The sequence below is a fragment of the Pseudomonas sp. 15A4 genome, from assembly GCF_016925575.1.
Classification (GTDB): Bacteria; Pseudomonadota; Gammaproteobacteria; order Pseudomonadales; family Pseudomonadaceae; genus Aquipseudomonas.
On record NZ_CP068986.1, the window covers coordinates 3,126,931 to 3,357,616 of the forward strand.

168 protein-coding genes and 25 pseudogenes (2 of these 193 running past the window's edge) are annotated in these 230,686 nt (G+C 62.2%); 104 read left to right on the forward strand and 89 right to left on the reverse strand.

The genetic code is table 11. The features are described 5' to 3' along the window. Nucleotides 1-485, forward strand: partial view of an amidohydrolase family protein gene (locus JN403_RS14055; RefSeq protein ID WP_240356977.1) — the 3' portion only. 355 nt of this gene lie to the left of the window's left edge; 485 of the gene's 840 nt are visible here — the last part of the coding sequence; its start codon lies beyond the left edge, outside the window; it ends in the stop codon at nucleotides 483-485. 32 nt (nucleotides 486-517) lie between these two features. On the opposite strand, the pseudogene JN403_RS14060 reads toward JN403_RS14055, so the two are convergent. Continuing rightward, a pseudogene (locus JN403_RS14060) lies at nucleotides 518-978 on the reverse strand (Hsp20 family protein). Between the two features lie 266 nt (nucleotides 979-1,244). Between JN403_RS14060 and katG the strand changes: the two are divergent. Beyond that, nucleotides 1,245-3,514, forward strand: a pseudogene (gene katG, locus JN403_RS14065) (catalase/peroxidase HPI). A 941-nt stretch (nucleotides 3,515-4,455) separates the two neighbouring features. Here katG and JN403_RS14070 read toward each other — a convergent pair. Further along, nucleotides 4,456-4,911 (reverse strand): annotated as a pseudogene (locus JN403_RS14070) (transposase); the annotation flags it as partial. 939 nt (nucleotides 4,912-5,850) lie between these two features. Here JN403_RS14070 and JN403_RS14075 point away from each other — a divergent pair. Both JN403_RS14075 and JN403_RS14080 read left to right on the forward strand, forming a co-directional pair. Then, nucleotides 5,851-6,408, forward strand: a pseudogene (locus tag JN403_RS14075) (zeta toxin family protein). 28 nt (nucleotides 6,409-6,436) lie between these two features. Beyond that, on the forward strand, nucleotides 6,437-6,595 hold the full coding sequence (locus tag JN403_RS14080) for a hypothetical protein (RefSeq protein WP_205482858.1): 159 nt from the start codon (nucleotides 6,437-6,439) through the stop codon (nucleotides 6,593-6,595). 81 nt (nucleotides 6,596-6,676) lie between these two features. On the opposite strand, the gene JN403_RS14085 is transcribed toward JN403_RS14080, so the two are convergent. From JN403_RS14085 to JN403_RS14095, 3 genes are all read right to left on the reverse strand, one after another. Further along, on the reverse strand, nucleotides 6,677-8,068 hold the full coding sequence (locus JN403_RS14085) for a HAMP domain-containing sensor histidine kinase (RefSeq protein ID WP_205482859.1): 1,392 nt from the start codon (nucleotides 8,066-8,068) through the stop codon (nucleotides 6,677-6,679). Further along, on the reverse strand, nucleotides 8,046-8,729 hold the full coding sequence (locus JN403_RS14090; RefSeq protein WP_122534474.1) for a response regulator transcription factor: 684 nt from the start codon (nucleotides 8,727-8,729) through the stop codon (nucleotides 8,046-8,048). The genes JN403_RS14085 and JN403_RS14090 overlap by 23 nt, the downstream gene beginning before the upstream one ends. Before the next feature lie 396 nt (nucleotides 8,730-9,125). Beyond that, a complete protein-coding gene (locus tag JN403_RS14095; RefSeq protein ID WP_205482860.1) occupies nucleotides 9,126-10,049 on the reverse strand; it encodes a formate/nitrite transporter family protein in 924 nt (307 codons plus the stop codon). A 175-nt stretch (nucleotides 10,050-10,224) separates the two neighbouring features. Between JN403_RS14095 and JN403_RS14100 the strand changes: the two genes are divergently transcribed. Next, entirely contained in the window at nucleotides 10,225-10,710 is a 486-nt protein-coding gene (locus JN403_RS14100) for a GNAT family N-acetyltransferase (RefSeq protein ID WP_205482861.1), read from the forward strand. A gap of 446 nt (nucleotides 10,711-11,156) precedes the next feature. Here JN403_RS14100 and pncA read toward each other — a convergent pair whose 3' ends face one another. From pncA to JN403_RS14125, 5 genes are all read right to left on the reverse strand, one after another. Further along, nucleotides 11,157-11,807, reverse strand: coding sequence for a bifunctional nicotinamidase/pyrazinamidase (gene pncA, locus JN403_RS14105; protein ID WP_205482863.1), 651 nt, complete (start codon nucleotides 11,805-11,807; stop codon nucleotides 11,157-11,159). A gap of 50 nt (nucleotides 11,808-11,857) precedes the next feature. After that, nucleotides 11,858-12,823 carry a D-2-hydroxyacid dehydrogenase family protein gene (locus JN403_RS14110; protein ID WP_205482866.1) on the reverse strand — a complete coding sequence of 322 codons (966 nt, stop codon included), beginning with the start codon at nucleotides 12,821-12,823 and terminating at the stop codon, nucleotides 11,858-11,860. A gap of 105 nt (nucleotides 12,824-12,928) precedes the next feature. Then, nucleotides 12,929-13,582 carry a DUF1345 domain-containing protein gene (locus tag JN403_RS14115; RefSeq protein WP_205482868.1) on the reverse strand — a complete coding sequence of 218 codons (654 nt, stop codon included), beginning with the start codon at nucleotides 13,580-13,582 and terminating at the stop codon, nucleotides 12,929-12,931. A 182-nt stretch (nucleotides 13,583-13,764) separates the two neighbouring features. Further along, nucleotides 13,765-15,108, reverse strand: coding sequence for a glucarate dehydratase (gene gudD, locus JN403_RS14120; RefSeq protein WP_205482869.1), 1,344 nt, complete (start codon nucleotides 15,106-15,108; stop codon nucleotides 13,765-13,767). Nucleotides 15,109-15,194: 86 nt separating this feature from the next. After that, nucleotides 15,195-16,544, reverse strand: coding sequence for an MFS transporter (locus JN403_RS14125; RefSeq protein ID WP_122534481.1), 1,350 nt, complete (start codon nucleotides 16,542-16,544; stop codon nucleotides 15,195-15,197). A 341-nt stretch (nucleotides 16,545-16,885) separates the two neighbouring features. Between JN403_RS14125 and JN403_RS14130 the strand changes: the two genes are divergently transcribed. Beyond that, a complete protein-coding gene (locus tag JN403_RS14130; RefSeq protein ID WP_205482870.1) occupies nucleotides 16,886-17,599 on the forward strand; it encodes a FadR/GntR family transcriptional regulator in 714 nt (237 codons plus the stop codon). A 159-nt stretch (nucleotides 17,600-17,758) separates the two neighbouring features. Here JN403_RS14130 and JN403_RS14135 read toward each other — a convergent pair whose 3' ends face one another. Genes JN403_RS14135 through JN403_RS14145 form a run of 3 tightly spaced genes read right to left on the reverse strand, consistent with a single transcriptional unit; the run spans nucleotide 17,759 to nucleotide 19,456 of the window. Further along, on the reverse strand, nucleotides 17,759-18,904 hold the full coding sequence (locus tag JN403_RS14135) for an alpha/beta fold hydrolase (RefSeq protein WP_205482871.1): 1,146 nt from the start codon (nucleotides 18,902-18,904) through the stop codon (nucleotides 17,759-17,761). Nucleotides 18,905-18,921: 17 nt separating this feature from the next. Further along, a complete protein-coding gene (locus JN403_RS14140) occupies nucleotides 18,922-19,248 on the reverse strand; it encodes a helix-turn-helix transcriptional regulator (protein WP_122625390.1) in 327 nt (108 codons plus the stop codon). After that, nucleotides 19,229-19,456, reverse strand: a complete 228-nt coding sequence (locus JN403_RS14145) for a type II toxin-antitoxin system RelE/ParE family toxin (protein ID WP_240356559.1) — start codon at nucleotides 19,454-19,456, stop codon at nucleotides 19,229-19,231. Before JN403_RS14145 ends, JN403_RS14140 begins: the two co-directional genes overlap by 20 nt. A gap of 199 nt (nucleotides 19,457-19,655) precedes the next feature. On the opposite strand from JN403_RS14145, the gene JN403_RS14150 reads away from it, so the two are divergent. Continuing rightward, entirely contained in the window at nucleotides 19,656-20,741 is a 1,086-nt protein-coding gene (locus tag JN403_RS14150; protein ID WP_205482872.1) for a sugar diacid recognition domain-containing protein, read from the forward strand. A 115-nt stretch (nucleotides 20,742-20,856) separates the two neighbouring features. Further along, a pseudogene (locus JN403_RS14155) lies at nucleotides 20,857-21,992 on the forward strand (glycerate kinase). A gap of 25 nt (nucleotides 21,993-22,017) precedes the next feature. Here JN403_RS14155 and JN403_RS14160 read toward each other — a convergent pair. Further along, nucleotides 22,018-23,547 (reverse strand): MFS transporter, encoded by a 1,530-nt coding sequence (locus JN403_RS14160; RefSeq protein ID WP_205482873.1) that lies wholly within the window; start codon nucleotides 23,545-23,547, stop codon nucleotides 22,018-22,020. Between the two features lie 150 nt (nucleotides 23,548-23,697). Here JN403_RS14160 and JN403_RS14165 point away from each other — a divergent pair, with 150 nt between their 5' ends. Then, the gene (locus tag JN403_RS14165) at nucleotides 23,698-24,573 is read left to right on the forward strand and encodes a LysR family transcriptional regulator (RefSeq protein WP_205482874.1); all 876 of its coding nucleotides are present in this window, start codon (nucleotides 23,698-23,700) and stop codon (nucleotides 24,571-24,573) included. Nucleotides 24,574-25,552: 979 nt separating this feature from the next. Here the strand turns inward: JN403_RS14165 and JN403_RS14170 are convergent. Further along, nucleotides 25,553-27,004: a mannose-1-phosphate guanylyltransferase/mannose-6-phosphate isomerase gene (locus JN403_RS14170; protein ID WP_205482875.1), complete on the reverse strand. Its 1,452-nt coding sequence runs from the start codon at nucleotides 27,002-27,004 to the stop codon at nucleotides 25,553-25,555. Nucleotides 27,005-27,458: 454 nt separating this feature from the next. Here JN403_RS14170 and yegS point away from each other — a divergent pair. After that, nucleotides 27,459-28,366, forward strand: a pseudogene (gene yegS / locus JN403_RS14175) (lipid kinase YegS). Nucleotides 28,367-28,417: 51 nt separating this feature from the next. On the opposite strand, the gene JN403_RS14180 reads toward yegS, so the two are convergent. After that, the gene (locus tag JN403_RS14180; protein ID WP_205482877.1) at nucleotides 28,418-28,894 is read right to left on the reverse strand and encodes a hypothetical protein; all 477 of its coding nucleotides are present in this window, start codon (nucleotides 28,892-28,894) and stop codon (nucleotides 28,418-28,420) included. Between the two features lie 242 nt (nucleotides 28,895-29,136). Here JN403_RS14180 and JN403_RS14185 point away from each other — a divergent pair, with 242 nt between their 5' ends. Both JN403_RS14185 and JN403_RS14190 read left to right on the forward strand, forming a co-directional pair. Beyond that, nucleotides 29,137-30,063, forward strand: coding sequence for a chemotaxis protein CheV (locus JN403_RS14185; protein ID WP_122534492.1), 927 nt, complete (start codon nucleotides 29,137-29,139; stop codon nucleotides 30,061-30,063). Nucleotides 30,064-30,180: 117 nt separating this feature from the next. After that, the gene (locus tag JN403_RS14190; RefSeq protein WP_205482879.1) at nucleotides 30,181-30,987 is read left to right on the forward strand and encodes an MOSC domain-containing protein; all 807 of its coding nucleotides are present in this window, start codon (nucleotides 30,181-30,183) and stop codon (nucleotides 30,985-30,987) included. A gap of 170 nt (nucleotides 30,988-31,157) precedes the next feature. Here the strand turns inward: JN403_RS14190 and JN403_RS14195 are convergent. Then, nucleotides 31,158-33,085 (reverse strand): annotated as a pseudogene (locus JN403_RS14195) (transglycosylase SLT domain-containing protein). Between the two features lie 214 nt (nucleotides 33,086-33,299). On the opposite strand from JN403_RS14195, the gene JN403_RS14200 reads away from it, so the two are divergent. After that, nucleotides 33,300-35,210 (forward strand): ATP-binding cassette domain-containing protein, encoded by a 1,911-nt coding sequence (locus JN403_RS14200; protein WP_122534495.1) that lies wholly within the window; start codon nucleotides 33,300-33,302, stop codon nucleotides 35,208-35,210. Nucleotides 35,211-35,279: 69 nt separating this feature from the next. Here JN403_RS14200 and JN403_RS14205 read toward each other — a convergent pair. Beyond that, nucleotides 35,280-35,722: pseudogene (locus JN403_RS14205) on the reverse strand (universal stress protein). A 109-nt stretch (nucleotides 35,723-35,831) separates the two neighbouring features. On the opposite strand from JN403_RS14205, the gene JN403_RS14210 reads away from it, so the two are divergent. The 7 genes and pseudogenes from JN403_RS14210 (at nucleotide 35,832) to JN403_RS14240 (ending at nucleotide 44,219) form a co-directional block, all read left to right on the forward strand. Then, nucleotides 35,832-36,269: a hypothetical protein gene (locus JN403_RS14210; RefSeq protein ID WP_205482881.1), complete on the forward strand. Its 438-nt coding sequence runs from the start codon at nucleotides 35,832-35,834 to the stop codon at nucleotides 36,267-36,269. Between the two features lie 574 nt (nucleotides 36,270-36,843). Next, nucleotides 36,844-38,990, forward strand: a pseudogene (fadB, locus tag JN403_RS14215) (fatty acid oxidation complex subunit alpha FadB). Between the two features lie 23 nt (nucleotides 38,991-39,013). Continuing rightward, the gene (gene fadA, locus JN403_RS14220; RefSeq protein WP_122534498.1) at nucleotides 39,014-40,189 is read left to right on the forward strand and encodes an acetyl-CoA C-acyltransferase FadA; all 1,176 of its coding nucleotides are present in this window, start codon (nucleotides 39,014-39,016) and stop codon (nucleotides 40,187-40,189) included. 99 nt (nucleotides 40,190-40,288) lie between these two features. Beyond that, the gene (locus JN403_RS14225; protein ID WP_205482883.1) at nucleotides 40,289-40,525 is read left to right on the forward strand and encodes a DUF1653 domain-containing protein; all 237 of its coding nucleotides are present in this window, start codon (nucleotides 40,289-40,291) and stop codon (nucleotides 40,523-40,525) included. 108 nt (nucleotides 40,526-40,633) lie between these two features. Beyond that, the gene (gene topA / locus JN403_RS14230; protein WP_122625378.1) at nucleotides 40,634-43,237 is read left to right on the forward strand and encodes a type I DNA topoisomerase; all 2,604 of its coding nucleotides are present in this window, start codon (nucleotides 40,634-40,636) and stop codon (nucleotides 43,235-43,237) included. A 148-nt stretch (nucleotides 43,238-43,385) separates the two neighbouring features. Then, nucleotides 43,386-43,907, forward strand: coding sequence for a DUF6586 family protein (locus JN403_RS14235; RefSeq protein WP_122534500.1), 522 nt, complete (start codon nucleotides 43,386-43,388; stop codon nucleotides 43,905-43,907). 75 nt (nucleotides 43,908-43,982) lie between these two features. Further along, a complete protein-coding gene (locus JN403_RS14240; RefSeq protein WP_037011193.1) occupies nucleotides 43,983-44,219 on the forward strand; it encodes a hypothetical protein in 237 nt (78 codons plus the stop codon). Between the two features lie 98 nt (nucleotides 44,220-44,317). Here JN403_RS14240 and sulA read toward each other — a convergent pair. Both sulA and lexA read right to left on the reverse strand, forming a co-directional pair. After that, nucleotides 44,318-44,820, reverse strand: a pseudogene (sulA, locus tag JN403_RS14245) (SOS-induced cell division inhibitor SulA). Nucleotides 44,821-44,831: 11 nt separating this feature from the next. Further along, nucleotides 44,832-45,440: a transcriptional repressor LexA gene (gene lexA, locus JN403_RS14250; protein ID WP_205482885.1), complete on the reverse strand. Its 609-nt coding sequence runs from the start codon at nucleotides 45,438-45,440 to the stop codon at nucleotides 44,832-44,834. Nucleotides 45,441-45,669: 229 nt separating this feature from the next. On the opposite strand from lexA, the gene JN403_RS14255 reads away from it, so the two are divergent. The 3 genes from JN403_RS14255 (at nucleotide 45,670) to JN403_RS14265 (ending at nucleotide 48,237) form a co-directional block, all read left to right on the forward strand. Next, complete coding sequence (locus JN403_RS14255) at nucleotides 45,670-46,380, forward strand: TetR/AcrR family transcriptional regulator (protein ID WP_205482887.1); 711 nt, start codon at nucleotides 45,670-45,672, stop codon at nucleotides 46,378-46,380. Between the two features lie 105 nt (nucleotides 46,381-46,485). Continuing rightward, nucleotides 46,486-47,487: a beta-N-acetylhexosaminidase gene (nagZ, locus tag JN403_RS14260; protein WP_205487319.1), complete on the forward strand. Its 1,002-nt coding sequence runs from the start codon at nucleotides 46,486-46,488 to the stop codon at nucleotides 47,485-47,487. A 9-nt stretch (nucleotides 47,488-47,496) separates the two neighbouring features. Then, the gene (locus tag JN403_RS14265; protein ID WP_205482888.1) at nucleotides 47,497-48,237 is read left to right on the forward strand and encodes an S-methyl-5'-thioinosine phosphorylase; all 741 of its coding nucleotides are present in this window, start codon (nucleotides 47,497-47,499) and stop codon (nucleotides 48,235-48,237) included. 377 nt (nucleotides 48,238-48,614) lie between these two features. On the opposite strand, the gene JN403_RS14270 is transcribed toward JN403_RS14265, so the two are convergent. After that, complete coding sequence (locus JN403_RS14270) at nucleotides 48,615-48,839, reverse strand: DUF6555 family protein (protein WP_037011182.1); 225 nt, start codon at nucleotides 48,837-48,839, stop codon at nucleotides 48,615-48,617. Between the two features lie 260 nt (nucleotides 48,840-49,099). Then, nucleotides 49,100-50,242, reverse strand: coding sequence for an aldose epimerase family protein (locus tag JN403_RS14275; RefSeq protein ID WP_205482889.1), 1,143 nt, complete (start codon nucleotides 50,240-50,242; stop codon nucleotides 49,100-49,102). Nucleotides 50,243-50,587: 345 nt separating this feature from the next. Here JN403_RS14275 and JN403_RS14280 point away from each other — a divergent pair, with 345 nt between their 5' ends. The 5 genes and pseudogenes from JN403_RS14280 to araH all read left to right on the forward strand — a co-directional run bounded on the left by JN403_RS14280 (nucleotide 50,588) and on the right by araH (nucleotide 56,052). Further along, nucleotides 50,588-51,295 (forward strand): FadR/GntR family transcriptional regulator, encoded by a 708-nt coding sequence (locus tag JN403_RS14280; protein ID WP_205482890.1) that lies wholly within the window; start codon nucleotides 50,588-50,590, stop codon nucleotides 51,293-51,295. 79 nt (nucleotides 51,296-51,374) lie between these two features. Continuing rightward, a pseudogene (locus tag JN403_RS14285) lies at nucleotides 51,375-52,251 on the forward strand (SMP-30/gluconolactonase/LRE family protein). A 164-nt stretch (nucleotides 52,252-52,415) separates the two neighbouring features. Continuing rightward, nucleotides 52,416-53,420, forward strand: a complete 1,005-nt coding sequence (locus tag JN403_RS14290) for a substrate-binding domain-containing protein (RefSeq protein WP_205482891.1) — start codon at nucleotides 52,416-52,418, stop codon at nucleotides 53,418-53,420. Nucleotides 53,421-53,513: 93 nt separating this feature from the next. Beyond that, nucleotides 53,514-55,041 (forward strand): annotated as a pseudogene (gene araG / locus JN403_RS25790) (L-arabinose ABC transporter ATP-binding protein AraG). A 45-nt stretch (nucleotides 55,042-55,086) separates the two neighbouring features. Further along, nucleotides 55,087-56,052, forward strand: a complete 966-nt coding sequence (gene araH, locus JN403_RS14300; RefSeq protein ID WP_065988753.1) for an L-arabinose ABC transporter permease AraH — start codon at nucleotides 55,087-55,089, stop codon at nucleotides 56,050-56,052. Between the two features lie 116 nt (nucleotides 56,053-56,168). Here the strand turns inward: araH and JN403_RS14305 are convergent, their stop codons facing one another. The 6 genes from JN403_RS14305 to JN403_RS14330 all read right to left on the reverse strand — a co-directional run bounded on the left by JN403_RS14305 (nucleotide 56,169) and on the right by JN403_RS14330 (nucleotide 60,774). Next, nucleotides 56,169-56,597 carry a helix-turn-helix transcriptional regulator gene (locus JN403_RS14305; RefSeq protein ID WP_205482892.1) on the reverse strand — a complete coding sequence of 143 codons (429 nt, stop codon included), beginning with the start codon at nucleotides 56,595-56,597 and terminating at the stop codon, nucleotides 56,169-56,171. Between the two features lie 319 nt (nucleotides 56,598-56,916). Next, the gene (locus JN403_RS14310) at nucleotides 56,917-57,540 is read right to left on the reverse strand and encodes a PqiC family protein (RefSeq protein WP_122534511.1); all 624 of its coding nucleotides are present in this window, start codon (nucleotides 57,538-57,540) and stop codon (nucleotides 56,917-56,919) included. Next, nucleotides 57,537-59,147: an MlaD family protein gene (locus JN403_RS14315; protein ID WP_240356563.1), complete on the reverse strand. Its 1,611-nt coding sequence runs from the start codon at nucleotides 59,145-59,147 to the stop codon at nucleotides 57,537-57,539. The genes JN403_RS14310 and JN403_RS14315 overlap by 4 nt, the downstream gene beginning before the upstream one ends. A 54-nt stretch (nucleotides 59,148-59,201) precedes the next feature. Beyond that, the gene (locus JN403_RS14320; RefSeq protein ID WP_122534513.1) at nucleotides 59,202-59,819 is read right to left on the reverse strand and encodes a paraquat-inducible protein A; all 618 of its coding nucleotides are present in this window, start codon (nucleotides 59,817-59,819) and stop codon (nucleotides 59,202-59,204) included. Then, nucleotides 59,816-60,370 (reverse strand): paraquat-inducible protein A, encoded by a 555-nt coding sequence (locus tag JN403_RS14325; RefSeq protein WP_240356978.1) that lies wholly within the window; start codon nucleotides 60,368-60,370, stop codon nucleotides 59,816-59,818. Before JN403_RS14325 ends, JN403_RS14320 begins: the two co-directional genes overlap by 4 nt. Before the next feature lie 158 nt (nucleotides 60,371-60,528). After that, entirely contained in the window at nucleotides 60,529-60,774 is a 246-nt protein-coding gene (locus tag JN403_RS14330; protein ID WP_163023038.1) for a hypothetical protein, read from the reverse strand. A gap of 76 nt (nucleotides 60,775-60,850) precedes the next feature. On the opposite strand from JN403_RS14330, the gene JN403_RS14335 reads away from it, so the two are divergent. Further along, a complete protein-coding gene (locus JN403_RS14335; protein WP_122534515.1) occupies nucleotides 60,851-61,204 on the forward strand; it encodes a hypothetical protein in 354 nt (117 codons plus the stop codon). 72 nt (nucleotides 61,205-61,276) lie between these two features. Here the strand turns inward: JN403_RS14335 and JN403_RS14340 are convergent, their stop codons facing one another. Then, nucleotides 61,277-61,597 (reverse strand): DUF883 family protein, encoded by a 321-nt coding sequence (locus JN403_RS14340; protein ID WP_205482893.1) that lies wholly within the window; start codon nucleotides 61,595-61,597, stop codon nucleotides 61,277-61,279. Between the two features lie 199 nt (nucleotides 61,598-61,796). Here JN403_RS14340 and JN403_RS14345 point away from each other — a divergent pair, with 199 nt between their 5' ends. After that, nucleotides 61,797-62,054: a hypothetical protein gene (locus JN403_RS14345; RefSeq protein ID WP_205487327.1), complete on the forward strand. Its 258-nt coding sequence runs from the start codon at nucleotides 61,797-61,799 to the stop codon at nucleotides 62,052-62,054. A gap of 189 nt (nucleotides 62,055-62,243) precedes the next feature. Here the strand turns inward: JN403_RS14345 and JN403_RS14350 are convergent, their stop codons facing one another. The 3 genes and pseudogenes from JN403_RS14350 to JN403_RS14360 all read right to left on the reverse strand — a co-directional run bounded on the left by JN403_RS14350 (nucleotide 62,244) and on the right by JN403_RS14360 (nucleotide 66,920). Beyond that, the gene (locus JN403_RS14350) at nucleotides 62,244-63,158 is read right to left on the reverse strand and encodes an aliphatic sulfonate ABC transporter substrate-binding protein (RefSeq protein WP_275900185.1); all 915 of its coding nucleotides are present in this window, start codon (nucleotides 63,156-63,158) and stop codon (nucleotides 62,244-62,246) included. Between the two features lie 35 nt (nucleotides 63,159-63,193). Then, a pseudogene (locus JN403_RS14355) lies at nucleotides 63,194-64,614 on the reverse strand (LLM class flavin-dependent oxidoreductase). A gap of 45 nt (nucleotides 64,615-64,659) precedes the next feature. Beyond that, nucleotides 64,660-66,920: pseudogene (locus tag JN403_RS14360) on the reverse strand (TonB-dependent receptor). A gap of 220 nt (nucleotides 66,921-67,140) precedes the next feature. Here JN403_RS14360 and JN403_RS14365 point away from each other — a divergent pair. Beyond that, nucleotides 67,141-68,187, forward strand: coding sequence for a LacI family DNA-binding transcriptional regulator (locus JN403_RS14365; RefSeq protein WP_240356564.1), 1,047 nt, complete (start codon nucleotides 67,141-67,143; stop codon nucleotides 68,185-68,187). A 21-nt stretch (nucleotides 68,188-68,208) separates the two neighbouring features. Here JN403_RS14365 and JN403_RS14370 read toward each other — a convergent pair whose 3' ends face one another. After that, nucleotides 68,209-68,691: an LEA type 2 family protein gene (locus JN403_RS14370; RefSeq protein WP_205482897.1), complete on the reverse strand. Its 483-nt coding sequence runs from the start codon at nucleotides 68,689-68,691 to the stop codon at nucleotides 68,209-68,211. Nucleotides 68,692-68,733: 42 nt separating this feature from the next. Then, the gene (locus tag JN403_RS14375) at nucleotides 68,734-70,263 is read right to left on the reverse strand and encodes a nucleobase:cation symporter-2 family protein (protein ID WP_205482899.1); all 1,530 of its coding nucleotides are present in this window, start codon (nucleotides 70,261-70,263) and stop codon (nucleotides 68,734-68,736) included. Nucleotides 70,264-70,662: 399 nt separating this feature from the next. On the opposite strand from JN403_RS14375, the gene JN403_RS14380 reads away from it, so the two are divergent. From JN403_RS14380 to JN403_RS14395, 4 genes are all read left to right on the forward strand, one after another. After that, nucleotides 70,663-70,962, forward strand: coding sequence for a helix-turn-helix domain-containing protein (locus tag JN403_RS14380; RefSeq protein WP_205482901.1), 300 nt, complete (start codon nucleotides 70,663-70,665; stop codon nucleotides 70,960-70,962). A gap of 503 nt (nucleotides 70,963-71,465) precedes the next feature. Then, the gene (locus tag JN403_RS14385; protein WP_205482903.1) at nucleotides 71,466-72,899 is read left to right on the forward strand and encodes an NAD-dependent succinate-semialdehyde dehydrogenase; all 1,434 of its coding nucleotides are present in this window, start codon (nucleotides 71,466-71,468) and stop codon (nucleotides 72,897-72,899) included. 275 nt (nucleotides 72,900-73,174) lie between these two features. Then, the gene (locus tag JN403_RS14390) at nucleotides 73,175-74,644 is read left to right on the forward strand and encodes an MFS transporter (protein WP_205482905.1); all 1,470 of its coding nucleotides are present in this window, start codon (nucleotides 73,175-73,177) and stop codon (nucleotides 74,642-74,644) included. A 97-nt stretch (nucleotides 74,645-74,741) separates the two neighbouring features. Then, on the forward strand, nucleotides 74,742-75,329 hold the full coding sequence (locus JN403_RS14395; protein ID WP_205482907.1) for a LysE family translocator: 588 nt from the start codon (nucleotides 74,742-74,744) through the stop codon (nucleotides 75,327-75,329). A gap of 32 nt (nucleotides 75,330-75,361) precedes the next feature. On the opposite strand, the gene JN403_RS14400 is transcribed toward JN403_RS14395, so the two are convergent. From JN403_RS14400 to JN403_RS14420, 5 genes are all read right to left on the reverse strand, one after another. Further along, on the reverse strand, nucleotides 75,362-76,195 hold the full coding sequence (locus JN403_RS14400; protein WP_205482909.1) for an AraC family transcriptional regulator: 834 nt from the start codon (nucleotides 76,193-76,195) through the stop codon (nucleotides 75,362-75,364). A 6-nt stretch (nucleotides 76,196-76,201) separates the two neighbouring features. Next, nucleotides 76,202-77,845 (reverse strand): phosphoethanolamine--lipid A transferase, encoded by a 1,644-nt coding sequence (locus JN403_RS14405; RefSeq protein WP_122534527.1) that lies wholly within the window; start codon nucleotides 77,843-77,845, stop codon nucleotides 76,202-76,204. A gap of 239 nt (nucleotides 77,846-78,084) precedes the next feature. Continuing rightward, nucleotides 78,085-78,825, reverse strand: coding sequence for an ABC transporter substrate-binding protein (locus JN403_RS14410; protein WP_240356565.1), 741 nt, complete (start codon nucleotides 78,823-78,825; stop codon nucleotides 78,085-78,087). Between the two features lie 15 nt (nucleotides 78,826-78,840). After that, complete coding sequence (locus JN403_RS14415) at nucleotides 78,841-80,199, reverse strand: diguanylate cyclase (protein ID WP_240356566.1); 1,359 nt, start codon at nucleotides 80,197-80,199, stop codon at nucleotides 78,841-78,843. A 2-nt stretch (nucleotides 80,200-80,201) separates the two neighbouring features. Continuing rightward, nucleotides 80,202-80,999, reverse strand: coding sequence for a transporter substrate-binding domain-containing protein (locus JN403_RS14420; RefSeq protein ID WP_205482915.1), 798 nt, complete (start codon nucleotides 80,997-80,999; stop codon nucleotides 80,202-80,204). Between the two features lie 793 nt (nucleotides 81,000-81,792). On the opposite strand from JN403_RS14420, the gene cydP reads away from it, so the two are divergent. The 5 genes and pseudogenes from cydP (at nucleotide 81,793) to JN403_RS14445 (ending at nucleotide 85,165) form a co-directional block, all read left to right on the forward strand. Next, nucleotides 81,793-81,990 (forward strand): cytochrome oxidase putative small subunit CydP, encoded by a 198-nt coding sequence (gene cydP, locus JN403_RS14425; protein ID WP_122534530.1) that lies wholly within the window; start codon nucleotides 81,793-81,795, stop codon nucleotides 81,988-81,990. After that, nucleotides 81,987-83,578 (forward strand): annotated as a pseudogene (locus JN403_RS14430) (cytochrome ubiquinol oxidase subunit I). Before cydP ends, JN403_RS14430 begins: the two are co-directional and overlap by 4 nt. A gap of 10 nt (nucleotides 83,579-83,588) precedes the next feature. Continuing rightward, nucleotides 83,589-84,731, forward strand: coding sequence for a cytochrome d ubiquinol oxidase subunit II (gene cydB / locus JN403_RS14435; RefSeq protein ID WP_205482918.1), 1,143 nt, complete (start codon nucleotides 83,589-83,591; stop codon nucleotides 84,729-84,731). Nucleotides 84,732-84,756: 25 nt separating this feature from the next. Next, nucleotides 84,757-84,873, forward strand: coding sequence for a cytochrome bd-I oxidase subunit CydX (cydX, locus tag JN403_RS14440; RefSeq protein ID WP_065988546.1), 117 nt, complete (start codon nucleotides 84,757-84,759; stop codon nucleotides 84,871-84,873). After that, complete coding sequence (locus tag JN403_RS14445; RefSeq protein ID WP_205482920.1) at nucleotides 84,863-85,165, forward strand: cyd operon YbgE family protein; 303 nt, start codon at nucleotides 84,863-84,865, stop codon at nucleotides 85,163-85,165. Before cydX ends, JN403_RS14445 begins: the two co-directional genes overlap by 11 nt. Nucleotides 85,166-85,170: 5 nt before the next feature. On the opposite strand, the gene JN403_RS14450 is transcribed toward JN403_RS14445, so the two are convergent. Continuing rightward, nucleotides 85,171-86,466: an MFS transporter gene (locus JN403_RS14450; protein WP_205482921.1), complete on the reverse strand. Its 1,296-nt coding sequence runs from the start codon at nucleotides 86,464-86,466 to the stop codon at nucleotides 85,171-85,173. 302 nt (nucleotides 86,467-86,768) lie between these two features. Between JN403_RS14450 and JN403_RS14455 the strand changes: the two genes are divergently transcribed. From JN403_RS14455 to pstB, 8 genes are all read left to right on the forward strand, one after another. Then, the gene (locus JN403_RS14455; RefSeq protein ID WP_205482922.1) at nucleotides 86,769-87,392 is read left to right on the forward strand and encodes a glutathione S-transferase; all 624 of its coding nucleotides are present in this window, start codon (nucleotides 86,769-86,771) and stop codon (nucleotides 87,390-87,392) included. Between the two features lie 28 nt (nucleotides 87,393-87,420). After that, nucleotides 87,421-89,478, forward strand: a complete 2,058-nt coding sequence (locus JN403_RS14460) for a pyridoxamine 5'-phosphate oxidase family protein (protein ID WP_205482923.1) — start codon at nucleotides 87,421-87,423, stop codon at nucleotides 89,476-89,478. Nucleotides 89,479-89,507: 29 nt separating this feature from the next. Beyond that, the gene (locus JN403_RS14465; protein WP_122534536.1) at nucleotides 89,508-89,711 is read left to right on the forward strand and encodes a hypothetical protein; all 204 of its coding nucleotides are present in this window, start codon (nucleotides 89,508-89,510) and stop codon (nucleotides 89,709-89,711) included. Nucleotides 89,712-89,917: 206 nt separating this feature from the next. Next, nucleotides 89,918-90,808, forward strand: coding sequence for a class A beta-lactamase (gene bla / locus JN403_RS14470; RefSeq protein ID WP_240356568.1), 891 nt, complete (start codon nucleotides 89,918-89,920; stop codon nucleotides 90,806-90,808). Between the two features lie 403 nt (nucleotides 90,809-91,211). Beyond that, entirely contained in the window at nucleotides 91,212-92,231 is a 1,020-nt protein-coding gene (gene pstS, locus JN403_RS14475; RefSeq protein ID WP_205482925.1) for a phosphate ABC transporter substrate-binding protein PstS, read from the forward strand. Nucleotides 92,232-92,301: 70 nt separating this feature from the next. Beyond that, complete coding sequence (gene pstC / locus JN403_RS14480) at nucleotides 92,302-93,297, forward strand: phosphate ABC transporter permease subunit PstC (protein WP_065988539.1); 996 nt, start codon at nucleotides 92,302-92,304, stop codon at nucleotides 93,295-93,297. Beyond that, the gene (gene pstA, locus JN403_RS14485) at nucleotides 93,294-94,172 is read left to right on the forward strand and encodes a phosphate ABC transporter permease PstA (protein WP_065988538.1); all 879 of its coding nucleotides are present in this window, start codon (nucleotides 93,294-93,296) and stop codon (nucleotides 94,170-94,172) included. The genes pstC and pstA overlap by 4 nt, the downstream gene beginning before the upstream one ends. Continuing rightward, nucleotides 94,172-94,951 (forward strand): phosphate ABC transporter ATP-binding protein PstB, encoded by a 780-nt coding sequence (pstB, locus tag JN403_RS14490; protein WP_065988537.1) that lies wholly within the window; start codon nucleotides 94,172-94,174, stop codon nucleotides 94,949-94,951. The genes pstA and pstB overlap by 1 nt, the downstream gene beginning before the upstream one ends. A gap of 304 nt (nucleotides 94,952-95,255) precedes the next feature. On the opposite strand, the gene JN403_RS14495 is transcribed toward pstB, so the two are convergent. Then, nucleotides 95,256-96,179: a LysR family transcriptional regulator gene (locus tag JN403_RS14495; RefSeq protein WP_122534539.1), complete on the reverse strand. Its 924-nt coding sequence runs from the start codon at nucleotides 96,177-96,179 to the stop codon at nucleotides 95,256-95,258. Between the two features lie 459 nt (nucleotides 96,180-96,638). On the opposite strand from JN403_RS14495, the gene JN403_RS14500 reads away from it, so the two are divergent. The 3 genes from JN403_RS14500 to JN403_RS14510 are packed head-to-tail and all read left to right on the forward strand — an operon-like array spanning nucleotide 96,639 to nucleotide 99,517. Beyond that, entirely contained in the window at nucleotides 96,639-97,439 is an 801-nt protein-coding gene (locus JN403_RS14500) for a glucose 1-dehydrogenase (RefSeq protein ID WP_205482927.1), read from the forward strand. Next, nucleotides 97,432-99,282, forward strand: a complete 1,851-nt coding sequence (locus JN403_RS14505; RefSeq protein ID WP_205482929.1) for a glycoside hydrolase family 15 protein — start codon at nucleotides 97,432-97,434, stop codon at nucleotides 99,280-99,282. Before JN403_RS14500 ends, JN403_RS14505 begins: the two co-directional genes overlap by 8 nt. 25 nt (nucleotides 99,283-99,307) lie before the next feature. Next, complete coding sequence (locus tag JN403_RS14510; protein WP_205482931.1) at nucleotides 99,308-99,517, forward strand: DUF2945 domain-containing protein; 210 nt, start codon at nucleotides 99,308-99,310, stop codon at nucleotides 99,515-99,517. A gap of 90 nt (nucleotides 99,518-99,607) precedes the next feature. Here the strand turns inward: JN403_RS14510 and JN403_RS14515 are convergent, their stop codons facing one another. The 4 genes from JN403_RS14515 to JN403_RS14525 all read right to left on the reverse strand — a co-directional run bounded on the left by JN403_RS14515 (nucleotide 99,608) and on the right by JN403_RS14525 (nucleotide 102,102). Next, nucleotides 99,608-100,669 carry an SDR family oxidoreductase gene (locus JN403_RS14515; protein ID WP_205482932.1) on the reverse strand — a complete coding sequence of 354 codons (1,062 nt, stop codon included), beginning with the start codon at nucleotides 100,667-100,669 and terminating at the stop codon, nucleotides 99,608-99,610. 140 nt (nucleotides 100,670-100,809) lie between these two features. Further along, the gene (locus JN403_RS25510) at nucleotides 100,810-101,073 is read right to left on the reverse strand and encodes a DUF2938 family protein (protein ID WP_240356571.1); all 264 of its coding nucleotides are present in this window, start codon (nucleotides 101,071-101,073) and stop codon (nucleotides 100,810-100,812) included. After that, nucleotides 100,980-101,291, reverse strand: coding sequence for a DUF2938 family protein (locus JN403_RS25515; RefSeq protein ID WP_240356573.1), 312 nt, complete (start codon nucleotides 101,289-101,291; stop codon nucleotides 100,980-100,982). The genes JN403_RS25510 and JN403_RS25515 overlap by 94 nt, the downstream gene beginning before the upstream one ends. A 457-nt stretch (nucleotides 101,292-101,748) precedes the next feature. Next, the gene (locus JN403_RS14525) at nucleotides 101,749-102,102 is read right to left on the reverse strand and encodes a hypothetical protein (protein ID WP_205482933.1); all 354 of its coding nucleotides are present in this window, start codon (nucleotides 102,100-102,102) and stop codon (nucleotides 101,749-101,751) included. Between the two features lie 283 nt (nucleotides 102,103-102,385). On the opposite strand from JN403_RS14525, the gene JN403_RS14530 reads away from it, so the two are divergent. Further along, the gene (locus JN403_RS14530; protein ID WP_122534546.1) at nucleotides 102,386-102,592 is read left to right on the forward strand and encodes a hypothetical protein; all 207 of its coding nucleotides are present in this window, start codon (nucleotides 102,386-102,388) and stop codon (nucleotides 102,590-102,592) included. A gap of 32 nt (nucleotides 102,593-102,624) precedes the next feature. On the opposite strand, the gene JN403_RS14535 is transcribed toward JN403_RS14530, so the two are convergent. After that, nucleotides 102,625-103,149 (reverse strand): GNAT family N-acetyltransferase, encoded by a 525-nt coding sequence (locus JN403_RS14535; RefSeq protein ID WP_205482934.1) that lies wholly within the window; start codon nucleotides 103,147-103,149, stop codon nucleotides 102,625-102,627. Between the two features lie 24 nt (nucleotides 103,150-103,173). Then, a pseudogene (locus JN403_RS14540) lies at nucleotides 103,174-104,353 on the reverse strand (GGDEF domain-containing protein). 265 nt (nucleotides 104,354-104,618) lie between these two features. Between JN403_RS14540 and JN403_RS14545 the strand changes: the two are divergent. Both JN403_RS14545 and greB read left to right on the forward strand, forming a co-directional pair. Then, nucleotides 104,619-105,602 carry a GlxA family transcriptional regulator gene (locus JN403_RS14545; RefSeq protein ID WP_205487331.1) on the forward strand — a complete coding sequence of 328 codons (984 nt, stop codon included), beginning with the start codon at nucleotides 104,619-104,621 and terminating at the stop codon, nucleotides 105,600-105,602. A 102-nt stretch (nucleotides 105,603-105,704) separates the two neighbouring features. Then, nucleotides 105,705-106,178 carry a transcription elongation factor GreB gene (gene greB / locus JN403_RS14550; protein ID WP_172613149.1) on the forward strand — a complete coding sequence of 158 codons (474 nt, stop codon included), beginning with the start codon at nucleotides 105,705-105,707 and terminating at the stop codon, nucleotides 106,176-106,178. 79 nt (nucleotides 106,179-106,257) lie between these two features. Here the strand turns inward: greB and JN403_RS14555 are convergent, their stop codons facing one another. After that, entirely contained in the window at nucleotides 106,258-108,771 is a 2,514-nt protein-coding gene (locus tag JN403_RS14555; RefSeq protein ID WP_205482935.1) for an ABC transporter permease, read from the reverse strand. Next, nucleotides 108,771-109,453 (reverse strand): annotated as a pseudogene (locus JN403_RS14560) (ABC transporter ATP-binding protein). Before JN403_RS14560 ends, JN403_RS14555 begins: the two are co-directional and overlap by 1 nt. Nucleotides 109,454-109,463: 10 nt before the next feature. Between JN403_RS14560 and JN403_RS14565 the strand changes: the two are divergent. The 4 genes from JN403_RS14565 to JN403_RS14580 all read left to right on the forward strand — a co-directional run bounded on the left by JN403_RS14565 (nucleotide 109,464) and on the right by JN403_RS14580 (nucleotide 112,068). Then, on the forward strand, nucleotides 109,464-110,069 hold the full coding sequence (locus JN403_RS14565; protein ID WP_122534551.1) for an arylesterase: 606 nt from the start codon (nucleotides 109,464-109,466) through the stop codon (nucleotides 110,067-110,069). A 120-nt stretch (nucleotides 110,070-110,189) separates the two neighbouring features. Next, a complete protein-coding gene (locus JN403_RS14570) occupies nucleotides 110,190-110,648 on the forward strand; it encodes a DUF393 domain-containing protein (RefSeq protein ID WP_122623154.1) in 459 nt (152 codons plus the stop codon). 71 nt (nucleotides 110,649-110,719) lie between these two features. Next, nucleotides 110,720-111,016, forward strand: a complete 297-nt coding sequence (locus JN403_RS14575) for a hypothetical protein (protein ID WP_065988524.1) — start codon at nucleotides 110,720-110,722, stop codon at nucleotides 111,014-111,016. Between the two features lie 83 nt (nucleotides 111,017-111,099). After that, entirely contained in the window at nucleotides 111,100-112,068 is a 969-nt protein-coding gene (locus JN403_RS14580; protein WP_122534554.1) for a L,D-transpeptidase family protein, read from the forward strand. 89 nt (nucleotides 112,069-112,157) lie between these two features. Here the strand turns inward: JN403_RS14580 and oprI are convergent, their stop codons facing one another. After that, nucleotides 112,158-112,409, reverse strand: a complete 252-nt coding sequence (oprI, locus tag JN403_RS14585; protein ID WP_003199355.1) for an outer membrane lipoprotei OprI — start codon at nucleotides 112,407-112,409, stop codon at nucleotides 112,158-112,160. Between the two features lie 632 nt (nucleotides 112,410-113,041). Between oprI and JN403_RS14590 the strand changes: the two genes are divergently transcribed. Next, entirely contained in the window at nucleotides 113,042-113,323 is a 282-nt protein-coding gene (locus tag JN403_RS14590; protein WP_172612654.1) for a GNAT family N-acetyltransferase, read from the forward strand. A gap of 65 nt (nucleotides 113,324-113,388) precedes the next feature. Here JN403_RS14590 and JN403_RS14595 read toward each other — a convergent pair whose 3' ends face one another. Further along, nucleotides 113,389-114,465 (reverse strand): 3-deoxy-7-phosphoheptulonate synthase, encoded by a 1,077-nt coding sequence (locus JN403_RS14595; RefSeq protein ID WP_205482937.1) that lies wholly within the window; start codon nucleotides 114,463-114,465, stop codon nucleotides 113,389-113,391. A gap of 212 nt (nucleotides 114,466-114,677) precedes the next feature. On the opposite strand from JN403_RS14595, the gene JN403_RS14600 reads away from it, so the two are divergent. The 5 genes from JN403_RS14600 to cysB all read left to right on the forward strand — a co-directional run bounded on the left by JN403_RS14600 (nucleotide 114,678) and on the right by cysB (nucleotide 118,677). Next, nucleotides 114,678-115,013 carry a thioredoxin gene (locus JN403_RS14600; RefSeq protein WP_205482939.1) on the forward strand — a complete coding sequence of 112 codons (336 nt, stop codon included), beginning with the start codon at nucleotides 114,678-114,680 and terminating at the stop codon, nucleotides 115,011-115,013. Between the two features lie 12 nt (nucleotides 115,014-115,025). After that, a complete protein-coding gene (locus tag JN403_RS14605; protein ID WP_205482941.1) occupies nucleotides 115,026-115,994 on the forward strand; it encodes a putative 2-dehydropantoate 2-reductase in 969 nt (322 codons plus the stop codon). 46 nt (nucleotides 115,995-116,040) lie between these two features. Beyond that, complete coding sequence (locus JN403_RS14610) at nucleotides 116,041-116,961, forward strand: 5'-nucleotidase (protein WP_205482943.1); 921 nt, start codon at nucleotides 116,041-116,043, stop codon at nucleotides 116,959-116,961. A 94-nt stretch (nucleotides 116,962-117,055) separates the two neighbouring features. Next, on the forward strand, nucleotides 117,056-117,550 hold the full coding sequence (locus JN403_RS14615; RefSeq protein ID WP_205482945.1) for a universal stress protein: 495 nt from the start codon (nucleotides 117,056-117,058) through the stop codon (nucleotides 117,548-117,550). A 152-nt stretch (nucleotides 117,551-117,702) separates the two neighbouring features. After that, nucleotides 117,703-118,677, forward strand: coding sequence for an HTH-type transcriptional regulator CysB (gene cysB / locus JN403_RS14620; RefSeq protein ID WP_122534560.1), 975 nt, complete (start codon nucleotides 117,703-117,705; stop codon nucleotides 118,675-118,677). 109 nt (nucleotides 118,678-118,786) lie between these two features. Here the strand turns inward: cysB and JN403_RS14625 are convergent, their stop codons facing one another. The 9 genes from JN403_RS14625 to JN403_RS14665 form a co-directional block, all read right to left on the reverse strand. Continuing rightward, nucleotides 118,787-119,521: a phosphoadenylyl-sulfate reductase gene (locus JN403_RS14625; protein ID WP_122534561.1), complete on the reverse strand. Its 735-nt coding sequence runs from the start codon at nucleotides 119,519-119,521 to the stop codon at nucleotides 118,787-118,789. Nucleotides 119,522-119,912: 391 nt separating this feature from the next. After that, nucleotides 119,913-121,256, reverse strand: a complete 1,344-nt coding sequence (gene pabB / locus JN403_RS14630; protein ID WP_205482947.1) for an aminodeoxychorismate synthase component I — start codon at nucleotides 121,254-121,256, stop codon at nucleotides 119,913-119,915. Nucleotides 121,257-121,268: 12 nt separating this feature from the next. Continuing rightward, nucleotides 121,269-122,411: an ABC transporter substrate-binding protein gene (locus tag JN403_RS14635; RefSeq protein ID WP_240356982.1), complete on the reverse strand. Its 1,143-nt coding sequence runs from the start codon at nucleotides 122,409-122,411 to the stop codon at nucleotides 121,269-121,271. Between the two features lie 2 nt (nucleotides 122,412-122,413). Continuing rightward, a complete protein-coding gene (locus tag JN403_RS14640; protein ID WP_240356575.1) occupies nucleotides 122,414-124,525 on the reverse strand; it encodes a TonB-dependent receptor in 2,112 nt (703 codons plus the stop codon). Nucleotides 124,526-124,533: 8 nt separating this feature from the next. Continuing rightward, nucleotides 124,534-125,298, reverse strand: a complete 765-nt coding sequence (locus JN403_RS14645) for an ABC transporter ATP-binding protein (RefSeq protein ID WP_240356577.1) — start codon at nucleotides 125,296-125,298, stop codon at nucleotides 124,534-124,536. Continuing rightward, entirely contained in the window at nucleotides 125,295-126,314 is a 1,020-nt protein-coding gene (locus JN403_RS14650) for an iron ABC transporter permease (RefSeq protein ID WP_205482949.1), read from the reverse strand. The genes JN403_RS14645 and JN403_RS14650 overlap by 4 nt, the downstream gene beginning before the upstream one ends. Nucleotides 126,315-126,751: 437 nt before the next feature. Beyond that, nucleotides 126,752-127,720: an alpha-L-glutamate ligase-like protein gene (locus JN403_RS14655; RefSeq protein ID WP_205487347.1), complete on the reverse strand. Its 969-nt coding sequence runs from the start codon at nucleotides 127,718-127,720 to the stop codon at nucleotides 126,752-126,754. Further along, on the reverse strand, nucleotides 127,720-129,270 hold the full coding sequence (locus tag JN403_RS14660; protein ID WP_205482950.1) for an inactive transglutaminase family protein: 1,551 nt from the start codon (nucleotides 129,268-129,270) through the stop codon (nucleotides 127,720-127,722). Before JN403_RS14660 ends, JN403_RS14655 begins: the two co-directional genes overlap by 1 nt. 4 nt (nucleotides 129,271-129,274) lie before the next feature. Then, a complete protein-coding gene (locus JN403_RS14665) occupies nucleotides 129,275-129,853 on the reverse strand; it encodes an ATP-dependent zinc protease (protein WP_122534566.1) in 579 nt (192 codons plus the stop codon). A 297-nt stretch (nucleotides 129,854-130,150) separates the two neighbouring features. Here JN403_RS14665 and JN403_RS14670 point away from each other — a divergent pair, with 297 nt between their 5' ends. The 5 genes from JN403_RS14670 (at nucleotide 130,151) to prpF (ending at nucleotide 136,965) form a co-directional block, all read left to right on the forward strand. Further along, nucleotides 130,151-130,858, forward strand: a complete 708-nt coding sequence (locus JN403_RS14670; RefSeq protein ID WP_205482951.1) for a GntR family transcriptional regulator — start codon at nucleotides 130,151-130,153, stop codon at nucleotides 130,856-130,858. After that, nucleotides 130,855-131,745, forward strand: a complete 891-nt coding sequence (gene prpB, locus JN403_RS14675; RefSeq protein WP_172612643.1) for a methylisocitrate lyase — start codon at nucleotides 130,855-130,857, stop codon at nucleotides 131,743-131,745. The genes JN403_RS14670 and prpB overlap by 4 nt, the downstream gene beginning before the upstream one ends. Before the next feature lie 192 nt (nucleotides 131,746-131,937). Further along, on the forward strand, nucleotides 131,938-133,065 hold the full coding sequence (gene prpC, locus JN403_RS14680; RefSeq protein ID WP_205482952.1) for a 2-methylcitrate synthase: 1,128 nt from the start codon (nucleotides 131,938-131,940) through the stop codon (nucleotides 133,063-133,065). A 62-nt stretch (nucleotides 133,066-133,127) separates the two neighbouring features. After that, on the forward strand, nucleotides 133,128-135,722 hold the full coding sequence (gene acnD, locus JN403_RS14685; protein WP_205482953.1) for a Fe/S-dependent 2-methylisocitrate dehydratase AcnD: 2,595 nt from the start codon (nucleotides 133,128-133,130) through the stop codon (nucleotides 135,720-135,722). Nucleotides 135,723-135,774: 52 nt separating this feature from the next. Continuing rightward, the gene (prpF, locus tag JN403_RS14690) at nucleotides 135,775-136,965 is read left to right on the forward strand and encodes a 2-methylaconitate cis-trans isomerase PrpF (RefSeq protein WP_205482954.1); all 1,191 of its coding nucleotides are present in this window, start codon (nucleotides 135,775-135,777) and stop codon (nucleotides 136,963-136,965) included. Nucleotides 136,966-137,028: 63 nt separating this feature from the next. Here prpF and JN403_RS14695 read toward each other — a convergent pair whose 3' ends face one another. Next, the gene (locus JN403_RS14695) at nucleotides 137,029-137,838 is read right to left on the reverse strand and encodes a pyruvate, water dikinase regulatory protein (RefSeq protein ID WP_205487349.1); all 810 of its coding nucleotides are present in this window, start codon (nucleotides 137,836-137,838) and stop codon (nucleotides 137,029-137,031) included. Between the two features lie 158 nt (nucleotides 137,839-137,996). Between JN403_RS14695 and ppsA the strand changes: the two genes are divergently transcribed. The 8 genes and pseudogenes from ppsA (at nucleotide 137,997) to JN403_RS14735 (ending at nucleotide 146,291) form a co-directional block, all read left to right on the forward strand. Continuing rightward, nucleotides 137,997-140,372: a phosphoenolpyruvate synthase gene (gene ppsA / locus JN403_RS14700; protein ID WP_074887134.1), complete on the forward strand. Its 2,376-nt coding sequence runs from the start codon at nucleotides 137,997-137,999 to the stop codon at nucleotides 140,370-140,372. Nucleotides 140,373-140,543: 171 nt separating this feature from the next. Next, a pseudogene (locus JN403_RS14705) lies at nucleotides 140,544-141,535 on the forward strand (alpha/beta fold hydrolase). Between the two features lie 224 nt (nucleotides 141,536-141,759). After that, nucleotides 141,760-142,248: a ribonuclease E activity regulator RraA gene (gene rraA / locus JN403_RS14710; protein ID WP_205482957.1), complete on the forward strand. Its 489-nt coding sequence runs from the start codon at nucleotides 141,760-141,762 to the stop codon at nucleotides 142,246-142,248. A gap of 45 nt (nucleotides 142,249-142,293) precedes the next feature. Next, nucleotides 142,294-143,287 (forward strand): annotated as a pseudogene (locus tag JN403_RS14715) (zinc transporter ZntB). A gap of 86 nt (nucleotides 143,288-143,373) precedes the next feature. Then, nucleotides 143,374-143,643, forward strand: a complete 270-nt coding sequence (locus JN403_RS14720; protein ID WP_122534576.1) for a CrfX protein — start codon at nucleotides 143,374-143,376, stop codon at nucleotides 143,641-143,643. Between the two features lie 2 nt (nucleotides 143,644-143,645). Continuing rightward, nucleotides 143,646-144,470, forward strand: a complete 825-nt coding sequence (locus JN403_RS14725) for a mechanosensitive ion channel domain-containing protein (RefSeq protein WP_122623142.1) — start codon at nucleotides 143,646-143,648, stop codon at nucleotides 144,468-144,470. Between the two features lie 89 nt (nucleotides 144,471-144,559). Next, nucleotides 144,560-145,149, forward strand: a pseudogene (gene sigX / locus JN403_RS14730) (RNA polymerase sigma factor SigX). 107 nt (nucleotides 145,150-145,256) lie between these two features. After that, the gene (locus JN403_RS14735; protein WP_065988496.1) at nucleotides 145,257-146,291 is read left to right on the forward strand and encodes an OmpA family protein; all 1,035 of its coding nucleotides are present in this window, start codon (nucleotides 145,257-145,259) and stop codon (nucleotides 146,289-146,291) included. A gap of 170 nt (nucleotides 146,292-146,461) precedes the next feature. Here JN403_RS14735 and JN403_RS14740 read toward each other — a convergent pair. The 4 genes and pseudogenes from JN403_RS14740 to JN403_RS14755 form a co-directional block, all read right to left on the reverse strand. After that, nucleotides 146,462-148,113, reverse strand: a pseudogene (locus JN403_RS14740) (bifunctional protein-serine/threonine kinase/phosphatase). 51 nt (nucleotides 148,114-148,164) lie between these two features. Continuing rightward, nucleotides 148,165-149,376 carry a nitrate/nitrite transporter gene (locus tag JN403_RS14745; protein ID WP_205482960.1) on the reverse strand — a complete coding sequence of 404 codons (1,212 nt, stop codon included), beginning with the start codon at nucleotides 149,374-149,376 and terminating at the stop codon, nucleotides 148,165-148,167. A 421-nt stretch (nucleotides 149,377-149,797) separates the two neighbouring features. Continuing rightward, nucleotides 149,798-150,373 (reverse strand): ANTAR domain-containing protein, encoded by a 576-nt coding sequence (locus JN403_RS14750; protein ID WP_205482961.1) that lies wholly within the window; start codon nucleotides 150,371-150,373, stop codon nucleotides 149,798-149,800. A 12-nt stretch (nucleotides 150,374-150,385) separates the two neighbouring features. Further along, nucleotides 150,386-151,588 carry a CmpA/NrtA family ABC transporter substrate-binding protein gene (locus JN403_RS14755; protein WP_240356984.1) on the reverse strand — a complete coding sequence of 401 codons (1,203 nt, stop codon included), beginning with the start codon at nucleotides 151,586-151,588 and terminating at the stop codon, nucleotides 150,386-150,388. Between the two features lie 275 nt (nucleotides 151,589-151,863). On the opposite strand from JN403_RS14755, the gene JN403_RS14760 reads away from it, so the two are divergent. Next, nucleotides 151,864-152,886 carry a quinone-dependent dihydroorotate dehydrogenase gene (locus JN403_RS14760; protein WP_122623139.1) on the forward strand — a complete coding sequence of 341 codons (1,023 nt, stop codon included), beginning with the start codon at nucleotides 151,864-151,866 and terminating at the stop codon, nucleotides 152,884-152,886. A 154-nt stretch (nucleotides 152,887-153,040) separates the two neighbouring features. Here JN403_RS14760 and JN403_RS14765 read toward each other — a convergent pair whose 3' ends face one another. Further along, nucleotides 153,041-153,256 (reverse strand): ribosome modulation factor, encoded by a 216-nt coding sequence (locus JN403_RS14765; protein WP_074887169.1) that lies wholly within the window; start codon nucleotides 153,254-153,256, stop codon nucleotides 153,041-153,043. Between the two features lie 570 nt (nucleotides 153,257-153,826). Here JN403_RS14765 and rlmKL point away from each other — a divergent pair. Next, a complete protein-coding gene (gene rlmKL / locus JN403_RS14770) occupies nucleotides 153,827-156,097 on the forward strand; it encodes a bifunctional 23S rRNA (guanine(2069)-N(7))-methyltransferase RlmK/23S rRNA (guanine(2445)-N(2))-methyltransferase RlmL (protein WP_205482963.1) in 2,271 nt (756 codons plus the stop codon). Nucleotides 156,098-156,266: 169 nt separating this feature from the next. Here rlmKL and JN403_RS14775 read toward each other — a convergent pair. The 4 genes and pseudogenes from JN403_RS14775 to xylA form a co-directional block, all read right to left on the reverse strand. Next, a pseudogene (locus JN403_RS14775) lies at nucleotides 156,267-157,402 on the reverse strand (sugar ABC transporter permease). Beyond that, a complete protein-coding gene (xylG, locus tag JN403_RS14780) occupies nucleotides 157,399-158,985 on the reverse strand; it encodes a D-xylose ABC transporter ATP-binding protein (protein WP_240356579.1) in 1,587 nt (528 codons plus the stop codon). Before xylG ends, JN403_RS14775 begins: the two are co-directional and overlap by 4 nt. A 133-nt stretch (nucleotides 158,986-159,118) precedes the next feature. Beyond that, entirely contained in the window at nucleotides 159,119-160,120 is a 1,002-nt protein-coding gene (xylF, locus tag JN403_RS14785; protein ID WP_122534585.1) for a D-xylose ABC transporter substrate-binding protein, read from the reverse strand. 288 nt (nucleotides 160,121-160,408) lie between these two features. Continuing rightward, a complete protein-coding gene (gene xylA, locus JN403_RS14790; RefSeq protein ID WP_205482964.1) occupies nucleotides 160,409-161,725 on the reverse strand; it encodes a xylose isomerase in 1,317 nt (438 codons plus the stop codon). Nucleotides 161,726-161,913: 188 nt separating this feature from the next. Here xylA and JN403_RS14795 point away from each other — a divergent pair, with 188 nt between their 5' ends. From JN403_RS14795 to JN403_RS14850, 14 genes and pseudogenes are all read left to right on the forward strand, one after another. Continuing rightward, nucleotides 161,914-163,110, forward strand: coding sequence for a XylR family transcriptional regulator (locus tag JN403_RS14795; RefSeq protein WP_205482965.1), 1,197 nt, complete (start codon nucleotides 161,914-161,916; stop codon nucleotides 163,108-163,110). Between the two features lie 56 nt (nucleotides 163,111-163,166). Next, nucleotides 163,167-164,093 carry a Gfo/Idh/MocA family oxidoreductase gene (locus JN403_RS14800; RefSeq protein WP_205482966.1) on the forward strand — a complete coding sequence of 309 codons (927 nt, stop codon included), beginning with the start codon at nucleotides 163,167-163,169 and terminating at the stop codon, nucleotides 164,091-164,093. Between the two features lie 656 nt (nucleotides 164,094-164,749). Continuing rightward, the gene (gene nudK, locus JN403_RS14805; protein WP_205482967.1) at nucleotides 164,750-165,328 is read left to right on the forward strand and encodes a GDP-mannose pyrophosphatase NudK; all 579 of its coding nucleotides are present in this window, start codon (nucleotides 164,750-164,752) and stop codon (nucleotides 165,326-165,328) included. 129 nt (nucleotides 165,329-165,457) lie between these two features. Next, nucleotides 165,458-166,027, forward strand: coding sequence for a sigma-70 family RNA polymerase sigma factor (locus JN403_RS14810; RefSeq protein WP_205482968.1), 570 nt, complete (start codon nucleotides 165,458-165,460; stop codon nucleotides 166,025-166,027). Between the two features lie 45 nt (nucleotides 166,028-166,072). Then, on the forward strand, nucleotides 166,073-167,767 hold the full coding sequence (locus JN403_RS14815) for a multidrug ABC transporter permease/ATP-binding protein (RefSeq protein WP_205482970.1): 1,695 nt from the start codon (nucleotides 166,073-166,075) through the stop codon (nucleotides 167,765-167,767). A 163-nt stretch (nucleotides 167,768-167,930) separates the two neighbouring features. Further along, nucleotides 167,931-169,277: a lysine N(6)-hydroxylase/L-ornithine N(5)-oxygenase family protein gene (locus JN403_RS14820; protein WP_205482972.1), complete on the forward strand. Its 1,347-nt coding sequence runs from the start codon at nucleotides 167,931-167,933 to the stop codon at nucleotides 169,275-169,277. Nucleotides 169,278-169,404: 127 nt separating this feature from the next. Next, the gene (locus tag JN403_RS25520; RefSeq protein WP_240356581.1) at nucleotides 169,405-170,883 is read left to right on the forward strand and encodes a fatty acyl-AMP ligase; all 1,479 of its coding nucleotides are present in this window, start codon (nucleotides 169,405-169,407) and stop codon (nucleotides 170,881-170,883) included. 14 nt (nucleotides 170,884-170,897) lie between these two features. Continuing rightward, nucleotides 170,898-179,153 carry a non-ribosomal peptide synthetase gene (locus JN403_RS14825; RefSeq protein WP_240356583.1) on the forward strand — a complete coding sequence of 2,752 codons (8,256 nt, stop codon included), beginning with the start codon at nucleotides 170,898-170,900 and terminating at the stop codon, nucleotides 179,151-179,153. Further along, nucleotides 179,153-181,348, forward strand: a complete 2,196-nt coding sequence (locus JN403_RS25795; protein ID WP_275900161.1) for a condensation domain-containing protein — start codon at nucleotides 179,153-179,155, stop codon at nucleotides 181,346-181,348. The genes JN403_RS14825 and JN403_RS25795 overlap by 1 nt, the downstream gene beginning before the upstream one ends. Then, nucleotides 181,348-195,354: a non-ribosomal peptide synthase/polyketide synthase gene (locus JN403_RS14830; protein WP_275900162.1), complete on the forward strand. Its 14,007-nt coding sequence runs from the start codon at nucleotides 181,348-181,350 to the stop codon at nucleotides 195,352-195,354. Before JN403_RS25795 ends, JN403_RS14830 begins: the two co-directional genes overlap by 1 nt. After that, nucleotides 195,347-196,776, forward strand: a pseudogene (locus JN403_RS14835) (aspartate aminotransferase family protein). Before JN403_RS14830 ends, JN403_RS14835 begins: the two are co-directional and overlap by 8 nt. A gap of 316 nt (nucleotides 196,777-197,092) precedes the next feature. Continuing rightward, complete coding sequence (locus JN403_RS14840) at nucleotides 197,093-199,150, forward strand: TonB-dependent siderophore receptor (protein WP_240356988.1); 2,058 nt, start codon at nucleotides 197,093-197,095, stop codon at nucleotides 199,148-199,150. Nucleotides 199,151-199,931: 781 nt separating this feature from the next. Continuing rightward, entirely contained in the window at nucleotides 199,932-200,633 is a 702-nt protein-coding gene (locus JN403_RS14845) for a hypothetical protein (protein ID WP_205487351.1), read from the forward strand. A 116-nt stretch (nucleotides 200,634-200,749) separates the two neighbouring features. After that, complete coding sequence (locus JN403_RS14850) at nucleotides 200,750-202,744, forward strand: methyl-accepting chemotaxis protein (protein WP_122534804.1); 1,995 nt, start codon at nucleotides 200,750-200,752, stop codon at nucleotides 202,742-202,744. Nucleotides 202,745-202,827: 83 nt separating this feature from the next. Here JN403_RS14850 and JN403_RS14855 read toward each other — a convergent pair whose 3' ends face one another. The 3 genes from JN403_RS14855 to ppnN all read right to left on the reverse strand — a co-directional run bounded on the left by JN403_RS14855 (nucleotide 202,828) and on the right by ppnN (nucleotide 205,598). Continuing rightward, complete coding sequence (locus JN403_RS14855; RefSeq protein ID WP_122534595.1) at nucleotides 202,828-203,274, reverse strand: CBS domain-containing protein; 447 nt, start codon at nucleotides 203,272-203,274, stop codon at nucleotides 202,828-202,830. A gap of 147 nt (nucleotides 203,275-203,421) precedes the next feature. Then, nucleotides 203,422-204,015 carry an N-acetyltransferase gene (locus tag JN403_RS14860; RefSeq protein ID WP_205482977.1) on the reverse strand — a complete coding sequence of 198 codons (594 nt, stop codon included), beginning with the start codon at nucleotides 204,013-204,015 and terminating at the stop codon, nucleotides 203,422-203,424. A gap of 209 nt (nucleotides 204,016-204,224) precedes the next feature. Beyond that, nucleotides 204,225-205,598: a nucleotide 5'-monophosphate nucleosidase PpnN gene (gene ppnN / locus JN403_RS14865; protein ID WP_205482979.1), complete on the reverse strand. Its 1,374-nt coding sequence runs from the start codon at nucleotides 205,596-205,598 to the stop codon at nucleotides 204,225-204,227. A 200-nt stretch (nucleotides 205,599-205,798) separates the two neighbouring features. Between ppnN and JN403_RS14870 the strand changes: the two genes are divergently transcribed. Continuing rightward, on the forward strand, nucleotides 205,799-206,320 hold the full coding sequence (locus JN403_RS14870) for a sterol desaturase family protein (RefSeq protein ID WP_205487361.1): 522 nt from the start codon (nucleotides 205,799-205,801) through the stop codon (nucleotides 206,318-206,320). Between the two features lie 131 nt (nucleotides 206,321-206,451). Continuing rightward, a complete protein-coding gene (locus JN403_RS14875) occupies nucleotides 206,452-207,171 on the forward strand; it encodes a dienelactone hydrolase family protein (RefSeq protein WP_122534598.1) in 720 nt (239 codons plus the stop codon). Between the two features lie 21 nt (nucleotides 207,172-207,192). On the opposite strand, the gene JN403_RS14880 is transcribed toward JN403_RS14875, so the two are convergent. The 5 genes from JN403_RS14880 to JN403_RS14900 form a co-directional block, all read right to left on the reverse strand. Next, the gene (locus JN403_RS14880; protein WP_205482981.1) at nucleotides 207,193-207,912 is read right to left on the reverse strand and encodes an SDR family oxidoreductase; all 720 of its coding nucleotides are present in this window, start codon (nucleotides 207,910-207,912) and stop codon (nucleotides 207,193-207,195) included. A 56-nt stretch (nucleotides 207,913-207,968) separates the two neighbouring features. Then, complete coding sequence (locus tag JN403_RS14885) at nucleotides 207,969-208,952, reverse strand: sugar-binding transcriptional regulator (protein WP_205482983.1); 984 nt, start codon at nucleotides 208,950-208,952, stop codon at nucleotides 207,969-207,971. Nucleotides 208,953-208,988: 36 nt separating this feature from the next. After that, on the reverse strand, nucleotides 208,989-209,855 hold the full coding sequence (locus JN403_RS14890; RefSeq protein ID WP_205482986.1) for a carbohydrate ABC transporter permease: 867 nt from the start codon (nucleotides 209,853-209,855) through the stop codon (nucleotides 208,989-208,991). A 1-nt stretch (nucleotide 209,856) separates the two neighbouring features. Next, a complete protein-coding gene (locus JN403_RS14895; protein ID WP_205482989.1) occupies nucleotides 209,857-210,636 on the reverse strand; it encodes a sugar ABC transporter permease in 780 nt (259 codons plus the stop codon). 216 nt (nucleotides 210,637-210,852) lie between these two features. Next, the gene (locus tag JN403_RS14900) at nucleotides 210,853-212,187 is read right to left on the reverse strand and encodes a sugar ABC transporter substrate-binding protein (protein ID WP_205482992.1); all 1,335 of its coding nucleotides are present in this window, start codon (nucleotides 212,185-212,187) and stop codon (nucleotides 210,853-210,855) included. 221 nt (nucleotides 212,188-212,408) lie between these two features. Between JN403_RS14900 and ugpC the strand changes: the two genes are divergently transcribed. Together ugpC and JN403_RS14910 are read left to right on the forward strand one after the other, a co-directional pair. Beyond that, on the forward strand, nucleotides 212,409-213,560 hold the full coding sequence (gene ugpC / locus JN403_RS14905; RefSeq protein ID WP_205482994.1) for a sn-glycerol-3-phosphate ABC transporter ATP-binding protein UgpC: 1,152 nt from the start codon (nucleotides 212,409-212,411) through the stop codon (nucleotides 213,558-213,560). A 146-nt stretch (nucleotides 213,561-213,706) separates the two neighbouring features. Next, complete coding sequence (locus JN403_RS14910) at nucleotides 213,707-214,306, forward strand: hypothetical protein (RefSeq protein ID WP_205482995.1); 600 nt, start codon at nucleotides 213,707-213,709, stop codon at nucleotides 214,304-214,306. 44 nt (nucleotides 214,307-214,350) lie between these two features. Here the strand turns inward: JN403_RS14910 and JN403_RS14915 are convergent. After that, nucleotides 214,351-215,201 (reverse strand): annotated as a pseudogene (locus tag JN403_RS14915) (CAP domain-containing protein). A gap of 300 nt (nucleotides 215,202-215,501) precedes the next feature. Here JN403_RS14915 and JN403_RS14920 point away from each other — a divergent pair. After that, nucleotides 215,502-216,233 carry a GNAT family N-acetyltransferase gene (locus tag JN403_RS14920; protein ID WP_205482996.1) on the forward strand — a complete coding sequence of 244 codons (732 nt, stop codon included), beginning with the start codon at nucleotides 215,502-215,504 and terminating at the stop codon, nucleotides 216,231-216,233. 8 nt (nucleotides 216,234-216,241) lie between these two features. Here JN403_RS14920 and JN403_RS14925 read toward each other — a convergent pair whose 3' ends face one another. Genes JN403_RS14925 through JN403_RS14935 form a run of 3 tightly spaced genes read right to left on the reverse strand, consistent with a single transcriptional unit; the run spans nucleotide 216,242 to nucleotide 218,641 of the window. Then, on the reverse strand, nucleotides 216,242-216,841 hold the full coding sequence (locus JN403_RS14925) for a class I SAM-dependent methyltransferase (RefSeq protein ID WP_205482997.1): 600 nt from the start codon (nucleotides 216,839-216,841) through the stop codon (nucleotides 216,242-216,244). Continuing rightward, nucleotides 216,825-217,598: a PIG-L family deacetylase gene (locus JN403_RS14930; RefSeq protein WP_345945817.1), complete on the reverse strand. Its 774-nt coding sequence runs from the start codon at nucleotides 217,596-217,598 to the stop codon at nucleotides 216,825-216,827. Before JN403_RS14930 ends, JN403_RS14925 begins: the two co-directional genes overlap by 17 nt. Next, entirely contained in the window at nucleotides 217,595-218,641 is a 1,047-nt protein-coding gene (locus JN403_RS14935; protein WP_240356585.1) for an acyl-CoA dehydrogenase family protein, read from the reverse strand. Before JN403_RS14935 ends, JN403_RS14930 begins: the two co-directional genes overlap by 4 nt. A 437-nt stretch (nucleotides 218,642-219,078) precedes the next feature. Here JN403_RS14935 and JN403_RS14940 point away from each other — a divergent pair, with 437 nt between their 5' ends. Beyond that, on the forward strand, nucleotides 219,079-219,687 hold the full coding sequence (locus JN403_RS14940; RefSeq protein WP_122534611.1) for an SCO family protein: 609 nt from the start codon (nucleotides 219,079-219,081) through the stop codon (nucleotides 219,685-219,687). Further along, entirely contained in the window at nucleotides 219,687-220,178 is a 492-nt protein-coding gene (locus JN403_RS14945; protein ID WP_205482998.1) for a copper chaperone PCu(A)C, read from the forward strand. The genes JN403_RS14940 and JN403_RS14945 overlap by 1 nt, the downstream gene beginning before the upstream one ends. Before the next feature lie 252 nt (nucleotides 220,179-220,430). On the opposite strand, the pseudogene JN403_RS14950 reads toward JN403_RS14945, so the two are convergent. The 4 genes and pseudogenes from JN403_RS14950 to JN403_RS14965 form a co-directional block, all read right to left on the reverse strand. Beyond that, nucleotides 220,431-221,704: pseudogene (locus JN403_RS14950) on the reverse strand (Nramp family divalent metal transporter). A gap of 149 nt (nucleotides 221,705-221,853) precedes the next feature. Next, nucleotides 221,854-222,519, reverse strand: coding sequence for a glycosyltransferase (locus JN403_RS14955; protein ID WP_205483000.1), 666 nt, complete (start codon nucleotides 222,517-222,519; stop codon nucleotides 221,854-221,856). 197 nt (nucleotides 222,520-222,716) lie between these two features. Beyond that, nucleotides 222,717-223,280: a type 1 glutamine amidotransferase domain-containing protein gene (locus JN403_RS14960; RefSeq protein ID WP_172612595.1), complete on the reverse strand. Its 564-nt coding sequence runs from the start codon at nucleotides 223,278-223,280 to the stop codon at nucleotides 222,717-222,719. 216 nt (nucleotides 223,281-223,496) lie between these two features. Beyond that, nucleotides 223,497-223,844, reverse strand: coding sequence for a hypothetical protein (locus JN403_RS14965; RefSeq protein WP_205483002.1), 348 nt, complete (start codon nucleotides 223,842-223,844; stop codon nucleotides 223,497-223,499). A 300-nt stretch (nucleotides 223,845-224,144) separates the two neighbouring features. On the opposite strand from JN403_RS14965, the gene JN403_RS14970 reads away from it, so the two are divergent. The 4 genes from JN403_RS14970 to JN403_RS14985 all read left to right on the forward strand — a co-directional run bounded on the left by JN403_RS14970 (nucleotide 224,145) and on the right by JN403_RS14985 (nucleotide 227,631). Then, nucleotides 224,145-225,230, forward strand: coding sequence for a glycoside hydrolase family 3 protein (locus JN403_RS14970; protein ID WP_205483005.1), 1,086 nt, complete (start codon nucleotides 224,145-224,147; stop codon nucleotides 225,228-225,230). 129 nt (nucleotides 225,231-225,359) lie between these two features. Then, entirely contained in the window at nucleotides 225,360-226,124 is a 765-nt protein-coding gene (gene tam, locus JN403_RS14975; protein ID WP_205483006.1) for a trans-aconitate 2-methyltransferase, read from the forward strand. A 71-nt stretch (nucleotides 226,125-226,195) separates the two neighbouring features. Further along, nucleotides 226,196-226,699, forward strand: a complete 504-nt coding sequence (locus tag JN403_RS14980; RefSeq protein ID WP_205483007.1) for a cupin domain-containing protein — start codon at nucleotides 226,196-226,198, stop codon at nucleotides 226,697-226,699. A 146-nt stretch (nucleotides 226,700-226,845) separates the two neighbouring features. Continuing rightward, nucleotides 226,846-227,631, forward strand: coding sequence for a sulfite exporter TauE/SafE family protein (locus JN403_RS14985; protein WP_122534620.1), 786 nt, complete (start codon nucleotides 226,846-226,848; stop codon nucleotides 227,629-227,631). Nucleotides 227,632-228,324: 693 nt separating this feature from the next. Here the strand turns inward: JN403_RS14985 and JN403_RS14990 are convergent. From JN403_RS14990 to glgX, 3 genes are all read right to left on the reverse strand, one after another. Beyond that, nucleotides 228,325-228,630, reverse strand: coding sequence for a DUF6482 family protein (locus tag JN403_RS14990; protein ID WP_205483008.1), 306 nt, complete (start codon nucleotides 228,628-228,630; stop codon nucleotides 228,325-228,327). A gap of 206 nt (nucleotides 228,631-228,836) precedes the next feature. Further along, complete coding sequence (locus JN403_RS14995; protein WP_074885710.1) at nucleotides 228,837-229,166, reverse strand: hypothetical protein; 330 nt, start codon at nucleotides 229,164-229,166, stop codon at nucleotides 228,837-228,839. Nucleotides 229,167-229,829: 663 nt separating this feature from the next. Further along, nucleotides 229,830-230,686 carry the end of a glycogen debranching protein GlgX gene (glgX, locus tag JN403_RS15000; RefSeq protein ID WP_122534623.1) on the reverse strand. Its footprint extends 1,330 nt past the window's final position, so the window shows 857 of its 2,187 coding nt (coding positions 1,331-2,187); its start codon lies off the right edge, out of view; the stop codon is at nucleotides 229,830-229,832.

Consider the following 230,686-nt stretch of genomic DNA (forward strand, 5'->3'; position numbering starts at 1 on the left):
CGCAGTGGCAGGTGTTTTTCGGCCACATCGCGGCGCTCGACTGGCACGTAGAGGTGCACCGCCAAGTCGCTGACATGCCGGCATTGCTGGCCGGTCTGATGCCGTTCGGCGTGAAGATCGTGATCGACCACTTCGGTCGGCCTGACGCCCGGCTGGGCCTCGACCAGCCCGGCTTTCTCCAGATGCTGGAGCTGGGCCGGAGCGGACAGCTGTGGATGAAGGTTTCGGGCATTTACCGTCTGGAAGGCAGTGCTCAGGAAAACCTCGATTTCGCCCGTGACGCGCTGTCGTTACTGGTGGAAACGTTCGGTCAGCAGCGGCTGGTATGGGGCAGTGATTGGCCCCATACCCAGCATGAACACAAGGTCAGCTATGACTCTGTGGTCGAGCAGTTGAGGGCGCTGGGCTGCACCGCGCCATTGATGCGCTCGTTGCTCATCGACGCACCCCAGGTGCTGTTTGATTTCCCGCCGACCGAGGCCTGATCCGGCTGAAGCTGCGCGTTTCTCTCCGTTGATCAAGGCCGGCTGATGTGCGGCCGGTCGGGATCGTCCCCGGGGCTGTGAATGCTGATCCGGCGGGCCTTGGCCCCCTGGGGTTCGACCCGCAGCAGGAAGACGATCAGTAAACCATTCTTGAAGGTCGCGCCCTGTACCTCGATGTGATCGGCCAGATGAAAGACCAGGCGGAACGGACCATGGGCGATGCCCTGGTGCAGGTAGGTCACGCCGCCATCGGTGTGGGCTTCGCCCCCGCACACGGTCAGCACGTTTCTTTCCAGGGTCAGGTCAAGGTCGGCGGCGGCAAGCCCTGCCGTGGCGATCACGATTCGGTAATGATCGGTGCCGTATCGTTCGACATTGTGAGGGGGCCGCTGGCGTTTATCTCGCTGTGCAGCGCTGACTCGAAAAAATCATTGAAGCGATCAAAGCCCACTGATTGCCGGAACAGCGGGGCCAGTGAAGCGGTGGTGGCCATGCCTGAATCTCCTGGAGATTGCCACGGTGATCAAGACGCCGGTCAACGCCGGCTCTGCGCTTGATGCTGCTTTTAGAGTTAGGCTCAAGCGCCAGAAAATACAAGCACCTCCGTTAAATACTCCGCTAACAGAACCCTTCTATCGTCGCCCAAACATTTGCCTATTAGACGGCTGGCCTGAGTCGTCTAGTCTTGTGCGAGTGCTAGCCTGGGCTGTCTCGCTGATGGCCGAAAAAGTAAAAAGCAAACGAGAAGGTGAGTAGACCATGTCGACCGAATCGAAATGCCCGATCAACCACGCAGCCGGGGGCGGAACCACGAACCGTGACTGGTGGCCGAACCAGCTGAACCTCAAAATCCTGCACCAGCACTCGCCGTTGACTGATCCGATGGGCGAGGGCTTCGACTACGCCAAAGAATTCAAAAGCCTCGACTTTGCCGCCGTCAAACGCGACCTGCTGGAAGTGATGACTCAATCCCAGGAATGGTGGCCAGCCGATTTCGGTCACTACGGTCCGCTGTTCATTCGCATGGCCTGGCACAGCGCCGGGACCTACCGCACCGCTGATGGCCGTGGCGGCGCAGGGGCCGGGCAACAGCGTTTTGCACCGCTCAACAGCTGGCCGGACAACGTCAACCTCGACAAGGCTCGGCGCCTGATCTGGCCGGTGAAGCAAAAGTACGGCAGCAAGATTTCCTGGGCTGACCTGATCGTTCTGACCGGCAACGTCGCGCTGGAATCCATGGGCTTTAAAACGTTTGGCTTCTCTGGTGGACGCGCCGATGTCTGGGAACCGGACGAGGCCGTGTACTGGGGGCCGAAACCACCTGGTTGGGCGGTGAAGACCGCTACGGCGCGCACAAGGACATGCAACAGCCCGGCGAGGGCACGCTGGTTGCCGAACCCGAGCACCACAGTGAAGAACAGACTCGCACTGCCAATGGCGAGCGCAATCTCGAAAACCCGTTGGCCGCCGTGCAGATGGGGTTGATCTATGTAAACCCCGAAGGTCCGGAAGGCGTGCCTGACCCGGCGGCCTCGGCGCGGGACATTCGCGAGACGTTCGGCCGCATGGCCATGAACGATGAAGAAACCGTTGCCCTGATTGCCGGCGGCCACGCTTTCGGCAAGACCCACGGTGCCGGTCCCGCTGACAACGTCGGCCCTGAACCGGAAGCTGCAGGCCTTGAAGCACAAGGGCTGGGCTGGCGCAGTACTTATGGCTCCGGCAAGGCCGGCGATGCCATCACCAGTGGTCTTGAAGTGACCTGGACGTCGACCCCGACCCAGTGGAGCAACGAGTACCTTGAAAACCTGTTTGGCTTCGAATGGGAGCTAACCAAGAGCCCGGCCGGCGCCCATCAGTGGAGGCCGAAAGATGGCGCTGGCGCGGGCAAAATCCCCCATGCCCACGACCCGGCCAAGCGCCAGGAACCGCGCATGCTGACGTCCGATCTGGCGCTGCGCGTGGACCCGGCCTACGAGCAGGTCTCCCGACGCTTCCTGGAAAACCCTGATCAATTAGCCGATGCCTTCGCCCGCGCCTGGTTCAAGTTGACTCACCGGGACATGGGGCCACTGGCCCGTTACCTCGGCCCGGAAATGCCCGCTGAAGAACTGCTCTGGCAGGACCCGATCCCCGAGGTCAACCACCCGCTGGTGGACGACAACGACATTGCTGCGTTGAAAGACAAAATCGTTGCGTCGGGTCTGTCGGTTTCGCAACTGGTCTCCACTGCCTGGGCGGCGGCGTCCACCTTCCGTGGTTCCGATAAACGCGGCGGTGCTAACGGCGGCCGTCTGCGTCTGGCCCCGCAGAAAGACTGGGCGGTCAACCAACCGGCCAATCTGGCTGGCGTGCTGCAAACCCTGGAGCGTGTCCGCGATGAATTCAACGGCGGCCAATCCGGCGGCAAGCAGATTTCGCTGGCTGATTTGATCGTTCTCGGCGGCAGCGCGGGTATCGAGCAGGCGGCGAAGAATGCCGGTCACCCCATCACCGTGCCTTTCACCCCTGGGCGCGCGGATGCTTCCCAAGAGCAGACCGACGTCGAGTCGTTCGGCTTCCTTGAGCCCATCGCTGACGGTTTCCGCAATTACCTCAAGGGCCATTACCGCGTCTCGGCAGAGAAGCTGCTGGTCGATAAGGCGCAACTGCTGAACCTGACTGCGCCGCAGATGACGGTACTGATTGGCGGCTTGCGGGTCCTGGACATCAATGTCGGGCACAGCCAGCACGGTGTCCTGACCGAAAGGCCGGGCACGCTGAGCAATGATTTCTTCAAAAACCTGTTGGACATGGGCGTCGAATGGAAAGGGGTGTCGGGCGGCGACCAGCTGTTCGAAGCCCGCGACCGCAACACCGGCGCCGTCAAATGGACCGGCACCCGGGTTGATCTGGTGTTCAGCTCACACGCCCAGTTGCGGGCGGTGTCTGAGGTGTATGCCAGTGCGGACGGGCAAGAGAAATTCGTCGCGGACTTCGTTGCGGCCTGGACCAAAGTGATGGAGCTGGACCGCTTTGATCTTGCCTGAGGTGCGTGCCTCTTAGCCCTCAAGCTGCAATAGACAACGCCTCCCTTGTGGAGGCGTTTTTGTTGTGCAGGGGCTAGCTGCCACCAACCCGGTCCCGAAAATCCAGAGACCTGGCGGAAATATCGAGGCAGCCCACGATCCCGTGGGAGCGAGCTTGCTCGCGAAGGCTGACTTTCAGTCCCCGAGAAAGTGGTTGGATGTCCCGGCCTCTTCGTGAGCAAGCTCACTCCCACACGTCTCCCTAACTGGCCGAAATATCGAGGCAGCCCACGATCCCGTGGGAGCGAGCTTGCTCGCGAAGGCTGACTTTCAGTCCCCGGGAAAGTGACTGAATGCCCCGGCCTCTTCGTGAGCAAGCTCACTCCCACAGGTCCTCCGAACTGGCCGAAATATCGAGGCAGCCCACGATCCCGTGGGAGCGAGCTTGCTCGCGAAGGCTGACTTTCAGCCACTCGCGAACGCGGCTGAATGTCCCGGTCTTTTCGTGAGCAAGCTCACTCCCACAGGTCCTCCGAACTGGCCGAAATATCGAGGCAGCCCACGATCCCGTGGGAGCGAGCTTGCTCGCGAAGGCTGACTTTCAGTCCCCGAGAAAGTGGTTGGATGTCCCGGCCTCTTCGTGAGCAAGCTCACTCCCACAGGTCCTCCGAACTGGCCGAAATATCGAGGCAGCCCACGATCCCGTGGGAGCGAGCTTGCTCGCGAAGGCTGACTTTCAGCCGCCAGAGAAAATGGTTGAATGCCCCGGCCTCTCGTGAGCAAGTTAAATCCCACACGTGCTGCGAGAGCTGAAAATCCCGAGCCGAGCCACCGGCCCTTGGGGGTGAGCTTGCTCACGAAGGCTGCCTGATGGGCAATGAATCAGGCAGGTCATTGTTAGATGTTGGCAGCACATCAAACAATTCATTTCCAGACTCTCCGAACTCTACGCCAGAACCTGGCAACCAAGTCGCGTCCCACAGCGGATAATCTCCTACCCGACTCGCCAACCCTGCGCGCAGTGGATTGGCCACGATGTAGCGGGCGAAGTGAATGAGATCATCCTCATGGCGTGCAGCGGCATCGTGATATCCACACTGCCAAAGTCGACCCTGTTTGCCGGTGAGCCTGTTCACTGAAATGGCGGTCTTGGACTTGACCCGCTGAACAATGCCCGCAAGCGAGCCATCTTGAAGCTTCATTAACCAGTGAAAGTGGTCGGGCATCACCACCCATGCCAGCGTTCTTGTGAGTCCGCACTTATCCATTTCTCGCATTTCCTTGACGAGCAGCCGGCCTACCCGCCAGTCCGTGAAGTCATTTCTCATACGGTCGAGCCGGGAGGTCACCAGATAGATCCTCCCTTTCTCTGAGTACCGCCCTGTGCGCAAGCTATGGGAACGAGCTTTCGTGGCCATGCTGTTTTACCTCCGGCTTTGGGTGCACACACCACGCTAGCCTCTTCATGAACCACGCCGATGGGGGTGTATTACGCGGTGTGTTCTGTTGGCCCGCGAACACCCGAACGTGGGAGCGAGCTTGCTCGCGAAGGCTGACTTTCAGTCCCCGAGAAAGTGACTGAATGCCCCGGCCTCTTCGTGAGCAAGCTCACTCCCACAGGTCCTCCGAACTGGCGGAAATATCGAGGCAGCCCACGATCCCGTGGGAGCGAGCTTGCTCGCGAAGGCTGACTTTCAGTCCCCGAGCAAGCGGCTGAATGCCCCGGCCTCTTCGTGAGCAAGCTCACTCCCACAGGTCCTCCGAACTGGCGGAAATATTGAGGCAGCCCACGGTCCCGTGGGAGCGAGCTTGCTCGCGAAGGCTGACTTTCAGTCCCCGAGAAGTGACTGAATGCCCCGGCCTTTTCGTGAGCAAGCTCACTCCCACAGGTCCTCCGAACTGGCCAAAATATCGAGGCAGCCCACGGTCCCGTGGGAGCGAGCTTGCTCGCGAATGCTGACTTTCAGTCCCCGAGAAAGTGACTGAATGCCCCCGCCTCTTCGTGAGCAAGCTCACTCCCACAGGTCTTCCGAACTGGCCGAAATATCGAGTCATCGCGTGTTCCCGTGGCCTCGCGTTTGCTGTGCGACATCGCTTACGAATCCACATCGGTGAATGCTCACCAGCGCATCCTGTTTCGTTTTGTGACGTCGGATAGGCGCAGTCGAAGCGCCCGTGAATACTGCGCGGCGCTGGACTGTCGCGACTTCATAAAAGGATGGGTGACTGTGGATACGGATGATCGACGGATATCAGATGAGGCTGTGGTGTTTGCCAAGGCGAACAGGAAGGAAATTGCGAGGAGGCTGACGGATCCATTGGTTTACGTGCCCGATGATTGTCCCGTCTCAATCTTCATGGCGGGATCCCCCGGCGCGGGAAAGACGGAGACATCCATTTAATTCATGAGCAGATTCGAGTCTTCTACCGTACGGATTGACCCTGATCTCTTGAGGGCAGAAATCCCCTCCTATACCGGGGGAAATGCCTACCTTTATCAACATCCCGTTTCAGTGCTGGTCGATAAACTTCACGACCAGGTACTGAAGCAAAAGCAGTCATTCCTTCTGGACGGGACGTCAGCGAATTTCGATATTGTCGCGCGGAACATCCGTAGGTCCGTTGGGCGCGGAAGATTTGTGCTCATCATCTACGTGTATCAGGACCCTGCACTGGCCTGGAGATTCGTCACCGCAAGAGAGAAAGTCGAGGGGCGCAACATCCCGCTAAGCGAATTCGTCAGGCAGTATTTCAGCGCCAGGGATGCAGTTAATCGCCTCAAAACGAATTTGGTCATGCGGTCACCGTTGATGTGCTTCTCAAAAACGACAAGGGCGGCACTCGGTTGTATCAGAAAAACGTTCAGCGTGTTGACGACCACATCCCTGAAAACTACGATCCAGCGTCACTGCTAAGGATGCTGAAAGCACACGAGGGATTGAAATGAATTCGTCTGACAAGCCTTTGCCAAAACTGAAAAGGACGCTTTCCGACTTCGTCCGCAACGCCACATTCGAAGAGAAGGAGCGGGTTTATCTGGAGGTCATGGAGAAAGCCTGGGCGCGGCAGGAAAAGATCATCGAGCAAGCCCGGAGAATGTAACTCCCCCAATAACAAAGCCGCCCTTGAGGCGGCTTTGTCGTCTTCGCTTGCAGCTTGCAGCTTGCAGCCCAAAGCCCCCCTTCACCCCAATGCCAGCACCCGTCGACACTCCAGCACCAGACTCGCGCCGCCGGACGGGCTGCTGCCGATGCGCAGTTTGAAGCCGTGCAGGTTGACGATCGCGGCGACGATGGACAATCCCAGGCCGAAGCCGCTTTGCTGATTACCGGTTTCGCTGCGATAGAAGCGCTTGAACACGGCGTCGCGTTCGGCGTCGGGGATGCCGGGGCCGGTGTCCTGGACTTCGATGAACGTGGTGTTTCCTTCGGCGCGGGCGATGAGCAGCACTTGGCCGCCCGGTGGGGTGAATTTGATCGAGTTGCTGAGCAGATTCGACAGCGCCTCAAACAGCAGCGCGCGGTCACCCACCAGCGGCGGCAGCTGCTCGGCGACTTTCAGCTGCAACGAGACGCGGCCTTCTTCGGCCAGTGGCAGGTAGAAATCGTGCAGCTCCTGCAATAGCGGCTGCGGATCGAGCTGACCGAAGGCCGAACGCCGCTGGTGATCTTCGAGTTCGGAGATCCGCAGCAGTCCGCGAAAGCGCGCCATCAGCGTGTCGGCGTCGGCGATCACCTGGGCCATCTGCTCGCCCAGCGCCGAGTCTTCCGGCGACTGCTGCTGGATTCGATAGAGCTGGGCGCGCAGCCGGGTAAGCGGGGTGCGCAGGTCGTGGGCGATGTTGTCGCAGACGCCCTTGACCTCGTTCATCAGGCGCTCGATGCGGTCGAGCATGGCGTTGACGATGTCGGCGAGCATGTCCAGCTCGTCGCGGCGGTCCGACACCGGCAGGCGGCGGGCCAGATCACCGGTGACGATGGCCTCGGCGCTGGCCTGAATCGCCCGGATGCGTCGCAGCGGGCGGCGTCCCAGCAAGTGCCAGCCGGCGATGCCCGGAATGATCGTCAGCGAAATGCCCCACAGCAGCGCGCGCAGAATCAGCGTGGTCACGGCGAACAGCGAACCGTTGTCGCGCACCAGAATCAGCCAGCGATCATCGAGCGTATGAATGGCCACGGCGTCGCAGCCCGAGCTGGGCAGGTCCGGGTCGTCGGAGTCGATGCAGGTGTCCAGCTCCTGGATCTCCCCGGTCAGCTTGAGGCCGTCGGGAACGCTCTGGATCGGGCCGCTGATGGGCTTCATGTCCTTGTCGAACAAGCCGTACGCGTCGACCGAGCGTATGTCGAATTTGTCGCTGGAGCGCAACGCGTCGTCCAGCTGCGCGCCTTCAAAGCGCGAGAACAGCTGCTGACGTTGCATCAGCGAGTGGCGGGCGAGGGTGTTGAGGTAACTGGTGACTTCCCAGTACAGCACCCCCATGAGGATGCTGCTCCAGGCCACAAACAGAAAACTGTACAGCGCCAGCAGCCGGCTGCTGGAGGAGCGCCAGCCCTTAGACGGGTTCGGCAATGACATAACCTGAGCCTCGAACGGTACGTATCAGCGGCGTCAGGGTAGGGGGATCGATTTTCTTGCGCAAGCGACCGATGTGCACGTCGATCAGGTTGGTGCCGGGGTCGAAGTGGTAGCCCCAGACTTCTTCGAAAATCATCATGCGGGTGATGATCTGCCCGCAGTTGCGCATCAGGAATTCGAGCAGCTTGTACTCGGTCGGCAGCAGGTTCAGCGGTTGACCGGCGCGGGTGGCTTCACGGGTGATCAGATTGAGTTCGAGGTCGGCAACCTTGAGCATCGTCTCGGCCTGGGTCCCCGGGTTGCTGCGGCGCAGCAAGACTTCCACTCGCGCGGCCATTTCGTCGGAGGCAAAGGGCTTGGACAGATAGTCGTCTCCACCGGCGCGCAACCCGCGGACACGTTCATCGACGTCCGACAGCGCGCTGATCATCAGGATCGGCGTGGCGATGCCCAGGGCGCGCATGGTGGTGACAATCGCCAGGCCGTCGACTTCCGGCAGCATGCGATCAAGGGTGATCAGGTCGTAATCGCCGCTGACCGCGCGGACCAGGCCTTCACGACCGTTGTCGACCCAGTCCACCTGGAGACCGTGGCTGCTCAGTTCGGCAACGATCTCCTTCGCGGTGACGGCGTCGTCTTCGATTGTCAGAATTCGCGTCATGTGAGGTCAGGACCACGTGAGAGGACAGAAGCCTGCATTTTGCCTTTAAACGTAGTCGGGATTTCTTAAAAATAATTTAAGAAGGGCATGAGGGGCTTTTTGGTGCTAGCCAGCGCGCCGGGGGAGGCGGCCACCGGTGATTTCGGGCCGCCTGCCTTCGCGAGCAAGCTCGCAGCTCCTCTATCAACTTCGGTTTCTGGGACTGACGCTAAACATTGTGGGAGCGAGCTTGCTCGCGAATGCGTTGTACCAGGCGACCCTTGACTGTCAGGTCCGACGCCTTCGTGAGCAAGCTCACTCCCACATGACCTGTGTCAGACTCAGGTACACCGGTCACCCCCACATGACCCGTGTCAGACTACAGGCACACCGGTCACTGTCACATTTCCTGCCGCTTCAAACGCCTTTGCGTTCGGATTCGGCGTCTGGCTGACGCAGCTCTTGCTTCAGCTTTTCGTCCAGCGCTTTCTTCTTGCCCTTCTTTTCCGGCGTTTCGCCTTCGCTGCGGATCTGCGCATGGCTGATCAACGCGAAGATGAAGCTGCCCCCAATGATGTTGCCACCCAGGGTCGGGCCTGCAAATGTGAGCCAGAAATCTTTCCACGGCAGTTCGCCGGCGAACACCAGGTACGAGACTTCCGCCGAGCCGACCACGATGTGGGTGAAATCCCCCAGTGCCATCAGGTAGGTGATCATCACGATGATGGCGACCTTGGCCGATTCCATGGACGGGATCATCCAGACCATGGTGGCGATCATCCAGCCGGAGATAATGCCCTTGGCGAACATCTGCCCGCTGTCGTTCTCCATCACCTTGCGGCCGATTTCGAGGAAGGCCTGGTCGGTCTTGGTGTCGAAGATCGGCAGGTGCAGCATCACGTAGGCCACCAGCAGCGTGCCGCACAGGTTACCTACCAGCACCACGGTCCACAGCCGCAACAGGCGGACGACGTTGTTCAGCGTCGGCTTGCTCATCACCGGCAACACGGCGGTCAGGGTGTTTTCGGTGAACAGTTGCTGACGGGCGAGAATCACCGCCAGAAAGCCTGCGCAGTAGCCGAAGCTGGCGATGACTTTGAAGCCTTCGGCATCGGGCAGGCGAGAGTTCAACAGCCCCATCGCCATCAATGACAGGCCCATGGTCAAGCCGGCTGCGAGGGCCGACCAGAACAGCGCAGCGACGTTGCGTTCCAGTTCCTGATCGCCCTGCATGCGGATCGTCTCGTGGAGGACGGCAGCGCGAGGTGGCTGATTTTCGTCGATATCGCGTTCTTCTTCCGGCGTCAGACCGGGGGTCTTGCCGTCTGGTTGGTTTTCCATGGTGATCCTTTGGGTGATTCAGTGCTCTTTGGCAGAGCATTCTGTTTGAGACGTTCGAGGGAGGCGGCGGCTGGCTTGCACATGCTTGCTGCGCGACACTGCTGCTTGAGACACAATCCGTTACCCGTCGTTCGCCAACGGCGGTAGCCTTTTCTCTGACGTGGGAGATCCTCATTTGACCCTTCACATTCGCGACGCTACCCGTGCCGACGCCGCCGTCATCCTGGGCTTCATCACCGAGCTTGCGATCTATGAAAAAGCCGAGCACGAGGTAAAGGCCAGCGTCGCCGACATCGAGCGCAGCCTGTTCGACGAAACCTCGCCGGCCAAGGCGCTGATCTGCCTGCTGGACGGCCAGCCTATTGGTTTCGCGGTGTACTTCCTCAGCTACTCTACCTGGCTGGGCCGCAAGGGCCTGTACCTTGAGGATTTGTATGTGTCCGCCGCCCAACGGGGCGTCGGCGCTGGCAAGAAGCTGTTGCGCCATCTGGCCCGGATCGCCCACGACAGCGGCTGCGGCCGTCTTGAATGGAGCGTGCTGGACTGGAACCAGCCGGCGATCGACTTCTACAAATCGATCGGCGCCGAGCCGCAGGATGAGTGGGTGCGCTACCGGATGGAGGGGGAAGGGTTGGAGCGCTTTGCACTGAGTGAAGATTAAAACTCCCACAGGTTTTGCAACAACCGGAAATCCCTGGCCGAACCATCATCCGTGGGAGTCGAGCTTGCTCGCGAAGACTTACTTCCAGCCGCCAGAAAAAGTGGCTGAATGTCCCGGCCTCTTCGTGAGCAAGCTCACTCCCACAGGTCCTACGAACTAGCCGAAATATTGAGTCAGTCTACTATCTCGTGGGAACGAGCTTGCTCGCGAACACTTACTTTAAGCCGCCAGAGAAAGTGGCTGAATGTCCCGGCCTCTTCGTGAGCAAGCTCACTCCCACAGGTCCTACGAACTAGCCGAAATAGTGAGTCAGTCCACTATCTCGTGGGAGCGAGCTTGCTCGCGAAGACTTACTTTCAGCCGCCAGAAAAAGTGGCTGAATGTCCCGGCCTCTTCGTGATCAAGGTGGAGCGCCACCCCGGCTACTCCCACGGTGGGCTATGTGTTCAGTCAGTCAGCTCCGCGCTGTCGATCCGGTTGACCCCCGCCCGGGCCATGTCTTTCCAGGCCTGGTCCAGCGAGCCGTTCAGGTCGATGGCCTTGCAGGCATCGGCTATCACCCACGTGTTGAAACCCGCCGCCCTGGCGTCCAGCGCGGTCCAGGCCACGCAGTAATCCAAGGCCAGACCGACCACGAACACGCTGTCGATGCCACGCTCGCTCAGGTAACCGGCCAGCCCGGTGCGGGTCGTGCGGTCGGCTTCGACGAAGGCGGAATAGCTGTCGATGCCGGCGTTGCAGCCCTTGCGCAGGATCAACTGCGCGTGGGTGATGTGCAGATCGGCATGCAACTGAGCGCCGGGGCTGCCCTGAACGCAGTGATCGGGCCACAGCGTCTGCGCGCCGTAGGGCAGGGTGATGCTGTCGAACGGCGCCCGCCCGGCATGGCTCGACGCAAACGACACATGCCCGCGCGGGTGCCAGTCCTGGGCCATGATTACGTTGCGAAACTGCGCGCCGAGGCGGTTGATCAGCGGCACCAGCGCATCGCCCTCGGCCACGGCCAGCGCGCCGCCGGGCATGAAGTCGTATTGCATGTCGATCACCAGCAACGCGGCGCGGGGGTCGGAGGGCAATCGGGAAAGCGGCGTGGTCATCGTCTGAGTCCTTGATGCAGTGAGTCCTGGGGCAATGAGTCGGATCGCGGTCAGGCAAACACGCGGATCGGCGCGCCAGCGTGCCACGCCTGAATGTCCTCGATCATCTGGCTGAAGAACATCCGGTAGTTGTTCTCGGTCACGTAGCCCACGTGGGGCGTGGCCAGGACGTTCGGCAGCGTGCGGAACGGGTGATCGGCCGGCAACGGCTCGACGCTGTAAACATCCAGCGCGGCGCCGGCGATTTTCTTCTGCCTGAGCACCTCGACCAGCGCGTCTTCGTCGACGATCGGCCCGCGGGCGGTGTTCACCAGATACGCCGTCGGCTTCATCCGGTTCAACGACTCGGCATCCACCAGCCCGCGACTGCGCTCGCTGAGCACCAGGTTCACTGAAACCACGTCCGATTGCTCGAACAGCTCCTGCTTGCTGACACAGGTCACGCCATGCTCGGCGGCGCGTTCAGCCGTGAGGTTCTCGCTCCAGGCAATCACCTTCATGTCGAACGCCTTGCCGTAACGGGCGATCTTCTGGCCGATGCTGCCCAGCCCGACGATGCCCAGGGTCTTGCCATACAAGTCGCTGCCGATGCCGATCTGCCAGTCGCCCGCGCGCAGGGAATTGGCTTCGTCCACCAGGTTGCGGGTCACACCCATGATCAGCGCCCAGGTCAGTTCCGGCGCCGCGTACTTGTAGCTGTCGGTGCCGACCACCGTGATGCCCAGGCGTGCGGCGGCCTTGAGGTCCAGCGCCGCGTTGCGCATGCCGCCAGTGACCAGCAGCTTCAGGTGTGGCAGCTGACTGAGCAGGGCGTCATCGAAAACCGTGCGCTCGCGCATCACGCAAAGGATCTGAAAGTCCTTGAGGCGGGCGACCATGGCGTCTGTGTCCGCCGGGTAGTCATGCAGAAAACTGACCTCGCCGATCGGTTGCAACACGGTCCAGTCCACAACGTTTTCGGCAACCGATTGCCAGTCGTCGAGTACGGCAATCTTCAGCCCGGAATCCTGGGTCATTGAGCGAGGCCTCGTTCAGCAGCGATGTTGGATTTTATGGCGCTCACAGTACGCCCGAGCGGGACTGTCTGGAAGTCCATTTGGCGCCGGATCAGGCGCCATACCTCAATTAAACAACCCCGCCGCGATGTTGATCGAGAACCCCAGAATCGACGTATTGAACACAAAGCCGATGAGCGACTGCGCTAGCACCACTTTGCGCAGGCCGCGGGTGGCGACGCCGACGTCAGAGGTCTGCACGGCGACGCTCAAGGTGAAGGAGAAATACAGAAAGTCCCAGTAGTCCGGGTTCTCTTCGCCATCGGCAAAGCGCAGCGCCGGCTTATCGCCGCGCCAGGTGTAGAACACCCGGGCGTAGTGCAGGCTGAAGACCACGCCGATCAGCAGCCACGAGCCAAGGATGGTGAAGCCGGTGAAGGCGTAATGCAGCGCTTTGTCGGCGTCCTTCATGTCCTGGATACCCGCGAGTTCCAGGATGATCGCCGCCAGGCTGGCAATCGCCGCCACGCAGACGACGAACAGCACTGTGCCGGCGTTCTCGTCCTCGATTTCCGCGACCCGGCGCACGTCATCCGCGCTGGATTTGAAGGTGCGGCGCATGATCATCGCCATGTACAGCCAGCCGGCGACGTTCCAGCCGATCAGGAATTTGCTGATCACCGAAATGTCGGGGGCGACGAACGCGCTGGCGATACCGGCAGCGACGCCGACAAGGGTGGCAATGGTCAGGCGAGGGTGGGTCTTGGCAAGGCGGGACATGGAGGACTTCACGGCAGTGTGATGCGCGAACAGTAGCACGCGGCCGCTACAGCAGATGATGAAGAAAAACGGCGCGCAAGGGGTTACGCGCCGGTCGCCATTTGGCAGTTTAGGTGAACCTGCCCGGTCGCCCTGTCCAGCCGTTTCTCAAGCGGCAGGGTTGACCGGTGTAACTCATGGGATCAGCGAACCAGACACGGCTGCTTGTTGTTGAACGTCCAGTTCGGCAGCAGAAACTGCATCGCCACGCTGTCATCCCGCGCGCCAAGGCCCATGCCTTTGTACAGCTCGTGGGCTTTGGCGACCTGATCCATGTCGATCTCGACGCCCAGCCCGGGCTTCTTCGGCACCTGCACATTGCCGCCGATGATCTGCAGCGGCGCCTTGGTCAGACGCTGGCCGTCCTGCCAGATCCAGTGGGTGTCGATGGCGGTGATGTTGCCCGGCGCAGCGGCGGCCGCGTGGGTGAACATCGCCAGGGAAATATCGAAGTGGTTATTGGAGTGCGAACCCCAGGTCAGGCCCCACTCGTTGCACATCTGCGCGACGCGCACCGAACCTTGCATGGTCCAGAAATGCGGGTCGGCCAGCGGGATGTCCACCGATTGCAGCTGGATGGCATGACCCATTTCGCGCCAGTCGGTGGCGATCATGTTGGTGGCGGTGCGCAGGCCGGTGGCGCGGCGGAATTCAGCCATGACCTCCCGGCCCGAATAACCGTTCTCGGCGCCACAGGGATCTTCGGCATAAGCCAGCACTTTGTGTTGATCGCGGCACAGACGCACCGCTTCTTTCAGCGACCAGGCGCCGTTGGGGTCGAGGGTAATGCGCGCTTTCGGGAAGCGTTCGGCCAGCGCCGTGACGGCTTCGATTTCCGCATCGCCGCTGAGCACGCCGCCCTTGAGCTTGAAGTCCTCGAAACCGTATTGCGCGTAAGCCGCCTCGGCCAGGCGCACCACCGCTTCCGGGGTCAGCGCTTCTTCGTGACGAACGCGAAACCACTCGTTGTCCGCGTCAGCTTCGGTGCGATAGGGCAGGTTGGTTTTCGTCTGGTCACCGACGTAAAACAGGTAGCCCAGCATCTTCACTTCATCACGCTGCTGGCCTTCGCCGAGCAGCGCGGCGACCGGCACTTCCAGGTGCTGACCGAGCAAATCCAGCACCGCCGCTTCAATACCGGTGACCGCGTGGATGGTAATGCGCAGGTCGAAGGTCTGCAGGCCGCGACCACCGGCATCGCGCTCGGCAAAGGTGCGGCGCACGTCGTTGAGAATCTTCTGGTAGTTGCCAATGCTGCTGCCGACCACCAGCCCACGGGCATCTTCGAGGGTCTGGCGGATTTTCTCGCCGCCGGGAATTTCACCCACGCCGGTATGCCCGGCGTTGTCCTTGAGGATGACGATGTTGCGAGTGAAATACGGGCCGTGGGCACCGCTGAGGTTGAGCAGCATGTCGTCGTGGCCGGCCACCGGAATGACCTGCATGTCGGTGATGACGGGGGTGCTGCCGGAAGTCTGTGTGTTCATGTCTAAATCCTTGTGAGTACCCAGCGCGGCGGGGGCGCTGTCTTTACGGTCTTCATTGCTCAGAGCTCAGGGCCCAAGCGCCTGGCTCAAGTGTGGCTGGGTGTGACGTCGACCTTGGCCACCGGCACCGCGCCGGGCTTGGGCGTCGTGCGCACGGTGAACACCAGAATCGCGGCAATGATCGAGGTGACCGTCAGGCCATACAGGCCGCCCTGGATCGAACCGGTCTGCTGTTCGAGGATGCCGAAGGTGGTCGGCGCAACAAAACCGCCCAGGTTGCCCACCGAGTTGATCAGGGCGATAACGCCCGCGGCGATGCGTGCATCCAGATAGCCCTGGGGGATCGGCCAGAACAGCGACGACGCCGACTTGAAGCCCATCGCCGCGAAGCAGATGGCGACGAAGGCGAACACCGGACCGCCCGTGGTCGACATGAACATCCCTGCTGCCGCGATCAACAAGGCCACGGCGACCCACGCCTGCTGGTGTTTCCACTTGGCCGACAGCGAGGCAAAACCGTACATGCAGACGATGGCGATGAACCACGGAATGGAGTTGAACAGGCCGACCTGGAAGTCAGTGAGGTCGCCCATCTTCTTGATGATGCTCGGCAGCCAGAACGTCGCCGCGTAAATCGTCAGCTGGATGAAGAAGTACATCAGGCAGAACAGGATGATCTGCGGGTCCTTGAGCAACTTGCCGATGGACAGCTTGACCGGGTTGGCCGCTTCGCGAGCCTTTTGTTCGGCGTCGATGGTGTTGACCAGCGCGTCTTTCTCGGCCTCGGTCAGCCATTTGGCGTCGTGGGGCTTGGAGTCGAGCCAGAACCAGACGAAGAAGCACAGGCCGACGGAGAACATGCCTTCGATGAAATACATCCACTGCCAGCCGTGGAAGCCCAATGCGTCAATCTGCAACAGCAGGCCGGAGAGCGGGCCGGAGATCACCGACGCAAAGGCCGAACCGCTGAGGAAGATGGCGATAGCCTTGCCACGCTCGACCCCGGGCAACCAGCGAGTGAAGTAGTAGATGACGCCTGGGAAGAACCCGGCTTCGGCCACGCCCAGCAAGAAGCGCAGGATATAGAAGTGGGTTTCAGTCTGGATGAACGCCATGCAGGCGGCAACGATGCCCCAGGTCAGCATGATGCGGGTCAGCCAGATGCGCGCGCCGACTTTCTGCAGGAGGATGTTGGAGGGGACTTCGAACATCGCATACGCGATGAAGAACAGGCCGGCACCGAAGCCGTAGGCGGCTGCGCCGATACCCAGATCATGTTCCATGTGACTACGTACGAAGCCGATGTTGACCCGGTCGATGTAGTTGACGATGAACATGATGACGAACAGCGGCAGGATGTGTCGTTTGACTTTCGAGACCGCCGATTGCAGGACGGAATCGGAGGCGTCATCCGCCCGTATTGAGGATGTGTTCACTCTGGTAACTCCCACTGATTATTTTTATGCGGGTGGTTAAGCACGTTGTGTGTGACAAGGTGTGTAGCCCTGTTGCCAGTCATCATACAAGTAATGATCGCTATGGCAACCGGATTACAGGGGTTGCGGGAAGTATTTCGTCGGGCTAGGCTCGCCTGTCTGACAAGTTGAATGAGTGGGGGCGCTGCTGGGTAGCTCTGTTTTCGGGGCTTTTGCCGGGGTTGGTTGTGCATCAAGCGGGTGAGTGGGGGCGTGCGTCGAGACTTCACCGTCAGGAAAATACAAGTGGACGGCAGGCCTCGGTGGCCGCCGTTCTTTTCAATATTTACAGGACGACCTTTTTGAACAGCACCGGACCCTTGCGACCCAAGCGACGCCAGCACAGCCTGGCGACGGACCTGGTCACCGACCTCAGCCAGCGAATTCTGATGGGCACCATTGCGCCCGGTGCGAAGTTGCCCTCGGAGAGCGAGATCGTCCGCGAGCATGGCGTGAGCCGCACGGTGGTGCGCGAGGCGATTTCCAAATTGCAGGCGTCCGGGCTGGTCGAAACCCATCAGGGCAAAGGCACCTACGTGCTGGCGCGCTCCGAGCAGAGCGGTCTGCACCTGAAGGTGGAAACCGCGTTCAGCGTGCGGCATATCATCGAGCTGCGCATGGGCCTGGAAACCCAGGCTGTCGCCCTGGCTGCGCAACGCCGGAGCCACGCACAACTGACGGCGATGCGCGCCGCGCTGGACGATTATCAGGACCTGCTGGCCAAGGAAGACAGCTGCGTCGAAGCCGACCGGCGCTTTCATCTGCTGATCGCCGAGGCCACCGGCAATCCTTACTTCGTGGAGATCCTGCAGAACCTCGGCATCGCCGTCATCCCCCGCAGCCGCATCGCCACCAGCGAACGGGCCGGGTCAAGCCTCACCCACAGTGCCTATCTGGCCAACCTCGAGCACGAAGCCATCCTCGCCGCCATCCGCCGCCAGGACCCCGACGCCGCCCGCGCCGCGATGTGGACTCACCTGAGCAACAGCCGGGGGCGGCTGGCGCCGGTGGAGTGATGGCAGGGGATTGATGGGTCTGCAGCAAATGGAAACGACTGCGGCCAATAGTGGGACTGGCTTTAGCCGGGAATGCATCGGGTGTGACACCGCGAGAGGTGTGGTGCTCGGGCTGGCCTCTTCCCGGCTGAAGCCGGTCCTACTGCGTGCGCGATCCCATTATGGGTATGCCAGTACCTCCATCATCACCCCCGATTGCCACTCGAAATACGGATTGAACGTCAGTCGCGCCAAGGCCTTGCCCGGTTCACGATGACCCCAATCCGAATACCATACCGGCTCGCCGTTCAGGCATTTCTGCATGTCGGCGGAGGACTGGCCGTTCCAGCAGATACGCTGGCTGCCATTCACCCCATACAACGGGTTTGCAGGCGAGAACATCAGCCCCATGTGCGAGAACTGGGCGATCCGGTATTCCGGCAGGAAATCGTTGCGCACCCGCACCCTCGGGTTTTTCTGCGTCGGCGCCGGTTCGTTGCCATACCAGATCAGCCGGCTGAGCGGGTGGGTGAAGCGCGCGTTGAAGGTGTCCAGCACATAACCGGTATCCAGCACTGAATCGTGCTCGGTGATGGCGACAAACACCGGCTTGTCATAGACCCCTTTGTCGAGGTGCTTCTGGGCCAACAACGCGCTGCGGTAGAACTGGGCGAAACCGTTGGTGGGCACGTTCAGGTAGCGGACCGGCGTCTGCATCGGGCGCACGCCATCGTCCGGTTTCGCCAGCCACGGGCGGAACCAGCCGATGTACTGAGTGACCCAGGCGTAGGTGTTTGCCGGTTTGAAGGCCGGAGAAAACAGCACCAGGCCGGCGATATTCGGGTGCTCGTAGGCGTAATCCAGCACCAGGTTCGCCCCGGTCGAAAACCCGCCCAGATACACCGTCGGCACCTCCCGCTCAAGCATCTGCGTCTGCTCACGCACCACCTGCTGCCACTGTCTGAGCGTCACATCCAGCATGTCCGCCGGCTTGCTGCCATGCCCCGGCAGCAACACCGTGCGCACCAGAAACCCCTGCGCGGCGAGCGCCTCGCCGACGTCATTGAACGACCAAGGAGAGTCGCCGAGGCCATGGACCAACAGAATCCCCCGTGTGGCTGGCCCGCTGGGTCGCCATTCCCGAGGTGCGTTCCACTCGATCTCGGCCGGGTGATCAGGCGTCTGAAAGGTCCGGTTCTCCTGCATCCAGGCGATGGTCTGCTGGCGATAGTCGGCGAAACTCGCCTGCCCTAGAGGCTGCTCATTGGAGGCGCATGCCTGAAGGGTCAGGGCGGAGAGTAGGAGGGTGAGACGGTGCAAGGCCAAATTGAGTTCTCGCGTGTTCAGATGTCCAGTTGATCGGGCCGAATGCCGAATGCCTGGGCGATTCTTTCTCGGGTCTGCTTGCGGGGACGCGCCACCGATTCCTGCTGGGCGTAGGCGGGTTGGGAGATACCGAGTCTTCCGGCGACAAGCTCTTGGGTCAGATCCAGATACTCGCGCCACGCCCGAATCGGCGTTGAACCGTCAACGATCCGGCTGACGACCTCATGAGGGATTAGATCATCCACACCGTGCTGGCTGACGTACTCTTCATAAGGGATGACCACGAAGGCGGGCTTGCCGTCCGGGCCGTTGATGATCTGGATGTTATGAGTAGGTGCGCTCATCGCGTTTTTTGACCTCCTGAACACTGACAATTTTGACCCCGCCGTCCCAGTCGAACAGAACACGATAGTCGCCAACTCTCAGGCGGTAGCCGCAGCTATGGCCAGCGAGAGATTTAACGTGGGTGACGTCCGGCATCGACTCCAGCTTGCTTACAGCGTCCCTGATTTGCACCTGATGCCTTAGTTGCAACTTGAGGAGTTGTTTCACGGCCTTCCTTGTCCATGCGATCGTATTCGTGCGTCCTTATAAGACTTTCATAAGTCTGGCCTGGATATTACTTATAGTTGAACTCCCATGCTAGCGGCCAATCGCGCCGGGACAAAGATTCAGGCAGACTCCCTCCACCCACAAAAACAAGACCTGATGTGTATGAACCCTCACTCCCTTCGCTGTGCAGACACCCCTCATGTTCGCCCTTGATCACGCCCTGGCCCAGGACATCGTCGACCGGGCGATGGCGATTTTGCCGTGCAACGTGAATGTCATGGATTATCTGGGCATTATCATTGGCAGCGGCGAGGCGGAGCGGTTGTACACCCGGCATGAAGGGGCGCAGCTGGTCCTCGCCAACAGCCGCGTGGTGGAGATCGATTCGCACACCGCCCGGCAGCTCGACGGGGTGCGGCCGGGGGTAAATTTGCCCTTGATGCTGGATCAGAAACTGATCGGCGTGCTCGGCATCACCGGCGAGCCCGATGAGGTGCGGGTCTACGCGGAGCTGGTGAAGATGACCGCCGAGATGCTCATGGAGCACCGACGTCAGCAGGCCGATCAACAGTGGCGGCATCAACGCAGTGAAGACCTGCTGTCGCGGCTGTTGCTCGGCGAAAGTGCTGCCCATCTGGTCGCCGAGGCTGAGCAGTTGGGCTTGCAGCCGCAGTTGCCGCGTCAGGCCGTGCTGCTCGAACTCCCCGAAGCCGCGACCTATGCCGGTGTGATGAGTGCGTGGCTGATGGGTCGATACGCCAACAGCTGGTGTCTGCCCTGTGAGCCGGGGTTGATCTACTGGTGCCGCGCCGTAGGCAAGGATCGCGACGATGCCTTGCTGCTGGCGCTTTTCGACGAGCAAGACTGGCCCGTACAGCGCATGGCGACCGTCGAGCCTTCATCTGATCTGGCCTCCCTGCGCGCCGCCTGCACCGCCGCTCGCGACCTGCTCGAGTACGCACGCCACTTGCGGCCGACCGTCAAACTGCTGCGTCTGGCCAGCCATCGCGTCGCGCTGCTGTTCTGGCGCAATCGCCACGACTGGTTGGCCGAAGGCATCGCAGAACCCATCAAGCGCCTGCACGACAACCCACAGCTGCTCGACACCCTGCGCGCCTGGTTCGATTACAGCGGCGAAAGCCAGGCCTGCGCCGACGCGCTGGGCATCCATCGCAACAGCCTGCGTTACCGGCTTGAGAAAATTACCGAACTGACTGGCTGCGATCCTTATCGAACGGAAGACTTGCTGCGCCTGTACCTCGGCGCGCAGATGGTGGCCAGATAAGGCGCTGTCGCAGCGTTGTTCGTATGAACAACCGAGCCAGCCGTCTGTTGTGCAAGCGTAAGGCGGTAAAGTTTCTTCAGGGTGCGAAGATCGTCCATCAGACAAGGAGAATAATATGAAAATCGTCATCGCCCCGGACTCGTTCAAAGACAGCCTCAGCGCCCAAAGTGTCGCCCACGCCATCGCCGCCGGGCTCATCGATGTCTGGCCTGATGCCCAGTTGGTCGAGTGCCCGATGGCCGATGGCGGGGAGGGGACCATCGAAGCGATCTTGGCGGCATGCGACGGTGAGTGGATGAGCAATCAGGTCAGCGGACCGCTTGCTCAGCCGGTGCAGGCGCAGTGGGGCTGGCTGGCGGAGACGCGCACGGCGATCATCGAAATGGCCATGGCCAGCGGTCTGCAACTGCTGAGCCTGGACCAGCGCGACGCAACCATTACCAGTACGTTTGGTACCGGCGAGCTGATCAAGGCCGCGCTGGATGCCGGCGCCGAGCGGGTGATTCTGGCCATCGGCGGCAGCGCGACCAATGATGCCGGCACCGGCATGCTCTCGGCGCTGGGCGCGCGCTTCCTTGACGACGATGACCGAGCCCTCGATCGCGGTGGCCTGGCCCTGGCGCAACTGGCGCGCATCGACCTGACCGGGCTCGACCCGCGCTTGAACAGCGTGCAGTTCGAAGTCGCCGCCGACGTCAACAATCCCCTGTGCGGCCTGCAAGGCGCTTCGCACATCTTTGGCCCGCAGAAGGGCGCGTCCCCCGAACAGGTGCTGGCGCTGGACGCGGCCCTCGGGCATTTCGCCGGGCACTCGGCTCAGGCACTGGGTCGGGACGATAGCGAATATCCGGGAAGCGGCGCGGCAGGCGGCATGGGGTTCGCCGCCAAGGCCTATCTGAATGCATCGTTCCGTCCCGGCGTGGAGGTGGTCGCTGACCTGACCGGGCTGGCCGAGGCACTGCAGGGCGCCGACCTGGTGATCACGGGCGAAGGCCGCTTCGACGCCCAGACCCTGCGCGGCAAAACCCCCTTCGGCGTCGCCCGGATGGCGCAGCGCAACAACGTGCCGGTCATCGTGCTGGCCGGGACACTGGGGAGGGCTACGCCGACCTGTATGCCCACGGCATCAGCGCCGCGTTCGCCGTGACCAGCGGGCCGATGACGCTGGAGTTCGCCTGCGCCAATGCGGCGACGTTGCTCCATGATCGCGCGCGGGATATCGCCCGGGTGTGGGCCCTCGCAGCCCGCTAAAAATTCGCCTCAGCGGTCGCATGGGTCAGGCGGTTTTCAGCTGCATCAGCGGAATGGGCTTGCGCATCAGCGTGCCCACCAGCACCGCGGCCAACAGGGCGATCAGTCCCGACATCCACAGCACCGAGCCGAAGCCCGACACAAAGGCGTCCCGGACCAGCGGCTGAATCATTCCCCGGGCGCTGGCATCGATCGTTTGCAGCGCAGCGTTCATGTCCCCGGCCACCGCACGTGAGGCGATGTGCTCGGCCTGATCGAGGAGGTCGGGCGCAACGGTCGCCAGTGTGGCTTTCAGCGCACCGAGCGTGTGACTGGCGAGCAGCGCGCCGTAGACGCCGATCGCCAGCATGATCGCGCTGAACCGCATGGTCGTGCTCATCCCCGATGCCATGCCGGTGCGTTCTCGGGGCACGCACGCCATGATGTTCTTCTGGGTGTCGCCATTGAGCAAGCCCGCCCCCGCACCGGTCACCGCCATCGCCGCAGCGAATGCCGGGTAGCCGCCCATTCCGGTGGCCCAGGCGCACAGCAGGTTGCCGATGCCCACAAGGGTCAGGCCCAGCGCCATCATGGCGGCCGGCGAAAGATGACGTGAGATTGTCGGCCCGAAGCGCGGCAACAGCAGCATGGTGATTGCGAACGGCAGCATGCCCAGCCCCGAGCCGATGGCGCTGAAGCCCAGGCCGTTCTGCAGGTAAAACGGCAGCAGGGTCATCATCACCTGGGCGCAGCCGGCGTAGGCGAACATGCCGAGCAGGGCACCGATGAAGCGCGGGTATTTGAACAGCTGCAAGTCGACCATCGGCCGGCGTTGCAGGCGCTCGGCGATGACAAACAGCGCGAGCAGCACCGCCCCGGCGGCCAGACGCATGGAGGTGAGCGGGTGGTCCCAGCCGATTCGGTTGGCTTCGATCAGGCCCCAGATCAGGCTCAGCAGGCTGGCACTGAAAAACAGGCTGCCCCACGGATCAAGCCGCGCTGACTGCTCGTTGCGCGATTCCTCGATGTTCCCCATGACCATCACCAGCAGGCCCAGCCCCACCGGCAGGTTGAGGTAGAAAATCCAGCGCCAGCCGACCAGTTCGGCGATCAGCCCGCCGACCGTGGGCGCTGCAGTCATGGCCACGCCCATGCAGGCTCCCCAGAACGCCCAGGCTTTGGCGCGCTCGGCTTCATCATGGAAAACGTGGCCGATGGTCGCCAGCGCCGAGGTCAGCAGCAAGGCCGCGCCCACGCCCTTGAGCGCACGGGCAATGTCGAGGAACAGAATGTCCGGCGCCGCCCCGCAGCCCAGCGACGCCAGGATGAACAGCACCAGCCCGCTGATCAGCATGCGCTTGCGGCCAAAGCGATCGGCCAGGCTACCCGCCGGCAGCAACAGCGCGGCGAAAGCCAGCATGTACGCGCTGACCACCCACTCGATGTCGGCAAACCCGGCACCCAGATCACGCGCGATGCTCGGCAGAGTCACGGCGACAATGTTGGTGTCGAGCACGATCAATGCGCACACGCCGGAAGCCGTGAGCAGGGTCATGCGGGGGCTGGGTCGAGACATGTATGGGGCTCCGGAGGTTGTTAGGTGCTGGCTAACACGGGTGGTGACTACATTGGGTGGGGCGGTTCTTCGCTGCAACAGAGTAAGCGGATATGCCCTATGCTCTGTTACCCGCGCCCCGCGTTTTGATTACCTGCCAGGTAACGCTCCATGGAAATCCGTCACTTTCGCTACTTTCTGGCCGTCGCCCGTCATCGGCATTTCACTCGCGCCGCCGAGCAACTGGGCATCGCGCCGCCCACGCTGACGCGGCAGATCCAGGACCTGGAAAACGCGCTGGGCACCCGGTTGTTTCTCCGTGAACAGCGAGAGGTGAGGCTGACGGAAGCAGGGCGCGCGTTGCAGATCGAGGCCGAACTGGCGGTGCGTCAGTTTGAGACCGCGCAGTACAACGTCCAGCGCGCCGGCCGTGGCGAGGCCGGCCGGATCGAGTTGGGCTACGTCGCCTCGGCGGTGTTCTCCGGCGTGTTGCAGCAGCACGTCAGTCAGTTTCGTGAGCGCTATGCGGACATTGAATTCAACATCAACGAGCACCTGATGCCGACGCTGCCGCGGCTGATCGAGGAGGGGCGGCTGGACGTGGGTTTCATCCGCTCGCCCATGCAGCTGCCCGATTCGGTCAGCGTCGTGCCGTTGCTGACCGAGGGTTTTGTTCTGGCGCTGGCGGACAGCTCGTGGCTGGGCAAGCTGAAGATCATCAACACGGTGAACCTGCAGAGCGAGGTGTTCATTCTCCCTGAGCAGATTTCCGGCACGCTGGAGGTGGCGGCCCATGGCGGTTTCGCGCCGACGCTGGGTCCGCAGCCGGGAGGGCTGGTGTCGGTGATTGCGCTGGTGAGTCTTGGCCAGGGGGTGGCGGTGGTGCCGGAGTCGGTGGTGGATCACATTCGGTTGCCGAATGTGGTGTATCGGCGGATTGAGGATTGTCAGCCGAGCTCGTCGTTGTCGCTGATCCACCGACGCCACGAAAAGGCCCCGGCGGTGATCAGGTTTGTTGAGTACGTCAAGGGCGCGCGGGGGCTGTGAGAAGATCAAGGGCGTCTGCCTGGGGGCAGACTGTTTCGCCTTCGGCGAGTTACTTGGAAAAGCACCCCAAGTAACCAAAGGTGCTTGCTCCTGGCTTGGCTCCTCCTGCGTCGGAGTACCCTCACTCCGGTCTCGCTCCGTGGGCCCGCGCCGAACGGACATCCCTGTCCTGACGGCGCTCTCGCCGCATCCATGCGGCTCGGCCCACTGCCCGAGACCTGCGTTCAGCCTGCACCCAAGTCGCGATTTGCGGTGTCTGGACTTCTTGCGTACGAAGATCAAAAGCAGATCAAGTGCAAGATCAAAGGCTTCCCGGCTAAAGCCAGTCCTACGGGGGTGCGCGGTCTGTTAGTGGGACCGGCTTTAGCCGGGAAGAGGCCGGTCGGCTCACCATCAATTCTGATCGTTGATCGTTCCCACGCTCCGCGTGGTAACGCCCCTCCGGACGCTCCGCGTCCCTTAGACGACGCGCATTCGGGCCTGGGGAAATGACGCGGAGCGTCACGTGATGCATTCCCACGCGGAGCGTGGGAACGATCAATTTAGCAGCGCGCCCATTGACGCTTTCCCGGCTGAAGCCGGTCCCACTGAATGCGCGCGGTGTCCTGTAGGACTGGCTTTAGCCGGGAAGCTTCTGCTTTTGCCTTCGCTCTTGATCTTCATACACAGCCAGCCTATACACCGCGAAACGCGACTTTGGTGCAGGCCGAACGCAGACGACGCGCAGTGGGCCGAGCCGCATGGATGCGGCGAGAGCGCCGTCAGGACATGGATGTCCGTTCGGCGCGGGCCCACGGAGCGTCGTCGGAGTGAGGGAACCCGACGAAGTCGGGCCAAACCGAGAGCAAGCACCCTTGGTTACTTGGGGTGCTTTTCCAAGTAACTCGGCGAAGCCGAAACAGTCTGCCCCCAGGCAGACGCCCTTGATCTTGATCTTGATCTTGATCTTGATCTTGATCTTGATCTAATCAGGCAACGCCTAAGCCTTCGCAGGCTCAGGCACCCGCCCATACACATCGGTAAACCGCACGATGTCGTCTTCCCCCAGATACTCCCCGCTCTGCACCTCGATCATCACCAGATCAATCACCCCCGGGTTGACCAGCCGATGGGTATGCCCCGGTTTGATGAACGTCGACTCATTGGTATCGAGCATAAACTCATCTTCCCCGTTAGTGACCCGAGCCATCCCGCTGACAACAATCCAGTGCTCGCTGCGGTGGTGATGCATCTGCAGCGACAAAGACGCCTGCGGTTTCACCACGATGCGCTTGATCTTGAAGCGCTTGCCTTCCTCCAGCACCGTGTAAGTGCCCCACGGTCTGGTCACGGTGTTGTGCAGCAGGTACGCCGGATGGCCCTGACGCTTGAGCTCCTGGGCGATGACCTTCACTTCCTGACTGCGATTTGCGTCGGCGATCAACAAAGCGTCCGGGGTGTCGATGATGATCAGGTTGTCCAGACCCACCGCGCCCACCAGTCGCTTCTTCGAGTCGATGTAGCAGTTGGTCACGTCGTGCAACACCACCTCGCCGTTGCATCGGTTGCCATTTTCATCGGCCGCACTCAGCTCGCGAATGGCCTGCCACGAACCGATGTCGCTCCAGCCCATCTCGCACGGCACCACCGCGACCTTTTGCGAGCGCTCCATCAACGCGTAATCGATGGAAATGTCCGGCGCCAGGGCGAAGGTGGTGCTGTCCAGCTCGATCTGCAGTTCGTTGCGGCCTTCCTTGCTGGTGCACTGCGCCAGGCAATGGCGCACCGCGGCCAGAAGCGCCGGTGCGTGACTTTCCAGTTCGGCCAGCAGCACATCGACGCGCATGCAGAACATGCCGGCGTTCCACAAATGCAGCCCACCCTCGACATAGTTCTGGGCGGTGACAGCATCGGGTTTCTCGACGAAACGCGCCACCTGATAGGCCTCGCTGCTGAGGGCCTGGCCTTTCTCGATGTAGCCAAAGCCGGTTTCGGCGCGGGAGGGAACCAGCCCGAACGTCACCAGCCAGCCCTGGTCGGCCAGCTTGCGTGCGCTCTGCACGGCGGTCTCGAAGGCGGCAACGTCAGTGATCAATTGATCCGCCGGCAGAATCAACAGCTGCGCGTCATCGCCGTAGCGCGCCTGGACATGCAGCGCTGCGGCCGCGATGGCAGGGGCCGTGTTGCGGCCGAACGGTTCGAGCAGAAACTCCAGCGAACGCTGTCGTTTATTCAGCAGCCGGTAGTCATCCACGGTGCGGAAATACACGTCCCGGTTGGTGACGGTGAGCACGCTTTCGACACCGTCCAGCTGGCTGGCGCGGTTGAACGTCTTTTGCAGCAGGCTTTCGCCGTCCGGCAAGCGCATGAAGGGTTTGGGCATCGCCTCCCGTGAAACAGGCCACAGCCGGGTGCCGGCGCCGCCAGCAATAATGCAGGGAATCAGTTGCATGTGGGTTTTCGCCTTTTCGATCCGTGAATCAATGACAGGGCCGCAATCCAGGCGATCACATTGAAAGTCAATTTACTGACTTTTATGAGAGTCCTGTGCAAATTAGCCAATTATTTGTCGATTAAGCGCTTTCCGCCCGTGGTTTTCAAGGGGCTGTAACGCAGAAGTAACGCCTCTCGTCCCCTAATTACGGCACGCAAGGCGGTAACCTCATGGGCATGCACGGAGATGAATGTCGCGTGCCGGCACGGACCGCACACGTAAGTCCCCGCCGCTCAAGGCTTTTTGCCATCACCGACTGCCTTCACACCCCGTCCAACGCCTTTCAGGGATGGAGTTTGGCGAGCTCTCAATCCAAGGACGTTGGTTTAAAAGATTTTCCTCCGCCGGGCTTTTTCGCAGCCCGCGCGGTCAACACATCACGCATCAACTCGAACACGCAAAAGGAAGGGATATGACAGCGCGCAGGGCATTACTGATTCTTCACGGCAAGCAGGCGCTCAATGAGGATGTCCGCGAGGCAGTGGAGCGCAAGCGCAAACACGGCTGGGAACTGGACGTTCGCGTGACCTGGGAAGCAGGCGATGCCCAGCGCCTGGTGCGCGAGGGTCTGGAGGCCGGTCATCGGCAGATCATCGCCGGCGGTGGCGACGGCACCCTGCGGGATGTCGCCGAGGCGTTGGCGCTGTCTGAAGTCGACGCCAGCCTGGTGATCATGCCGCTGGGGACGGCCAACGATTTTGCCCGTTCCGCAGGCGTGCCGCTGGAACCCGACCAGGCCCTTGACCTGCTGGACGTACCGGCGCGTGCCGTCGATATGGGTGCGGTGGGCGGCCAGATGTTCCTCAACATGGCCACCGGCGGCTTTGGCAGTCAGGTCACCGCCAATACCTCTGAAGACTTGAAGAAGATCCTCGGCGGTGCGGCGTATCTGTTCACCGGTCTCACACGCTTCAGCGAGTTGAAAGCCGCGTACGGCGAATTCAACGGCCCGGATTTTCACTGGAAGGGCGAAATGCTGGCGCTGGGCATCGGCAACGGCCGTCAAGCTGGCGGGGGCATCCGTTGTGCCCCGAAGCCCTGGCCGACGACGGTCTGCTGGACATCAGCATCTTGCCAGCGCCCCAAGAAGTGGTGAGCACCCTGAGGAGTCTGCTCGAAGGCGGGCTTGGGCTGGACAATATGTTCGTCCGCGCACGGTTGCCGTGGGTCGAACTCAAATCGGCGCAGGGGCTGACCATCAACCTTGACGGCGAACCCTTGAGCGGTGAGGCCACCCGTTTCGAAGCCCGAGCAGGGGCGCTGCGCGTGCACTTGCCATCGCATTCGCCGTTGCTGGGGCAGACGCGGCAAATCGCCTGATTCCCCGCAAGCATTGCCCGAAGCAGACTGCACGCCGCTCCGCTTGGCACATCAAGTCAGGGGCACGTCGCATTGCTCAGGGTTGACCTGCCAGCTCGGCGTGATGCCCCGGTTTTCTTTCCGGGCGCCGAGCCCGCACTGGCCAGCGAAGGCGTTCAGCAGGTCGCGCTCTTCGCTTTCGTCCAGCGTCAGCGAACCACTCCGCGGATCAATGAGTTCCAGTTGCCATGACATCAACACGAAGCAGCGTTTGAGAGCGGGCAGTGCCTTGGGCGGCAATTGTCGGGCGGCGGTGGCGGAGTCAAGAAGGTCATGCAGTTGCCGGGCGAACCCGCAAACAGTTGCAATGCCGTGGGTGTCGGCCTCACGGGCGAGGTGTTGCAATGTGGAGAGCAGGCATTCCATCGCGTCACGATCATCACTGATCAATTCCAGATGACTGAGGCATTCGTCGGCGCGGCACATCAGTGTCTGGCTGTCGCTGAGAAACGCTGCGTGCAACTGCTGCCATTCGAGGCCATTCAGCATGTGCAATCTCCACCTTCTCTCAATGAGATGTCGGGTCGCGTGGGGCGAGTGGCCCAAAGTTAATGTTGAGCGCACTTGAAAGTCTGTAGGCCGTTTCTGATTGTTGCGAATGGGGGACAGAGGACGCTGATCGGCGGAACGGGTGAAACGTTCATCTGCGCCGTTATCCCGATTAAGGTCTGCCACGGCGCTGCCGATACAGGGTAGGCGGACTTACTTGAACCCTGCTCCAGGAGCAACAGATGGCTGGCATTCTCGACACAGTAGACCAACGTACACAGCTGGTAGGTGAGAACCGCCTGGAAATCCTCATGTTCCGCCTGGCCGGCCGACAGTTGTTCGCGATCAACGTATTCAAGGTTCAGGAAGTCCTGCAGCTGCCCAAGCTGACGCTGATGCCGCAGCGTCATCCGTTCGTCTGCGGCGTGGTCAACCTGCGCGGCCAGACCCTGCCGGTGATCGACCTGTCCCAGGCCATCGGCATGCGTCCGCTGGTGCCGGGGCCTTCGAGCACGATCATCGTCACCGAATACAACCGCTCGGTTCAGGCGTTCCTGGTGGGCGGCGTCGACCGCATCGTCAACATGAACTGGGAGGCGATCCTGCCGCCGCCGACCAGTGCCGGGCGGCAGCACTACCTGACCGCCATCAGCAAGGTCGACGACCAGTTGGTGGAGATCATCGACGTGGAGAAAGTCCTCGCCGAAATCGTGCCGTACAGCGCCAAGGTCTCCCGCGACAAGCTGGACGATCCTGTCCTCGCCCGGGCCATCGGCCGCGAAGTGCTGCTGGTGGACGATTCCAACGTGGCGCTTTCGCAGTTGCGCGACACCCTCGGTCAGCTCGGCGTGAAAATGCACGTCGCCCGTGACGGGCTGAAAGCCCTGAACATGCTCAAGGGCTGGGCGGATACCGGCGAAGTCATGACTGACAAGCTGCTGATGGTCTTTACCGACGCCGAGATGCCGGAAATGGACGGCTACCGCCTTACCACGGAAATCCGTAACGACCCTCGTCTGCGCGGTCTATACGTCGTGCTGCACACCTCGTTGTCCGGCAGCTTTAACGAGTCCATGGTCAAGAAGGTCGGGTGCGACAACTTCCTCTCCAAATTCCAGCCGGACAAGCTGGTCGACGTGGTCCGCGAGCGGCTCATGCTCGACAACTGATCCGGTTCTGTTTCAAGCCCCTTGCTGTATGGAGGGGCTTTTTTGCATCTGTACCGCTTGGTTTCCTGGTGTCTCGTATAGAGTGGTGGCTTTCCGCTCTGGCATAAGGACGCGTACATGTTTCACCTCAGCGCACTGTATCGGTACCCCCTCAAATCCTGCATGGGCGAGTCGTTGCAGCAGGCCCGTTTCGATGAGTTGGGCATGAGTGGCGATCGTCGCTGGATGCTGGTGGATGAAGCCAGCGGGCGCTTTTACAGCCAGCGCGCGCTGCCGCAGATGTCGCAGCTGTCGGTGCTGTGGAAGGGCGATGGGGTGACGCTGTCGGCGCCGGGCCTGGGCAGTCTGGATGTGCCGGTGCCGGTCGATGAAGAGGCCAATCTGCGCGGCATCACGATCTGGCGCGACACGTTTCGGGTGCCGGACGCGGGCGAGGACGCGGCGCGTTGGGTCAGCGCCCTGGTGGGCAAGCCGACGCGGCTGGTGCACGTGCCGAAAGAGCGCGCTCGCTGGTTGCCTTCAGGCTACGGGACCGTGGAAGACAGGGTCGGGTTCGCTGACGGTTTTCCGCTGTTGCTGATCGGGCAGTCTTCACTGGACGATTTGTCGCAGAAGGTGGGCCGCCCGCTGGAAATGTTGCGGTTTCGCCCGAATCTGGTGGTGACCGGCGCCGAAGCGTTTGCGGAGGATGGCTGGAAGCGGATTCGGATTGGCGGGGTTGAGTTGCGGGTGTTGAAGCCCTGCTCGCGGTGCATTATGACGACAATCGACCCGGCAACCGGTGAGCGCAGCGCGGATCGCGAACCGATGACGACGCTCAAGACCTATCGCGAGCGGGAAGGGGATATCTGGTTCGGCCAGAATTTGGTGAGCGACGGGCCAGGTGCGGTCGAGGTGGGGATGGAAGTCGAAGTGCTCGAGTGATTAAGCGTCTGCTGGAATGTCTTCCCGGCTAAAGCCGGTCCCACTGACTGTATGCGATTCGCATAGTGGGACCGGCTTCAGCCGGGAATAGGCCAGCGATGACACCGCAAAATCGACGGCGCTCACTCCGGCGTCTTCCCGGCTAAAACCGGTCCTACGACCGCGGAGCCTCACAAATCATCAAAGAACCGTTCATGCCAGTCCACCAGCGGCTGCGGTGAATTGAGCTTCTGGCCGTAGATCACCGCATACGACAGCACGTTCTGCACATACTGGCGGGTTTCGTCGAATGGAATGCTCTCGACCCAGACGTCGAAGGCCAGGTGATTGGCGCCCCTCAGCCACTGCCGCACACGTCCCGGACCTGCGTTATACGCCGCCGATGCAAGCACTCGGTTGCCATTGAACTGAGCGTGGACCTGACTTAGATACGCCGCGCCGAGCTGGATGTTCTTGTCCGGATCGAGCACCTGCGCCGGTGAGGCCAGCGGGATGCTGAATTTGCGCGCGGTCTCTTTGGCGGTCGCAGGCATCAGCTGCATCAAGCCTGCGGCACCGACGCCGGAGCGGGCGTCATCCATGAACGCGCTTTCCTGACGGGTGATCGCAAACACCCAGCTTGAATGCAGCCCGCGCACCTGCGCTTCACGCACCAGGGTGTCGCGGTGGGCCATCGGGAAGCGAATGTCGAGGTCGTCCCAGTACTGCGCCTGGCTGATGGTGCGAATCGCCGGGAAGTACCAGTGCATGTCGTACGCCAGTTTGGCCTGGGCAACCATTTCGTCCCGGCTGAAGCGACGGGTAACGTGGTACCACTCGCGGCGACCGTCGACGATCTGCCCGCGATCATAAAATTCCAGCGCGCGGCGCACGCCCGGGGTGTTGCGCACCTTGGTCATGAGCGCCTGACTCATCACCAGCGGCTTGTTGTTGAGCATGTATGGCGTCTGGGTGCGGTCGGCGGCGAGGAAGCCGTAGAAATCACGCTCCTTCGCGACCGCCTTGTACAGCCCCGGCAGCAGCGGGCTGTTGGGCTGGGCCAGTTCCAGGGAACGGGCCTGCCAGTAACGCCAGCGATTCGTGGTCGCGAGGTCCTGGGGCAGACGACGGGTCAGCTCGTACGCATCACTCCAGCGGCCCAGTCGCAGCAACAGGCGCAGGCGCCATTCGGTGACGGTGTTGTCGCGCAGGTCCGGGTCGTACTTGGTCATGACCTCAAGGGCCCGACCGTCGTAACTGCGGGCGAGAGTCAGGCCGATTTCCTTGGCGATCTGCACCTGTTCCTCGTGGGAAAAATGCAGCACCGGCGCGTAGCTGTCGAGCAGCTCCATGGCTCGCTGCGGGTCCTGCTTGGCCAGGCGACGCAGGCCCAGCCCAACCACATCGGACATCGCCTCGTCGGCCGGCATGAACTGGCCCTGGTTGTTGACCATTTCCGGCTTCTGCGCCACGGCGATCAGCAAACGACCCTGGGGGCGAGGGTGGTCATGCTGTTGACCAGTTGATTGGCCAGCGCATAGTTGCGCCCTTGCGCGGCGAGCTTGGCGCGCTGCCATCTTTTCTGTTCAGTCAGCTGTCCTTCAACGGCCCATTGAGTGAAGAACGTATCGCAGGCCGCCGGCAGCGTCTTGCCGGTCATCCAGGTCTTCTCGGCGTTGGCATAGCCTTCCGAGCGCTGGTTGTGGCTGAGCTGGTACGAGCCATACAAACAGTCGAGCTCGACGAAATTCAGCTTGGGGTCGTAATACTTGACGAAGGGCTGCCAGTCACCGCGCGAGGCGAGCAATCGTAGCCAGCGCAGCTTCATGTAGTTGGCTTGCGGCAGGTCGCCATGCTCGGCGAAAAATTTCTCGACTTCCTCGTCACTCGCGCTGTTCAGGCGTGCGGTGAGTTCGTCGTAGGCCAGGTAGGGTTCGAGGGGATAGTCCGCCAACGCGGCGGCATAGGTGCGATAAGGGCCACTGTCGCCTTTGGCCAAAGCCCGTTTGGCTTCATCGTAATACTGACGCTGGGTGGTGAGATCGACCGCTTGGACGGATTGGGCAGCGGTGGCCGACAGAAGCAGGCAGGACAAAAGGCTGAAGAAACGACTGCGCATGAGACTTCCGTGCAGATGCATCGTGAAAAGTGCGGCTAGCTTAGCCTGTTGCCCGCGTGGGTTGAAGCGCTGCCTTGCCCGTCGTGATAGATGGAAACATACCCCGGCCTACAATCGGCCGGCCACCGGGTCCGGACGACGTCCTGTCATCGATTAGCCGCCCCTCTGCCGGGTTATCTCAGGTAGAATGCGCGCCCGGTTTTTGGAGAAGCTCATGACCCTGCTCAAATTCAGCGATGTGTCCCTTGCGTTCGGCGCCATGCCGTTGTTGGACAAGGTGTCCTGGCAGATCGCCCGTGGTGAGCGGGTCTGCATCATCGGCCGCAACGGCACTGGCAAATCCAGCATGTTGAAGCTCGTCAAGGGCATCCAGATGCCCGATGACGGCAATGTCTGGCGTGCGCCGGGCCTGAAGATTGGCGAGCTGCCCCAGGAGTTGCCGGTCGCTGACGGCCGTACCGTATTCGACGTCGTTGCCGAAGGCCTGGATGGCGTGGGCGAGCTGCTCGCTCAGTATCACCACCTCAGCCAGAACATCGTCACCGCCGAAGACCTCGACAAGCTGATGCACGTGCAGTCGGACCTCGAAGCCCGTGACGGCTGGCGACTGCAGCAATTGGTCGACAGCACACTCAGCCGTCTGCAACTGCCGGCCGACAAGACCCTCGCCGAACTGTCCGGCGGCTGGCGTCGTCGCGTGTTGCTGGCCCAGGCCCTGGTGTCCGAGCCTGATCTGCTGATGCTCGACGAACCGACCAACCACCTCGACATCGGCGCGATCGCCTGGCTTGAAGAAGCATTGAAGGAATTCCAGGGCGCGGTGTTGTTCATCACCCACGACCGGTCCTTCCTGCAAAACCTTGCCACGCGCATTCTCGAACTCGACCGTGGCGGCCTGATCGACTGGGACGGCGACTACGCCAGCTTCCTGGTGCACAAGGAAGCCATGCTCGCGGCGGAAGAAACCGCCAACGCGCTGTTCGACAAGCGTCTGGCCCAGGAAGAAGTGTGGATACGTCAGGGCATCAAGGCCCGTCGTACCCGTAACGAAGGCCGCGTACGCGCGCTGAAGGCATTGCGCGTTGAGCGTAGCGACCGTCGCGAACGTACCGGCAAAGCCAACATTCAGCTCGACACCGCAGACAAATCCGGCAAGCAGGTGATGGTGCTCGACAACGTCAGCTTCGCTCACCCGGGCGGCCCGATGCTGATCAAGGACTTCTCCATGGTCCTGCAGCGTGAAGACCGCATCGGTCTGCTCGGCGCCAACGGTACCGGCAAGACCACGCTGCTCAAGCTGATGCTCGACAACCTTCAGCCCACCAGCGGCAAGGTGGAAGTCGGCACCCGTCTGGACGTCGCCTACTTCGACCAGTTGCGTCACCAGCTCGATCTGGAAAAGACCGTGATCGACAACGTGGCCGAAGGGCGCGACTTCATCGACATCGACGGCCAGAGCCGCCATGTCCTCAGCTACCTGGGCGATTTCCTGTTCAGCCCGCAGCGGGCGCGGACGCCAGTCAAGGCGTTGTCGGGCGGTGAGCGTGCGCGTCTGCTGCTCGCCAAACTGTTCAGCAAACCGGCCAACCTGCTGGTCCTCGACGAACCGACCAACGATCTGGACGTCGAGACCCTCGAGCTCCTTGAAGAAGTGCTGCTGACCTTCAAGGGCACCGTGCTGATGGTCAGCCACGACCGGGCATTCCTTGACAACGTCGTTACCAGCACCCTGGTGTTCGAAGGCGAAGGCAAGGTCCGCGAATTCGTCGGTGGCTATCAGGACTGGATTCGCCAGGGCGGCTCGCCGCGTCTGCTGGGCGTCACCGACAGCAAGTCCGGCAAGTCCGAACTGGCCACCGCCGTGGTTCAGGCGGCACCTGTCGCGGCGGCCGAAATGCCCGTCGCCAAAAAGAAGCTCAGTTATAAGCTGCAACGCGAGCTGGAAGCGCTGCCCGCGCAGATCGACGCTGTTGAAGCGCAAATGGCTGCGCTCAGTGCCGAGATGGCCGAGGCCGGTTTCTATCAGCGTCCTGCGGAGCAAACGACAGCTGTCATGGCGCAGCTGGAAAGCCTGCAAGGCGAACTGGACGGCTTGCTTGAGCGTTGGGCCGAGCTGGACGAGTGATCAGTAACCTGTAGCAATAAAAAAGCCCGGCCCTTTTTCAAGGGCCGGGCTTTTGTTTGCGGGCCTGGATCAGTCGACGCGCTTGACCAGTCGTACGGCCAGCACGTCGCACGGTGCGCCGTGCAGAACGTCGTTGGCGGTTGAACCGAGCAGCAGGGACAGGCCATGACGGCCGTGGCTGCCGACAACGATCAGGTCGACGTGGTGTTCCTTCGCCAGGTTATGGATTTCCTGACGCGGCTGGCCGTAGGTCAGATGGCTGTCGCCGGTTTTTACGTCAGGGTATTTGCGTTTCAGCGCTTCCAGCTTTTCCTTGGCCTGATCGAACTGCTGTTGTTGCAGCTGCGACAGGTCCATCGGGACATCGCCACCGAACGCCATGGCCATGGGTTCGACGATGTGCACCAGCGACAGCTTGGAGCCGCCGGCCAATGCCAGCGCCATGGCTTTTTGATCACCGGATCGCACTCTTCAGTGAGGTCCACGGCTACCAGAATATGTACATAGGACATGGGGTTTTCCTTCTGAGGTTTGCGATGGTTTTGATTATGGCTCTTTTCACGCGCCTCTGGCACGCCGATGTGGTCCGCCCGCCGCTTGCCGCCGCGGGGGCGTACAAATATGACGGTGTGGATAGTTCTGTCAATCATTGCGGTGGTTTTAAGTCCGCTGGTCTGGCTGCGCCCGTCGCGCTCGCAGAGCGGCAGGATGGCCATGCGCATGCAGGCTCGCCGCATGGGGCTGGCCATGCAGCTGATTCCTCAGGAGTGGCCGCACTGGCTGCCGACCGAGCCACCGAGTCCGTGCCCGCAGTACCACCGGCCGCGTACTGCGCGGGAGCCTGACGTCTGGGTGTATTGGCAGAGGGAGCCGGGCGTGTGGGTCAACCAGTGGCGTGAGCCGTGTGAAGATCCGCGCCTGCTCGAGCAGTTCACGACGCTGCCGGCGGACGTCTACAAGGTGGAAGCGGGCAAGCAGCTGATTGCCCTGTACTGGGCCGAGCGTGGCGAGCCCGACGTATTGCAGCACATTGCAGCGGTGCTGAAGGCCTTGGCGTAACCCGCCCCGATGCCCGAATGACGGGCATTAAAAAGCCCGATAACAACATCGGGCCGGGGTTGGCCAGGCAGGCCGTAATTCAGGTGCGGTGCGGTGCAATGCCGCTCGCCGGGTCACATACTACTTGTTGGCCACCGGTTATATGACCCGTCTTGATGCGCAGTGCGCTGAATGTAGACCTTAATGGTGCATTTGTCTGCTGCGCCGATGTTTATTTCTTTCTTCATGTTGACGGCGTTTCCTGCCGCCTTCGTCGACTACCGACTGTTTGCTGCTCCTGTGATCATTGGTTTGAATGGCCCCGTATCAGGCGCGCGTTTAACCTGTGATTTGCCGGTTTTGCCCGCTGTCTGCTCAATTGACAATTGCCGGAATATGGCAGAAGGTAGCCGCACCCAAATCAAACGGGCGTATGAATTGAGCGTTTGCCGCAGGAACGCTTTTACAGACGCTCGAATCGCGTCGCCGGGGTGACTGGCGTCTGGTGTTTCGCCTCGACGGCAACGTCGTGCACAGCGCCGGATCTCAGCGTCTGACGTGTAATGTTCAGCTTCCATATCGTGGAGATCAGTTGATGATTTACGAAGGTAAAGCCATCACGGTTAAGGCTCTTGAAAGTGGCATCGTCGAATTGCAGTTCGACCTCAAGGGTGAGTCCGTCAACAAGTTCAACCGTCTCACCCTCAACGACCTCAGTCAGGCCATCGAAGCCATCAAGGCCGACAGCTCGATCAAGGGCGTCATTGTCACCAGCGCCAAGGACGTGTTCATCGTCGGCGCCGACATCACCGAATTCGTCGACAACTTCAAGCTGCCGGACGCTGAACTCGTCGCTGGCAACCTCGAAGCCAACAAAATCTTCAGCGCCTTCGAAGACCTCAACGTACCGACCCTCGCCGCCATTAACGGCATCGCGCTGGGCGGTGGTCTGGAAATGTGCCTGGCCGCTGACTTCCGCGTCATGTCCGCCACCGCCAAAGTCGGCCTGCCGGAAGTCAAACTCGGCATCTACCCGGGCTTCGGCGGCACCGTCCGTCTGCCACGCCTGATCGGTGTCGATAACGCCGTTGAGTGGATCGCGTCCGGCAAAGACAACAGCGCTGAAGACGCACTGAAAGTGGGCGCTGTCGATGCGGTGGTCGCTCCGGGCAAGCTGCAGGAGGCTGCACTGGACCTGATCAAGCGCGCTATCTCCGGCGAGTTCGATTTCAAGGCCAAGCGTCAGCCGAAGCTGGACAAGCTCAAGCTCAATGCCATCGAGCAGATGATGGCCTTCGAAACCGCCAAGGGTTTCGTGGCTGGCCAGGCCGGCCCGAACTACCCAGCGCCGGTCGAAGCCATCAAGACCATCCAGAAAGCCGCCAATTTCGGTCGCGACAAAGCCCTGGAAGTGGAAGCCGCCGGTTTCGTGAAGATGGCCAAGACCTCGGCCGCCGCGAGCCTGATCGGCCTGTTCCTGAACGATCAGGAGCTGAAGAAGAAAGCCAAGGTCTACGACGAAGTCGCCAAAGACGTGAAGCAGGCCGCTGTATTGGGCGCCGGCATCATGGGCGGCGGCATCGCCTATCAGTCGGCTGTCAAAGGCACGCCGATCCTGATGAAGGACATCCGCGAGGAAGCCATCGCGCTGGGCCTGGGCGAAGCATCGAAGCTGTTGGGCAAGCGTGTCGAAAAAGGCCGTCTGACTTCCGCGAAGATGGCCGAAGCGCTCAATGCGATTCGTCCTACGCTGTCCTACGGCGATTTCGGCACCGTCGACCTCGTCGTCGAAGCCGTGGTCGAGAACCCGAAGGTCAAGCAAGCGGTATTGGCCGAAGTGGAAGGGCAGGTGGGTGAAAACACCATTCTCGCGTCCAACACATCGACGATCTCCATCAGCTTGCTGGCCAAGGCCCTCAAGCGTCCGGAAAACTTCGTCGGCATGCACTTCTTCAACCCGGTGCACATGATGCCGCTGGTTGAAGTCATCCGTGGCGAGAAGTCCAGCGAAGTCGCCGTGGCGACCACCGTGGCCTACGCCAAGAAGATGGGCAAGAACCCGATCGTGGTCAACGACTGCCCGGGCTTCCTGGTCAACCGCATCCTGTTCCCGTACTTCGGCGGTTTCGCCAAGCTGGTCAGCGCCGGTGTCGACTTCGTGCGCATCGACAAGGTCATGGAAAAATTCGGCTGGCCAATGGGCCCGGCGTACCTGATGGACGTGGTCGGCATCGACACCGGCCACCACGGTCGCGACGTCATGGCTGAAGGCTTCCCGGACCGCATGAAGGACGATCGCCGCACTGCCGTCGACGCCTTGTACGACGCCAATCGCCTCGGCCAGAAGAACGGCAAGGGCTTCTACGTTTACGAGACGGACAAGCAGGGCAAGCCGAAGAAAGTGGTCGACGCTTCCGTGCTGGAAGTGCTCAAGCCAGTGATCTACGAGCAGCGTGAGGTCAGCGACGAAGACATCATCAACTGGATGATGATCCCGCTCTGCCTTGAGACCGTGCGTTGCCTGGAAGACGGCATCGTCGACACGGCTGCCGAAGCCGACATGGGCCTGATCTACGGCATCGGCTTCCTCCGTTCCGCGGTGGCGCGCTGCGCTACATCGACTCGATCGGTGTCGCTGAATTCGTGGCCCTGGCCGACCAATACGCTGATCTGGGCGCTCTGTACCACCCCACTGCGAAGCTGCGTGAAATGGCCAAGACCGGCCAACGCTTCTTCGGCTAAGTGCCCAACGAACAGGTGAAGATATGAGCTTGAATCCGAGAGACGTCGTGATTGTCGACTTCGGTCGCACACCGATGGGCCGCTCCAAGGGTGGCATGCACCGCAATACCCGCGCCGAAGACATGTCGGCGCACCTGATCAGCAAATTGCTGGAACGCAACAACAAGGTCGACCCGGCCGAAGTCGAGGACGTGATCTGGGGCTGCGTCAACCAGACCCTGGAGCAGGGCTGGAACATCGCGCGCATGGCGTCGCTGATGACCCAGATTCCGCACACCTCTGCGGCGCAGACGGTCAGCCGCCTGTGTGGCTCGTCGATGAGCGCGTTGCACACGGCGGCGCAGGCGATCATGAGCAACAACGGTGACGTCTTCGTCATCGGCGGTGTCGAGCACATGGGCCACGTTGGCATGATGCACGGTGTCGACCCGAACCCGCACATGTCGCTGTACGCAGCGAAAGCCTCCGGCATGATGGGCCTGACCGCCGAAATGCTGGGCAAGATGCACGGCATCACGCGTGAGGCCCAGGATGCGTTCGGTGTGCGCTCCCACAGGCTCGCTCAGAAGGCCACGCTGGAAGGGAAGTTCAAGGACGAAATCATCCCGATGCAGGGCTACGACGAGAACGGTTTCCTGAAGATGTTCGACTTCGACGAGACCATTCGTCCGGAGACGACGCTGGAAAGCCTGGCTGCCCTCAAGCCTGCGTTCAACCCGAAAGGCGGTACGGTCACGGCCGGCACCTCGTCGCAGATCACCGACGGTGCGTCGTGCATGATCGTCATGTCCGGCCAGCGCGCCATGGACCTTGGCATCCAGCCCCTGGCGGTGATCCGCTCCATGGCGGTGGCCGGTGTAGACCCTGCAATCATGGGTTACGGACCGGTTCCGGCGACCCAGAAAGCGCTCAAGCGCGCAGGGCTGAGCATCGCCGATATCGACTACTTCGAGCTCAACGAAGCTTTCGCTGCACAGGCCCTGCCGGTGCTGAAAGATTTGAAAGTGCTCGACAAGATGGACGAGAAGGTTAACCTGCACGGCGGCGCCATTGCCTTGGGTCACCCGTTCGGTTGCTCGGGGGCGCGGATTTCCGGCACCTTGCTCAACGTGATGAAGCAGAATGGCGGCACCCTGGGTGTTGCTACCATGTGCATCGGTCTGGGTCAGGGCATCACCACCGTATTCGAACGCGTCTAAACGGTGTCAGTGTGCGAGCCGGGGCCTGGTGCCCCGGCTTTTGTTTTTTCCGGAAATGTATTTTCGCCACTTTTTTCTGTCACACCCGAGGTCCCCCGCATGCAGCTACAACCTGGTCTCTACCGTCACTACAAAGGGCCCGAATATCGTGTTATCGGTGTCGCGCGGCATTCGGAGACCGAAGAGGAAGTGGTGTGCTACCAAGCGCTGTACGGCGAATTCGGCCTGTGGGTACGCCCTTTGAGCATGTTTCTGCAGTCAGTTGAGGTTGACGGCGAGCAAGTGCCGCGCTTTGCTTTGGTTCAGGCCGAACCGGATCTTTTTCCCCGGCCCTGAGGCGGCACGTTGCAGCAGCATTGCTTGACCTCACCTTTCAGCCACTATATATAGCGGGGCCTCGACGGCTCTGACGTCTTTTTTCTCGCATTAGGAATTTTCCGATCCATGGGCAAATCGCTGGTCATTGTGGAATCCCCGGCTAAGGCCAAGACCATCAACAAGTACCTGGGCAACCAGTACGTGGTGAAGTCGAGTATCGGCCATATCCGAGACCTGCCCACCAGCGGTTCGGCTAGCGCCTCCAAAGAGCCTGCTGCCAAGCGCGGCAAGGCCGTGGCCGAAGCGCCCGTGCTGTCGCCCAAGGAAAAGGCCAAGCGCCAGCTCGTGGCGCGCATGGGTGTCGATCCGGAGCACGGCTGGAAAGCCAAGTACGAAATCCTTCCCGGCAAAGAGAAGGTGATCGACGAGTTGCGCCGCCTGGCCAAAGACGCCGACACCATCTATCTCGCGACGGACTTGGACCGCGAAGGGGAAGCCATCGCCTGGCACCTGCGCGAAGCCATTGGTGGCGACGATGCGCGCTATAAGCGCGTGGTCTTCAACGAGATCACCAAGAAAGCCATCCAGGAAGCCTTCTCCAAACCGGGCGAGCTCGACATCGACCGCGTGAATGCCCAGCAGGCACGCCGTTTCCTCGACCGCGTCGTCGGCTACATGGTGTCGCCGCTGCTGTGGCAGAAGATCGCCCGCGGTCTGTCGGCCGGCCGTGTGCAGTCCGTGGCCGTGAAGCTGGTGGTGGAGCGCGAGCGTGAAATCCGTGCGTTCAACCCGGAAGAGTACTGGGAGATCCACGCGGACCTCGGCACCGCCAAGGGCGCCAACGTTCGCTTTGAAGTTGCCCGCGAAAAAGGCGAAGCCTTCAAGCCGCTGAACGAAGCGACCGCCATGGCGGCGCTGGAGAAGCTCAAGGCCTCGGCCTACAGCATTAGCAAGCGTGAAGACAAACCGACCAGCAGCAAGCCGTCGGCACCCTTCATCACGTCCACGCTGCAGCAGGCCGCGAGCAACCGCCTGGGCTACGGCGTGAAGAAAACCATGATGATGGCCCAGCGTCTGTACGAAGCCGGTTACATCACCTACATGCGTACGGACTCGACCAACCTGTCGGCCGACGCAGTGGCCATGGCCCGCACCTACATCGAAACCGAGTTCGGCAAGAAGTACCTGCCGGAATCGCCTATCGTCTACAGCAGCAAGGAAGGCGCGCAAGAGGCTCACGAAGCGATTCGCCCCTCCGATGTCAACACGCACCCGAGCAAGCTGACCGGCATGGAGCGTGATGCCGAGCGTCTGTACGAACTTATCTGGCGCCAGTTCGTGGCCTGTCAGATGCCGCCTGCGCAATACTTGTCGACCACTGTCAGCGTCGCGGCTGGCGATTTCGAGCTGCGCGCCAAGGGCCGCATCCTCAAGTTCGACGGCTACACCCGCGTGCTGCCTCAGATGAGCAAGCCGGGCGATGACGACGTCCTGCCGGACATGGCTCAAGGCGACAAGCTAAAGCTGATCAAGCTTGACCCGAGTCAGCACTTCACCAAGCCGCCCGCGCGTTATTCGGAAGCGAGCCTGGTCAAGGAAATGGAAAAACGCGGCATCGGTCGTCCATCGACTTATGCGGCGATCATTTCGACGATTCAGGACCGTGGTTACGTGGCCCTGCACAACCGTCGTTTCTATTCGGAAAAGATGGGCGATATCGTCACCGAGCGTTTGTCCGAAAGCTTCTCGAACCTGATGGACTACGGCTTCACCGCCGGCATGGAAGAGAACCTCGACGACGTGGCCCACGGGCAGCGCGACTGGAAGAACGTCCTCGACGAGTTCTACGGTGACTTCAAGAAGAAACTCGAAGTGGCCGAAGCACCCGACAGCGGTATGCGCGCCAATCAGCCGGTGATGACTGACATCCCGTGCAAGGTCTGCGGGCGCCCGATGCAGATTCGTACGGCGTCCACCGGCGTGTTCCTCGGCTGCTCGGGCTACAGCCTGCCGCCGAAAGAGCGCTGCAAGGCCACCGTCAACCTCACGCCGGGCGACGAAATCGCCGATGACGATGAGGGCGAGTCCGAATCCCGCGTACTGCGTGGCAAGCACCGTTGCCCGATCTGCAGCACCGCGATGGACGCCTACCTGCTGGATGAGAAGCATAAGCTGCATATCTGCGGCAACAACCCGGATTGCTCGGGTTACGAGATCGAAGAGGGCACCTACCGCATCAAGGGCTATGAAGGCCCGAGCGTGGAGTGCGACAAGTGCGGCGGCGAGATGCAGCTCAAGACCGGCCGTTTTGGCAAGTTCTTCGGCTGCACCAACTGCAAAAACACCCGTAAATTGCTGAAGAGCGGTGAAGCGGCACCGCCGAAGATGGACCCGGTGAAAATGCCGGAGCTCAAATGCGAGAAGGTCGACGACACCTACATCCTGCGTGATGGTGCTTCGGGGCTGTTCCTGGCGGCCAGCCAGTTCCCGAAAAACCGCGAGACCCGTGCGCCCTTGGTCATGGAGATCGCGCCGCACAAGGACGAGATCGATCCGAAGTATCACTTCCTCTGTGAAGCGCCGAAAAAGGACCCCGACGGTCGTCCAGCGGTGATCCGCTACAGCCGCAAGTCCAAGGAGCAGTACGTGCAGACCGAAGTGGACGGCAAGCCCACCGGCTGGCGTGCGTTCTACGACGGCGGCAAGTGGAAGGTCGAGGACAAGCGTTGATCGTTTGATCTCGATCCGACTGGTCAGCCTCGACGCTTTGCGTTAAAAGAATCCCTCGGCGTGCATGTGCGCTCCGAGGGATTTTTTGTCTGCGGCTAACAGCTGCGGGCAGGCTGGCGATTCACTCATCTCTACAGAGGCCACCGTTATGGCTCACGAACTCTATACCCGCACCAACCAGAAGCTCTTCTTCGCAGGCCTGGCACTGGAAGCGATGGCCAAGGCCAGGGACAGCCGCGCGATGAACGCCCAGGGGCTTGAGCAGGCGGAGCGTGAGTCGGCGATCTTTCATCTCTACGGCGCATTGCTCGGGCTGTGCCACGAGATTGCCGGTTACTACCGGCTGCCACAGGCGAGCACCCCGCGTGCCGAGGACCTGCTGTCGCCGAAAGTATTGGAAGCTATCGCTATTCCGGAAATGGGCGAACTGGTCGAGCTCGCCCAGCACCGCGAAACCTGGTTGGCGCAGCTGCTGGCGTCCTACCACGCGTTGTTCATGCCGCCGCGTGCGCCGCGCAAACCCAAGGGTGACGTTACCCAGCCATTGATTATCGCAGTGGGGGCGGACGAAGAGCCTGAGCAGGCATTGACGCGTGAAGAAATGGAAGCCTGGCGCCAGCAGCTCAAAGGCCTGGCAATCCGGTTCAGGGAAGGGCTGAGCGAGTGCTGATGCAGAGTGATCGATGGGCTAGGGACTGAGTCCTCTGGCTGTTACAATGCCGGCCTTTCGTGGAGAACTGCACTGATGCCAACTTCGTTTCTGGAAATTGTTGAACTGCCTGACGGCCGCATCGAATTGCGCCGCGCCGAAGACGAAGGTTCACTCGTCACGCTGAACTTCTCCGAAGACGCCAAGGCGTTCCTGCAGGGTCAGCACGTTGAAGTCGCCAAGGCGATGCTCAGCGTCGGTGTGCAGATGGCAGGCCGTCTGGCCGAAGGAGAGTTGACCAAGGATGAAGAAGGGCCGCGAGTACTGCATTGATTTTCGGGATCTGCAGCTCGCCCACATGCCGTCCCGCTTCTCGATTCGCAAGAAGCGTCTGTACGCTCTACATACCCTGAATAGTTTTGCCGACGTGCTCAGCCCAGACGAATGTTGAGGCTCTGCGCATCGCCGATGCGTGCTGCGCTTGCCAGTTGCTGGCGCGCACTGCCTGACAGGGAATTAATCCAGCTGACCACCGTGTGGCTCCGGCCCAGGCGCAAGACCTCACGGGTGAGTTCCAGCGCACTCTGAGTCCCGCGCGGGTGCATCAGAATAATACGTTCCCGATTCAGACCCGCGTCACGCAGCCATGCCTGGGTCACGCTGGCGGGGGAGCTATCAGCGTCAGCCAACGATCGTTGGTGTCCTGGCTCAACTCGCGCAGGATCGGCGCCAGCAGGTTGAGGCAGTTCCCGGCAGCGCCGCGCAATGACAATTCACTAAAGGCTTCTGGTTCATTGCTCCAGGGCGACTCTGCAATCTCTGCCAGCGTCGGGACCTGCAACAGCGGAATGTCGAGCATGGGCACGCCGGGCGCCATGAATGCTTCGAACAGTGGCAGTTGTGCATGTTGTTGCGGTGTCTGTGGGAACTGCATCTACGTTCTCCTTATCGACGAATCACGCCGACGCTCAAGCCTTCAATGACAAGATCCTGATCTTTGAGATTCACTTCGATCGGTGCGAAGTCGGCGTTCTCGGCCAGCAACCAGACCTTGTTACCCTCACGCTTGAAGCGTTTAACCGTCACTTCGTCACCGATACGCGCCACAACGATCTGGCCGTTGCGTGCTTCGCGGATGGTGTGAACGGCCAGCAGGTCGCCGTCGAGAATCCCGACGTCCTTCATGCTCATCCCGTGTACCCGCAGCAGGTAATCTGCACTCGGATGAAAGAAGGCCGGGTTGATGGCGAGGGATTCTTCGATGTGCTGCTGGGCCAGGATCGGCGCGCCGGCTGCAACGCGGCCGATGATTGGCAGACCGCTGTCATCGGGTTTGGCTTCGAAGCCCGGAATACGAATGCCGCGGGAGGCACCCGGGGTCATTTCGATGGCGCCTTTGCGGGCAAGTGCTTTCAAGTGTTCTTCGGCGGCGTTGGGCGACTTGAACCCCAACTCCTGAGCGATTTCAGCGCGGGTGGGCGGGTAGCCGTTGTCTTCGAGGCAGCGCTTGATGAAGTCCAGAATCTCGGCTTGGCGTGACGTCAGTTTGATCATGTGCATCGCTCTGGCTTTTTATACAGTGACTGGGATTATATACAGTGCTTGGGTCTTGGCAATGGGCCTTTTCGCCACGCCTGCTTTGCGGCCCATCCATGGATGGCTACAGGCCCCGGTTTATATGGTTAAATGCCCGTGACTGCCGGGACATAAAGCAGGTGCTCAGGGTTGACAGTGCCGTGTATGAAACGTATGTTTCAAACACTTGTTTGTCAGGCGTTGAACCATGGCTCAGTCGGAAACAGTTGAACGAATCCTCGATGCAGCGGAGCAGCTGTTTGCCGAGAAGGGTTTTGCCGAAACCTCGTTGCGGCTGATCACCAGCAAGGCGTCAGTCAATCTGGCCGCGGTGAATTACCACTTTGGCTCAAAGAAGGCCCTGATTCAGGCCGTATTCTCGCGCTTTCTCGGGCCGTTCTGCGTCAGTCTCGACCGTGAGCTGGAGCGCCGCCAGGCCAAGCCTGAACACAAGCCGACCCTTGAAGAGCTTCTTGAAATCCTGGTTGAGCAGGCGCTGGTGGTTCAGCCGCGCAGCAACAATGACCTGTCCATTTTCATGCGCCTGCTGGGCCTCGCGTTCAGTCAGAGCCAAGGCCACTTGCGGCGTTATCTCGAAGACATGTACGGCAAGGTGTTCCGTCGTTACATGCTGCTGGTCAACGAAGCGGCGCCGCGCATTCCTCCCATCGAGTTGTTCTGGCGGGTCCATTTCATGTTGGGCGCTGCTGCGTTCAGCATGTCCGGTATCAAGGCCCTGCGCGCCATCGCCGAGACCGATTTCGGTATCAACACGTCCATCGAGCAAGTCATGCGCCTGATGGTGCCATTCCTCGCGGCCGGCATGCGCGCCGAAACGGGTGTCACCGATAACGCCATGCTCACCGCGCAACTCAGGCCCCGGACCAAAACCTCGACACCGGTGCCTGCCAAGGTCTGAGGCGCGTCACCGGCTGGCGGTGGCGTAATTTGCATCACATCCTTCGATCCCTCACCATGCCGGCTTGAGCATTGGTTGTTGAAGGATCTTCCTATGAGTTCTGGCCTGCAAGGCTCCCTGATGGTGGACGTCGCCGGTACCTGGCTGACCTGCGAAGACCGTCAGTTTCTGCGTCAGCCCGAAGTGGGCGGCCTGATCATTTTCGCGCGCAATATAGAGAGCCCACGGCAAGTGCGTGAGCTTTGTGCCTCCATTCGCGCCATTCGTCCCGAGTTGTTATTGGCTGTCGACCAGGAGGGTGGTCGGGTGCAGCGCCTGCGCCAGGGTTTTGTCCGGTTGCCGCCGATGCGCGCCATTGCCGGTCATCCCAATGCCGAAAACCTCGCCGAACATTGTGGCTGGCTGATGGCAACCGAGGTGCTGGCAGTGGGGCTGGACCTCAGTTTTGCGCCGGTGCTGGATCTGGACTATCAGCGCAGTGCGGTCGTTGGCACCCGGTCGTTTGAAGGCGACCCTGAGCGGGCGGCGTTACTGGCCGGCGCTTTTATTCGGGGCATGAATGCGGCGGGCATGGCGGCCACGGGCAAGCATTTCCCGGGGCATGGTTGGGCCGAAGCTGACTCCCATGTGGCTATCCCCAACGACGAGCGCAGCCTGGAAACGATCCGCGCCAACGACCTGGTGCCCTTTCAGCGCCTGAGCAAACACTTGGCAGCGGTCATGCCTGCCCACGTGATCTATCCCCAGGTCGATTCACAGCCGGCGGGATTCTCCCGCCGCTGGCTGCAGGACATCCTGCGCGGCGAGCTGGGATTCGATGGGGTGATCTTCAGCGATGACCTGTCGATGGCCGGCGCCCATGTGGTGGGTGATGCCGCCAGCCGCATCGAGGCGGCGCTTACCGCCGGTTGTGACATGGGCCTGGTATGCAACGACCGCGCTGCAGCTGAGCTGGCGTTGAGTGCCGCGCAGCGCTTGAAAGTCTCGCCTCCTGCGGCGCGACTTCACAGAATGCGCGGGCAGGGCATGGCGTCCACCGAATACCGGCAACATCCGCGCTGGTTGGCGGCGCTGACCGCACTGCGCGCTGCTCAACTGATCGATTAAGGATTCCCCATGACTGTTTACGCGATTATCGGCGGCACTGGCCTGACCCAGCTCGACGGGCTGACGATCCGTCAATCCCTGGCGGTGAATACGCCTTACGGCGCGCCGTCCGGCGATATCCATTTGGGCGAGTATGCCGGCCGCGAGGTGATGTTTCTGGCCCGTCACGGGCACCCGCACCGCTTTCCGCCACACAAGGTCAACTACCGCGCCAACATCTGGGCGCTGAAGCAGGCCGGGGCCGAAGCGATTCTGGCGGTCAACGCCGTAGGCGGAATCCACCCTGACATGGGCACCGGCCATTTCTGCGTGCCCCATGATCTCGTGGATTACACCAGCGGTCGCGATCACACGTTCTTTGCCGATGATCTGGAGCATGTGACCCACATCGATTTCAGCTTCCCCTACAGCGCGCCGTTACGGGCTCGGCTGATCGCTGCACTGGCTGCCGAGGGCTGCGCCCACAGCGATTCCGGCGTTTACGCCTGCACCCAGGGCCCGCGCCTGGAAACCGTGGCGGAGATCGCGCGACTGGAGCGTGACGGCTGCGACATCGTCGGCATGACCGGCATGCCGGAGGCGGCCTTGGCCCGTGAGCTTGAACTGGAATATGCCTGTCTGGCGCTGGTGGTCAACCCGGCTGCCGGCAAGTCGGCGGCAGTGATCACAATGGCCGAAATCGAGCAGGCTTTGCACGACGGAATCGGCAAGGTCAAGGCAACACTGGCAAGGGTGCTAAGCGCTGCTTGATGCAGGAACATGTCGGTCTGGCAGGGGCTTTTCTTGAGCGCTGGCTAGGCCGGGGAGGGCAGCAAAGTCAACGCCATTTCGTTGAAAAAGTTGTCCACGGAAAGCGTGAATATCTCTGTGGATAAGTTTCTGTAAGCCTGTAGTTGCAAGGCTTTAGCTGCAATGGTTGTTTAATGATCAGGTTTGCCAATGGCGCCGATGCAGCAGGTTAATCGTCAGAATTCTCTTCGAATCAGGCCAGAAGGATGCGGGGCAAAGCGAGGGGAAGATCAGGCGGCGGGTGCCCGGCAGCGCATCAGGAATGACGCGCTGCCAGAGCAAGTTTCCGTAGGGAAAAGTCAGATATCACATCACGAAAAGGAGCCCTGATCGGCGGATCAGGATTCAGCCCACTCAACATCGGTCAAGCCCAGTTGCTCGGCTTTTGGCTTGGTAACCTTCGGAACGCGATCCGAGCGGTATTTTGGAATCTGACCAAACCCGGCATCCACAGAGGCCCAATGCCAGGCAGATGCGTTGTCCATGGCTTCAGCGCTGATGTAGAAGCTTTTGTAGCTGCCGTGCAGCAGGTAATCGATTCTGAAATGCTTGTACTGTGCCACGCTTGCAAACCTCCCTATCAGTCACTCTCTTTGTAACTGAGTCGTCACCGCCGGGAAAATTCACTCGAAATTCTCGTTCTAAGCCAAATGGTTAGCTTTAGTACAGAACGATGAGCGAACCGTCGACCACCCTTGCAAATGAGTGGCAAACCCCCGGTTTTGAGCGGTTGCAGCGACACTCTGGCTGCATGAAGCACAGAGCGATGCGGCAGTGACGACCCTTCACGTCGTCCTGCCGCCCCGTTTTCACACCCAAATGGTTACTTGTTCAGGAATTTGAACACAGTGGTCTGGGTGTAGGCCTTACCCGGTTCCAGGCGAGTCGAAGGGAAGGCGGGCTGGTTCGGCGAGTCCGGGTAGTGCTGGGTTTCCAGCGTGAATGCGCCCCAGTGCGGATAGATCTTGCCGCCCTTACCTTTGACGGTGCCGTCGAGGAAGTTGCCTGTGTACAGCTGGACGCCGGGCTCGGTGGTAAACAGCTGCAAACGACGACCCGACTTCGGATCGACCACGTCCGCTGCCAGATTCGACAGCTTGCCTTTGGTGTCGAGCACCCAGTTATGGTCGTAGCCGCCCTGGGTCGCTTCGGCGAACTTGAGCTGCTGGTTGTCTTCACGGATGCGCTTGCCGAAGGCGACGGGTTTGAGGAAGTCAAACGGTGTGCCGGCCACTGGCGGCAGCTCACCGGTCGGGATCAGCGTCTCGTTGACCGGCGTGTAATGCGCAGCATGCACCACCGCCACCTGATCCAGAATGTCGCCGTTACCCGCGCCTGCCAGGTTGAAGTAACTGTGGTTGGTGAGGTTGAGGACGGTCGGTTTGTCCGTCGTCGCGTGGTACTGAATGCGCAACTCGTTCTTGTCGTTCAGGCTATAGGTGACTTCGGTTTTCAGCGTACCGGGGAAACCCATCTCGCCATCGATCGAGACGTACGTCAGCTTGACCCCGACCGAGCCTTTGTCCTTGACCTCTTCGGCCTTCCAGATCTGCTTGTCGAAGCCTTTCGGGCCGCCATGCAGGGAGTTGGTCTTGTCATTCAGCGGCACCTGATAGCTTTTGCCATCCAGGGAGAACTTGCCGCCCGCCAGGCGATTGCCAAAGCGGCCAATGGTGGCGCCGAAAAATGCGGTCCCTTTGACGTAGCCGTCCACGTCATCGAAGCCCAGAACCACGTCTTCAGCCTTGCCGTGCTTGTCTGGCACCAGCAGCGACTGCAACGTGCCGCCGTATGTGATGACGGTGGCTTGCATGCCCTTGCTGTTACGCAAGGTGTATTTCTCGACCGGCGTGCCATCGGCGAGTTTACCGAAAGCACCGTGTTCAGTGGACAGCCCGGCGGCGTGCACGTGCAGGGCCGCGGCCATCAGCGACAGGCCCAGGGCAGGGATAAGCGTCTTTCTCATTGCGTCGATCCTTTTGTTTTTATAGGCGTGTTGTTGTGAGTATTTCGGGGGAGTTGCCCCAAGGCATCAGCCTCATTGCTCGAAGCGCTACCGCCAAGCAGTACGTCAATGGCCTGGATTTAGCGATTGGTCATACTATTCAGCCTGGAAGGCCCCGATATTTCGAGTTATAGATCAAAAGCACTCGCTTTAAAAATAAATTGTAATACTATTTGGCGAAAGGCAGTGTCTGTCCTGACGCGGGAAGGTCTAGTCCAGAATCGCCCGCCTGTACAGGCGATTGACGCCTAATCGTATGATCATTAGCCTCGATTCGCGGAACACACCGCAAACAGGGGCGGATCAATGAGCAGCAGTTTTCATGCGTCGACGGTAGACCGCCTGGGGGCCTGGATTGCTCAAGGCAACGTGATGCCGGGGCAGTCGCTGAAGGTTGAAGCGGCGTTGGGTGAAGAGTTCGGGGTCAGCCGGACGGTGATTCGCGAGGCCATCAAGACCCTGGTGGCCAAGGGGCTGCTGGAAGTCGGGCCCAAGGTGGGCACGCGGGTATTGCCGGTGCGCGCCTGGAATCTGTTTGACCCGCAGGTCGTGGGTTGGCTGGCGGCAAAAGGTCTGCCGACAAGTTTTGTGCTGGACCTGCTGGATTTGAGACGCGCCATTGAACCGATGGCGGTGCGATGGGCGTGTGAAAGAGCGACAACGGAGCAAATTGCCGGGATTCAGGCAGCCTATGCGCGACTTGCGGCCAGCGTCGCCGACTTCGGCGATTACAACGCTGCGGATCAACGCTTCCATGAAGCGGTGCTGGCGGCGAGTCATAACCAGTTTATCGAGCAGATGCTGCCGGCACTGGGCGCTCTGCTGGCGATTTCGTTTGAAGTGTCATCGGCGGTGCCCGGCGAGCTGGGCAGAACCTTGCCGTTGCACAAAGATCTGGCGGACGCCATTGCGAATCGGGATTCAGCGCGGGGTGTGTGGGCCTGCATGAGTCTGATCGAAAACGCTGGTGAAGTGATTGCGCGTTCTCGCCAGCAACCGTTGACGCGCAACTGATGACAGGCTGAGTTTGACGTTTTACAGGTGGGCTTTTTGAGTGGCTCACAGACCTACAATAATAAGCAGGAAATCTTCCATGAAATGGCTGCCGGTCTGTGACCAGCGTTTCAAATTGGCCGAAGGGCCGTTCTGGGACCATGCCCATCAGGCCTTGTACTGGGTCGACATCGCCAGTTTCCGCGCGCTGCGCCTTCAGGCGAGCAAGCTGTCCCACTGGCAGTTCAGCGAACCGGTCTCCGCCTTCATACCTACCACGACAGGCGATGCACTGGTCACTCTCGCCAGGGGGTCCACCGTCTCGACCTCGATTCCCCGTCCCATCAGCCTGTTATTTCTCTGCTCTGCGCCGCTGACCCTGTGGCCGGCAACCGTGCCAACGAAGCCCGTTGCGACCGGCACGGCCGGCTGTGGCTGGGGACCATGCAGAACAACCTGGACGAGGAGGGCGGTGACCTGCCGATCGAGCGTCGCTCCGGCGGACTTTACCGCGTCGACGGCGATGCCTCAGTCGCGCCTTTGCTCAGTGGGCAAGGCATCGTCAACACCCTGGTCTGGCCGGAGAACGATGCAGCGGTACTGACCGCAGACACCCTGGACGGCGTGATCTATCGTTACCCGATCAACGACGATCACTCTTTAGGCGACCGCGAGGTCTGGGCCCATGAGCATTCGCGCGGTGCCCCCGATGGCTCGGCGATGGACGAAGATGGTTTTGTCTGGAACGCCCGCTGGGGGGTGGCTGCCTGATCCGTTTTGGCCCCGATGGCAGCGTTGATCGGGTCGTCGAGTTGCCGGTCAGTCACCCGACCAGTTGCGTATTCGGCGGGCCGGACATGACCACGTTATTCGTCACCAGCGCGCGGCCCGCAGAAGCCGCGCTGGAGCTGGATGGATCTGTGATTCAGATGAAAATGGGCATCAAGGGCATGCCCTCGCATCGCTTTGCGGGGTGAGCCAAACCCTGTGCGGTAGAGGTGTGACACTCGGTTACATAGGCTTCATTGATAATATGATATGACTGTTTTCAGTCGGTCGGCCTGCGTTGTTTCCAGCTGCATTCCGTCCCGACACTCACTGCTGAACGCTGTAGCTAGTCAATAAAAATAAGGAGTTAGCTATGTTGAGTCGCCACGGGATTCGTTCCCTGTGCTGTGCTGCTGTTGCCACCGCCATCCTGGGCATGAGCGGCGGTGTATCTGCCGCTGATAAGGTCAAGATCGGCTTCCTGGTCAAACAGGCTGAAGAGCCCTGGTTCCAGACCGAATGGGCCTTCGCTGAAAAAGCCGGTCAGGAACACGGTTTTGAAGTGATCAAAATTGCCGTTCCCGACGGTGAGAAAACCCTCTCCGCCATCGACAGCCTCGCCGCCAACGGCGCCAAAGGGTTTGTCATCTGCCCGCCTGATGTTTCCCTCGGCCCGTCCATCGTCGCCAAAGCCAAAGCCAATGACATGAAAGTGATGGCCGTCGACGACCGTTTTGTCGACGCCAAAGGCAAGTTCATGGAAGACGTGCCGTACTTGGGCATGGCCGCGTTCGAAGTCGGCCAGAAACAGGGCGCGGCCATGGCCGACGAAGCGAAGAATCGCAAGTGGGACTGGAAAGAAACCTACGCGATCATCAACACCTACAACGAGCTCGACACCGGCAAGAAGCGCACCGACGGTTCGGTGGACGCGTTGAAGAAAGCCGGTTTGCCTGAGGATCACATCCTCTTTGCTCCTCAGAAAACCCTCGACGTGCCAGGCAGCATGGATTCCACCGGTGCTGCCCTGCCAAAACTGCCAAGCGGCGCGAAAAACCTCATCGTTGGCGGCATGAACGACAACACCGTGCTGGGCGGCGTACGTGCGACAGCGGGCGCAGGCTTCACCGCCGCCAACGTCATCGGCATCGGCATCAACGGCACTGACGCCATCGACGAGCTGAAGAAGAAGGACAGCGGCTTCTTTGGGTCGATGCTGCCTAGCCCTGACAAAGAGGGCTACAACACCGCCCTGATGGTCTACGAGTGGGTCACCACCGGCAAAGAACCGCCTAAATACACCGCCATGGACGACGTGACGCTGATCACCCGTGCCAACTTCAAGGACGTGCTGACCCCGCTCGGTCTGTACAAGTAAGCGCGGCAGTCGAGTCGGGACGCCTGAAACTCAGGCGGATATCTGCAAGGCCCCGTTTCACTCGCAAAGGGTGGGGCGGGGTGGAGGTGGTTCATGCAACAGGCATCGGTTCAACAACAGGTTCAGCCTGGCGGCAGCCTGCGCTTTAACGGGATCGGTAAAACCTTTCCCGGTGTGAAGGCGCTGTCGGACATCAATTTCGAAGCTCGCCCAGGCAGCGTACATGCGCTGATGGGCGAGAACGGCGCGGGTAAATCGACGCTGCTGAAGATTCTCGGCGGCTCGTACCAGCCCAACAGCGGCGATCTGCAGATCGGCGATCAGCACCTGGCGTTCAAATCAACCGCTGACAGCATCGCGGCCGGCGTCGCGGTGATTCACCAGGAACTGCACCTGGTCCCGGAAATGTCGGTGGCGGAGAACCTGCTGCTCGGTCACATGCCCAATCGCTGGGGCATGATCAACCGTCGGGCCATGGTCCGACGCGCGAGGGAGCTGCTCAAAGGTCTGGCTGACGAGATCGACCCGAACACGCGCTTGGGAGATCTTTCCCTGGGTCAGCGGCAATTGGTTGAAATCGCCAAGGCCATGTCGCGCAACGCCCATGTGATTGCGTTCGACGAACCCACCAGCAGCCTGTCGGCGCGGGAAATTGATCGGCTGATGGCGATCATCACCCGGCTGCGTGACGAGGGCCGGGTCATTCTCTACGTGTCCCATCGCATGGAAGAAATCTTCCGCGTGTGTGACGCCGTGACCGTGTTCAAGGACGGGCGCTTCGTGCGCACCTTCGAGGACATGGCCGATCTGGACCATGACCGCCTCGTCACCTGCATGGTCGGGCGCGACATCCAGGACATCTATAACTATCGGCCACGCCAGCACCAGGGGCCGAGCCTGCGAGTGACTGGCCTGATGGGCCCTGGTTTGCAGGAGCCGGTCAGTTTTGCCGTGGAGAAGGGGAGATCCTTGGCTTCTTCGGCCTGGTCGGCGCCGGTCGGACCGAGATGTTTCGCATGCTGTCGGGGCTGACGCGCAGTCAGGCCGGGGCCTTGCAACTGGAGGGCAAGCCGCTGAACCTGCGTTCACCGCGCGACGCCATCGACGCCGGCATTCTGCTGTGCCCGGAAGACCGCAAAAAGAAGGCATCGTGCCGCTGTCCAGTGTCGCCGAGAACATCAACATCGGCGCGCGGCCTCGCCATGTCAGCCTGGGCTGTCTGATTCAGGGCCGCTGGGAGCGTGACAACGCCCGGCACCAGATCAAGTCGATGAACGTCAAAACGCCTTCGCCCGAACAGCAAATGCTGTTTCTATCGGGCGGCAATCAGCAGAAGGCCATTCTGGGCCGCTGGCTGTCGATGCCGATGAAGGTGCTGCTGCTGGACGAGCCCACCCGGGGCATCGACATCGGCGCCAAATCCGAGATCTACCAGATCATCCACAACCTCGCCGCCGATGGCATTGCGGTCATCGTGGTGTCCAGCGACCTGATGGAGGTGATGGGCATTTCCGATCGGATTCTGGTCATGAGTGAAGGCGCCATCACCGGCGAATTGTCCCGCGAAGAGGCCAATGAACAGCGTCTTCTGCAACTGGCATTGCCGCGTACGCGCGGTTGAACCTGGCTATGAAAACTGGCTATGAAAAATAAGAACGAGGTGCGTATGTCTACCGAATCCAGCCTGACGGCTCCCCGCCAAGGCATGAACCTGCGTCGATTCGTCGATGACTGGGCCATGCTCATGGCCGCCCTGGGCATCTTTGTGCTCTGTGCGCTTTTGATCGACAACTTCATGTCACCGCTGAATATGCGTGGCCTGGGTCTGGCGATTTCCACGGTCGGCATCGCCGCCTGCACCATGCTGTACTGCCTGGCGTCAGGGCATTTCGACCTATCGGTCGGTTCGGTGCTGGCGTGCTCCGGCGTCATTGCCGGGATCGTCATACGTGACACCGACAGCGTGTTTCTGGGCGTATCGGCGGCGCTGGCCATGGGCTTGCTCGTCGGGCTGATCAACGGCATCGTCATCGCCAAGCTGCGCATCAACGCGCTGATCACCACGCTGGCAACCATGCAGATTGTGCGGGGGCTGGCGTATATCTTCTCCAACGGTAAAGCCGTGGGCGTTGGCGACGAGGCCTTCTTCGTGTTCGGTAACGGTCAGCTGTTCGGCGTGCCGGTGCCGATTCTGATCACCATCGTCTGCTTTATCTTCTTCGGCTGGCTGTTGAACTACACCACCTACGGACGCAACACCCTGGCCATCGGCGGCAACCAGGAAGCGGCGCTGCTGGCTGGCGTACACGTTGACCGGACCAAGATCATCATCTTCGCTGTGCACGGCTTGATCGGCGCGCTGGCCGGCGTGGTGCTGGCCTCGCGCATGACCTCGGGTCAGCCGATGATCGGCCAGGGCTTTGAGTTGACGGTGATTTCCGCGTGCGTACTGGGCGGGGTATCCCTGAGCGGCGGCATCGGCATGATTCGCCACGTCATCGCAGGGGTGTTGATCCTGGCAATCATCGAAAACGCCATGAACCTGAAGAACATCGACACGTTTTACCAGTACGTGATCCGCGGCACGATCCTGTTGCTGGCGGTAATCATCGACCGGTTGAAGCGTCGCTGATTCGGAGTCGTCTGGACTGCGCTGTGTGGGGAGGGCGTCTCCCCGCCAAGCGCCTCATCTCCTCCCATGCCGCCTTACACCAGTTTCGAGGTCTCGAAGATCAACTTCATCGTGGCCTAAGCCAGCGACTGCGCTTCAACCCGGATCGTTTCCAGCTGCACTTTTGCTTCGCTGAACCGGGCGTCGTGGTTGCGCACCTCGATGAGTTGCGTTAACTGCAGCGACGCCTCAATGAGGCCGTATAAATTACGGTGCAACTGGTGGGTGACTTTGGTCAGATGGGGGTATACGTCCGGGCTTTCTTCATGATCAATCACCGGTGTTCTGCTCATTGCGTCCGGCGATGCCCTGTTGCCACTCATAACGAAGTTCAGGTCGACACCGGCCTCGGCGATGCGCAGCAGATAATCGGCCTTCGGCGACCGGGTGCCGTTTTCGTAATTGCCCTGAGCGTTGGTTTCGACGCCGCCGATGGCACCCAAAGCGCTCTGTGACAGCTTCAGTCTGTTGCGTTCCTGCCTGAGTCGCACGCCAATGCCTTTCATGTGCTCAACTCCATTTGAGGATCCCTGATGTCAAGCAGCTGAATGCGAATTCATGGACCGACTCGGCGGGAGGATGAGCGGATCAACGCAAACGGGTGCGGCTTAAGAGGTTCGTCTGTTGGTACCGGACCCGACAATACCGTCATTCGGCTTGAATGTGGATCCGAAAATAGCGTGTTGTAGGAATTTTCTCAAACAGTTGTATGACAACCATTCGAACGAAGGTCTTGGATTAGATCGGTGCGCTTTATGAATAGTGGCGCGAAGAAGGTGCGCTGAAGGGAACGCCCGGGCGTCTGAGGACCGGGCGTCGATGCTGTCAGGAAGGGCAGCGGGCATCGGATTGGCGCGCCCATTGCGAGGCGGTCCGCGCGATGGTTTCTGCGAGAGCCGACACGGCTTTCTGATGAGCGAGCACCAGGTTTTCCATGCCGGGGGCTGCGGGTTGCCGAATCACGCTGCTGCAGGTAAGGGTCTTGCGCTGGGTACCGGGCCCGGCTCCGCTGCCGCGCAGGCTCAGGTTCCAGACCACGTCGATCAGGGCGTATTGGTCCAGCACCGATTCAAAGCGACGTACGTCGGTGCGCACCGATAGCACCGGCTGGTCACTCTGTTTCGGCAGCCCGGCAAGGTCTCGAGACCCGAAGCGACGCTCCAGCTGCCCGGTCAGCGCGTCATGGAATTCATCCCCCAACGGCGCGCCCCAGCGTTCGTTCTCCAGAATCGCCAGGCTACCATTGCCCTGGCGGATAACCAGCGGCGGCTGGTCGACCTGCACCGCCATGAGCACAGCCTGCATTTCGAACTGAAACGGCGCCGGGCTTACATTCGCCTGCACCGGAGCGGCCGGCGCGATCAAGGTGTAATAGTGGGTCGGCGTGGAAGCGCAGGCCGTCACACCGAACACACACGCCAGGGCGAGAAGAGAATTACGCAGTGTCATTGGGCCGGCTCCGGAGCGATTTCACGGGAAGAGGATGATCCTTTATACGAACCGGGCGCCGCGTCGCCACTGCGACCGCGAATCAGCGATTCGGGATGGCGACTGAGGAAGTCGGTCAACACCCGCACTGAGCGCGCCGTCCGCTGCACTTCGTCCATGGCTTGACCCAGTTGCTGACGTGCCGGCGAGTCATCCGACAGCGCTTCGTTGGCCGTGCCCAGGGTTTTTTGCGCTTGCTGCAACGCGCCACGCATCTGTGGCAACACGTCACTGTTGACCTGCTTCATGGTTTTCTGAAGTTCGATCAGGCTGCCGTTGAGGTTCTTTGCCAGGTCGTCGAGGGGGATCTTGCCAAGCTTGTCGACAAACTGCTGCAACTGCTCCTGCAGTTTGTCGAAGCTGCCCGGCACCGTCGGGATCTCCAGCGGCCGTGCTTTGGCGTTGTAGGAGACTTTCGGCGCCTTGGGGTCGAAATCCATGGCAACGTAAAGTTGCCCTGTCAGCAGGTTGCCGGTACGGACCTGAGCACGCAGGCCACGTTCAATGAATTGCCCGAGTACTCGCGATGTCTTTTCTTCATCGTCGCCTGCGCCTGCCTGCTGCTGCAGCTTGTCGTTTGCAGCACCCAGCCGCTGGGGATAGATGACTGCGCCGACGATGCCAGGGAATGTGCCTGTGGCGGCGTCATAGTCGAGATCGACGGACACCACGCGGCCAATATTGACGCCGAGGAAGTCCACCGGCGCATTGACCACAAGGCCGCGCAGCGACTGGTTGAAGCGCATGCGGATGTATTTGGGTTCGCCATCGGGCGGGGCCAGCGCAGTGGCCTGGTCCTCGAACAGCTTGAATTCGGCGTTGCCGTTGGCTGGCTTGGCGTCCGGGCTGTATTTGGGTTCACGGAAGGCGATACCACCAGAGAGAATCGAGGCCATGGACTGGGTCGACACTTTCAGACCCGAAGCACCGAGAGTGACGTCCACGCCGCTGGCGTTCCAGAAGCGTGAATCGTCGAGGACGAACTGATCGTTGGGCGCGCCGACGAAAATTTCGACGTCCACACCCTTGCCGTCCTTTGCCAGTTCGTAGGCCACGACTTGGCCCACCTGGATGCGGCGGAAGTACACCGGCGAGCCGATGTCCAGCGAGCCCAAGTCGTCGGTGTGCAGAATGAAGCGCTTGCCTTTCTCGCCAAACGTCACGGCCGGTGGGGTTTCCAGGCCGGTGAAGTCTTTCTTGGTTTCTTCCGAATTGCCGGCATCGGCGCCGATGAACGCCCCCGATAACAGGGTGTCGACGCCGGTCACGCCATGGGCGCCGATGCGCGGCCGCACCACCCAGTATTGTGTGTCGGCGCGGGTGAACGGCGCGGCCGACTGGTTCAGGTCGATGCTCGCCAGCACGTGAGTGCGGTCGTCGCTGAGTTCGATGTCGGTGACCATGCCGATGACCACGTTCTTGTACTTGACCTGGGTTTTCTTGGCTTCCAGACCTTCGGCCGTGAGGAAGCTCACCACCACTTTGGGGCCGACGTTGAGGAAGTCATGAACCACCATCGACAGGCCGATCAGGGCGGCGACGATCGGCACCAGCCAGACCAGTGACACGCGAACCTTGCGTGCCTTGACCTGCGGTCGGGTCGGCGGGGAGGGGGTAGGGTGTTATCGGACATCTTCAACCTCTGCGTCCCAGATTAGCCGGGGATCGAACGTCATGGCGGCAAGCATGGTCATCACCACCACCAAACCAAAAAACAGAATGCCAAGGCGCGGCTCGATGGTGCTGAGCCCGCGAAACTGAACCAGCGCTGCCACCAGCGCCACCACTAGCACGTCGAGCATGGACCAGTAGCCGATCAATTCAATGAAACGAAACAGCCGCGAGCGCTCGCGCATCGCCCATGTGCTACGGCGCTGGCATGTCACCAGCATCAGCCCCAGCACCAGAAACTTGATGCAGGGCACGACCACGCTGGCGATGAAAATCAGAATGGCGATGTCCCAGGAGCCGCTTTCGGCGAACTCGATGACCCCGCTCATGATGGTGTTCTCACTGCTGCTGCCGAGCATGGTCGTATACATCACCGGCAGCAGGTTGGCCGGAATGTAGAAGATCAGCCCGGCAATCAGAAAGGCCCAGGTGCGCGTCAGGCTGTTGGGCTTGCGCCGATGCACCGGCGAATCGCAGCGCGGGCATTCATGGGCGTCTTCCGGGCAGACGTAACTGCACACGTGACACAAGGTGACGTTGTAGTCGCGGGCGTAGGGAATGCCGTTCATTCCGGTTCAACTCCCAGTTCGTCCCACAGGCGGCGGATGTCTTTGCCGGCGATCAACAGGATCAGCACCATCAGCATTGCCATGGCCCACAGGCCTGCGCCTGCGTGCACGTCCAGCATGCCTGCCAGCTTGACGATCGCCACCAGAATCCCCAGCAGGCACACCTCCAGCATGCTCCAGGGCCGCAGGTGTTCGAGGGTGCGCATGCAGATTTTGAAGCCGGGGGCGATCTCGCCGCGATGGGCATGCGCCAGCACCCAGAACAGCAGGGCGATCTGCAGCGCCGGCGCGAGAATGATGGCCAGCCCTGCGACCAGGGCGATCAGCGTGATCTGCCCCTGGGCCAGCGCTTGAACCGAACCCCACAGGGTCACCTCGTTGTGCAGGCCTTGCATGCTGATGCTGATGACCGGAAACACGTTGGCGAAGATGAACAGGACGCAGGCGGCGAGGCTCAGTGCGAGCAGCTGCTCGATGGTCAGCCGGTGACTGCGGCGAAGAATCGCGGCGCAGCGCAGGCAATAGGCAGCCTCGCCTTTGTTCAGAGGCATGGCCTCGTAAACCGAGTCGCAATGCTCGCAGATGATCCACTGATCAGCGCGCGTGTGCGTCTCGGCCAGCGCTGGCGCGGGCGGTTGCTCGGATGCATGGGCCTGGCGGTGAGAAATGTCAGTCATCGGCGCGGGTGTCGCGGAAGTCATGGATGTGTTCACGATAGATCGGCTTTCGTCGATTGCGCGTGTGGGCGTTGGGCGGGCAACGATACCCTGTCGGCCAAGCGCAGGCTTGCATTAGTTGAAGTGAATGTCATGAAAGACGCGCCGGCGGAAAGACTTGAAAGATTGACCACAGTGCCATCATTGGGTTCGGCGTCATTTTGCAAAGGCGGCCGCACCGTTTTCAGAATGCTGTCACAGGCAGGGTTGAAAGCGAATTTGCTGTTGTGGCCGAGCATTGTAGCGGCGGCCAGTTACAACTCGCATCCACCTGCGGTGATAGACTCCCGCCACTTCAAACGAGGAGCGACAGACGTGCGCAAGATGGCAATGATGGTAGCGGTGTTGATGCTGGCGGGTTGTGATGGCGGCAAGCCGGCGACACCCGCCCAGGTTCCGAGCACTGATTCGGTGGCGGAAGCGCCGACGCCGGCTTCGCAGCAATGGACCATTCGTGTCCACTTGAAGGAAGCGCTGAGCGACATGACCTATTGGCTGGTCGAGCACCATTACCCGTCTTACGTGGTGAAGGTCGATGGCAGAGAAGTGGTGATGATCGGGCCGTTCGAGTCTCAGGCTGACGCCGAGAAGGCCAAAATGGATATCGATGCCGCAATGGCCAAGGCCCATCGACTGTCACAGCTGGAAGTGATCGCGCCACACTCCTGAGGGCCCAAGGCCGGTGGCATCAAGGGATGCCCCGGCCAAGGCCTGTCTTGAAGCAGAGTCAGACGTCGATAATCAACGACGGCCCAGCAGCAGACCCACGACCAGACCGAAGCCCGCAGAGACCGCCACGGTCTGCCATGGGTGGCCGCCGATGTAGTTTTCGGTGGCATCGACGGCTGGCTTGGCGCGTTCGCGCACGCTGCTCACGGATTCCATGGCCTGCTTCAGCTTCTGGCTTAGCTGAGCGCGTACCGTGTCGGCTTCTTCGCCAACCAGTGACGAGCTGTCCTTGAGCAATTTGTCGGACTCTTCAATGAGGGCGGCCAGTTCGCTGAACGCTTGATCCTTGATCTGTTCGACAGCGGCGTTTTGGGCAGCAGTTTTACGAGCCATGGCAAATTTCCTTTCAGTGGTTATGGCAGTGTGCAATGGAGTTTTGAGGGCCTGAAAAGTTGCAGCCCAAATCCGCCGGCGGCCAAAAAGTACACTGAACAGGGTCGGGAATTGTCTTCACCGGGTGTAAGATGCTGACGTTTTTCGAGCCGATACGGCTCCGTTCATGCGTTTCGTTTTGCACATCGAGGTACATACCATGAGCTACAACCTGGCCAATAAAACCCTTCCGGAACGTGCCGCTATCGAGGACGAAAAGTCTCGCCTGTTCGATCTGTGGCAGAGCAATCTGGGCAAGGCCAAGGGGGACGCCGCCCGGCTGATGGGCGAGCGGGCCAAACGCAAGGGCAAATGGTCGGAGTGGGTGCGCGGCGAACTCGACGCCATGTCGCCACCGGAGTACGCCAACATGGTGCGCGCCGAGGTCAATCGTCTGGTGGCAGCGGCGCGGCGCTAGGTTTCGGTTTAGACAGTCGGACGCCTTCCCGGCTGAAGCCGGTCCTGCCATGCGCGGTTTAGTGGGACCGGCTTCAGCCGGGAATAGGCCAGTCCTGGCGACATCATTTTTGCCCGTGTTTGCGGTGTGGCGGCTGACGCTTTCCCGGCTAAAGCCGGTCCCACTAACAGCCTACGGCTACTGCTACGGCTACGGCTTGGCCACTGCGCTGACTTCGATGCGTTTGGGCAGCAAATGGTTTTCAAAAAACAGATCGGCCGTCCGCTGCTGCGCCGCAATGATCTGCGGGGTGATCGGCAGAATCGGCGAGGCAGGGCGGTTGTCCATGTAGCGGGCAATCACCATCTCGGGCAGGCCCATCGAACGGGTCAGCACGTCCAGGCTCAGCTGCCGCTGGCTGCGGGTCAGCGCTTCGGCTTGTGTCAGCTGTTCGAGCAAGGCGTTGATGAAGGCCCCGTGCCCAACGGCGTACGAACGTCTGGCGGTGTAGATCGGCCCGGACAGTCCCAGGCCTGAGCCATCCGCCAGTAACCGAGCCCCACCGCTGCTCAGTGCCAGCGACGAGAACGGTTCCCAGATCGCCCAGGCATCGACGCTGCCTTGTTCGAACGCCGCGCGGGCATCGGCCGGGCTGAGGTAAACCGGCTGGATGTCGGTGTACTTCAGCCCGGCATGGTTCAGGGCGCGGAGGATCAGGTTGTGGGAGCTGGAGCCTTTCTGGAACGCCACCTTCTTGCCCTTCAAGTCCGCCACCTGATGCAGCGGGCTGTCGGCCGCGACCAGCAGGGTTTCCGCCTGCGGCTTGGCGGGCTCGGCGCCAATGTAGAGCAGGTCGGCACCGGCGGCCTGGGCGAACAGCGGCGGAATGTCGCCGGTGGAGCCCACATCCAGCGCACCGATGTTCAAGGCCTCCAGCATCTGCGGCCCCGCCGGGAATTCAATCCACTGCACATGGGTGTCGGGAAAGCGCTTCTCCAGCAGGCCCTGTTCCTTGGCCAGCACCAACGCAATCGAGCCCTTCTGATAACCGATGCGCAGCTCGGCCGGATCGGATGAATCGGCCGCAGCCGCGACGTTCCCGCAGGCCAGGTTGATCCCGATCATCGCCAGCAATGCGCTGCCCAATGTGCGCACTATTTTCATACTTTCAAACCCTCTTCGTTTCTGTGTGCAGGGCGATGCCCTGGCGGGGCGCTGAACCGGTTGGCCGGACGCGGCAAACCCAGGTGCTCGCGCAAGGTGCTGCCGGTGTATTCCCGGCGGAACAAACCGCGCCGCTGCAGCTCCGGGATCACCTTGTGCGCCACGTCCTCCAGCCCGCCCGGCAAGTGCGGCACGAGCACATTGAAACCGTCCGCGGCGCCTTGCTCGAACCAGGCCTGCCACTGATCGGCAATCTGGCTGGCGGTGCCGATCACGCTGAAATGGCCTCGGCCGCCGGCGATTCGTCGTCCGAGCTGCGCCAGGGTCAGGTGTTCGTCCTGCGCCAATTGCGAGAGCAGGACCTGGCGGCTTTGCTGGCCGCTCCGGGTCAATGGCAGCGCGGGCAAGGGTTCGTCCAGCGGGTAACCCGACAGGTCGAAGTTGCCCAGCATCCTCCCCAGTAACGCGACACCCACGCGGGGCTCAACCAGCGCCTGGAATTCCTCGAATTTGTCCCGGGCCTGGGCCTCGCTGTCACCGACCACCACGAACATGCCGGGCATGATCTTGAGCATGTCGGGGTCTCGGCCGAACCCGACGGCTCGAGACTTCATGTCCCCGTAGAACGCCTGGGCAGCGGCCAGTGAGGGCTGTGCGGTGAACACCACTTCGGCGGTTTGCGCCGCCAGCGTACGGCCGGCCTCCGACGAACCGGCCTGCACCATCACCGGCTGACCTTGGGGGAGCGGGCCACATTGAGCGGGCCTTTGACTTTGAAGTGCTCACCCTGGTGATCCAGCACGTGCAGGCCGTCCGGGCGGTAATACGCGCCACTGGCCTTGTCCCGCACGAAAGCGTCGTCGTCCCAGCTGTCCCACAATCCGGTCACGACCTGATGAAACTCCCGGGCGCGGCTGTAGCGCTCGGCATGGTCGATGTGCTCGTCGCGGCCGAAATTCAGGGCTTCGGCGGCGGCATCCGATGTCACCAGGTTCCAGCCCGCACGGCCTCCGGACAAGTGATCCAGGGAGGCGAATTTACGGGCGATGTGGAAGGGCTCGTTGTAACTGGTGGTGGCGGTGACAATCAGGCCGATGCGCTCGGTCACCGCGCTCAGCGCCGAGACCAGCGTCAGGGGTTCGAAGTGGTCCGAGCGGGCCATGTGGCGAGCAGCATCCCCGGTCGCGGCGGCCACGCTGTCAGCGATGAACAGCGTGTCGAACTTCGCCGCCTCGGCCACCTGCGCCAGGTGTTTGTAATGCGTGAAGTCCAGGCCCGCATTGGCCGGCACGTCCGGGTGGCGCCACGCCGCAACGTGGTGACCGGTGGCCATCAGGAACGCGCCCAGTTTCATCTGCCGGGGCTCAGTGCGTGTTTGCCGCGAGTCAGCGCTTGTCTGCGGGGGTTCAGTGCTCATTGCCGCTGCCTTTCATGAAGTGTCCTTGTGAAGGTTCGCCCATGCTCAGAAATCCTTGCGAACTTGCACGCCGAAGTAGCGCTCGTCGTCCCGTGGCACGGCGCGGTAGATGTAGCCCGTGCCGCTGGCAAGCAGGGGGAATAGGATCTGTCGGTGAGATTTTTCGCCAGCACCGCGACGCGCCAGCCATTGCTGTAATCGGCCACGGCTGCGCTGGCGTTCCACAGTCCGTAGGCGCCTTGCCTGGTGTCCGGGTTCTGGCTGATGTCGTACTGCACTTCGCTCTGCCAGCTGTAGTCAGTGCCCAGTTCGATGTCCAGCCCGTTGTCCAGCGGCATGGTGTAATCGGCGCGCACGTAGCTTTTCCAGTCCGGCGCGTAGGGCAGCGTCTTGCCGTTCACGTCACAGGACGCCGCCGCGCCCGCCGGGCAGCTGAACTGGTCGATGCGCGCCTTGGTGTAGGCGATGGCGCCGGAGAACTTCAGGTTGCGTGTGGCCTGCAAGGCATAATCGGCCTCGACCCCTTCGGTGCTGACGCTGCCGGCGTTGATCAGCCGGGTCACCACCTGGCCCGCGACGCTGTCGAAGAAGTTCGCCTGATAGTTGCTGTACTCGCTGTGAAACACCGCGACGTTGGTGGTCAGGCGGTGGTTCCAGGTGGTGGCCTTGATGCCCAGCTCCCAGTTGTTCGAGGTTTCAGGTTTGAGGGCGCCGGTGTCCCGGGGCTGCATGTTGAAGAACACGTTGTAGGCCGGGCCTTTGTAGCCGCGCGAGTAGGTGAGGTAAGCCATGACCGAATCGCTCAAGTCATATTGCACGCCCAGCCGCCCTGACCAGCCGTCTTCGTCCACCGAACCGGAGCTGCTGGTGCCGGGCTGAATGCCGCTGACCGTGGTGGCGGACGTCGAGACGCGGCGGTGATCGTATTCCAGGTCGTCGTGGGTCCAGCGCAGACCGGCGATGCCGCGAAACGCCGAGGTGAAATTCAGCGTGCTTTCGCCGAACACCGCGTAGCTGTCGCTGGTGGTGCTGTAATCGGCGACGCCGGTGTTGGTCGCGGTGGGCGTGATCAGCGTACGACGGTAGGTTTCGTCGTCCTTGCCGTGCATGTAATACAGACCGCCGACGTACTCGAGAAACTGCCCTTTGGGTGAGGCCAGTCGCAGCTCCTGGGAGTATTGATTGAAATCCAGATCGCCTTTGTCTGCGGTGGCCGGGAAGGCGGCGCTGATGTTGGCCAGTCGGTCGCCATCCTGCCACTGCGTATTGTTCCAGCCGCGCCAGGCGGTGATCGAGGTCAGCGTGTAATCGCCCAGGTTCCAGTCCAGTTGCGCCGACAAGCCCTTGTTGATGTCGTCGACATGGCTGCGGTCATCGCTGACCAGGTCGCGGTTGTCGTGGCTGGCGCGCACTGGCGACAGCGCGTTGGCGAAGGCCGGTGTCAGCGACTGGCTGATGACGCCGTTGGGGGTGTCATCGTGAGACTGCATGTAGTCGCCGATGACGGTCAGTTTGACGTCCTCGTTGGGGGTGAATTCCAGCTTGCCGCGCGCGCCTTTGTGGTTGTACCCGTTGACCTCCTGGCCGTTGGCCTTGTTGTGCACGTTGCCGTCGTAGGTGCCGAACAACGTCGTGACCGAGGCCTTCAGGGTGTCGGGGATCAGGCTGCCGCCAATGCCGAAACGGGTGCGGCTTTCGTTGCCGCTGTAGTAGGACTGATCGATGTAGCCATGGGTCTCGGCGGTGGGCGCCTTGCTGACGATGTTCAGCACACCGGCCGAGGCGTTCTTGCCGAATAGCGTGCCTTGAGGGCCGCGCAGGACTTCGATGCGCTCCAGGTCCAGCAGGTCCAGCGTCGCCTGGCCGGGCCGCGCGTAGACCACGCCATCCACTACCGTCGCAACCGTGGGCTCGACGCCCGGGGATGTGGAAATGGTGCCGACGCCGCGCATGAACAGTGAGGTGTCCTTGTTCGAGGCACCGGTGCGGAAATTCAGCGCAGGCACCTGTTGCGCGATGCTGGCGACGCCGTTGCGGTTGTCGCGCTCCAGCTGTTCGCCATCGAGCACCGTGACGGCGACCGGGACCTGCTGCAGCGGCTCTTCCCGGCGGGTGGCGGTGACTGTGACGGCCTGCAGGGTGGCGGTTTCCGGTGACTGCTCCACGCCTGAGGGCGCGGTCGACAGGTCCGCCGCGAAGACCGGCAGTGCGCACAGCGGCAGTGCAAGTGCCAGTGATAGCTTCAGCGCCGCCGCAACGGCCTGGCTCAGATGACTCGGTAAATGGAACGCCCCGGTTTGTCGCATGATCGTTGCTCGCTGATGAATGCCTGTCGGAAGGTGGCTCTGCGGCCACTGGGTGTGCTGCGCGGCAGAGAGGTGGGCATTCGCTCAAGCGAGTAGCTGATACTGTCGGTTAGCGCTAACATCGCCAGTATCGATAATCGTTGGATAGACCGTCCAATACTGAAAAATAAGCTTTAAATAATCTCTGGTTATAACCAGTTTTTCGGCAGGAGCGGGCGTTTTGACCGACACAGCAGATCCCCCACGCAAGCGACGCGGGGCCGGGCGCGTGACCCAGGACGCCGTGGCCCGCCATGTCGGCGTGTCGACGATGACCGTGTCGCGTTACTTCAATCAGCCCGATCAGGTGTCCGACGAGCATCGTCAGCGCATCGCAGCGGCCGTTGCCGAACTGGGTTACGTGCCCAATCTGGTGGCCGGAGGGCTGGCGTCGGCCAGGGGCAGGATCGTGGCGATGGTGGTGCCGAACATCTCCGGGCCGATCTTCGCTGACACCATCCAGGGCTTCAGCGATACCCTGGCGCAGCACGGTTATCAGCTGCTGCTGGCGTCGAGCTATTTCTCCACCGAGCAGGAAGAGCGGGCGATCCGTGCGTTTCTCGGCTGGTCACCCGCTGCGCTGGTGGTCACCAGCCACTTCCACAGCGAGGCCACGGAGAAGATGCTCGCGGCGGCGGACATCCCGCTGATCGAAACCTGGGACTACCAGCCCGACCGCGCGCCGATCCAGATCGGCTTTTCCCACCATGAAGTGGGCGTTACCGGTGCGCGTTATCTGCTGGAGCGCGGTTATCGGCGCGTGGCGTTCGTGCTCAACAGCGCGGCGGGGGACTTCAGCGCTCAGGAGCGTTGCGCCGGGTATGTGCAGGCGCTGGAAGCGGCCGGGGTCAGCCCGCAGATTTTCACGCCGGCCGGCGATCTTGCGCCGTTCGAAGCCGGCAAGCAGGCGCTCACCGGGCTGATGCAGCACGCCACGCCTCCTGATGCGATCTTCTTCGCCAACGACAACCTGGCCGCCGGCGGGTTGCTCGCGGCGCAGCGTGCAGGGGTGAGCATTCCGGGTGATTGCGCAATCTTGGGTTTCGGCGATTACCCCTTCGCCGAAATGCTTATGCCCAGCCTCAGCACGATCAAGCCGCCCGCGTTGCAGATTGGCGTGCTTGCTGCCGAGCGGGTGCTGCAGCGCCTGGGGGTAATCGGCGCGGACGAGGTCTTTCAGCGGTTGAATTTGCTGGAGTGCCGGTTGATCGGCCGGGAAAGCAGCTAGCGACGTTCTGCCAAGCCGCCATCACCAAGTGCCGCTGGCCGGTTTCGGCAGGCTCAGCGTGCCGCTGTCCTCAAAGCGCATCGTGCCAAACAGTCCGCCGGCCAGCTTGCCGTGCAGCTCGTAGGGCAGGTTGTCCAGGCGTTGCTGATCAGCGAGGCCCACCGCCTGGCGCAGGGCGGCAAAGGCTGAAACGGTGACCGGCACGGTCAGTACGCCCTCGGAGAAACGCCCGATCGTGCCTTTTTGATCGCTCACGCCGGTCGCCAGCAAGCGGCCGTTGACGTCCAGGTTCAGCGCGGCGCCGTCGTACTGGATGTCGGTGTCGTTGGGATTTTGCAGGCGCAGCTTCACGGCGAAGCGGATTTCCAGATCCTGGCCGGGCAGGGGATCGATGCCTACCACGTTGATGTTCAACGGGTCGCGGTTGGGAAACAGCGCGCAGGCGCTGAGTGCGAGCACCATTGTCAGGCCGGCGAGGAGGGTGCGGATCAGGCGTAGCGGCATCGGTGACTCCCGTGGCAGGCCGTTGGGGCACAACATGCCCCTTCAAACGTCCTGACGATTCAAGTGTGCGACCCCGCGCGCCGGAAGAGGTTCTGCGTCAGGAGCTGCATCAGCTTCTGCATCGGGGCCGCGGGACGGGTCCTGCAGCACCTTCAAGGTCGCGGCTTCCGGGTCGAATTCGGTGAGCTCCGGCTCCTGGTATTCCTCCGGCAGAAAGATATTGAGGAGGATCGCGCAGAACGCGCCGACGGTGATGGGTGATTCGAAAATGTTGTGCAGCGCCTTGGGCAGCTCGCGCAAGACCTCCGGCACGGCAGCGACGCCCAGGCCCATGCCCAGGGAAATCGCCACGATCAGCATATTGCGCCGATGCAGGCCGGCTTCCGAGAGGATCTTGATGCCCGCCACCGCCACGGTGCCGAACATGATCAGCGTCGCGCCGCCCAGCACCGGCTTCGGCATCAGTTGCAGCACCGCGCCGATAATCGGGAACAGGCCCAGCAGCACCAGAATCCCGGCGATGTAAAACGCCACGTAGCGGCTGGCCACGCCGGTCAGCTGAATGACCCCGTTGTTCTGCGCGAACGTCACCATGGGCAGGCTGTTGAAGGTCGCGGCCAGCGCCGAATTCAGCCCGTCCGCCAGCAGCCCCGACTTGATCCGGCGGATGTACACCGGCCCGCTCACCGGCTGCCGGGAAATCATCGAGTTGGCGGTAAGGTCCCCGGCGGCCTCCAGCGGCGACACGAGAAAGATCACCGCGATCGGGATGAACGCCAGCAGATCGAAGGAAAAGCCGTATTTGAACGGCACCGGCAGGCTCATCACCGGGACATGGGGCATCTGCGCGAAATCCACCCGACCCATGAACCACGCGACGGCGAAGCCCAATGCCAGGGCGATGATGATCGCACTCAGGCGCAGTAACGGGATGTTGAACCGGTTGAGGACCACGATGGTGATCAGCACCAGACCTGCCAGGACCATGTTCGCCGCCGAACCCAGGTCGCTTGCGCCAAAGCCGCCGGCCATGTCGGTCATCGCCACTTTCAACAGCGACAGGCCCATCAGGGTAATGATCGTGCCCGTGACCACCGGGGTGATCAGCTTGCGCAATTTACCGATGAACTGGCTGAGGGCGACTTCGACGAACGCCGCGCAGAAGCACACGCCGAAGATCGTGGAAAGGATTTCCTCTGTGCCGCCGCCGCGACTCTTCACCAGAAATCCCGCGCTGAGTATGACGCTGAGGAAGGAGAAGCTGGTGCCCTGCAGACACAGCAGGCCCGAACCGATAGGGCCGAAGCGTTTGGCCTGAACGAAGGTGCCCAGCCCGGACACGAACAACGCCATGCTGATCAGGTACGGCACTTCACTGTCCAGCCCGAGCACGCTGCCGACGATGAGGGTGGGAGTGATGATGCCAACGAAACTGGCGAGCACGTGCTGCAACGCGGCAAAGATCGCGGCGGTGAAATGCGGTCGGTCATGCAGGCCGTAGATGAGGTCAGTCCTGGATGAAACTGAAGCAGAAGCCGAGCGGCTCGGGGCGCTGTTGCGGGGTGCGGTCATGGTTAGCCTGCCATTTTGTTTTTATGGGGTCATGGGCTTTGCGGATGACACATCTCCCACCGGTGCGGACATCTTGTCTTGCCGGTCAGGATTGCCGACTGTACAACATGTCCACAAGTAGAAATACATTTTAGTAGAAGATTGTGTACAAATCGTGAGGCGAGGCATGGCAGTCGGCCGTGGGAAAAAGGGCGCGCAGGATGCCAGAAAACATTACCCAGGTCAGCGATCGATGTCGGCTGGTTCCAGGCAAATGCTCACGGCGCTGAACCATCTTTTGCCGAAAGCCTCCATAATGTTGACCGCCAGTGTCGACCGCCATCAGTGGTGACCGTCACCAGCCTGTCGAGTTTGTTCCGCAGTATCTCTGGACAAGGAGGTTTTTACTGAGGCGTCACGATGATCAAGAGCACGGCACAGCAGTTCCCGTTGAGTGAGTCGCAAATCGCATTGATCGCCCGGGCGCTGGCGGACAGCCGACGCTTTCGGATCCTGATTCAGATCGGCGACAGCGAACAGGCGCTACCCTGCGCCGAAGTGCTGAAGGTCCATCCGGTCAGCGCCGCCACCGTCTCCCACCACACCAAAGAGCTCGAGCGCGCCGGCCTCATCGCCACCCTGCGCGAAGGTAAATACGCCAGTTTCATCATCCAGCGCGAAGTGCTCCACGCCTACGCTCGGCAGTTGATGCAGATCTAATACACCTCGTGTGATCTGCAAGACGCGGAGCGTCCGGGCGGCGTTACCACGCGGAGCGTGGGAACGATCAGAATCAGAAATAGTGGTTGCGGCCTCGACTGTAGGACCGGCTTCAGCCGGGAAGCCTTTGATCTTGATGTGCTTTTGATCTTCATGCGGTAAAAGTCCAGACACCACAAATCGCGACTTGGGTGCAGGCCGAACGCAGACGACGCGCAGTGGGTCGAGCCGCATGGATGCGGCGAGAGCGCCGTCAGGACATGGATGTCCGTTCGGCGCGGGCCCACGGAGCGTCGTCGGAGTGAGGGAACCCTGACGAAGGAAGGGCCCAACCGAGAGCAAGCACCCTTGGTTACTTGGGGTGCTTTTCCAAGTAACTCGCCGAAGGCGAAACAGTCGGCCCCCAGGCCGACGCCCTTGATCTCCTCTGGATCTCGGCAGCCCCATTGAAAATAGCCCTGACAACCCCAATGTCTTGAACAATCCCGCATCCGGAGTTCCCCATGTACCCAGACGTTCAGCTGTTCATCGATGGTCAATGGCGTGCCAGTGCAGACGGCCGCACCCTCGACGTCATCAACCCCGCCGACGGCGAAACCCTCGGCACCGTCGCCCATGCCGACATCGCCGATCTGGATCAGGCGCTCGCAGCGGCCGAGCGCGGCTTTGAAACCTGGCGCAGCACCCCGGCCTACGACCGCTACAAAATCATGCAAAAGGCCGCCAACCTGCTGCGCGACCGCGTCGACCACATCGCCAACATCATGACCCGGGAACAGGGCAAACCCCTGGCCGAAGCGCGCATGGAAACCCTGTCCGCCGCCGACATCATCGACTGGCTGGCCGAAGAAGGCCGTCGCGCCTATGGCCGACTGGTCCCATCGCGCAATGTCTCGGTGGAGCAGAAAGTCATCAAAGAGCCGGTCGGCCCGGTGGCGGCCTTCACGCCGTGGAACTTCCCGATCAACCAGGTAGTACGCAAACTGTCCTCGGCGCTGGCGGCCGGCTGCTCGATCATCGTCAAGGCCCCGGAAGAAACCCCGGCGTCGCCTGCCGAACTGGTCCGCGCCTTCGTCGATGCCGGCGTTCCGGCGGGCGTCATCGGCCTGGTATACGGCGACCCTGCACAGATTTCCAGCTACCTGATTGCGCACCCGACCATCAAGAAAGTCACCTTCACCGGTTCGACCCCGGTCGGCAAGCAACTGGCAGCGCTGGCCGGTCAGCACATGAAGCGCGCGACCATGGAGCTCGGCGGCCACGCCCCAGCGCTGGTGTTCGACGACGCCGATATCGACCTGGCCGCCCGCACGCTGGCCGGCGCCAAATTCCGCAATGCCGGGCAGGTCTGCGTGTCACCCACGCGGATTCTGGTTCAGCGCGGCGTGTTCAATGAATTCGTCGAGAAGTTCGTCGGCCATGCCCACGAGCTGAAAGTCGGCAACGGCCTGGAGCAGGGCGTGACCATGGGCCCGGTGGCCAATGAGCGTCGCATTCCGGCATTGTCGGCGTTGATCAAGGACGCCAGCGACAAGGGCGCCAAGGTCCACGTCGGCGGCAAGGCCATCGAAGGGCCGGGCTACTTCTTCCAGCCTACTGTCCTCAGCGGCCTGACCACCGAAATGCGCATCATGAACGAAGAACCGTTTGGCCCGGTGGCCCTGCTGGTGCCGTTCGACACGGTCGAGGATGCCGTCAAGGAATCCAACCGCGTGCCGTTTGGTCTGGCGTCGTATGCGTTTACTTCGTCGATGAAAACCACCCACATCCTCAGCACCCGCATCGAAGCCGGCATGCTGTCGATCAACCACCAGGGCATCGGGCTGGTCGAAGTGCCGTTCGGTGGTATCAAGGATTCCGGCTACGGGTCCGAGGGCGGTACCGAAGCGATCGAGGCCTACCTGAACACCAAGCTGGTGACGGTGTTCAACGTTTAACGTCATGCAGCCGCGTTGAAAAAGAAGCCCACCGTCAGGTGGGTTTTTTCAAGTTGCCGAGGGTGCTACTGGGGACTGCTTTAGTGGGACCGGCTTTAGCCGGGAAGGCGCCAGTACCAGCACTCTCGTTGTTGAGTCGGGTACAGATTAATTTACGGTGATGCGTTGTAAATAAATCAGTCCCCTCATCTAGCCGCCACATCACCCCCGCTGAACTCCCGCCCGCCCCGCGAACTCTGAACCCACAGATCACTTCCGATCCACGGGGACGAGTCATGGCGATCAGCGGCGTGCAGGCAGTAGCGACGGACAGCAAAGGAGAGGTGTTCGAAACGGATCTTCCAGCCCGGCTTGATCGTCTGCCGTGGGGGCGGTTTCATACCTTGCTGGTGTTTGCGCTGGGCATCACCTGGCTGCTCGACGGGCTCGAAGTGACGCTGGCGGGCTCGGTGTCCGGGGCGTTGAAAGACAGCCCGGTGCTGCACCTGACCAATGCCGACATCGGCCTGGCTGGCGGTGCCTATATCTGCGGCGCGGTACTGGGAGCGTTGTTCTTCGGCTGGCTGACCGACCGTCTCGGTCGGCGCAAACTGTTCTTCATCACCCTCGCGCTCTACATCACCGCGACTGCCGCCACGGCGTTCTCCTTCAGCCTCTGGAGTTTCCTGCTGTTCCGCTTTCTCACCGGGATGGGCATCGGCGGCGAGTACACGGCGATCAATTCCACCATTCAGGAATTTACGCCGGCCCGGTTTCGCGGCTGGGTGGACCTGACCATCAACGGCACCTTCTGGATCGGCGCGGCCCTGGGCGCGGTCGGCTCCATCGTCCTGCTGGACGCGTCGTGGGTCGGCGCGGACATGGGCTGGCGCCTGTGTTTCGGCATCGGCGCGGTGCTGGGTCTGATCATTCTGCTGATGCGCCTGTGGCTGCCGGAGAGTCCGCGCTGGTTGCTGATTCACGGCCAGGGCGAGGAGGCGAGGGTGATTGTGGAAGGCATCGAAGAGCGCCTGCGCCAACAGGGCCACGACCTCTCTGCGCCGACGGGTCCGCCATTGCGTCTGCACGCGCGGGACCACACGCCGCTGAAAGAGATTTTCCATACGCTGTTCAACACCTACCGCCGTCGCGCCCTGGTGGGCCTGACGTTGCTGACCGCCCAGGCGTTCTTCTACAACGCCATCTTCTTCACCTACGCGCTGGTGCTCACCGAGTTCTACCAAGTGCCGTCGGCCTCCATTGGCTGGTACGTGCTGCCCCTGGCGCTGGGCAATTTCTGCGGGCCCTTGCTGCTCGGCCGGCTGTTCGATGTGGTGGGGCGGCGGGTGATGATCAGCCTGACTTACGCCGTCTCCGGGGTTTTGCTGACCGTCAGCGGCTATTTATTTCAGCAGGGTGTTCTGGACGTCACCCAACAGGCCATCGCCTGGATGATCATCTTCTTCTTCGCCTCGGCAGCGGCCAGTTCGGCCTATCTGACCGTCGCCGAAACCTTCCCGCTGGAAATCCGTGCACTGGCGATTGCGGTGTTCTATGCGTTCGGCACGGCGCTGGGTGGCATTGTCGGTCCAACACTGTTCGGCGAACTGATCGACACCCACGAGCGCGGGCCGGTGTTCTTCGGCTACCTGATCGGCGCGGCGTTGATGTTGCTGGCCGCGGTGGTGCAGGCGATCTGGGGCGTGGCCTCCGAAGGCAAATCCCTCGAAGAAGTGGCGCGGCCGTTGTCCCAGGCCCACGACTGACCCAAACACCCGGGCTGCGATTGGTCAGTTTTGTTCAATCAGCGCCCGGCCCCGCTTCGTACACTCACCTGACAGTCAATGGCAGATGACACGTGCAATGAACCTGATGATTTCCATGGCGGCGTTCGCGCTGGCCGCCTCCATATCGCCGGGGCCGGTGAACGTCGTGGCGCTCAGTTCGGGCGCGCAGTTCGGCTTGCTCGCCAGCTTGCGTCATGTGCTCGGCGCGACGGTGGGCTTTGTCGCGCTGCTGATGTTCACCGGGTTCGGGCTGCATGAAGTGCTGCAGCGTTACCCGATGCTCACGGAGATCATTCGCTGGGCGGGGGTAGCGTTTCTGCTCTATCTCGCGTGGAAACTGGCGATGGACGACGGCCGCCTCGACGTCGCCAAACCGACCCGCGAGCCGTCCTTTCTGCACGGCGCAGCGATGCAGTGGCTGAACCCGAAAGCCTGGCTGGCGGCGGTGGCGGGGATGAGCGCGTTTGTGGCCGATGGCGAGGCGCGACTGATCGGTCTGTTTGCGCTGATCTACTTCGTCGTGTGCTACCTGTCGGTGGCGTGCTGGGCCTACGCCGGTGCTTTTCTCGGCCCTTACTTACGCAGCCCCCGGCGTATCCGCATGTTCAACCGCAGCATGGCGGCGCTGTTGGCAGGCTGCGCGGTGTCACTGTTTTACGTCTGAGCCCGTTCAAGTCCGGGCAAGGCAAAGTCCGATCACGGTTTGTACTGGCCCGGCGTCAGGGCCAGATGCTTTTTGAACGCCCGCTGAAAGTGCGCCTGATCGGCAAAGCCACTCTGCTGGGCGATGTCGGCGATGGGCTCGCCGCTGCGCAATTGCGCCTGGCCATGCTGGATGCGCCGGTTGACCAACCAGGCGTGCGGTGTCATGTGGTAATGCTGCTCGAACGCGCGAATCAGGTAGGCCTCGGACAGATTCGCCACCGCGCACAGGTCTTCCAGCCGAATCGGTTGCAAGTAATGCGCATCGATGAACCGCGCCACACGTTCGACCTTGGGATTGGCCCGTCTCGGTGTCAGCGTCGAGCCGCCCAGACGCTGTTCGACCCGCGTGAAGAACCCGACCGCGGCCTCCTGTTTTGCCAGCGTCTCCAGCTGCGAATCCACCAGCCGCCGATGCAGCGCCAGCAGCCCGTCGAACAACAGCGGATCACGACTGTGGGTGGCCGGATACCCCCGAAACACGCCGCCGTTGTTGACCCCGCAATCCTGCTGCAGCGCGCCCAGCCACTGCGCGTTCACGTACAGCATCAGGTAGGACCACGGCTGATCATCGATGGGGTTGCAGGCGTGGACCTCGCCGGGGTTCATCACCACAACGGTGCCGGTGGCGATGGTCTGGGTGGTCTTCTCGTGCAGGTAGGTGCTTTGCCCGGCGGTGATTGCGCCGATGGAGAACACGTCGTGGGAATGACGGGAATAACAGACCTTGCGGCCGTCGTCGATGGAGCGCGCTTCAATGAACGGCAGCTGCGCGTCCCGCCAGAACACCGGTTGATCAAGACGTTTCACCGGGTTCTGGCAGGTCATCTCAACTCATCCCTTGTCGCGTTTGCAGCTGTGAAAGAGGTCCAGCGCCGGCTGGTATTCCGTGCTGGTAACGCCGAGCAAGCCTAGCACCGAATGAAACATATAGTCATGGCTCAGGTCCGGCTGGTCTTGCCTGGCGGCCAGGCAGGTGCGATCGACGCCTGCGTGTTCCAGGGTCGAGTGGCCGAACCACATCACCATCGGCACATGGGTCTGGGCCGTCGGAGCGATGGCGTAAGGTGCGGCGTGCAGATAGATGCCGTTTTCGCCGAGGGACTCGCCGTGGTCCGAGACGTAGATCATCGAGGTATCGACCTTGTCCTGATTGCGCTTGAGCAGTTCGATGGTCTGGGACAGGAAATGGTCGGTGTAGAGAATGGTGTTGTCGTAGACGTTTTTCAGTTCGTCGGACGTGCAACTGCCCAACTGATTGGTATGGCAAACCGGCGTGAAGCGTTCGAGGCTTTTAGGGTAGCGATCGTAGTATTCCGGACCGTGGCTGCCATCGGAATGGAGGACGATGATGGCGTTGTCCTGCAGCGAATCGATGTAGTCCTGCAAGCCCACCAGCAGCGATTCGTCGAGGCAATTCTGGCCATCGCAGAACGGGCTCGGCTGATTTTTCGGAATGTCGCTGTGGGGCACGCGCAGGCAGGTGCCTTTGCAATCGCTGTTGTTGTCCAGCCACAGCACCTTCAGGCCGGCGCGCTGGAGCATGTCCAGCAGACCCTCGTAGGTCTTGCCTTTTTTGTCGCTGTAATCAGTGCGCGGAAACTTCGAAAACATGCACGGCACTGACACAGCGGTTGACGTGCCACACGAGGCCACGTGGGTGAAGTTGAGAATGTCCTGCTGCTTCAGCTCCGGGTTGGTCTCCCGCCCGTAACCGTTGAGGGAGAAATGATCGGCGCGGGCCGTTTCGCCGACGACGAAGATCATCAGGCTCTTTTTCGGCCGCTGTTGCGCTTGCGGGCTGAGCGCTGCGTCGGCGCCAACGGTCTGGATGTTCAGCGTCTCTTTGATGGCGACGGTCTGCTTGGTCAGCTTGCCGATGGCGTAGAGGTAATTGGTCGGGTTGATGAAGTGGGTGAGCTTGTCTTCATCGCGAAAGATCGGCGCATAGGTCGAGTAGAAAGGCCCGACGGCAGCGGCGATCACCAGCAGACAGCCGATGCACACCAGCACTTTGTTGACCAGCCCGGGCAACACGCGGCGATAGGTCACCGGCACCCGCCAGATCAGTGCGATCGGCAGCGCGCCGAGCAGTCCCAGGTAGAGAAACAGCTTGCCGCTCAACAGGGCTTGGGCCTCGCCGGGGTTGGTTTCGAGCACGTTCTGCATCATCGTCGTGTCGATGCTGATGCCGTAGGTGTTCATGAAGTACGCGGCGCCGGCCGAGCACAGCGCGACCAGACTCAGCACCGGCTTAAGCGTCGGACGAAACGAAAAAGGCGTGAGCAGCAGGGTGATCGCAGCCCACAGCAGGAAGGCAAACGACACATAAAACGCGATGGCTTTGACGCCCTGCAACTGCGCCAGATCAATGAGTGCGCGCCAGGTCGCCAGGTTGTAAAACAGCACCAGACACAGGGAAAACAGCATCACCAGACGAGTAGACGTGACCGGTTTGACCATCGGATTCATTTCCATATCAGGGGCCGCGCAGTGCCTGGCGTGCGGGTGCAGCAGGCATTTCCATCCATAGTGCCGAGACGTGAGCGCCGAGACGTGCGGTGAGTCAGTCAATGGCTGCCGGGAGGGTAGGCGGGACAGACCGCGCGGAGTTTTCCAAATCGATTGTGAAGGCTTCGTGAAATCCCGGAGGCGCTTGTTTTCGGGGCGCGAAAAGCAGTTTTTGCAGGCCGGGGTGGGCTTGCGACCGCTTGCTGTCACTGCCCGGCGATGACCCTGTCCACGGTGCCGTTCTGTTTGAGTCGGGCGAACGCGGCGGTGATCCGCTGCACCGTCTCATCCGGGGTGCTGGCGCTGAGGGCGACGTACAGACCTTTGGACAGTTCGTCGAGGGTGAAGACGCTTTCCAGGTCCTCGAAATCGATGTGCAGATCGGCGCATTGTTCCCGCGCCTCGCGTTCGGGCATGGGAATCAGCTCGACCTGGCCGCTGATGAGTTTGCGCAGGTTGTCGAGGTTATTGGCCGACACCACCATCCTGCTGAAACCCTTGCCCTCCAGGTACTGCTGGCGCGAATCGTCGCGCACCACGCCGACGGTGTAGTGACTGGCGTCCTGCAGATCCGTGACCCGCACATCGCGGCGCTTGCGGAGTTTGTAGAACGACGGCATGACGTGTTCCAGCTCGCCGACCCACTTGAACAGCCCTTCGCGCGCACTGCTGCGAATCATGGGGTAGATGAGCACGTTTGCTTCCAGGCGAGCGATGTCGTAGGCCCTTGCCCAAGGGTAGAGGGCCATGTGGTAGTCGGTGATGCCGGCGTTGGCGAGGGTCATCTCGACGACTTCACTGGCGACCCCGACCACCTTGTTGCCGTCAAGCGCGCTGTAGGAAGAGTCCTCGGTCACCACCTGCAGCGGCGTGGCGTCGGCGGTCAGGCACACGAACAGCATCAGGAAAGTGGCCAGAACACTGTGCTGACAATGAATTTTTCCCATGGCATCCCTCTCGGTTCAGATCACACAGCGGTCCCGGCCCTGGCTTTTCGCCCGGTACAGTGCCCGGTCGGCACTCTGCAGCAGTTGATCGAAGTGCTCCATGTTCGCCGGGTCGAGCTCGGCCACGCCGATGCTCAAGGTCACGAAGGGCGAGACCGGTGAAGCACTGTGGACCAGTTGTTGTCGGGCCAGCAGGCCGCGCAGGCGATCGGCCGAGGCCAGCGCCTGTTGCTCATCCTGGCCCGGCAGCAGCACGGCGAACTCTTCGCCGCCGAGCCGCGCCACCAGTTCGCCGGAACGCGAAAACAGCGCGCTCATGGCCAACGCCACATCGCGCAGGCATTGATCGCCCCGCGCATGGCCGTAGGTGTCGTTGTAGAGCTTGAAGAAATCGATGTCGCACATCAGCACCGACAGCGGCTGGCGATGACGCAAGGCGCGGTTGAATTCCAGCTCCTTGAGCTCGTCGAAATGGCGGCGGTTGGCGAGCCCCGTGAGGGGATCGAAGCGGGTCAGGGCTTCAAGTCGCGTATTGGCGGCCTTGAGCTGTGCAGTGCGCTGCTCGACCAGTTCGGCGAGGTGATCGCGGCTGGCGGCGAGGGCGACTTCATCGTGGGCCTGACGCTCCAGGTGCGCGGCCAGTTTGTCCTGCAGGTCATTGACGCCCGCTTCCAGCAAGTCAAGTTCGTCACCTCCCTTGCCGCGCCGTTCCAGGGTCAAGTGGGTCTTGAGGTTGAGCGGCGTCAGGTGCTCGAGGTGCCGGGCAATGCGCCGCACGTGCAGGGTCACCGAGCGGTTGAACATGCCCATGATCACCCCGGCCAGCGCCAACGATTGGATGATTTGAGTGAGCATGATAATCGCGACTTCTTTCCACAGGCGTCTCCACAGCAGGCTCTCGTCGCCTTCGATGGTCAGCTCGCCCACCACTTCGCTGGCGCCGGGATAGGGCGCGACGGTCAGTTGCCGATACAGCGCCGGGGCACGAATCGAGCCGGTGTGGCCGGGGTGCTGGCGTTCGAGGATTTCAGGGGCGCGACCGGGCCGCAGGACCTTCAGCTGTACCCGACCCACCGGCGCCGCCGTGGCGACGCTGTCGATCTGGGTCTGCAGCGCCTGGTCATCCATTTCCCACACGGCCTTGGACAGCGTGCCCTGAAACACCTGATCGATCAGGGTCAGCTCGGCATTCATGTTCGCCAGGTTGGTGTTCCAGGCGAACCAGGTACGCACCAGCACCGTCGCGACCGTGAACAGCACGCAAAACGCCAGCGTCGCCAGCACCAGACGCCGCGCGAGCGACCCGGTGCTCTGCCCGTTGCGAGGGCCCGGGCGGGTGTCGCCGGGCGGCCCGGAAGGCGTTTCGCTCTGCATGCTCATTGCCACTTGCGCGCGATGGCGTCGTAGGTGCCATTGGCGCGAATCGTCTCCAAGGCTTTCTGAAACAGCTGCACCGTGGCATCGGGCGTTCCCGTGCTGAACGCCATGTTGAAGCCGCCGGCTTCCTCCAGCTCTTTTACGCGCAGGGATTGCACCAGGGTTCGGGCCGGGTCATCACCCACCTGCCGGGCGAGGTAGTAAGCGTTGAGTTCGTCGGAAATCCACAGGTCGACGTGGCCGGTCTGCAGTTTCTGGTAATTGAATTCGTAGCGGTTGCTCGATTGCAACTGATGGCCGATCTCGAACGTGCGCGCCATCAGGTACTGCTCGCCAACATCTTCATTGACGGTCGCGGTCTGCCAGTCCCGGGCATCGTCCAGGCTCAGCAACGTGACGGGATGACTGGCGGACGAATAGAGAAACCAGCGCGACGCGGCGATGGTCCCGACCCACTTGAACAGATGCTCGCGCTCGGCGGTGCGGGTGATGGAGTAAATCAACACATTGGGCGTGTGCAGCGCCAGATCATACGCCCGTGCCCAGGGCATGGACTGAATGGAGGCCTGCACATTGACCTCCTTCAGCACGGCCTGAACGACCTCGGTGCTCATGCCGGTGAGCACCCCGTCGCGGGTCATGTTGTAGGGCGGCAGTTCTTCGGTGACTACGTGAATCTTCGCATGAAGCGCATCTGAGTTAATCGATTCAGCTCCCAGCGCGCCTGTCCCCGTACACAGCAACAGCGCCACACACAGTGCGCTGCCCAGCGAGTGAATGAGCGAATGGAGTGTCATCGATAACTACCTCATGGGTGCAAAAGCGACCGATTCCGGGCCGTGAATAACCCGGCGCAACCGTCACCGACTGCCTTGCACATTGGGATATCGGCTGAATAATCCGCCACTTGAGACGGCTTCCTGCCGGTCATCCTAACAGCTTGAACAGACAAATCCGGGTTCCCCCACTGCCGCGCGCCACCTCACACAAAGTTCCCGACCGCCAGACCAGGCACATCGCGCGGCAACCCCTGAACTCCAGTGACCGGACGGGCCTCTTCCCGGCTGAAGCCGGTCCTACCAAGCACTGCATACAGCCCAGAAATGTCAGCGCCTGCGATGACCTCTTCCAGCTAAAGCCGGTCCCACTAAAAAGCCGTGTGCAGTCAGTGGGACCGGCTTTAGCCGGGAAGCCTTTGATCTGCTTTTGATCTTCGTACACAAAAAGCCCAGACACCGCCAAACGCGACTTGGGTGCAGGCTGAACGCAGGTTTTGCGGAGTGGGCCGAGCCGCATGGATGCGGCGAGAGCGCCGTCAGGACATGGATGTCCGTTCGGCGCGGGCCCACGGAGCAGGACCGGAGTGAAGGAACCCGACGGAGGAGGGCCAAACTAGGAGCAGGCACCCTTGGTTACTTGGGGTGCTTTTCCAAGTAACTCGCCGAAGGCGAAACAATCTGCCCCCAGGCAGATGCTTTTAAACAACTGTGGCGTTCTGCCACACCGGAGTAAACGCGGTTCCTTGACCTGGATCAAAGGTGCACGAAGGGCCTGTAGGAAAAATACCCCGCACCCCGACGAGTCCTCAACATGCCCGGTCCCTTCGACTTCCTCAAACACCCCCTGGCCAAAGACATCAGTCTGATCCTCCTGATCAAACTCGTCCTGCTCATGGGCATCCGCAGCGTCTGGTTCGACGCCCCGGTCGAAATCAAGGACGACGGCGTGCAAACCGGCCTGCACGTACTGGGCACCCCACCCGCACCCTCTGAGAAAAACCCAAAATGATATCGGAATCAGTCGTCGACCTCTCCCGGCTGCAGTTCGCGATGACCGCGCTGTACCACTTCCTGTTCGTCCCGTTGACCCTCGGCATGACCTTCCTGCTCGCCATCATGGAATCGGTCTACGTCATGACCGGCAAGCAGGTCTACAAAGACATGACGAAGTTCTGGGGAAAACTGTTCGGCATCAACTTCGCCCTCGGCGTCACCACCGGCCTGACCATGGAATTCCAGTTCGGTACCAACTGGGCCTACTACAGCCACTACGTCGGTGACATCTTCGGCGCGCCGCTTGCCATCGAAGGGATGATGGCGTTCTTCCTCGAATCGACTTTCATCGGCCTGTTCTTCTTTGGCTGGGACCGCCTGACCCGCGCCCAGCACCTGACCGTCACCTGGCTGGTGGCGATCGGCTCGAACATGTCGGCGCTGTGGATCCTCATCGCCAACGGCTGGATGCAGAACCCGGTCGGCGCCGAGTTCAACTTCACCACCATGCGCATGGAACTCACCAGCTTCAGCGACTTGCTGTTCAACCCCGTCGCCCAAGTCAAGTTCGTCCACACCGTAGCGTCCGGCTACGTCACCGGCGCGATCTTCGTTCTGGCGATTTCCAGCTGGTACTTGCTCAAGGGCCGCGACATCGCCTTCGCCCGCCGCTCGTTCGCCATCGCCTCGGCATTCGGCATGGCCTCGATCCTCTCGGTGATCGTGCTGGGTGATGAATCCGGCTACGAGATCGGTGACGTGCAAAAACCAAACTGGCCGCCATCGAAGCCGAGTGGGAAACCGAACCGGCCCCGGCGGCGTTTACCCTGTTCGGCTTGCCCAATCAGGCCGAGCAGCGCACCGACTACGCGGTCAAGATTCCCTACGTGATGGGCATCATTGCCACCCGCTCGGTGGACAAGCAGGTCACCGGCATCAAGGACCTGGTCCGCGAACACGAAGGCCGCATCCGCAACGGCATGACCGCCTACGACTTGCTTGGCCAGCTGCGCGGTGGCGACAAGAGCGAGCAAACCCTCGACGCCTTCAATGCGGCGAAAAAGGACCTCGGCTACGGCCTGTTGCTCAAGAAATACACCGACAAGGTCGTCGACGCCAACGAGCAACAGATCAAGCAGGCCGCGCTGGACTCGATCCCGCAGGTGGCGTCGATCTTCTGGACCTTTCGCGTGATGGTGCTCAGCGGGATGCTCATGCTGCTGTTGTTCGCCTGTGCCTTCTGGGCGTCGGCGCGCAAGAACGAGACCCGCAAGCGCTGGCTGCTCAAGTGGGCGCTGTTCAGCCTGCCGCTGCCGTGGATTGCCACCCAGACCGGCTGGTGGGTCGCCGAACATGGCCGTCAGCCCTGGTCCATCGGTGAAGTGCTGCCTGTGCACCTGTCGGCCTCGACTCTGTCGGCGGGGGATGTGCTCGGTTCGATTGTGGCGCTGGTCGGCTTCTACACCGTCCTGCTGATCATCGAGATGTACCTGATGATCAAGTTCGCAAGGCTCGGTCCGAGCAGCCTGCACACCGGTCGCTATCACTTCGAGCAAGGCGCGCAGGGCAACGCTGCTCACGCCAAACAACCGGCCCTGGCCTGAGGAATCACCGATGTTCGATTACGAGACACTGAAAATGATCTGGTGGGTGCTGGTCGGCGTGTTGCTGATCGGCTTCGCCCTCACCGATGGCTTCGACCTGGGCGCAGCGATGCTGATGCCTTACGTCGGGCGCAGCGACACCGAGCGGCGTGTGGTCATCAACACCATCGCCCCGCACTGGGATGGCAATCAGGTCTGGCTGATCACCGCCGGCGGTGCGCTTTTTGCCGCATGGCCACTGGTCTACGCCGCGGCGTTCTCGGGTTTGTACTGGGCGCTGCTGCTGGTGCTGTTTGCGCTGTTCGTGCGCCCGGTGGGGTTCGATTACCGCAGCAAGCTGGAAAACACCCGCTGGCGGCAGAGCTGGGACTGGGGCCTGTTCATCGGTGGCGTGGTGCCGTCGCTGGTCTTCGGCGTGGCGTTTGGCAACCTGTTGCTGGGCGTGCCGTTCCAGTTCGACGACACCCTGCGTTCCAGTTATCAGGGCAACTTCTGGCAGCTGTTGAGCCCGTTTGGCCTGCTGGCCGGCGTGGTCAGCCTGAGCATGCTCGGCCTGCACGGCGGCAGCTGGCTGATGATGCGCACCGAAGGGGCCATTGCCCAACGCTCCCGCCGTGCGGCCCAGTGGTTGTCGCTCGTGTTCTTGCTGTCGTTCATCGGGGCCGGCGTGTGGCTGTTGCTCGGCGGCATTCAGGGCCTGGCGATCACTTCGGCGTTCGATGCTGGCGCTGCGCTAAACCCGCTGGCGAAAACCGTGACGGCCAGCAACCACGGCTGGCTGGGGAATTATCAGCAGCACCCGCTGACGGTCGTCGCACCGTTGTTGGGGATTTTCGGTGGCTTGCTGGCCTTGCTCGGCGCCAGTGCGGGGCAGGGCAGAACGGCATTCCTCGGCAGCAGCCTGGGCATCGTCGGCGCGTTGTGCACCGCAGGTTTTGCGCTGTTCCCGTTCGTCATGCCGTCGAGCCTGGACCCGGCGTCAAGCCTGACCGTGTGGGACGCCGTTTCCAGCCATAAAACCCTGATGATCATGCTGATCGCGGCGTCGATCTTCGTGCCGCTGATCCTCTGCTACACGCTTTGGTGCTACGCGAAGATGTGGGGCAAGGTCACCACCGCGCACATCGACCACAACCCCCACGGCCTGTACTGAGCCGCGCTTTAGAGGAGAGACAAACATGTGGTATTTCGCCTGGATTCTCGGCGTGTTGCTGGCCTGCAGCTTCGGCATCATCAACGCGCTGTGGCTGGAATCGTCCGACGCCGCGGCGCTGGAGAGCGGCCGTGACCGTTGAAGCGCTGAACGCACCCCTCAGGCAAGCCATCGGCCGGGCATTGTCCCTGCTGATGGCCGTGCCGCTCAGCCTGGTGTTGCTGATTCATCCGGCGTCGATGCTCGACGCCAACGGCCATTACTCCCACAGCCTGCTGATGCTGATCATGTGGGGCGTGGCCGGAGGGTTTGTCCACGGCGTCGGTTTCGAGCCGCGGGCGATGGCCTGGCGGGTGGTGTTTCACCCGCTGCTGGCCTGGTCGCTGATGGCCTTGGGTTTTGGGATGTGGCTGACGGCGCGGCAGTGGCTTTAGGCGCTTTATGAGGCAGCTGCAGCGTTGGCTTTCTTCACCGCGGGCACGATGGACAGCGCGATCAACGCGGCAATCGCGCACAACAGGCCGGAAATGAAAAACGCCGGCAGGTAGGTGGCGAAATGCGTGCGCGTCCAGCCGGCGCCGAAGGCGGCAAACGCTGCACCCAGCTGATGCCCGGCGAACACCCAGCCAAACACGATATTGGCGCGTTCTGCGCCAAATCGCTGGGCGGTCAGCTTCACGGTTGGCGGCACCGTGGCGATCCAGTCGAGCCCGTACAACAGGGCAAACACCGACAGCCCGAACAGGGTGAAATCCAGAAAGGGCAGCAGCACCAGCGACACGCCGCGAAAGCCGTAGTACCAGAACAGCAGCCAGCGGTTATCGAAGCGGTCCGACAGCCAGCCGGAACCGATGGTGCCAAAGAAGTCGAAAATCCCCATCACCGCCAGCATTCCAGCTGCCGTCGTCGCGGCCAGGCCGTAATCGCCGCACAGGCTGATGAAGTGGGTCTGAATCAGGCCGTTGGTGCTGGCGCCGCAGATGAAGAACGTCATGAACAGCACCCAGAACGTCCAGGTTTTCGACACGTCGCGCAGCACCCGCAGCGGCGTGATCAACAACTGAATGAACGTCTGGCTGCTCTCGGCAACGGGATGAATGTCCTCATCGCCATAGAGCGGCAACTGCAGATCGGCAGGGCGATTGCGCATCAGTGCCAGCACCGCGACGCCGGCAATGACGATGGCTGCGCAGATGCACGTCAGCGCCGTGCGCCAGCCGAAATGCTCGGTCATGTTCGCCAGCAACGGCATGAACACCAACTGGCCCGTGGCAGAACTCGCCGACAGTAAACCCATCGCCAGCCCGCGACGCGCGGAGAACCAGCGCGTCGCGACGGTGGCGCCGAGCACCATCGCCGTCAGCCCCGTGCCGAAGCCGACCACCACGCCCCACAGCAGCACCAGTTGCCAGAACTGGGTCATGAACAGCGACAAGACCATGCCGCTGGCGACCAGCGTCAGCGCGGTCAGCACCACCTTGCGCACGCCGAAGTGGTTCATGAACGCGGCGGCAAACGGGCCGACCAGACCGAACAGGGCAAAGCGTATCGCCAGCGCCGAAGAAATCTCAGCGGTGTCCCAGCCGAATTCTGCTTGCAGCGGCCGGATGAACACCCCCGGCGCGCCCACTGCACCGGCCATCACCAGCATGGTCAGGAAAGTGACGGCCAGAATGACCCAGCTGTAATGGACACGGCGGCGCGACAGCGAAGCCGCCAGAACGGACGAAACCATGGAAATTCACCAGAGAGCGAAGCAGTTGGATGATGGGTGTACTTCAATATGAACGCTCAGCCATCGTGCTTCCGTCAAGGGGATATTTCTGAATGTTGCAGATACCTGGACGTTCAGCCTTTCAAGTGGCCCAGGGAGGACATTTTCACGGTCAGCATTTCACCCGGTGAAACGGTGGATTGCCTTTTCTGGTCATTCTCCAATCCAGCGGTCAGGCCCACTATTCACTCCACCAGCGCGGCTCACCATTGCGGCACCGCCGCCCCACGCTGAGTTGATTCACTTGCCCAGGAGCCCACCCCATGACCGCCATCACGCTCTATCACTTCCCGTTGTCTGGCCACTCCCACCGCGCGGAGCTGATGTTGTCGCTGCTGGGCCTTGATCCGAAGATCCAGTTTGTTGATCTGGCCAAGGGTGAGCAGAAAAAGCCGGAATTCCTCGCCATCAACGCCTTCGGCCAGGTGCCGGTGATTGACGACAACGGCGTCATCGTCGCCGATTCAACGGCGATCCTGGTGTACCTGGCGAAGAAGTACGACCCGTCGGGCCGCTGGCTGCCGAATGATCCCGAGGACGCGGCGCAGGTGCAGCGCTGGTTGTCTGCCGCCTCCGGCGCGATTTATCTGGGCCCGGCGCGGGCGCGGCTGATCACGGTGTTCGGCGCGGGCTTCGATCCTAAAGACACGATCCAGCGGGCCCACGACGCGCTCCACGTCATCGATCAGCACCTGAACGGCCGCGAATTTCTCGCCACCGATCACGCCACCATCGCCGACGTCGCCGCCTACAGCTACATCGCCCACGCGCCGGAAGGCAATGTGTCGCTGGACGAATACGCCAACGTGCAGGCATGGCTGGCGCGCATCGAGAACCTGCCGGGCTTCACGCCCATGCCACGCACGGCGGCAGGGCTGGTCAACTAATCATCCGGGAGTCCAGGGAGTTCGCGCCATGAACGAGATTCGCACTGAAATACCATCGCCATGGCATTCCGGCGAGCGCGCTCTGCAGGCTAAAGTCGGCGTTGCGGAGCGCATGGAAGCCTTGGGCAAGCGCGTCATTCGTGACTACATGCCCGATCAGCACCGTGAGTTCTACGAGCACCTGCCGTACCTGATTCTCGGCGCCGTCGACGCTGAGGGCTGGCCGTGGGCGACCCTGCTGGACGCCCAGTCGGGGTTCATCCAGTCACCCGACGCCAGGCAACTGCACATCGCCCGACGCCCCGACGCCGAAGACCCGGCCGGCGCCGAGTTTGCACCGGGCGCGGCGGTGGGCATGCTCGGCATCGACCTGCACACTCGCCGTCGCAACCGCATCAACGGCCACATCAGCGATGTCTGGGAAAACGGTTTTTCCGTAAGCGTCGAGCACTCGTACGGCAATTGCCCGCAGTACATTCAGCTGCGGGCGCTGAAGCAGGTGCCGCTCAAGACTGTGGCGCAGCCTTCGCCGGTGCAGCGGTTTACCGCGCTGGATGATGCCGCCATCGCCACCATTCGTGGCGCCGACACGTTCTTCGTCGCCAGCTATGTCGACCTTGAGGGCGCCCAGCCCCAACGTTCGGTGGACGTGTCCCACCGTGGCGGCCAGGCCGGGTTCGTGCGGGTGGAGGGCGATGTGCTGACCATCCCGGATTTCGCCGGCAACCTGTTTTTCAATACGCTGGGCAATTTCCAGGTCAATCCCAAAGCGGGTCTGCTGTTCGTTGATTTCCAGACCGGCGAGCTGTTGCAGGTGGCGGGCACTGTCACGCTGATCCTCGACGGGCCGGAAATCGCCGCGTTCCAAGGCGCCGAGCGGCTCTGGCAGGTGCGGGTGGAACACGTGGTGCGTCGGCCGGCGGCGTTGCGCTCGCGCTGGGAATTCCAGGGTTGGTCGCCGAACAGCCTGATGACCGGCGACTGGCAGCAGACCGCCGCCCGCTTGCAGGCCGATGCCCTGCGCGATCAATGGCGGCCCCTGCGGGTGACGGGGATCGAGGACGAAAGCGACGGCATTCGTTCGTTCTATTTCGAGCCTGCCGACGGCGCCGGATTGCCCGCGTTCAAGGCCGGTCAACACCTGCCGCTGCGCCTCTCTCTGGACGGCCGCACGCCGCCGCTGATTCGTACCTACAGCCTGTCCAGCGCGCCGTCAGACGGATTCTTCCGCATCAGCGTCAAGCGCGACGGCCTGGCTTCGGCGTACCTGCATGACCACGTCAGCGTTGGCGATCTGCTCCAGGCGCGGTCACCCCAGGGCAGCTTTGTGGTGGATCCGCAGGAGCGCCGTCCGTTGGTGCTGCTGGGTGCGGGCATCGGCGTCACGCCCATGCTGTCGATGCTGCGAGAAGTCATCTACGAAGGCAAACGGGTGCGGGGAGGGCGGGCGACCTGGTTCATCCAGAGTGCCCGTCGTCTGGCCGACCTGGCGTTTCGCGAAGAAGTGGACACACTCATTGCAAAGGCTGGCGACCAGCTGACAGCGATCCGCGTGCTGAGCCAGCCGGAAACGTCGGCGCGGGTGGGTGAAGACTTCCACCTGACCGGCCGCATTGACCTTGATCTGCTCAAGGCGCTGCTGCCGTTCAACGATTTTGATTTCTATGTGTGTGGGCCGGCGGCATTTACCCAGGCGATCTACGACGGCCTGCGCGGCCTGCACATTCGCGACGAGCGCATCCATGCCGAGACGTTCGGCCCGTCCAGCCTGAAGCGCAGCGGCGATTCCCAGGCGATCGCCTTTGAGCAACCACCCGCCGCCACTGAAGCGGTGCCGGTGGTGTTCGAACGCTCCGCCAAGGAGGCGCGCTGGCAACCCGCCGGCGGCACGTTGCTCGAACTGGCCGAAAGCCGCGGGCTCAGCCCGGAGTTCAGCTGTCGCGGCGGATCCTGTGGCACCTGCAAGACCCGGCTCGTCAGTGGCCAGGTGCATTACCCGGTCCCGCCCGCTGAAAGGCCGGCGCCGGACCACGTGCTGATCTGCTGCGCAGTCCCGGCTTCAGGGCCGTTGGTGCTCGATCTGTAACCATCCATGCGTGTGCGGGAGAGACGGCGATGAACCCATGGCCAGCGTTCGAGAAAGATGAAACCCCGATGCCTTATCAGGCCACCGAGCAGGAGGTCTCCTGGTTGTTGCCGCAGTCGCTGGCGTCCCTGGCTGGCGAGCTTGCGGCGAGCCACGAGCCCATCGACACGCCAGCGACGTTGCGGCTGTTCATGTGGGTGCGTTCGGTGTCGGCCTTCAAACGATCACACTGAGGCGGCGCGCGATGGGCGATGTGCGATGAACTCGGTCCCGTGACTGTGCCGGTTTTGCGGCTTATGGTTGTAATGTCCCAGCGTCTGGAAGGATGATGTGCGCCGGTTTTCTTACCGTTCGCAGCGGCTCACCGGCAGCTCCTCTTATCATGGGATGGCTGCCATCAGCCGTGCGGCGCTCGTTGCCCTTCACAAGGACGTTCATCTTGATCACCCGCAGAACCCTCATTGGCGCATCGTTGTTGGCCGTGCCCTCGCTGCTGAGCCTTCCCTCGTTCGCTGCCGAACGACGGCCCGCGCCGTCTTCGGACCGGATCATCCAGCAACAGCTGGCCGACCTCGAACATCGTCATGGCGGCCGGCTGGGTGTCGCTATTTTGGATACGGCCAGCCAGCGCCTGATCAGCCATCGCGGCGATGAACGATTTGCCCTGTGCAGCACCTTTAAATGCCTCGCCGCCGCCTGCGTGCTGTCGCGCGTCGATCAAAAACAGGAGGACCTTGCGCGGCGCATCGTTTATTCCGCCGAGCAACTGGTGCCGTATTCACCCACCACCGAGCTGCACGTGGGCGGGCAGGGGCTGAGCGTCGGTTCACTGTGCGAGGCAGCGATGACGCTGAGCGACAACACGGCGGCCAACGTGCTGCTCGACAGCCTGGGCGGCCCTGATGCGTTGACCGCCTGGCTGCGATCGATCGGTGACACACAAACCCGCCTCGACCGACGTGAGCTAGAGCTGAATGAAAACCGGCCGGGTGACCCGCGCGACACCACGACGCCCGTCGCCATGCTGCACACCCTGGACACCCTCGTTCTGGGCAGTGAGCTAACGCTGCCGTCCCGCGATCAACTGACAGCGTGGCTGGTGAACAACCAGACGGGTGACAAGAAGTTGCGCGCTGGGGTGCCTGCCCATTGGCGTGTGGGCGATAAGACCGGCTCCGGCGCCAACAATGCCAGTAACGACGTCGCCGTGATCTGGCCCGGCGACCGGTCGCCCATCCTTGTCACGGCTTATTACACCGGCTCCAAGGCCAGCGGTGATCAGATCAATGTGCTGATGGCCGACATCGGGCGTCTGGCTGCGGCGGTGTAAAGGGCAAGCGTCGAGGTGTATCGCGGCGAATCGTAAGATCTCGATACACATTGCCGCCATGAATCTGCCATTCGCCGCAAACAGCGGAGCTCTGCCTACGCCCTACGACGGCGCTACGCCGCCCCTGCGGTGCCCCATGCCTTGGGTAATTGCGACAAAATGCTCGCCTTCGCGCTGACATGTGGCCCATTGACACTAAATTCCCTTCCGCTAGACAACTTCAGCCGCAGCCAGCAAAACCGGGCATTCCAGTTTTACAAGCTGTAGGAAAAAGCTGACAGACGCCTCCGTTTTTGCGCGCGGTCTCAAGACTGTCATCAAACAGAAATGTTTCCAGTTTTAAATCTGCCTCGGGTCTTCAACTGTGACCACACACACAAAATTCTCTTGTTGAGGTATTGCCGTGATTCTGCTGACTAAAAAACGCCTGTCGCTTCTGATGGCTTCGATGTGCCTGTCGGGTATGGCACACGCCGTTGATGTGACGGGCGCTGGTTCGAGTTTCGTATTCCCGGTTATCTCCCAGTGGTCGCAGGACTACAGCAAAACTGCTGACAATCGCGTCAACTACCAGTCGATCGGTTCGGGTGGCGGTATCGCCCAGATCAAGGCTGCCACCGTAGACTTCGGCGCGTCCGACGCCCCGATGTCCGCGGAAGACCTCAAGGCCGGCGGCCTGGGTCAATTCCCAAGCGTGATCGGCGGTATCGTTCCGGTCGTCAACATCGAAGGTGTGAAAGCCAACGACCTGAAACTGAGTGGCCAGGTCCTCGCTGACATCTTCCAGGGCAAAATCACCAAGTGGAACGACCCTGCAATCGTTGCAATGAACTCGGGTGTAAAGCTGCCTGAAACCAACATCACCGTCGTTCACCGTTCGGACGGCTCGGGCACTTCCTTCAACTTCACCAGCTACCTGACCAAAGTCAGCGACGCATGGAAATCCGGTCCAGGCACCGGCTCGGCCGTTCAATGGCCAGTAGGCGTGGGCGGCAAGGGTAACGAAGGTGTGGCGGCTTACGTAAAACAGATCAAGGGCTCGATCGGTTACGTTGAATACTCCTACGCCACCAAAAGCGATATCGCTTTCACCCAACTGCAGAACTCTGCTGGCGAGTACATCAAGCCTGACGCCAAAGCCTTCGCCGCTGCTGCTGACACGGCTGATTGGGCCAACGCCAAAGACTTCAACCTGATCATGACCAACGCCCCGGGCAAGACGGCATGGCCGATCACCGCGACCACCTGGATCATCATGTACAAGCAGCCGAAGAACGCCGAGAAAAGCGCTGCTGCTTTCGACTTCTTCAAATGGTCCCTGGAAAAAGGTCAGAGCGCCGCTGAAAAACTGGAATACGTACCTCTGCCTGCCTCGCTGGTCAGCAAGATCGAAGACTACTGGAAAACCGAGTTCACCAAGTAACTCGACGTCATCCGGCTAACCCCTGTCACCGAGCGCTCGGTGACAGGGTTTCCTTGCGAGTGGACCTACCATGACTGATAACACCCAATACATGTCCGCTGTGATTCCGGATGCAATATCCGAGAGCGAAAAACGCGCGGCCCGCGATCACCGACACGACGCCTGGTTTCGGCGCACGATGCTGGGAGCGGCTCTGTTGGTGCTGCTGTTGCTGGCGAGTATCGCCGGCTCGACACTCTGGGGCGGTGCCCTGGCGTTCAAGACGTTTGGCTTCGAATTTCTTACCAGTACCGAATGGGATGTGGTCAACGGCAAGTTCGGCGCGTTGGTGCCGATCTACGGCACGCTGGTCACCTCCTTTCTCGCGCTGCTGATCGCCGTTCCGGTGAGCTTCGGCATCGCGGTTTTTCTGACTGAAGTCGCACCGCCCTGGTTGCGCATGCCCATCGCTTCGGCGGTGGAACTGCTGGCCGGCATTCCTTCGATCATCTACGGCATGTGGGGCCTGTTCGTGTTCGGCCCGTTCATGGCGCAATACATGGCCCCGTGGATCAACGACAACCTTGGCGCGCTGCCGCTGATCGGCCCTGTGTTCCAGGGCCCGCCCCTGGGCATCGGCATGCTGACCGCTGGCATCGTGCTGGCGATCATGATTATCCCGTTCATCACCTCGGTCATGACCGAAGTGTTCCGCAGCGTGCCCATTGCCCTTAAAGAGTCGGCGTACGCACTGGGCGGCACGACCTGGGAAGTGGTCTGGGACATCGTCCTGCCTTATACCCGCTCTGCGGTGGTCGGCGGTGTGTTTCTGGGGCTGGGCCGTGCGCTCGGTGAAACCATGGCGGTGACCTTCGTGTTGGGCAACGCCCACCAGTTCTCCGCATCGTTGATGATGCCAAGCAGCTCGATTGCTTCGGTGATTGCCAACGAGTTCAGCGAGGCCTACACCGACCTGCACCGTTCTGCGCTGATCGCCCTGGGCTTCCTGCTGTTCGTGGTGACCTTCATCGTGCTGGCGATCGCCCGTCTGATGCTCTCTCGTCTGTCGCGCAAGGAGGGTCTATGAGTAAGGCCGATAACGAAAACCTGTACCGTTCGCGGGCCATCAAGAACAGGATCGCGATGGTCCTGAGCTGCGCCGCGACGGCCTTCGGCCTGTTGTGGCTGGTGTGGATTCTGCTGACCACGATCGTCAACGGGTTCGAAGCACTGAACCTGCGGCTGTTCACCGAAATGACCCCGCCACCGGGCTCATCGGGCGGACTGGCCAACGCCTTTTACGGCAGCATCCTGATGTCTGGCATCGGCCTGCTGATCGGCACGCCGATTGGTTTGATGGCCGGGATCTGGCTGGCAGAGTTTGCCCGCAACACCAAGCTGGGCAATGCGGTGCGCTTCATCAACGACATTCTGCTGTCGGCGCCGTCGATCGTGCTCGGTCTGTTCGTGTACACCGCGGTGATTCTGCCCCTCAGCGCGGTGACCAACCACCAGGTCGGTTTCTCCGCCATCGCCGGCGCCCTGGCCCTGGCACTGCTGGTGATCCCGGTGGTGGTACGAACCACCGATGAAATGCTTCAGCTGCAACCGTCGACCATGCGCGAAGCCGCACTGGCCCTGGGTGTGCCGCAATGGAAGCTGACCTTGCAGATCGTCCTGCGTGCGGCCAAGGCCGGCGTGGTGACCGGCATCCTGCTGGCGCTGGCGCGCATCACTGGCGAAACCGCGCCGCTGCTGTTCACCGCCTTCGGTAACCAGTTCTGGAGCAGTGACCTGCTCAAACCGATCGCAAGCGTGCCTGTGGTGATCTTCCAGTACGCGATGAGTCCGTTCGATGACTGGCATTCCCTGGCCTGGGCCGGCGCTTTGATTATGACCATGTTTGTACTGGTACTGAGCCTCAGTTCCCGTCTTCTCCTTTTGCGCAATAGGGCGTCCTGATGAACAACCTTTCCCTCGCCGACGAAAAAACCAAAATCCAGGTACGCGGTCTCGATTTCTACTACGGCACTCAGCGCTCGCTGAAGTCGGTCGACATGATCATCCCCGAGAAGCGCATCACCGCGATCATCGGCCCGTCCGGCTGCGGCAAGTCCACGCTGCTGCGCGTGTTCAACCGCATTTACTCGATGTACCCGAAGCAGGAAGCCAAAGGCGAAGTGATGCTCAACGGGGAGAACATTCTGGCCCCGGGCTACTCGATGAACCGCCTGCGCAGCAACGTCGGCATGGTGTTCCAGAAGCCGGTGCCGTTCCCGATGTCGATCTACGACAACATCGCCTACGCGGTGCGTCACCACGAAAAACTCTCCCGTCGCGAGATGGAAGAGCGCGTCGAGCAGGCCCTGCGTGGCGCGGCGTTGTGGGATGAAGTCAAAGACAAGCTCAAGCAGAGCGCCCAGAGTCTTTCCGGTGGTCAGCAACAGCGTCTGTGCATTGCCCGCACCATCGCGCTGCGCCCGCAAGTGCTGTTGCTGGACGAACCGACTTCAGCCCTCGACCCGATCTCCACCGGTCGCATTGAACAGCTGATCACCGAGCTCAAAGAGCAGTTCACGGTGATCATCGTCACCCACAACATGCAACAGGCGGCCCGTTGCTCGGACTACACCGCGTTCATGTTCATGGGCGAACTGATCGAACACGGCGACACCGACACCATCTTCACCAAGCCGTCCAAAACCCAGACCGAGGATTACATCACCGGTCGTTTTGGCTGATCGGGTTATCGCGGCGCTGCGGGAGGTTGTAGTGGGACCGCGCGCCTCGTAGGACCGGCTTCAGCCGGGAATGCATTGGTCGTCACACCGCAAAATCGAGGGTGTTCAAACCGGCGTCTTCCCGGCTAAAGCCGGTCCTACAATTGATCGCGAGGTGTTTGGGACCGGCTTCAGCCGGGAATGCGTCGGCCGCCGCACCGGAAACTTGGTGGTGTACAAACCGGCGTCTTCCCGGCTAAAGCCGGTCCTACAGTTGATCGCGGGGTGTTTGTGGGACTGGCTTCAGCCGGGAAGGCGTCAGGCGCTACGGCGCGGAACTGGTAGCGCTTGAATCCCCCATGAACGCCTCCAGCCGCTTGCGCAGCCAGCGCTCGGCGGGGTCGGTGTCCATGACGCTGAGCCAGACCATCGACAGGTCCAGGTTCGGCGTCACGAACGGCAGCGGTTCACCGCGCAGACCGGTTCGAGCCATGGCACGGGTCAGGTGATCCGGCAAATTGCACAGCAGATCCGTCCCCTCCATCAACGCCGGCAACGTGCTGTATTGCGGTACAGACAATACGGCAGTGCGCTTGCGCCCGATCGCGGCCAGCCACTCATCCGCAAAGCTCGAAATGTTCGCCACGTGGGAAACCACGACGTGGGGCCGTGTGCAGTATTCATCCAGGGTGATCGGCTCAGGCGAGGAATCGGCGCGCACCACCATCGGTTGCACGGTGCGGAGCATTTTCCGCTTGGCGTTTGCCGGCAGTTCACGGGTCAGGCAGACGCCGACAGTGATGTCGCCAGACATGAGCAGCTCCGAAACATTCCAGAAATTGACCTGCTTGATCACCAGCACGATGCCCGGTGCTTCTTCACGAATCGCGCGCAGCATCGGCGGCAACAGGCTGTATTCGACGTCGTCGGACAGCCCGATGCGGAAGGTCATGTCGCTGCTGGCCGGGTCGAATTCCCGCGTGAGGCTCAGGGCCACGGACATGGCGTCCAGCGCCGGTGACAGGTGACTGATGATCTCGTTGGCCCGCGCCGTAGGCTCCATGCGGTGACCGACGCGAATGAACAGCGGGTCGTTGAACAGCGCACGCAAGCGATTGAGGGCAGCGCTGATGGTGGGTTGGCCGAGGAACAGCTTCTCGGCGGCGCGGGTGACGTTACGCTCTTGCATCAAGGTCTCGAACACCACCATCAGGTTGATGTCGGCCTTGCGCAGCTCATTGCGATTCATAGATCGTCCCCGTTACCCGACATTCGTCACCCTGCTGTGGATGGCCTGCGACATGATGGGCGCCAGTTTATGGAGCGCGGTTGTTCGGCGTCCAGCCTTCCCGGCTAAAGCCGGTCCTACTGGATATCCGCATGCTCTTGGCAGGACCGGCTGGGCCGCGAATTGTAGGACCGGCTTCAGCCGGGAATAGGCCAGTCCGGGCACCCTCGATTTTGCGCCATGGCTACTGACGCCTTCCCGGCTAAAGCCGGTCCCACTGGGTAGGCGCATGCTGTTAGTGGGACCGGCTTCAGCCGGGAAGAGGCCAGCCTGTGCACCCTCGATTTGCAGCGGACCGCCAAGGCCCTGTCTGCCAATGCCAACCGGGGGCCTTTTCGCCATGGGCGTACTCATCCCGCTGAACTTCGGCAGAACCCCATGAGTCAGCATTAAAACGCTCACCATGAGGCTCTACATTCCATGCAGATTTCGTTGAAAGGCCAAGTCGCCATCGTCACCGGCGCCAGCTCCGGACTGGGTGCCGGCGCAGCGAAAGGGCTGGCGGCGTCAGGCGCGGCGGTGGTGATCAACTACCATTCGCAACCCGAACCCGCGCAGAAGCTCGCGCAAGAAATCATTGATGCCGGTGGCCAGGCCATCGCCATCGGTGCCGACGTCTCCAACGAGCAGGATGTGGAAAGGCTGTTCGCCGAGACCCTGAAGGCGTTCGGCCGTCTGGACATCCTGGTCGCCAATTCCGGGCTGCAGAAGGATGCGGCCTTCGCCGACATCACCCTCGAGGACTGGAACACCGTCATCAACGTCAACCTCACCGGCCAGTTCCTCTGTGCGCGCGCCGCCGTGCGGCAGTTCGCCAAACAGGACATCCGCCCCGAGGTGTCTCGCGCCCTGGGCAAGATCATCCACATGAGCTCGGTGCATCAGGTCATCCCGTGGGCCGGCCACGTTAATTACGCCGCGTCGAAAGGCGGCGTCGATCTGTTGATGCGCAGCATTGCCCAAGAGGTCGGCGAGCAGCGCATCCGCGTCAACAGCATCGCGCCGGGGGCGATTCGCACCGCCATCAACACCAAGGCCACCAGCGGCGATGCCGAGAAGAAACTCCTGGAGCTGATCCCCTACGGTCGGGTGGGTGAGGCCGATGATGTGGCCAACGCCATCGTCTGGCTGGCCTCGGATGCGTCCGATTATGTGCATGGCACGACGCTGTTCATCGACGGCGGCATGAGCCTCTATCCGGAGTTCCGCAACAATGGCTGAGCACACCCCGCATCCGGATGACCCGACCGAGCAAGAACCGCAGAACGCCATCGAAAACCACGGCATCATCGGCGACATGCGCAGCGCCGCGCTGGTGGCCGACACCGGCAGCATCGACTTCTGCTGCTGGCCCGACTTCGACAGCCCGAGCATCTTCACCGCGCTGCTGGACACCCCCGGCGCGGGGATTTTCCAGTTGGCGCCGATCCTGCCGGATGCCCGCCGTCAGCAGCTGTACCTGCCCGAAACCAACGTGCTGATGACGCGCTGGATCGCCCAGGACGCCGTCGTCGAAGTCACAGATCTGATGCCCATCGCATCGGAGGTCGACAACCTGCCGCGCCTTATCCGCCGCATCCATGTTCGTCACGGCCAAACGGCGGTGCGCATGCTCTGCCGGGTGCGCCACGATTACAGCCGCGCTGACACCACCGCGCAGATGGACGGCGACGACATCCGTTTCGAGGCTGAGGGTCAGCCGGCCATGCGTTTGGCGGCGACCACCGCATTGATCCTCGAAGGTCACGCCGCAGTGGCTGAGTTCGAGATGAAGCAGGGTGATGTCGTCGAGTTCATGCTCGGCGGCGCCGATGATCCGCTGGTCAAAGCCACCAACTGCGACTGCGATTTGAAAAACACCGTCAATTACTGGCAGCACTGGAGCAGGCATTCCAACTACCGCGGCCGCTGGCGTGAAGTGGTCAATCGCTCGGCCCTGGCGCTCAAGCTGCTGACCTCACGCAAGCATGGCGGCATCGTCGCGGCGGCGACCTTCGGCCTGCCTGAAGAAGAGGGCGGCGAGCGCAACTGGGACTACCGCTACACCTGGATCCGCGACGCCTCCTTTACCGTCTACGCCTTCATGCGCCTGGGTTACACCGAAGAAGCCAACGCCTTCATGCACTGGGTCCGCGAGCGCATGGGCGACTGCTGCGAAGACGCCAACAAGCTTGGCATTCTCTACGCGCTGGACGGCCGCGAAGAATTGCCCGAAGAAGAACTGGATCATCTCGGCGGCTACGGCGGTGCATCCCCGGTGCGCATCGGCAATGAGGCCTACAAGCAGACGCAGCTGGACATCTACGGCGAGCTGCTCGATGCGGTGTACCTGGCCAACAAGTACGGCGAGGCCATTTCCCATGAGGGCTGGAAGCATGTCACCCGGCTGGTGAATGATCTGTGCGAGACCTGGAAGAGCAAGGACGTGGGCATCTGGGAGATGCGCGGCGACGATCAGCATTTTCTCCATTCGCGGCTGATGTGCTGGGTCGCGCTGGACCGGGCGCTGCGGCTGTCGCTGAAACGCTCGCTGCCGGCGCCGTTCGAGCGATGGGACCGGGAGCGTCAGGCCATCCACGACGACATCTGGGAAAACTTCTGGGACGCCGATCTGGGGCACTTCGTCCAGCACAAAGGCAGCAAGAACCTCGACGCGTCCATGTTGCTCATGCCGCTGGTGCGCTTCGTTGGCGCCAGCGATCCCAAATGGCTGAAGACGCTGGATGCCATTGAGCGCGCGCTGGTGCGCGACGGTATGGTCTTCCGTTATCGCAACGACGATGACCATCAGGACGGCCTTGAGGGTGAAGAGGGGGCGTTTGTTGCCTGCTCGTTCTGGTACGTCGAGTGCCTTGCCCGCGCCGGGCGGGTGGAGCAGGCGCATCTGGAGTTTGAGCAATTGCTGCGCTATGCCAACCCGCTGGGTCTATACGCCGAGGAGTTCGACGCCCATGGCCACCATTTGGGCAATACCCCGCAAGCCCTCAGCCACTTGGCGCTGATCAGTGCGGCGAGTTTTCTGGATCGCAAGCTCGAAGGCAGCCAGACCCTCTGGCAGCCCTGACTTCCTGAACCCAAGGAGAAAATCGATGGCTCATGCATTCAAGGTCGGTGATCACGTGCGCTGGAATTCCGAGGCCGGGCACATTGTCGGCAAGGTGACGAAGGTGCACACCAAGGAGGTCGAGTTCATGGGCCGTCAGCGCCATGCCACGCCCGACGCGCCGCAGTACGAGGTCAAGAGCGACAAAACCGGTCACCTCGCGATGCATAAAGAGGACGCGCTGGAAAAGGCTTGAGTCGTGCGTCTTTGATACCAGATGGCCCGGATACAACAACGCAGCGATGACCGAAATCATCGCTGCGTTTTTTGTGGCCGGTTCAGCCGATCAAGGAATCAGGCGCTGGGCCCGCAGAGTGTCGAACACGTCAAAGAACGCCTGGTCACTGGCCTGAAACTCCTTGAAGCCCAGGGCTCGGCTTTTCGACATGTCGGTGACCACTTCGATCGGGCGGCCCAAGTCGGCATCGGTGTGCCACGGCGAGATCAGGCGACTGATGTCGGCTTCTCTCAAACCGTGGGCGCGCACGAGCTCGTCCCACGCCCCTTGATCGTTGGCCATCTGCTCTTCGAGCGGCGACACCTTCTCTGGAAAGGCCGCAGGGTGCACACCGAAGTACTCGGCGATCTGGCCCCACATCCACTTCCAGCGAAACACGTCTCCGTTGGTGATGTTGAACGCCTGGTCTGCCGCCGCAGGCGTCGTCGCTGCCCACAGTTGCTGTTTGGCCAATTGCCGCGCATCGGTCATGTCGGTGAGGCTGTCCCACTGCACGCGGGAGCCGGGGAACACGAACGGGCGGCCGGTGGCTTTGCAGATTGACGCGTAAACGGCGAGGGTAGTCGCCATGTTCATCGCGTTGCCCACCGCGACACCGGTGACGGTGTGCGGACGGTGCACGCTCCAGGTGAAGCCGTCGCGTTCGGCGGCGGCAAACACTTCATCTTCCTGGGCGTAATAGAAATTCTCGATGTCCAGCCGACCCTGGGATTCGCGGAACGGCGTCTGCGGCAGGGTGCCTTTGCCGTAGGCTTCGAACGGGCCGAGGTAATGCTTCAGGCCGGTGACCAGCGCGACGTGCTTGACGCTCTTCGCCGGGCTCAACGCGTCCAGGACGTTACGCACCATGGCGGCGTTGACGCGGATGTTTTCAGCCTCCGTGGCTTGACGCGACCAGGTGGTGAGGAAGACGTGGGTCGGCTTGAGGTCCGCGACGGCCTGTTTTACCGAGGCGGGGTCTTGCAGGTCTGCCGCGACGGGGATCACGCCAGGCGTCTGGGAGGGACGGCGGGAGAGGGCGGCCACCTGCCAACCGTTATCAAGCAACAGTTGAGTGGTTGCGCTGCCGACGATGCCGCTGGCGCCGACGACCAAGGCCGTTTGGGTCATGGGGATCTCCTGTTTGATCGGGTTGAACGAGCTTCATAACGATGCAGCTCTCAGGTTTCAGAACGGCACCGACGCCCATAGGTTCAGCTCGATTGGTCGGGTGCGACCCCAGACCGCGCCCCTTGGCAATCTCCCGTTGATTACCCGACCAGTAGCGCCGCGCCATACATGCCAATGGCGAAGACCACATGGCCGACCACATTCTGCAACCGCGCCACGTTCGGTTTCGGCGCCTTGTTGCACGCCACGCCCACACCCATGCCGGGCTGCAGGATGAACCAGCCGGCACCGATGGTCACCAGCCCGACGATCAGTGCCGGCAGAAAGGTCGGCGCGTGCGCCCATTGCACACCCCAGATGAACAACAGCGCGGCGGCGAACAGCACGCCGACGGTGTAATGCATGAACCAGCCAATCGCCAGCTCATTGGGTACGGGAGGGAATTGCCGATGCCCTTGAGGTGCACGAACTGACCTTTGGGCATCCCGGCAAACCAGCGGCCCACAAGGTGCCACGGCGGCGTAGGCAAACCCAGCAGCGCCTTGAGCAACAACGCCCAGAGATCCAGCAGCGCAGTGCCGCCGATGCCGATGAGAATTGCCAGGTAGATGAATTCGAACATTGTCCGTCCCTGCGTGCTGTCAGTGGTCGATGGGCGAGTGATGGCCGGACACGTTAGCAGTTTTGTTGGAGAAAGCGGCAGTACAGACAAGGCAGGTTTTACTGAATGAACGCGCCGCTTTGTTGGAGGACCGGCTTCAGCCGGGAAGAGGCCCGCACGGACACCGCAGGTTCGAAGCAGGTTCGAAGGGGACTGATTTATTTACAACGCTTTACCGTAAATTAATCTGTCCCCAATTGAGCATGCAGCGCGACACCGGCCGCATTCCCGGCTAAAGCCGGTCCCACATTCGGGGTCGCGGCTAATCCCGGTGAGCGAACGCAGTGCCTTAGTGGGACCGGCTTCAGCCGGGAAGAGGCCCGCATTAACACCGTTGGGTTCGCCGTGTGACACCGGCCGCCTTCCCGGCTAAAGCCGGTCCCACAAGCCGGTCCCACATTACCGTCCGCTTGAGTGCTTACCACCGGTCATTGCCCCGACCGTGGTCGAAACCTCTGCGGTAGCCGCCGTCGTAGTAGCCGTGGGGTGGCGGTGGCGCGAAGCGGCGATACTCGACCCGCTCACGCACCGGCACATAGACAACCTCCCGGTACTGCGGCTGATAACGCGGTGCATAGCGCGGTTGCGGGCGGTAATCCTGATAACGCTCATGACGATCGTTGTGCGACTGACTGATCACGGCGGCCAGTACGGCACCGACGGCGGCTCCGGCGATGACAGGCACAATCACGTTGCGTTCGCTGGCGGACGCCGTACCGGCGCCGGCGAGCAGACCGGACAGGATCAAGGCTTGGGTCATCTTGGACATCATGGTGTCTCCTTTGGCGAAAGAGTGGGTTCGCCATGGACGTATAAAACACCGGATCCGTGTAAACCCACGTCTAGGATCGGTAAAGGTTGGGTAAACCCGCATCGCGCAGAGGCGAATTCGATGTTGATGTCTGTGCGTAAAAGGCGGGAGCGCAAGGGGCGGCAGGACCCATTTGCCCCTAACGAGTGAAAAAATGACCGCCGATCAGCCAGATGCATGTCGCGGGAAACCTCCGGCAACAAGTTGAATCAACTGGATACGTACGCAAGTGTGAGGGGAAGCAATGATGGTGACCGACGATCTGGTCCGGTGGAACACCCACTGGTGGCTGAACGACCACACAGTGCTGTGCCGCGCCTGCAAAGCCAGGCAGAGCGAAGCGGAGCGGGAAGCGACGTTCGTGCATTTGCCAACCTGCGGCTATGCCCGTGAGGCCGCCCGCCCATGGGATGAACTTGACGCCAGCTGCGGCCTGCAGACCGCCCATTGATGGGTTCTCGCTAGTCCTGCGGCACTGACTGTTTACTGTGCAGCACTGGCGACAGCTTTGAACATCAGGCTCGGGGCCTGACCCGGTACGTCATTGAGCTCGCCGCAACGGCGCATGCCGATTTTCTCCAGCACACGAATGGATGCAGCGTGGGTCGGCCGCACGTAGCCGTAGACATCCCTCAGTTTTAAGTTCGAAAACCCGAAATCCAGCGCCGCTTTGCCCATCTCCGTAGCAAACCCCTGTCCCCACGCCTCAACGGCGAACCGATAGCCCAGATTGACCCTTTGCACGCCCAAAAAGTCATGCAACCCGATGCCGCCGAATCCGATGATATGTTCGGGCAACTCCTTGCGCGCGATGGCCCACCATCCATAGCCATGGGTCTGCCAGTGCCCGATCCAGCCCTCAAGCAGGGCTGCGGCCCGGGCCTTGTCGGTCATCGGCCCGGAAGGGTTGAACAGCTGGGTTTGTGGGTCACTGTAGATGGCAAACAAGCGGTCGAGGTCGTCAACTGCCGTGGCACGGTAGATCAGGTGGGCGCTGCTCATGGGCATGACGAGGGATCCTTCGGTGAGCCTTCACGGCAGGTGCAGCGCATTGCCGCCTTCGAGGCTCTGATCTACCAGTTGAATGCGGTTGCGTCCACCCCGTTTGGATTCATACAGGGCTGCATCGCTGCGCTCAAGCAACGCCGCCAGGCTGGGCGGCGGTTGGCTGAACAGATTGGCACCAATGCTCAGCGTCACCGGCTGGGGCGTGGAAAAGCTTTCCGAGGCGATCGAGTGGAAGGCCTCACGCAGCGTGCGGCCCAGCGCCAGAATCTGCTCGCTGGACGTGTCGCTGAGCAGCATCACGAATTCATCCCCGCCCAGGCGCGCAACCAGAGCGCCCTTGGGCAAGGCCGAACGGATAATTTCGCTGAGCGCGACCAGCAGCCGGTCGCCAGCGCTGTGACCGTAGAGGTCGTTGACCAGCTTGAAATTGTCGACGTCCATCAGGAGCAGCGCCCCCGGCCGAGCGGCCGAGACACTGTCCAGCAGACGCTGACCGCGCATTTCCAGCGCACGACGGTTGTACAGCGCCGTCAGTGGATCCCGCGCCGCCAGGCGGGCAATGCGCTTTTCCCGGCGATGACGCTCCGAGCCGGTCATCGACAGGGCGATCAGCATCACCGCCATCGTCCCTTCGACCAGTGAGATTTGAATGATTGCGCCACGAAAGGCCGCCAGATCAATCAACGTACCAGGCATCACTGCCGTGACCGCTTTGGAAAAATAGAACACGCCGTGGGCCAGCAGCACATAGCGCAACTGCACCGCGCCGACGCTCAGGGACTTGCCATGGGGGCGCAGCAACCTGCTGGCCTTGACCATCAGCAGAGAGATCAATAGCGAGTTGGCTGCCAGCATCACTTTCGACCACCACGGCTGGTCTGGCAGCAGCAACAACCCCAGCCACAGCGCAAAAATCATGTACCAGGCGCGCGACAGCCAGAGTTTCGGTAAACCGCGCAACCCCCAACAGGAACAGCCAGTGGGCGGTCACCAGCAACCCGTTCGCGAACCAGATACCAATCAGCAGAATGCCGCTGCTGCGCAGCAACGCCAGGGTCGAGCCCACCGAAATGATGGCGAAGCCGGTGCTCCAGAACAGCAGCGAAGGCCCTCTCACCGTCCGCCACTCCACGGCCAGATACAGCGCGGCGGCTGCAGCGAGGGCGATGGTCATCGTCAGCAGGGTGATCGGGTCGAGCGCCATAAGCAGCCTGATGGGTAAGGGGCGGTGGGTCGGGCGAGTGTCAGCGCGTGCAGGCTTTTTTCGCGGGCGGTTTTGTATCGGCCACCCCGACAAAACTTTAACCCCGGCGCCGTTCCGCTAGAATGGCGCGGACCCGGTCCAGCCCCCGTTTGATCAACGTCTTTTGAGGCAGCAAACGGTGGCGAACCGCAGCAACCCATCAGCATCCCGGGCGGGACGCCAAAGCGAGGCGGCAGTGATCGAGCGGCGAGAATTCAGCGGAGGCATGAAGGGCAAGAACCTTCGCTACGTGGATGAAAACAGGCGAAGCCCCTCGGCCCAGACCCGAACCGGCTTCCTGCTGCTCGAACACTTTTCCTTGCCGGCTTTCACCCAGGCCCTGGACACATTCGTCACCGCCAACCTGCTGCGCCCCGATCTGTTCACTTCGCGGACATTTGGCTTGCACGAGGGCGAAGTGGTCAGTGATCTGGGGCTGGTGATCCGGCCCGACACGCGGCTCGACGCGCCGGCGCTTAAGGCGCTGGACCTGCTGGTTATCTGTGGCGGTTATCGCACCGAGCTCAAGGCCGACGAGCAGCTGGTGCACCTGCTGACCACCGCCGCCGAACAGGGCATCATCCTCGCGGGGCTGTGGAACGGCGCCTGGTTCCTCGGCGCCGCGGGTTTGCTCGACGGCTACCGGTGCGCCATCCACCCCGAGCACCGCGCCGCCCTGGCGGAGATCTGCAAAGTCAGCGAAGTCACCAGCGAAGCCTTCGTCATCGACCGTGATCGCCTCACTGCCGCAAGCCCCGCCGGTGCCTTCCACATGGCGCTGGAATGGATCAAGACGCTGCACGACAAGGCTCTGATCGAAGGCATCGAGGACATTCTGTCTTTCGAGGAGTCGCGCTATCGGCGGATCAAGCCGAGCCGGCACATGACGGTCAGCGCGCCGCTCAAGGAAGTGGTCAAGCTGATGGACGCCAACCTTGAGGAACCACTGGAACTGGAGCAACTGGCGGTGTACGCCGGACGTTCACGGCGACAGATCGAGCGGCTGTTCCAGGAACAACTGGGCACCACCCCGCAGCGCTACTACCTGGAACTGCGCATCACCGAGGCCCGCCGCCTGCTGCAGCACACTGAGCTGACCCAGGTGGAAGTGCTGGTGGCCTGCGGGTTCGTCTCGCCAAGCCATTTCAGCAAATGCTACAGCGCGTACTTCGGCTATCGGCCTTCCAAAGAAAAGCGTCTGGTCAAATGAGCGCTGCCTTGATTTGCCCCTCGGCCAGCCCAACCCTGTAGGCTTCGTCCTCAACAGAACAAACGCACCCAGCCCGGGGCAGAGACAGCGTCAATGAGTGAAATCAGTACCAAAATAATCACCGTCGAGGGTCATGCCGCCCTGAAGAAGGAGCTCGATTACCTTTGGCGCGAGCACCGGCCTGACATCACGCAGAAAGTGGCATGGGCGGCTTCCTTGGGGGATCGCAGCGAGAACGCCGACTATCAGTACAACAAGAAACTGCTGCGCGAGATCGACCGGCGTGTGCGCTACCTGCGCAAGCGTCTCGAAGACATGCGCGTGGTCGCCTATTCGCCGGAGCAGGAAGGTCGGGTGTTCTTTGGCGCATGGGTCGAAGTCGAGGACGAGGAGGGCGAAAGCAAGCGTTTCCGCGTCGTCGGCTACGACGAGATCTACGGACGCATGGACTACATCTCCATCGATTCACCCATGGCCCGGGCGCTGCTGAAGAAAGAAGTCGGCGACGAAGTCTCGGTGCCGGTTCCCTCCGGCAGCAAGCAATGGTGGATCACGAAAATCGAGTACCTGAAATAGCGGCGGCTTTACGTTCGCTGGTCTGGCCGTTTGAGCCAATGGTGGGCGGACCATCGCCACCTACCGTCAACCCGAACCATCATCCCTCACGCAGCACCTGCAGCGGACTGGCGTTCAGCGCCCGCCGTGTGCCGAACACACCCGCGCCGCCCACCAGCAAGGCGCCGATCAGCGGCAGCACCAGCAGCCAGGCATGGGGGTGCCACTCAAGGTTGAAGGCGTAGCGGTAGAGCGCAAAACTCACCAGCTCGCAACCAATCGCTGCCAGCACACCGCTTACCGCGCCGAGCAAACCGAACTCGATGCGCCGGGCCTTGGTCAGCAACGCACGATTGGCGCCCAACGCCCGCAGCAGCGCACCCTGTCGGATCCGCTCATCCAGGGTCGCCTGCAAGCCGGAGAACAACACCGCCATCCCCGCCGCGAGCACGAACAGCAGCACGTACTGCACCGCCATCGTCACCTGATCGAGGATGCTGCGCAGCTGCGCCAGCAACGCCTCCACCTGCAGGATCGTTACGGCCGGGAAGGCCCGGGACAGTTCGACGATCTGCTGATCATTGCCCGGCGCCAGATAGAAGCTGGTCAGGTACGTGGCCGGCACGTCCTTCAGGGTGCCAGGCTGGAAGATCATGAAGAAGTTGGGCTGAAAGGTGTCCCAGTTGATGTCGCGCAGGCTGGTGACCTTGACCTCCCGGGTCAGCCCGCCGATTACGAACCCCAGGGTGTCGCCCAGCTTCATGTTCAAGCTGTTGGCCAGCTTGGTTTCCACCGACACGCCGGGAACCACGCCGTCGGCGGGCGGCTGATCGCTGGTCCACCACTGACCGGCGGTGATGCTGTTGCCTTCCGGCAACGTTGCTGCCCACGTCAGGTTGAGGTCACGCTGAGTGGCGTTTTCGCCACGGGAGTCTTTGGTGACAAACTTGCTCACCGGCTCGCCGTTGATCGTCATCAAACGCCCCGGAATCATCGGGTACAGCGGCGCGCTGTGGGTCGACAGGCGGCCCATGCGTTCAGCGAAGTTGTCCTTGTCGTTGGGCAGGATGTTCAGCGCGAAGTAGTTCGGCGCATCTTTGGGCAGCTGGTTCTGCCAAGTGTCGAGCAACTCGCCGCGCAGCAGCGCAATCAGCCCCATGGACAGCAGAATCAGACCGAATGCCAGGGACTGGCCGGCGGCGGCCATGGGATGGCGCAACAGCTGGCCCAAGCCCAGACGCCATGGCAGCGAGGCCCCGGCGAGCAAACGGCGCAGGCTTTTCAGGGCCAGCAGCAACACACCGCCAAGGATCAGCGCCGCGATCAGGCCGCCACCGAGCAGGGCGAAGGTCAGCACCAGGTCCAGACTCAGGCGCCACATGATCAGGCCCAGCGCGAGCAGCGCCGCGCCATAGACCAGCCAAGTGCTTGCCGGAATCGGCAGCATGTCCCGACGCAGCACCCGCAGCGGTGGCACGCGACCCAGCGCAGCCAGCGGCGGCAGGGCAAAGCCCGCCAGGGCGACGAGCCCGGTGCCGATCCCGGCGACTGCGGGCAGCCAGCCTCCTGGCGGCACAGCGGCGGGCAACAGATTTTCCAGCAAATGAAACAGGCCGAGTTGGGCAAACCAGCCAAGCAACGCGCCGGCCGCGCTGGCGACTACGCCCAGCATGGCCAACTGCAAACCGAACAGCACCAGCGCTTCATGGCGCGACAGGCCAAGGCAACGCAGCAAGGCACTGGCGTCAAAGCGGCGCACCGCGAAACGCGCCGCCGATAACGCCACTGCCACGCCGGCCAGTAGTACGGCGACAAGACTGGCCATGTTCAGATAACGCTCGGCCTTGCCCAGTGCGCCGCCGATCTGTTGATTGCCATCCCGTGCATCGTCGATTTTCTGGTTAGGCGCCAGCCCGGGCTCTATCGCTTTGCGATAGGCGGCGAGGTCCTGGGGCGTCCCGCGCCACAGGTCCCGATAACTGACGCGGCTGCCGGGCTGCACGACCTTGGTGGCTTCAAGGTCGGCCATGTTGATCATCACCCGGGGCGTCAGGCTGTAGAAGTTACCGGCGCGGTCGGGCTCGTAGGTCAGCACGCGGGTCAGCTTCAAGGTCTTGGAACCGACGTCAATGCTGTCGCCAACCTTCAGGTTCAGCGCCACCAGAATTCGCGCTTCCGCCCAGGCTTCGCCGACTTGCGGCTCACCGCCAACGGTTTCAGCTTCGTAGGGGGCAGGGGCGCTTTTCAGCTCGCCGCGCAATGGATACGCCCCATCGACGGCCTTGACGCTGGCCAGCTGAATGCCGTTGTCGGTGGCCACAACGCTGGAGAAAATCACGATCTGCGAGTGATCCAGCTTCAGCGCCGTGCCGGCATCGATCTGCGCAGGCGTCGCCGGCGTGGAGCCGCCGAGAATGAGGTCGGCGCCGAGAAATTCCGTCGCTCGCAGCAGCATGGCGCTGTTAAGGCGCGCGCCGAAATAGCCGATGGCCGTGCTGGCGGCAACCGCCACCACGAGCGCGAAGAACAGCACGCGCAGCTCGCCGGCGCGGGCATCGCGCATGAGCTGCCGCGCCGCGAGGCTAAGCAGACGGGAAAAAGACAGGCGTGCCATCAAGGCTCCATGGGGGCGACCAGTCGGCCACCCTCGAGACGGATCAGGCGCCGGCAACGGTGGGCCAGACGCTCATCGTGGGTGACCAGCACCAAGGTGGTGTTGCGTTCCTGGTTCAGCTCGAAGAGCAGATCGCTGATGCGCTCGCCGGTGTGGCTGTCCAGGTTGCCGGTGGGTTCATCGGCGAACAACACGTCCGGGTCGGCGGCAAACGCGCGAGCGATGGCGACCCGTTGCTGCTCGCCCCCGACAGTTGCCGGGGCGTGTGGGTCAGACGCTGACCCAGGCCGACGCGCTCCAGCAGATGCCGGGCCTGATCCCGGGCGTCCTTGCGGCCTTCCAGCTCCATCGGCAGCATGACGTTTTCCAGCGCGTTCAGGCTGTCGAGCAACTGGAAGGACTGGAACACAAAGCCCACATGTTCGGCGCGAACCCGGGCGCGCTGGTCTTCATCCAGCTCGCTGAGGTTGCGCCCGGACAGGACGACGGAGCCGGCGCTGGGCAGGTCGAGGCCGGCCAGCAGACCGAGAAGGGTGGATTTGCCCGAGCCCGACGCGCCGACGATGGCCAGCGTGTCGCCCTTGTTTAGTTCCAGGGAGAGTTCGTGCAGGATGGTCAAGTCACCTTCGGTGCTTGGGACCACTTTGCTGAGGTTCCGAGCACTGAGAATACTTTCGCTCATGGAGAATCCGATGCGTGCGTGGTTTTTAAGTGCTGGCCTGGGTTTGCTGCTGTTGTCACAAGGCGCGATGGCAGGCACGGTATTGATCGTTGGCGATAGTATCAGCGCGGCTTTCGGCCTGGATACCCGCGTCGGTTGGGTCAGTCTGCTGGAACAGCGCCTGGCGAAGGAAGGCTTCAAGGATAAAGTGGTCAATGCGTCGGTCAGCGGCGATACCAGTGCCGGGGGCCAGGCGCGGCTGCCGTCGCTGCTTGCCGAGCACAAACCGGATCTGGTGATCCTCGAACTGGGCGGTAATGACGGCCTGCGCGGGCAGCCGCCGGCGCAATTGCAACAAAACCTTACTGACATGGTTGAGCAGTCCAAAGCGGCCGGCGCCAAGGTGCTGTTGCTGGGCATGAAAATCCCGCCCAACTACGGTGAGCGCTACACCACGGCCTTTGCGGCGGTGTACCCGAAAGTCGCCGAAGCCACCGATGCCGCGTTGGTGCCGTTCATGCTGGAGGGTGTGGGCGGCCGGCCTGACATGACGCAGCAGGATGGCATTCACCCCAACGTCCAGGCTCAGCCTTATTTGCTGGATAACGTCTGGCCCGCGCTGAAACCGTTGCTTTAGTCGCCGCCGCTAACATCAGGCCAATACAGGCAGGGCGTCAGTCATCAGGCGCAAGGGCCGCTCGTTGTCAGCGGCCGGGTTTGCGCCTATGGTGGACCAAACCTATACAGGACCAAAAAGATGTACAAGAAAGAGCAGTGGCCACTCACACTGTACTTCGACGGTGACTGCCCGCTGTGCGCGCGGGAGATCAAACTCCTGCGTGCCCACGCGTCGGCCCACTCGACGACTGACGCCACACAGGCGCGGCTTCAGCTCGTCGACATGAGCGAAGAGGGGTTTGATGCCCCGGCGCTCGGATTCACCCACGAGCAGATGCAGTCTGTACTGCACGCCCGATTCGGCGATGGCACCTGGGTGACCGGCCTGGATGCGACGCTATGGAGCTGGCGGGCTGCCGGCCTCGGCGCCTGGGCTGCGCCGCTGTCATGGCGGCCACTGAGGCCCTTGCTGAACCTCGGTTACCGCTTGTTCTGCCGCTGGCGTCCCCATCTGGCGTGGTTGCCTCATCCGGACGGCAGTCGTCGATGCCGCGACGACCGTTGCGCGATTTCCAGACCCTCAGACGAAAACCGCTGATTTAAAGGCCTGCAGGCCTTTTCCGGACGGGGGCTTTCGGCTAATGTGGCGCCCCCGCTCTGGAGCCCCCGATGCCGCGCCGTCCTGCCTGGTCCCTTTATGCCTATCAACTGATCGAGCCTGACGAACAGCTTGACCTGTTCGCGTGCCAGGAAATCCTTGTGCATCTGGTCGCTCGTCAGCTCGAACTGGCAGGCTCCGCCGATCGCACCTTGTGCGGCACCTTGCTGCCCGCCCAGCCACGCTGGTCGGAAGTCCAGCAGACGGTTTATCAGGATGAGCGGCTATGCCCGCTGTGCCGGGCGATCATCGACGCGCAACGGCGCGGCTGGCACCCGATCTGGCCTGAACTGGAGGCCGGCGTTTAAGGCCGCGCGAACACTCCCGGACGCGCAGGCGTGCGTGTACAATCGCGCACAATCAAGCCTTCCGTTTACCAAGGATTCTCCGGATGTTGTCGCGCATTCCAGCTTTCGCCCGCTGTCTGTCGCTCGCTGCGCTGTGCGCGGCCGGCCCCGTCTCCGCCCTGGAGTTTCCGTTGCCGCCGCCGGGCGAGGACATCATCGGCCAGGTGCAGACCGTCACCGCCAGGTACGAAGACACCTTCGCCGACCTTGCTACGCGCTACGACCTGGGCTACCTGGAAATGATCGCCGCCAACCCGGGCGTTGATGCCTGGCTGCCGGGCGCAGGCACGCAAATAGTATTGCCGACGCGTTTCATCCTGCCGCCGGGTCCGCGCGAAGGCATCGTCATCAACCTCGCCGAGTACCGTTTGTACTACTACCCGAAAGGCCGGGACGTGGTGTACACCTTTCCGCTGGGTATCGGACGCGAGGGTTGGGGTTCGCCGGTTTCCACCACTAAAGTCACCGCCAAAACACCGAACCCGACCTGGACGCCGCCTGCGTCGGTCAAGGCCGAGCATGCCGCCGACGGCGACATCCTGCCCAACGTGGTCCCGGCCGGGCCGGACAACCCGCTGGGCCCGTTCAAATTCGGCCTCGGCTTGCCGGGCTATCTGATCCATGGCTCGAACAAGAAGTTCGGCATCGGCATGCGCACCAGTCACGGCTGCTTCCGCATGTACAACAACAACGTGCTGGAAATGGCGGACATGGTCCCGGTGGGCACCACCGTGCGCATCATGAGCGAGCCCTACAAGTTCGGCGTCAGTGGCGGCAAGGTCTACCTCGAAGCGCACACGCCGCTGGACGAAAGCGGCAAGCCGTCGGTGGTCGACAAGCACACAGCCGTGATCAATGCCCTGCTCAAGCGTGAAGACCTGGCCAACAGCCTGCGGATCAACTGGGATGAGGTGCGAGATGTGGTGGCTGCCGAAGACGGCATGCCGGTCGAGATCGCCGTGCCGACCACGCCGGCGCCCGTGGTGGGCGGCGCGCCGATGACACTGCAATAAGACGACGCTGCGGCGCTTGGCAAAAAAGGCCAGGCAATAAAAAAGCCGACCCGTTAACGGATCGGCTTATCAATAATCCCGAGGGATTATTACTTGCGGCTAGCCTTGTCCAACATACGCAGAGCGCGTTCGTTGGCTTCGTCAGCAGTTTGCTGAGCTTTTTGAGCTGCAGCCAACGCTTCGTCAGCCTTGCGATAGGCTTCATCGGCACGGGCTTGCGAACGAGCGGCTGCGTCTTCAGTTGCGGTCAGACGAGCTTCTGTTTCTTTGGATGCGCTGCTGCAACCGGTAGCCAGAACTGCGGCCAGGGCCAGAGCAGAGAATTTCAGAACGTTGTTCATCGTGTTCCCCTTAAAGGACTTCTATCAAATTAGTCATCTCTCGAAAGTGAGAAAATGACCGGCGTACATCTTACTCATTGTTTGTAGTAAGTAAACGGAGCGCGCGCAAGATCTGCAGAAAATTCTTGAGTTTGAACGAGTTCCGTGCAACTCCTCACGCTTTTTCTTCGCGCAGAAAAAGCGCCCGGCAGAGATGGCTGTCAGGTGACTCCGGTCGAGGCGACTTCGCGGTACGGGCGACCTTTTTGTATAGTCGATTATCGTGACAGGCGCATCTTTGAGGTCCGTTTAAATGACCTTCAAGTGACGGGTGTCCGGGCGTTGCGTCTCAGTGGACATTCGTTGGCGACAACAGGTTCCGTGGGTTACATCAACAGATGTGCGGCAGCGCAATTAACAGTTGATTCACTTGAGCGCACTTGCCCAGGCCGCCTACTATTTGCCTGTGCTCAAATTGTTTGAGAACAGCGATGCTCTTCGCGGTGTCCAAACGGCACAGGGTGGCGCAGTCAGCTCTATTGCGGCAGGCTCTATTGCAGAGGCAATAGTTCTCTTACTGCCTGTAAAGGTTCCTTCGCCGGGAAAATGTCGATAAGGTAAGGGTCCAATTCCAAGACCCGCGAGGAGTAGTGATGAGCGAGGCGTTGTCCATCCACCATGACGAGACCGGTCACCAGTTCGAAGTCAGCATCGACGGCTACCGTGCCTATCTGACGTACATGGACCTGGGTAAACAGACCCTGGATATCTACCGTACGTTTGTACCCAACGAATTACGCGGAAAGGGCATAGCGGCAGCATTGACCAAAGTGGCCCTGGATTATGCCGACCGGATCGGCTACACCGTGATCCCTTCGTGCTCCTATGTAGAGCGCTACATGGAGCGCAATCAGCGGCAGGCGGCGAAAATCTGAACCCACCGCGGTCCATACAGTAAAACGCCGAGCATGGGCTCGGCGTTGTCGTTTCTGCGGGCAGGTCAGTCGCGCTTGCGCTTGGGCAATACGTCCTTGAGCTTGGCGTGCATGCTGCGCAGGGTCTTTTCAGTGCTTTCCCAATCGATGCAGGCATCGGTGATGGACACGCCGTATTGCAGGTCGGCGAGGTCCTTGGGAATGGCCTGGCAGCCCCAGTTCAGGTGACTCTCGACCATCAGACCGATGATCGACTGGTTGCCTTCGAGAATCTGGTTGGCAACGTTCTCCATCACCAGCGGCTGCAGCGCCGGGTCCTTGTTGGAGTTGGCGTGGCTGCAATCAACCATAATGTTCGGCTTGATCTTTGCCTTGTTCAGCGCCTGTTCACACAGGGCAACGCTGACCGAGTCATAGTTGGGCTTGCCGTTGCCGCCGCGCAAGACCACGTGGCCGTAGGCGTTGCCTTTGGTGGTGACGATGGACACGCCGCCTTCCTGGTTGATACCCAGGAAGCGATGAGGGTTGGACACCGATTGCAGGGCGTTGATCGCGACGGTCAGGCCGCCGTCGGTCCCATTCTTGAAACCGACTGCCGAGGACAGGCCGGAAGCCATCTCACGGTGAGTCTGGGATTCAGTGGTACGCGCGCCGATGGCCGACCAGCTGATCAGGTCTTGAAGGTACTGAGGTGAAATCGGGTCGAGCGCTTCGGTCGCGGTCGGCAGGCCTTTTTCGGCCAGGTCGCGCAGTAATTGACGGCCGATGTGCAGGCCATCCTGAATCTTGAAGGAGTCGTCCAGGTACGGGTCGTTGATCAGGCCTTTCCAGCCGACAGTGGTGCGCGGCTTCTCGAAATAGACGCGCATGACCAGATACAAGGTGTCGGACACCTCGGCCGCCAGCGCTTTCAGGCGATCGGCGTATTCGTGGGCGGCCTTGAGGTCGTGGATCGAGCAGGGTCCGATCACGATGAACAGGCGGTGATCCTTGCCATCGAGTATGTTGCGGATGACTTCGCGGCCCTGGCTGACGGTGGCCTGGGCGGCGGCGGTCAGCGGGATTTCGCGTTTCAGCTGATCCGGGGTGATCAGTGTCTCGTTGGACGCAACGTTGAGGTCGTCAATCGGTAAATCAGCCATCGTGTTACTCATCAGGTCACGGATGCTGGCCGCCAGCGTCCCCGTGCGGCGGAGCCGAGCATGATTGAGCGCAACGGGGGAGCCGAACCTTAGCGCGTTAGCCGGTGGTTCGACAATGGGTAAACGTGGCTTTCGTCCAACGGTTGCGGCATTGTCTGAGCTGTCTGGGGTTGCGACAGGCATCACCCGAACATCATTCAGAGGAGAAGCGCGTGGATCAACTGCAACTGACGGACTTCGACCTCGATCAGCAACTTCTTGACCTCCCCGGCGTCTCACTGCTGATTTTCACCAGCCTGGGCTGCTCCAGTTGCCGTTGGGCCCGGCACCATTTGCCCGAGCAATCCTTGCCGCTCGACCGGTTGTGCTGGATCGATGCCGAGGAGAACGGCGGCGCGGTGCAACGCTATGGCGTGTTTCACCTGCCGGCGATGTTTGTGGTGCGCGACGGCGCCTTCTTTGGACCCCTGCGCACGAAGATGTCCGCCGACGCCATTGTCACTGGCCTGGGACACGCGCTGGCGACGCCGCCAGACGAATTACCCTGAAGCGGAGTTTCCATGAGCGAAAACGCAGCGAGCGACAGCGCAACCACACCCCGGATCGGCATCATCGGCACCGGCGCGATCGGCGGCTTCTACGGCGTGATGCTGGCCCGGGCCGGCTTTGATGTGCATTTTCTGTTGCGCAGCGAGTTCGAGGCCGTCGCCCGCAACGGCCTGCGCGTGGACAGTCAGGTGCACGGCCCGTTAGTGCTGGAAAATGTCCAGGCCTACGCCTCCGCCGCCGACATGCCGCCCTGCGACTGGCTGCTGATCGGGGCCAAGACCACCGGCAACGGCGGCGTCGCATCTGCCATCGTTCAGGCTGCAGCGCCGGACGCCAGGGTTCTGCTGCTGCAAAACGGGTTGGGTGTCGAGGAAGAGCTGCGCGCCGAGCTACCGGATTCCCTCCATCTATTGGGCGGCCTGTGTTTTGTTTGCGTGCATCGAACAGGGCCAGGCCGAATCACCCACCAGGCCTTTGGCGCCGTGAATATCGGCTACCACAGTGGGCCGGCCGATACGGCTACACGCGGGAAATGGGTCGAGGAGGGGGCGTCACTGTTTCATCAGGCCGGCATCGACTCTGTGGCGATGGACAATCTCGAAAAGGCGCGCTGGCAGAAACTGGTGTGGAACGTGCCCTACAACGGCCTTTCCGTGCTGCTTGACGCCAGCACCACGCCGCTGATGGCCGACCCCGACAGTCGCGCGCTGATCCAGGGCCTGATGGCGGAGGTGGTGCAGGGCGCCGAAGCGTGCGGCCACGTGCTGCCGGAGGGCTATGCCGAGCAACTGCTCAAGGTCACCGGCCATATGCCGGATTACCGGCCGAGCATGTACCACGACTTCACCGAAAAACGCCCGCTGGAACTCGATGCCATCTACGCCCGGCCCCTCGCGGCTGCGCTTGCCGCCGGCTGCGACATGCCCAAGGTGCGCGCCCTGTATCACGCGCTGGCGTTTATTGATCGCGGCAATCGTTGACGGCCATTGCCGTGCGCTTGCCCACCTCCCGCTTTAAGGAAGACTGATGAGCACTGAGCTGAACGTTAAAACCCCGGGGAGCAAGCTGGTGCTGGCGATTTCCTCGCGGGCGCTGTTTGATTTGCGGGAAAGCCATGACGTTTACATGGCCAATGGCGTCGCTGCCTATCGTCAGTATCAGATCGACCACGAGGATGAAATCCTCGAGCCCGGCGACGCGTTCCGCCTGGTGGAAAAACTACTGAGCCTGAATGCCAGCCTGAACCAGTCCCGGGTGGAAGTAGTGCTGGTCTCCCGCAACAGCGCCGACACCGGCTTGCGCGTGTTTAATTCGATTCAGCATTACGGCCTCGATATTTCCCGCGCGGCGTTCGTCGGTGGCCGTAGTCCGTTTCCGTATCTGGCCGCTTTCGGCAGTCATCTGTTCCTGTCGACCCACGCCGACGACGTGCGCAGTGCGCTGGACGCGGGCTTCGCCGCGGCAACCATCCTCTCCGGTGGCGCCCGTCGCGCGGCCAGTTCCGAGCTGCGCATCGCTTTCGACGGCGACGCCGTGCTGTTTTCCGATGAGTCCGAGCGTGTGTATCAGTCCGGTGGGCTCGAGGCGTTTCAGGCCAACGAGCGCGAGGCGGCGCGACGGCCATTGCCCGGCGGTCCGTTCAAACCCTTCCTCGCGGCACTGAACGCCCTGCAGCGTGAATTCCCCGAAGAGTCCTGCCCGATTCGCACGGCGCTGGTGACTGCGCGATCGGCCCCGGCTCACGAGCGGGTGATCCGTACGTTGCGCGAGTGGGACATTCGTCTGGATGAGTCGCTGTTTCTCGGTGGCCTGGACAAATCGGCGTTTCTCGAAGCCTTCGCGGCGGACGTGTTCTTCGACGATCAGCCGGGCCACTGTGAGCGCGCGCGCGACGTCGTGGCGACCGGGCACGTGCCCCACGGCATCAGCAACGAGCTAAAACCCTGAGGCGTTAGACCGAAAAGCAGCAGTCGGCCGTCGGAATGCGCGACGCACTGCTACGCTGATGAAGTCTTCACTTCAATGGCAGACCGGGGGTCCCATGATCCGCTCGATGCTCTACGCCACGGACCTTGGTGCTTATGCGCCCTACACGCTGCAGCATGCGCTGATTCTGGCGCGTACCTTCGATGCCGAACTGCACGTCGTGCATGTGGTAGAGCCGATGGGCGTGTTCGCCGAGTCCGTGCTGCAGAGTTACCTGGCCGCCGACGTGCTCAAAGCGCTGCACAGCGAGGGCGTCAATACGGTCATCGACGGTATTGAGGCGCGGGTGATGGCCAGTTTTCGCGAGGAGCTGGGCGAGGGGCATGAGGACCTGTCGCTGATCCGCAGCGTTCGCGTGGTCCAGGGCGACCCATCAAATGTGATACTTGATCAGGCGCGCCTGCTCGGCGTCGATTTGCTCGTGGTGGGCAGTCGCAGCCACGGCGGGGAGGGGGATACGCCGATTGGCCGCACGGCGGCGCGGGTCCTGCAACTGTCCGAAGTGCCGGTGTACATGGTGCCGATGCTGCAAAGTCGTACACAAACGTGATCGCGTTCCGGGGAATGTGCCAAGGGCGTTAAAAGCTGCGTGCCATTACCGGATAAAAGTGATAAAAAGTTCTAGCTTTGCCTTCCTGACCAATAATCCAGTTATATACCGTCGCTGATGCCCGTCGCGTCTTCCGGCTTTGAGGGATACATATGAAGCTTCAACAATTGCGCTACATCTGGGAAGTGGCGCACCACGACCTCAACGTTTCAGCGACCGCGCAAAGCCTCTACACCTCGCAGCCCGGCATCAGCAAGCAGATCCGCCTGCTGGAAGACGAGCTGGGCGTTGAAGTCTTTGCCCGCAGCGGCAAGCACCTGACCCGCGTCACCCCGGCAGGGGAGCGCATCATCACCACCGCCGGCGAGATTTTGCGCAAGGTCGAAAGCATCAAGCAGATCGCCCAGGAATTCTCCAACGAGAAAAAGGGCACGCTGTCCATTGCCACCACCCACACCCAGGCGCGTTATGCGTTGCCCCCGGTGATCAGCAATTTCATCAAGCAGTACCCGGACGTCGCGTTGCACATGCATCAGGGCTCGCCGATGCAGATTGCCGAAATGGCCGCCGACGGCACGGTCGATTTCGCCATCGCCACCGAAGCGCTGGAGCTGTTCGGCGATCTGGTGATGATGCCGTGCTACACCTGGAACCGCTGTGTGGTTGTGCCCCAGGGCCATCCGCTGACCAAAGTGCCGAAGCTGACCCTGGAAATCCTCGCCGAATACCCGATCGTGACCTACGTGTTCGGCTTCACCGGCCGTTCCAAACTCGACGAAGCGTTCAGCCATCGCGGCCTGACGCCGAAAGTGGTGTTCACTGCCGCCGATGCGGACGTGATCAAAACCTACGTGAGATTGGGGTTAGGCGTCGGTATCGTCGCGAAAATGGCCGTCGACCCGAAGCTGGACAGCGATCTCGTGGTGCTCGACGCCAGCGAATTGTTCGAAGCCAGCGTGACCAAGATCGGCTTCCGCCGCGGCACCTTCCTGCGCGGCTTCATGTGCGATTTCATCGAGAAATTCGCCCCGCACCTGACCCGCGACGTCATGGCCAAGGCCATCCAGTGCCACAACAAGCAGGAACTGGAAGAGCTGTTCGCCGGGGTTGAACTGCCGGAGCATTGAGAGGCGAGCCTCAGCTTCAAGCGGCACGTTTCAAGCTGCGAGAAACAGCAGACCTCACGCGGACCGCCGTTCTCTTGCAGCTTGAGGCTTGAGGCTTGAAGCTGCTTTTCTATTCTTTCGCGATCATATTCCCGGCGTGCAGCCCGCATTCTTTCTGCGTTGCTTCTTCCCACCACCAGCGGCCTTCGCGTTCGTGCTGATTGGGCAGGACAGGGCGGGTGCAGGGTTCGCAGCCGATGCTGATGAAGCCGCGCTCGTGGAGGGTGTTGAAGGGCAGTTCGAGCATGCGGATGTAATTCCACACGTCGGCGCTGCTCATCTGGGCCAGCGGGTTGAACTTGTACAGGGTGCGCTCCGGGGTCGAGAACGCGCTGTCGATTTCGACCACCGCGACGTTGTTGCGCGTGCTCGGGCTCTGGTCGCGACGCTGGCCGGTGGCCCAAGCGCTCACGCCGGACAGCTTGCGGCGCAACGGCTCGATCTTGCGGATCCCGCAGCACTCGCCATGGCCGTCGCGGTAGAAGCTGAACAAGCCCTTTTCCTTGACCATAGGCTCCAGCTTCTCGCGGTCCGGGCTGACGATGTCGATGTCGATCTTGTACTGCTCGCGAACCTGATCGATGAAGCGATAGGTCTCCGGGTGCAGCCGGCCAGTGTCGAGGCTGAACACTTTGACGTTCTTGTTGATTTTCCAGGCCATGTCCACCAGCACCACATCTTCCGCGCCACTGAAGGAAATCCACAGGTCGTCGCCGAAGTGCTGGAAGGCGAATTTGAGGATGTCGGACGGGGATTTGTTGGCGAAGGTGGCGGCGCTGTCGTCGACGTCGAAAGGGTGGTTCATCTGGGCGGCTTCCTGATCAGGGCTGGCGCTTAGGCGCTCGTAATGGCGCAGATGGTAACAAAAACGTCGGGCCGTTTGGTTGAAAGCGGGGGTTGGGCGGGGCGAGAGGCAAGGAGCAAGCGCGGAAAGAACGCTCATGGTGCGGCGACCGCAAGTCCCACGAACGGGCCGAAATCCTGAGGCGACCCACGATCCTGTGGGAGCGAGCTTGCTCGCGAATGCTTACTTTCATTTCCCAGAGAAAGTAGCTGGCTGTCCTGACGTCTTCGTGAGCAAGGTGGAGCTCCACCCCGGTCACTCCCACATGGACGGTGTTTGCCACCCAGCACCGCGGTGTCTACTCGACCGGGAGTCCTACCATCACCTCGGGTCATCACACCCGCCACGCCGCTCACAACTCCTCAAGCGTCTCCATCAGCACCCGCACTTTGGTGAAGGTTTCTTGATATTCCGCTTCCCACTGCGAATCGGCGACGATGCCACCCCCACCCCAGCAGGCCATCTGGCCGTCTTTGGCCAGCAGGCTGCGGATGGCGATGGAACTGTCCATGCTGCCGCGCACGTCCAGGTACATCAACGAACCGCAATACAGCGCCCGACGATTGCGCTCCAGTTCGTCGATGATCTGCATCGCGCGGATCTTCGGCGCGCCGGTGATCGAGCCGCCGGGAAAACTGCCGCCAATCAGGTCCAGCGCGTCCTTGCCGTCGGCCAGTTCGCCGGTGACGGCGCTGACCAGGTGATGCACGTTGGGATAGCTCTCGAGACTGAACAGCTCCGGCACCTTCACTGAACCGATGCGGCAGGTTCGCCCCAGATCGTTGCGCAGCAGGTCGACGATCATCAGGTTCTCGGCGCGGTCTTTGTTGCTGGCGAGCAATTCCCGAGCGAATGCGGCGTCCTCATCGGCATCCCGCCCGCGCGGCCGCGTGCCCTTGATCGGCCGGGTCTCGACCTGACTCTGACTGACTTTGACGAATCGCTCCGGTGACAGGCTCAACACTGCGTCGCCTCCTGGCAACGTTAAAAAACCGGCAAACGGCGTGGGGCAGGCCACTCGCAGCGCTTGATACGCCGCCCACGGATCGCCGAGGTAGAGCGCGCGAAAGCGCTGGGCGAAATTGACCTGATAGCAGTCGCCGGCCTGAATGTAGGCGTGAATCCGCTCGATGGCCTGCCGGTATTGCTCCGCATTGATGTCCGGTGCGAAGGGCGTTGTCAGCATGAACGATGGGGCCGGTTGCGCCACCGGTTGCTCGAACAGCGCGATCAGGCGCTGGCGTTCGGCCTGATCAAGGGCAGGATGAAACACCAACTGGCTGGTGTTCTCGTGGTGATCGCTGATCAGTGCCCAGGCGTAGAGCCCCAGCCGGGCCGATGGCAGGTGCAAGTCGTCGATGGCCTGATCGGGAAGAGGTTCGAACAGACGGCCGAAGTCGTACGTCAGATAACCGATCAACCCACCGGCGAACGGCAGCGCGCTGTGCTCGGGCAGGTCGGCGTCACCGAGGCGTGCCAGTGATCCACGCAGGCGCTGAAGAAAGGCGGGGCCGGATTCGTCCGCCACCGGCTGCAGGGTGTCCAGCGGCCAGGCGCTGAGCAGATCGAAGCGGCCGCGGTCGGCAATCGGACGACCGCTGTCCAGCAGCACCGCGCCCGGTGCGGCGCGCACGCGGGCGAAGTAACCGCTGGGGTCGGCGTGATAGGGCAGTGGGTGTACGGAGCAAGTTGGCATGCGAGGCGTGGATCAGTCAGTGCACGAGGACGGCGATTGTAGTCTTCCCCAAGGTCGAGTCCTAGGGGAAGGCGCAGTCATCGGCGGCTCGCCTTGCAGAATTCTTCGGGCGTCGTCAGGCGTGAGCGGGAAATCGAAAAAGCGCCGGTAGAAGTCCATCGTCTGTGCCGCCATGTCGACGTCCGGAAACAACGCCGGGTGCAACTGCTGCGCTGCCCACGCCAGCTGAAGCGCCACTTCGGTGCCGTAACGGTCCCACGGGAACACCCCGGCCGGGTTGCGCAGGACGCGCCCGTTGCGCACGGCATCAAGCTGGTTCAGCAACTGCGGTTGCGCTGCCTGATTCAAATCACCCGCGGCCGCCGCGAGGATCAGCACATCCGGCTGCCACGCCAGCAATTGCTCAGCCGACACGATCTGCAGATTGCCCTTGAGCCCCGTCGCGGCATTGCGGCCACCGGCGAGCTTGATCCAGTCGTCGATCAGCGTATCGGCGCCGTCCACTTTTAGCGGATTGACCGACGCGATGTGCAGCACTTTGGGCCTCTGCTCAGTCGGGATATCGGCGACTACGTGATTGACCGCTGCCAGCTGCTGATCCAGAAACCCGTTGTAGGCGAGGGCGCGCGCAGTGGGTTCCGCACCGCCGAGGGCCTTGGCGGTGTTCAGCATTGAGCGTTTCAGCCCGGCCAGGTCGGTGTAGCCCATCTGCATGACCGGCAGGCCGAGCTGGCGGTAGGCGATGGCCTGCCGATCGCCGAGAGCGGTGAACACCAGATCGACGTGCTCGGCCAGCAAGGTTTCGGCATTGAACGCGGTGCCCTGGATGGCCGTGGCCTGGTTGAGCGCCGGAAGGACCTTGAACATCCACGGTTGGCTTTCGGGATGGTTGACCGTCGCGACAATGCGCGAACCGGCGCCCAAGGTCATCAGCAGCACATGATGGGCGTACCAGGCGTCGGCGATGCGCGCGGGTTCGGTGGGAAGGCTGACACGTTGGCCGCCATCGTCCTGCACCTGTCCAGGTTTCAGCAGCCCGGCCTGAATGTTCTGGCCAGCGTCGCCCGCATCAGCGAAGGCGCAGTCACTCATGCCGACGAGCAGCACAACGCTCAGCAAGCGTCTCAGCAAACGGCGCATGCCGAGCTGCCGCATCTTCACAGATCCACCTGAATCGACGCCTGCACCATACGCGGCGCGGCCGGCGTGGCGCTGGCTTGTCCGGCACCGGTGTAGCCGTTCAGCCCGCCGGGGACGATGTTGGTCCAGTAGCGTTCGTTGGCCAGGTTGGTGACTTCGAGCCGGTAGACTGTGTCGCGCTTCATCAACCGGGTGCTGTAGCTGGCCCCGGCGTCGAAGGTCTTGTAGCTGCCCACCCAGTGATCGCTGCTGTCGTCAGTGGGGCGGGCGCTGGCGTAGCGGGCGTTCAGGTTGACCGCGAGGCCCGGCACCTGATCGATGCGGTATTCGGTCAACAGGCTGGCGGTAACCCGCGACAACCCGACAATGCGCGTGTCTTCCGTGCTTTCGTTGCCGGTGGACAGCAGTTTCGGGTCCAGCCAGGTGATGCCGCCGAACATCTTGAGGTTTTGAGTCAGGTCACCGTCGGCGAGGAATTCCACCCCACGATTGCGCTGATCCCCCGCCACGGCATAGACGTTATCCGGCTGGGTGTAGGCGAAGGGCCGCTTGATCTGGAACGCCGCCAGCGACAGGTTGACCCCGCGCGCGACCCATTTGCCGCCCAGCTCCCACATGCGGCTGCGGTACGGCGACAGGATCGCCCCGGCGTTGCTGCTGCCGGCCGCGGCGCTGTCGCCCTGTTGCAAGCTGTCGGCGTAAGTCAGGTACAGCGTCAGGTCGTCCACCGGCTTGTACATCACGCTGCTGGCCGTGCTGATGCCCGAGTCCTGCGATGACGTGTGGACGCCTGCCTGGGAATAATTGTCGGCGGTCAAACGGCTCTGGCTGCCGCTGAGCATCAGGCTCCATTTCGGCGTGAAGGTCAGGGTGTCGCCCAGCACGAAGGAACGCTGGCGGGCGTTGGCCGAGTGATAGCGATCGGTAAAGTCGGGGAAATCCGGCTCGTCGAAACTGGCCGGGTTGTTCAATGACGCAGTGCCCAGGGTTTTCGTCCCGCCGGCCACGGGGTTGTAGTTGTCCCAGTCAAAACCGGTGACGCCGACAGTCAGGTCGTGGCGAATACCGGCGGTGTAAACGCTGCCGTTGAGGTTTGCCAGGTAGCTGTTGATGGTGAAGCGGCTGGCGGTGGCGCTCGCCACCGAGCTGCGATAGGTGCCGGCGTTGTTAATCAGCGTGTTGGTCACTGCGGTGGATTCGCGGTCGGCGATCTGCCGAAGCGCGCCGATGTCGAGTTTCCAGTTGCCGTCGAAGTCGTGCTTGAAGTGCGCGCTGGCGGTGTCCGTGGTGTTGTTGTCGCCAGAATAATTCTGCCCGAGATTGCTGCGAGTCGGGTCCGGCGCGTGGGGCAGCGTGACGCTTGAGGCGACCGCGAACTTGCCGGGCAGGCCCTTGGACAGGTAGTCGTAGTGGCTGAAGTTGGTTTCGATGACGCTGTCGTCACTGATCTCAAAGTCCGTGGCGAGGCTCACCAACTGCCGGCGCAACGTGCTGCCGGGGGCATAACTGTGGCCCTGTTCGTCGGCCACGTTGAGGCGGTATTTGATCTTGCCGTCCGGGTCGAACGGGCCGCTCAGGTCGGCGGCCTTGAGCCAGGTCAGCCCGGTGCCCACGCCGACCGTCACCCGATTACGGGTGAAATCGGTCGGGCGTTTCGACAGCAGGTTGAAGGTGCCGGCCGGATTCGCCGGGCCATACAGCGACCCCGACAGACCGCTCAGCACTTCGACGCCGCCCAGTTGCTCGGCCGGGTAATCGGTGGTCGACACCACGTTGAGGCCGTCCAGCCGGCTGTTCTGCACCACGCTGCCCTGCAGCCCCCGGGTTTGCGGCCGGGCGCCGTCGGCCTGCACGGAGGGCAGGTAGCGAATGATGTCCTTGAAGCTTTTCAGCTGCTGGCTGTCGATCAGGTCGGAGGAGAGCACGCTGATGGAATAGGGTGTGTCCAGCAGCCTGCGCTCACCCATGGGGCCAAGGGTTGCCGACTTCTCCCGCGCCTGATCGGCGATCGACTGTTGGGCGCTGATGTCCAGCGGTGCCAGGGTCATTTCTTGCGCCAGACTGACCTGGGCGAAGCCGCCAAACAAAAGCGGCGCGAACGCCAGGCGCGATGAGAAGGATCGGGTCATGTACACACTCAGCAAGGAATAAAAAATCGGTGGCCGTTGGTGTCGATCTGCTCGACGGCGACCTGATAAAGACGCGCCATCAGGGCGCTGTCGATGACGTCGTGGGGCGCGCCGTCGGCGATGAGTTGGCCGTCGTGCAGCACCAGCACGCGATTGGCCGAGGCAAGGGCGTGTTCAGGGCGATGGGTGCTGGACAGAATGCTGATGCCTTGGGTGGCGAGGCGCTTGAGCAAGGCCAGCAGGCGCAGCTGATGGCCGTAGTCGAGCCCGGTGACCGGCTCGTCGAGAATGATGATGTTTGCGCGCTGGACCATGGCCCGGGCGATCAGCGCCAACTGACGCTCGCCACCGGACAGCTCGGTATACGGCCGTTCACTCAAGTGCAGGATGCCCAGGTCGGTCAGGGCCTGCTCCGCAGAGGTATTGTCGTCGCGGCTCGGCCCATGGCCAAGGCCAACGGTGGGCAACCGGCCCTGGCCGACCATGTGCGTAACGCTGAACGGGAAGCTCGGGACATGGTTCTGCGGCACGTAGGCAATCTGCCGGGCCACGGCGCGGCGCTTCATTGAACGCATCGGTTGGCCAGCGATCAGCACCTCGCCGGCGTGGGGCGTCAGCAAGCCCAGCAGCAGCCTCATCAACGTGCTTTTCCCGGCCCCGTTGGCCCCCAGCAGGGCGATGTTGTCGCCGGCTTTTATGTCCAGCGAAACGTTTTCGAGAATCAAGCGGTCGCCGACTCGATAGCTGAGTTGGCGGGCCTGCAAGCGCTTCATAGCCAGCCCTTGCGCACGCGATGCAGCACCAACACAAAGGCGATCGCGCCGAGCAACTCGGTAATGATGCCGAGGGGGATTTCTCCCGCCGACACGCTGCGAGCGATGCCGTCGGCCCCCAGCAGGAAGATCCCGCCCAGGCAGGCGCTGAGGGGCAGCAGGCGCGTATTGCCGGGGCCGACCAGCAACCGCGCCAGGTGCGGAATCAACAGACCGATCCAGCCGACCATCCCCGCCAGACTCACAGTGAGTGCGCAGATCAGCGTGGTCAGCACGATCAGGCCGCCACGAATCTGCTCGACCGGCACCCCCAGGCTCAGGGCCTCGTCATCACTCAGGGACAGCGCATCGATGGCGCGGCCGGTCAGACACAACAGCACGATGGCCACGGCCAGAATCGGCCCGATGATCCCCAACGCCTGCACGTCGACGGCACTGAGGCTGCCGAGCAGCCAATAGACGATGCTCGGCAACTGATCCACCGGATCGGCCATGTACTGGGCGATGGACAGCAAGGAGGTGAAGAGGGCGTTCGCGACAATGCCGCCGAGCACCAGTAGCAGGATCGAGGGAGTCTGGAACATGTGCGCGATGCCCAGGCCGACCGCCACGGCGATGAGCCCGGTCACGCACGCCACCAGCGCAATGGCCAAAGGCGGGAGGTGCCAGATGATTCCCAGCGCAGCGCCGAACGCACAACCGCTCAACACGCCGAGCAAACCCGGCGACACCAGCGGATTGCGGAACACGCCCTGATACACCGCGCCCGAGACGGAAAGCCCGGCACCCACCAGCACCGCGGCAATGACCCGAGGCAGGCGCGCCTCGATGATCAGGCTGTGGAGCAGGTCGTAGCGCTGGGCGGGCATGTCGCTGATGCCCAGCATCGTTGCAATGAACGTCAGGAATTCGTGGATTGAGATTTGATAGCGGCCCAATAACAGCGCACCGGCAGCCGTCATGATCAACGCCAACAGGCCGAGCAGCAGAGGGGAGTGCAGCTTGAGAGGGGACATCTGTTACTCATTGTTTCGGTATGTAAAAAACTATACAGCGATAGGCGAGGCTTCTCTAGGGACGGGATGCCGCATGGGGTGAATCTTCATTTATCGGGGGAGCGGCCGGTGATGTTCGGCTCGGGTTTCGCGGACTGACGCCTGACGCCTTCCCGGCTAAAGCCGGTCCTACGAATGTGAGCGGTGGTCTAGTGGGACCGGCTTCAGCCGGGAAGGGGCCGGTGTGAACGCCATCAGATTTTCGGTGTAGCGCGTAACGCCTCCCCGGCTAAAGCCGGTCCCACAGTTGAGGTCCAGGCAGTCCCGCAGTCGGCGTTTCACCCGGTTTCATTGACTGCGCGCGGCATCTGGTGGGACCGGCTTCAGCCGGGAAGAGGCCAGTGTGAACGCCATCAGTGTATCGGCGAACACCGATCAGCCCGATCAATCGACAAAGCTCAAACGTGCCCAAACAACCCCTGCGCAAACTTGACCCGCTCTTCCGCGCTCTCCTGGACACCGTCCGCTGCCAGCTCTTCGAGCCGCTTTTCCACCGCCAATGTCCGGTGAGTCAGCCCGCAGTCGTTGGCGATCTGGATGTTCAGCCCCGGCCGGGCGTTGAGCTCCAGAATCAGCGGCCCGCGGTCCTGGTCCAGCACCATGTCCACGCCGATATAACCCAGGCCACACAGCTCGTAGCACTCAGCCGCAAGCTTCATGAAACCGTCCCAGTTCGGCAGTTGCACGCCATCTACCGCATTGGTGGTGTCGGGATGCTTGCTGATGATGTTGTTCAACCAGGTGCCGCGCAGCGTCAGGCCGGTCGCCAGATCGACGCCGACACCGATGGCGCCCTGGTGCAGGTTGGCCTTGCCGCCGGACTGTCGGGTGGGCAGGCGCAACATGGCCATCACCGGATAGCCCATCAGCACGATCACGCGGATGTCCGGGACTCCCTCATAACTGATGCTCTTGAAAATCTGATCCGGCGTGACCCGGTATTCGATCAGCGCCCGGTCGCGGTGGCCGCCCAGGGAATACAGCCCGGTGAGGATGCTGGAAATCTGATGCTCGATTTCGTCGTGGCTGATGATGCGCCCGGAGACCGTGCGGAAGCGCTCTTCGAACCGGTCGGCAATGACCAGGATGCCGTCGCCGCCTGCGCCCTTGGCCGGCTTGACGACGAAATCACTGCGCCCGCCGATGATCGTGTCGAGCTTGTCGATTTCCTTTTCGGTGGAAATGATCCCGTACAGCTCGGGCACATGAATGCCCGCGGCGATGGCCCGCTCCTTGGTGATGATCTTGTCATCCACAATGGGGTAGAGGCTGCGCTTGTTGTACTTGAGCACGTAGTCGGCGTTACGCCGGTTGATGCCCATGATCCCCTTGGCTTCCAGCGCCTTCCAGGTTTTCCACCAGCCGATCATTTAGGGGTTTCCCGCTCGGCGTCTTCCTTGAGGAAGGCCTTGAAGCGAATCAGCTCGGTCAGCCGATACCCGCGATAACGCCCCATCGCCAGCATGAAGCCCACCAGAATCAGCAGGATGGCCGGGAAGGTAAACACGAAGTAGATGAACTCCGGAATGCTCATGATGATGTGCGCCAGGGACGCCGCGAACAGCGTGCCGATGGCGACTTTCATGGCATGGCCGCCGCCGCGCTCTTCCCAAGTGATCGACAGGCGTTCGATGGTCATGGTCAGAATCACCATCGGGAACAGCGCCACCGACAGCCCCCGCTCAAGCCCCAGCTTGTGGCTGAACAGGCTGATGGCGGCAATCAGCACCACCACGAAGGTCAGCACCACCGACAGCCTCGGCAGCATTTGCAGCTTGAGGTGTTCGAGGTACGAGCGCAGGGACAGGCCCAGCGCGGTGATGATGGTGAACAACACGATGCCGAAGCCCAGCTGGGTCTCGCGGAACGCCAGCGCGATCAGCACCGGGGTGAAGGTCCCCAGCGTCTGCAGGCCTACGAGGTTGCGCAGGATCAGGATCACCAGCACGCCGATCGGGATCATCACCATGATCATGAAGGTCTTCTGGGTTTGCAGCGGCAAGCTGTACAGCGAGTATTCGAGGAAGTCGGCGTCGGTGCTTTCGTCGGTCAGCTTGGCCAGGCGAATGGCGTTCATCTCGCTGTTGTTCAGGCTGAAGCTCACAGTGGCCTTCTTGCCACCCTCCACGGAGATCAGGTTGTCGTTGCCGGTCCACCACAGCAGTCGGTCCTGGGGCAGGCCCGCCTCGCCGGTTTCCGGATTGAAATACAGCCAGTCCTTGCCATTGAAACTGCGCAGCCACAGTTCGGGTGACTGCGGCTGATCGGCGACCAAGCGGATGGTGTGGACTTTCTCCACCGGCACGTGGGCGATGGACAGCAGCGTCTCGGTGATCCGCGCCTTGTTCTGTACCGACGTATCGCCGGCCAGCAGCAGCTTGACGTTGTCATCGCTCAAGTTGTTGACGCGCTTGATGGCTTCGCTGACGAAAGTCTCGACGTCGGCCGAGTGCTGCCGGATCGGCGCGAGCAGTGCGTCGGCGGCGATTTTTTCCGGGCCTTCCACAACGATGCTGTCGCGGAAGATCGGGCCTTTGATCTTGGCTTTCTCGCCACTGTAGCGCTTGGTCAATACCAGCCGGTAGTAGAGCGTCTGGTTGCCGTTGGCCCGGCGTGCGGACCAGGTCACCTTGCGGTTGCCATCCGCGCGATTGACGTTCACGCCGTAGTTGTTGGAGATGAAGCTTTCGTTGAGGCTGATGTAATCCCGCGAAAGGGGCGGCACGTACATTTGTACCTTGACCGTGTCCTTCGGGTTGGCGATGAACTCGACCTTGGCGTCGATGTTCCACAGGTCGTCGGTTTCGTCTTCGGTCACCGGAATGCCGAGTGCCAATATCTGATAAGCCGTGATCGCGATGCCCAGCGTGACGAGGGTCGCGATCAGGATTTTCAGATGGAGGGTAAGAGAGCGCATGTTGTTACTCTGCGGTTTGAGCATCGGTGACGCAGGCAGGCTTGCCTGCTGCGTATTTCAGGCTTGGATCGACCAGCGCATCGAAGTGCTTGAGGGCTTCGGAGCCAATCAGAAGCGGGTATTGGAATGCGCTGCGGTCGGTCAAGTTCACTTCTATGGTGCGCAGCGCGCTGCCCATGCACACATCCAGGCTGATGACCGGGCGGGCGGTGTATTTCCTGTCGTCATCGGCGTCGATATCCCCCGCACGCCGCTTGATCCTGCTGACCCGGGCCAGGGGGCGTTCAATGGGGTGTTCGTGGGCATCGTCGATGGCCAGGTAAAAACGCACCCAGGATTCCCCATTGCGCTTGAAACGCTTGATGTCGCGGGCACTCAGGGAGGCGGTTTTCGCGCCGGTGTCCAGTTTGGCGGCGACTTGCAGGTCGATGTCGGCCAGTTCTGCGTACTCGTTCAAGCCATACACCGTCTTTTCAGCGGCCAGGCTCAGGCCGGGCAGAAAAAGCCCGGAAAGAAAAAGTCCGGGCAGAAAGAAGCCTGGCAGGTACAGGGATAAGAGAACGAGAAGGGGGTGACGGCTCATAAGTCCAGGTGCGATGAAAAGGTGAAAGAGCTGCTTTGACGTCGAAATACGGTTTTGGTTTGAACCAAGGTGCCGCGCCTGGGCAAGCCGTCTGTTGCCTGCATGGGTGGTCTTCAACGGGCCGCATCTTAGCATGAAGCCTTTGTGACGCCAGCGAAGGGCGCAGCGGACAGGTACGGTCAGACGCTTCATCAGAGGGTGTCTCCATTAGACGATTGTCGACAATCAGCCTTTTAGCTTTGACGGAACTGCCTTCATTCGCTAGATTTGCTGGCATTCGATCATCAGGTGTCAACAATGTTGGATGCCGCCGAAACTCTGCCTGCTACGTCGTTGGACGCCGAGACGCTGTCCGAGAACGTCTTTCGTCGTATTCAGGCGGCCATCGTCAAAGGCGACATTGCCCCTGGCAGCAAGATCTCCGAGCCTGAGCTGGCGCGCACTTACGGCATCAGCCGGGGGCCATTGCGCGAAGCCATCCACCGGCTTGAAGGTCAGCGCCTGTTGGTGCGCGTCCCCCACGTCGGCGCTCGCGTGGTTTCCCTGAGCCATGCCGAACTGGTCGAGCTGTACGAAATTCGCGAATCCCTCGAAGGCATGGCCTGTCGCCTGGCCGCCGAGCGCATGACCGTCGAAGAAGTCAACGAGCTGCGCCGCGTGCTGGAAACCCATGAATGCGACAGCGCCTTTCAGGCCGGCGTCGGCTATTACCAACAGGAAGGCGACTTCGACTTTCATTACCGGATCATCCAGGGCGCGCGTAACAGCACCCTGACCCAGATGCTCTGCGATGACCTGTACCAACTGGTGCGCATGTACCGCATCCAGTTCTCGACGACACCCAATCGTCCGCGCCAGGCGTTCGCCGAGCACCACCGTATTCTCGACGCCATCGCCGAACGTGACGGCGAGCTGGCCGAGCTGTTGATGCGCCGCCACATTGCCGCGTCCAAACGCAATATCGAGCAGCACTTCCGCGCTGCCACTGCCCGAGGTGAACAATGACCACAAGAACCACTCCCGGCCAACGCTTCCGTGACGCTGTCGCCAGCGAGCATCCGCTGCAAGTGGTCGGCACGATCAACGCCAACCACGCGTTGCTGGCGCAAAGGGCCGGCTTCAAGGCCATTTATCTGTCCGGCGGCGGCGTCGCGGCGGGTTCGCTGGGCGTGCCGGATCTCGGCATCACCGGCCTGGATGACGTGCTCACCGACGTGCGCCGCATCACCGACGTCTGCGACCTGCCGCTGCTGGTGGACGTCGACACCGGTTTCGGTGCTTCGGCGTTCAACGTGGCGCGCACGGTCAAGTCGATGATCAAGTTCGGCGCGGCGGCGATGCACATCGAAGACCAGGTCGGCGCCAAGCGCTGCGGTCACCGGCCCGGCAAGGAAATCGTCTCGCAGCAGGAGATGGTTGATCGCATCAAGGCGGCGGTGGATGCGCGAACCGACGACAGTTTCGTGATCATGGCGCGCACCGATGCGCTGGCGGTGGAAGGCCTGGAATCAGCTCTGGATCGCGCCGCCGCGTGCATCGAGGCAGGCGCGGACATGGTCTTCCCGGAAGCAATCACTGAGCTTGAGATGTACAAGCTGTTTGCCTCGCGGGTGAAGGCGCCGATCCTCGCCAACATCACCGAGTTCGGTTCGACGCCGCTGTTCACCACCGACGAGCTGAAGTCCGCCGAAGTGGCGCTGGTGCTCTACCCGCTGTCGGCATTCCGGGCGATGAACAAGGCGGCGGAAAACGTCTACACCGCGATTCGTCGCGACGGCACCCAGAAGAATGTCATCGACACCATGCAGACGCGCATGGAGTTGTACGAACGCATCGACTACCACGCGTTCGAGCAGAAGCTCGATGCGCTGTTTGCGCAGAAGAAATCGTAGAAAAGCCCGATCACTGTGGGAGTGAGCTTGCTCACGAAGAGGACGGTATATCCGAACCCCTTCTATTACCCGGACTATTGCCTTCGCGAGCAAGCTCGCTCCCACGGGTTAGCGTATCTCTTGCTCTGAAGGCTGCGTAAAACATAGAGACGAATTGCCGATTCCCACACAACTACAAGACTGGAGACAGCAATGGCTGAAGCAAAAGTATTGAGCGGCGCAGGCCTGCGAGGCCAGGTGGCCGGGCAGACCGCGTTGTCTACCGTCGGCCAGGCCGGCGCCGGATTGACCTACCGCGGCTACGACGTGCGTGAACTCGCCGCCGACGCCCGATTCGAAGAAGTCGCGTACCTGCTGCTGTACGGCGATCTGCCGACCCAGGCGGAACTCGATGGTTACCTGAAGAAGCTCCAGGGCCTGCGTGACCTGCCCCAGGCGCTGAAAGAAGTGCTCGAGCGCATTCCCGCCGACACCCACCCCATGGACGTCATGCGCACCGGCTGCTCGATGCTCGGCAATCTCGAGCCCGAAACCAGCTTCGCCCAGCAGCTCGATTCCACCGACCGGCTGCTCGCCGCGTTCCCGGCGATCATGTGCTATTGGTACCGCTTCAGCCATGAAGGCAAGCGCATCGACTGCGTCACCGACGAAGTGTCCATTGCCGGGCACTTCCTGAAACTGCTGCTGGACAAGGCGCCGAGCGAACTGCACCGCAAGGTCATGGACGTCTCGCTGATTCTTTACGCCGAGCACGAATTCAACGCCTCAACCTTCACCGCCAGGGTTTGCGCATCGACCCTGTCCGACCTGTTTTCCTGCATCACGGCGGCCATTGGCACATTGCGCGGTCCGTTGCACGGCGGCGCCAATGAAGCGGCGATGGAGATGATCCAGAAGTTTTCCTCCGCCGAAGAAGCGACGAAGGGCACGTTGGCGATGCTGGAGCGCAAGGACAAGATCATGGGCTTCGGCCACGCGATCTATAAGGACAACGACCCGCGTAACGAGGTGATCAAGGGCTGGTCGAAAAAGCTCGCGGAGGAGGTGGGCGACACCGTGCTGTTCCCGGTCTCCGAAGCCATCGACAAGACCATGTGGGAGCAGAAGAAGCTGTTCCCCAACGCCGACTTCTACCACGCCTCGGCGTACCACTTCATGGGCATCCCGACCAAGCTGTTCACCCCAATCTTCGTCTGCTCGCGCCTGACCGGCTGGGCTTCCCACGTGTTCGAACAGCGCGCCAACAACCGCATCATCCGACCGAGCGCCGAATACATCGGCGTCGAACAGCGCAAATTCGTGCCCATCGAACAGCGCTGATGGGGAAAGGAGAGTTCCACGGGGCTCTCCACCCGAAACTTTTCCGTGATCGAGTCCTGACGATGAACACTGAATACCGCAAATCGCTGCCCGGCACTTCGCTGGATTACTTCGACGCCCAGGCGGCAGTCGATGGGATCAAGCCAGGCGCCTACGCCACGCTGCCGTACACCTCCCGCGTGCTCGCCGAAAACCTGGTGCGCCGTTGCCATCCGACCACGCTGACGGCTTCGCTCACGCAACTGATTGAACGCAAGCGTGATCTTGATTTCCCGTGGTTTCCGGCGCGCGTTGTCTGCCATGACATTCTCGGCCAGACCGCGCTGGTGGACCTCGCCGGCTTGCGCGACGCAATCGCCGACATGGGCGGCGACCCCGCGCAGGTCAATCCCGTGGTGCCCGTGCAGTTGATCGTCGATCACTCGCTGGCCGTCGAATGCGGGGGCTACGACCCGGACGCGTTCAGCAAGAACCGGGCGATTGAAGACCGTCGCAACGAAGACCGCTTCCACTTCATCAACTGGACCAAGCAGGCGTTCAAGAACGTCGAAGTGATCCCGCCCGGCAACGGCATCATGCACCAGATCAATCTGGAGCGGATGTCACCGGTGATTCAGACGCTGAACGGCGTCGCTTTCCCCGACACCCTGGTCGGCACCGACAGCCACACCCCACACGTGGATGCTCTGGGGGTCATCGCCATCGGCGTCGGCGGCCTTGAAGCCGAGAACGTCATGCTCGGTCGTGCCTCGTGGATGCGCCTGCCGGACATCATCGGCGTCGAACTGTCGGGTCGTCCGCAGCCGGGCATTACCGCCACCGACGTGGTGCTGGCGCTCACCGAATACCTGCGCCAGCAAAAGGTCGTCGGCGCGTATCTGGAATTCTACGGCGAGGGCGCCCGCGCGCTGACCCTTGGCGACCGCGCGACCGTTTCGAACATGGCCCCCGAGTACGGCGCCACCGCTGCCATGTTCAGCATCGATCAACAGACCATCGATTACCTCCGGCTGACCGGTCGCGAAGACCAGCAAGTGCAGTTGGTCGAAACCTTCGCCCGCCACACCGGGCTCTGGGCCGACAGCCTGGTCACCGCCGAATACGAGCGCGTGCTGCGTTTCGACCTGTCCAGCGTGGTGCGCAACATGGCCGGACCGTCCAACCCCCACGCACGTGTAGCTACCGCCGATCTGGCCGCCAAAGGCATCGCGGCGCCGTGGGAGGAAACCCCGGGCGAAATGCCGGACGGCGCGGTGATCATCGCCGCCATCACCAGCTGCACCAACACCAGCAACCCGCGCAACGTCATCGCCGCAGGTTTGCTGGCGCGCAATGCCAATCGCCTGGGCCTGACGCGCAAACCGTGGGTCAAGTCGTCCCTGGCGCCAGGCTCGAAAACCGTCGCGCTATACCTGGACGAAGCAGGGCTGACCGACGAGCTGGAGCAGCTGGGTTTCGGCATCGTCGCGTTCGCCTGCACCACTTGTAACGGCATGTCCGGCGCGCTGGACCCCGTGATCCAGCAGGAAATCATCGACCGCGACCTGTACGCCACGGCAGTGCTTTCGGGCAACCGCAACTTCGACGGGCGCATTCACCCTTACGCCAAGCAGGCGTTTCTTGCCTCGCCGCCGCTGGTGGTGGCCTACGCCATCGCCGGAACGATCCGCTTCGATATCGAGAAAGATGTGCTGGGTCTTGGGCCTAATGGCGAAGAAATCCGCCTGAAGGACCTCTGGCCAAGCGACGCCGAGATCGATCAGGTGGTGAAGGCCTCGGTCAAGCCGGAGCAGTTCCGTCAGGTGTATATCCCGATGTTCGCCATCCACGAAGACACCGGCCCGAAAGTCGCGCCGCTGTACGACTGGCGCCCGATGAGCACCTACATTCGCCGACCGCCGTACTGGGAAGGCGCCCTGGCCGGCGAGAGAACCCTCAAGGGCATGCGTCCGCTGGCGGTGTTGCCGGACAACATCACCACCGATCACCTGTCGCCGTCCAACGCAATCATGCTCGACAGTGCGGCCGGCGAATACCTGGACAAAATGGGCCTGCCGGAAGAGGACTTCAACTCCTACGCCACCCATCGCGGCGATCACCTGACGGCCCAGCGCGCGACGTTTGCCAACCCCAAACTGTTCAATGAAATGGTGGTGGAGAACGGCAAGGTCAAGCAGGGCTCCTACGCGCGGATCGAGCCGGAAGGCCGGGTCACGCGGATGTGGGAGGCCATCGAAACCTACATGGCCCGCAAGCAGCCACTGATCATCATTGCCGGCGCCGATTACGGCCAGGGTTCGTCCCGGGACTGGGCGGCCAAGGGCGTGCGCCTGGCCGGTGTCGAAGTCATCGTCGCCGAAGGCTTCGAGCGCATCCACCGTACCAATCTGGTAGGCATGGGCGTGCTGCCGCTTGAGTTCAAGCCGGGCACCAATCGCCTGACCCTGGGCATTGATGGCAGTGAAATCTACGACGTGATCGGACCGCGCACCCCGGGTGCCACGCTGACGCTGATCATCCAGCGCAAGAACGGCGAGCGTGTGGAGGTGCCGGTGACCTGCCGCCTCGACACGGGAGAAGAGGTGTTGATCTACGAGGCCGGCGGTGTGTTGCAACGCTTTGCCCAGGACTTCCTCGAATCTTCGGCCGTCGCCTGAGCTGGCGCGCGCTCTGCTCTCTATATAAGAAAGAATCAGAAGGAACAGTTCCATGGCTTCCACAGCACAGATCAAGATTCCCGCGACCTACATGCGCGGCGGCACCAGCAAGGGCGTGTTTTTCCTCCGGGACGACCTGCCCGAAGCTGCACAGACTCCAGGCGCCGCCCGTGACGCCTTGCTGCTGCGGGTGATCGGCAGCCCCGACCCTTACGCCAAACAGATCGATGGCATGGGCGGCGCGACGTCGAGCACCAGCAAGACGGTGATCCTGTCAAAAAGCGAGAAAGCCGATCACGACGTCGATTACCTGTTTGGCCAGGTCGCCATCGACAAGCCCTTCGTCGACTGGAGCGGCAATTGCGGCAACCTGTCCGCGGCGGTCGGCCCGTTCGCCATCAGCAACGGTCTGGTTGACCCGGCGCGTATTCCGCAGAGCGGCGTGGCGGTGGTGCGCATCTGGCAGGCCAACATCGGCAAAACCATCATCGCCCATGTACCAATGACTGACGGCGCGGTGCAGGAAACCGGCGATTTCGAGCTCGACGGCGTGACCTTTCCGGCGGCCGAAGTGCAGCTGGAGTTCATGGACCCTGCGGCGGACGAGGAGGGCGCTGGCGGCTCGATGTTCCCCACGGGCAATCTGGTGGACGAACTCGACGTGCCGGGTGTGGGGACGTTCACGGCGACGATGATCAACGCCGGCATCCCGACGATCTTCGTCAATGCCCGGGACATTGGCTATACCGGCAGCGAATTGCAGGACGCAATCAACAGCGACCCGAAGGCCCTGAGCATGTTCGAAACGATTCGGGCCTATGGCGCCGTGCGCATGGGGCTGATCGGCACGGTCGAGGAAGCAGCAACGCGTCAGCACACGCCTAAAGTGGCGTTCGTGGCCGCGCCCGCTGAATACCTGTCTTCCAGCGGCAAGCGGGTCACCACCGCAGACACCGATCTGCTGGTGCGCGCCATGTCCATGGGCAAGCTGCATCACGCGATGATGGGCACGGCGGCAGTGGCCATCGGCACAGCGGCGGCGATACCGGGCACGCTGGTCAACCTGGCAGCGGGCGGCGGCGAGCGCAGTGCCGTGCGCTTCGGCCACCCCTCCGGAACCCTGCGCGTCGGCGCTGAAGCGGTATTGGTCGACGGCGAATGGCACGTCAAAAAAGCCATCATGAGCCGCAGCGCGCGGGTGTTGATGGAAGGCTGGGTCCGCGTGCCGGGCAACAGCTTCTGACCGGAGCGCATGGCCTGCTCCGGCCAACTTGCAGCTTGCAACTTCAAACTTGCCGCTGCGCAGCTACTTAAACCGCCGCTCGACGCCTTTCTCCACTAGCACCTTTGCCGAGATTTCCTCGACCGAGAAATGCGTGGAGTTGATGTGCGGGATGTTCTCGCGGCGGAACAGGCCTTCGACTTCGCGCACTTCGAACTCGCACTGGGCGTAACTGGCGTAGCGGCTGTTGGGTTTGCGTTCGTGGCGGATCGCAGTCAGACGGTCGGGATCGATGGTCAGGCCGAACAGCTTGTCCCGGTGCAGTTTCAGCGCGGCGGGCAGCTGCAGGCGCTCCATGTCGTCTTCGGTCAGCGGGTAATTGGCGGCGCGGATGCCGAACTGCATGGCCATGTACAGGCAGGTCGGGGTCTTGCCGCAGCGCGACACGCCCACCAGGATGATGTCGGCCTTGTCGTAATAATGGGTTCTGGCGCCGTCGTCGTTGTCCAGCGCGAAGTTCACCGCCTCGATCCGCTCCATGTAATTGGAGTTGTGCCCAATGGAGTGGGATTTCCCCACCGAGTAGGAAGAGTGTGAACTAAGCTCCAGCTCCAGCGGAGCGAGGAAGGTCGAAAAAATGTCGATCATGAAGCCGTCGGAGGTCGCGAGAATCTCGCGGATGTCCTGATTGACGATGGTGTCGAAGATGATCGGACGGGCTTCGTCCTTTTCGGCGGCCTTGTTGATCTGCTGCACCATGGCCCGGGCCTTCTCGACGCTGTCGATATAGGGGCGCGTGAACTTGTTGAATGTAATGTTTTCAAATTGCGCTAGCAGACTCTGGCCAAGGGTTTCGGCGGTAATGCCGGTGCCATCGGAGATGAAAAAGCGGATCGTTTCATTTGCGCCCCGGGGCCTTAAGCTGAAGACAATTTGTGGATATGATAGGCCGGCTTGCGGGCCATGACTGGCCGCATTCTACCTGTTTTCAATCGCCGCGATTCCCGCACCAAAAGCGTTTCCAACAATAACCGGTTAGTGGAGAGATCACCTTGGTAGAGTACGTAGTTTCCCTCGATAAGCTCGGCAAACATGATGTTGAGCACGTGGGGGGCAAGAACGCATCCCTCGGCGAGATGATCAGCAACCTGGCGGGTGCAGGCGTGTCCGTTCCCGGTGGCTTTGCCACGACCGCTCAGGCCTACCGTGATTTCCTCGAGCAGAGTGGCCTGAACGATCAGATCCATCAGGCCCTCGACGCGCTGGATGTCGACGACGTCAACGAGCTGGCCAGAACCGGCGCCAAGATTCGTCAGTGGATCATGGAGGCTGAATTCCCCGAAAAGCTCAACGCCGAAATCCGCACCGCCTTCGCCGAGCTCTCGGCGGGCAACCCGGACATCGCCGTGGCCGTGCGCTCTTCCGCCACCGCAGAAGATTTGCCGGACGCTTCCTTCGCCGGCCAGCAGGAAACCTTCCTGAACATTCGTGGCGTCGAAAACGTCATCCGCGCGGCGAAAGAGGTGTTCGCATCGCTGTTCAACGACCGCGCCATTTCCTACCGTGTGCACCAAGGCTTCGACCACAAGCTGGTGGCGCTGTCCGCTGGCGTGCAGCGCATGGTGCGTTCCGAAACCGGCACCGCAGGCGTCATGTTTACCCTGGACACCGAATCCGGTTTCCGCGACGTGGTTTTCATCACCGGCGCCTACGGCTTGGGCGAGACCGTCGTCCAGGGCGCGGTCAACCCGGACGAATTTTACGTTCACAAAAACACCCTTGAAGCCGGCCGCCCGGCGATCCTGCGCCGCAACCTCGGCAGCAAGGCAATCAAGATGATCTACGGCGAAGAGGCCAAGGCCGGTAAATCGGTCAAGACCATCGACGTCGACCTGGCGGACCGCGCGCGTTTCTGCCTCAGCGACGAGGAAGTCAGCAACCTGGCCCGCCAGGCGATGATCATCGAAAAGCACTATCAGTGCCCGATGGACATCGAGTGGGCCAAAGACGGCGATGACGGCAAGCTCTACATCGTGCAGGCGCGTCCGGAAACCGTAAAAAGCCGCACCTCGTCCAATGTCATGGAACGCTATCTGTTGAAAGAGAAGGGCACCGTTCTGGTGGAAGGCCGCGCCATCGGCCAGCGCATCGGCGCCGGCAAGGTGCGGATCATCAAGGACGTGTCCGAGATGGACAAGGTCCAGCCCGGCGACGTGCTGGTCTCCGACATGACCGACCCGGACTGGGAACCGGTCATGAAACGCGCCAGCGCCATCGTCACCAACCGTGGCGGACGCACTTGCCACGCGGCGATCATCGCTCGCGAGTTGGGTATCCCGGCGGTAGTGGGTTGCGGCAACGCCACCGAGCTGTTGCAGGAAGGTCAGGGCGTCACCGTGTCCTGCGCCGAGGGCGACACCGGTTACATTTTCGAGGGCGAGCTGGGCTTCGACATCAAGCAGAACTCCGTCGACGCCATGCCTGATCTGCCGTTCAAAATCATGATGAACGTCGGCAACCCGGATCGCGCCTTTGACTTCGCCCAGTTGCCCAACGCCGGTATCGGCCTGGCGCGCCTGGAATTCATCATCAACCGCATGATCGGCGTGCACCCCAAGGCGCTGCTGAACTACGCCAACCTGCCTCAGGACATCAAGGAAAGCGTCGACAAGCGCATCGCCGGCTACGACGATCCGGTCGGTTTCTACGTCGAGAAGCTGGTGGAAGGCATCAGCACCCTGGCGGCGGCGTTCTCGCCCAAGAAAGTCATCGTGCGGCTGTCGGACTTTAAGTCCAACGAATACGCCAACCTGATCGGCGGCAAGCTTTACGAGCCGGAAGAAGAAAACCCGATGCTGGGCTTCCGTGGCGCGTCGCGGTACATCAGCGAAAACTTCCGCGACTGCTTCGAGCTGGAATGCCGCGCCCTCAAGCGCGTGCGCAATGAGATGGGCCTGACCAACGTCGAAATCATGGTGCCGTTCGTCCGCACCCTGGGCGAAGCGAGCCAGGTCATCGACTTGCTCGCCGAAAACGGTCTGGCCCGTGGCGAGAACGGTCTGCGCGTGATCATGATGTGCGAACTGCCGTCCAACGCCCTGATGGCCGATGAGTTCCTCGAATTCTTCGACGGTTTCTCCATCGGTTCCAACGACCTGACCCAGCTGACCCTGGGCCTGGACCGTGACTCCGGGATCATCGCCCACTTGTTCGACGAGCGTAATCCTGCGGTGAAGAAGCTGCTGTCCTACGCCATTCAGGCCTGCAACAAGGCCGGCAAGTACATCGGCATCTGCGGCCAGGGCCCGTCCGATCACCCGGATCTGGCGCGCTGGCTGATGGAGCAGGGCATCGAAAGCGTGTCCCTCAATCCTGATTCGGTACTGGAGACCTGGTTCTTCCTGTCCGAAGAGGACGCTCCCACCTGATGCAGATCGAGTAAGATGCCGGCCCGTTTCCATGGGCCGGTTTCCCGAAAGGGCGGTTTTTGACGAATCCGCCCTTTTTTGTGGGTGATTTTTGGCGCGCTGGCAGCGTCAACCTGCTGTTCCGCCCAACCGCCATTTCCCCACCCACCTAGAGCGTCCAGCAAGAGCACCATGCAAAGCAGCAGTCATCTCTTTCCCGTGGCCTTGATCAGTGCCGAGCGTCGTGGCGACCTGACCGAGGACGTCTACCGTTTGAAACCCGGCAACAGCCCGGACTTTACCGTCGAAATCGCCGTCACCCGTCTGGGGCTCGTGGCTGCACCGGATGCCCGGGGCGTACCGGTGGTCTTGCTGCATGGCAGTTTTTCCAATCGACGCTTCTGGTACTCCCCAAAGGCATCGGCCTGGGCGCCTATCTGGCCCGTGCCGGGTTCGACGTATGGATACCGGAAATGCGTGGCCATGGCCTGTCGGCGCGCAACAGTGCGTACAAAACCAATTGCGTGGCCGATTACGCACGCTTTGATCTGCCGGCCATCGCGGCGTTCGTGCGCGAGCAGACCGGCGAGGCGCCCCACTGGATCGGCCACTCCCTAGGCGGCACGACCCTGGCCGCAGCATTCGGCGGGCAGTACCTGACGGCGGACGATGCGGCCTCGGTGGCGCTGTTCGGCAGTCAGGTCACCCGCAGCCACTGGCCGCTGAAAGTGCCACCGCTGCAATGGGCTGCACGGCTGCTGCTCAAGCGCTTCGAGCACGTGTCAGGCCCGCGTTTCAAGCGCGGTCCAGAAGATGAGCCCATGGGCGTCCTTCTGGAAAGCATGCGCTGGCATGGCCTGTTCGGCCGTTTCGGGCACAAGCGGGAGGACTGGTGGGCCGGGCTGCAACAGGTCACGGTCCCGCTGCTGTGCGTGGCGGGCGCTGGCGATCATCAGGACCCGGAATGGGCCTGCCGCGAGCTGTTCGAGCAGTTCGGCAGCGACGACAAGGCATTTCTCGTCCTCGGCCGCGAGCACGGCTTCCGCGAAGATTTCGGCCATGTGCCGATGCTGGTCAGCAAAGCCGCGCAAACCCAGGTGTGGCCGCGCGTAGCCGACTGGCTGAACCGTCATGTCGCTGCGGTAAAGACTGAATCAACGCTGAACATGATCGCGACTCCGTGATTGTCACCGGCGCAGCCATTCCTTGGGCGCTGACTTGGCGCTAAGCTGCACCCATTCTCAACACCGGGACCGGATGGCCGGTGGCGACGTGCTGGTCAGAATGTTTTTGCTCTGTAGGTGCTATATAAGGAAGCGACGCGCGTGGAACGTCCGCCGTTCAGACAAGCCGTTTATCCTCGTAGCGGTTGACCCTCATCACAGAGCTTTCCTGACAGGAGTTACCCATGCATTACATCACCCCGGACTTGTGCGACGCCTACCCTGACCTGGTTGAGGTGGTGGAGCCGATGTTCAGCAACTTCGGTGGCCGAGATTCATTTGGCGGCGAGATCGTCACGCTCAAGTGCTTCGAAGACAATTCCCTGGTGCGCGAGCAGGCCGAACAGGATGGACACGGCAAAGTATTGGTCGTGGACGGCGGAGGCTCGCTGCGCTGCGCACTGCTCGGCGACATGATCGCCGAAAAGGCAGCGAAAAACGGTTGGGAGGGCATGGTGATTTTTGGCTGCGTGCGCGATGTCGATGTCCTGGCACAGACCGACCTCGGTGTGCAGGCACTGGCCAGTCACCCGCTCAAGACCGAAAAGCGTGGCCTCGGTGACCTGAACAAGGTGGTGACCTTCGGCGGTGTGACGTTCAAGCCGGGCGAATTCATCTATGCCGACAACAACGGCATCATCGTCTCGCCTAGCGCGCTGACGATGCCCGACTGACCGGCCTTCTTCGGGCTGCTGGCGATTCACTCAGCAAGGATACGAATGTTCGACGAAACAAACGCGCAGTGGGGGCTGGTTCACGCCCTCGTGTTGGACGGAAAGGGTGGGGCGCGTTCAATCCCCGGACTGAACTGGATGGTCTGCAACTGGAGCCCCACGAAAGCGTGTGGCTCCACTGGGACCGCAGCCATCCGCAGACCCAGACGTGGTTGCGCAAGACCAGCGGTCTGAGCGAGTTCGTCTGCGACCTGATGCTGGAAGAGAACACCCGGCCGCGGCTGCTGGCTTTGCCGGACAACGAATTGCTGCTGTTCCTGCGCGGGATCAACCTGAACCCGGGGGCCGAGCCGGAAGACATGGTGTCGGTGCGCATTTTTGCCGCCGCCCAGCGCGTTATCTCGTTGCGCCTGCGCTCGCTGCGGGCAACCGATGAACTGATCTCGTTATTGAATGAAGGAAAGGGACCGAAAACGGCGTCGGAACTGCTGCTGTATCTGGCCCAGTTTCTGACTGACAAGGTTCAGGCCGTGGTCAGCGAGCTGACCGAACTGGTCGATGACATGGAAGAACGCATAGATGCCGACGAGCGGTATCTGCCCGAGCACGGCAACATGGTGCACATCCGCAGACGAGCGGCGGGACTGCGTCGGTTTCTGGCGCCTCAGCGCGAAATCTACGCACAGCTGACGCGCAGCAAGATGCCGTGGTTCGTGGAGGACGATGCGGATTACTGGAACGAATTGAACAACAGCCTGACGCGCTACCTCGAAGAGCTGGAATTGACCCGAGAGCGAGTGGGGCTGGTGCTTGAGGCTGAAGACAGGCGCCTCAACGAGCGGATGAACAGGACCATGTATCGGTTTGGGGTCATCACCGGCATCTTCCTGCCGATGACCTTCCTGACAGGTTTGCTGGGCATCAACGTGGGGGCATCCCCGGGTCGGAAAATCCCTATGGATTTCTGTATGCCTGCGGCTTGATGCTCATCGTGGCCGTCGGCCAGACGTGGTTGTTCAAGCGGTTGCGGTGGGTGTGAGCGTAAAAAATCGGGAGGCGTTCGTGTGTGTCGTGTGACTCCGGCAGAATGGGATGCGTCTTCCAGTGACATTGCGTGAGGTGCCTATGCACGACCCGTTTGAAGAATCACTGCGAGACATGCTCAATGCTTCGTCCAGCAGCCGGGACGATGATGCCGTTCTGGGCCGAGTGTTGAAGACCGCCAACCGTCAGGTGGGCGCCGGTGATCTGTTCAGTCTTCTGGGTCGTTGCACGCAGGCTTTGATGATCGCCCTGAACAATGGCTCCGCTCACGTTTCACCTGTTTCCCGCCGCAAGGCGACCCGTGCCGGTACTACGTTTACCGGTACCGGTGCACAAGACAAGGCTGATTGAATATGGAATTGGATCTCTGGACGCAGAGCCTGGTTACTGCAATGACTGCGTTGTGGACCAAAGTCGCGAACTTCATCCCGAATCTGTTCGGCGCGCTGGTGGTAGTGCTTTTGGGTTTCGTGGTGGCAAAGCTGCTCGATACCCTGCTTTCCAAGTTGTTGGCCAAACTCGGTCTGGACCGCCTGATGGGTGGCACCGGGTTGACCAAGCTGATCAGTCGCGCGGGGGTTCAAGTCCCGATTTCGACGCTGATCGGCAAGATCGTGTATTGGTTCGTGCTCTTGATTTTTCTGGTGTCGGCGGCAGAATCGCTCGGGTTGGAGCGGGTGTCGGCAACGCTGGACATGCTGGCGCTGTACCTGCCGAAAGTTTTCGGCGCCGCGCTGGTGCTCCTTGTGGGTGTATTGCTGGCGCAACTGGTCAACGGTATTGTGCGGGGCGCCGCCGAAGGGGTGGGGCTGGATTACTCGGCCGGCCTGGGGCGAATCGCCCAGTGGCTGGTGATCATCATCAGTATTTCGGTAGCGATCAGTCAGCTCGAGGTCAAAACTGACCTGCTGAACCATGTGATTGTTATCGCATTGATTACCGTTGGTCTGGCCGTTGCGCTGGCCATGGGACTCGGCAGCCGCGAAATCGCGAGCCAGATCCTCGCAGGAATTTATGTACGAGAGCTGTACCAGGTAGGGCAACAGGTGCGTGTGGGTGAGGTCGAAGGGCAGATCGAAGAAATTGGCACGGTGAAGACTACCCTGCTGACCGAGGAAGGAGAGTTGGTGTCTTTGTCCAACCGGATCCTCCTCGAGCAGCGAGTGAGCAGCCGTTGAGCCGGCGAATCTGCTAATGTATGCCGCCGCAAAACCCGGGCGATTTCCGGGTGCGGCGGACATCTATCCGACTGTCGGCACGACTTGTTTTGAATAACGCTCAATCGCCCTCTCTGCGCTACGACCCACGCGAGCTCTCCGATGAGGAGCTGGTTGCGCGTTCGCACGCCGAGCTGTTTCATGTGACGCGTGCCTATGAGGAGCTGATGCGTCGTTACCAGCGGACACTTTTTAACGTCTGCGCACGGTATCTGGGGAACGATCGCGATGCTGATGATGTCTGTCAGGAAGTGATGCTTAAGGTGTTGTATGGCTTGAAGAACTTCGAGGGTAAATCGAAGTTCAAAACCTGGCTCTACAGCATCACGTACAACGAATGCATCACGCAGTACAGGAAGGAGCGGCGAAAGCGTCGGTTGCTGGACGCTTTGAGTCTTGACCCCTCGAGGAAGCGTCGGAAGAAAAGACGCCAAAACCAGAAGAAAAGGGCGGGCTTGATCGTTGGCTTGTGCATGTGAATCCGATCGACAGGGAAATTCTGGTGCTACGATTTGTCGCAGAGCTGGAATTTCAGGAGATCGCAGACATCATGCACATGGGCCTGAGTGCCACGAAAATGCGTTACAAGCGGGCACTTGATAAATTACGTGAGAAATTTGCAGGCGTTACCGAAACTTAACTCGGTGCAAATATCTCTAACGAGCAGGCAAGTTCTGATAGACTTGCCGACGAGTTGTCTCTCGCTAAGGGGGACTGCTTTACAATCACCAGATGGGGATTTAACGGATGAAACTGAAAAACACCTTGGGCTTGGCCATTGGTACTATTGTTGCCGCAACTTCGTTCGGCGCTCTGGCTCAAGGCCAAGGCGCAGTCGAAATCGAAGGCTTCGCCAAGAAAGAACAGTTCGACAGCGCTCGTAACTTCAAAAACGACGGCAACCTGTTCGGCGGTTCTGTTGGCTACTTCCTGACCGACGACGTTGAATTGCGTCTGGGCTATGACGAAGTGCACAACGTCCGTAGCGACAATGGCCAGAACATCAAGGGCGCGAACACCGCTCTGGACGCTCTGTACCACTTCAACAACCCAGGCGACATGCTGCGTCCGTACGTTTCGGCTGGTTTCTCCGATCAGAGCATCGATCAGAACGGCAGCAACGGTCGTAACCGCTCCACCTTTGCCAACATCGGCGGCGGTGCCAAGCTGTACTTCACTGACAACTTCTATGCCCGTGCTGGCGTTGAAGCTCAGTACAACATCGACCAGGGCGACACCGAGTGGGCGCCAAGCGTCGGTATTGGTGTGAACTTCGGCGGCGGTTCGAAGAAAGTTGAAGCAGCACCGGCTCCAGTAGCTGAAGTGTGCTCCGACAGCGACAACGACGGCGTTTGCGACAACGTTGACAAGTGCCCTGACACCCCTGCAAACGTGACTGTAGACGCTAACGGCTGCCCAGCTGTTGCTGAAGTCGTTCGCGTTGAGCTGGACGTTAAATTCGACTTCAACAAGTCGGTTGTGAAGCCAAACAGCTACGGCGACATCAAGAACCTGGCTGACTTCATGAAGCAGTACCCACAAACCACCACCACTGTTGAAGGTCACACTGACTCCGTCGGTCCTGACGCTTACAACCAGAAGCTGTCCGAGCGTCGTGCAAACGCCGTTAAGCAAGTTCTGGTTAACCAGTACGGTGTTGGCGCCAACCGCGTAAACTCGGTTGGCTACGGCGAATCCCGTCCAGTTGCTGACAACGCAACTGACGCTGGCCGCGCTGTAAACCGTCGTGTAGAAGCACAAGTAGAAGCCCAAGCTAAGTAATTAGCCTCGCTTCACGAAAAACCCGGCCTCGGCCGGGTTTTTCTTTGCCTGCGATTTAACCCCGGCTGCGATCCTGTCGCCTGCGAAGCCCCTGCCTGGGTGTCTAAGCCAAGAAAATTTCATCAATGCGGATCCATCTAAGTCGGTGCCCTCAAACGACTAAGTCCGTACTAGCGTTTGAACAGCAACACCCACAAAACCAGATTGATCATCAGCGAGATCAGTGCGACTGTGCGCCAGACCTTGAGCGGCTCACGCTCCAGCAGCGGCGTAGTACGTTGGTTCCGCGGCGCCAGCTCGCCCTGTTTAAAGTGCACGAGCCAGTGCTCGGCGGTTTCGAAGCGCTTCAGCGGATCAGCCTGCAGGGCGCGTTGCAGATGCTGGTCCAGCCATTCCGGCACATCTGGACGGTAACGACTGGCGGGCAACGGATTGCCAAAGCGCCGGCGCTGGAAGGGCTCGACTTCGCCGTAGGGATAGTGACCGGTCAGCAGGAAATACAGCGTGACGCTGGCGCCATACAGGTCGAAACCAGGGCTGGGTTCTGCGCCTTCGAAAGCTTCAGGCGCCATGAAGCTGGGGGTGCCGGGCACGTCGCTGGCTTGATCCACTGACAGACCTGGGCTGTAGGCGAGACCGAAATCCAGAATGCGCACACCTCCCGCCTCCTCAAGCAGCACATTCTCCGGCTTGATGTCACGGTGAATGAGGTTGCGCCGGTGCAGCAGGCCGACGGCTGCGATCAGTTCCCGGGCCAGATTCAACCACGGTGACAGCGCCATCGGCCCTTCCTGATCGAAGCTGTCAGCCAGGGTATGGCCGGCATACTCGCGCATCACGTAATACAGATGCTGGCGCTGGCCGAGGGGTGAAGCTCGGGAAAGAAGCGACCGGCGACGCGACGCACGAACCACTCTTCGAGCAGCAAGGCCTCCGCCGCGCCGGCCTCGTCAACCCGTGAGGGCGGCAGCGTCTTCAGTAACCACGGTTGCTGTTGACTGTCGCGTACGCGGTAGAGCAGCGATTGTCGCGAGTCGCTCAAACGCGTTTCGACCTGCCAGCCTTCAAACATCTGGCCTGCCTTGAGAAGGGGTGGGACTGGCCACTGCTGCAGTTGCAACAGCGTCTCGCCCAGGCTGTCCGAGCCCAGTTGATCGACCTGAATCATCAAGGCGCTGGCGTTATCGGCGCTGCCAGACAGATGCGCGGCGTTGACCAGCGTTCTGACGGCCGTGTCCAGATCGGCCCGCTCGTTGAGGATCGAACCGATTCGGTCATCGCCCAATGTTGCCCACACGCCGTCGCTGACCAGCAGCAGCCGCTCGCCGATGCGCAGCTCACCGTCCCGATAATCCATGACCACGTATTGATCCAGGCCCAGCGCCCGTTTCAGCACATGCTGCATGTCCGGCTGTTCCCAGACATGGTCCTGGCTGATTCGCTGCAGCAGCCCTGAGTGCCAGCGATACACGCGACAATCGCCGACGTGGGCGAGAGTAAAGCGACGCCCGCGCAGGACCAGCGCACTGAGGGTGGTCAACAAGCCGTTGGCCAGCAGCCAGCGGTTCTGTGCCAGCAGCAGGCGGTCAAGGGCCTGGGCGACGCTCCAGGTTTCCGGCGTCGCGTAGTAGTCCATTGCCAGCGCTTGCAGCGTGGCCCGGGAGGCCAGACCGCCATCGGCGCACTGGCTGACGCCGTCAGCGAGGGCGAACAGATAACCCTTGCTGGCGGCCAGCGCCGGAGCAGGAGTGACCACGCGAAGGGCGTCCTGATTCTCCGCCCGCGGCCCGGTGGCGCTGAATTCGGCGACGCGCAGTTGCAAACCGGTCGCAGTGGGCGCGACCGGCGTCAGCGGCGGATTGACGCTCACGGCCTAGACACGGGCGGCGGTGACCGCGGCCGAGCCCCAGGTGGTTCTCCAGCGACGCTTGACGTTCATCAGGCCGAACCAGGCCAGCACGCCAAGGAACGCGAACAGCCACAGGCCCAGTTGGTACTCGCCAGTGTTCTGCTTGATCGCGCCGAGCCCGGCGGCGAGCAGGAAGCCACCGATGCCGCCGGCCATGCCGATCAGACCGGTCATCACGCCGATCTCCTTGCGAAAGCGTTGCGGCACCAGCTGGAACACCGCGCCGTTACCGGCACCGAGGCCGAGCATGGCCGCGACAAACAGCGCCAGTGCGGCCCATGAGCTGGGCAGGTTAAACCCGACGGCGGCGATGCAGATGGCGGCGACGGCGTACATGCCCGACAGCGTGCGAATCCCACCGAAGCGGTCGGCGAGGGCGCCGCCCAGTGGCCGCATCATGCTGCCGCCGAAGACGCAGGCGGCGGTGTAGTAACCTGCGGTCACCGGGCTCAGGCCGTATTGATCGTTGAAATAGCCGGGCAGGGCGCTGGCCAGGCCAATGAAGCCGCCGAAGGTCACGCTGTAGAAGAACATGAACCACCAGCTGTCGCGGTCGCCCAGGGCCTTGAAATAGTCAGCCATGGATTTGGCTTTGGGCCGTTCGGGGGCATTCTTTGCCATGAGCGAGAACGCGATGAGGGTCAACAGCAGCGGCGCCACGGCAAAGCCAAACACGTTGTTCCAGCCGAAGCTGGCCGCCAGTACGGGTGCGATCAGGGCCGCGAACACGGTGCCCGAATTGCCGGCACCGGCGATGCCCATCGCTTTGCCCTGGTGCTGCGGCGGGTACCACTGGGAGGCCAGCGGCAGCGCCACGGCGAAGGACGCGCCGGCCATGCCGAGGAAGACGCCCAGCAGCAGCGCCTGTTCATAGCTGTGAATACCCAACTGCCAGGCGCCCAGCAGCGCGGCGATGACGATGACCTGTCCGATGATTCCGGCAGTCTTGGGCGACAGCTGGTCGGCGAGCATGCCCATGATGAAACGCAGCACGGCGCCCGCCAGAATCGGCGTCGCGACCATCAGGCCGCGTTGCTGGGTGGTCAGGTGCAGATCGGCGGCGATTTGCACGGCCATGGGGCCGAGCAGGTACCAGACCATGAAGCTCAGGTCGAAATACAGGAACGCTGCGAACAATGTCGGTTTATGGCCGGCTTTCCAGAAACTCGTGTTCATCTAACACCTCATCTGCAGGGATTCGTGTTCGGTCGAGAGATTGCTCGCACCGCTACGGGTCAGGTCTTGCAGGCGAAGCACCAGACCGGCACTCCACCCGCCCGACGTGTTCAGGGCAAAAACGAAAAAACGCCGCAGCCCTGTGCGCTTTCGCGAAGGGGTGCGACGTCTTTGTCGTGAGTGGGCAACCGCCGTTGGCTACCTGTGATGTGTACGTAGCAATACATGGGCCAGATGCGCGCCAGACGCCTGGTCGGATCAACCGGGCCGGCCCTGCGCATTTTGCGTAGGAGCCGGCTTGCTGGCGAAAGCGGGGGTCAGCGGCGCAGATGCCAGCTGACACAATGGGTTCGCCGGCAAGTCGGCTCCCACAGGAGTGGGTGTAGTCAGTTACGCCAAGGTCGTCCGAGACTGAATGCGCTCAGCCCAGCAACTCGCTCATGGCAATGATCTGCTCCGCCACTTGAATCAGCTTCTGCTGTCGGCTCATGGCCTGGCGCCGCATCAGGGTGTAGGCCTCTTCTTCGTTGCACTGCTTCATTTTCATTAACAGCCCCTTGGCCGTTTCGATGCGTTTGCGTTCCGCCAGTTGCTGGTCGCGGGCATGCAGTTGCGCGCGCAGGTCCTGATCGCTTTCGAAGCGCGCCATGGCCACGTCGAGAATCGGCTGCAGGCGTTGCGCATGAATGCCTTCGACGATGTAGGCGCTGACCCCGGACTTGATCGCCTGGCGCATCACAACAGGGTCGTGCTCGTCGGTGAACATCACGATCGGCCGCGGCAGATCGCGGGTCACCAGCACCACTTGCTCCAGCACGTCACGGCCCGGCGATTCGGTGTCGATGAGAATCACGTCCGGCCGCACGGCCTGGACCCGGCCGGGCAGGTCGATGATCAGCCCGGATTCGTCGATCACCTCAAAACCGGCTTCGGTCAGCGCGGCCTTAAGGCGCCCGACCTTTTTGGGCGTGTCGTTGATCAGCAGGATTCGCAGCATGGTGGCGTCTCCTCAGCGATCAGCATGAATGAGGGCCGCATCGGCCAGCGCGTGCAGCTTGAAGCTGCGGGCGTAACGCGCCGGGTCGCTGCCGTCCCAGATTTTGCCGTCGATCAACTGGCTGCTGCGCATGGGCGAAGGCGGTACGGCAATGCCCAGCGCCTCGGCGGCCTGGCGGTACAGCCCCAATTGCTGGACGCCGCGGGCGACGCCGAGGTAATCGGGGTCTTCACGCAGCAAGCCCCAGCGGCGGAACTGGGTCATGAACCACATGCCGTCGGACAGCCAAGGCATGTTCACCTGGCCGTTGACGTGGAAGCGGATGGCGTGGTGGTCGTGCCACTGGTTGCCGAGCCCGTCGTCGTATTCGCCGAGCAGCCGCGATTCGATGGCGCCCACCGGTGCATTGACGTACTCGGCGGCGCTGAGCAGTTGCGCGGTGCTGCGCCGGTTGTCGGTGCTCTCTTCGATGAAGCGACTGGCTTCAAGCACGGCCATCACCAGCGCCCGTGCTGTGTTCGGGTACTGCTCGGCGAATTCCAGGCCGCACGCCAACACCTTTTCCGGGTGATCCGGCCAGATGGCCTGGGAGGTCGCCAGGGTGAAGCCCAGGTTCTGCTGAACTGCGCTGGCGCCCCACGGCTCGCCGACGCAAAAGCCGTCGATGCGTCCGGCCTGCAAGTGCTCGACCATCTGCGGCGGCGGCACCACCACGCTGTCGACGTCGCGCAACGGATGGATGCCCTGACTCGCGAGCCAGTAATACAGCCACAAGGCGTGATTGCCGGTGGGGAAGGTCTGGGCAAAGGTCAGTTTTGAGTCGCTTTGGTGCGTGCGCCGGTCCAGTGCATCAGGAGTGGTCACGCCGGCGTCCTGCAGTGACCGCGACAGGTTGATGCTCTGGCCGTTCTGGTTCAGCCCCATCAGCACCGCCATGTCCTTCGCCGGTCCGGCCAGCCCCAGCTGGACGGCGTAGACCAGACCGTAGAGGCTGTGGGCCGCGTGCAATTCGCCGCTCACCAGCTTGTCGCGCAGGTTGGCCCACGACGTCTGCCGGTGCAGGTTGATATGAAGGCCGTAGGGCTGGGCGAAGCCTTGGGTCGCGGCGACGATCAGCGAAGCGCTGTCGGTGAGCGCCATGAAGCCAAGGTCGACGCTGGCCAGTTCGGGTGCATCGCTGCCGTCGACCCACGTCAGCGGGGGTGAGCGTGTGATTCATGAGTCCCATTCCGGGTGCAGGCCGAAGCGCCTTACTGCGCTGCCGATCGTCCAAAAAAACGTCGCCTCGCCCAGGTTGAACCGGGGCGACAGCGACGTCATTGTCCTGTGTCTCGCTCCGCCATTGGATCGAGTCGATACAGGACGCCAAGCAAGCCATATGCCAGCGGGAGCCGAGGTTGTAAGCAAAGTTCTCGACATGCCTCGCGCTACCCTGCAGCGGCGTTTATAATCCGCCGCTGATCCCAGCCGCAAACGAGCCGCGCCCGCCCATGTATAACCTGGCCCGCCAGTTACTGTTCAAACTTTCCCCGGAAACTTCCCACGATCTGTCCATCGACCTGATCGGAGCGGGCGGGCGTCTGGGGCTCAACGGCCTGTTCAACAAGGCGCCGATGCAGTTGCCGGTGACCGTCATGGGCCTGCGCTTCCCCAACCCGGTCGGGCTGGCGGCGGGGCTGGACAAGAACGGCGCGGCCATCAATGGTTTTTCCCAGCTGGGCTTCGGTTTTGTCGAGATCGGCACCGTCACGCCGCGTCCGCAGCCGGGTAATCCGAAACCGCGCATTTTCCGTCTGCCCCATGCGGATGCCATCATCAATCGCATGGGCTTCAACAACCTGGGCGTGGACAATCTGGTCAGTCGGGTGCAGGCCGCGCAGTACAACGGCGTGCTGGGCATCAACATCGGCAAGAACGTCGACACCCCGGTCGAGCGCGCTGTCGACGACTACCTGATCTGCCTGGACAAGGTCTACGCCCACGCCAGTTACATCACCGTCAACGTCAGCTCGCCCAACACACCGGGCCTGCGCAGCCTGCAGTTCGGTGATTCGCTCAAGCAACTGCTGGAAGCCCTGCGGGTGCGTCAGGATGCGCTGACTCAGATTCATGGCAAGCGCGTGCCGCTGGCCATCAAGATTGCCCCGGACATGAGCGACGAAGAGACCGTGCTGGTGGCCAGCGCGTTGCTGGAGTCGGGGATGGACGCGGTGATTGCGACCAACACCACCCTCAGCCGCAAGGGCGTGGAAGGTCTGCCCCACGGCGATGAAGCGGGTGGCCTGTCAGGCGCGCCGGTGCGCGAGCAGAGCACGCACATCGTCAAGGTGCTGGCCGCTGAGTTGGGTGGGCGGTTGCCGATCATTGCGGCCGGCGGCATCACCGAGGGCAGGCACGCGGCCGAGAAAATCGCCGCAGGGGCGAGTCTGGTGCAGATCTATTCGGGCTTCATCTACAAGGGGCCGGCGCTGATTCGCCAGTCGGTGGACGCTATCGCAGCAATGTCTCGATAATCATCTGAAACGAAAAGAGGGGTTCCGACTGGAACCCCTCTTGGGCCTTGGCCCGCCGCCCGGGTGGGACGTGCGTGGTTACGGTGAAGCGGTCAGATGTTTTAAAAACGTTAGTTCAAGAAGCTTTAGGTCAGGCTGTAACGTGGGGGTTGCGTCAGCCGACCGCGTGAAGTTCGTTGAGTCTGTGAATGCCCGCAGTGCCGGTCATACCGTCCCAGTTGTCGCCGCGTCCTTCTCGCCAGCCATTGATCCAGGCTTGACGCACTGACGGTAGAGTAAATGGGCAAAGCTCACGGGATTTACCGGATACGCCGTACTGGTATCCGCGCGAAAATGCTCTTTCCATCGGATCACGCTTAAGTCTTCTCATAGGGTGTTGCCCTCGTTTGTTGACTGTAATGTCCCTGGAGACCTCAGGTTGAGGTCCGGCAGAAAATCTTCTGCCGTTAGCGGCCCGCCGCCGGCGTCGCGGGCTTGAGGCCACCGCCGTTGCGGCGATGACCTTGGGTGATTTCTAACCAATGAGGGGTACGCTGTGAATGATCGTTTTGTCATAAGAACGTAACCATTCAGGCATTACGACCATAAGCACTGATGCGTTTCAGCGGTGTTTTGACAGAGAGCCCCCTTGAACCGGGGCTTTCGCGCGGCAGTGCAAGTGTTTCGCAATTGAGAGTGCTGGCCGTTTGCAGCCAGCGTAAAAACGACGAAGGGTCAGCGATGTGACTTTTTATTGCCGCCGCCGTCGTGCTGAATAGCGTTTTTTAATCATCTGTCGTCAGCGCTCACGTGCTGGCGGACCGTCGCACTCGAAATGTATCGGTGCGAGGGACAGGCACAAACTGTGTGCCGCGCAGGCGTCCTCCCTGAAAGGCGTCTGTTGGAATCGGGCGGGACAATGCGTTGTCCGGCCGCTATGGCCTTAGGCTCTGGAATACTCATGTCGGACCGTTACGAACTTTTCCTCACCTGCCCAAAAGGGCTCGAAGGCTTGCTGGCTGAGGAAGCCACCGCCCTTGGTCTCGAGGAAACCCGCGAACACACTTCCGCCGTCCGTGGCACCGCCGACATGGAAACCGCCTACCGGCTGTGTCTGTGGTCGCGTCTGGCGAACCGGGTGCTGCTGGTGCTCAAGCGTTTCCCGATGAAAGACGCCGAGGACCTTTATCACGGGGTTCACGACATCGAGTGGGCGGACCATCTGGAGGCGGAAGGCACGCTGGCCGTTGAGTTCAGCGGTCACGGTTCGGGCATCGATAACACCCATTTCGGCGCCTTGAAGGTTAAAGACGGCATTGTTGACCGCCTGCGCACGGCAGACGGCGTACGCCCCTCGGTCGACAAACTCAATCCTGACCTGCGCGTGCACCTGCGTCTGGACCGGGGCGAAGCGATTCTGTCCCTGGACCTGTCCGGCCACAGCCTGCACCAGCGCGGCTACCGTTTGCAGCAGGGCGCCGCGCCGCTCAAGGAAAACCTGGCCGCCGCGATCCTCATCCGCTCGGGCTGGCCGCGCATTGCCGCTGAGGGTGGCGCGCTGGCTGACCCGATGTGCGGCGTGGGTACGTTCCTGGTCGAAGCGGCGATGATCGCTGCCGACATCGCGCCCAACCTCAAGCGCGAGCGCTGGGGCTTCTCCGCCTGGCTGGGCCACGTGCCGGCGATCTGGCGCAAGCTGCATGACGAGGCGCTGGAACGTGCGCAAGCGGGTCTGGCCAAGCCGCCGCTGTGGATTCGTGGTTACGAAGCCGATCCGCGGCTGATCCAGCCGGGCCGCAACAACGTCGAGCGCGCCGGCCTCAGCGAGTGGATCAAGATCTACCAGGGCGAAGTGGCAACCTTCGAGCCGCGTCCCGACCAGAACCAGACCGGTCTGGTGATCTGCAACCCGCCTTACGGCGAGCGTCTCGGTGACGAAGCCAGCCTGTTGTACCTCTACCAGAACCTCGGTGAGCGCCTGCGTCAGGCCTGCCTGAACTGGGAAGCGGCGGTGTTCACCGGTGCGCCCGATCTGGGCAAGCGCATGGGCATTCGCAGCCACAAGCAATACGCGTTCTGGAACGGCGCACTGCCGTGCAAGCTGCTGTTGATCAAAGTGTTGCCGGATCAGTTCGTGACCGGCGAGCGTCGTACCCCGGAGCAGCGTCAGGCCGAGCGTGAGCAAGCCGCTTATGACCAGACGCCGGACATCGCCCCGGAGCGGCAGTACAACAAGAACGGCAACCCGATCAAGCCGACGCCCGCACCTGCGCCGGTCATTGAGCAACCGCGCCTGAGCGAAGGCGGGCAAATGTTTGCCAACCGCCTGCAGAAGAACGTCAAGGCGCTGGGCAAATGGGTCAAGCGCGAGGGGATCGATTGCTACCGCGTCTACGATGCGGACATGCCCGAGTACGCCATGGCCATCGACCTGTACCACGACTGGGTCCACGTCCAGGAGTACGTGGCGCCGAAGTCCATTGATCCGGAAAAAGCGTCCATTCGCATGTTCGATGCGCTGGCGGCCATTCCCCAGGCGCTGGGCATCGACAAGAGCCGCGTGGTGGTCAAGCGTCGCGAACGCCAGAGTGGCACCAAGCAGTACGAGCGCCAGAGCGCCCAAGGCAAGTTCAATGAGGTCAACGAAGGCGGCGTGAAGCTGCTGGTCAACCTCACCGATTACCTGGACACCGGTCTGTTCCTCGATCACCGGCCGATGCGCATGCGTATCCAGCGCGAAGCGGCGGGCAAGCGCTTCCTCAACCTTTACTGCTACACCGCGACCGCCAGCGTGCATGCCGCCAAGGGTGGCGCGCGCAGCACCACCAGCGTCGACCTGTCGAAAACCTATCTGGACTGGGCGCGTCGCAATTTGTCGCTGAACGGCTTCTCGGACAAGAACCGTCTGGAGCAGAGCGACGTGATGGTGTGGCTGGAGGCCAGTCGTGAAGAGTACGACCTGATCTTCATCGACCCGCCGACGTTCTCCAACTCCAAGCGCATGGAAGGCGTGTTTGACGTGCAGCGCGATCAGGTGCAACTGATCGACCTGGCGATGGCGCGCCTGGCGCCCGGCGGCGTGCTGTATTTCTCAAACAACTTCCGCAAATTCCAGCTCGAAGAGACGCTGGTGGAGCGTTACGCCGTGGAGGAAATCACCCAGCACACCGTCGACCCGGACTTTGCGCGCAACGGCAAGATCCACCGCGCGTGGAAAATCACCGCGCGTTAACCGCTTGGTAGGGCGGATACAGCCCTTTTACTGCAGGGCTGTATCCGCCTCCTCGCGAGCACGCTTGCTCCCACAAGGGGCGTGTCCGACGCGGTCATTCGGTCGTACGCGCCCCCTCCGTTCGCTCCCACCCATTTCGCTTCCAATACAGACATTCAGGTGTCTGCACTTAACGCCGCCCAGCCCGGGTACTGACATCGACCCACACCGCCAGTACCAGAATGCTGCCCTTGACGATCATCTGCCAGTAGCTGTCGACGTCGAGCATGGACATACCGTTGTCGAGGCTGGTGATGACCAGGGCCCCGAGCAAGGCGCCGTAGACGGTGCCCGAGCCGCCGCGCATGGAGGTCCCGCCGATGAAGCAGGCAGCGATGGCATCGAGCTCACCCATGTTGCCTGCCGACGGCGAACCGGCCGCCAGGCGTGCGGTGTTGACCAGGCCGGCGAGGGCGCACATGACACCCATGATGCCGAAGATCCACAACTTCACGGCCTGCACGTTGATGCCGGAGAGGCGCGTGGCCTCCATGTTGCTGCCCACCGAGTAGATGCGTCGGCCGAACACGGTCTGGCTGGTGATGTAGCTGAACACGCCAAGCAGGACCAACAACAGCAACACGGGCACCGGAATCCCGTCGTAGCTGTTCAGGGTGTAGACGAACCCGGCCAGGACGGCACCGATCGCCACCACCCGCACTGCATCCCGAGCCAGCGAATGGGCGGCCAGCCCGTGCAATGCGCGGTTGCTGCGCTGACGCCAGGTCAGGAACAGCGTCAGGGCGAAGAGCAGCACGCCAAGCACGATGCCCACCATTGGCGGCAGATAACCCTGGCCGATGTAGACCAGTTCCGGCGACACCGGCGCGATGGTGGTCCCGCCGGTGACCCCCAGCAGAATCCCGCGAAACGCCAGCATGCCGCCCAGGCCAACGATGAATGACGGGATGCGCAGGTACGCGGTCATGCAGCCGTTGGCCAGGCCGATCAACAGCCCGCAGCCGGCGACGATGCACAGGTTCAGCGGCAGCGGCACGTGGTACACCACGTCGAGAATCGCCGCCACGCCGCCGAGCAGGCCGAGCAACGACCCCACCGACAGATCGATCTCGCCGCTGATGATCACCAGCACCATGCCGCAGGCGAGAATCCCGGTAATCGACATCTGCCGCAGCAGGTTGGACAGGTTGCGCGGCGTCAGAAAGCCCCGTCGGTTTCCCAACTGAAGAACAGCCAGATGACCGCGATGGCGATCACCAGCGCGAGCATTTTGTAGCGGGTGAACAGTTGCTTGAGTTGATTCATTGACGCGCGTCTCCCACAGCACCGGGCCGGTCGTTATTGTTTTTGTTGTACGCAGTGTCGCCGGATTGGCTGAGTGCGGCCGCGAGCACCTGTTCCTGGGTCAGGCCCTGATTGATAAAGTCCCCGCGCAACTGACCTTCGCCGATCACCAGCACCCGGTCGGAGACGCCGAGCACTTCGGCCAGCTCCGACGACACCATGATGATCGACACGCCGCTGGCCGCCAGCGCGCCCATCAGTTTGTAAATCTCGTATTTGGCGCCGACGTCCACGCCTCGTGTGGGCTCATCGAGAATCAGCACCCGCGGCTTCGTCAGCAGCATTTTCGCCAGCACGGCCTTTTGCTGATTGCCGCCAGACAGGCTGGTGATCGGCAGGAACGGGCTCGCGGTCTTCAGGTGCATGCGCGCGATTTCCTTGTGGATGCTGCCCAGCTCGGCTTCGGCGTCGATGCGCGTCAGGTGGGCGAAGCTGTCGAGCACGGCGAGGGTGATGTTCTGGCCCACGCCCAGGTCGGGAATGATGCCCTGACGCTTGCGGTCCTCGGGGACCATGCACAGCCCTGCGCGGATGGATTTGAGCGGGGTGCGCGTGTCGATGGCTTTGCCGTCCAGCCACACTTCACCGGTGTAGCGCCCCGGGTAGGCGCCGAACAGCGCCGAGACCAGTTCGGTGCGCCCGGCGCCGACCAGGCCAGCGATGCCGAGGATTTCCCCGCGCCTGAGCACGAATGAAATGTCGTCCACGCGCTTGCGCTTCGGGTTGTCGACGTCGTAGCAGGTGACACGGCGCGCTTCGAAAATCACCTCGCCGACGGTGTGCGGTTCGGTGGGGTAGAGGTTGCTCATCTCGCGGCCGACCATCTGCGTGATGATTCTGGGGATGTCCATGTCGGCCATGGCCGTGGTCGCGATGTGCTTGCCATCGCGGATCACCGAGATGGTGTCGCAGACGGCGGCGACTTCATCGAGCTTGTGGGAGATGTAGACGCAGGCGACGCCCTTGGCTTTGAGCTCGCGAATGATGTCCAGCAGGACTTCGATTTCCGAGCGGGTCAGGGCCGAAGAGGGCTCGTCGAGGATCAGCAGGCGCGCCTGTTTGTTCAGCGCCTTGGCGATTTCCACCAATTGCTGATAGCCGCCGCCGTATTGCGATACCGGCAGGGCCACGTTCATGTCCGGCACTTTCAGTTCGCGCATGAGGGCTTCGGCGCGGTGGATCATCGCCGGGTAATTCATGCGCCCGCCCGGCAGGGTCAGTTCGTGGCCCATGAAAATGTTTTCGGCCACCGACAGGTCGGGGACGAGGGTGAGTTCCTGGTGAATAATGACGATCCCGACAGCCTCGGTTTCGCTGATGGATTGGGCCTTCAGCGGCTGGCCGTCCCAGAGGATTTCACCCTCCCAGGTGCCGTGGGGATAGACCGCCGAGAGGACTTTCATCAGCGTCGATTTGCCAGCGCCGTTCTCGCCGCACAGGCCGACGCATTCGCCGGCCCGCACCTTGATGTCGATGCCATTGAGCGCCTTGACGCCGCCGAAGGATTTGACGATGCCGTTCATTTGCAGCAGGTAATCGGACATTGCGGGATCTCACGCAGAAGCAGAAGACGGGTGCAGCTCGGCCGGTTTGTGCAAAAGCCCGTGGCACCGAACCACGTCGGTCCCACAGGGCTTGGCATTAATGCGGCGAATCAGGCCTGTTCAGCTTGATGCATTACTTACCCGCGATCTGATCCTTGGTGTAGAACCCGTCCTTCTCCAGCAGATCGATGTTGTCCTTGGTCAGCGGCGTCGGGGTCAGGAGGATGGTGTCGACCTTCTTGGTGCCGTTGTCGTACTGCGAGCTGTAGGTAGGCTTCTCGTTGCGCGCCAGTTGCACCGACAGTTTTGCCGCTTCCGAGGCGATCAGTTTCAGCGGTTTGTAGACGGTCATGGTCTGGGTGCCGTCGATCACCCGTTTGACGGCTGCCAGGTCGGCGTCTTGCCCGGAGATCGGCACCTTGCCGGCCAGCTTCTGCGCGGCGAGGGCCTGAATCGCGCCGCCGGCGGTGGCGTCGTTGGAGGCGACGATGCCGTCGATCTTGTTGCTGTTTTTGGTCAGGGCGTTTTCGACGATGCTCAGGGCTTCGGTCGGGTTCCATTCCTTGACCCATTGCTGGCCGACGATCTTGATGTCGCCCTTGTCGATGGCCGGCTGCAGCACTTTCATCTGGCCTTCGCGCAGGACCTTGGCGTTGTTGTCGGTGGGCGCGCCGCCGAGCAGAAAGTAATTGCCTTTGGGCGCGGCCTTGAGCACGCCGGCCGCCTGCATTTCGCCGACCTTTTCGTTATCGAAGGAAATGTAGGCGTCGATGTCGGCGTTGAGGATCAGCCGGTCGTAAGACACCACTTTGATGCCGGCCTTCTTGGCTTCGGCGACGGCGTTGGTCAACACGGTGGCGTTGAACGGCACGATGACGATCACATCGACGCCGCGGGAGATCAGGTTTTCGATCTGGGAAATCTGTTTGCCTTCGTTGGCATCGGCGGACTGGACGTACACCTTGGCGTCCATTTTCTCTGCCGCTGCGACGAAGTAGTCGCGGTCCCGGGACCAGCGTTCGAGGCGCAGGTCATCAATGGAAAAGCCGATTTTCGGATGGGCCGAATCGGCCATGACGGGCAGGCTGAGCAGGGCCAGGGCACTGGCGAGCAGGGTGGTCTTGAAACTCTTCATGGGGTTGCGTCCTGTTATTTTTGTTTAGAGACACTTTTCGAGCATGTAGGGGTTTGCCGGTGGAACTGTAGATACTGGCCGAGCGCCGCGAGCAGGGAATTGTCGTGAGAATGTAACCAACGCTATTCCCTTAGTAGGACCGGCTTTAGCAGGGAAGCTGTTGGCGTCACACCGCAAGATGGATGTTGCACGCATTGGTCTCTTCCCGGCTGAAGCCGGTCCTACGAAAAGCATCGCATGCCCTTAGTGGGACCGGCTTTAGCCGGGAAGCTTTGCGATCATCACCTGTCAGGGATAAATAAACCGGTTCACCACGCCTTCGAGCATTTCCTGGCGGCCGCTCACGGCCTGCGGGTTGAGTTCGTTGTCCATGGCGTGCTGCGCCAGGGCATCCAGGCTGAAATCCCCCGACAGGACGGCGCGCCCGAACGGTTGGTCCCAGCCGGCGTAGCGCTGGTCCTTGAACGCTTGCAGCTTATCGTCCTGAATCATCGCCGCCGCCCGTTCCAGCGAGAGCGCGAGCACGTCCATGGCCGCGACGTGGCCGTAGAACAGGTCGACCTCATCGAGACTCTGCCGGCGTACCTTGGAATCGAAGTTGTAGCCGCCATTTTTGAAACCGCCGGCCTTGAGGATCTCGTAGGTGGCCAAAGTCAGCTCTTCAACGCTGTTGGGAAACTGATCGGTGTCCCAGCCGTTCTGCGGATCGCCGCGGTTGGCGTCGATGCTGCCGAAGATGCCGAGTGACGCCGCCGTGGCGATTTCATGGTGAAAACTGTGGCCGGCGAGGGTGGCGTGGTTGGCCTCGATATTGACCTTGATCTCCTTCTCCAGCCCGAACTGCTGCAGAAAGCCGAACACCGTCGCCGTGTCGTAATCGTACTGGTGCTTGGTCGGCTCCTGGGGTTTGGGCTCGATCAGCAGGTCGCCGGTAAAACCGATCTTGTGTTTATGCTCGACCACCATGCCCATGAACCGTCCCAGCTGTTCGCGTTCGCGTTTGAGGTCGGTGTTGAGCAGCGTCTCGTAACCCTCGCGACCGCCCCACAGCACGTAGTTCGAGCCCTTGAGCCGATGGGTCGCGTTCATCGCGCTGAACACTTGAGCGGCGGCGAAGGCGAACACTTCCGGGTCCGGATTACTCGCGGCACCGGCCGCGAAGCGCGGGTTGCTGAAGCAGTTGGCGGTACCCCACAGCAGCTGAATGCCGCTCTGTTCCTGGTGGCGCTCGAGTTCGTCGACCATCTGCGCGAAGTTGTGGCTGTACTCTTTCAGGCTGGCGCCTTCGGGGGCGACGTCGGTGTCGTGGAAGCTGTAATAGTCGATGCCCAGTTTGGAGAAGAATTCGAAGGCCGCGTCGGCTTTCAAACGCGCCAGCTCCATGGCGTCCCCCGGTTTGACCCATGGCCGCTTGAAGGTGCCGACGCCGAACATGTCGGCCCCCGGCCAGACGAAGGTGTGCCAGTAGCACGCGGCCATGCGCAGGTGTTCGCGCATGGGCTTGCCGAGGATAATTTTGTCGGCGTCGTAATGGCGGAAGGCGAGGGGCGACTCGCTGCCGGGGCCTTCGTAGCGGATGGTCTCGATATCGGGGAAGCAGGGCATCGGGGTTTCCTTATTGTTTTATCGGCGGCGTTCTGCACGTTGTTGTCTTGGCTGCTCCCGATACTAGCAACGGCCCCGCCGGCGCCGATTGCGAAAATCACCAACTCGGTGTTCGATTTTGAGTATTGAGATTCCCCCGGCGCAGGCCTAGTCTGTGCCGACTCGCTTCACAGGCCCGGGGAACAATAATGAAAACCGTCCCGCCCGCTCACCGCATCGCGCTGTTGTTCAACGGCGGCAAGGTCTACGACCGCGGCATCATCACCGGCATCGGCAACTACCTGAGCAGCACCCGGGCCTCTTGGGATCTGTTTCTGGAAGAAGATTTTCTGTGCCGGCTCAAAGGCATCGAGCGCTGGCAGGGCGACGGCATCATTGCCGACTTCGATGATCCGCTGATCGGCGAGGCGCTGGCCGGAAGTACTTTGCCGGTGGTGGCCGTGGGCGGTTCCTACGAGGACGAGCGGGCCTATCCGACACACATTCCCTACGTCGCCACGGACAATTTCGCACTGATCAAGCTGGCCTATGAGCACCTGATCGAAGCCGGTCTGACGCGCTTCGCCTGTTTCAGCCTGCCGGAAGCCCAGAGCAATCGCTGGGCCCAGGAACGTGAGAAAGCCTTCCGCCGGCTGTTGCAGCGCGATGGTTTGCACGGCGAGGTCTATCGCGGCCTGAGCACCAGCGCGCCGATGTGGGACAGCGCCGTGGAGCAGCAAATCACCTGGCTGCAAAGCCTGCCCAAACCCATCGGCATCATCGCCGTCAGCGACGCCCGCGCGCGTCAGTTGCTGCAGGCGTGCCTGACCGCGGGCATTGCAGTGCCCGAGCAGGTGGCGCTGATCGGCATCGACAACGACCCGCTGACCCGCACCCTCACGCGGGTGCCCCTCAGTTCGGTGACCCAGGGCACGCAAAGCATGGGGCGAACGGCGGCGCAGTTGCTGCACCAGATGCTCCACGGCATGCCCTCGACCGCCCGCCAGATTCTGGTGCCGCCCGAGGCCATCAACGTTCAGGCCTCCAGTCTGCATCAACCGCTGGGTAATCCGTATGTCATGCAGGCGCTGCACTTCATTCGCCAGTACGCCTGCCAGGGCATCAAGACCGCCCAGGTCGCGGGCTACGTCGGCATTTCCCGTTCTTCGCTGGAATCGCACTTTCGCAAGGAACGCGGTTGCAGCGTGCATGACGAGATTCTCAGTTTCAAACTCACGGCCGCCGCCTCAGGGCTGAAACACGGTGACGCGGCCATCGCCGAGATCGCGCAGAACTGCGGCTTCAAATCCGCGCAATACCTGCACACGGTGTTCCGCCGGGAATTCGGCTGCACCCCCGCGAGTTTCAGCAGGGCGAAGCCGCACCGATTCATTGATTTGCTTTAGGGCGCCCCGTTTGGGACGCGTCTGTCATAACAACGACAACATCACAGGAGTCATCGATGCATCCGATTCGTTTAGGGCTGGTGGGTTACGGCAAGATTGCCCAGGACCAGCACGTGCCGGCCATCCACGGCAGTGACCGCTTTGAGCTGGTGGCTGTGGCGACGCTGGGTCAGCACTGTCCGGGCGTGCCCAATTTCAGCTCCCTGGCTGAGCTGCTGGCGCAAGGACCGGCGGTGGACGCCATCGCCTTTTGCACCCCGCCCCAAGGGCGTTTTGCGCTGGTTGAACAGGCGCTGAAGGCCGGCAAACACGTGCTGGTGGAAAAACCGCCGTGCTCGACCCTGGGCGAAGCCCTTGCCTTGATCGATGAGGTCAATGCGGCGGGTGTCAGCGGGTTGTTCGCCTGGCATTCACGCTTCGCCCCGGGCGTGCGCAACGCGGTGCAGTGGCTTGAAGGCAAGACCCTCAAGCAGGTGCGGATCGACTGGAAAGAACAGGTGCGCAAATGGCACCCGGGCCAGGCGTGGATCTGGCAGGCGGGCGGGCTGGGCGTGTTCGATCCGGGGATCAATGCGTTGTCGATCGTCACCGAATTGCTGCCCCGCGCGGTGTTCGTCGAATCGGCGAACCTCAGCGTGCCGAGCAACTGCCAGTCGCCAATTGCGGCGTCGTTGCAGATGCGCTCCGATGAGAACGTCCAGGTGGTTGCCGAACTGGATTTCGATCACAGCGTCAACGAGCAGTGGAGCATTGAGTTGCATTGCGACGAAGGCGTGATGCGCCTGGACGCCGGCGGCGCGCAGGTCAGCATCGACGGCGTGGCGCAGAGCGTGTCGGAGGAGGGTGAGTACCCGACCATGTACGGGCACTTCGCGCGCCTCATCGACGCGGGCAAAAGCGATCTGGACCTGCAGCCGCTGCGAATCGTCGCCGACAGCTTTTTTGTCGGCAGCAAGGAGACGGTGGCGGCTTTCTACGAATGATCAGCGACTGTTGCCCGGTCTGGCCTACCGGATCGGGCTTCGCGCTGACTGCAGGTCCGCGCGAAAGCGTTAGATATGCACCACGCCGGCCAGGGCGATGGAAAACGAAACGATGAGGGTCAACAGAATGGTCATGTTGATGGACATTGCGGGCAAATCCTTGTCTGGTTAATCAGTGTCGCCATCATCCGGATTTGCACGGGCAAACAGAACGGCGTTCGTGACTATGTTGGCAATCGATGGAAACAATAGTTCGAGGTTTTGCCAGGAACGCAGATGAAGTGGCGCATGCAGGTAATGTGAGAGTGAGCTTGCTCGCGAAGACGGCATTTCAGGCGCCAGAGATGTAACGGATGCCTCGGCCTCTTCGCGAGCAAGCTCGCTCCCACAGGATTTGCGGCAACTGATACATCTCTGGTGTGGTCATGATTGAGCAGAGCCCATCTTTCTGACGCGCTGCTTTCGCAAGGCAAACGCTGCCCTTGTGGGAGTGAGCTTGCTCACGAAGATGGCATTCCAGCCGCCGGAGATGTCGCGGATGTACCGGCCTCTTCGCGAGCAAGCTCACTCCTACAAGGTTTGGGTCATTGCCTAATCCTCGGTAGCTGCCCCAGTCCAAGCCCAATCCAGCTAACCCCCTACCCATAAGGACCACCATGCCTTCCACCCCCATCCGCATCACCGACGAACAACTCCTCTCTGACAACTGGTACGTGCTCAAGAAGTACAGCTTTGAGCTGCAACGCCGTGACGGCAGTTGGCAGTCGCAAACCCGCGAGGTGTACGACCGGGGTAATGGCGCGACGATTCTGTTGTACAACCTCGAACGCCGCACCGTGGTGCTGACCCGGCAGTTCCGCATGCCGGCCTTCGTCAACGGCCATGAAGGCTACTTGATCGAGGCCGCCGCGGGCTTGCTGGACAACGCCAGCCCGGAAGAACGCATTCGCCTGGAAGCCGAGGAAGAAACCGGCTATGTCGTGCGTTCGGTGAAGAAGATCTTCGATGCCTTTATGAGTCCGGGTTCGGTGACCGAGCGCATTCACTTTTTCATCGGCGAATACCAGCCGGACGATCGGGTCAGCGACGGCGGCGGGCTGGAAGAGGAGGGCGAGGACATCGAGGTCCTGGAGCTGGATTTCGAGCGGGCCATCGCCATGGTAGAGAGCGGCGAAATCAACGACGGCAAGACCATCATGCTCCTGCAATACCTGGAGCTGCGCCTGATGAAATGAAGGCTGCAGGGCTGAAACGACTCGGGGTACGGCGATAAAGTTTCACCAATCGGTAAATTTTCTTACGTTGCAATGAGAATCGTTTGCGTTATCCTTCGCGTTCCTTTGTAACCAGGGATGTCGAACAAGATGGATTTTCGCCCTGCAATGGGCCACCCCAACCGGGTCGGCTCACCGTGTGTTGGCGCCACCCGTGGCGCGAGAGACCCGCGCCTCGACGCGCTGATGGGCACCTACAACACCCACCGCGAAGCGCTGTTGCGGCTGGCGGCAAAATTCCTCGGCTGTCGCGCTCGCGCCGAAGACGTGGTGCAGGACGCTTTCGTGAAGATGCTCGAAAGCGACCTCGCATCGGCGGAGCCTGCGCGCTACATGTTTCGCGTCGTGCGTAATCTGTCCATCGACCGTCTTCGCCGCCAGCGTCTCGAACGCAACCACGGCGCTGAAGCCGAGCAGGAAGAGCAGATACGTTTCGAGGTGTCCCCCGAGCGTGTATTGGCCGGCCGCGAGTCCCTCGATCAACTGGTCGGTGCGCTCAACGAATTGCCCAAGCGCATGCGCATCGTCTTCGACCTCAGCCAGATCCAGGGCTACACCCAGCGCGACGTGGCCAAGGTCATCGGCACCTCGCCGACCATGGTCAATTTCCTCCTGCGCGACACCCTCTCTCACTGCCGCGCGCGGCTCGGCGAGCTCTAGGCATCGCCGCGTCATGTCCCCCGTTTTCACTGCCCGGAGTCATTCATGAAATTAGTTCGTCTGGTCTTCCAGCAATACCGCTGGCCGCTTGCATTGGTGCTGCTGCTGAGCGTCAGCAGCGGGCTGTTGAGCGTCGGCGTGATTGCCTTCGTCAACCAGCGCATGATCAGCAGTCACGAAGGCCTCGGCACGGCGCTGTGGCAATTCGGCCTGATGCTCGCCGTGCTGCTGGCGCTGGCGTCCGGGGCGTCGCTGTCGCTGACCGCGCTGGGTCACCGGTTCGTTTATGGCCTGCGCCGGGTGATGGTCAAGCGCCTGCTGGACACCAACATCGAGCGCATCGAATCCATCGGCGGGGCGAAGATCTTCGCCAGCCTGTCCAGCGACATTCGCGCCGTGACCATGGCCTTCGTGCAGTTGCCGGACCTGATCTACGGCTCGGTGCTCAGCGTCGCGTCGTTCAGTTACCTGGCCTGGCTGTCGCCGTCGCTGTTCATCACCACGCTGTGCTGGATGGCGTTCACGTTGGGGGTCGGCTGGCTGCTGGTGGGTAAGCTCAACGCCCACATCCGCGCGCTGCGTGAGTCCGAAGACAAGCTCTATCAGAGCTATCAAGGGGTGATCGACGGGCGTAAAGAGCTGACCCTCAACCGCGAACGCGCGCGCCGCCTGTACGAAGAAACCTTCGACGTCGCCGCCCAGCGCTACCGCGAGCATTTCACCCTGGCCGACCGTTATCACGGCCTGGCGAGCAACTGGGCCAACATCATGGTCCTCGGCACCATTGGCCTGGCGTTTTACCTGGCCAACGGCCTGGGCTGGGCGCCGACGGAAGTGGCGGCCACCTACGCGCTGACCGTCCTGTTCATGCGCACGCCGCTGGTGCTGGCGGTGGCGGCGATCCCGGCGCAGATCTCCGGGCGCGTTGCGCTTGATAAAGTCGAGTCGCTGGCCCTGGCCGACCATTACGAAAGCTTCGACGTCGCCCCGAGCCATATCGCTGGTCACTGGCAGACCCTCGAACTCCGTGACGTCGAATACCACTATGCGCCCCAGGGTGACGAGCCCGGTTTCGACGTCGGCCCGGTCAACCTGACCTTGCGCCGGGGCGAAACCGTGTTCCTCATGGGCGGCAACGGCAGCGGTAAATCCAGCCTGGCGCGCTTGCTCAGCGGCCTGTATCGACCGTCGGCAGGGGCGATTCTGATCGATGGCCAGGTCATCGGTTCTGACGACTGGCTGGCCTACCGTCAGCTGTTCGCCAGCGTGTTCACCGACTTCCACTTGTTTGCCCAACTGCTCGGGCCCGATGGGCACAACGCCGATGTCGCTGACGTCGAGCACTGGCTGGAAAAACTGCACATGAAGCACAAGGTGCAGCTCGCCGACGGGCACTTGCTCGACACGCGTTTTTCCCAGGGGCAGCGCAAGCGCCTGGCACTGATGCTGGCGTTGCTGGAGAAGCGCGACATCCTGCTGCTGGACGAATGGGCCGCCGACCAGGACCCGTTGTTCCGCCGCTTCTTCTACCGCGAGCTGTTGCCGATGTTCAAAAAGGCCGGCGTCACAGTGTTCGCCATCAGCCACGACGACCAGTACTTCGACCTCGCCGACCGCCTGGTGAAGATGGAGTCCGGGCAGCTCAGCGAGCTGCAAGGTGATCGTCGCGAAAACGCCAGCCGCGACGCGGTGGAAGAGATCGGCGCCGCGTATCAGCTCAAAACTGTAAAGGCTTTGTAAGTTTTTCGGCGACCGGGACTAAACAGCCGTCAGCCTCAGTCGTCATGTTAATGAGAATCAGTCTTAAACATTTTTGATGCGCGTGAACGGCCATCCGGCGCCAGCGACCCTGTCGCTCGGCCTGCCGGAGTCGATCGCGCATCGCGCCTTACGAGAGGGAAGCATGGAACTCGTCTACGACTTCATCGGCATCGGTTTCGGCCCGTCGAACCTGGCTTTGGCCATCGCCACCCAGGAGCATGCCCAGCGCAGCGGTCTGGCGCCCCACGTGTGTTTCCTCGAGAAAAAGCCGGCGTTCAACTGGCACGAAGGCATGCTGATCGACGGTTCCACCATGCAGATTTCCTTCCTCAAGGACCTGGTGACCCTGCGTAATCCGGCCAGCCGTTTCACCTTCGTCAACTACCTCAACGAGCGCGGCCGCCTGCAGGACTTCATCAACCTGAAGACCTTTTTCCCGACCCGCGAGGAGTACACCGATTACCTGACCTGGGCGGCGTCCCACTTCAATGAACAGGCCCATTACGGCGCCGAAGTGATGTCGGTGGAACCGCATTTCGAAGACGGCCGCTTTGTCGCCATGGACGTGCTGTCCCGGGACGCGAACGGTGAAATCTCCCGCCGTCGCGCGCGCAATCTGGTGTTCGGCATCGGCGGCATTCCCCAGGCGCCGGCGGCCTTCGACGGCCTTGAAGATGCGCGCGTGCTGCACTCTGCGGGCTATCGCGGCGGCATCGAAAAGCTCCTCGCCAATCGCCCCGGCCCGGTGCGCGTGGCGGTGGTCGGCGGCGGTCAGAGCGCGGCGGAAATCTTCGAAGACCTGGCCTCGCGCTTCGACAATGTCGAGGCCACCCTGGTGATTCGAGGCAGCGCGCTGAAGCCCTCCGATGACAGCCCCTTCGTCAATCAGATCTTCAACCCGTCGTTCACCGACACGATCTTCAATCACAGCCAGGAGCGTCGCGTCGCGCTGTTCGACGAGTTTCGCAACACCAACTATTCGGTGGTCGACACCGACCTGATCGAGACGATTTTCCAGCGCATGTACCAACAGAGGGTGCGCGGTGAAGAGCGCCACCGCATGCTCACCAACCGCGAAGTGGTGCACGCCGAAGTGGCCGCCGACGGCATCGAGCTGTTCCTGCGCGACGCGCCCCATGACCAGATGCACAGCGAGTCCTTCGACGTTGTCGTGCTCGCCACCGGTTACCGCCGCGACTACCACCTGGAACTCCTCTCGGGCATTCAGGAATACATCCAGGGCGCCAATGTCGACCGTCACTATCGCTTGCCCCTGAGCCCCGGCAGCGAGGCCGGCATTTTTCTCCAGGGTTGCTGCGAAGACAGCCACGGTTTGAGCGACACGCTGTTGTCGGTGCTGGCGATCCGCTCCCAGGAGGTCGTCGAGTCGATCTTCGGTGACCAGGCGCAACCGTGCTCGGCGCGCGCTGGGCATGGGTCGCCGCAGGCGCAGACCGAGCCACGCGTGGCACTCAAGCTGGCGCGCTAAGCCCGGGCCGTCAAAAAGCCCGTCACAGCGGTGGTCGTCAGCGGCCACCCACTCTTTTCTCACAACGTTGTGGGCCGCCTTTGCGCTGCCTGCGGGTTGAGCCTTGCCGATACAAACAGGTGAAAGAATGAAATCCATACGAGATCAGGCCGCGCATTTTCCCGAACTGGTGGGCTTTTATGCGCAGACCCAGCCGGACCGGATTGCCCTTCGACACATCGTCCACGAGGACCAGCCGCCGCTGCTGACCACCTACGCCCAGATGGATGCCCAGGCGCGCTCGATTGCCGCGCACCTGCAGCAACACCTGGGCGTGCAGGGCGGCGAGCGTTGCGTGCTGATCCTGCCGACCGGCGCCGATTACGCGGCGGCGTTCCTCGGCTGTTTGTACGCCAAGGTTATCGCGGTGCCGGCCTTCGCCCCCGAGTACAACCGCCAGACCCACCTCGACCGGTTGACCGGCATCCTCCACGACGCCGCGCCGCAGATGGTCCTCGGGCGTCGGGAAGACCTGGATAAATTTCAGCACCTGTTGCAACCCTTCATGCCCGCGGGCGGGCGTTTCGCTGCAGTGGAAGAAATCGGCGAAGGCCACGCAAGGTTTCAGGCGCCGCTGATCGACACCGCCTCGCTGGCCTTCCTGCAATACACCTCGGGGTCCACCAGCGCACCGAAAGGCGTGATGGTCTCCCACGACAACCTCATGGCCAACGAAGTCGCCATGGCCCGGCACTTTGTCTCCGATTCAGGGCTGGAAAGCTGGGTCAGCTGGCTGCCGCTGTACCACGACATGGGCCTGATGTGCGGCCTGCTGTTGCCGCTGTACTACGGCGGCACGCTGACGCTGATGTCGCCGAACTACTTCCTCGGCCGCCCGGCGCGCTGGCTGGAAGCGATGAGTCAGTACGGCGGGACCTTCTCCGGCGGCCCGGATTTCGCCTATCGCCTGTGCGTCGAGCGCATCAAACCCAGCGCCGTGAAAAGCCTGAAGCTGGACCCTTGGAGCCTGGCGTTTTCCGGCTCCGAGCCGATCCGCATCGCCACCCTGGATGCCTTCAGCGAGCATTTTGCGCCGGCCGGCTTCGACCGCCGCGCCCTGACGCCGAGTTATGGCCTGGCCGAAGCGACCCTGTACGTGAGCGCCGCCGAGCGCGACAGGCCGTTCGGCATCAAGCATTTTGACGGCAGCCAACTCGCCGCCGGGGACGCGTCTGAGGCGGTGTTCGCCAATCAGAACGCCAAAAGTCGTTTGCCGGGGTGCGGCTGGTGTCGGCCCGATCACGACCTGAAGATTGTCGATCCGGCCACGCTGCAGCCCCTCGCGTCGGGCAACGTGGGCGAGATCTGGATTGCCGGGCCGAGTGTCGCCCAGGGCTACTGGCAGAACGCAGAAGCCACCGCCCAGACCTTCGTCGAGGAAGACGGCCAGCGCTGGTTGCGCAGCGGCGATCTGGGCATTGCCCGCGACAACGAGCTGTTCATCACCGGCCGCTTGAAGGATCTGATCATCCTCAACGGCCAGAACCTGTACCCCCAGGACATCGAGCAGGCGCTGGAAAAAGTGTCGAGCTGCTGCGTCGCGGGCGTATCGCCGCCTTCCCGGTGACCGACGAGCAGGGCGTGGAAGGCGTCGGCCTGGCCCTGGAAATCAGCCGCAACGTGCGCCGCCTGATGAAGCCGCCGATGATCTGCGAAGCGGTGCGCGACGGGGTGTCCGAGCTGTTTCTGGTGGCGCCGAAAGTCATCGTGCTGCTGGAGCCGGGCGCTCTGCCGCGCACCACCAGCGGCAAACTGCAGCGTGCCGCCTGCCGCAGCGGCTGGCAGAACGGCAGCCTCGACAGCTTCGCGATCTGGCAGGACGGCCGCGTGCTCGGTGCTGACAGCGCGGACGTCTCGGTTGAGCCTTCGCCCTTGCTGCCGGAAGTCTTGGCCGCGTGGCAGGAAGTCCTCGGCAAACGCGACCTGAATGCCGCCGACCACTTCTTCGCCCGTGGCGGTGATTCGGTGGGCGTGGTGCAAGTGCTGTCGCGCCTGAACAGCGAGCTGGGCCTGAGGCTTGAGCCCGCCCACCTGTTCGAGCACCCGACCCTCGGCGCCTTCAACGCCCACGTTACCGCGCACGTCTCCACCCACGGCCGCAGCACTGAACGCCCTGCTGGCGTGCCGCGTATTTCCCGCGACACCGATCCCGAGCAGTCCTTTGCCCAGCAGCGCCTGTGGTTTCTCGCGCAACTGGAGCCGGACAGCAGCGCCTATCACCTCTGCGGCCAGTTGAGCCTCAACGGCGCGCTGGATGATGCCGCCCTGCAACGCAGTTTCGACGATCTGGCGGCCCGCCACGAAAGCCTGCGCACCACCTTCGCCATCGACGCCAACGAACAACTGGTGCAGCGCATTCACGCCCCGAGCCCGGTCCTGATCGAACGCCATTACCTGAGTGAGGACACCGATCCGCAGCAAGCGTTGGCCGAACTGGCCAGAGCGGCCGTCGAGCAGCCAATGGATTTGCAGAACGGCCCGTTGTGGCGCGTGCTCAACGTGCGACTGGCCCCAGACCGGCAGCAACTGGTGCTGGTGCTGCATCACATCATCGCTGACGGCTGGTCGGTGCAGGTCATGCTCAAGGAGTTCGCCGCGCTGTACAGCGCTCACACTCAAGGGGCTGAGCCGGCATTGCCGCCGCTGCCGATTCAATACGCCGACTTCGCCGCCTGGCAGCGCGCGCGTCTGGCCGGAGGGGAAGGGCAGCGACAGCTGGCCTACTGGCGTGAGCAACTGGGTGATGCCCAGACCGTTCTGAACCTGCCTGCCGACCGCCCGCGTCCGGCCCAGCAAAGCCATCGCGGCGCCCGTTACGCCATCGCCCTTGACCGCGACTTGAGCCAGGGCCTGCGCGACCTCGCCAGCCGCCACGGCGCGACCTTGTTCATGGTCATGCTCGCCGCCTACAAAACCCTGTTGCAGCGCTACAGCAGCCAGACCGATCTGCGCGTCGGCGTGCCGGTGGCGGGGCGTACCTGCACCGAATCCGAAGGGCTGATCGGCCTGTTCGTCAACACCCTGGTGCTGCGCAGCGAGCTGTCGCCGCAGCAGTCGTTCAGCACGCTGATCGAATCAGTTCGCCACACCGCGCTGGGCGCGCAACACCATCAGGCCCTGCCGTTCGAGCAACTCGTCGAAGCCCTCGGCGTGTCGCGCAACCTCAGCTATAACCCGCTGTGCCAGGTGAAATTCACCCAGCAGTTCCCGCTGCCGCAGAACGTCGACATGGCCGGCGTGCGCATGGACGTCAATCAGCTCGACGACTACTCGGCGCACTTCGATTTAGGCCTGGACATCACCGACGACGCCGACGGTATCCAGGCGGTGTTCACCTATGCGTGCGATCTGTTCGATGAGCCGCGCATCGCCGGTCTGGCAGGTGATCTGCTGCGGATCTGCGCCCAAGTGGTGGCGCAACCTCAGGTGCGTCTGGCTGATCTGCAGATCGGCGCCGAGCCTTCATGCCTTGCTGCCGAACCCTTGACGTTCCCGGCCACCGATGTGCTGAGCCTGTGGGATACCAGCGTCCGTGCACAGCCGAATCGTCTGGCCCTGCAAGACGAACAGCGCAGCGCCACGTTTGCCGAGGTCGATGCCCAGGCCAATCAACTGGCGCAGCACCTGCGTCAGTCCGGTGTGGACGTGGAAAGCCGCGTCGGCATTCTGCTTGAGCGCTCGCTGGAGTTCGTCGTCGGCCTGCTGGCGGTGCTCAAAAGCGGTGCCGCCTATGTGCCGCTGGACCCGAAATGGCCGACAGAGCGTCAGGCGTTTGTGCTGGCCGACAGCGGCGCAAGCGCGTTGATCAGCGATGGGGCTGCGCCGGGTGACTTCCATGGCGACGTCATCAGCGTGACTGCCGATGCCGCGTGGCGCTTGTTGCCGGCGCGAGCCACGGACCTGCGCCCCCACGCCGATCAGGCCGCGTACCTGATCTACACCTCCGGCACCGGCGGCACGCCGAAAGGCGTGGTCATCAGTCACGGCGCCCTGGCCGATTACGTCCAGGGCTTGCTCGCACGGCTTGATCTGGCCCCCGAGGCGAGCATGGCGATGGTCTCCACCGTCGGCGCCGACCTGGGCCACACCGTGCTGTTCGGCGCGCTGTGCTCGGCGCGTTCGCTGCACCTGATCAGCCCCGACCGCACCAACGACGCCGACCGCTTCGCCGCCTACATGGCCGAGCACGAGGTCGGCGTGCTGAAGGTCGTGCCGACCCATTTGAACGGCCTGTTGCAGGCGACGAATGCGGCCGATGCACTGCCCGAACACGCGCTGATCCTCGGCGGCGATGCGCTGCCGTGGGAGCTGGTGGCAAAGGTCAAGCGCCTGAAGCCTGGCTGCCGGGTCATCAATCACTATGGGCCGACCGAAACCACCGTGGGCGTGCTGAGCAATGAGGCGTTTGAAGCGTCGATGGGCGACAGCGTGCCCGTCGGTCGGCCGCTGCCGAACGCCGTGGCGCTGATTCTCAACGACCACTTGCAGGCGGTGGTGCAGGGTGACGTCGGCGAGCTGTACATCGGCGGGCCGGGCCTGGCGCGCGGCTATCACCAGCGTGCGGCGATGACCGCTGCGGCCTTCATTCCGGACCCGAGCGGCAGCGGCGCGCGGCTCTACCGCAGCGGCGACCGTGCGCGCTTGCTGGCCAACGGGCAAGTTCAGTTCCTGGGTCGCGCCGACGATCAGGTCAAGGTGCGCGGCTACCGCGTGGCCCTGGGTGAAATCGCCCAGCGGCTGCGCCAGCTTGACGGCCTGCGTGACGCCCATGTGCGTGTCGATGATCGCGGCCAATTGATCGCGTATGCGCTGCTCGACACTAAAGTCGACAGCGGCGCGAATGTGGACGGCGAGGCGCTGCGCACGCAACTGGCGCAAAGCCTGCCGGACTACATGGTGCCGAGCCACATCCTGACCCTCGACGCCTTCCCGCTGACCGCCAACGGCAAGCTCGACGCCGGCGCGCTGCCGACGCCGACCACAACCTCCGACGATTTCGAAGCGCCCCACGAAGGGGTCGAAGCCGCACTCGCAGCGCTGTGGCAAGCGGCGCTGAACGTCGAGGCGGTCGGTCGTCATGACAACTTCTTCACCCTCGGCGGCGATTCGATTCTTAGCCTGCAGATCATCGCCCGTGCTCGTCGTCAGGGCATTCGCCTGACACCCAAGCAGCTGTTCGAAAAACAGACCATCGCCGAACTCGCTCAGGTCGCCACGGTGGCCGAAGCCAAGCCTGCCGCCGCGCCTGTCACGGCAGCCGTCGCACCCCGCGAGTTTGCTCTGACGCCGATTCAGGCTCGCTTCTTCAGCCTGCCCATCGCCCAGCGTCAGCACTGGAACCAGTCGCTGCTGCTCGACGTGCCCCAAGCACTGGACACCACGCGGTTGCAACAGGCCCTCGCTGCGGTGCTGGCGCACCATGACAGCCTGCGCCTGAGCTTCCATCAGAACGACGAAGGCCAGTGGCAGCAGCGTTACCGCGACAGCGAAAGTGCCGAGCGCGTGCTGTGGACCTGTGAACTGAGCCGCGAAGAGGATCTCGATTCGCTCAATGACGAAGCCCAGCGCAGCCTGAACATCGACACCGGTCCGCTATTGCGCGTGGTCCATGGCCGCCTGCCGTCAGGCGAAGCACGGCTGCTGCTGGTCATCCATCACCTGGCCGTGGACGGCGTGTCGTGGCGGGTGCTGCTGGAAGACCTGCAACTGGCCTACCGCCAACTGTCGGCCGGTAACAACGTGGCCCTGGCCGACAAAACCGCCAGCTTCCAGGCCTGGTCCCAGTCGTTGAGCACCCTGGCGCGCAGCCCCGAGCTGCAACAACAACTGCCGTACTGGCAGGGGCTGAACGCTGCCGATGCCATCCTGCCGGGCGATGCGTCGGTGCAAAGCCGGGTCGGCGACAGTGAAACCCTGCTGCTGAAAATCGACGTGGCCAACACCCGTCGCCTGCTCAGCGAAGCCCCGGCGGCGTATCGCACGCGCATCGACGACCTGCTGCTGGCGGCGCTGTCCCAGGCGCTGTGGCAGTGGAGCGGCCGCCGTCGCCACGTCATCAGCCTCGAAGGTCATGGCCGCGAAGACGCTACTGGCGCTCTGGACCTGAGCCGTAGCGTCGGCTGGTTCACCAGCCTGTACCCGCTGGCGCTGGACGCCGCAGATGACGCGATCGCTACCCTCAAGGCAGTGAAGGAAGCCGTGCGCGCGGTACCGGAAAAAGGCCTCGGCTACGGTGTCTTGAAGTACCTGGCTGGCGCAAAGTTGCCGGAGCTGATCGGCCAGGGCGTGACCTTCAACTACCTCGGCCGCTTCGACGACAGCGAGAGCGCGCTGTTCGCATTGTCGAGCCGCACGCCGAAAAATCTGCGTGACCCACAAGGGCCGCTGGCCAATGCCCTGGCGGTCGACGGTCAGGTCCGCGACGGCCAGTTGCAGCTGGACTGGACCTTCAGCCGCGAACGTTTCAGCCGCGACAGCATCGAGCAACTGGTGGCGCTGTATGAAGCGCAGTTACTGGAGCTGATCGCCCATTGCAGCGACGAAACCCACGCCGGCCTGACGCCGTCGGATTTCCCGCTGGCCGGCCTGAATCAGGCCCAGCTCGACGCACTGGGCATCCCCGCGCGGGAGATCGAAGACATCCTGCCGCTGGCGCCCATGCAGCAGGGCATTTTGCTGCACAGCCTGCTGGAGCAGGGCAACGGTATCTACCTGATGCAGGACCAGTACGACGTCGGCGCCGATGTGGATTTCGAGGCGTTCAAGTTTGCCTGGCAGCAAGTGGTGCAGCGCCACCCGGCGTTGCGCACGGCGTTTCACGGGCTGGAAAGCGGCGTGCAGCGTCAGATTGTCATGCGCCGCGTGCCGTCGCCGGTGCAACTGATCGACCTCAGCCATCTTTCTCGCGCCGCCGCCGAAGCCGAGCTGGATGACCTGCTGAAAAGCGAGCGCGAGCAGGGCTTCGATTTCGCCCGGGCGCCGTTGCTGCGCCTGCGCCTGATCAAGTTCGGCGAGGCGGATTTCCGCATCGTTCAGAGCCACCACCACGCCTTGATAGACGCTTGGTGCCGGGGCCTGATGCTCACTGAATTCTTCGCCCATTACCGCGGGTTCCTCGAAGGTCGTGAGGTCAGCCTGCCGCCGGCGCGGCCGTACCGCGATTTCCTCGCCTGGCTCGCCGAGCAGGACGAAGCGGTGAGCCGCGATTACTGGCGCAACGCGCTGGCCGGCTTCACCGACGTCACGCCGCTGCCGTACCGCCATAGCCCTCAGGGTGACGCGCAGATGCGCGACGTCACCCTGGCGCTGGGTGTCGAGCAGACTGCGAAGCTGGCCGAACAAGCCCGTCAGCATCGCCTGACGACAAACACCTTCGTGCAGGCCGCCTGGGCCTTGTTGCTGATGGGCCATGCCGACCGCGACGAAGTGCTGTTCGGGGTCACCGTGGCCGGTCGTCCGACCGAGCTGGAAGGCATCGAAGGCGCGCTGGGGCTGTTCATCAACACCTTGCCGTTGCGCATCCGTCGGCCGGGCATGGGCGCGTCGGCGCTGGAGCTGCTCAGTGCCTTGCAGGGGCAGAACGCCGACATGCGCCAGCACGAACACCTGTCCCTGGCCGACATTCAGCTGCTCGCCGACACCCCGCGCGGCCAGCCACTGTTCGACAGCCTGTTTGTTTTCGAGAACGTTCCGTTGGGCGCCGAGGTGCAGCAGGCCGTGAACGAATACCGCATCAATCCGCTGGCCAACCGCACCCACACCAACTACCCGCTGACCGTGGTGCTGCTGCCGGGCGAGTCCCTGCAATTGCAGTTGACCTACGACACCCGTCACTTCAACGACGCCGAGATGGGCACCCTGGTCAGCCATTTCCGCCGTCTGCTCACCCAGTTGATCGACAACCCGCAACAGACGCTGAGCCAGTTGCAGGTCCTTGAGCACAACGAGCGCGAGCAGTTGCTGGCCCAGGGTCTCGGCCCGGTGCAACAGCATTGGTACGACATCAGCTACCTGGAGCGTTTCGAGGCGCGGGTGCTGGCCCATCCGGCCCAGGAAGTGGCCCGCTGTCAGGGCGAGAGCCTGAGTTACCGCGAACTCAATCGTCAGGCCAACCGCATCGGTCACGGGCTGATCGCGGCGGGCGTGCAGGGCGATGACGTGGTGGCGCTGTTCGCACCGCGCGGCCTGCCGTTGTTGAGCCTGATCGTCGGCGCGTTCAAGGCCGGTGCGGCCTATCTGGCGCTGGATGAACGTCATCCGGCCGGACGCAGTGCGCGCATGCTGGTGAGCAGCGCCGCCCCGGTGTTGCTGACGCCGCGGGAGTGTTTGCCTCAGGTCGAGGCGATCGTTGCGCTGGCTGAGCGCAAACCCCGGGTGTTGGTGCTTGAAGAACTGCTCGCGGATGCCAGCAATTCATTCGCCAACGAGAATCCGGGCCGCTACGCGACGGCGGAGCAACTGGCCTACGTCATCTACACCTCCGGCTCCACCGGCGAGCCAAAAGGGGTGATGGTCAACCAGCGCGGCATGCTCAACAACCAGATGTCCAAGCTGCCGTATCTGCGTCTGGGCGAGGGCGATGTCATTGCCCAGACGGCCGCCACCGGGTTCGACATTTCCGTGTGGCAGTTCCTGACCGCGCCGCTGTTCGGCGGGCGCGTGGAAATCCTGCCGGACGCCGTGGTGCAGGACCCGCAGCGCCTGCTGGAAGAAGTCGCGGCCAATCAGGTCAGCGTGCTGGAATGCGTGCCGGCGGTGATCGACGCCATGCTCGCGGTCGCGCCCCAGCGGCTCGATGCCTTGCGCTGGCTGCTGCCGACCGGTGAAGCGCTGACCACCGACCTCGCCGCGCGCTGGTTTGCGCGCTACCCCGAAGTGCCGCTGGTCAACGCCTACGGCCCGGCCGAGTGCGCCGACGATGTCGCGCTGCACACCCTGATCGCGGCGCCGGCGCTAAACGCCAACATGCCGATTGGCCGGCCCACCGACAACAACTGCCTGTACGTGCTGGATTCCAACCTGCAACTGGCGGCGCCCGGTGTGGTGGGCGAGCTGTACATCGGCGGCGTCGGCGTCGGTCGTGGCTACGCCGCGCGGCCTGGCCTGACCGCCGAGCGTTTCCTGCCCGACCCGTTTGGCGAAACCGGTGCGCGGCTGTACCGCAGCGGCGACCTGGCCCGCTGGAACGCCGACGGCGCGCTGGAATACGTCGGCCGCGCGGACTTCCAGGTGAAGATCCGCGGCCAGCGCATCGAGCTGGGCGAAATCGAAAACCTGCTGTTGGCGCAACCCTCGGTGCATGACGCCGTGGTCAGCGCGCAACCGACGGCCCATGGCCCACAACTGGTGGCCTACGTGGTCGCCGAGGCGCAGCAGGCGTTGTCCAGCGACGTGCTGAAAACCGCGCTGTCGCAAACCCTGCCGGCGTTCATGGTGCCGGCGCACATCGTCGTGCTGGCGCAGATGCCGCGCAACGCCAACGGCAAGCTCGACCGCAAGGCGCTGCCGGCGCCGAGCCTGGAAGAGCGCGAGTTCGAAGCGCCACAGGGCGAGCGTGAGGAAGTCCTCGCCGAGCTGTGGCAGAGCCTGCTCAAGGTTGAGCAGGTCGGTCGTCACGACAACTTCTTTGAACTCGGTGGCCATTCGTTGCTGGCGACGCGGCTGCTGTCGCGCATTCGCGAGCGCCTCGGGGTGAGCATCCCGCTGGCTCAGGCCTTCGAAGCCACCACCGTCGCTGCCCAGGCGGCGCTGATCGACACCTTGCAGGGGCAGACCCTGACACTCGACCGGCTCGATGCCCTGGACGAGTTAATGAATGAGCTGGAGGAAAGCAACTGATGTCGCAACCGAGCATGACTTCACAGAGCAAGCTGCTGGCCCTGGCCACGCGGTTCCTCAGCCTTGGCAGCGCTCAGCGTCGGGTGTTTTTGAACAAGCTGCGCGAGCAGGGCCTCGATGCCTCGTCGCTGCCGGTGCCACCGGGTGTGGCGGGCGAACGCAGCCCGGCGTCGTTTTCCCAGCAACGGCTGTGGTTTCTGGAGCAACTGGAACCGGGCAACAGCACCTATCACCTGCCGGGAGCGTTGCGCCTGAAAGGCGAGCTGAATGTTGCAGCCGTACGAATGGCATTCGAGCGCGTGGCCGAGCGACATGCCAGCCTGCGCACGGTGTTCGCCACTGCGGAAGACGGCACGCCGGAGCAGGTGATTTGCGGTGGTCAAGGGTTGCCATTCGAGCGTCTGCACGCAGACGACGAGGGCGAGGTGCAGGCGCTGGCCGATGCGTTCGCCCGCCGCCCGTTCGACCTGGCCCAGGGCCCGCTGTGGCGCGTGGCGTTGATTGAGCGCGGCTCGGATGAGCACGTGCTGCTGGTCTGTCTGCATCACATCATCGCTGACGGTTGGTCGATTCAAGTGCTGCTGCTGGATTTCGTCGAGGCCTATCGCGCTGCCATTCAAAACGACACTGACTCACTGCCACCGCTGCCGCTCAGCTACGCCGATGTCGCCCTGTGGCAGCGTGCCTGCCTGGACGCGGGCGAGGGTGATCGGCAACTCGCCTACTGGCAGCAACAACTGAGCGACGAGCCGCCGGTGCTGGAATTGCCGGCGGACCGTCCGCGCCCGGCGCGCCAGAGTTTCCGTGGCGCGCGCCTGCCGTTCAGCTTCGACGCGGCACTGTCCGGCCGTATGCGCGAACTGGCCCGGCAGCGCGGCGTGACCTTGTTCACCGTGCTGCTCGCGGCCTATCAAGTGCTGTTGCAGCGGATGAGCGGGCAGACCGATCTGCGCATCGGCGTGCCCATTGCCGGGCGTCAGCGCGCCGAAACCGAAGGCCTGATCGGCTTCTTCGTCAACACTCAGATCCTGCGCGGCGAGGTCCAGGCCGACGCCAGTTTCAACCAGATCATCGACGGTGTTCGCCTGGCCTCCCAGGGCGCACAAGCCCATCAGGACCTGCCGTTCGAGCAACTGGTGGACGCCCTGGCGCCGGAACGCAGCCTGAGCCACAACCCGCTGTTTCAGGTGCTCTACAACCACCAGCAACGCCAGGACGAAGCGCTGCAATTGATGCCCGGCCTCAACGCCATGCTGATGCCACTGGACAACGGCAGCGCGCAGTTTGACCTGGCGCTGCACACCTGGGAAAACGCCGCGGGTGAACTGGCGGGCAACTGGAATTACGCCACTGACCTTTTTGATCACGGCAGCATCGAGCGGCTGCATGGGCGTTTTGAGCAGCTGTTTGCCGAGTTGCTGGAGCGGCCGGATGCGGCGATTGGTGATTTTGAATTGCTGGATGCTGAAGACCGCGCGCAGCTGGCGTTGGTCAATGACACCGCGCGGGATTGGGATTCCGAACCCTTTGTTCATCGCCACTTTGAGCGGCTGGCCCAGGTGCATCCCGAGCGGGAGGCTGTGCGCTTTGGCGATGAGGTATTGAGTTATCGCGAGCTGGATCAGCGGGCAAACCAGCTGGCCCGTTACCTGCGTGAGCAGGGCGTGGGGCGTGAATCGCTGGTGGGCGTGGCGGCGTTGCGCTCGGTGGAAATGGTGGTTGCGTTGTATGCGGTGCTGAAAGCGGGCGGGGCTTACGTGCCGCTGGATCCTGAGTACCCGGCGGATCGTCTGCGCTACATGCTCGAAGACGCCGGTATCGGTTTGTTGCTGAGCCACGACGCGGTGATCAATGATTTGCCGGCTGTTGACGGCCTGCGGGTACTGAATCTGGATCAGCTTGATCTCTCAGGCCAACCCGTCACGACGCCTGTTATAGAGTTGCACCCCGAACAACTGGCCTACATGATTTACACCTCCGGTTCGACCGGGAAACCCAAGGGCGCCGGCAACACCCATGCCGCGCTGTTCAACCGTCTGGCGTGGATGCAGGATGCTTACGGGCTCGACGCCAATGACGCCGTATTGCAAAAAACGCCGTTCAGTTTTGACGTGTCAGTCTGGGAGTTCTTCTGGCCGTTGATGGTCGGTGCGCGTCTGGTGGTCGCTCAGCCGGGGATCATCGCGATCCGCTGATGCTGAAAACGCTGATCGATCAGCAGCAGATCACCACGCTGCATTTCGTCCCGTCGATGCTCGGTGCCTTCATGGCTCAGGACGATCTCACCGGCTGCGCGTCCCTGAAACGCATCGTCTGCAGCGGCGAGGCCTTGCCCGCCGATCTGGCCCGGGAAACCTTGCAGCGCCTGCCCACCGCCGGCCTGTTCAATCTGTATGGCCCGACCGAAGCGGCCATCGACGTGACTCACTGGACGTGCGTTGATGAGCCGGGCGTGTCCGTCCCGATCGGCGCCCCCATCGCCAATTTGCAGATCCACATCCTCGACAGCCGTCTCAACCCACAACCCATCGGCGTACCGGGCGAGCTGTACATCGGCGGCGACGGCCTCGCTCGCGGCTACCACTTGCGTCCCGGCCTGACCGCCGAGCGCTTCGTTGCCAGCCCGTTCGGCAACGGCGAGCGGCTGTACCGCACCGGTGACCTGGCCCGTTGGCGTGCCGACGGCGTGGTGGAATACCTCGGCCGTCTCGATCACCAGATCAAACTGCGCGGCTTGCGGGTTGAAATCGGCGAGATCGAAGCGGCGCTGCTCGATCACCCAGCCGTCAGCGAAGCCGTGGTCATTGCCCGTGAACTCAGCACGGGTATGCAACTGGTGGGCTATCTGGTCGCCGACGATTTCGACGAAGAACACCTGCGCGGCCAACTGAAACAGCGCCTGCCGGATTACATGGTCCCGGCGCACTTCGTCACGCTGGAAAAACTGCCGCTGTCCGCCAACGGCAAGCTCGACCGCAAGGCGCTGCCCGATCCACAGATCCAGCAGCGTGCCTTCGAAGCACCGCTGGCCGGGGTCGAAACCCAACTGGCTGCGCTGTGGCAAGACCTGCTCGGCGTCGCGCAAATCGGTCGCCAGGACAACTTCTTTGCCCTCGGCGGCGACTCGATCCTCAGCCTGCAAATCATTTCCCGCGCCCGCAAGGCCGGCATCGTGCTGTCGCCCCGGCAGATGTTCGAACGCCAGACCATCGCCGAGCTGGCCCAGGTCGCTCAGGTGGTCAGTCATGACGCCGCCCCTGTCGAGCGCATCGAGCTGAACCGCGACATCCCGCTGACCCCGATTCAGCACTGGTTCTTCCAGCAGCCAATGCGCAACCGCAGCCACTGGAACCAGTCACTGCTGCTGAACCCGAGTGAAGCGCTGGACCTGCCGGCGCTGACCCAGGCCCTTCACGCGCTGGTAAACCATCACGACGCCCTGCGCATGCGTTTTGTCCAGCAGGACAACGGCCAGTGGCAGCAACGCTATCGCGCAGAGCTTTCTACTGACGAGCAGACCCGAAACGGCCTGATCTGGCAGCGCGAAATCCCTCTGAACGAGCTGGCCGCAGCCTGCGACGAACCCCAGACCAGCCTCGATTTGAAGGACGGCCCGTTGCTGCGCGCCGTGCATTTCACCCTGACCGAAGGCGGCGAGCGTCTGTTGCTGGTGGTGCATCACCTGGTGGTCGACGGTGTGTCGTGGCGCGTCCTGCTGGAGGACCTGCAAAACGCCTACACCCAGGCGCAAGCGGGCCTCACCCTCGACCTCGGTGACAAGACCGCGTCGTTCCAGCGCTGGGCCAACCGCGTGCTGGATTTCGCCTACAGCGACGCCGTGCTGGCCGAAGCCGATTACTGGCGCAACCTGGCGCCAGCATCCGCGTTGCCCTGCGCCAATCCCCAGGGCCAAGCACGCCAAAACAACGTGCGCCAGCTGCATTTGCAACTGGACGCCGCGCGCACCGAAAAGCTGATCAGCGAGGCCCCGGCGGCGTACCGCACGCAGATCAACGACCTGCTGCTGACCGCACTGGTCCGCGCGATGAAGCGCTGGAGTGGCGAATCACAGGCGATGATCGCCCTGGAAGGCCATGGCCGCGAAGACCTGTTCAACGGCGTTGATCCTGCGCGCACGGTCGGCTGGTTCACCAGCCTGTACCCGGTCAGCCTGCATGCTTACGACGACCTCGATGCCGCACTCAAACAGACCAAGGAAACCCTGCGCGCCGTGCCTAACGGCGGGCTCGGTTATGGCCTGTTGCGCCACCTGCGTGGCGAAGCCTTGCCGGCGCTGGACGGCTGCGTGCTGTTCAATTACATGGGCCGGCTGCAAAACAGCAGCGGGCTTTTCAGCCTGGCCGAGGAGGGCAGCGGTGCCCAGCGCGCCGCCGATGCGCCGCTCAATGGCGAACTGTCCATTGATGCGCAAATCCGTGACGGCCAGTTCAGCCTGACCTGCAGCTTCAGCGGCGAACGCCATGAGTCGGCGTCGATTCAACGCCTGCTCGATGCCTATGGCGCAGCGCTGGACGAGGTGATCGAACACTGCCGCCGCCACGCTGCGGTCACCCCGTCGGACTTCCCGGCACTCGCTCTGACTCAGGCACAACTCGACGCACTGCCGGTCGCCGCCTGGGACATCGAACAGCTGTACCCGCTGACGCCGATGCAGCAGGGCCTGTTGTTCCATTCCGAAATGAGCGGCAGCGAGAACGTCGATCAGGGCAGCGCCCGCGACCTGTACATCAATCAGGTGGCGCTGGACATCGAGCACCTGCCGGTGGCCCGCTTCAAATCAGCGTGGGCCGCGGCAGTTCAGCGTCATCCGATCCTGCGTGCAGCGTTCCTGCGCGTCCCCGGCAGCGAACAGCCGGTGCAGTTGATCCGTCGCGATGCGGCGTTGGTCGTACGCGAACTTGATCTGCGCTGCAGCGATCAATCCCTCGCCGACGTGCTGGTGGCCGAGCGTGAAACCCCCTTCGACCTGCACGCCGCGCCGCTGATGCGCGTGTTGCTGGTTCGCCAAAGCGAGACGCTGTGGAAACTGGTCTGGACCTTCCACCACATTCTGTTGGATGGCTGGAGCAGTGCGGCAGTGCTGGGCGAAGTGATTCAGGCGGCAATGTCCGACGCCACGCCACAACCTGCCGGGCATTACGGCGACTACGTGGAGTGGCTGCTGAGCCGCGACGCCGAGGGCAGTAAGACCTTCTGGCAGAGCCATCTGGCTGGCTTCGACCAGCCGACGATGATGGCCGCCGCCCTGACCGCACCGACGGCGAGCACCGGAGCGCCGCTGCCGAATCAGGTGCGGGTCACCTCCATGGACCTGAACAGCGAACTGCTGAACAGCGCCGCCCGCCGTCAGCGCGTGACCGTCAACACGCTGATTCAAGCGGTGTGGGTGTTGCTGTTGCAGCGCTACACCGGGCAGCAACGGGTCGCGTTCGGCGCCACCGTGTCCGGCCGCTCCGCGCAAGTGCCGGGCATCGAACGCATGCTCGGGCTGTTCATCAACACCCTGCCACTGGTGCAGGCGCCGCAAGCGCAGCAGACGGTCGGCGACTGGCTCAATGACTTGCAAGCCCACAACCTGGAGCTGCGCGAGCACGAGCACACCCCGCTGTTCGAGGCCCAGCGCTACGCGGGCCACGCCGGTCGTGACTTGTTCGACAGCCTGCTGGTGTTCGAGAACTACCCGGTGGACGCGGTGCTGCGAGACAAGCAGGCCAACGGCGTCAACCTGGGTTCCGTCGAACTCAGCGACAAGACTCACTACCCGCTGAGCCTGGCGGTGGTGGCGGGCGAGCAGGCCCATGTTCACGTCAACTACCACAGCAACGTGTTCAGCGCCGAACAGATCTCGCGTCTGTGCGGGCATTTTCAGACACTGCTGGACGGGATCTGCCGCTTCCCCGAGGCGCGCATCGGCGAGCTGTCGATGCTCACCGAAGGCGACATCGACGCCATGCACGCCTGGAACACGCCGCCGTTCTCGCCCTACGTGGATCGACCGATCCATGAGCTGATTGCTGACCACGCGCGCATTCGTCCTGACGCCATCGCGCTGGTCCATGGCCAGCAGCGCCTGACCTTCTCCGAGTTCGACCGTCGTGCCAATCAACTGGCCCACGCCTTGCGCGCCCGGGGCATCGGCACCGAAGTGCGCGTGGCGATTGCCATGGAGCGCGGGATTGATCTGTGGCTGGCGTTTTATGCCGTATTGAAAGCCGGGGGCGCCTACATCCCGCTCGACCCGGATTACCCGACCGAGCGCCTGCGCTACATGCTCGAAGACGGCGGCGTGAAGCTGTTGATCAGCCACGATGCGGCGCTGGATCGTGTGCCCGTCGGCGATGTGCCGTTGCTGAACATCGACGAGCTTGATTGCTCGTCCGAGCCGGTGACAGCCCCGGACGTCACGATTCATCCGCAGCAACTCGCCTACCTGATTTACACCTCGGGCTCGACCGGCAAACCCAAAGGCGCGGCCATCGCCCACGCTGACATCTCGATGCACATCCAGACCATCGGCGAGCGGTACCGCTTCACGCCCGAGGACCGCAAGTTCCACTTCCTGTCGATCAGCTTCGACGGCGCCCACGAAGGCTGGATGATGCCGCTGTGCTACGGCGCTCGAGTCGTGTTGCGCGATCAGGAACTGTGGAGCGTCGAGCAGACCTACGACACGCTGATTCGCGAAGGCATCACCGTGGCATCGTTCCCGCCGAGCTACCTGCGCCAGCTGTCCGATTGGGCCGGGGTGCAGGGCAAGGGTCCTGGCGTGAAGACTTACTGCTTTGCCGGTGAAGCCTTCAGCCGCGAGATGCTCCACGACGTGATCCGCAATTTGCAGCCGCTTTGGATCATAAACGGCTACGGTCCGACCGAAACGGTAGTGACGCCGACCTTGTGGCTGGCCTCCGCCGAGACCGCCGACTTCACCACGGCCTACGCGCCGATTGGTGATCTGGTGGGGGATCGTCAGGGCTACGTGATGGACGCGGATCTGAACCCGCTGCCCCAAGGGATTGCCGGCGAGCTCTATCTGGGCGGCGCGGTCGCGCGGGGTTATCTGGACCGTCCCGGCTCGACGGCCGAGCGTTTCCTGCCGCACCCGTTCCGCGCCGGCGAACGCATTTACCGCAGTGGCGACCGCGTGCGCCTGAACAGCGAAGGGCTGCTGGAATACCTCGGCCGCATCGACCACCAGATCAAGATTCGTGGCTTCCGCATCGAAGCGGGCGAAATTGAAGCAGCACTGAAAACCTGCGAGGGCGTACGCGAAGCCCTGGTCATCGTCCGTGACAGCGCGAACGGAAAAGTCTTGCTAGGTTACGTCGGCGGCAACGGTCTGGCCGAGGACAGCCTCAAGCAACAGCTGAAAAACACCCTGCCGGAATACATGGTCCCGGCGCACATCGTGGTCATGGCGCGCTTGCCGCAGTTGCCCAACGGCAAGCTCGACCGCAACGCGCTGCCTGACCCGCAGGTGATCTCCAGCGACTATCAGGCGCCGCAAACGCTACTGGAACAGCAATTGGCGGCGCTGTGGCAGCCACTGCTGGGCATCGACGCCGTGGGTCGCAATGATCACTTCTTCGAACTCGGCGGCCACTCGCTGCTGGCGATGCAGCTGATTTCCCGGCTGCGCCATGAGCATCAATTGAGCGTGCCGTTGCGGGCCCTGTTCGACGCGCCGCGTCTCAGCGATTTTGCCCAGCGCATTGCGGGCTTGGTATCCACCGAGGCCACCCAGCTTGAGCTGACCTCTCGCCGGCGGACCCTTGCCGTGCAGTCGTTTTCCCAACAGCGCCTGTGGTTCCTCGATCAGCTGCAACCTGGCGGTCACGCCTACAACCTGCCGGGCGCCGTGCGCCTGTGCGGCGAGCTGAACGAGGTTGCATTGCAGGCGGCCTTCGACGGCCTGACCGCGCGACATGAAGTGCTGCGCACGCGGTTCCTGGCGGTCGAGGGCGTGCCGATGCAACAGATCGAGCCTGCTTCAAGGGTGGAGATCGCGCGGCTGGATATCAGCCATGAAGGGGATATCGAAAAGGCCTTCAACGCCCTGGCTCAAGACTTCGTCAAGCGTCCGTTCGATCTGTCGCGCAGCCCGGTCTGGCGACTGGCGCTGGTGCGTGTCGCGCCTGACGAACAGCGTTTGCTGCTGTGCCTGCACCACATGATCTCGGACGGTTGGTCGGTGCGCGTGCTGCTGCAGGAATTCTGCGAGCTGTACCGCGCGGCCGTGGAAAACCGCGCGCCTAACTTAACGCCATTGCCGGTGCAATACGCCGACTTCGCCGTCTGGCAGCGCGAGTGGCTGGCCGCGGGCGAGGGCGAGCGGCAGTTGAACTACTGGCGCGAGCAACTGGGCGACGAGCATCCGGTGCTGGAGCTGCCCACCGATCGACCGCGTCCGCCCCAGCAAAGCTATCGCGGCGACCGCGTGCTGTTCGCCTTCGATGCCGCGTTCAGTCGGCGCGTGCGTGAGTTCGCCAGACAGCAGGGTGTTACGCCGTTCATGGCGATCCTGTCGGCCTACCAAGTGTTGCTCCATCGCCTGAGCGGGCAGAACGACCTGCGCGTGGGCGTGCCGATTGCCGGCCGTTCGCGGCTGGAGGTCGAAGGGCTGATCGGCTTTTTTGTCAGCACCCAGGTGCTGCGCGCCGAAGTGTTTGCCGAGCTGACCTATCGCCAGGTGCTGGAACAGGCCAAGGCGCGGACCCTCGGCGCGCAGGCCCACCAGGACTTGCCGTTCGAGCAATTGGTCGAAGCGCTGCAACCTGCGCGCAGCCTGAGCCACAACCCGCTGTTCCAGGTGGCCTACGACCATCAGCAGCAGAATTTTGAATCACTCGCCGGGCTGCCGGGCCTGCGTGCCGACCTGTTGCCGCTGGACGATGGCAGCAGCCAGTTCGACCTGGCGCTGAACACCCACGAAGACGTCGATGGCGGGTTGGGTGGGTCGTGGACTTACGCCACGGATCTGTTTGATCACGGCAGCATCGAGCGTTTGCATGCCCGCTTTGAGCAACTGTTCGCCGAGTTGATCAAGCGGCCGGACGCGGCGATTGGTGACTTCGAGTTGCTGGATGCTGAAGACCGCGCGCAGTTGGCGTTGGTCAATGACACGGCGCGGGAGTGGGCTAAAACCGAACCGTTTGTGCATCGGCAGTTTGAGCGTCTGGCTCAATTGCATCCCGAGCGGGAGGCGTTGCGTTTTGGTGACGAAGTGCTGAGTTATCAGGCGCTGGATCAGCGGGCCAATCAGCTCGCCCATTACCTGCAAACGCAGGGCGTCGGTCAGGAATCGTTGGTGGGCGTGGCTGCGTTGCGCTCAGTGGAAATGGTGGTTGCGCTGTATGCGGTATTGAAAGCCGGTGCTGCCTATGTGCCGCTGGATCCGGAGTATCCCGCTGATCGTCTGCGCTACATGCTCGAAGACGCCGGGATTGGTTTGCTGTTGAGCCACGATGGGGTGATCGCTGATCTGCCGGTTGTGGAAGAGCTGCGGGTGGTCAATCTGAATCATCTGGCTTTATCAGGCTATCCCGTCACGGCGCCAGTTGTAGCGCTGCACCCCGAGCAACTGGTCTACATGATTTACACCTCCGGCTCGACCGGCAAACCGAAAGGCGCGGGCAACACCCACGCAGCGCTGTTCAACCGCCTGGCCTGGATGCAGGACGCCTACGCACTCGACGTATCGGACGCCGTGCTGCAAAAAACGCCGTTCAGTTTTGACGTGTCGGTCTGGGAATTCTTCTGGCCGTTAATGGTGGGTGCGCGTCTGGTGGTCGCTCAGCCCGGCGATCATCGCGATCCTGTTGCCCTCAACACGCTGATCGCACAGCAGCGCATCACCACGCTGCACTTCGTGCCGTCGATGCTCGGCGCCTTCATGGCCCAGGACGATCTCACCGGCTGTGCTTCCCTGAAACGTATCGTCTGCAGCGGTGAAGCCTTACCGGCCGATCTGGCCCGCGAAACCCTTCAGCGCCTGCCCAATGCTGGCCTGTTCAATCTGTACGGCCCGACGGAAGCGGCCATCGACGTCACCCACTGGACCTGCGTTGATGAGCCGGGAGCTTCCGTGCCCATCGGCCGCCCGATAAACAACCTGCAGATCCACATCCTCGACAGCCGCCTGAATCCTCAGCCCATCGGCGTGCCCGGCGAGCTGTACATCGGCGGAGACGGCCTCGCGCGTGGCTACCACTTGCGTCCCGGCCTGACCGCCGAGCGCTTCGTTGCCAGCCCGTTCGGCACCGGCGAGCGGCTCTATCGAACCGGTGACCTGGCGCGCTGGCGTGCCGACGGCGTGGTGGAATACCTCGGCCGTCTCGATCACCAGATCAAACTGCGCGGCTTGCGGGTTGAAATCGGCGAGATCGAAGCAGCGCTGCTGGATCACCCAGCAGTCAACGAAGCGGTGGTCATCGCCCGCGAACTCGCCACCGGCATGCAGCTGGTGGGCTATCTGGTCGCCGAGGACTTCGACGAAGAACACCTGCGCGGCCAACTGAAACAGCGCCTGCCGGACTACATGGTCCCGGCTCACTTCGTCACCCTGGACAGCCTGCCGCTGTCGGCCAACGGCAAGCTCGACCGCAAAGCGCTGCCCGACCCACGTATCCAGCAACGGGCCTTCGAAGCGCCGCAGGCGGGCGTCGAAACCCAGCTGGCAGCGCTGTGGCAGGACCTTCTTGGCGTCGCGCAAATCGGCCGCCAAGACAACTTCTTCGCCCTGGGCGGGCATTCGCTGATGGGCATTCAACTGGTGGCGCAGATCCGCCGCGACCTGAAACGTGAGCTGCCCCTGCGTGCACTGTTCGAGTCGCCGGTGCTGGCTGACCTCGCTCACTACCTGAACACCCAGGCGGTCGCCACGGCGATGCCGGTGCTGCAGCGTCGCACCGACCGGGAGTTCGCGCCGCAGTCCTTCGCCCAGCAACGCCTGTGGTTCCTCGCGCAGCTGGAGCCCGAGAGCGTCGCGTACAACCTGCCGTGCGTGCTCAACCTCAGCGGCGCGCTGAAACTCGACGCCCTGCAGCAGACCTTCGATGCCCTCGCGGCCCGTCACGAAACCCTGCGCACCTGTTTCCGCCCATCCCCGATGCACAGCGGCGAAGCGGTGCCCCAGCAACGGATTTTGCCGGTCAGCAGCGTGCACATCGCCCGTCACGACCTGCGCGACAACCCGGCGCCGGAAGCCGCCTTCGACGCCCTGGCCGAGGCGTTCATGAACCAGCCCTTCGACCTCGACGCCGAACACGCGCCGTGGCGGGTAGCCCTGGCGCGGGTGGCGGACGATCAATGGCGCCTGCTGCTGTGTATGCACCACATCATCTCCGACGGCTGGTCGGTGCAGGTCATGCTCGAAGACTTCGCCGCGCTGTATCGGCGTTTCGCCCAAGGCAGCGACGTGCAATTGGCTGGGCCGCAACTTACGGAGCTCGGCGTGCACTACGCCGACTACGCCAGTTGGCAGCGCGAGCACCTGAGCGGCGCCGAGCGCGAGCGCCAGCTGAACTGGTGGCGCGAAGCGTTGGGCGACGAGCAACCGGTACTGGAACTGCCGGCGGACCGTTCGCGTCCGGCCGAGCGCGACGGCAAAGGCGGGCGCCATGCCTTCGTGCTGCCCCAGGACCTGGCCGACACACTGCGCCAGACCGCCAAGACCCACGACGCCACGCTGTTCATGCTGTTCCTGGCCTCGTTCGACACGCTGCTCTATCGCCTCAGCGGCCAGCGCGATTTGCGCATCGGTGTGCCGGTGGCAGGCCGCGCCGAGGTGCAGACTCAGGGCCTGATCGGCTTCTTCGTCAACACCCTGGTGCTGCGCGCCCAGGTCAGCGGCGACCAGCCCTTCACCGCGCTGCTGGCCCAGGTCAAGGACAACCTGCTCGGCGCCCACGCCCATCAAGACCTGCCGTTCGAGCAATTGGTGGAAGCGCTGCAACCGGCGCGCAGCCTGAGCGTCAACCCGCTGTTCCAGGTCAGCTACAACCACCAGCAACAGCCGGATCTGTCGCTGCTGCAGTTCGATGATTTGAGCTGCGAAGCCCGCCAGTGGGACATCGAGGGCGCGCAGTTCGATCTGGTCCTCGGCACCTTCGAACACCGCGACGGCCGCATCAGCGGCTACCTCGATTACGCCACCGACCTGTTCGACGCCTCGACCGTGTCGCGTTTGTTCGAGCAACTGGTCACGCTGTTGCGGGCGATCTGCGCGCAACCCCATGCCGCCATCGGCGACCTGCCGTTGCTCGGCGAAACCGACCTGGCCGCGCTGGATCAATGGAACACGCCGCCGTTCTCGCCTTACGTCGATCGCCCGATCCATGAGCTGATCGCCGACCACGCGCGCATTCGGCCCGACGCCATCGCGCTGGTCCATGGCGAACAGCGCCTGACCTTTGCCGAGTTTGACCGTCGTGCCAATCAGCTGGCCCATGCCTTGCGCGCAAGAGGCATCGGCACCGAGGTGCGCGTGGCAATTGCCATGGAGCGGGGGATTGATCTGTGGCTGGCGTTTTATGCCGTGCTCAAGGCGGGTGGGGCTTATATCCCGCTCGACCCGGATTACCCGACCGAACGCCTGCGCTACATGCTCGAAGACGGCGGCGTGAAGCTGTTGATCAGCCACGATGCTGCCCTGGATCGCGTGCCCGTCGGTGATGTGCCGCTGCTGAATATCGATCAGCTCGATTGCTCCTCCGAGCCGGTTACAGCGCCGAATGTGGTGATTCATCCGCAGCAACTCGCTTACCTGATTTACACCTCGGGCTCCACCGGTAAGCCGAAAGGCGCGGCCATCGCCCACGCCGACATTTCGATGCACATCCAGACCATCGGCGAGCGTTATCGCTTTACGCCGGAGGACCGCAAGTTTCACTTCCTGTCGATCAGCTTCGACGGCGCCCACGAAGGCTGGATGATGCCGCTGTGTTACGGCGCTCGCGTCGTGCTCCGCGATCAGGAATTGTGGAGCGTTGAGCAAACCTACGACACGCTGATCCGCGAAGGCATCACCGTCGCCTCATTCCCGCCGAGCTACTTGCGTCAGCTCTCTGACTGGGCTGGGGTGCAGGGCAAGGGGCCGGGGGTGAAGACCTACTGCTTCGCCGGCGAAGCCTTCAGCCGCGAAATGCTCCACGACGTGATCCGCAATTTGCAGCCGCTGTGGATCATCAATGGCTACGGCCCGACGGAAACCGTGGTCACACCAACCTTGTGGCTGGCGTCTGCCGAGACCGCAGACTTCACCACCGCCTACGCGCCGATCGGTGATCTGGTGGGCGATCGTCAGGGCTACGTGATGGACGCGGATTTGAACCCGCTGCCCCAGGGCATTGCCGGCGAGCTGTACTTGGGTGGCGCGGTGGCCAGGGGTTATCTGGACCGTCCGGGCGCAACCGCTGAGCGTTTCCTGCCGCATCCATTCCGCGCCGGTGAACGCATTTATCGCAGCGGCGACCGTGTGCGTTTGAACAGCGAAGGGCTGCTGGAATACCTCGGCCGCATCGACCACCAGATCAAGATCCGTGGCTTCCGCATCGAGGCCGGCGAGATCGAAGCGGCGCTGAAAGCCTGCGACGGCGTGCGTGAAGCGCTGGTGATCGTGCGCGACAAAGGCAACGGCAAGCAGTTGCTCGGCTATGTCGGCGGCAATGACCTGTCTGAAGACAGCCTCAAGCAGCAGCTGAAAAACACCCTGCCGGAATACATGGTGCCGGCGCACATCGTGGTCATGGCGCGCTTGCCGCAGTTGCCCAATGGCAAGCTGGACCGCAATGCGCTGCCCGATCCGCAGTTGGGCAGTCAGGCCTTCGAAGCGCCGGAAGGTGAGCGCGAAGTCGAGCTGGCGCGGGTCTGGCAGCAGTTGCTGGGCGTAGAGAGCATCGGCCGTCAGGACAGCTTTTTCGAGCTGGGCGGCGACTCGATCCAGTCGCTGGCGGTGATCACCCGCCTGCGTCTGGTCGGTTTCAAGCTTCTGCCGAAGGACGTGTTCAGCCATCCGCGACTCAAGGATCTGGCCCTGCGCCTGACGATCATCGAGGCCGGCGCAGCGCTGTTGATTGAAGACGCGCCCACTGGCGAGCTGCCGTTGACGCCGATTCAGGCGCATTTCTTCGAGCAACCGATGAGCAACCGCGCGCACTTCAACCAGGCGTTGTTGCTGGACGTGCAGCGTCCTCTGGAAGCGACGCTGTTGAGCCAGGCGCTGGCCGCGCTGTTGAGTCACCACGATGCCCTGAACCTGAGTTTCCATCAGCACGCCGACGGTCGCTGGCAGCAGCAGTACCGAGCAACACCGGCTGCCGACAGCCTCTGGCGGCGTGACGTGGCCGACGACCGCGCCATGACTGCGCTGTGCGAACAGGCCCAGCGCAGCCTTGACCTGCATGACGGTCCGCTGCTGCGCGTGGTGCTGGCGCAGATGCCGGAAGGGCAAAAGCTGTTGCTGGTCGCCCATCACCTGGTGGTCGATGGCGTGTCGTGGCGGGTGTTGCTCGAAGATCTGGCGCGGGCGTACGCCCAGGTCGCTTCGGGCAGTGCGGTTGATCTCGGGCCGAAATCCAGCAGCTTTCAGCGCTGGGCCCGGCATCTGGTCGACGCGGCGCAGGCGCCTGAACGTCAAACCGAAGTCTTGCAGTGGCGGGAACAGGTCGGCACCACCGAGCCGCTCTGGCCGGTGGACCACCCTGAGGGCCGCGCCACGCAACAGGACCTTGAGCAGTGCGAACTGCTGCTGGACGCCAGCCTGACCCGTCGCTTGCTGCGCGAAGCCCCGGCGGCACTGGCGGCGCGCGCCGATGAAATCCTGCTGGCAGTGCTCGCCGACGCGCTAAAGGGTTGGAGTGGCCAGCCCGACACGCTCATCGCGCTGGAGGGCCACGGCCGCGAAGCCCTGGCTGACGGCCTGGATGTGGGCCGCACGGTGGGCTGGTTCACCAGTCTGTTCCCGCTGCGGGTGCGCGCCGCTGCCGATATCCGCCAGACCCTGATCGGGGTGCGCGACAGCCTGCGGGGCTTGCCGGACAAGGGCGTCGGCTTCGGTCTGCTGCGCTATCTGGGCAACGATTCGGCTCGTCAGACACTGGCCGCGCTGCCGGAGCCCAAGGTGGTGTTCAACTACCTCGGTCAGTTCGATCAGGACCTGGGCGATGGCCGCTTCTCGCCGTCGAAGGTCTCGGCTGGCGCGCTGGTCGACCCGTCAACGCCGCTCAATCGCGAGCTGGAAATCAACGGCCAGGTCTTCGCCGGGCAACTGGGGCTGACTTTCCGTTTCAGTAGTCAGCGTTACCAGCGCCAGAGCATCGAACGCCTGCAAACGGCCTATCGCGAGGGGTTGGTGGCGTTACTGGAAAGCCTGCCTTCTGCGCAACCGGCTGCACCGCAATCTGCTCCATCGCAAAGCCAGCCTGTCAGCCGCGACGGCGCGCCGAATCCGCTGATTCGTCTGAGCAGCGGCGCCAGCGACAAGCCGCCGGTGTTCTGTGTGCACCCGGTCAGCGGCACGGTGGTCGGCTACTACGCACTGGCCCGGCGGCTGTCCGCGCAGTGGGACGTCTGGGGCATTCAGAACCGCCAGGTGCTGGACGGCCAGTGGCGCGACAGTTCCATCGAGCAAATGGCCCGCGACTATGTCAAGGCGCTGCTCGAACAGCAGCCGTCCGGCACGTACCGGCTGATCGGCTGGTCGATGGGCGGGACCATGGTCCTGGAAATGGCCCGACTCCTGACCCGACTCGGCAAGCGTGTCGAGTTCGTCGGCCTGATCGACGGCTACGTGCCGGGCGCCGGCCAGCCGCGTCCTGCGGTGCCGGAAAGCGTGGCCCTTGACGCTGTTGACGGCGATGAAGGCCTGGAAGCCGACGCTCACTGGCAACAGTTGCTCGGCGTTGAGCGGCATATGCGCCAGTTGGCCAATCAATGCCGCGAGATCCACGCCCTCAGGGTGCCGGTCTCAGCCTGGTGGGCGGAGCGCTCGCCGGAAAATAACGATAACGCACCGGCTCTTCTGGAGCAGGGCATGGGTGTTCGCTTGCAGGTTTCGGCCTGGATCGACGCCGACCACCTTTCGATCGTCCGTGATCAGCTGTTCATCACTCAGCTTGCCGAGGCCCTCGCGCGAGTCAACGAACGCCCCCATTCCCACGATTTCCAGGAGCACGAACATGCATAGCCAACACAACGTGACGCCGATTGCCGCCCGCCACAGCGAGGCGCTGTCGAGCAGCCCGGACGCCGCCGTGGCCAACGCCGACTACCGCTTTGCGCCGACGCCGCGACTGGAGCGCCAGGCCGCCGTGGAATCCAACGCGCGCAGCTACCCGCGGCGCATCCCCCTGGAACTCAAGCGCGCCCAGGGCATTCACGTGCAGGACAGCGAAGGGCGCTGGTTCATCGATTGCCTGGCCGGGGCCGGCACCCTGGCGCTGGGGCATAACCACCCCGAAGTGATCCAGGCCATGCGCGCCACCCTCGACGGCCAGCGTCCGCTGCACACCCTGGACCTGATGACCGAAGCCAAGGACGACTTCATCAACGAGCTGTTCGCCCTGCTGCCGGCGGAATTCGCCAAGGACGCGCGCATTCAGTTCTGCGGCCCGGCCGGCACCGATGCGGTGGAAGCGGCGCTGAAACTGGTGCGCACCGCCACCGGACGCAGCAACCTGATGGCCTACCACGGCGCCTACCACGGCATGACCCAGGGCGCGCTGGCGCTGATGGGCAACCTCGGGCCGAAGACCTACCTGGACGGCATGGCCGGCGGCGCGCAGTTCCTGCCGTTTCCCTACGACTACCGCTGCCCGTTCGGCGTCGGTGGCGAAGCGGGCGAGCGCATCGGCCTGCACTACATCGAGAACCAGCTGACCGACCCGGAAAGCGGCGTGTTGCCGCCGGCCGGGATGATTCTGGAAACCCTGCAGGGGAGGGTGGTGTGGTGCCGACCTCGGCCAACTGGCTGCGGGAAATCCGCCGCATTACCCGCGACGCCGGGGTGCCGCTGATTCTCGACGAGATCCAGTGTGGTGTGGGCCGCACCGGCAAGCCGTTCGCCTTCGAACACGCGGGCATCGTCCCGGACGTGCTGGTGCTGTCCAAAGCCATCGGCGGCAGCCAGCCGATGGCGGTGGTGGTCTACAACAAGGCACTGGACGTATGGAAACCGGGCTCCCACGCCGGCACTTTCCGTGGCAATCAACTGGCGATGGTGGCCGGCTCGACCACGCTGCGGATCGTCCGCGAACAGCAGCTGGACCTGCACGCCGCCGCCATGGGCGAGCGCCTGATCGGGCACCTGCGCTCATTGCAGAAGGACTTCCCGCAGATGGGCGATGTGCGCGGCATGGGCTTGATGCTCGGGGTGGAAATGGTCGATCTCGAGGGACGTCCCGACGCCCTCGGCCACTTCCCCCACAGCGGTGCGCTGGCCTCGACCCTCCAGCGTGAATGCCTGCAGCGCGGCTTGATCATCGAAGTGGGCGGGCGGCACTCGTCGGTCATCCGCTTCCTGCCGCCGCTGATCGTCACCGCCGCGCAGATCGACCAGATCGGCGACATCTTTGCCGCCGCCGTTTCAGCGGCCGTCAAGCGACGCTGAACCTCTCTGTATCACCCGTGAAACAACGCGAAAGGCCAGGGATGGCCTTTCGCCAATTTCGAAGAATAATAATGGTAATGAGAAACGTTCTTTGTTACATTTTCACGCTTTTTTGACATAAGCGGTCAATTTTGGGGCGTTGCCCCGTGTGATATCAAAGGGAGGGGGAGTTCGGATGGCGAGCAATAACAAGGGTCAATTCAAGGTCAATGCCTTGGCAGCACTGGTCGCAACGGTCGCCTGCCATGGCGCAGCCTGGGCCGCGGATGCCCCGGCCAAGGCCGAGCAGGGCGCCACCATCGAACTGCAGAATTCGATGGTCACCGGCGAAGCACCCGAAGGGGAGCAAACCGTTGGCTATCAGGTGAAAAACAGCACAGCCGGCACCAAGACCAGCACACCGCTGTCGGAAACCCCGCGCTCGGTGTCAGTGGTGACACGCCAGCGCATTCAGGATCAGGGCTCGCAAACCCTGACCGACATTCTCGGTTATGTCCCCGGCATCTTCGCCCCGCCATTCGCCGTCGGCGACGGACTCGCCGGCGACCTGTTCTCCATTCGCGGCTACAACGCCACTGACTACGGTTACGGCCTGCTCAAGGACGGCCTGCGTCTGCAAGGCAACCGCTACGACACCACCACCGAACCCTATGGCCTGGAGCGCACCGAAGTGTTCCGCGGCCCGAGCTCGATCCTCTACGGCGAAAACGCACCGGGCGGGCTGGTCAACCTGGTCAGCAAACGCCCGACCGAAACCGCCCAGGGCGAAGCCAAATTCACCTACGGCAGCAACAACCGCCGCCAGCTGTCCCTCGACGTCTCCGGCCCGCTGACCGACGACAACCGCGTCCTCGGCCGCGTGGTCATGCTCGGCCGCAACGCCGACACCCAAGTGGATTCAGTACCGGACGACCGCATTTATATCGCGCCGTCGATGACCTTCAACTTCGACGAAGACACCGCGCTGACCCTGCTCTCGTCCTACCAACGCGACCGCACCAAGCTGCTGCTCGGCTACCCCGCCGCAGGCACCTTGCTGAACAACGTCAACGGCAAGATCGGCAAGGACCAGTTCAACGGCAACCCGAACTGGGACGACTTCGAGCGCGAAACCTGGACCCTGGGTTACGAGTTCAAGCACCAGCTCAACGACACCTGGCAGTTCCGCCAGAACTCACGGTTCATGGAATCGCGTCTGGACCGTCACGAGACCTGGCCGAATAACCTGAACAACGCCGGTTTCGGCAGCACCCTGACCAGCACCGCGTACGATCGCGACAACAAGTCGATCACCTACTCGCTGGACAACCAGTTCGAGGGGAGCTTCACCTCCGGCGCACTGGAAAACACCGTGTTGCTGGGCGCGAGCTACGACCGCACCTCGTTCAATCAGGACTGGGCGGCCGGCAACGGCGGCACGTTCAACGCCTTCAACCCGGTGTTCCCGTCGGGTAAGCCGCGCATGCTCGCCACCGTGCAGAACTCGCAGCTGGACCAGCAGATGTACGGCGTTTACGGTCAGTTGCAGAGCAAGTACGACAACTGGATCTACCTGCTGGGCGGTCGTCAGGACTTCGTCAACAGCCAGTACCGCAACCGCGCCGGCACTACCAGTGGTGCTGCGGACCTGGACGGCTGGGATCATCGTTTCAGCTGGCAGACGGGTTTGATGTACCAGTTCGAGAACGGTATTTCCCCGTACGTGAGTTACTCGACGGCGTTCACCCCGGTGCAGCAGTCGTCGCAACCAAACGGCGAGCTGCTTGATCCGATTCTCAGTGAGCAGTACGAGGTGGGCCTGAAGTACGAGCCCGCTGGCTGGAACACAACGTTCAGCGCGGCGGTGTTTGACCTGACCAAGACCCATGACGTGATCGCCGGTTCGAACGGGTTCAGCCGTCAGATCGGCAAGAGCGAGTCGAAGGGCGTGGAGCTTGAGGTCAACAGTGACGTGACCAAGAACCTGAGCCTGACGGCGTCGTACACCTACACCGATGCGCGGGTGACGAAGGACAGTCCGGGTTCGTTGTACGAGGATCATCAGTTGACCGGCATACCGCGTAATCAGGCGAGTACGTGGGCGACGTATCGGTTCCTGGATGGTCCGATGAGCGGTTTCCATGTGGGTGGCGGGGTGCGTTATTTCGATAATACGTTCGCGTATACCGCACCGACGCTGTACGGGAAGTTGAAGACGGGTGATGTGACGCTGGTGGATGCGTTGGTGGGGTATGACATCGATAAGCATTGGTCGGTGGATGTGAATGCGAAGAATCTGTTCGACAAGGAGTATGTGAGCGGCTGCAATAACGCGGGTCGGTGTTATTGGGGCGAAGAGCGTACGGTGCTGGGCACTGTGGCGTTCCGCTGGTGATTTGCCAGTCATGGCATCGCTAAAATCAAAGGCGTCTGCCTGGGGGCAGACTGTTTCGCCTTCGGCGACTTACTTTTGAAAAGCACCAAAAGTAAGCAAAAGTGCCTGCTCCTGGTTGGGCCCGACTTCGTCGGGTTCCTTCACTCCGGTCCCGCTCCGTGGGCCCGCTGCCATCCGCCATCCATGGCGGGGGCAGCTCTCGCCGCATCCATGCGGCTCGGCCCACTCCGCGAGACCTCCGTTCAGCCTGCACCCAAGTCGCGATGGGTGTCGTCTGGACTCCCTGCGTATGAAGATCAAAAGCAACGGCAACGGCCTACCGGCTGAAGCCGGTCCCTCAGTCGAGGTCGCCGCGATGCTTGCTGACTGCACGCGCTGCTTTTAGTGGGGCCGGCTTCAGCCGGGAAGGCGTCGGCAGTCACACGGCGAGATTGATGGCGACCTTGCTGATCATTGAATACAGCCCTCACCGGTTGTATCCATCTAACAGTCGAGGTGGCCGCGACGCTTGCTGACTGCACGCGCTGCTTTTAGTGGGACCGGCTTTAGCCGGGAAGGCGTCGGCAGTCACACGGCGAGATTGATGGCGACCTTGCTGGTCATTGAGCTGCGGCCCGACGCCCGATCTATGGAAGCTTGCCGCCTGAATTGCACTTTTTGGCCGTGAGCCGTTCTGACCTTGGCCGGGACGCGGCGATTCACGCGGCGTCCAGTTCGTTGAAGCTTGGGATTGATGCTCGCCGTGTTCACTGTTTTTTCCGTTTGCCGACGCCTTCACCCGCTGTTTGCCCTGTGCATTTTTGGGCTCGGCGCGGCAGGTTGTACCCGCCAGGACGGTCAGGATGTCGCCACGCAGTTCAGCGAGACGCGCCCCCAGGAGTTTTTCCAGACCAGCGTGGACCGCATGGCGACACTGGCCATGCGCGATAACCTCGACAGCCTCTATCTGCTGATGAACAAGCTTTACCTGCGCAACCCTGGTGAGTGGCGCAAGTCCGGCTTTGTCGACGCCGCCGCCGCAGAGCGCAACGTGCGCGAGGCCATTGAGCAGCGAAAGCCGTTGCCGCAGCTGGGCACCCGGCGCGACCTTGCGGCACTGAGCTACGCCCTGAGCCCGGACTTTCTCGGCGATCGCGTGGGCGCCTTCATTTATGCCATTGGCAGCATGCTGGTCACGGCCCACGGCGGGCGCTTTGAATTCTTCATGACCGACCAGATCAACCCGACCTTCGTCAGCAACGCCGCGCGCAATATCGAGAAGGCGACCTGGCTGCTGAGCCAGCGCCAGAACGCCAATGGCGAGCTGTTGCTGTTCTCCAACGAGATTTCGGAGGAGGGCAGCAACCTCAGCTTCGCCACTGAATTTGGCAAGATCGTGGCGCGCCTTGATCTGCTCACCCAGATGCTCGACGAGCGATATAGACGCATCGGCTTGAATTACGCCCAGAGCCTGCTGTTCCTGAACTTCCTGCCGGTGCAGTGACGCCCCGCTGCGCGGTGAAAAAACCTTTCCGCAGCCCCTCATCCTTGTCGACTTCCGGTCGATAGCTCATCAGGAGTACGCAAAACAATTACAAAATATTTGGCATGGGGTCGACGATGTTTAAAACAGTGCAGGCGCGCTACACGGTCATATTTGTGGCCTTGATTGTGGTGATCGCGGTGATCACCGAGCAGGGCATCGTGCATCTGGTCACGCCCAAGGTCCGCGCGACACAGGAGCAGGTGGTGCTGGGTCAGGTTGACCAGATCGGTACGCGCATCCTCTCGGACCTGGCCCGCGTCGAGGCCCAGTCCCGGGCGATCACCCAGGCGGTGCCGCTGCTGGACAGCGATGGCATCGACAAAGTGTTGCCAGGGCTGGTCGATCAATATGGCGATCAGAAAGTCTTTGGTGGCGGCGTCTGGCCGATGCCGGACAAGCGCACCCCGGGGCGCAACAAGCACAGCTCGTTTGTCCACCGCGACGGCAGCGGCCAGTTGGTGGTGAGCACGTTCTGGAACTCCGACCCTGCACCCAACTACTGGGAACAGCCGTGGCACCGTGCCGGGCAGAACGCACCCAAAGGCAAATGCGCCTGGGCCGCTGCCTATCAGGACGAAGCCAGCCCGCAGCCGCGCACCAACTGCGCGATGGGCATCTACAAAGACGGCGCGCTTTACGGCGTTTCGACCATCGACGTTACCCTGGGCTTCTTCAACGGCCTGATCCAGGAGAAGGAAAAAGACATTCAGGGTCAGGTGATGATCGTCGAGCGTGACGGCAAGATCCTCACCAACCAGAGCCGCATCCCCGGCGAAATCATCCTCAAGAACATTTCCGGCTTCAGCGGCCAGTCGATGTTCGCCAAGGCCATTCAGGAGGGGCTGGGCAAGATCTCCGGCGACGCTGTCTATTCCCAGGAATACATTGACCCGCAACTGGGTGACCTGACCTTCTTCCTGCGACCGGTCGCGGGCACGCCGTGGGTCATCGCCACGTCGCTGCCGACGGCCATGCTCACCGCCAGCAGCACCGAAGTGCTGAAGACCCTGGGCTGGTTGCAGATTCCACTGGTCATTCTGCTGCTGGTGGTGCTGGGCTTCGCCTTCCACCGTCTGCTGGCACGCCTGACCGTGCTGCGCACCAACATCGACGCGCTGTCTTCGGGCGAAGCCGACCTGACCCGCCGTATTCCCATCAAGGGCCAGGACGAACTGGACGCTGTCGGCCATTCGGTCAACAAGTTCATCGCCTTCCAGCAAGCCATGATTGTCGAGGTGCGCAGCGGCACTGAGCAGATCTCGGCCGGGCTGGTGCAGTTGCAGGATCAGTCGCGCAACATCAACCAGATCCTTAACCGTCACGCCTCGGAAACCGATCAGGCCGTGACCGCGATCAACGAAATGAGCGCCACCGCCGACAGCGTCGCCGAGAGCGCGACGCAGACGGCGAGCTTTACTCAATCGGCGAACGATGCCGCCCAGCGTTCCCGTGACGTCGTCGACGAAGCGTCGGTCAGCGTGCGGGCGTTGGTGGCGGAGGTGGAAGACGCTACTAAATACGTGCAGGAAATGCAGGTTGACGCCAAACGCATCACTGACGTGCTCGGGGTCATCGGCGGCATCGCCCAGCAAACCAACCTGCTGGCCCTGAACGCAGCCATCGAAGCCGCGCGGGCGGGCGAGCAGGGCCGAGGCTTTGCGGTGGTGGCCGATGAGGTGCGGGCGCTGGCCGGTCGCACTCAGCAGAGCACGTCGGAGATCAATGAGATGCTCGCGCGGCTGGAGCAGGGCGTGAGCACCGCCGTGGGCGCCATGGAAAAAACCAAGGTCAGCTGCCAGTCGACCGCGGACCGCACGTCGCGGGTCAACGAAGGCCTGGATGGCATGGCCGGTTCGGTGCTGCGCATCCATGACCTGAGCGCGCACATTGCAACCGCGGCAGAGGAGCAAAGCGCGGTGACCGAGGAGATCAACCAGAACATGATCGCCATTCGGCACATGGTCGGTGAACTGGTGGGCTGTGGTCAGCAGACCGACACCAGCGTTGACGCGCTGATGGCCTCCAACGAGCGGCTGGTGGCGATGATCGATCGCTTCAAGGTTCGCTAACCGGCGATTCATTCACTCGCGCAAAACAAAGCCGGAGCCCATCAAGCTCCGGCTTTTTCGTTGCGCGGCAAAGATTTCCCTGCTCAGTAGCTGTCGCCGCGAATGTAATCCTGCATCTGCTGTATCAACTTGGCCTGTTCGGCAATGGCCGCCTTGACCAGGTCGCCGATGGATAACAGGCCGATCAGCCGGCCTTCGTCCACCACCGGCAAATGGCGCAGCCGGCGGTCGGTCATGATGTTCATGCAGTGCTCGACCGTGTGCTGCGAACCCACGGTCAGCACCTCGTGGGTCATGATGTCACTGACCGGCGTGCCGACCGAGGCGCGGCCCTTGAGCTCCATCTTGCGGGCGTAGTCCCGCTCGCTGACGATGCCGACCACCTTGCCGGCCCGGACCACGGGCACGGCGCCGATGTTTTTCTCGGCCATCAATTTGATCGCCTCGATGACCATCTGTTCGGGCCCGACGGTATGGACGTCAGCGTGGTGTGAGTCTTTCAACTTCAGTAGTTCGGCTACGGTCGTCATGCTGGCCTCTCCGGCGCGTTTCTTGTGAGCACGGCCCGTCTGGCCGTGCATAGAGAATCGTCGAGAGATGGCATTCCGGCAAGTTTGAAAGCGCCATGCAGCGCCCCAAACGCGCCATGCCGGCGTGGGGAGTCGATGCGGGAAAGATCAGACAGGCCCGTCAGAGGGCTTGCGCCGGGGGCGGGAGATCACCGATTCGATGTTCTTGCGTCCGATCAGCAGCGGGCTTTTGGCTTTGCGCGAGGCCGGCATGTCGGCCAGCCATTTGTACATCACCAGGCAATCCACCAGCCCGAGCCGGGCATGGCGGTAAGCGCGGGGCAGGCGACCCACCACCTCGAAACCGAGTTTCTGCCAGAGCGCGACGGCGACGTCGTTGGTGGCGACGACGGAGTTGAACTGCATGGCCGAGAAGCCGCTGTCCAGCGCCAGTTGCTGGGAGTGCTCGCACATCAGGCGCGCGACGCCACGACCCCGCGCGGCCGGGCTGACCATGTAGCCGCAATTGCTAACATGACCGCCAGGGCCGGCGGCGTTGGCCTTGAGGTAAAAGCTGCCCAGCAATATGCCGTCTTCTTCGGCGATCAGCGTGTGCAGCGGGTATTCCAGCCACAGGTGCCGCGCTTGCTCGACGGTCAGGTCGGGGGCGTAGGCGTAGGTTTCCTGGGCCAGAACGACAGCCTGAAAGGTGGGCCAGAAGACCGCGAAGTCATCGGCGGTCATGGGGCGGATGTGGATCATGGGTCAGTTCCGGAATTTCGGGGAGATGCAGGTCTTACGAACAATGTGGTTCATGTGGGAGTGACCGGGGTGGCGCTCCACCTTGCTCACGAAGGCGGTTTCACTACCGCCAGATATGCGTTGGCCGATCGGACCTCTTCGTGAGCAAGCTCACTCCCACAGGGTGGTGCGGTGTGGCGCCTGAAGTATGACCACAGGCGGATACAGTGTTATGAAACAACCCGATAGCAGGGCACATACGCCGCGCCGCCCGGCAGTTTCATCCGGTGCTGCTCAACGAACGCCTGTAGCAGCTTGTCCAGCGGCTGCATCACTTCCGCGTCGCCGTGGATTTCATACGGGCCGTGTTCCTCGATCAGGCGAATGCCCTTGTCCTTGACGTTCCCCGCCACAATCCCGGAGAACGCGCGGCGCAGGTTGGCCGCCAGTTCGTGGGGCGGCAGGTCGCGACGCAGTTGCAGGCTGGCCATGTTGGCGTGGGTCGGCTCGAACGGACGCTGGAAGCTCTCTTCGATCTTCAGCAGCCAGTTGAAGTGAAACGCGTCAGCGCGGTCGCGGCGGAACTGGCGCACCGAAGCAAGGCCCAGGGTCATCTGCCGCGCCACTTCCGACGGGTTGTCGATGATGATCTGGTAATGCTTGTGCGCTTCTTCGCCCAGCGTGGCGCTGACGAACGCGTGCAATTGCTCCAGGTACGGCGCGGTGCTTTTCGGGCCGGTCAGGATGACCGGGAACGGCAGGTCCTGGTTGTCGGGGTGCATGAGGATGCCGAGCAGGTAGAGGAATTCCTCCGCCGTGCCTGCGCCACCCGGGAAAATGATGATGCCGTGGCCGACACGGACGAAGGCTTCCAGGCGCTTTTCGATGTCCGGCAAGATCACCAGTTCGTTGACGATCGGGTTCGGCGCTTCGGCCGCGATGATGCCCGGCTCGGTCAGGCCCAGGTAACGGCCGCCGGTGATGCGCTGCTTGGCGTGGGCAATGGTCGCGCCCTTCATCGGACCTTTCATCACGCCGGGGCCGCAACCGGTGCAGATGTCCAGCTTGCGCAGCCCCAGTTCGTGGCCGACTTTCTTGGTGTATTTGTATTCTTCGGTGTTGATCGAGTGGCCGCCCCAGCACACCACCATCTTCGGTTCGACGCCGGGGCGCAGGGTGCGGGCATTGCGCAGCAGGTGGAAAACGTAATCGGTGATGCCCTGGGAGCTGCTCAGGTCAATGCGCTGGCTGTCGAGCTCGCTCTCGGTGTAGACGATGTCGCGCAGGGCGCTGAAGAGCATTTCCCGGGTGCTGGCGATCATCTCGCCGTCGACGAAGGCGTCGGCCGGGGCGTTCAGCAGTTCGAGGCGCACGCCACGGTCTTGCTGGTGGATGCGCACTTCGAAGTCCTGATAGGCCTCTAAGATGGTTTTCGCGTTATCGACATGGGCGCCGGTGTTGAGGATGGCCAGGGCGCACTGGCGGAACAGGGTGTAGATGCTGCCGGAGCCTGCGGCACTGAGCTGTTGGACTTCACGTTGCGACAGGGTTTCCAGGCTGCCTTTCGGGCTGACCGAAGCGTTGATGACGTGTCTTGGAGCCATGCTTGATTCCTTGAAAGCGGTGCCGGCCGCCGCGAGGGGGCAGGGCACGAATACAGTGAACGTCCGGGACGCTCACCCATGGGGCCATTTTTTACATCGGTTGGTCAGGAAAGCAAACGTTGTGAGCGCGAATCTGGAAATTTCCCGTGACCCCGGTATGCTGCATGTCGACGCCCAGACCCATCGGCCTTCCCGACGCTATGATCTTCAACTTCACGATTTTTCTCCTCACCCTTGTCGCCATGGAAGGTGTCGGCTTTCTCGCCCACAAGTACGTCATGCACGGCTGGGGCTGGTGCCTGCACAAGTCCCACCACGAAGAACACCTCGGCGCGTTCGAAACCAACGATATTTATCTGCTGGCGCTGGGCATGGTGGCGGTCGCGCTGATCGTTGCCGGCAACAGCGGCCACGACCCGCTGCAATGGGTGGGCGCCGGCGTCGCGGCGTTCGGCCTGATCTACGTCCTGGTTCACGACGGCATGGTCCATCGCCACTGGCCTGCGCGACCACGGCCACGCAGTCGCTACCTAAAACGCCTCTACCACGCGCACTTGATGCACCATGCGGTGAAAGGCCGACGCAACAGCGTGTCGTTTGGCTTCCTTTACGCGCCCTCGGCGGCCACGCTGAAAAAGCAGCTGCGCGATCAGCGCTCTGCTGCAGGCTGCGGGCGCTGCCGGGATCTGGGCGGGATGGGCACGGATTTGCAGAACGGTTGAACGGGGCCCGCGCCGAACCTGTCATTAATTTCACGTGGGTCACGCTGTTCATCGTCGTGTTGCTGTCGTAGAACTGACGGTCAGTCGTCTCACGCTGTTAATCCAACCGAATTTCTTATCCGGAGAACCCCATGACTCAGGCATCGACACAGGCAACGGGCAAGACCATCACGTTCAAGCGCCCGGACGGCAAAGAGTTGAGTGGCTATCTGGCCAGCCCGGCCAAGACCGAAGGCGCACCCGCCGTGGTGGTGATTCAGGAATGGTGGGGCCTGAACGATCAGATCCGTGGCGTGGCTGATCGGCTGGCGGCGTGCGGTTATCTGGCGCTGGTGCCCGATCTTTACCGTGGCGAAATGACGGTCGAGGAAGAAGAAGCCCACCATTTGATGGACAAACTCGACTTCGCCGATGCCGCCAACCAGGACATCCGCGGCGCCGTGCAGTACCTCAAGGGCCACAGCCAGAAAGTCGGTGTCACCGGTTTCTGCATGGGCGGCGCACTGACCCTGCTGGCGCTGAACTTCATCCCCGAGCTGTCCGCCGGTGTGGCCTTCTACGGCATGCCGCCGCTGGAATTCCTTGACCCTGCCGCGATCAAGGTGCCGGTGATGGCGCATTGGGGCACCCAGGATGAATTCTTCCCGGCGGACGGCGTCGATCAGCTCGAAGCCAAACTCAGCGAAGGCGGCGTTGACGTCGAATTCCACCGCTACCTGGCCCACCACGCCTTCGCCAACGAAGAAGCCGTCGGCCCTGGCCGGATTCCGGGCACGCAGTACGATCCGGTCTGGGCGCAACTGGCCATGGACCGCACGCTGACGTTCTTCGGCCGCACATTGTGGGGCTGAGCCAGGCGTTAGGCGCGGGCATCAGCCGGCGCTGAAACCGCCGTCCACTGTCAGGGTCACGCCGTTGATCATGCCCGCGTCGTCGCTGAGTAAAAAGGCGATGGTCGCGGCGATTTCCCCGGGCTGAACGAAGCGGCCCAGGGGAATCCGCGACAGCATCGCGCCGGCCTTCTCCGGGTCGCTCCAGGCCTTGTCCGCCATCGGCGTCAACGTCACCACCGGGTTGACGCTGTTCACCCGTATTCCGTGGGGCCCTAGCTCGATCGCCATGACCCGGGTCATGGCATCCAGCGCGGCTTTCGACGCGCAATACGCCAGATGGTCCCGTGTACCGACCGCGGCCGCGAGGCTTGAGACGTTGACGATGGCGCCCGGCACACCGCGGGCGATCAGGTCGCGGGCGACGATTTGCGCCACGACCATGGGTGCCCGGGTGTTCACCGTCATCAGGTGATCGAAAGTCTCGACCGATGTGTCGAGAAATGATTCCAGCTCGACCACCCCCGCGCAGTTGACCAACAGGTCGATGGGCAGCACCGAGGCCACGGCCGCGCGGGTGGCGTCGACGTCGGCCAGGTCCGCCACCGCTGAGTGTGCGCAATAGGCCAGATCCTTCGGATTGCGCCCCATGGCGATCACCTCTGCACCGCATCGCTCCAGCCACTGCACGGTTTCCCGGCCAATGCCCTTGCCTGCGCCGGTGACCAGAATCCGCTTGCCGGCAAAGTCATGATGGGCCATCGCGATCGCTCCAGAAGGTAAGGTAGGACCGGCTTTAGCCGGGAAGCCGACAGTCGTCATAAGGAGTTGTCATCGAGCAGTTGCCGGGCCGCGCTTTCGTCGATGACCAGCTCGTGGACGACATTGCGCAGCAGCACCGCGCGAATGATGTCGGCCTTGTATGGCCCGCCAGAGACCAGCACGACTTTTTTGATTCGCCGCAGATCTTCAAGGTCCAGGGAGACGGCGCGACGGTTCAGCGGGTGATCGACTTCGATGCCGTCGCGGTCCAGCCAGCGGCCGAGCAGGTCACCGACGGCACCGGCGGCACGCAGCGAGCGCGCGTCCTCATCGTTGACCAGCCCCAGTTCCAGCATCAGCGAACGCTCGCTTAAATCACCGACGGTGAGCAACGCCAGGTCGGCTTGCCGCGCCTTGCCGAGCACGGCTTGCACCGAGGCTTCTTCGAGATACATGTCGCGGTATTGCTCGGAAGGTGCGAACACCGGCGCGGCGAGGTAGTACCAGGAACCGCCAAACAGCCCGGCAAAACTTGAGGCGATCTCCACCGTGTTGTTGGCCGAGCCGTAATGCAGGCCGCCGAGCAGCGACAGCACGGTCAGGTTCGGCAACGCCCGCGCCGACAGTTCACGCACGGCCTGGCGCAGGGTGCGGCCCCAACCCACGGCGACGATGCTGCCGTCGACGAGGTATTCCTCGATGCTTGGCGCGATGCCGACGCCGAGCACACGGAAGATGCTCGACGGATCGTCCGGCGAGGGCACGACGGTGACGCGACGCAGGCCGAAGCGGTTCTGCAGATGCTCTTCCAGTTCGATGCAGGCCGCCAGCGGTGAGGTGATGCGAATCTGCACGACCCCGGTTTCCCGGCAGGTCGCCAGGGCCTTGTTGACCCGTACGCGGGTGATGCCCAGCCGGTCGGCGATCTGCTGCTGGGTCATGCTGTTGACGTAGTAGGACCAGGCAATGCGGATATTGAGCTGATCCTCGGCGTTCACCGGTTCGGTGGTGAAGGGGGTGTCCGGGTAAAGATTCTGCACGGCGGTGTCCTTACTGTGGCCGGTAAAGCGGGGCGTCTATTTCACGGCGCCCATGGTCAGCCCTTGTACCAGATGCTTGGAGACCATCAACGCGAAAATGATCACCGGGAGCACGATCAGTGTGCCGGTGGCCATGATCTCGCCCCAGGGCAAGTCGTAGCCGCTCATGAAACTGGTGGCGGTTACCGGCGCGGTGCGGGCGGTATTGCGCGTCAGCACCAGCGCATAGAGCAGCTCGTTCCAGGAAAAGATGAACGAGAAGATCGCCGACACCGCCACCCCCGGCATGGCCAGGGGCAGGGCGATGCGCCAGAAGATGGTGAAGCGTGACGCGCCGGACAGCCGCGCAGCTTCGTCCAGGTCCTTCGGCACGCCACGAAACTGGTCGGTGCAGATCCACACGACGATGGGCAGGTTGAAGGTCAGGTAGATCAGGATCAGCACCAGATGGGTGTCGATCAGGCCCATGTTGCGCGCCATCAGGAAGATCGGCAGCGCCACGACAATCGGACTGAGCATGCGGTTGGTGATGAACCAGAACCACAGGTCTTCCTTCCCCTTGAATTCGAACCGCGCCAGGGCGTAGGCCGCCGGCGTGCCGAGGCCCACAGCGAGCACCGTGGTGCAGACCGCGACGATCAGCGAGTTGCCAAGGCTGTGCAGCACGTCGCGCTCGAACAGCACTTTTACGTAGTTATCCAGGTGTGGCGTGAACGCCCAGATCGGCGGCGAGGCGAGGGCTTCGGCCTGGGTCTTGAGGCTGGTGGCGACCATCCAGTAGAACGGAAACACCGCGAACAGGAAGATCGCCAGCAGGCCGACCAGATGCCAGGCATTGACCCTTTTGCGTGGGCGAGCGAAAGCGGGAGCGGCCGGGTGTTTTGCAGCGGATACGGTGGCCATGTCAGATCTCCCGATAAACGAATTTGATGTACAGCCGGGCCAGCACGATGGTCAGGATCAGCATGAGGATCGCCTGCGCCGACGCGACGCCCTGATCGAACACCCGAAACCCGATGCGCTGGATGTACACGCTGACCAGTTCGGTTGCCGCGCCCGGCCCGCCGCGGGTCATGGTGAACACGGTGTCGAACATCTTGAGGATGTCAGCGGTGCGCAGAATCAGAATCACCGTCGCGCTGGGCAGCAGGAAGGGCAGCTGCACGTAGCGCACGATCTGCCAGCGGCTGCGGGTTTCCAGGCGCGCAGCCTCTTCAATCTCATTAGGCACCATGGTCAGCCCCGCCAGCAGCACCAGCGCGCAGAAGGGCGTCCATTGCCAGATGTCCATCAGCGCCACGGCAATGAACGCGTTGGTGGTGTCGCCCAGCCATTCGACCGGCCCGGCATTGACCAGTGAGAGCAGGGCGTTGGCCACCCCGAAATCGCGGTTGAAGATCAGCCGGCCAATCAGCCCGGCTACGGCGGGCGCGGTGGCCAGCGGGATGACCAGGCTCATGCGTGCCAGCAGTTTGAAACCGGAAAGGCCAGGCTTGTGCAGCATCAGCGCGATGATCAGCCCCAGCGCCAGCTGGATCGGCACCACGGTGATGAGAAACAGCCCGGTTCGCCCCAGCGCGGCCCAGAACGACGCGTCGTTGAGCACATTGAGGTAGTTGTCGAAGCCGATGAAAGGCGTGGCGTCTTTTGGCCGGGCCAGGTTGTACTGGCGGAACGAGTTCACCAGCGCGAACACCGTCGGAAAGATGCCGATCAGCGCCAGGGCAACGGTCGCCGGGGCGAGAAAGGCGAAGGCCGCGCGGGTGTTGTTCCACAGGGTCGGGAAGGGTGGTTTTTCTTGTTGGTCATGGGAAGTCTCGAGGGTACGGACATCTCGCGGCGTTTTGCTGATTCACCGTGGGAATCGGCAGCAGCCGCCCCACGGTGGATGTTCAGCCCGTCACTTCAGCAATTTGACCTTGCCGTCGTAATACCCGGCCTTCTTCAGGATCTCCTCCATCCTGCTGCCGATTGCCTTGGCACCGTCTTCCACGCTGGTTTTGCCAAGCATGATCGCCGTGCCGTTTTCGCCGACCACTTCGGAAATTTCCGGCCATTGCGGGAAGCGCGGGCGGTAGTCAGGCACGCCGCCTTCCCACGAGGTCACCATCGGCTGCACGAACGGGTATTTCTTCTGCACGTCGGCGTCCTTGTACACCGACATCCGCCCGCTCACGCCACCGGCGTCCAGGTACGGCCGGGCCATCGCTTCGGAGGTGACCCACTGAATAAACAGCCATGCAGCGGCCTTCTGCTTGTCGTCGGACTTGGCGTTGACGCCCAGCGAGAACCCGCCAAGCGCCGGCTTCAGACCGGCCGGGCCCTTGGGCTCGGTGGCCACGGCCAGGCACTGGGTGATTTTTGATTTTGTCGGGTCGGCGAGAGTGCCGTAGAACGCCGACCATTCGGTGATCATCGCCACTTTGCCCTGGGCAAGGGCGTTGACCGCTTCGTTGTGGTCGTAATCGACGATACCCGGCGGCATGTATTTCATCAGGTCCTGACGAAATTGCAGGCCTTGCTGGGACGCCTTGGAATTGAGATTGGATTTGAATTTATCGTCCAGCAGTGAGCCACCGAACGGCCAGAGGAAGCGCATGAAGCTGTCCGCCGATTGGGTTTCACCGCGCCGCGATTGCAGGGCGTAGGCGTAGCGGTCTTTGGTCTTGTCGGTGAGCTTGGGCGCGTAATCCTTGAGCAGCTCGTCCCACGTGGCCGGCGGTTTGTCGAAGCCGGCGTCCTTGAGCATGCACTTGTTGTAGAACAGCAGGCCGGAGTAGTTATCGAAGGGCAGGCCGTAGGTCTGTTTGTCCCAACTGCCGAAGGACTCCAGCAGGATCGGGAAGAACCCCTCCAGCTTGAGGTCCGGGTCGGCGAGCTTGGCGTCCTGGGTGAACGTGGTGACCGGTTCAAGCCAGCCGTTGCCGGCGAACTCGCCGATCCACACCACGTCCGTCAGCACAACGTCGAGCTGCTCGCCGGAGGTGAAACTCAGCACCTCGCGTTCGCGGCTATTCTCGTAGGGGACGGTTTCGTAGCTGACCTTGATGCCGGTTTTCTTTTCGAACTCCGGCAGCAGTTTGATGGCGGCGGCGTAACCGGGACGGTCGAGGAAAATCGCCTTGATTTCGGTGCCCTTGTACGGCGCGGCGGCCTCTTCCAGTGTCCAGGCCTGTGCGGCGCCGGAACCCAGCGCAATCGACAGGGCGAGGGCATTCCAAACCAGCTTCTTCATTTACGTGACCTCATTATTGTTGTGGGTGAGGGTTACGCGGGGACAGGTGTTAACGGTGCATATAGGTGGATCTACGGGGCAGTCAATCCGGTTCGGGCGAGTTCCTTGACATTTGTAATTTACGAATTACAAATGATCGTAGGACAAAATGCATTGCTGTCAAATCAGCGCGCCGTTGCCATGAAAAATGCCCAAACAACAATAATTCAGGGGATACGATTTTGACTGAGCTCAGTTTGAGTGGCGTCGAGAAGGCCTATGGCGAGATCAAGGTCTTGCACGACATCCACCTGAGTATCGAGAGCCGCGAGTTCGTGGTGTTCGTCGGGCCTTCGGGGTGCGGCAAGTCAACCTTGCTGCGCTGTATCGCGGGCCTGGAGAGCATCACGCAGGGTCAGATTCGCATCGGCGCTCGCGATGTGACCTACCTGGAGCCGGCCGATCGCGGCGTGGCCATGGTCTTCCAGTCCTACGCGCTGTACCCGCACATGTCGGTCTACGACAACATCGCCTTCGGGCTGAAAATGCAGAAAACCCCCAAGGACCAGATCGAAGCCAAGGTGCGCAACGCCGCGCGCATCCTGCAGCTCGAACCGCTGCTCGACCGCAAGCCCAAGGCATTGTCGGGTGGCCAGCGTCAGCGCGTCGCCATCGGCCGGGCGATCGTCCATGAGCCGGAAGTCTTTCTGTTCGACGAACCCCTTTCCAATCTGGACGCCTCCCTGCGGGTGCAGATGCGTATCGAGATCGCCAAGCTGCACGCTGACCTCCAGGCGACCATGGTCTACGTCACCCATGACCAGGTCGAAGCCATGACCCTGGCCGACAAAATCGTCGTGCTCAACAAGGGTTGCATCGAACAGGTGGGCTCGCCGCTGGAGCTTTATCACCATCCGCGCAACCGCTTTGTCGCGGGCTTTATCGGCTCGCCGCAGATGAGTTTTCTACCCGTCACGGCGGCGGCCATCAGTGCCGAAGGCGTTCAGGTCAGCCTGCCGGGTGGCGAGCTGTTGTGGGTTCCGGTGACGGCCGAGCACGTTAAAGCGGGCGACCCATTGACCTTGGGCCTGCGCCCCGAGCATTTGTCGGATCGAGGCGAGGGCGATGCGCAGATTCCGGTTAAAACCCTGGTCGTCGAGCATTTGGGCGGGGAGACGTTTACCCACGCACAGACGGACGAGGGCCATGATCTGATGGTCAAAGGCGAGGGCATGTCGGCGGTCAAGGCGGGGCAATTGCTGCGCGTCGGTGTGCAGGGCCACCGTTGCCATCTGTTCGATGAGCAGGGTCAGGCGCTGGCGCACCGGCAGCATTACACCGAGGCGAACGTGAGTGGCGGGCAGGTTCCGGCGTCGGCGATTCAGGCGGGGTAATATGCCTGAGCTTCGATCAAGGCGCCTTGGGACGCCCGTTCCAGAGGCTTTGCGCCGATTTTTCATTCAAGAGAAAAGTGTCAGCGCCGATACAGCCCCAGGCTCGATCCGTTTTCGGGCCGGATGTTTATCTCAAGGAGCTGTAAATGCGCATTACCCACCTTCTGGCGTTGGTCGGCACCGTACTGCTGACCGGCTGTTCGTCCATGATGAAACCTGCCGACAACCAGGTTATCGAAGCCAGTCCCCAGGACAGCGCACAGGTTGTTTTCATGCGCAGCGCGTTCATGGCCAAGGCCATCGATGCCTCCGTGTATGACGTGACCGGCGGCAAGACCCAGTTCATCGGCATTCTGGCCAACGGCACCAAGGTCGCCTACCCGACGACGCCGGGCCACCACACCTTCATGGTGGTCTCCGAAGCGGCGGACTTCATGGAAGCCGACCTCGCCCCGGGCAAGACCTACTATTCGATGGTCATCCCGCGCATGGGCATGTGGAAAGCGCGCTTCTCGCCATGGCCGGTCGCCCGCGATCCGAAGGCTGAATACAGCTCTCAGTCCAGCGACTTCAAGGACTGGATCGCCGACACCAAGTTGATGACCAACTCGCCGAAATCCCTGAGCTGGTTCGAGAGCAACAAAACCTCGGTCGAGTCCAAGCGGGTTGAGTACTGGCCGGTCTGGCAGAAGAAAAGCCCGGCGGACGTTGAACTGCGCACGTTGCACGCTGCTGATGGCCTCTGATCGCGGAGCCGCCTGCTAAAGCGGCTCGCACTCGCAATCAGCCTTCACTGCACCCCGAACAGCGCCGTCCAGTAAATGCCGGCGTCGCTTTTCGGGTCGGTGGCGTATGCAGCGCCGAGGTCATGAAACTGCGGGTTCATGAGGTTGGCGCAATGGCCGGGGCTGGCCAGCCAGCCTTCGACCACCTTGCGCGCGTTGTCCTGCCCGGCGGCGATGTTCTCGCCGATTTGCTGGCCGATGTACCCGGCCAGTTCCGCACGATCCCCGGCGTCCCGCCGTTGCGACCCTTGTGATCAAAATAATTGTTGTTGGCCATGGAGCGCGAATGGCTTTCGGCTGCGCTCATCAGGGTGTCGTTCCACACCAGCGGGGCAGCAGCGGAAAACGACTGAGCGCCGCATTGCTGAGGCTGCCTGCGCGCTTCATTGATCAGGCCCAGCAGTTTCTGTCCCTCGGCCTGCGCATTGCCCAGTCCGCCTGCCAGCAGTGGACGCGCCAGTACGATGCGCCAGTCACGTTCGTTGCGGCTGACGCCGATGTCGACGAACTGCGGATTGAGCACCACCTGACAAAAACTTTCCTGAATCGCCGCCATGGCCGCTTGCGCATCGCGCGGGCCCGAGAGGGTGATCGCCTGAACGCTGACCATCGGATACGACGCCCGGGCGAGCATGGGTTGCAGATCGACCGTGCCGCTGGCGGGCAGGTTCAGGCGCGGGTCGCTGTTCAGCGGCGGCAGCTCGTTCGACGCCACATTGGCGCAAGGCTGGGCCTGGCTGCGGTATGAATTGATTGACTGGATCAGCTGCGCTTCTTCGCTGGCCACGGCTGTCCCTGCCATCAGCAATGCCAGGGGCACAACGGCGAGACACCGGATGAATGATCTGAAACCCATGGAAAATCTCCCTCGAACTGACGCGCCCACGGTGCGCGATTTTACCTTTCGCGAATAGTCTGAGCCGCACAAACCGTGGAGGTTGCAGCGATCAGCAAGGATTTTGCAATAGCCGGCGCGAAAACCAGGTGAATCGGTCAGTGACGAGCGCTTTTGATCGGCGGCCAGCCGACGCGCTGTATCCATTTCAGCCGGCGCAGACCCTGATGAGTGCCGCGTGACCGGGCCGGCAGGTATGATGCAGCGCTCTACAGGTTACCGCTCTGTACGCTACCGCCATCGCCCGGATTCAGGATCACAATGCCCAGCCCCACGTTTACTGTCATGCGCCTCGACGCCACACCACCGGAATCGATCAAGAGCCAGATCATGCAGATGGTGATCGACTACGTCACCGAGCTCAGCATGGTCGCCATCGCCCCGAGCAATCCGCTGTACCCGCTGTATCAATACGGCGTCGGTCACGAAGTGCATCAGTACGTGCAGGCGATGGACGGTTCCCGCGGGATTGCGGTGGAACTGATCGTGGCGCTGGATGCCGAAGACCCTTCGATCGTCATCGGCTTTTTGCTCTATCTGCCGGTCCAACAGGACCCGCAGGCGTGCGCTGTGGCGTACATGGCGGTGCAGACGGCGCGCCGTCGTCAGGGCGTGGCGCGGGCCATGCTGGAGAAAATGACCGAACGCTACCCCCATGCCGAGCTGGCGTGCTTCGTCGCCAGGGTGCCGGTGTTCGAGGCGCTGGGCTTTCAGGTATTGGGTGCGCGCGGTCCACAGGTGCTGATGAACACCCGCGAGCAACAGACCGAGGGATTGTTGGCCGTGCTCGACATCGCGCCGATCTACAACTCGCTGGAGGTGCGGCAAATCCACAGCTATCTGTTGAAGCAGCACGGCAAGCGCGCGATGACCGATGCGGAAAAACAGCGTGATCGGCACATCGACCAGTTGACCCGCCAGGCGCGCCTGTTCGTGAACGGATTATTGGGCGAGTCGGGGGCGGACGCCTTTATCGGTCCACGGCTGGTTTAACACACGCTTCAGCGAACGGCCTCATTGAGGTCGATCCCGCGCGGGTCCTTGCTCCACATTTCCAGCAGGAAATCCCGCTCGGCGTGATGCAGCGTGCGTTCCATGGCCAGATGCCGCGCCAGGACCTGATGCACTTCGTGGCCTTCCATCGGGCAGCCTTCAATCGGGTGCAGCCAGTGGCAGGCGAGCACCGCGCCATCGGGGGTCAGGCTTTCGCGAATGCGTTCGATGATTTCCCCAAAAGCATCCGGTGTCAGGTAATAGGCCCATTCGCTGATGACCACCAGATCGAATTCCCCCGCCGGCCAGTCCTGGGGCAGACAGCCTTCCAGCACCTGAACATGGCCGTGCCCGATCAAGCGGTCGCGGGCCAGGGTGACGGCCCGGGGGCTGAGGTCCATGCACAGCAGCGCGTCGCAGCGTTCGGCCAGGCGCAGGCTCAATTCGCCATTGGCACAGCCCGGCTCAAAGATGCGTCCATAGCGCTGGCGGGGCAGGGCGGCGAGGGTCAGGTCGCGTTTGCGGTGTTCGTACCAGCGCGTGCGGAAGGCCCACGGGTCGTCGCTGTTGGCGAACAATGCGTCGAAATACTCACCGGAAACGCTCACAGAAACACCAGTTCGAAGGGTTGCAGCAGACGCTCCAGCGTCTGGGGTTCAGCACCGCGGGCGCGCCGGTGCTCGGGTCGTTTTCCAGCTGACTCAAGTGAGCACCGATGGCTTCGCGCTTGCGCCGCAATTGCTCATCACTGAGCCAGAATTTGCGGGCCTGTTCCCAGGGGATGCGTGGATCGTTCGGCTCCGCCCAATGCCAGGCCCATACCGGAATTTCTACCAGCGTGGCGCCGGTGTTGGCGACCGCCTGAGCCGCGCAATGACCAACGGCTTCGTGGTCACAGTGGCCGTCGTGGCGCCAGGTGGTCAGCAATACGTCCGAGGGACGCAGGTCTTCGCTGAGCAGGGCAATCAACGACTCGGCATGCTCGGCCACCTGGCCGTCGCCCATGCCGAGGCGTTGCCAGGACAACCTCGACACGTCCAGTCCGAGGTGCGCGACGGCCTGCTCGCTTTCCCGCCGACGCTCGGTGCGCAGGCGCTGCACGGGCCACAGCGGTGATTGCGGGTGGCTGCCTTCTCCGTCGGTGACGGCAACCAGCTGCACATCGTTCTGCCGCCGGGCCATCGCCGCGAGCAGGCCGCCGCAGGTCAGAATCTCATCATCGGGGTGCGGCGCGAGCACGATCAGGCGCGCGCCCGGTGGGACAAGTTCTTCCAGGGTGATGGTGCGTACGCCGCGTAACGCCACGCTGTTTTGCCAGGCGCTCAACGGTGTCCCGCTGACGCCGAATGGGTGTGCTTCGTTCATAGTGACCAATCCTCGGTTTCGCCCGTAGCGACGCGCTGGCCCAGATGCGCCAGGTCACGTTCGGCGTGGCTTTGTCGGATAAACACCTGCAGGTCGGCAGCCAGGCGGGCAAAGTGCGGATCGCGGCAGAACGGCGTGGCACCCAGCGCCCGGCCGACATGCCGGCACACTTGTTCGACCGCCATTTCGACCTGCGCCCGCAGGCGCTGCACCGGCAGGCTCGCGTCCTTGTGCGGATGCGCGTCGATCCATTCGGCGCATTCGCGCAAGGCCGCCGCCGCACCACACAGCGCTGCATCGACGCTGCCCAGATGAGCGTCGGCGTGGGGCTCGGGCCGTCCATTGTGTCGGTGCGCGCGCAAGGTCTTCGCCAGCGCCACTGCCGCGCCGTACCAGGCAGCAGCGATGCCGGCGCCGCCTTGCCAGAACCCTGGCCGGGTCAGATAGTCGCCGTTATCGCCCACGCAAATGCCGACTGCGACGTCGAAGTGCACGTCGCCGCTGGCGGTCCCGGCCATGCCCACGGCCTGCCAGGTCTCGCTGCTGAAGCGCACGCCTGGCTGCTTCAAATCGACGGCCACCAGTTGCGGCGCCTCGTCGCTGGCCCAGGCGGTGAGCAGTGCGTAATCCAGCTGTTGGGCGCCGGAGCACCAGGCTTTTCGGCCATTGAGGCGCACTTTGTTGCCGTGTCGTTGACTGACGCCGACTTTGGCGTCAGGCGGCTCCGCGGCCCACACGCCCCAGATACCGGGTGCTTCGAAAGGCGCGGCATTGAGTTCATTAGCTCTCAATTCATGAAGAATGGCGAGGGCGTCGGTATGGCCTTCGTAGAGCTTGAGCAGCGCCAGATCGACGCCCGCCACCGTCGCCAATTGGCGCCAGCGTTCGAGGGTGTGACCGCCGCCCGGCAACGGCAGTTGGTCGAGGCCGCTGTTGAGGCAGCGCAGCATGGCATCACGCAGTGGAGCGGCCGATACCTGGGGATTGTCACGCTGGGCGAAATCCGCCAAAAGTGATTCAAGTCCTTGTGCATCGTCCCGCATGGCTGACCGCCTCCGTCCCGTTGACGCCGACGCGAGGTGCGCGGGCTTTGGCATGGCCCGCTTGCGTGGCCTGCTGATGGCATTCGGCAGCGCCAGCGGGGCGGGGTTCAAACATTTCGTCTGCCTGACCGGTCGGATGATTTCCACAGAGAAAATCTGCCAGCCCGGTGCTCGACGGTAAACGCCCGGGTGCGCGGTTTTGTCGCAGTGGGCGTTTCTCGACCCATGGGCGTCAAGGGGTGCAGCGCCATCGAGCGGTGTCGGCAAAATGAGCTCGTAACCCATTCAGCTCGGTTTTGCGCGACACTGTGGGGCACCTGTTTTTTCGCTTCGTCCCTTGCTGCTGCAGTGCGACTGCCAATAACGCCTGCGCTACTGCAAGGTGGACGAAAAAGGGTTGGCGTGGGCGCCAGCCGCTGCTTTCGAGAGTTCGCCAGATGAATGAGTTTCTGACCCGCCGTCAGGTGGTCACCGGCATGGGCCTGTTGGGGTTGGGCCTGCTGGCCGGCTGTGACGGTTCGACCACTGCGCTGGATTTCAAGTACGGCAAAGATCTGAGCAACAAGATCATGGGCCGCACCTTCAAGCTGACCGACACCGACGGTGAGGTCAAAACCCTGTCGAGTTATCGCGGCTTGATGCCGATGGTGTTTTTCGGCTTCACCCAATGCCCGGCGGTGTGCCCCACGGCACTGGCCCGCGCTGCGCAGATCAAAAAGCTGATGGGCGAAGACGGCAAGACGCTGCAGGTGATCTTCATCACCGTTGATCCCGAGCGCGACACGCCCCAGGTCCTCGACGCCTACGTCAAACAGTTCGATCCGACCTTCGTCGCCCTGCGCGGCACGCTGGAACAAACCGTTCACGTGGCCAAGGAATTCGGCGTGTTCTACGAGAAGGTCCCTGCGGGAAACACCTACACCATGTCCCACACCGCCACCAGCTTCGTTTTCGACTCCCGGGGTAACCTGCGCCTGGGGTTGTCGCCTTCGCTTTCCGCCAAGCAATGTGCGGAAGATTTGCTCACTGTCATGGAAGTCTGCTGATGAATGCTCTGTTGAATGCTGTTTCGCGCTCATTCGTTTCACGTGCCGTTGCAGTTGCGCTTCTGGCTGGGGTCAGCCTCACTGCTGCCGCGCAGACGCGGGTCGAGGATCCGTGGGTGCGTGCGACGGTGGCTGGTCAGCCGTCATCGGGGGCTTTCATGCGTATCACCGCTGACACCGACAGTACGCTGCTCAGCGTGAGCTCGCCGGTGGCCAAAGACGTGCAGATCCACGAAATGAGCATGACCAACGACGTCATGCGCATGGGCCCGGTCGACGCTGTACCGCTGCCGGCTGGCAAGACCGTGGCGCTGGACCCGGATGGCTACCACGTGATGCTCATGGGCCTGAACGGCCAGATCAAAGAGGGCGATCGGGTGCCACTGACCCTGACCGTGAAGAATGCCAAGGGCGAGACCGAAGTCGTGAACGTCACCGCCCCGGCGCGCGGAGCGATGGACATGGGTCATGATCATGGGATGACGCATTAAGCAGGACCCCCGACGTGTAGGACCGGCTTCAGCCGGGAACGCGCAAGGTGCCATACCGCAAAAATGAGGGTGCCCACACCGACGTCTTCCCGGCTAAACCCAGTTCTACAAATGCACCGCATATCCGTTGTAGGACCGGCTTCAGCCGGGAAAGCGGCAGGTGCCACGCCGCAGAATTGATGGTGCTCAAACCGACATCTTCCCGGCTAAAGCCGGCTCCACAAATCCAATGCGGTTTTCTGTGGGACAAGCTCAATCCCCAAACGCCCCCAGCAGCAACACCACGTTCAGCACGATGATCAGCACCGCGATGCCCCAGGCCAGGGTCGTCAAGATTGGGCCGGTCACGAAATCCCCATCAGCTTGCGGTCCGACACGAAGCGCACCAACGGCACAATGGCGAAGGGCAGTTGCATCGACAGGATGACCTGGCTCAGCACCAGCAATTTCGCGGTGCCCTGAGCGCCATAAATGCTGGTCACCACAATCACCGGGATGATCGCCAGACCCCGGGTCAAAAGGCGGCGGATCCAGCCCGGCAGGCGCAGACGCAGAAAACCTTCCATGACGATCTGCCCGGCCAGGGTTGCCGTGACCGTGGAATTGATCCCCGACGCCAGCAATGCCACACCGAACAGCATCGACGCCACGCCCACCCCCAGCATCGGCGAAAGCAAATGGTAGGCCTGCTCGATTTCCACTACATCGGTCTTGCCGGCCTTGTGAAACACCGTGGCCGCGGTGATCAGAATCGCCGCGTTGACGAACAGCGCCAGGGTCAGCGCGATGGTGCTGTCGGTCACCGCCCAGCGCAGGCCGATGCGCCGGCCTTCATCCGTGCGCGGGTAGGCGCGGGTCTGCACGATGGACGAATGCAGGTACAAGTTGTGCGGCATCACCGTTGCACCGATGATGCCGATCGCCAGGTACAGCGCCTCGGGGTTGGTGACCACCTCGGCCTTGGGAATGAAGCCGGCAAACAGCTCCGCCAGATCAGGCTGCGCCAGCACCATCTGAATCGCGAAGCAGCCAAAGATGACCAGCAGCAGCGCGATGACAAACGCCTCCAGCGCCCGAAACCCGCGGCCCATGAGCAGAAAGATTAGGAACACATCGACGGCCGAGATCACCGCGCCCCAGATCAGCGGAATGCCGAACAGCAGGTTCAGCGCAATGGCGGTGCCGATCACCTCGGCCAGGTCGCAGGCGATGATGGCGATCTCGCAGGCCATCCACAGCGCGATGCACACCGGCCGGCTGCAGCGCTCGCGGCAGGCCCGCGCCAGATCCCAGCCGGTAACGATGCCCAGCCGAGCCGAGAGTGCCTGGAGCACGATGGCCATCAGGTTCGACAACAGGATCACGGACAGCAGCAGGTAGCCAAATTTCGAACCGCCGGCGATGTCGGTGGCCCAGTTGCCCGGGTCCATGTAACCCACGGCGACCATGTAGCCGGGGCCGGTGAACGCGAGCAGCCGCTTGAACCAGTTGCCGGTCTTGGGCATGGCGACACTGGCGCTGGGCATGCCCCCGCCGAGTGTGTCGTCGCCAGGGCTGGCAGGGTGATCGATGGGCGGCATCAAGGCATTCCGGCGTTAAGGGCAAAGAGTCAAAAGGGGTGGGGGAGGCAGTTCGCCTGGCGCCAATGAACGGTACCGCGGAAACCCGATAAGCCTCAGCGCGACAACGACGTTGCTGCCAGGGAGTTTAGATAATCCCCAAAGCCTTCCTTGCAGCGGTAGTCCTTTCGAGCGCTGGTGGTGACGCTGTTCCCGGAAATCCACGCGATGGACGCCCCGATGCGCTGGAGGTCGGCGACCAGATGCACGTCCTCATGGGCGGCCAATGCCTTGAACCCGCCGGCGCGCCGATAGGCATCGGCACTCACCCCCAGGTTGGCGCCGTGGATGTGCCGGTGGTCATCGACCGGGCGGTACAGCGAATCGTAACGTTGACGCACATGCTCGGGATGCCCGGACCAGTCATCGACTTCGACAATGCCGCACACCGCGTCCACCTTCAGGCTGACCTGGTGCGCCAGCCAGGCGTAGGGCACGACGCTGTCGGCGTCAGTAAATGCCAGCCAGCGTGCGCGGCGCTCGAGCATCAGCCGTGCGCCCTCAGCGCGGGTCATGCCGACGTTGCGGTAGGCGCAGACGTGGGTCCTGACGCCGTGGGCCGCCGCGACCCGGGCCGATTTATCGGAGCAGTCATCGAGCATGATCAGAATTTCTACGGGCTCGCCGTGGAGGTCTTCGTGGACAGATGCGGCGATCAGGGATTTGATGCAGTCGTCCAGGAAATCTTCTTCGTTGTGTGCGGGGACAATAATTCCAATCATCGAAGTGTCTCGTCTCGGCACCTGCGCTGATCGCGGCGTCCTTCGATGTCGACCGAAGCGAGGGAAAATTGGTTTCAACTATTTTCGTTCGCGAAGACTAGCGTTTCGCTCTTCAGGGTCTGAGCAATACCCCTAGCGCACCGACGCCGCTGGTCAGCGGCGTCGGTGGCGTTACGTTGTCGCGTGCGAATCAGGCTTCAGCCCGCCAGCAGCGCCTTGGCAATGGCCTCGTTGAACGCCGGCAGATCGTCCGGCGTACGGGAGGTGATCAAGGTCCAGCCGTTGGCCGGGCATTCCTTGACCTCGGCGTCGACCCAATTGGCCGCGCCGGCATTGACCAGGTCAGTGCGCACGCTCGGGTATGAAGTCAGGGTCTTGCCTTCGATGACGCCGGCATCAATCAGCAGCCATGGACCATGGCAGATCGAGGCGACGGTTTTGCCGGCATCGGCGAACGCCTTGACCAGCTTCTGGGCATCGCTGTCCTGGCGCAGGGTGTCGGCGTTGACCGTGCCGCCGGGGATGACCAGTGCATCGAAGTCATTGGCAGACAAGCCGGCCAGCTTGGTGTCGGACGTCACGACGGCGTCTTTGTCGGTGTCGTTCAGGAACAGTTGCGCAGTGCCGCCTTCGATGGAGGCGTGGGTGACCGCAGCCCCCTGACCCTTCAATGCTTCCAGCGGCTTGAGCAGTTCGTCGCGCTCGATGCCGGTATTGGACGTGATGATCAAAACCTTCTTGCCGTTCAATTGATTGCTCATGCTTTCGCTTTCCTCTGAATTGAAGTGCTGAAGTTGAAACTGCACCTGCCGCGAGCAGGCGGTGTCACTTTCAGAGGAAGCTGGAAAAGCAAAGTTCAGCCCGATTGCGTGGCCGGGTTTGAGGACGGTGTCCCGGAACCCAGGCCGCGCACCCGGATTTCGGGGTCTGGGAACAATGTCGTGCGACGAAACGGCGCAGCGTGATTTACACCGTCGTCACAGGCATTCGCGAACGGCTTTTTCCAGCGCATTGCGGCCGAAAGCTGACGACAGCGGGGCGCGTTGATACAGGAAAACCCGGGTATTGGGGTTGCCTTTGTAGACCTCGAGAATCTCATCGGACGCGATCTTCCCGGAGACCAGCAGTTTGTAGTGGCCCTTGCTTTCGGTCATCGTCGTGCCGGGCTTGAGTTGTTGCCACTTGGGGTAGATGCAATTGGCGTAGTCGGACGGCGTCTTGGCGGTGTCGAAATTGAACGAGGGGTTGTTCGGTGTGGAGTTGCAACCCGTCAGTACCACGGCCATGGCGCAGCCCAGTAATGAGTACGGAAATAAACGGCGCATCAATTCATCCTGAATAAGAAAACGGAACAGTTCGACCGGGTCGATGGGCGCCTATGTTGACCAGCAACCGTGCAAATGAAAAGCACGGGTGATCAAAATTTTTCTCTCGCGTCCACACCTGTTGGCCGCAGCGCGCGTCGAGCCTGCGAGGGATTTTTCCAGCGTTTTTCCCTGTCCGCCACTGCGCCGTATGTTGCTCGGTTCGATTGACATTGCTCGGTTAATGAATAGAGTGAGCATAAACGAGCAGTCGTATTGTTGCGGCTTCTGGCTCGTCATCGCCTGATCGACGGAGAGCACATGCCACACGATGAACTGCACAGGGCTGCGCGCTCAGTCCTCATGCCGGCGATTTCCGGGCTGGCGCTGGATGAACCCCTGCGTCGCCATCTGCAAGCCGGCGGGGTGTCGGTATTGCTGGGCGAGACCCGCGACGAATACCTGGCCCGGAGCATGAGTTTCGAGCGCCGCCGCGCAGAGACCCATGGGCATTTTTCCGCCATTGCCAGGGAAGCGGCGCTCTTTGCGGCCGCGCCTGTGCTGATCGCTGTGGACCAGGAGCTCGGCGGTATCCAGCGCCTGCACGGTCTGGTCCCTGGCATGCCGAGCTCGACCGAACTGACGCGGATGAGCAGCGAAGACATCGAGGCGCGCTGTTACGAAATGGCCAGCTCGGCGCGGGTCATGGGCGTCAATCTCGCTCTGGCGCCCATTGTCGACGTGGTCACCGGGGTCAATCCCTGGCTGCATCAGCGCAATCTGGGTCCCGATCCCGTCGAAGTGGCGCGCATTGCCTGCGCATTCATCCGCGGTGTGCAGCGTGCCGGCGTGATCGCCACGGCCAAGCACTTTCCCGGTCATCACCGGGTCGAGCACGACCCGGCGACAGCGCGGGCATTCGTGCCCGATGACGCCGCCGCGCTCAGCGACGGACTGGACGTGTTCAGGCAGGTCATTGCAGCCGGCGTCGGGGCGATCATGCCCGGGCCTGCGGTGTTCCCGGCGCTGGATCCGCAGCAGTCAGCCAGCACCTCGGCGGCGGTGATCGGCATGCTGCGAGAGACCTTGGGTTTTGATGGGCTCATCGTGTCCGACGACCTCGACGCCGTGTCCATCCTGCGCGGCAACAGCATCGCCGACACCGCCATCGCGGCCCTGAATGCCGGCGCGCATCTGTTGCTGGTGTCAGCCGAAGCGGGCCTGGACGACCTCGCCCAAGCCATCGTCGATGCCGTGGCTCAGCGAGCACTTGATGCGCAACGCCTGCTGGCAGCGGCGCACACAGTCCGCGCCCACGCCCATGCATCCCGGGCCCAGGTGGAGGCAGGCCTGTACGTGTCCTACCCGGTCTCGGGTGGGCATCTGACCCGCCGAGTCATGATTTGAGCCCCCGCTGCTTGCTGCCGACCCCTTGCAGCTTGCAGCTTGCCGCTCACCCCATTTGTACTCCCGGCCCGCGCGTTCTACTCTCGCCCTTCTGTACACCCCACTCTGTACACCCAAAAGGAAGGCCCGATGAGCTGGTCCGCCACGCAGTACTCCCTGTTCGAGCAGCAACGCACCCGACCGGTCCGCGACCTCGTCGCCGCCATTCCTCTGGCGTCCGCGCAAACCGCCGTCGACCTCGGCTGCGGTCCCGGCAACTCAACCGAAGTGCTGGCCGAGCGCTTCCCGGAGGCCACGGTGACCGGGCTGGACAGCTCCGACGACATGCTGCGTGACGCCCGTCAGCGGCTGCCAAACGTGGCATTCGAGCTGGCCGACATCGGCGCCTGGACCCCGGCGCAGACCTACGACGTGATCCTTGCCAACGCCTCGCTGCAATGGGTGCCCGACCACGCGACGCTGTATCCGCGGCTGGTCAGCCGGCTGAATTCCGGTGGCGTGCTCGCGGTGCAGACGCCGGACAACCTGGAGGAGCCAGCCCATCGTCTGGCACGGGAAATCGCCGCGAGCAGCGAGTGGGCGAGCAGGATCGGCGACGTCACACACCCGGACCGACACCCAGCGGCCTATTATTTCGAGCTGCTGCGACCCCATTGCACTGAGGTCGATGTCTGGCGCACGACCTATCATCACCCGCTTGCCGGTGGGCACGGGGCGGTGGTCGAGTGGTTCAAGGGATCTGCGCTGCGGCCCTATTTGCAAAAGCTCGACGAGGCGGCGCAACAAGCGTTTCTTGAAACGTATCTGCGGGCGATCAGCCAGGCCTACCCGGCGCTGGACGACGGCACGGTGCTGCTGCCGTTCCCGCGCTTGTTCATCGTTGCGACACGTTGAAGCGTGCGGCTTGCGCGAAGCCCCTGTTGTGCGAGCCGTGATCGATACCGCCGTTTTCTGATGGAGTGAGCATGAGCAATGACCCCGCCGAACTGGCCGCGCGCCTGATTCGCAATTTCAATGATGTGCCGCTGCAGCACGAGCGACGCGACCCGCTGTACGAGAGCCACGCCGCACGCCTGGGCACCGACACCGCCGCGCAGAAGCTGGGCGCGTCGGTGGACATCGTCGCGCCGGGCAAGCGTTCTTGCCCCTATCATTTTCATTACGCGCAGGAAGAGATGTTCGTCATCCTCGACGGCGAAGGCACACTGCGGGTTGCGGGGCAAATGCTGCCGATCCGTAGCGGCGATGTGATCTTCATTCCGCCCGGTCCGGAGTACCCCCATCAGATCATCAACACTTCTGACGCGCCGCTGAAGTATTTATCCATCAGCACCTGCGAGACGCCTGAGGTGTGCGAATACCCGGATTCCGGCAAGTATCAGGCGATGGTCACCCTCAACGGAGCACGTGCGTTTGCGGCCGTGCAGCGCCCCGATGCGACACTGGATTACTGGGAGGGCGAGCCTTGATGCAAGAGTCATGTGTGCGCCGTTCGCTCGTTTGGTTATAACCATAGAACGTCTCGATCTAGGCTCGATATAAGAAAAACCGCAGTCCTTAGAGCAAAAATCGCTATCCTGCCCGCCGGCTTTTGAATGTGCAGTCAGGCAGAGCAATGGATTTTGGCAACGCAGGTTTCGTCGTCGCAGGGCTGGTGGTCGGTTTCATCGTTGGCATGACCGGGGTGGGCGGCGGATCGCTGATGACCCCTATTCTTCTGTGGTTCGGGATCAACCCCGCCACCGCGGTCGGCACCGACCTGCTGTACGCCGCCATCACGAAAAGTGGCGGCGTGCTGGTTCACAAAAAGAACGACAACATCGACTGGGGCATTACCGGCTGGCTGACCCTGGGCAGCGTGCCGGCTGCCGGGCTGACGCTGTGGTACCTGAACACCCTGCACACCGCACCGGACGCGATGAACCTGGTGATCAAACAGGCGCTGGGCGTGGTGCTGCTGCTGACGGCCCTGGCGATCTTTTTCAAGAAACGCCTGCTGGCATTTGCCCAGCGCCACGCCGGTGATCGTTACCGCCTCAGCAGCCGAAGCCTGAACGGGCTCACGGTGCTAACCGGCGTCATCCTCGGGACCATGGTCGCGCTGACGTCTATCGGCGCCGGCGCGCTCGGCACCGTGGCGCTGTTCCTGCTTTATCCCTTCCTCGAAACCCGGCGCCTGGTCGGCACCGAAATCGCCCATGCCGTGCCGCTCACCCTCGTCGCCGGCATCGGCCACGCCAGCATGGGCAACATGGACTGGTCGATGCTCGGCTACCTGCTGATGGGCTCGCTGCCGGGGATCTATATCGGCAGCCACCTGACCGGCCGCATCCCCGACGCCATCCTGCGCCCGTGCCTGGCGCTGATGCTGTTGGCGATCGGGTACAAATTGGCATTTTAAAAGCTCTTTAGAGGCGCCTGTCGACATAGCGGTCATGGGCGTCGGCCTGCTGGGTTGGGAACATCCGCGGGATCTTCAGCGGTCGGAATGCCGTCTTCGTGAGCAAGCTCACTCCCACAGGAGTGGATGCCGTGGCAGCTGGATCAGCGTTAGTCGAGAAGGCGTCAGTCGTCACCCCGCAAAATCGAGGATGCTCACACCGGGCGATTCCCGGCTGAAGCCGGTCCCACTATGTCCTGCATGCAGTCAGTGGGATTGGCGTTAACGCTGACTTGTAGGACCGGCTTTAGCAGGGAAGGCGTCAGTCGTCACCCCGCAAAAATCGAGGATGCTCGCACTGGCCACTTCCCGGCTGAAGCCGGTCCCACTAATGTCCTGTATGCAGTCAGTGGGATTGGCGTTGGCGCTGACTTGTAGGACCGGCTTTAGCCGGGAAGGCATCAGTCGTCACGCCGCAAAATCGAGGATGCTCGCACTGGCCTCTTCCCGGCTGAAGCCGGTCTCACTAATGTCCTGCATGCAACCAGTGAGAGCTGCAGCGACGCGAACCTGTGGGACCGGCTTTAGCCGGGAAGGGGTCATGCGTCACACCGCAGAATCGAGGGTGCTCATGCAGGTCTCTTCCCGGCTGAAGCCGGTCCTACTGCACCGCGTGCGCCTAGCAAGCACCGGCACGCATCGCGCGCACTTAGATCAGTTACCCGAGCGAAACGGAATGGGCTGGCGGGGCGCTTCGGGAGTGGTGTGCGGCTGCCCGACCATTTCGTCGTAGACCACCGGGTGGACGATGAACAGTTTGACTTCCTGGGTGGACGACAGGCATTTACGCGCTTCGTCGACCGAGGCTACGTGCAGGACTTTGCCGTCCGGGCTGGTAATGGCATTGGATTTGCCATCCATGAGCGCATGTATGGCGTACGAGCCACCTTCGATCGACATGAGATTGATCTCGGTGATCTCGCCGGCTTTGACGTGTTTGCTGAGCTTGTCCAGATCCATTACGGCACCTTAATTACGCACACGGGCGTTGTCTGTTCCATGGATTGATGCGAAACCGTTGATGCGGCCTGCATGCATTGGAAGAGCGCGGCGGTGCCAAGTTCAAGACAAAACGGGGGAGGCGGACGAGGGGCTTTCAGCGGGAGCAGCGCCGCGAGAACCGCCGTTGCCTGCCCATCGAAAACAGGCAGGCAACGGCGCTTCAGTCAGCAGAGCTTGTCGATGACGCGCAGGCCGGGCGCTTGCTGAACGGCGCCCCACTCACTGCTCAGGGTTTCCAGCACCTGACCGAGGAACTGCTTGTCCGCTGCGGCCTTCTTGCCCACGTAGCCGTGGCCCTTGCGGTACATCTTCAGCCGGGCACGCATGTGCGGGTGCTGACTCTCGAACTGTTCTTCTTCGGTGCAGGCACCGAGGCCGTCCATGTGCACGTTACCTTCCTCGCACACCCAGAGGATGTGGCTATCAAGGGAATCCTTGCGTGCGGCGAACAGTCGAGCCAATTGATCAATGGTAGGTTGGTTGTTCAGGTTCATGGTTGTTACCCCTTTTTGACCACTGGTTAATCTATCGAGTGAGTTCAAACGCAATGGCGAATCGTCCGTCGATTCGCAGTCCTTTCAGTCGCTGACAGGCAAGGTCCGTCGGTACACAGAGCCGGTGCCGGGCCGCGAGGGTATGGGTATTGATGAGCGCAGAGAAGGAAGGTCGAATCCGGGAGAGTAAGGGCGGACGCCTGAGGACACGTGCGACTGAGTGGTCGACCACAAGTGTCATGAGGACGTTTCGCCAGCACTCGGCCTGGTGGGTCGATCTTGCAGGTTCCGCTTCATCAATCTGCCTTGTGGGCAGCACACATCCAGAGGTTGTTCGACGGCTGTGTCGAACGGGCCCGGAATACTTTTGCCAGCTCTCCCGATCGGGGAGACGCCTGCACTATGCAGTCGGCAAAAGGCCTCGTCAACGGTTTTGTAGTGATTATTTTAGGGCGCTACATAATTTGTAGTTTCAGAACACGAAGGTCGATTCGTGACTACAAAGTCAATGAATCCGGGGGCACAGCACAGGGACGGAACGCAGAGGGGTAAAGGGGGGCTTGAAACGACACTTGCCCGCGACCGGATCAGTCAGCCCTTACATCTGGCTGACTGACCCCATCGCGGGCAAGCGGGTGTCGCTTGGAGTTCAGGCGAAACGCGTTACGCCTGTGGAGCCTTTTGCAGTTCAAACAGCAACAGCGAACGCGGCGTCACCGTGTACTCGCTGCCGAACTCGAACTGATCCGTGCCATCGATCTCTGGCTGATTGGTGTCAATCAGGCTGGTCCAGTTGAGGCCTTCCGGCACTTCCGGCAGCGTGAAGTTGACGCCGTCGTGGTGGGAGTTGACCAGCAGCAACAGCGTGGCCTCAGAGCCGCGACGACGGATACCGGTTTCCTGCGCGCGGCCATCCATCAGCATGCCCAGGCAGCGACCATTTGGATCTTCCCACTGCTCGATGCTCATCTCTTCGCCGCTTGGTGACAGCCAGGTCACGTCTTTTACGCCCAGTGCCTCGTTGTAATCGCCTACCAGGAAGCGGCTACGACGCAGGATCGGGTACGACTGACGCAGCTTGATCAGGCGCTTGACGAAGGCCAGAAGGGCCTTGCCGTCTTCGTCCAGGTCCCAGTTGACCCAGCCGATCTCGCTGTCCTGGCAATAGGCGTTGTTGTTGCCGTGCTGAGTGCGAGCGAACTCGTCACCGGCGACCACCATCGGCGTGCCCTGGGCCAGCAGCAGCGTCGAGAAGAAGTTACGCATCTGACGCAGACGCAGCGCGTTGATTTCCGGATCATCCGTCGGGCCTTCGACGCCACAGTTCCATGAACGGTTGTCGTTGCTGCCGTCCTGGTTGTTCTCGTCGTTATCCTCGTTGTGCTTGTCGTTGTACGACACCAGGTCGTGCAGCGTGAAGCCGTCGTGAGCAGTGATGAAGTTCACCGACGCGTACGGCCGACGGCCACGCTGGTTGAACAGGTTGCCCGACGCGGTCATGCGGTTGGCGAAGTCGGCGA

Coding starts and splice junctions, on each gene's coding strand:
- JN403_RS14840 (WP_240356988.1), top strand. CDS start 197,093: ATGGTCACCGGCGAAGCACCCGAAGGGGAGCAAACCGTTGGCTATCAG.
- JN403_RS14575 (WP_065988524.1), top strand. CDS start 110,720: ATGCCGCGCCGTCCTGCCTGGTCCCTTTATGCCTATCAACTGATCGAG.
- lexA (WP_205482885.1), bottom strand. CDS start 45,440: ATGATCAAACTGACGTCACGCCAAGCCGAGATTCTGGACTTCATCAAG.
- JN403_RS14635 (WP_240356982.1), bottom strand. CDS start 122,411: ATGCGGCAGCTCGGCATGCGCCGTTTGCTGAGACGCTTGCTGAGCGTT.
- JN403_RS14085 (WP_205482859.1), bottom strand. CDS start 8,068: ATGTCATTGCCGAACCCGTCTAAGGGCTGGCGCTCCTCCAGCAGCCGG.
- JN403_RS14385 (WP_205482903.1), top strand. CDS start 71,466: ATGTACCCAGACGTTCAGCTGTTCATCGATGGTCAATGGCGTGCCAGT.
- prpB (WP_172612643.1), top strand. CDS start 130,855: ATGACCACAAGAACCACTCCCGGCCAACGCTTCCGTGACGCTGTCGCC.
- JN403_RS14325 (WP_240356978.1), bottom strand. CDS start 60,370: ATGCCTCTGAACAAAGGCGAGGCTGCCTATTGCCTGCGCTGCGCCGCG.
- JN403_RS14265 (WP_205482888.1), top strand. CDS start 47,497: ATGACTGTTTACGCGATTATCGGCGGCACTGGCCTGACCCAGCTCGAC.
- JN403_RS14960 (WP_172612595.1), bottom strand. CDS start 223,280: ATGAGCAATCAATTGAACGGCAAGAAGGTTTTGATCATCACGTCCAAT.
- JN403_RS14545 (WP_205487331.1), top strand. CDS start 104,619: ATGAAGGGCAAGAACCTTCGCTACGTGGATGAAAACAGGCGAAGCCCC.
- JN403_RS14395 (WP_205482907.1), top strand. CDS start 74,742: ATGAACCTGATGATTTCCATGGCGGCGTTCGCGCTGGCCGCCTCCATA.
- JN403_RS14940 (WP_122534611.1), top strand. CDS start 219,079: ATGAATGAGTTTCTGACCCGCCGTCAGGTGGTCACCGGCATGGGCCTG.
- rraA (WP_205482957.1), top strand. CDS start 141,760: ATGCATTACATCACCCCGGACTTGTGCGACGCCTACCCTGACCTGGTT.
- JN403_RS14990 (WP_205483008.1), bottom strand. CDS start 228,630: ATGGATCTGGACAAGCTCAGCAAACACGTCAAAGCCGGCGAGATCACC.
- acnD (WP_205482953.1), top strand. CDS start 133,128: ATGAACACTGAATACCGCAAATCGCTGCCCGGCACTTCGCTGGATTAC.
- JN403_RS14280 (WP_205482890.1), top strand. CDS start 50,588: ATGAGCAGCAGTTTTCATGCGTCGACGGTAGACCGCCTGGGGGCCTGG.
- JN403_RS14090 (WP_122534474.1), bottom strand. CDS start 8,729: ATGACGCGAATTCTGACAATCGAAGACGACGCCGTCACCGCGAAGGAG.
- JN403_RS14505 (WP_205482929.1), top strand. CDS start 97,432: ATGGCTGAGCACACCCCGCATCCGGATGACCCGACCGAGCAAGAACCG.
- JN403_RS14890 (WP_205482986.1), bottom strand. CDS start 209,855: ATGGCCACCGTATCCGCTGCAAAACACCCGGCCGCTCCCGCTTTCGCT.
- JN403_RS14930 (WP_345945817.1), bottom strand. CDS start 217,598: ATGAACGAAGCACACCCATTCGGCGTCAGCGGGACACCGTTGAGCGCC.
- JN403_RS14855 (WP_122534595.1), bottom strand. CDS start 203,274: ATGACGACCGTAGCCGAACTACTGAAGTTGAAAGACTCACACCACGCT.
- JN403_RS14115 (WP_205482868.1), bottom strand. CDS start 13,582: ATGTCCCGCCTTGCCAAGACCCACCCTCGCCTGACCATTGCCACCCTT.
- pncA (WP_205482863.1), bottom strand. CDS start 11,807: ATGACCACGCCGCTTTCCCGATTGCCCTCCGACCCCCGCGCCGCGTTG.
- JN403_RS14910 (WP_205482995.1), top strand. CDS start 213,707: ATGCGCATTACCCACCTTCTGGCGTTGGTCGGCACCGTACTGCTGACC.
- JN403_RS14610 (WP_205482943.1), top strand. CDS start 116,041: ATGAGCACTGAGCTGAACGTTAAAACCCCGGGGAGCAAGCTGGTGCTG.
- JN403_RS14525 (WP_205482933.1), bottom strand. CDS start 102,102: ATGATGTCCAAGATGACCCAAGCCTTGATCCTGTCCGGTCTGCTCGCC.
- JN403_RS14415 (WP_240356566.1), bottom strand. CDS start 80,199: ATGCAGAGCGAAACGCCTTCCGGGCCGCCCGGCGACACCCGCCCGGGC.
- JN403_RS14515 (WP_205482932.1), bottom strand. CDS start 100,669: ATGACCCAAACGGCCTTGGTCGTCGGCGCCAGCGGCATCGTCGGCAGC.
- JN403_RS14880 (WP_205482981.1), bottom strand. CDS start 207,912: ATGGCCCATCATGACTTTGCCGGCAAGCGGATTCTGGTCACCGGCGCA.
- ppnN (WP_205482979.1), bottom strand. CDS start 205,598: ATGGCTCCAAGACACGTCATCAACGCTTCGGTCAGCCCGAAAGGCAGC.
- JN403_RS14875 (WP_122534598.1), top strand. CDS start 206,452: ATGACTCAGGCATCGACACAGGCAACGGGCAAGACCATCACGTTCAAG.
- JN403_RS14410 (WP_240356565.1), bottom strand. CDS start 78,825: ATGGGAAAAATTCATTGTCAGCACAGTGTTCTGGCCACTTTCCTGATG.
- JN403_RS25795 (WP_275900161.1), top strand. CDS start 179,153: ATGTCGCAACCGAGCATGACTTCACAGAGCAAGCTGCTGGCCCTGGCC.
- JN403_RS14450 (WP_205482921.1), bottom strand. CDS start 86,466: ATGGTTTCGTCCGTTCTGGCGGCTTCGCTGTCGCGCCGCCGTGTCCAT.
- JN403_RS14465 (WP_122534536.1), top strand. CDS start 89,508: ATGAACCCATGGCCAGCGTTCGAGAAAGATGAAACCCCGATGCCTTAT.
- JN403_RS14405 (WP_122534527.1), bottom strand. CDS start 77,845: ATGGAAATGAATCCGATGGTCAAACCGGTCACGTCTACTCGTCTGGTG.
- JN403_RS14530 (WP_122534546.1), top strand. CDS start 102,386: ATGATGGTGACCGACGATCTGGTCCGGTGGAACACCCACTGGTGGCTG.
- JN403_RS14660 (WP_205482950.1), bottom strand. CDS start 129,270: ATGCGCTCTCTTACCCTCCATCTGAAAATCCTGATCGCGACCCTCGTC.
- araH (WP_065988753.1), top strand. CDS start 55,087: ATGTCTACCGAATCCAGCCTGACGGCTCCCCGCCAAGGCATGAACCTG.
- JN403_RS14400 (WP_205482909.1), bottom strand. CDS start 76,195: ATGACCTGCCAGAACCCGGTGAAACGTCTTGATCAACCGGTGTTCTGG.
- JN403_RS14150 (WP_205482872.1), top strand. CDS start 19,656: ATGTTCGCCCTTGATCACGCCCTGGCCCAGGACATCGTCGACCGGGCG.
- JN403_RS14580 (WP_122534554.1), top strand. CDS start 111,100: ATGTTGTCGCGCATTCCAGCTTTCGCCCGCTGTCTGTCGCTCGCTGCG.
- JN403_RS14800 (WP_205482966.1), top strand. CDS start 163,167: ATGCATCCGATTCGTTTAGGGCTGGTGGGTTACGGCAAGATTGCCCAG.
- JN403_RS14920 (WP_205482996.1), top strand. CDS start 215,502: ATGCCCAGCCCCACGTTTACTGTCATGCGCCTCGACGCCACACCACCG.
- JN403_RS14570 (WP_122623154.1), top strand. CDS start 110,190: ATGTACAAGAAAGAGCAGTGGCCACTCACACTGTACTTCGACGGTGAC.
- JN403_RS25510 (WP_240356571.1), bottom strand. CDS start 101,073: ATGCATTACACCGTCGGCGTGCTGTTCGCCGCCGCGCTGTTGTTCATC.
- JN403_RS14935 (WP_240356585.1), bottom strand. CDS start 218,641: ATGCGGGACGATGCACAAGGACTTGAATCACTTTTGGCGGATTTCGCC.
- pabB (WP_205482947.1), bottom strand. CDS start 121,256: ATGCCAACTTGCTCCGTACACCCACTGCCCTATCACGCCGACCCCAGC.
- JN403_RS14455 (WP_205482922.1), top strand. CDS start 86,769: ATGACCGCCATCACGCTCTATCACTTCCCGTTGTCTGGCCACTCCCAC.
- JN403_RS14095 (WP_205482860.1), bottom strand. CDS start 10,049: ATGGAAAACCAACCAGACGGCAAGACCCCCGGTCTGACGCCGGAAGAA.
- JN403_RS25515 (WP_240356573.1), bottom strand. CDS start 101,291: ATGTTCGAATTCATCTACCTGGCAATTCTCATCGGCATCGGCGGCACT.
- gudD (WP_205482869.1), bottom strand. CDS start 15,108: ATGAACACACAGACTTCCGGCAGCACCCCCGTCATCACCGACATGCAG.
- JN403_RS14210 (WP_205482881.1), top strand. CDS start 35,832: ATGACGGTGTGGATAGTTCTGTCAATCATTGCGGTGGTTTTAAGTCCG.
- JN403_RS14760 (WP_122623139.1), top strand. CDS start 151,864: ATGTATAACCTGGCCCGCCAGTTACTGTTCAAACTTTCCCCGGAAACT.
- JN403_RS14235 (WP_122534500.1), top strand. CDS start 43,386: ATGGCTCACGAACTCTATACCCGCACCAACCAGAAGCTCTTCTTCGCA.
- JN403_RS14290 (WP_205482891.1), top strand. CDS start 52,416: ATGTTGAGTCGCCACGGGATTCGTTCCCTGTGCTGTGCTGCTGTTGCC.
- JN403_RS14995 (WP_074885710.1), bottom strand. CDS start 229,166: ATGAACCTGAACAACCAACCTACCATTGATCAATTGGCTCGACTGTTC.
- JN403_RS14820 (WP_205482972.1), top strand. CDS start 167,931: ATGGAACTCGTCTACGACTTCATCGGCATCGGTTTCGGCCCGTCGAAC.
- JN403_RS14665 (WP_122534566.1), bottom strand. CDS start 129,853: ATGAGCCGTCACCCCCTTCTCGTTCTCTTATCCCTGTACCTGCCAGGC.
- JN403_RS14495 (WP_122534539.1), bottom strand. CDS start 96,179: ATGAATCGCAATGAGCTGCGCAAGGCCGACATCAACCTGATGGTGGTG.
- JN403_RS14640 (WP_240356575.1), bottom strand. CDS start 124,525: ATGACCCGATCCTTCTCATCGCGCCTGGCGTTCGCGCCGCTTTTGTTT.
- JN403_RS14565 (WP_122534551.1), top strand. CDS start 109,464: ATGCGTGCGTGGTTTTTAAGTGCTGGCCTGGGTTTGCTGCTGTTGTCA.
- tam (WP_205483006.1), top strand. CDS start 225,360: ATGAGCTGGTCCGCCACGCAGTACTCCCTGTTCGAGCAGCAACGCACC.
- JN403_RS14945 (WP_205482998.1), top strand. CDS start 219,687: ATGAATGCTCTGTTGAATGCTGTTTCGCGCTCATTCGTTTCACGTGCC.
- topA (WP_122625378.1), top strand. CDS start 40,634: ATGGGCAAATCGCTGGTCATTGTGGAATCCCCGGCTAAGGCCAAGACC.
- JN403_RS14350 (WP_275900185.1), bottom strand. CDS start 63,158: ATGATCGGGATCAACCTGGCCTGCGGGAACGTCGCGGCTGCGGCCGAT.
- JN403_RS14750 (WP_205482961.1), bottom strand. CDS start 150,373: ATGCTGCGAATCCTGCTGATCAACGACACGCCCAAAAAGGTCGGGCGC.
- JN403_RS14625 (WP_122534561.1), bottom strand. CDS start 119,521: ATGAACCACCCTTTCGACGTCGACGACAGCGCCGCCACCTTCGCCAAC.
- JN403_RS14650 (WP_205482949.1), bottom strand. CDS start 126,314: ATGTCCCCTCTCAAGCTGCACTCCCCTCTGCTGCTCGGCCTGTTGGCG.
- JN403_RS14330 (WP_163023038.1), bottom strand. CDS start 60,774: ATGCTCGGCCACAACAGCAAATTCGCTTTCAACCCTGCCTGTGACAGC.
- pstC (WP_065988539.1), top strand. CDS start 92,302: ATGACTGATAACACCCAATACATGTCCGCTGTGATTCCGGATGCAATA.
- JN403_RS14340 (WP_205482893.1), bottom strand. CDS start 61,597: ATGGCTCGTAAAACTGCTGCCCAAAACGCCGCTGTCGAACAGATCAAG.
- cysB (WP_122534560.1), top strand. CDS start 117,703: ATGAAGCTTCAACAATTGCGCTACATCTGGGAAGTGGCGCACCACGAC.
- oprI (WP_003199355.1), bottom strand. CDS start 112,409: ATGAACAACGTTCTGAAATTCTCTGCTCTGGCCCTGGCCGCAGTTCTG.
- JN403_RS14590 (WP_172612654.1), top strand. CDS start 113,042: ATGAGCGAGGCGTTGTCCATCCACCATGACGAGACCGGTCACCAGTTC.
- JN403_RS14375 (WP_205482899.1), bottom strand. CDS start 70,263: ATGACCGCACCCCGCAACAGCGCCCCGAGCCGCTCGGCTTCTGCTTCA.
- xylA (WP_205482964.1), bottom strand. CDS start 161,725: ATGCCCTGCTTCCCCGATATCGAGACCATCCGCTACGAAGGCCCCGGC.
- JN403_RS14500 (WP_205482927.1), top strand. CDS start 96,639: ATGCAGATTTCGTTGAAAGGCCAAGTCGCCATCGTCACCGGCGCCAGC.
- prpC (WP_205482952.1), top strand. CDS start 131,938: ATGGCTGAAGCAAAAGTATTGAGCGGCGCAGGCCTGCGAGGCCAGGTG.
- JN403_RS14305 (WP_205482892.1), bottom strand. CDS start 56,597: ATGAAAGGCATTGGCGTGCGACTCAGGCAGGAACGCAACAGACTGAAG.
- JN403_RS14795 (WP_205482965.1), top strand. CDS start 161,914: ATGAAAACCGTCCCGCCCGCTCACCGCATCGCGCTGTTGTTCAACGGC.
- JN403_RS14985 (WP_122534620.1), top strand. CDS start 226,846: ATGGATTTTGGCAACGCAGGTTTCGTCGTCGCAGGGCTGGTGGTCGGT.
- JN403_RS14605 (WP_205482941.1), top strand. CDS start 115,026: ATGAGCGAAAACGCAGCGAGCGACAGCGCAACCACACCCCGGATCGGC.
- JN403_RS14240 (WP_037011193.1), top strand. CDS start 43,983: ATGCCAACTTCGTTTCTGGAAATTGTTGAACTGCCTGACGGCCGCATC.
- JN403_RS14870 (WP_205487361.1), top strand. CDS start 205,799: ATGATCTTCAACTTCACGATTTTTCTCCTCACCCTTGTCGCCATGGAA.
- JN403_RS14535 (WP_205482934.1), bottom strand. CDS start 103,149: ATGCCCATGAGCAGCGCCCACCTGATCTACCGTGCCACGGCAGTTGAC.
- JN403_RS14645 (WP_240356577.1), bottom strand. CDS start 125,298: ATGAAGCGCTTGCAGGCCCGCCAACTCAGCTATCGAGTCGGCGACCGC.
- cydB (WP_205482918.1), top strand. CDS start 83,589: ATGTTCGATTACGAGACACTGAAAATGATCTGGTGGGTGCTGGTCGGC.
- xylF (WP_122534585.1), bottom strand. CDS start 160,120: ATGAAGAGTTTCAAGACCACCCTGCTCGCCAGTGCCCTGGCCCTGCTC.
- JN403_RS14555 (WP_205482935.1), bottom strand. CDS start 108,771: ATGGCACGCCTGTCTTTTTCCCGTCTGCTTAGCCTCGCGGCGCGGCAG.
- JN403_RS14165 (WP_205482874.1), top strand. CDS start 23,698: ATGGAAATCCGTCACTTTCGCTACTTTCTGGCCGTCGCCCGTCATCGG.
- JN403_RS14735 (WP_065988496.1), top strand. CDS start 145,257: ATGAAACTGAAAAACACCTTGGGCTTGGCCATTGGTACTATTGTTGCC.
- JN403_RS14860 (WP_205482977.1), bottom strand. CDS start 204,015: ATGATCCACATCCGCCCCATGACCGCCGATGACTTCGCGGTCTTCTGG.
- JN403_RS14370 (WP_205482897.1), bottom strand. CDS start 68,691: ATGCCGCTACGCCTGATCCGCACCCTCCTCGCCGGCCTGACAATGGTG.
- JN403_RS14980 (WP_205483007.1), top strand. CDS start 226,196: ATGAGCAATGACCCCGCCGAACTGGCCGCGCGCCTGATTCGCAATTTC.
- JN403_RS14310 (WP_122534511.1), bottom strand. CDS start 57,540: ATGACACTGCGTAATTCTCTTCTCGCCCTGGCGTGTGTGTTCGGTGTG.
- cydP (WP_122534530.1), top strand. CDS start 81,793: ATGCCCGGTCCCTTCGACTTCCTCAAACACCCCCTGGCCAAAGACATC.
- JN403_RS14720 (WP_122534576.1), top strand. CDS start 143,374: ATGCACGACCCGTTTGAAGAATCACTGCGAGACATGCTCAATGCTTCG.
- JN403_RS14745 (WP_205482960.1), bottom strand. CDS start 149,376: ATGAACACGAGTTTCTGGAAAGCCGGCCATAAACCGACATTGTTCGCA.
- JN403_RS14670 (WP_205482951.1), top strand. CDS start 130,151: ATGTTGGATGCCGCCGAAACTCTGCCTGCTACGTCGTTGGACGCCGAG.
- JN403_RS14110 (WP_205482866.1), bottom strand. CDS start 12,823: ATGACCCAGGATTCCGGGCTGAAGATTGCCGTACTCGACGACTGGCAA.
- JN403_RS14320 (WP_122534513.1), bottom strand. CDS start 59,819: ATGAACGGCATTCCCTACGCCCGCGACTACAACGTCACCTTGTGTCAC.
- JN403_RS14615 (WP_205482945.1), top strand. CDS start 117,056: ATGATCCGCTCGATGCTCTACGCCACGGACCTTGGTGCTTATGCGCCC.
- JN403_RS14970 (WP_205483005.1), top strand. CDS start 224,145: ATGCCACACGATGAACTGCACAGGGCTGCGCGCTCAGTCCTCATGCCG.
- prpF (WP_205482954.1), top strand. CDS start 135,775: ATGGCTTCCACAGCACAGATCAAGATTCCCGCGACCTACATGCGCGGC.
- JN403_RS14510 (WP_205482931.1), top strand. CDS start 99,308: ATGGCTCATGCATTCAAGGTCGGTGATCACGTGCGCTGGAATTCCGAG.
- fadA (WP_122534498.1), top strand. CDS start 39,014: ATGAGCTTGAATCCGAGAGACGTCGTGATTGTCGACTTCGGTCGCACA.
- JN403_RS14275 (WP_205482889.1), bottom strand. CDS start 50,242: ATGAGAAAGACGCTTATCCCTGCCCTGGGCCTGTCGCTGATGGCCGCG.
- rlmKL (WP_205482963.1), top strand. CDS start 153,827: ATGTCGGACCGTTACGAACTTTTCCTCACCTGCCCAAAAGGGCTCGAA.
- JN403_RS14185 (WP_122534492.1), top strand. CDS start 29,137: ATGGCTGGCATTCTCGACACAGTAGACCAACGTACACAGCTGGTAGGT.
- JN403_RS14080 (WP_205482858.1), top strand. CDS start 6,437: ATGAATTCGTCTGACAAGCCTTTGCCAAAACTGAAAAGGACGCTTTCC.
- JN403_RS14225 (WP_205482883.1), top strand. CDS start 40,289: ATGCAGCTACAACCTGGTCTCTACCGTCACTACAAAGGGCCCGAATAT.
- JN403_RS25520 (WP_240356581.1), top strand. CDS start 169,405: ATGAAATCCATACGAGATCAGGCCGCGCATTTTCCCGAACTGGTGGGC.
- JN403_RS14810 (WP_205482968.1), top strand. CDS start 165,458: ATGGATTTTCGCCCTGCAATGGGCCACCCCAACCGGGTCGGCTCACCG.
- JN403_RS14190 (WP_205482879.1), top strand. CDS start 30,181: ATGTTTCACCTCAGCGCACTGTATCGGTACCCCCTCAAATCCTGCATG.
- JN403_RS14180 (WP_205482877.1), bottom strand. CDS start 28,894: ATGCTGAATGGCCTCGAATGGCAGCAGTTGCACGCAGCGTTTCTCAGC.
- JN403_RS14160 (WP_205482873.1), bottom strand. CDS start 23,547: ATGTCTCGACCCAGCCCCCGCATGACCCTGCTCACGGCTTCCGGCGTG.
- JN403_RS14955 (WP_205483000.1), bottom strand. CDS start 222,519: ATGATTGGAATTATTGTCCCCGCACACAACGAAGAAGATTTCCTGGAC.
- xylG (WP_240356579.1), bottom strand. CDS start 158,985: ATGTCCGATTACCTGCTGCAAATGAACGGCATCGTCAAATCCTTCGGC.
- JN403_RS14255 (WP_205482887.1), top strand. CDS start 45,670: ATGGCTCAGTCGGAAACAGTTGAACGAATCCTCGATGCAGCGGAGCAG.
- pstB (WP_065988537.1), top strand. CDS start 94,172: ATGAACAACCTTTCCCTCGCCGACGAAAAAACCAAAATCCAGGTACGC.
- JN403_RS14460 (WP_205482923.1), top strand. CDS start 87,421: ATGAACGAGATTCGCACTGAAATACCATCGCCATGGCATTCCGGCGAG.
- JN403_RS14140 (WP_122625390.1), bottom strand. CDS start 19,248: ATGAGCGCACCTACTCATAACATCCAGATCATCAACGGCCCGGACGGC.
- JN403_RS14170 (WP_205482875.1), bottom strand. CDS start 27,004: ATGCAACTGATTCCCTGCATTATTGCTGGCGGCGCCGGCACCCGGCTG.
- JN403_RS14900 (WP_205482992.1), bottom strand. CDS start 212,187: ATGAAGAAGCTGGTTTGGAATGCCCTCGCCCTGTCGATTGCGCTGGGT.
- JN403_RS14595 (WP_205482937.1), bottom strand. CDS start 114,465: ATGGCTGATTTACCGATTGACGACCTCAACGTTGCGTCCAACGAGACA.
- JN403_RS14420 (WP_205482915.1), bottom strand. CDS start 80,999: ATGACACTCCATTCGCTCATTCACTCGCTGGGCAGCGCACTGTGTGTG.
- JN403_RS14345 (WP_205487327.1), top strand. CDS start 61,797: ATGAGCTACAACCTGGCCAATAAAACCCTTCCGGAACGTGCCGCTATC.
- JN403_RS14725 (WP_122623142.1), top strand. CDS start 143,646: ATGGAATTGGATCTCTGGACGCAGAGCCTGGTTACTGCAATGACTGCG.
- JN403_RS14200 (WP_122534495.1), top strand. CDS start 33,300: ATGACCCTGCTCAAATTCAGCGATGTGTCCCTTGCGTTCGGCGCCATG.
- JN403_RS14850 (WP_122534804.1), top strand. CDS start 200,750: ATGTTTAAAACAGTGCAGGCGCGCTACACGGTCATATTTGTGGCCTTG.
- cydX (WP_065988546.1), top strand. CDS start 84,757: ATGTGGTATTTCGCCTGGATTCTCGGCGTGTTGCTGGCCTGCAGCTTC.
- JN403_RS14815 (WP_205482970.1), top strand. CDS start 166,073: ATGAAATTAGTTCGTCTGGTCTTCCAGCAATACCGCTGGCCGCTTGCA.
- JN403_RS14390 (WP_205482905.1), top strand. CDS start 73,175: ATGGCGATCAGCGGCGTGCAGGCAGTAGCGACGGACAGCAAAGGAGAG.
- JN403_RS14830 (WP_275900162.1), top strand. CDS start 181,348: ATGCTGAAAACGCTGATCGATCAGCAGCAGATCACCACGCTGCATTTC.
- JN403_RS14765 (WP_074887169.1), bottom strand. CDS start 153,256: ATGAGAAGACTTAAGCGTGATCCGATGGAAAGAGCATTTTCGCGCGGA.
- nudK (WP_205482967.1), top strand. CDS start 164,750: ATGCCTTCCACCCCCATCCGCATCACCGACGAACAACTCCTCTCTGAC.
- pstA (WP_065988538.1), top strand. CDS start 93,294: ATGAGTAAGGCCGATAACGAAAACCTGTACCGTTCGCGGGCCATCAAG.
- JN403_RS14965 (WP_205483002.1), bottom strand. CDS start 223,844: ATGCGCCGTTTATTTCCGTACTCATTACTGGGCTGCGCCATGGCCGTG.
- JN403_RS14380 (WP_205482901.1), top strand. CDS start 70,663: ATGATCAAGAGCACGGCACAGCAGTTCCCGTTGAGTGAGTCGCAAATC.